The sequence below is a fragment of the Ignavibacteriales bacterium genome (assembly GCA_016214905.1).
Classification (GTDB): domain Bacteria; phylum Bacteroidota; class Ignavibacteria; order UBA10030; family SZUA-254; genus PNNN01.
This window is the reverse complement of record JACRMQ010000005.1, coordinates 1-223336: the sequence shown is the minus strand read 5'-3', so window position 1 is coordinate 223336 and position 223336 is coordinate 1. Positions and strand designations below refer to the sequence as shown.

Below are 223336 nucleotides of genomic sequence, written 5' to 3'. Positions count from 1 at the left end.
CAGGGTGTATTTGTCAATATTGTCTTCGTGCTGATTGTAATTGCGTTGATGATGCAGGTAAATTGGACCCAGATCTCAGATGCAATGACAAGTACACCGCCCGATGCCTCGCTGATTAATCCATTCAAATCTAGTAATGTAAAAGATTTTAATTTCTGGTATTTCTTCATTGGTATGCTGGGGCTTATCTACACAAAACTTTCGTGGCAGGGAAATCAAGCATTCAATGTATCTGCAAAGAGCGCTCACGAAGCGAAGATGGCTGATGTCCTTACAAACTGGCGGCTCATTCCGCAGTGGGGATTGTTTCTTGTTTTCGTTCCTGTTGTCGCATATACAGTTTTTCATCATGTTGATTTTAAAATAATTATTGACTCTATTCAACCGGCGCTGAACGGAATAGGTTCAGAGACAATTCAAAGTCAGGTAAAAGTGCCGCTTGTTTTAACCAAATTGCTACCTGTCGGATTGATGGGTGCATTTGCGGCGATAATGCTCGCAGCGGCAATTGCATGTCATAATTCATATCTCCATTCGTGGGGATCGATTTTCATTCAAGATTTTATAATGCCGATAAGACAGAAGCCATTCGAACCGGAAAAGCATATGAAATATCTTAAACTTTCGATTCTGGGTGTCGGCATTTTTATTTTCTTTTTCAGTTTGATATTCCAACAGAGCGAATATATTTTTCTATTCATGGCAATAACCGGATCAATTTTTGTCGGAGGTTCAGGTGCGGTTATTATCGGCGGGCTTTATTGGAAGCGCGGCACAACAATGGCGGCATGGTCGGCAATGATCACCGGTTCGTCGGTTGCAGTCGGTGGAATTATCGTTCAACAACTTATACCTGACTTCCCAATTAACGGACAGATGTTCTGGGGATTGGCGATGTTGGGTTCCAGCATTGTTTATATTCTTGTTTCGCTTGCCGGAAATAAGCAATCGTTCGATATGGATCGAATGCTAAATCGCGGGCAATACGCAGTTGAAGAAACGAATCTTAAAACAGAACCACTCAAGGGCTGGAGAGTTCTGGGAATGACTAAAGAATTTACCAAAGGCGATAAGTTGATATATATCGCAACTTATGTTTGGACATTTCTCTGGGTTCTTGTGTTTATCGTCGGAACAATTTACAGTTTAACGAATGATGTCTCGAATTCTGCCTGGATGAATTTTTGGGAAATATACATCTGGATTTATCTGATTGTCTCTATAATTGTTATAATTTGGTTTACGATAGGCGGTGTTATAAATTTGAAAGAAATGATTGTCGCATTGAAAACTATTAAGCGAGATCATGCAGATTCGGGATATGTTGTTGATGATAAATAAAACAAATTCGTGTCCTTTGTGACTTCTCCGTGATTCTTCGTGAAAGAAATTACACGAAGCAACACGAAGGTTGCACAAAGTATCACGGAGACAAAAATGAATATTGAAGGAACAAATTCTATGCAGCGTTATCCTAAAAATCCAATTCTTGCACGAAAAGATATCCCTAACATTCCACCACATCTTACAGATGCCACATCGGTATTCAATCCGGGTGCGATAAAATTTAACGACAAGTATATTCTCATTCTAAGGGTTCAAGCTCGCTCGCGCGAGACTTTTTTTGTCTTAGCTGAAAGTTTTGATGGAATTACTTTCGCGGTTCGAAAAGAAGTCATAAAATTTAAAGGCATCGAAAAAATCAAAGATAAAATCTACCATATCTACGATGCACGCATAACAAAACTTGATGGAAAATATTGCGTAATGTTCGCGATGGATATGGAAGGAATTTGTAAGCTCGGACTTGCGGTTACATCAGACTTCGAAACTTTTGAATTTCTTAGTATTGTATCAGATGAAGACAATCGGAACGGTGTACTTTTCCCGGAGAAAATAAACGGTAAATATTTAAGAATGGACAGACCGAACCGTGTTCAAAAAGAAGGAGGACCGGTATCGGGAAATACTATTTGGCTTTCTCAATCTGACGATCTTCTGAGATGGATTCCGAAAGCGCCGCTTATTACAGGAAGATTTCATTACTGGGATGAATTTATCGGTTCAGGCCCACCGCCCGTGAAAACCCGAAAAGGTTGGCTTCATATTTATCACGGAGTCGCGACTCATTTTCAAAGCACTAATATTTATCAAGCTGGCGTAATTCTTCTCGATCTCAATGATCCATCGAAAGTTGTGGGTAGAAGCCGTGGGAACATTTTAGAACCGCGTGAAATTTATGAGCTTGTCGGTCAGGTCCCCAATGTTGTTTTTCCTTCGGGCATGATAATAGAAAAATATGACAACGAAGGTTTTGCTCTTCCCGAAAGTGAAATTAAAATTTATTACGGTGCCGCCGATACTGTTGTTGGTTTGGCAACAACTACAATTCAAAATCTGCTTGGTGCAACTGAAGAAGTTGAAATATTATGATATAAATTGGCAGAGGGTGAAATCATTTAACATTTTTGAAACAAAATGAAAACAAAGATATACGATCCATCATCAAAAGTTGAAGAGTGTGAAATAAATCGAGGCAAGCACAAAGCTCTTTATTCCCCTACCGAGAAAATAAAAGTTATAGAGATAGATAATTATCCCCTGCTCGGTAAATTTACCGCTTTCAGATTTATTGAATGGGTGCAAAAAAATCAGGGAGGCGTTATCGCCTTGCCAACGGGAAAAACTCCCGAATATTTCATTAAGTGGGTACAAAGAATTCTTTCGCAATGGGACACAAATGAAATTCAATCGATCCTTGAGACCTATGACATGAATCGGTCGGCTCGACCGGAGATGAAGGATCTGACATTCATACAGATCGATGAATTTTATCCGATGAATTCCAACCAAAACAACAGCTTTTATTATTACATAAATGAATTTTATATCGTGGGATTTGGCTTGTCGAAAGAAAACGCTCTTCTGATCGATTCAACTTCACTCGGTATACCACACGGAAAAACGATGGGAGAGATTTTCCCCAATAACATTGTCGATCTCACACTACGCGTACGAAAAACCACCACTGAATTAGAAAGAATCCAGCGCGATGTCATCAATCGCATCGATGAATATTGCATGGAGTACGAGACAAAGATTCGTGAGCTTGGCGGCATCGGTTTCTTCCTCGGAGGTATTGGTCCTGATGGACATATTGCGTTCAATGTCCGCGGATCGAGTATTCACTCCGTAACTCGTTTAACGGCAACGAATTATGAAACACAAGCCGCCACCGCAACTGACCTTGGTGGTATTGAAATCTCAAGAAATCGTCTCGTGATTACAATCGGTCTTGCTACGATCACTTACAATCCAACAGTAACCGCAATCATTATGGCTGCCGGTGAGGCGAAGGCGGAAGTAGTTGCCCACGCAATTCAGGAAAAGAGAAATCCGCAATATCCGGCATCAGTTCTTCAAGATATTCCGAATTCACGATTCTATCTGACAAGAGGTGCATCGGCGTGCCTGATAGAACGACAGTATGAAGATATTAGTAAGATTAAACGTTTTAGCGAAGAAGAATCTGATAGAATCGTTATATCTCTTGCATTGTCAAAAAATAAATCGTTGCAAGAACTGAATATAAAAGATTTCACAGATGATCGGTTCGGATCGGTGCTGTTGAAGTCGAGCAGGGTCGATCATGTTTTGCTTACCGATGTGGCTCGCCAAAATATAATTCAGAAGCTTGACCGCGGCTTAATGCACGTTTCGGGCACAACATTTCTCCATACCGAACCGCATCATGACGATATCATGCTTTCGTATCTTGCACACATCTATCATCTTGTGCGCGATGCGAGCAATTTGCATTACTTCGCGAACCTGACTTCCGGATTTACTTCCGTTACAAATGCTTATGTGTTGTCGGTCTTAATGAAGCTCGAGAAGTTTCTTAATTCAGAATCTTTCACTTTGTTGTTTAACGAAGGATATTTTGAAAGTGAAAATCATTCAAACCGTCAGGCAGATGTATACATGTTCTTGGATGGCGTGGCGGCAAACAATCCGGAAAAAAGAGACAACGCGGAAGCTTGCAGGTTGTTAAGAAATATGTTCGATATTTATCTTGTTCATGATCTGGAGAAAATTAAGCAGCGCATCAAAGAACTTCATGATTATTTTAACACTCAGTATCCGGGCGCAAAAGATCCGATCGATATTCAAACCTTAAAGGGAACATTGCGGGAGTGGGAAGTTGAATCACTCTGGGCATATTTCGGAATAGAAACTTCGTCGATCTTTCCGCTTCGACTCGGTTTTTACACAGGCGATATTTTCGCGAGGGAACCAGAGATTAACCGTGACGTTATTCCGATCTACAATTTGATAAAGAAAATAAAACCCGATATTGTATCAGTGGCGTTCGATCCTGAAGGCAGCGGGCCGGATACACATTACAAGGCGCTGCAAGCGGTGGCATCTGCGCTTAATATGTATGAAAAAGAAACCGGAGATTCTCATATTAAAGTATGGGGTTACAGGAATGTGTGGTACCGTTTCGATCAGGCAGAAGCCGATTTGATAATTCCCGTTTCACTCAACTCGCTCTCGCTTCTGCATACCGCGTTCATGAATTGTTTCGGATCTCAACGCGCCGCATCATTCCCCAGTTATGATCATGACGGACCATTCTCCGAGCTTGCTCAAAAAATTCAGGTGAAGCAATATTCAGATGTTAAAACGTGTCTCGGTAAAGATTACTTTCTGAAAAATTCACATCCTCGTTTAAGAGCGGCAAGAGGTATGATCTTCTTAAAAGAAATGAAACTTTCTGATTTCTATAAAATAGTCCGTGAGTTAAAGATAAAAACCGAAGGCGAAACGATTGAATGAAAAAAACGGCTACGGTTTGTTTAAGATGATTGTCGACAACCACGCCTCAGCTTCAGAAACCGACATTCTTTTACGCTTTGCATAATCCTCGACTTGATCCGGCAATATTTTCTGAAGCGCGAAATAGCGGGCTTGTGGATGTGCGAAATATAATCCGCAAACAGAAGCTGCAGGGCTCATAGCATAATTTTCAGTAAGTGTTATCGATGTGTTTTCGGCGGTGTTCAGAAGGTCGAATAATATTTTCTTTTCAGAATGATCCGGAACAGAGGGGTAGCCGATTGCCGGTCTGATTCCGCGATACTCTTCTTTTAACATTGACGGCAAGCTTAGATTTTCTTCAGATGAATATCCCCAAAGCTCTTTCCGTATTTTTTCGTGCAGCAATTCGGCAAATGCTTCTGCCAGCCGGTCGGCTAGAATTTTTAACATGATCGAGTTATAATCGTCATGGTTATTCTCAAATTCCGCGATCCATTTTTCAATATTCAAACCTGCGGTGACTGCAAATCCACCGATATAGTCGGTGATGCCTGATCCTTTTGGAGCAACAAAATCTGTATTGCAGAGATTAGGTTCGCCAGGTTTCTTTTTTTGCTGACTGCGTAGAAAATGTAGTGTAGCGAGCGGTTCTTTCCCATTTTCTTTGTACAGTTCAATATCATCCCCGATTGAATTGGCCGGGAAAATACCTGCCACTGCTTTTGCCGTCAGCATTTTTTTGTTGATGATTTGTTTTAGGAGCGACTGCCCGTCGGTAAATAATTTCTTAGCTTCAAAACCTTTTACGGGATCATCGAAAATTTGAGGATATTTGCCGTTTAATTTCCATGCATGGAAGAAAAATGTCCAATCGATATATTTAGAAATTGATTCAAGATCATAATCAGAAAATATTTTGACTCCGATAAAATTGGGCTTCGTGATATTTGCATTTTTCAAATCGATGGCGAACTTATTTCTGCGCGCCTCTTCCAGAGTAACAAAGTTTCCGGATGTACCGCGTGATAAATGTACTTGGCGGATACGCTCGTAATCATTTGCAATTTGATCGATGAACGATTCTTTTCCATCTTTCGATAGAAGTCTGGAAACTACCGGAACACTCTTCGACGCATCTTTTACATGAATTACAGGTTGATTATATGCGGGTGCAATCTTAACAGCCGTGTGGATTTCGGAAGTTGTAGCTCCACCAATGAGAAGTGGAATAGTAAAATTCTGTCTTTGCATTTCTGCCGCTACGCTCACCATCTCATCAAGCGAGGGAGTAATCAATCCGCTTAACCCGATGATGTCGACATTTTCGGAACGGGCGGTATGCAAAATTTTTTCCGTGGGAACCATAACACCCATATCGATTATTTCATAATTGTTACAGCCGAGAACAACACCAACAATGTTTTTTCCTATATCGTGAACATCCCCTTTAACGGTTGCAAGTAATATTTTGCCGGCAGATTGTTTCACTTTACCATCGACTGATTCCTGATTGATATACGGTGTAAGGATGGCGACAGCTTTTTTCATCACTCGCGCGGTCTTCACCACTTGCGGAAGAAACATTTTACCGGTCGCAAAAAGATCGCCGACCGTATTCATACCGTTCATCAGCGGACCTTCGATTATATTAATCGATTTATTGTAAAAATTCCGAGCCTCTTCAATATCTTTGTCGATAAATTCGGTAATCCCGTGAACAAGTGCGTACGATAGTCGCTCACCAACACCGGCAAGGCGCCATTCATCGGTATTTTGTTTTTTAGTTTGGCTTGGACCGATAGTTTGGGCAAATTCAATTAAGCGTTCAGTGGCGTCAGGTCTGCGGTTGAGGACTACATCTTCCACTCGTTCCAATAAATCCGGTTTGATTTCATCGAATAAAACGAGTTGAGCCGGATTCACTATTCCCATATCCATTCCCGCTTTAAAAGCGTGGTATAGAAAAACAGAATGGATAGCTTCACGCACAGCATCATTACCACGGAAGGCAAATGAGAGATTGCTTACACCGCCGCTGACTTTCACGTAAGGTAAATTTGTCTTAATCCATTCTACCGCCCGTATGTAATCGAGGGCGTAGTTGTTGTGTTCTTCGATTCCTGTTCCAATCGCAAGAATGTTCGGATCAAAAATTATATCCTCGGGTTTGAACCCGATTTCTTTAGTCAATATGCGGTATGCCCGGCTGCAGATTTCGATTTTTCTTTCGAAGGTTGCTGCTTGTCCCTGTTCATCGAAAGCCATTACTATGATTGCAGCTCCAAACCTTAGAATCATTCCCGCGCGTTGTTTGAATATTTCCTCGCCTTCTTTTAAACTAATCGAGTTCACTATCGATTTTCCCTGTGTGCATTTCAAGCCGGCTTCTATCACAGACCATTTCGAAGAATCGATCATAATCGGAACTTTTGAGATAGCCGGATCCGAAGCGAGAAAATTTAAAAATTTTGTCATTGCATTTTCGGCATCGATCATCGCTTCGTCCATGCAGACATCCAATATTTGCGCGCCGTTTTCTACCTGATCGCGCGCAACGCTCAGAGCTTCTTCGTATTTATCTTCTTGAATTAAACGCGAGAATTTTTTTGAGCCCATTACATTGGTTCGTTCTCCAACGTTAATAAAGTTTTTTTCGCGATCGATGACGAGAATATCCAGTCCGCTCACAACAGTTGCCGATTTTTTAGGCGGCAGCTTTCTTGGCTTGATGTTCTCCGCTGCACGAGCGAAAGCGCGAATATGTTCCGGGGTCGTTCCGCAACAACCGCCGATAATATTCACGATGCCGCGTTCAAGAAACTCGCGAAGCTGAGCTGCCATATCTTCGGGCTTCTGATCATATTCACCGAATTGATTCGGGTAGCCGGCGTTCGGATACGCACTGACGTATAAATGTGTCGACGATGCTATCGATTGAATAATCGGAAGCATATCTCTCGCCCCTAACGAACAATTCAGTCCTATGCTTAAAAGATCAGCGTGCGAGACCGAGGATAAAAACGCTTCTATTGTTTGCCCCGAAAGAGTGCGCCTGCTGGCATCAATCAATGTTCCGGATATCATCAGGGGTACGCGTTTCGTTTTTATGCTGAATATTTCTTCGACAGCGTAAATTGCTGCTTTCGCATTGAGGGTGTCGAATATTGTTTCAATCAAAATTAAATCAACACCGCCATCTAATAAACCGTTGATTTGCGTGCCGTATGCCTTTACCATTTCATCAAAACTTACAGCGCGATAGCCGGGATCTTCAACTTTTGGCGACATTGAACAGGTTTTGTTCGTCGGACCAATTGCCCCGGCAACGAAACGCGGTTGGTGGGGAGTTTTGAGTGTAAAATCATCGGCAGCTTTGCGCGCTATTTGCGCCGCCGCGAAGTTCATTTCGTAAGCGATGTTTTCGGTGTGATAATCTGCCTGAGATATCGGGGTGGCGTTAAAAGTATTCGTTTCTATTATATCGGCGCCCGCCGCTAAATATTCTTCATGTATCTGTTGAATAACATTCGGTTGCGTTAAAGATAAAAGATCGTTGTTTCCTTTTAATGAATGCGGATGCGAAGCAAAGCGGTCACCTCTGAAATCTTGCTCAGAGAGTTTCCGGCGCTGAATCATAGTTCCCATCGCGCCGTCTATGACTACAATTTTCTTATTTAGAATATCGATTATCGACACAAGAAAATTACCGGTGGTTAAGAGATCTGTTGAATTATTTTAATGATCGAGCTGGCATCATCCATTATGAAAAAGTGAAGATGCTTGAATCCTTGCTTAATCAGATCGCGGCTTTGTGTGATTCCCCATTCGATACCGATTTCTTTCGCTCTGCCGGGATGTTTTTGAATTTCATCGACAAGCTCTTCAGGTAAATCGACATGAAATTTTTTCGGAATCGATTCAAGTTGTTTTGAACTGTTGATGATTTTAAGCCCGGGAACGATCGGTACCTTGATTCCCGCTGCCGTGCAGTTCTTGACAAATTTATAATAGACCTGATTATCGAAGAACATTTGAGTGATTATATATTCAGCACCCGCATCGATCTTTTTCTTAAGGTGAGAAATATCGGTTTTGATGTTCGGCGATTCGTAATGTTTTTCGGGATATCCCGCGACGCCGACACAAAAGTTAAGCGGTTGGGAATTTAAAAATTTTCCTAAATATTTTCCTTTTCCTAAATCTCTTACCTGTTTAACAAGATCGCTTGTGTAAAGATTGACGGTGCGGTCTTTGGCGATATCTTTTTTGTAATTCGGTTCATCGCCGCGGAGCGCCATGATGTTGTGGATGCCGAGATAATTCAACTCGATAAGCGCATCTTCGGTTTCTTCTTTCGTGAATCCGCGTGATAGAATATGCGCAACCGTATCGATGTTGAAACGATTTTGTATAACACCGCAGATACCGATAGTCCCGGGACGTTTACGCCTGATCCGACGCAGGATAGAGCCGTCGTCGTTTTCTTCGTAAAGGGCTTCCGCTGAATGGCTTGTCACGTCGATGAAAGCCGGTTTAAGAGGCACAAGCTTTTCAACGATATCTATTATATCCTGTCCGCAACTGCCCCTTGATGGGGGAATGATTTCGAAGCTGAATCCAATTCCCGATTTAGCTTTCAGATGTTCAATAACTTTCATGGTTTTACCGTAATGTGAAGAACTTTATTGTATAATGATTAATAATTAAATAATAGTTTGGTAATAATCAAAATGATGAAGGATGAAGGGTGAAGGATGAAGTATGAGTTATGATCCTCTCCCTAAAAAATGGAGAGGGATTGATAGCTCAACTTTAATTCTGGGAGGGAGATTATCTCCCGACCTTAATAAGGTAAACCTTCGGTATCTAATGTGCGACTCACCTTCAATGAAGCACTAACACTGGAGGTGAGTCGCACGTGGTTACTTGCTTAAAACATTTCCACCAATTCGACTCTGCGGTTCTTTGCTTTGCCTTCTTCGGTATGATTGCTTTCGATCGGGCAGTAAGGTCCGACTCCGTTTGATTTTAACCTTGATGCCTGTATTCCATTTTCAATTAATGCTTTAACAACCGAAGCGGCGCGGTCGGATGATAATTTCATATTCGATTCCAAAGAGCCGTCGATATCCGTATGTCCAACGACAAAAAGTTTCAGCTTGGAGTTTTGCTTCAGCATTTTTACTATTTCATCTATCGTTGGTTTGGATTCCGGTTTAATATCCGATTTGCCCACGTCAAAGTAAATTCCGTACACGGCAATCTTTCCTGTTTCAGAAATACCTTTACTCAAAGATGCGGCATCAATAGTAACTTCATCTTCCATCGGTTTGTTTTCCACGATGATCAACGTGTATTCTCTTCCATCGTTAAACGCCTCAACGCTCACGTATGTAGCGGCTTTGTTCTTTTCTATCTTAGCGTTTAATATGCGTGTTTCGGATAACAAAATTTTCCCGCCTAATTTCTTGACGGCATTTTCATAATTTCTCACTATCTGGATAAAACTTAACTCTTTGCTTCCTTCCTGAGCGGTGTAATTTGTTTGAGTCAGTTTTCCTTCCCAAACATTGTCCTTATCGATGTACGGCGATGTGTAGCTGTCGAAATCTTTATTTATCTGTTCACTGATGTAATAGTTGGGAATTCTTGAAAGCAACGGATGGTCCTTCGATCCCTCCTTATCCGGTTCCTGTGCGAAGGAAATGGAAGACAAAATAAAAATTGCCAAGAACAACAACACTGATAACTTTTTCATAATACTCTCCTTAAATGTTAAAATAGTTTATTCCAAAACTTCGGCGTAAGCTCAATCGAACGCTTGCCGAGGGGTTGTCCAAAAAGTCCATGGTCATGCTGAATTTACCTGCCCGCCGCTTCGCTTTGGCAGGCGGGTTTCAGCATCTATGCAAAGCAAGTTGTTTTGCTATGTTCAAATTCCAAACCAAATTCGGAATGACTTCTTTTGTTACTTAATAGTCAGCCCTTGTTGCTGGTGGGGTGATGATAATGATTTTTTCAACCAGGCTGCTAAGTTTATTGCGCTTTCTGATTTGTTGTAGAAAGTACAATCACCATCATGGTCCAAGACGATTTTTTGATATTTACCTATCTGTGGTTTGTAAATATATACCGAATATTCTAAGCTTCCCATATCGGTACCACCACACGTAGTGTCAGAAAAATCATTAATTATTACTTGCGCTGCCAATTCATATCGATTTTTAAGACTGTCTTTTATAATATTACCAAGATATGTTTTGGCGCGTTGATATTTTGACCACAATTCTCGTTCAGTGTAATAGCCATCAGCATGATAGAGGACAGGCGCACCACTTTTCCCCGGATTGTAAGAATAGACGCGTCCATCTTGATCAATCATTGTCCCTTGGTAAGTAGGCACCCATGCAAAATTGATGAATTCGATTTCAAAATACATCTCATGTTGACTCTGGTTTACAATATCGACCGTGGCATCCTTGCAAGAAGTGAGAAGGATTACTAATATCATAATTGTAATTTCTTTCATAAGACTCTCCTTATTCCATTCTCTGATGCTCTGATCACTATCAAAATATACTAAACCGTTGTAAGTCACACAAAAGCGAAACCGAACAAAATCTAAATATCCAGTATTTCAAAACTACTCTTTGTTATTTCCGCCTTCACGTTTCCGGTATGGGCTATATCTTTCGGTTCAATCAAGATCAGTTTAACATGCCCTCGGGGAACAACCCTGTGTTCAACGCCTTTAGGAACTACATAAAATTCACTACTATTAAGAGTAACATTTTTATCCTTTTCGAAAATATCCAGAACACCATCGAAAACAAAAAACATTTCATCTTCTTTATCGTGTGTATGCCAGGGAACTTTATCGCCTTCTAATCTGGCGACCATGATATTTTGATCATTGGCAGTTCCAACAATTTTTGGAGAAAAAGTGTCATTAAATTTTTCGAAACACTTTTCAATATTTACAACTTTTCTCATTTCCTTATCCTTTTATAGCGCAGTATTAAGGTGCCGGTTATACGCTATTCATTTACTATTTAAATAAATTTTAAGTCTATTATTGATGAAATAATTCCAGCCCGAAATACAGCTTTCTCTTTTAAATTCGGGAATATCTTCAGGAAAATTTTCCAGAACATCTACCGTAAGCCGTAATTTTGTTTGATTATTTTCTTTAAACAGTTCAAAGTTTGTTGTCGATTTGCCTGCATAACCTTTGAATGTCCATATATATTTTATCATTTTCAGCGGCTGGACTTCAACAACTTTCCAGATGTGCAAAAAATTTCTCTCTTCGCTTTTTATATTAAATTGAGTCTCAAACCCTACTTCAGGTTTAAATACGGGAATGTTTTCAAAATACCATTGCCGCATTTGACTGATTTCTGTTATGGCATTCCAAACAGATTTAATGGATGAGTTAAAGACTTGTTCTACGATAATTGATTTATCAGTTGTTTTCATTACATATTATAATTTCTTTGATTTATTTGATATAATATTAGTTGTCTTGTGGATTGTGGTTGGATTGATAATTGATTTTTAATAACTTTATTGCATTGATCTGAGATCATCTTGTATATTGGAGAATTCTTTGTGAGATTCTAATGCCCACTCTATTGGAATAATATTTTTCATCCACTTAGAATAGAAATACTGCACGATTGTGAACATTATGAATGTGATTCCACAAACTATAAATGAGTATAATACACCAATTCCCCAGAAAAACATTATTACAATCCCTGAAACGATTAAGCTATTTGCAATATACATGAATTCGGTCAAACTGCCTCGAATTCTTCTTCTCCACCCGGTTGGCTTACTTCGAAGGTTTTCTGATTCATCAATGATATAGTTGTAAGTTGAAACGAATTGATATTGTTTAGCCAAAGTTGCTCGGAGGATTGAATCAAGCTTGGAGTTTGACCGAACGTAAATTATTTGCCAAATTAAACTATGCATAGTTTCAAGACCGAAGATAAGAAGAACAAATAGGACAACTAGAGTAGTCCAAAAGTTAATAGTGTCTGGCTGTCCACCGAAACGAGCAAATATAGTGAGAAAAGCAATACTTCCTGATCCCAAGGTAAGAAATAATTTAACTCGTTGTTCTGACTGTGTCTCGTGTTGTTCAATTCTCCTAATGACTAAATCTAGCAATTTCATAGCAAGTTGGATTCCGTCAGAGTCTAATTTATCCACTATTCTGTTCTTATCCCTAATTTGTTCCATAATCAAATTTTCTCCTACGATTGTTGGTATCTAATAAACTGTTAGTGGTATAAAATGTTTGTACCTAGTGCGTTCTTCCGAATATGTTTTATAATATTTCTGATTACTTCTATCTAACCGATTTGTAACTCCAACCCTGCATTTTTAAACCTTCGTGTTTCTTCGTGTAATATTTTTTTACCAAACCACACGAAGAATTCATCCTAAAATATATTGGTTAATGTACCCAAAAATATTTTAAACCTCAAATCCGGTTTTTGCAACCCTTCGTCTCATTTCTTACATTGTACATCGTTATGGATAAAATTAACCTCAAGGGTCTAACGCTTAAAGAATTGGAGGAATTCGCCGTTTCAAATGGCGAAAGCAAATTTCGGGGCAAACAGTTGTTTGAATGGCTGTATTCTAAAGAAGCGGCAACTTTTGATGAAATGACATCAATATCAAAAGCACTTCGCGAGAAATTAAGCTCCATTGTAAATATTGGAAAGATTGAAATAATTGAATCTCAAAAATCATCCGACGGGACAATTAAATATTTAATCGGATTATCTGACGGCAAAAATATTGAAAGCGTTCTGATTCCTTCGGTCATCAAGTTTGAAGAGTCGGAAGAAGAGATAAAAAGATTAACACTCTGCGTCTCAACTCAGGTCGGGTGTCCGCTTGATTGTAAGTTCTGCGCAACAGGAACTATGGGATTGGATAGAAATTTAACTGCGGGGGAAATTATAGATCAACTGATTGCGGTTAAAAAAGATATAGGGAAGAAAATTACAAATTTGGTTTACATGGGAATGGGCGAGCCGTTTTTGAATTACGACAACGTGATGAAATCTATTGAAATCATTTCGACCGGAATGGATATTGCCGCGCGGCGGATTATTGTCTCCACCGTCGGGCTGGTTCCGCAGATAAAACAGATCGCGGATGAAAAACGGAAAATGAAGCTCGCGATTTCACTTCATTCGTTAGATGATAAAGTTAGAAAAGAAATAATGCCTATCGCGAAAAAACATCCGCTGACTGATCTCATTGAATCAATCCAATATTATTACAAGAAAACAAGACTTCGCCCCACTTTTGAATATATACTTTTCGACGGTGTCAACGATCGGTTTGAAGATGCAAGGCATTTGATCCAGCTATCGAATAGAATTCCGTGCAAGGTAAATATTATTCCATTCCACGACAATGAAATTACACGGGGGATAAAATCGTCTATCCGTTTAAAACCATCATCAAAAGAGAGCTCTGAAAAGTTCATAGAAACGTTGAGGAAAAATCATGTTACCGTTTTTGCCAGAAGCAGTGCCGGTAAAGATATAAACGCCGCATGCGGACAGCTTGTTGTTGGAACGAAGAAAATCCGGAAAATGCAATGAGGTTAACGATGAGAAAATATTTATTCACTTTGTTATTCATCTGTTTAACACCAAATCTATTCGGACAGCCCGAACATTTCACACGCGACCGTTCTTACGATGTGCTTCATTATAAATTAAATATTACCATCGATGAGAAAAATAAAAGTTGTTCGGGGGAAACATCAATCCGTTTGGTTCCACTAAGACCAGCGACGGAAATGCTGATGATCAATGCGCCTGAATCGTCGGTTGCGTCGGTGAGAATCGGCGGTTCACAACTGCGGTTTAATCAAAGCGCCGATTCGCTGACGGTATTTCTGAATAAAATGTATGGTTGTGCCGACACGCTGACGCTTACGATATCTTATTCCGTAACATCTCCACAAAAGGGATTGTATTTTGTCTCACCTGATAGCGGTTATCCAAATAAACACGAACAGGTTTGGTCGCAGGGGGCGGCTGAGGATAATCATTATTGGTTTCCATGCTATGATTCGCCGAACGACAGGGCAACAAGCGAGATGATTGTGACGGTCAACGAAAAGTTTACGGCAGTCAGCAACGGAAAGCTGATCGAAGCGAAAAATAATCCGGCGATGCACACAACAACATATCACTGGTTTGAGGCGAAACCGCACCCATCTTATCTTATTTCACTTGCAGTGTGTGATTACGCTGAAGTGAAAGATTTATACGGAGATCTTCCAATCAGTAATTACGTTTATCCCGAACAAAAGCAAAATGCCGTACGATCTTTTCAAAATGTTCCGAAGATGATAAAATTTTTCGAAAAGGAAACTGGAATTATTTACCCGTGGGAGAAATTCGGACATGTGGTTGTTGACGAATTCATGTTCGGCGGTATGGAGAATACGAGCGTTGTGACTTTAACAGATAAAACGATTCACGATGCACGCGCGCATCTTGATTTCCCCAGCGACGGACTTGTTGCCCATGAACTTGTCCACCAATGGTACGGTGATATGATTACCTGTAAAGACTGGTCACATGCATGGCTGAACGAAGGGTTCGCCACATATTTTGAAAATTTATACCGCGAATATTCACTTGGCAAAGATGAAGCCGAAAAAAGTTTGATGGAGGCACAAACGGGTCTGCGGAATCTTGACGATGGAGATCGCAAGCGACCGATGGTGTGCAACAAGTATAATTATCCGATGGACTTATTCGATTCGCGGATATACGGTAAGGGTGCGGTTGTGCTCAATATGCTGCGCGATTTTCTTGGAGATGAGTTATTTTTCAAATCGATAAAACTTTACACGGAAAGAAATGCGTTTCGGTCGGTTGAGACAAATGATTTTAAAAATGCAATTGAAGAAGCAACCGGATACAATTTACATTGGTTTTTTGATCAATGGATTTACAAAGCGGGATGTCCGGAATTCGATATAACAACGAGATGGGATAAAGAATCGCGGAAAGTAATTCTCAATATCAAACAGATTCAGAAAACAGATTCATTGACAGGATTATTCCGTGTTCCTGTCGATATCGAAATATGGTTGCACGGTTCGCCAACAATATATCGAGTGATGATAGAAAAGAAGGAAGAGGTTTTTTCATTCGACGCGTATCAGGAACCGCAACTCATCATATTCGACCGTGGAAGTAAAATTCTAAAAAAGATTCATTTTGAAAAACCGCTTGAACAATGGATATATCAATTAAAGAATGTGGAAGCGGGAGTAGACCGGCTGCTTGCGATAGACGAATTGCGATGGTATGTAAGCAACGAAGCAGTTGCGAAGGTTTTAGCAGATGCGGCGTTAAGCGATCGGTTTTGGGCAGTCCGCGAAGATGCGTTGTGGGCATTGGGCGAAGCAAAACTGCCGTTTGTCATCGACACTTTAATTACGGCGTATGGAGATATAGATTCGCGTGTGCGACGCGCGAGTATAGGAGCGCTTGGACAATATCGGGATGAGAAGGTGGTCAACACTCTTCGATATGCTTTTGTAAACGACTCAAGTTATCTTGTGGCAGCAACAGCACTTCGTTCTCTTGTAAAGGTAGATACATCGCACGCCGCAAAATATCTATCGGAAGCAATGGCGAGAAACTCTCATTCCGAAATAATTCGTCAGACGGCCTTGCGGTTGCTTGGTGAGCGGACTGATGATAATATACTTGATAGCATCATTTCTCAAACAAAATACGGTGTTGAACATAATTTACGCGTTACAGCTCTCGACATTTTAATTGAGCGCTGGAAGGAACGGGAAGATGTTTTCTTCTTGTTTTTGAATTTAATCAATGACCCAAGTCGTGAAGTCAGGTCAGCGGTTATAAGGGGGTTTAAAAAAATCGGGGACGAGCGTTCAATTGAACCGCTCAAAAAACGATTGACGATCGAAAAAAATAGAAAATTGGAAGATCAAATTAAAGATGCTATAATAAATATTCAGGAAGCTAACATTAAAGAATAAATATTATGAGAATTATATTATTTGGACCTCCCGGGGTGGGAAAAGGAACACAGGCAAAAATACTTGTCGAAAAATTTAATATTCCGCAAATATCAACAGGCGATCTTTTACGCGAGGCGGTAACGCAGGGTACGGAAATCGGAAAACAGGCGAAAGCAGTTTTAGAAGCGGGACGGCTTGTTTCGGATAGCATCATGATTGAAATAATCCGGGGCGTTTTAGGGTCAGATAAATGTAAAAACGGTTTTATACTCGATGGGTTTCCGCGAACGGTTCCTCAGGCAGAGGCGTTATCGTTACTGCTTGTCCAATTGAATTCGGGCATCGATCATGTAATTAATATGGAAGTTGATGAAGAAGAAATAATAAGCCGGCTGAGCAAAAGGATGATGTGCAAAGATTGCGGAAATATTTTCACTGTCGAAAATGATAATCGCCGGTCAGAAGCGAAATGTCTTTCCTGCGCAGGAGAATTATTTCAGCGGGATGATGATAAACCCGAAACTATACATAAACGTTTGCTCGTTTACACCCGATCCACCTTCCCGGTTAAAGAGTATTATCGTGATCTTCGGTTGTTGCGAACCATTAAAGCAGTTGGAACAGTTGAGCAGGTAACCGACGATATTCTTAACGCGATAAATCATTCATGAATTTTTCGTGGCACAGTCCGAACCATAAACCGCTAATAATCGGTCATCGTGGTTCATCGGCATGCGCCCCCGAAAATACGATCACCTCATTTTTAAGGGCTATCGAAGATGAATCGGATGCGATTGAATTAGATATCCGCCTTTCATTAGACCATCAACTAATCGTTATACACGACCGGCATGTTAATCGAACTACCAACGGCAGTGGAAATATTTCTAAATTATATTTAGAAGATATAAAAAGATACGATGCAGGGAGTTGGTTTGATCTTAAGTATGAAGGAGAAAAAATTCCGGCACTGCCCGAAGTTCTAAAAGTATGCAAAGGTAAGATTGGAATCAATATCGAAATTAAATCGGATGTCGGCGGTAAAACAGATGCGATAATCGTAAACAACTGCTTGAATGAATTGAGAAGATATAAAAACAACGATGATATTTTGATATCTTCATTCAATAAAAATACTTTAGAGAAAATTCGGGTACAAAACTCAGATATATCGCTCGGTTTTTTGTATGATCCGATTCAAAGATATTTAAGGAACACGGTTAAGCAAACAATTGCTCTTGGAGCTGAATATTTAATTGTAAGCAACAGGATTATTGGACGTCGTTTGGTTGAAGAAGCGCACGAAGCAGGTGTTCGTGTCGGTGTATTTACCGTGAATACGCGAAAACAATTGAATAAAGTTGTAAGATGTAATGTTGATGCGATTATTATAAACGATCCTTTGAAAACAAGGCAAATGTTGGAGAGTATAAATAAAAAAGCCCCCAGGTGAGGGGGCTTTGAAAAAGTGGAGCGACGTTAATTTGTGCTCGTGAATATTTGCCCGTACAATTTCACTTTCAAATCGAAATGCAGCGATGATGCATTTGTTCCTGCCGTTACTGAAACAGTAAGCATGTCCGGTGTTTGAGTTTTTAAAGTATTCAGTAAATAGGTAACACCCGCTGCGTGGTATTGGAACCCCTTGGTTGCTAAATCTTTATCGAAGATCGAGCGTTCGGTTTGAAATTCGGTTAGTGTTACGTTTGTTAAAGTAACAAGTGGATTGCTGTTTACCGTTATTGTGCCTGATATTCCGGCAGCGCTGGGTGAGGTATTATTTTCGATGAACAAAGTCAGATTATAGAACTTCATCGAATCAACACTTTCACCTGTAACATCACGCAATTCAGAAATACTTACATTCGTGGTTTGTGTAACCTGCACGGGGAGTGGTGAATTTAAGTCAACACGGATTGCTCCGCTGGTAACTGAACTGTCGAGTATCAACGGGTATTTGCCGAATTCACATCCAACAAGTAAGAAAGCCGAGATGCTTAAGAGAAGCATCAGTGAAAATATAGTTTTGTTCATAAAATATCCTTTCAAAAAAATCATTATCATAAGATAGAATTAAAATCCAAATCCGATTCCACCGCTCACAACAATAGCATTACCTACATTAATATCGGCGAAGATGTGAAGGAGTGCCAAACTTAAATCCAGCCCCGCTGTACCACGGAATTTGTTTTTTCCATCCAGAGTTAGAGAAATATTGGGATCGGCAACTGTAATACCCGGTATATTGCCGGTGTAAGTATAATTTAAATCCATCGACATGCTTTCATACTGCAAACCGCCGTAAAGTGTTAGAATCGCGAATGATTTACTTACCTGAGCACCGAACGAAAGTGTGTTGGCTTCAAAAAGATCTCCAACCTTTAATGATTGATAAAAAATTGAAGCAGATAAATCTACCGGAACTGCCGGAATATACTGACTCACATTATGCCGCGCACCGATACCGAACAAATTAATTTTAGGAACGTTATTGACTTCAGGAATTGGAACGTATCGGATAATCGCCTGAGTTCCGAATACATCTCCAACAGTCAATTGCGGCATGAAAAATGGAACGACGCTCGTTTTTACCTGACCGTTTTGAAACTGATATTCAACTCCGGGAATTGGACCAACGATCGCGCCCTGTTCTCCGAAAATTGTTGCTGTCTCAACCTCACTGTCGTCGTAAGGATTAATTGCTTTATATTTTTTCTCCGCATCACCAATCAGTGTTCCCATCGCGATTAAATCGAGTCGCAGGGTAAATCCCATTTGATCGGCACTTGCAGTATGATAAACGCCTGAATTCATGTTCGCGCCGAATGCCGTTATAAATGGCTGAACATATCCTTTAACATTATCAGACGTTAATTGCTTAATCGCGTCTTCAACCGGATTTTGCGCGCTAACTTGCATTGTTAAAAATGTCAGCAAGCAAATAACAGACATTACAGTTAATAAAATTGATCGCTTTCTTGTCATAATAACTCCATGTTATTTATTGAAACTTACAGAAACTATTTTTATTAATCAATCATTTTCCGAAACCGCGTGATTGCAATCACCCGGATTTCAAATTGAGAATAAGCTAATGTACAGAAATGAGAGTAAAAATCAAATCTGATTATTTCTCAATGTTCAATTGCACTAAAAGTATTTTGACCGTAAAAGAATCAACAGAAAGCGCTTGAATTTCGTTTCATTTGAATGAATGTGAAAATAGAAGGAAGGATTTTAAAGAGAAACGTTGATACTATGGAGAAGTTGAGGGGGATATATGAGAAACTTTAGTTTTTTCTGGATTATCCAATTGGTGATCTCAGTTATTTTTTATAGTTACGCTTCCCAAACCTGCTTCTATATGAAAATTCAATCTGCCTTTTGCGCTGTAATAGTTTTTACTGAAGTATGTGTTATCTTCATTCTCCTCATAATATCTTGGAAGATCGATTGAAGCGACCCAACTTTTTTCATAGTATACTTTAGCGCCTATCTCATCGGGAATAACTATAGTTATCGATCCCAAACCAATCTGGATGTCGACGTCAACTTCACGCTGAAGTTTACCGCTGAAATCAAGTAAATAACTACCGACACCCCCTTCGAATTTCAGATTATCAAAGTTGGCATTCGATAATCCGTAAGCTTTGAATTTACTCAATCCGGTTTCAATGGTGATATTATCGATTTCAGTTTTATTTTTTTCATCGAATCTAAGTGAAACCGAACTGGCACCGGTTGATAAATTTAAATCTTTCACTTGTAAACCGGTCAAATTTATTTCTCCTTTGCCCATTCCTAATTCGATATCGAAAGAAATCGGCACCGCGTCGGTGAATCGCATAAGCCAGTTATTGTCTTCAAAACCGCTGATGTGAAGTGAGTGCTTTTTCTTATCCCGGTTTTCTTTAAGTGCGTCGGTAGTGTTTATGCTTAGATATCCGATATCGTCGCGGTTAGAATAATCTATATATTCAGATAGATCTTTTTTCAAGTCGGCATCGATATCTATTGCTAGCAGCTGATTTGCAGAACCTTTCTCGATGTGGATGTTTCCGAATCCCGCTTCCAAATCAACTTTAAGTCCACGTTCGTTTGTAACAGGTATTTCTTTTTTGAACTTTTCACCGAGGATATAAATAAAACCTAGCGCAGGTAATATTGTAAAAAATACCAAGAAAGGGGCAATATGTGATAACTTTGACTTCATATTGAAACTTCTATTAAATCATACGATGGTGTTATAAGTAAGTTTCAGTAGTGTGAGATTTTGCTGCGCAGGTATTTGTTCAATAACTCACGGGCTCTGAAAATATGAGCTTTTACGGTTCCAATAGGTAGTTTTAGCATTTTAGCGATTTCGCTGTAATCGCGTTCTTCGGAATGGCGTAAAGTTATCACGCGGCGGTATTTTTCGGGAAGTTTTTCTATGGCTTCTTGAAGAATTGCAGCGCGTTGCTTTTGTATGATGTGCTTGTCTGGTTCGTATCGTGAATCAGGCAGCTCGTATGTAGCATCGCTTTCTTCCATCGCGATCGGTTTATCGATTGAAAAAGTGGCAAGTTTTTTCTTCCGAAGATAATCTATGCTGCTGTTTGTTGCGATCTTGTATAACCATGTGGAGAAGGCGAATGTAGAATCAAAACTTTTTAACGATGCGAATGCTTTTATGAATACTTCTTGAGTCAGGTCTTCAACTTGTTCTTTCTGATGAGTGATGCGGTAAATGACGTGTGAAATTTGATCGTGATATTTTTGCATCAATTTTTTATATGACTGTTGATTTCCTCTCAGCGCGTTTCGGATGAGCTCTTTATCTTCCCTCCTTGACGCAGCCCTTCTATCGGCGGTTGCCTGAGAAATTATCGCGGGGCGGTTGAATCTCACTTTTATAGATTTTTTTTTCGGTTTTGACATTAGCTGTTATTTTTCTCGAACATCGTAAACATACGTAAAAATTGAGAGAGAGGCAAAATTTGAATAAAAGTGCGAATTTGGTTACTTTGTAAATACAATTTTTTTTAAAAAATATGCTTATAACATTTGAAGGTATCGATTATTCCGGAAAAACGACACACGCGAAGGCGTTGGTAGAATTTTTAAAAGAACAAAATCTACCCGTACTTTTCCTGCGTGAACCTGGCGGTACTTCCATTTCGGAAAAAATCCGCACTATATTGCTGGATAAAGTGAATCTGGGGATGACTCAGGTCGCAGAACTGTTCCTTTTTTCTTCCGCCCGCGCTCAACTTGTTCGAGAAGTGATAAATCCGGCCTTGAAAAAAAATATTATCGTTGTATGTGACCGTTTCACCGATTCCACCCTTGCGTATCAAGGATACGGGCGCGGAATCGATCTTCAGGATATTCACCGCATCAATCATCTCGCGACCGGTGGATTGATTCCGGATATAACTTTTTTAGTAGACATTACAATCGATGAAATATATAGACGTCAGGTTGCGGCCGGTATCGAGGTAGACAGGATGGAATCTTCGGGTAAAGAATTTTTCGAAAAGGTGCGCGACGGATATTGGAAGATTGTGGAGAAAGCCCTCGACAGATTTATTGTTGTGAATGGGACGAGACCAATCGATGTCATCCAAAACGAAATTCGCGATATTATCATGAAAAGGATTATTAATTGATGAAATTATTTTTAGGTAGTCAACGACGAGGTAAAATTATTGTATTATCAATCACCATCTCTGCTTTTATTTTCGGTTTCACTATGTCGGATGGTGATTACTTTTTTAAAATCAATAAAAGTATCGACGTCTTTGGAAGAGTTTACAAAGAGATTGCTTTGAATTATGTTGATGAGGTAGATCCTGAAAAATTTATGGAATCTGGAATAGACGGACTGCTTAGCACGCTCGATCCATATTCCACTTTCATAAGCGAAACTGAAGCAGAAGAAGTTGAGTTAATCACGGTTGGGAAATACGGCGGTATAGGTATAACTGTTGGGTCTAGAGACGGATATATTACAGTTTTGTCTTTGATGGAAGGATATTCGGCTCAACGCCAGGGTATTCAACCGGGAGATAGAATTATCGAAGTCGATGGGAAATCGATTGTAGGTTTAAAAGCTGAAGAACTTCGAATCCTTACACGCGGTGAGCCGGGAAGTGAAGTGCGATTGAAGATTGAACGTGACGGTGAAGGTAAACATCTTGAATTCGTTCTTGTTCGCGAAGAGATTCAATTGAAAAATATCACTTATTCAGATTTTATTAAAGACAGTATCGCTTATATTAAGCTCGAGCGTTTTTCGCGCGGTGCAGGGGATGAGTTGCGTTTAGCTATAAAGGATTTGCAACTAAAGCGCCCGATCGGTGGTGTGATTTTGGATTTACGGGGAAATCCGGGTGGATTGTTAGATGTTGCTGTAGATGTTGTAGAAAAATTTTTACCTAAGGGAAGTTTGGTGGTTAGTACACGGGGCAGGCAACCGGAAACAGAAAGAAAATTTTACGCAACCGAAGACCCGATGCTACAGAATGTACCATTAGTGGTGCTTGTTAACAATCGAAGTGCGAGTGCGAGCGAGATTGTTGCCGGAGCCGTTCAGGATTTAGACAGGGGAATAATACTCGGTACCCGATCTTTTGGAAAAGGTTTGGTTCAAACCATTATACCGCTTGTTTATAACACACAACTCAAACTTACAACGGCAAAATATTACACTCCCAGCGGACGTTGCATTCAGGAGATCGATTATACTCACAGAAATAAAGATGGAATATTTTCGCCTGTTCCCGAAAGCACGAAGAAAACATTTAAAACACTCAAAGGTCGGCTCGAGCTGGAAGCCGGCGGGATTCAACCGGATACCGTGGTGAATGAACCCGAACAAGGAGAATTTTATGATTTTCTTATCAGGAAAGCAATGTTCTTCAAGTTCGCTAATCTATATGTACAAACTCATCAAGATACACCGAAAGTTTTCGGAACAGATGAACTCACCGCGGAGTTGAAAAAATATTTAGACAGCATAAAGTTTACATTTCAAGATGAAGTGGAAACAAAATATTTGGAATTATGTACCAAAGCGGAGAAAAATAAGTACCGCCCAGCCGTTCGCGAGCAATTCGAAAAATTAAAATCGATGTTGAAAGAGGAAAAACCGGACCTCGTTCATCAATATGCCGATGAAATATTGCCGACTCTTCGTGCCGAGATAATGAACCGATACAAAGGAGAAAGAGGCCGCGTGGAAGAATCGTTGAAGGATGACGCCCAAGTTATAGCGGCATCCGGATTGATCGGAAATAAGAAAGAGTATGCTCGTCGATTGGGATTGAAATAATTATCGCGCCGGAAGCGTATCGGAGTATCCTAACTCCATCAGTTTAGCCTGAATTAGCATCAGCATTCTGTTAAAATCTCCTCGCTCGTGCACGAAATCAACTTCATCTGATGGCACTACCAGAAGAGGTCCCAACGAGTAACGACCGATCCAACCGTTATAAAGTCCACTGAGTTGTTCGAGATATGAGCGCGGAATACTCTGCTCATAATCTCTGCCTCGTCGCGCGATTTGTTTTACCAATGTGTCAATCCTGGCATCAAGAAATATGAGGAGATCGGGTGGTTGAAGATATTCCATCATAACCTTGTACAATTCCACGTAATTCGTGTAATCTCGCTTGTCCATCTTTCCGATGTCTGATAGATTACGCGCGAAAATTTCAGCATCTTCATATATCGATCGGTCCTGAATAACACTCTCATTTCCTTCAACAATTTTTTTATGATCGTTGAATCGCTTAGATAAGAAATAAACCTGCAGATTGAACGACCATCGTTCCATGTCGGCATAAAAATCTGAAAGGTACGGGTTGTCTTCAACGGATTCGTAAAACGACTTCCAGCCGAAATGCTGGCTTAGCATTCGCGTGAGTGAAGATTTCCCCGATCCGATGTTGCCTGCAACCGCTACAAAAATTTTTTTATTCATAAGTTATTTCTTTATGATCACTTTTACTTGAGTTTCTTTATTTTTTCAATTGCAGATTTATTATTAAGCGATGCCGCTTTTTGAAAATATTCTTTCGCCTTGCGTTTGTTTCCCCGATCTTCTTCGATACTACCGATATTATAATATGGATCCGAATATGATGGAGTTAAATCGATTGCTTTTTGAAAATACACTAAAGCAGAATCGGATTGTTTATTTTGAGCGAGGACACTGCCTAAGTTGTTATATGCTCTTTCATAAGTCGGAGCGAGAGTAATTGTTCTTCTGTATATTGCTTCCGCGCCTTTTAATTCACCTTTTTCAAATAAATAATTTCCGGCATCAATGCAATAAGTTACATATTCTATATAGGCGGCTGTGTCGGTTGGAATTGCGCCGAGCCATCTCTCGTACGCGTTTAGGTTGTAGGGAATTCCCGGAGGACCCAGCGACTTCAAATTTGTAATCAGGTTTTGATGCCCCTGCGGATCGAATGGATATAATTCGGTGTACCGGTTCCAGGCGTCGATAGGTCCCTGTGTATTTTTTATCTGATGATAGTAAAGTACCAGTGATAATGTTGAACTGTAGTAACCATAATTTGAAACCGTTTTCGGTTCAAACAGTGTTTGATAACGCCGGAGATTTGAATCTGTCCGGGCATGAACCGCGATGAATGAGACTGTGCTCAGTAAGGTTATTATCGTTATAGTTCCGAACGATGCGGTTAATCTAACAGGTTTTAATTCTGCAATCAGCCAAGCCGCCCATAACGCCACAACCGGAAAATAAGGTGCCATAACATCCCAGTCTTTAGCCAGACCTAAGTCGAATTTTAAAATAATAGTCAGCACAAAAAGGGGGAGGGCGGCGATGAGAAAGAATTTTCCAAAATATGAATGCCAAAGCAATTGGCGGTTTGTAAGGAATATGAATATTATTATCGCGATTGATGTTCCGCCAAGAAGTAAGAAATAATTTAACAGTTCTGATCCATGGACTGCATCGAACAAAGTGTATGGTTCGGTGTAGAGCGAAAGTTCATCTTCCCCGGCAACAAAAGGAAGGAAATGGCTGTGCGGAGTCCAGGCATAAAAGTTTTGCAGATCAAAATTTATCATCAGGAGTAAAAGCAGGATTAACGACACTAATACTGCCGTTCCCTTCAAGGCGCTTTTTAAACCATTGTTTTTGTATTCTAAAAATCCTATGAAGATGAGCGTCGGCAGGAAAAGTAAACTGAGGTAGTGACTTAACGCCATCACGAAGAATAAAATTACAACACCCGTTAAAGAAAGTTTCCCTCGAATATAGAGTATGATGGATAGCAGATAAAGAGTAGCCGCTAAAATAGCGATTCCGTATGTTTCCACGTACCCGAAGAACAATAGCATGTATGGAAAAGACAGCATGAACATGAACGAAAGAAATTTTTGAACCGGCTGATCGAATAAATTCCGCACGATAAAAAATACAGCCGTGATGAATCCTATTCCTAATATCATAGAAGCTACGAGAAAAGCGTTCAGCAATTGCTCGTATGTTGTAACTTTGAGGAGTTTAACAATCCCGAAGAAATATGCGGTCGATAAAGGTTCATTCCGAAGATCGAGTGTGGCGCCACCGTTCAGTGTTTCGGAAAAATTCTTGACGATGTATATTCCGTCGCCAAACAAAGGTGTGGCAACTCGAAATAGCCATGCAAAAAACAAATAGACAATTATAGAAGTAACAAGAAAATGATACGGTTTCGATTCCATCTGCAAACCGAATTGCTCAATCAATTTTGTCGGGGGTTTCTTTATTAATAAGCTTATCAATCCGATTGAAAGAATAATATAACCGATGGTGTAACTGTTTGGTAGGAGTGATAAAGTATTAAATCCCCAAACGAAACCATTTGGGAAAAAAGTGCCGACAATATAAAGGATTGCCAATAAGCAACTTAGGATTAGACTGAATTTAAAAAAAGATCCTGCCATATTGTTCCTTAAATCAAAGAATTACTAAAAACCGAATAAATGTAAAGGAAATTACTGCTATTTGTACATCATGGGGTTGAATATTATAAAGGATAAAGATAGAAAAAATCTCGCGGAAGTCCAATTTAAAAAATTACATTGAGATTAATGAAAGTGAGGAATAACACAGCATGAACTATTTATTATGTTTTATTAGGGATGTAAGCCGATACCTCCGCAGCTTACTGTATAGTTCTGGGGATAGCCCGGTGCGTGAAAGCGCCGGGCTCGATTTTTTTATACACCTACCGCTCTGATCTCACTAAGTCTTTGCATAACTCGACAAGCCGGATAAACTCAGCACGATATCCTTCGCGGTCTTTACCTTTTGCATCGTGTGCGATCTCGATTACATTGCGAAAAGAAGCGTTCCCTTTAAATTGTGAATCACGAAGCAGTATTCCAAATTCCACCACAGAAGCGGCCCAACGGAAGTTGTTAGATGTCTCATCTAATTCCGTGGTTTCATCCTCAAGTGGATGAACTATCAACCTGCTTTCAGATTCTTTCGGTGGCTTGTATCGAAACTTTACCGTGAGTATCTCGTTTGAGGTTTTCGCATTTCGATTGACGCGTGAAACTTGATATTTCAGATCGTCCACTTCGGGCAGATCGGTTTCACCGCCGCTTGGAATTATTTCATATAAAGCCGTTACGGAATGTCCTGCGCCAATATCACCCGCATCTTTTTTGTCGTTGTTGAAATCTTCTTTCGCCAGCATTCTGTTCTCGTATCCGATTAATCGGTATGCTTTTACTTTCGCAGGATTGAATTCGATCTGGAGTTTTACATCTTTCGCGATTGTGAATAACGTTCCTGCCATTTGTCCGACGAAAACTTTACGGGCTTCTTGAAGGTTGTCTATATAAGAATAATTCCCATTTCCTTTATCGGCGAGTTTTTCCATCTTAGAATCTTTATAATTTCCGGTGCCGAAGCCAAGCACGGAAAGATAAATTCCTGAATTACGTTTTTCTTCTATGAGACGTTCAAGCTCTGAATCGCTCGATACTCCCACGTTGAAGTCTCCATCAGTCGCGAGTATGACCCGGTTGTTACCGTTCTTCTTGAAATTTTCCTGAGCAATCCGATACGCGAGAAGAATTCCCTCGCCGCCAGCAGTTGAACCGCCTGCCTGCAATTGATCGATAGCGTGCAAAATCTCTTCTTTATCATCGCCGTAAGTTGAAGGTAGAACAAGTCCCGCTCTTCCGGCATAGACAACGATTGACACTTTATCTTCTTCGCGAAGCTGATCAACGAGCAATCTGAATGCGGCTTTAACAAGTGGAAGTTTGTTCGGTTCATTCATAGAGCCGGAGACATCGAGCAGGAAAACGAGGTTGCTGGGCGGCAAGTTTTCCGTCGCGATTTTCTTACCCTGCAAACCGATCAATAAAAGTTTGTGTTCATCGTTCCATGGACAGGTTGACATCTCTGTTGTGATTGAAAACGGATGTCTGTCTCTCGGTTGTGGATAGTCGTATGTGAAATAATTTATAAGTTCTTCTATTCGCACGGCATCTTTGGGCGGCAGTTGACCGTTTTGGATAAACTGGCGAACATTGCTGTAAGATGCATTATCAACATCTATGGAAAAAGTTGAGAGCGGATTCTGACGGACATCGAGAAATTCATTCTCGTTTATTTTATCATATCCTTCAGTATTAAATGGGCGTTGTGCCGATTGTAATCGATCTGGTTGGCTGACTGGTACGCCGTTAACAAAATATTGGACTTCATTACTCCTGCCACCTCGAAGGAAAAGATTATTTCCCTGTTTCGTTCCAGCTGCCTGCAACTTTGATACATCTTCAACACTTTTAACATTCGGAATACTTGGAATCGATTTCTCTGATGTTGTTTGAGTAGATGAGGTTGATAAAGAATTTACAAGGGCTTGATCTGCGGTTATGGTTACACCGGAAATCTGGACTGCACTTGCTGTCATTTTGAAATCTAACGGGGTTGATTCTTTATTGTCAATCCTAACGTCTTTCATTTCAAGCGCGGTGTATCCTACTTGTGCAGCTCGTAGTGTATATGTTCCGGGGGGTATGCCGATGATTGTAAATATTCCATCGAAATCAGTTATTGCGCCATGTCTTGTTCCAACGACAACAATATTTGCTCCTACAATCGGATCACCTGAAATGGCATCAGTAGCTCTTCCTACTATTTTATTAGAACCTTTTTCAAGCTGAGTAATCTGGTACATCGATTTTTGTGTTGAATCGATTTTTGCAACGATGGAATCCGGCTTAGCCATCGCCATCAGATTTTCAGCCACTAGAGGTTTTTGAATATCAGTACGTTTTGTTTGTGTATGCGAATTATCAGCGGTGAGATTTGGTCGTTCCGGTTCGCTTATTCTATTTTCTCTGAATTTAGATGGCGCCTCTTTTTTAATTATGGATGGCGACTCAGTTCTTTTAGATTTATCGAGAGCATCAAATTGCTTTTCTGTCGATTCCACTTTTGTGGTTGGTTGTGTGATTATCTCGGAGATATCCAATTGTGAAAGGGGAGCTTTCAATGTAAACCAAACCGCGAAAGCTCCAACCAGAACAGTCACCATCGCCGCCGCACGAAAATACCAGGCAGCTTGAACTTTATTCGGATTGAAGTAATCAAAAAATCTTAATATCTTTTTCTCAACCTTCCCGTTCCGACGGTGATCGATTTCAAGAGATCCCAATTCTGTTTGTTCTAACTTCGATTCGATTCCTGTAAAAATATCTGCCGGTGGGCGAACGCTTTTAGGCAGTGATTTTAATTTTTCAACGAGCGTTCGTATTGAATCAAATTCTTTTCTGCATGAATCGCACTGTCCGATATGCTCTTTAAAAGATTTTATTTGATCTTCGTTCAATAATCCATCAATATAATCGTGGATTAAATCCAAAACATGTTTCTGGTTCATCGTCCTAACCTCGCTTTCAAAAGTGTACGTGCTCTGTGCAATGTTGCTTTAGATGTGCCGGAAGCAATTCCGAGCATTGTACCTATTTCATCATGCGAGTATCCTTCTATATCGTGAAGAACAATCACGGTTCTGGCTTGAAGCGGTAATGAAGCGACTGCATCTTCCAAATCTATCATTACATCTTGCGAGATAGTTTCCTCGTTTTGGAAAAATTCAAGATTATCGGTGAACTGTACGCGTGCCGAGCGACGTTTCTCCGAACGGATATGATCGAGCACGGCATTTACGGCGATTCGGTGAAGCCACGCGCCAAACGGACTTTCGCCGCGGAATGTGTGAAGCATTTGCCACGCGCGAACGATTGTATCCTGTGTTAATTCTTTGGCAAGTTCGGTGTTGGCAAGCATCCGCAGGCAAACGGCGTAAACTCTGCCCGAGTTCTCCCTGCACAACTGAAGAAACGCCGCGTTATCACCGGTTTTCGCAAGACGGATCAGGTCTGCGCCTTCTGTGAGTAACTGCTTCTCCTGTTCCATGTTTATCTCCGATATTTGATACTGTATGAACATAGGTCATCTACTAAGATGACGCCGATGAGGGAGGAGGGGTTTATATCGGAAATGGAAATATTTTTCAATCTCTTCTTATGTAGAAATCAATCAAACTAATTATACAAATGTTCTATATATTTTTTCGCACTTTCGTTCCAGTCGAATCGTGCGGCCGCAGCTGCTGATTTTATCTTTTCCCATTGTGATTTCTCACTGAGATAAAGGTCTATTACTTTTTTAGTTACAGAAACAAAATTATCTACCTTCACTTGTATTGTGTTACCGGAAAATTGAAATCCATTCACTCCATCGATCACTGTATCTTTCAATCCGCCGGTTGCGTGAACGATACATGGTTGACCGTTTTGCATTGCGATCATCTGACTTATTCCGCACGGTTCAAAAATGCTTGGCATCATAAATATTGTGCCGGTAGAGTAAAGCGCCGGGCCGATTTTGTTTGAATAAAGTTTTGTCAATATCAACCGCTCGTGTTTGATGAATGCTTTTTCGAATTTTTCTTCCATTTCTTTCGGTCCGTTCCCAAGAAGAAAATAAAAACCGTTCACTTTTTCCAAATGTTTTAATATTGCATCGAGCGCGGTTATTTTATCGCTGCCCGATTCAAGCAGAAGCCGGACTTTCTGCTCGGTAACTCTCGTTACACTCGTTAGGATAATTGATGGTTGAACTGTTTTTATTTTTTCCAGCCGCTCAATTACTTTATTTGAAAATGCATCGGATTGGGAATCGCTTACTATTTCATTGATACAAAGGTTGCACAATTCTGAAAATGAAATCGGTTGGTTATTATTGTGGGGCGGATATTCTATTCCGTTCAGGATGCCGAATAAACTGTTTTCTTCATTTTTCTCAAGAAGAAATTGTTCTAATCCTTCACCCCCGTAAAATGCGATTTCATGATTACTCGGTTGAAGTATTTCTTTCGCATAAGAAGGAGATACAGTATTAACTTTATCCGAGTATCTGATTCCGGCGGCAAGAGGGGTGAACTGCGGTTCAGTATATCGCGGATCTTTCCATTCATCAATCCATGCTGAATCTTGAAAAAGTTCAGGAAACCATTGCTCAACGCTCGCACATTTTCCCTGTATCGGTCGATTTCCCTGATATCCTAAATTATGAATTGTAAAAACAACTTTGTGTTGTTTGAGGTGTTTGAAGCCGGGATGTATTTCCTTCAAGAGATTAAAAAATCCCATGTGCCAATCGTGCAAATGGATAATAGTTGATGGAGGAAATGATTTAATGAATTGTCCCACGGCAGAACAAAACATGGCATACTTGGTTGCGTCTTGGGCATATGGCTTATCGGGTGGATCAACGCTGTAAATTTTATTGCCGCGAATTTCAGGATGCTCGAAGACCAAATGTATTACGTTTTGTTTCGGTTGTTTTGCAGACACCTCCCAAATATCTCCCGTAATAATTTTACCGCCGAATGGAAAATTAACAGCGGATAAAAATTTTACCGGATTATCTTTATGCAAAAAACCGTACGCAGGTGTAATTACGATTACCTGGTATCCGAAATTCGCGAGTGCGTTCGGCAAATCACGAATAACATCGGCAAGTCCACCGACTTTGCCGTTTACGAGCGAGTCGTTTTCGGATGCGAGCATGATTATTGTTTTTGGGAATTCGGGCATACGAAAGTTCAACTCTCAGATTATTGTGTTATCGGGTATTATGGCGTTTTTGACGATGATAGTTATCCCGTTGCGAATGCAATATCCGTTACTTTCTGAATCAAGATGCTGGATTTTGTTTTTGTTAATGATCTTAACATTCTTACCGATGCGCGCGTTTTTATCTATGATAGAATTGCAGATCAAACTGTTTTCGCCGATGCCGATAGGAGGCAAATTATTTTTTATATCGTTATCTCTTTCGGCAGCAGATTGATGATAATCTGCGCCCATCATTAAAACATTTTCGAGGTGAGATTTTTCTTCGACCCGTGTTCTGACGCCGATGACCGAATTGACAATCTTGGCGCAAAGAATTATACACCCGTCTGAAATCATAGATTGCTCAACTTTGCTGTTCAGTATCTTGCTTGGTGGAAGAAAACGCGGGCGCGTGTAAATGGGAAACTGTTCATCGAAGAAACTGAAATCGGGATTAGGCTGCTTCACAAGCGCGAGATTCGCTCTGTAAAACGATTCGATTGTTCCGATGTCTTCCCAGTATCCGCGGAAAATATACGATTGGACTTTAAAGTCGTTGATCGCTTCCGGTATGAGATGTTTTCCGAAATCGGTATGCTGTGGGTAACGTTCCAGTAATTTCGTGATAACATCATTTTTAAAAAGGTAAATCCCCATCGACGCGAGGTATGAAGTTCCCCATGTTGATGCATCCACAAAGCCGAGCGAGGTAACATCTACCTGCATATTCTTTAGCTCATCTCCCTTAGGTTTTTCTTTGAATTCAACCACTCTGCCGTTCACATCAATCTTCATCAATCCGAATCCTGAAGCGTCAGCTTCCGAAACAGGAATTACTGCAATACTGACATCGGCGTTTGATTCGCGGTGTGCTTTCACGAACAATCTGTAATCCATTTTATAAAGATGATCGCCCGCGAGAATCAGAAGGTCGTTGGCTTTCTGCGGTTCGATTACCCAAAGTATTTTTCGCACGGCATCGGCAGTTCCCTGAAACCAATCCGGACTAACGGTTGTCTGTTGAGCTGCCAGCACTTCCACGAAACCTTTCATGAAAGGAGAAAATCCGTATGTGGTAGAAACATGCCGGTTTAAAGATGCGGAATTAAATTGTGTCAGCACAAATATTTTATGAATATTTGAATTGATGCAATTGCTGACAGGTATATCTATAAGTCGGTACTTGCCTGCCAGCGGAAGAGCCGGCTTCGCGCGTAGTTTAGTTAAAGGGTAAAGTCGTTCTCCGCGTCCTCCGCCCAAAATTATTGCTACCGTATCTTTCATTTTAAGTTTCCTGTTTCTTCGTTAAGTTTAAGCATAGAAATAAAATTGTAAAAGTGATATTTCGACTTGCTCGATATATCGGTAAGAGTATGATCTGTGTTTTCAATTGAGTCAAGTTCTATTTTAGCGTCAGTTGAACTTCTTAAAGAGATTATTGCTTCTGAGATGATTGAAAGTTTTAGCAGTTCTTCGAATTTTTCTTTGTTGAAATATTTGACGTTATCGAACATATTCGTTCCGATTATCATTTCGATTTCCGGCCGCTTGAAATATTCACTCCACGTTCTGTTTTTTCTTCGTCCCATCTGAAGAACAATCCGTGCCATATCATCGGTTTGGTCCTGATTAAAATCATGGCCGGTAAAAATCTCGGCGAAGGAACGCTGTAAATATAATTTCCCGGTGATTTCGCTTCCGCCAATTTTATGAATGCTCTCAGCAATGATCCAGGCATGAAGTATTAGGAGAAATCGTTTATCTGTGGAACTTAAAGATAAAGCATTACCGGACTGATTTAGTTTTAAACAAAATTGCCTTGCCGCCTGAATATTCTTTTTATATTCATCGAGAAATTTTTCTTTTTGAAATGATTCGTGAATAATTGAACTGATTTGTTCAGCCAATGATACGATCCTTTTTTCCAATGAGACGAGAATCGGATCGGTTACAGATTCTTCTTCTTCATTTAGATACCGGGAGAATTTATTGAATATGTTGTTCTCAAAAAGATTGTACAATTTGATTAAAACGGGGAAGAGGCGGACTTTTTCAACCTCCGCTTCCATGTTTAAAACTCCACTGCCATGTAAATGACTTGCAAGCCGTTCGTAGATGCCAGAGTCATCATATATTTCTTCAAAATCGATGAACACATGATACCCGAACGCTTTTAGCTCGACGTATAATCCTTTTTCGTGAAGATCTTTTCCCGAGCGGAGAAATTTATGATTTGTACTTTGATCTTGGAAGATATAAAAAACATTAGCGTCGTTGCGGCAAGCGAGTGCATCACCGATTGTCCGGTATGTTATGAAAGGATTATCGGTAGTTCCTGTATTTCGTCCCACGCTCATCCGAATTCTTCCCGCAGTTTCGGCATATTTGTTGTGAAAGCAAAATATCGCTCGTTCATTTCCGGATTTGTTGGTATATGCGATTAAATCATTATTCACTTTTCCGTGTGTATCTGTAAAATCGTACAATTCAAAATCGGAGACCTGACTGAATAAATATCTTTTCGCCAATAACGGAAAAACTTCCCGCTCATGCCGCTTTATCAATTCGACGTTCGGTTCTTCATCATAATATGCTTTGCGGTATTCCATTCCATATTTTTCAGTAAGTCCTTCAATTTGTCCATGCCCGATCATAGGTAAACCGGGAAGCGTTACCATCATCGCCATCGTACCGAAATATTTATCCTCTTTCCCGAATTGAGCTATCGCCGTCTGTTCATCGGGATTGCTCATGAAGTTTACGTAACGTTTCAAGATTTCGGGATTATAATGCATAGTGTTGCGTATCAGCTCACGGTATTTCGAATTCTCTTCCATCTTCAACATATTCATGAACGCGCTGTTGTAAACGCGGTGCATTCCCAATGTCCGCACAAAGTATCCTTCCAGCAGCCAAAATGCTTCGGCTAACAATAAGGTGTTCGGAAGTTCAGCATTGATGCGATCGACAACCTCGCGCCAGAATTCCTGAGGAAACATCCGGTTGAATTCTTCACTGCTCATCGAGTGATCGGCACGCGAAGGTATATCTCCTCCTTTGCCCGGTGGCGGAAACCATAGCCGCTGGAAATGCTGTTTTGCCAGTATCATCGCCGCGTCGAAGCGGATGATCGGAAATTTTCTTGCGACGTGAAATATTGTTTGTATAACTGCTTCTCTTACTTCCGCTTTCATGAAGTTTAACTGCGCCGTATCGTTCCACGGCATATGTGTGCCGTCGTTGCCGTGATAAATGTAACGGACTGTTTGATTGCGGCGATCGATCCTTTGAAATACAACAGCGGCATCATTTCTACGCCAGTATCCGTCTTCAATCCGAATTTCAATATCAGGATTATCCGACAGGTTTCCTCCGCTGAAATTGTAATTAGGAAACGGCGGGTATTCCGATTGAATGAAATACTCGGGATGTTCAATAATCCATTTCGAGAAAATTCCCATATGATTCGGCACCATATCGCCCGACATTCTGATACCACGCTGCCATGCCCGCGATTTAAGATTTTGAAAAGCACCTTCTCCTCCCAAATCATGAGCGATCACATAATCGTATAAAGAATATGCGGATGCTGCTGCCTCGGGGTTTCCCATCCACTGTTTTATCTTCTGCGATGCGGGACTTCTTTCCCAGATCCCTATCAACCACAACGCTGTGATGTTCCAGCTTGCCAGTTGATCCAATTCTTCATCGGGTATTTCATTTAAATATTTTATTGCGCGGTTATATTTTTTTGATAACTGATCGAGCCATACATGAACATTCTTGGCAAGCAGGACAACGTTAGGCATCCAATCGAGATCCTTGGAAAACCGTTCTAAGTTCAACAAATCAACTCCGTTGAAATCTTCTTTCTTGTAGACCGGAACTTCCGATTGCGGTACGGCGCCGTGAAAAATTATTTTATCGTCTTCTTTCAGCAGGTCGCCCGAACCCAAAATGCGGTTGATGAATTTTTCTCCAAGCAATAATCCCCATTGCCGCTTCATATATTCGAGCTGTCCGGCTAAACTGTTCGGACTCGCCAGAATGGGCGCGCGAAGCAGATCGAAAATAAATAAATTCTCCGGACCGAAACGTTTTTCAGTTTGAAAGAATTTGTCGAGCGATTCGATTGCCGCGGAGTAAATCGTTCTTTCGGATAAATCCTTATCGTCGAACAGTTCTTTAAATTTCCCGAATGCCGGGTTGAAGTTTGAAAAATAGAGAAGAATGATCTCTTCAAGCGTGATTTCTTTGTTCGATTTTCCGGCGCTAACCTTGTTCAAAAAATTTGAGATGTTTGTCTGCCCACGATAAACTTCTGTCGGAGGGAATAGTTCGGAAAATTGTTCGATTATGCGCGTCGATTTTTTGTTTCCGAAATTATCTTCGACAGATTTCAGCGCTCTGCCGAACACTTTCGGATTCTTGGTCTCTTCGTACAAGCGTAAAATATAGTGGTAAATTTCATCTATCAATCCCATCGCGTTCAGTTCACCAGCGCGGACGGTTTTTTCCGGATGATTTTTCAGATCGCGCTGTGAATTCATCTTCTGCGCGAGTATGCGTACGGCATTATAATTTGGGAATATGGCGTTTCCGGAGGTTGTAAAAAGCGAATCGCTAACATCATATTTAATTCTCACCGAGGAAAGAATATGAAACTCAAACAATGGATAAACATTTTTGGATTGTTGGAGTGATGGATATCTTGAGAGAGTAAGATTTAGTATCTGATTATTCATCAAAGTTTGTTTTCATTTTTCTGGTTGAGATGTGTTTTAACGTGTTCAGCTATGAGCCGCTCGATTTTGTGAACGATAAAATCGGGGGCGCCGTTATAATATTTCGATTGTAAACGCATATCGCAAACTTCGTTGACGTAATCTACCACCACCAACTTACCGTCGGTTGTCAGCGCTATTTCGGAAGAAAAGAAATCGAGTCCGCAAATGAGTTGTATGGTGCTCATCGTGTTACGCAGCCCGCTCAAACCGAAACTTGTTTCTTCAGCATCAGTCAATTCGGTGTAACGGTGTGTTTGGTCGTCCCACCAGCAGAGTATGATTTCGCCGAACGCGAAATAAACCCTGAACCATGCGCGCTTGTTATCCAACGATGTCGGGACGATTATTTCCTGAATTAAATATTTATCGTTTTTGTGTTCCTGCCGCGCTTTGATAATTTCGGAAATGCTCACGGCGTTCATTATCACTCCCGTGCCGCCGCCTGTTGTGTTCGCCGGTTTAATCACGAAAGAATTCCCGATGTTTTTCAACTCTTTCTCATCCAGGTTTGTGCAACGCTGTTCGTTGTAGGGGGGGAGGATAATTGTGTTGGGAACATATAGACCGTTCGTGATGAACTCCAGGTGCATGTTCGCCTTATCCACGGCATGAGCAACGCGATGGTACGGATTGATTAAACATGTAGCGTGTTCTTCCATCCATTTAACGAGCGGGAGAAATAACGGGTCGGCGTCTGACGCGCGGTCGTAGAATGCTTCGAATCTGATTTTATTTTCTTTCAGATCGGCGAGGAGCTGCGGAAGATGATTTGTATCGATACGGTACGTTGAAATGCCGCGAAGTGAACATTCATGCTCGATACCGGCAATGAAATCGGAATCGAATTCCCAGTTCCACGCGATTGCAAGGTTATACAAATGCGGATTGCTATCTTTCATGTAGCAATATACTGTTTTTAAGTAAAAAAAGACAATAAAAATTAGGGATTAATTAATGAAAGAATATATGCTGATAGATTCCTTACGGTAAACAGAAGCGTTGTAATTAAACAATATTGAATGATCATCGATGTGAAAAAAGCAATCACGTAGAGTCCCTGTCTGCGGCAGGCAGGTGTTCCTCAGTATCCGCCTCTGGCGGAGAACAGACATTTTCGTTAAGGAATTGTCTATAAGTAAATTTAGTGTTGTCATTCCCGAATGCTTCTATCGGGAATCCAGGAATCTGAATAAATCTGGTGACTGGACTCCCGCTTAAATCATGCGGGAGTGACAGTAAAGTCACTTTTTAGTCAGCTACTCTACCCGTTAAAACCAAGCTGCTTTAAAGTCTCTTCTGCCCTGAGAACTTCGGAGAAAGGGAGGAGTACTTTCAACTCATTGATGGGATGATTGCCAAAATTACGAGTCATGCCGCTTATGGAGACAAGATCGGCGTTGGGATTGAACATTCTTGAGTAAAGAAACGGATGATACCCCGCCTGTTCCAAACATGAGGTTACATGCTGGGCGTGAAGATTATCGAAACAACCGAAAACTCTTGCCATACCTTCGTGGATTTCATATTGCCAATGCGGATCGCAAAGGAAAATTTTGACCGATTCTTTTCCGCATTTTTTGCAAAACGGTTTTGAGCAGATAACGCAAACACCTTCCGCCTCTGTTGATCCGTGATTCATGCATACAAACCTATCCATAAAAAGTGAGCCGCAGTTGGGGCAAAATTTATCTTCTTGATTTACAGTTGTGTTGCAGTGGGGGCAGGAGTATTCTGATGGCTGGGGTTTATTCATGATTGAGATAAAAAGTGTGTAATAAATTTATAAAATTAATTAACTTATCATTGGTACTTCGCCAAAAACAGTCGATTATTTCTATTCAGTTATATCCGGACTATGTTGGCCAGCAATTTGGGCCAAAATATTTCTTTACGTGAGTAAATAGAATTCTATCTATTTTATCAATTGAGTCTGAAATATTGTGAAAATGACGTCTAACATCGATATGAGTTAGAGATGGTGGTAATTCATGAGCTATTGATTCCCTAACATCCAAAAAAGATTTTATTAATAGTTCATAGTCTTTTTTACCACGCTTGTTCATTTCGGAAATAATGTTATCTATGCCAAATCTAAAGAATACAATTTTTAAATTCTTTATCGATGGATATTTATTATGATGAACAATTAGTTCGTGATTGAATTGATTATTATAGATTTGGTTATTATCTAAAACTGAGTAAAGTTGTTGAGTAATTTCAAGTTGTTTCGCTAGCTCCCTTTCGTCGTTTTGATGAAAGTATTTGCGAAAATGACCCATCTGTTTGCTTAGGAGAGCTAATGTTCTTGTCTTTGCAGGAAAATTAGAGAATGAAATGTTTTGGTTTGAAACTTTAAATAAAATTTGTTCGTGTATCTCAAGAATATATTGTTCAATCATTGCACACAACAGAAATATAGATGATTGAAATACCTGAGTTTGTATGGATGGTTCAATATTCAATCTTTTCAAACTTATTTTTCTAGCAGAGGAGATTAATTTATTTTGGCTAACCTCAAAATCAGCCCTACATATGCTTTTCTTATAGGGCATAACTATTTACATTCTTTGTCTATGAATTCAATGTAGTCGCTAATTCTATTTTTTACCGCATTTGTATTTGTGGTTGCTGCCGTAATCCATTTATAAAAATCCTCATTTTTAAAAAGTACCTGTTGATTTTTTATAAATTCAGTTTTATTTATAGATTCAATGCAAGATTCTGATGGATTCTTTTTGAAAAAACCAATCATTTGGGCATCGAATAAAGCCGCATTAAATCTTATCTTTTTAAGATTAACATCATAAACCTTAAATGAATATTCCCCAAGTACCAAGTTTATTTTATTTAAAATGTTCAAGAAGGATGTTTTGAGAGATTTGCTTTTAATACTATCAATATTTCTGTTTTGTTCACAGTAATTATTGAGAAAAGTAACGAATGGATTTGTATATGTGCTCAAGCTCTCACTCAGAGCAAAGAATCTTAAAACAAGCTCTTCTGCTTTCATTCTAGTATCTTTTGAGGTTTGAGTCAACTTCAAGAAAAGTTTGTCTTTTGCAATTTCATCCAACAGGTCTATAAATGGTCCAGTATAAATGCCATGGCGAAGTTCTTGTGGTGTCAGTCTAGCCGAGCCAGTATTAATTCGTTCAAAAACATCAAATTTTATTTGAGGATGTGTCTCTTTCAGGATTACAATGCATCTAAGCGTTCGATTTAATATATGCCTTTGAAATCTTGGATCTAATGAGCTGAACGTATTACCATTCAAATCGGGGTAAGTTGTAAGTCCCGTTAATTCAAAACCATTATCAATAAACAGCTTTATGCTGTTTAGTCTTTGGTTTCCATCAATTACTGAAAATTTTTCATCTGTCGTTTGGCTAAAATATAAAACTGGGATGGGGCATTGAATAATCAAGGACTCAATCAATCTGGATGCTTGTCCTTTGCTCCAAATATATTTCCGCTGAAATCTCGGAATGAATATTCTACTTGAAGTTAAATAATCGTAAATTGTTGAAATTGAAAAATCGTATGTTTCAGTATGAAGTTTTCTTTGTTCTGGTGGAACATTTAATAGCTCGTTATCTGTTTCATCCCGTTCAGGGAAGAGTATGTCAGCTAAAGTCTTTGATTTCTGTTGCATAATATTTATCATTCTTTAGTTTATGGGATTATTACTGCTTATACCGCAACATGCACTTCTTTGCATTATGCGAATTTTGCAAAATTGTTATTCATTAGTCATTTCATATTCGTCTCTCTTAGTAAGTTCATCATTATTCCCACACATGCCATAATCGTTCTATTATAATTTCCTTTTGCGTAAGTTCCCGTTTTTCTAATCCTCTAAATCGTGATATGCAAAATATAAAAGATGCGGCAAAATGTCAAATAAAGTAAAGCATAGAAAACCTCCGGTATTTTCTTACGCTTTTCATGGAAAGATACCGGAGGTTTAACAAGTTGAAAACCTTGCCTATGTAGACCCTTCACTTCGTTCAGGGCATGCCTTCGCAAGGTTCAAATTTCGCCACCTCAAAATTTGCCTGTTTTTAAGAGGTCAAAACCGCTATCTGCCAAAACAAGCCAATTTTGGCATTTCTCTTACTTGAATTGCTGCAATTCAATATAGTTTTGTCGTAATGCAATATCGTATCGTCGTGATGCAATATTGCATAGCCGTAATTCAATACTGCTTTGAGGCAGTTCAATATTGCATTGTCGTTATTCAATATTGCACCGGCGCAGTTCAATGCTGCATTGCCGTGGAGCAATATTGTTTCGTTACAATTCAATACTGTACCGTGATAATTCAATATTGCTTTATCGTATTTCAATTAAGGATTGGGGTAACGCAACATTGCGGTTTAGTTGTTGAGCTGACACCGCAGGCATTCAACTCACTAGAACGGATGAGGAAGTCCCGAAGGGATCCTTCGGACCTGCGGCTACATCGGGTTTGGCCTACTTGCATAATCAACATCCCCTCAATGGGGTTGACTGAAGTAAAATTATTTTTTTGGTTTTAAAATTTGCTCGAGCTGTTGGCGTAACGCTTCTTCGGCAGTATAGCCGACGAATTCTTTTATAAGAGAACCATCTCGGTTGAAAAGATAACTTTGCGGCAAGCCCACAGTTTTGTAAATATTTAAAAGATCATCTTTAATACCTATTTGCCATGTTACGTTATTTTCTTGTATGAATGAACGTACGGCGGTTTCAGTAGTCTTAACTGCAATGCCAACAACCTCGAATCCTTTTGGATGAAACTCTTTGTAAAGCTTGGCGAGACCCTCCGATTCTTTCTTGCACGGCTCGCACCACGGTGCCCAAATATTGACGAGCAATATTTTCCCTCCAAAATCGCCGACCTTTATTGTTTTACCGTCGAGAGTTTTGAAAGAAAAATTATATTTGCCGTAGTTGGAGTTTGTTTTTGACGGAAGTTGTTTTTGGATTGAGTGTTGGGCGAAAGTCTCAGACAAGCCGAACGACAACAGTAATATAATCAGCGAATATTGAAAAATATGATTCATCGCTAATCTTTATAAGGATGAAGGGTGATGGATGAAGGATGAAATCCGTTTAATAAATGTATTATTCGAAATGTCATTTCTTGCCTTTAAGCTTTACTTCTTTAACGATAGTTGTGAATATGGCGATTAATTCATCCGATTCTTTTAACACATTTCGAAACGCAGATGATTCTGAATTAGCTGCTTCAATAAATAATTCTAACCAATACTGAGTTTCTTCAAGTTCCTGTAAACCACCTTCTAATTTGCTGATAAATTCCGCATTTGATCGAGCGCGGCATGCTTCCCGATAATGAGCGCCAACAGATGTGCCCGATCTTAATAATTGTTTTCCCAAAACCTGACTTTCTGTTGTCTTTGAAAGAGAGGAGTAAATCTTTATTATCATCAAAGCAAACTCTTTCGTCCTCTTCCTCAAATCCATCATCTTATCATCCCTCATCCTTTAAACTTCATCCTTTATCCTTAACGCTATCATCCCTCATCCTTCAGCATTCATCCTTCAATAAGTTTCTTCCCCGCCAATAAAAGCTGCTTAACTTGCTCTTTACTCAATGCTTCCGAATAAATTCTCACAAGCGGTTCTGTGCCGGAGAAACGGATCAAGAGCCAACTGCCGTCGTTCAGTACAAATTTAAATCCATCTGTAAGATTCACCTTCGCAACTTCCCAGTTCCCTAACTTCTTGGGTTGATTTTCTTTAAGATTTTTCAGGATTCCATCTTTTTGGCTTGCCTCGATGATCGTATCTATGCGGTCATAATAATGCGGACCAACTTTCTCGAATAATTTTGCAAGAAGCTGTGATGGTTTCAATTTCGTCTTCACCATAAAATCGAGGAAGAGAAGTCCCGCTAAAATTCCATCGCGTTCAGGTACATGTCCGCGAAAAGCATAACCGCCGCTTTCCTCGCCGCCGATTATCGCATCTGTTTCCATCATCTTTGGAGCTACAAATTTAAAGCCGACACCTGTTTCATGAACCGGCACGTTATAAATATTTCCAAGCGCTTCAAGCATAGAAGTAGTGGATAGTGTTTTCACAATCGCGCCGCGCTGTTTGCGAACATCTAACAGATACATCGCAAGCAAGGCGTACACTCGGAGTTGATCCAAAAAATTTCCGTTCTCATCGGCGAAGCCGCACCTGTCCGCATCGCCATCGGTTATGACCACAACATCGGCTCCGATCTCTTTTGCTTTTGCTAAACCCGCATCTATGTTCGGCGGAATCGGCTCAGGTCTGCTCATCTCGGGAAAAATAGGATTGCGTTCGCTGTGGATTTCGATGATCTGAGTTTTACCGCCACCGATCAGCCGTGTAAACCAACCGGCGCCGTTGCCCCACATCGGATCGACTAAAACTTTAAAGCCGGCTTGTTTAATCGGCTCAAGATCGACTAACTTTTTAATTTGTTTAATATAATCTTCATCGGCGTTGAATTTTAATATTTTGCCTGAGGCAATTCCGTCATCGAATTTAATTCTTTTAACTGAAGAAATATCATTTGGAATCAGCGCTTCAATTTTTATCAAACCGTCGGGATCAATAGCACCGCCGTTTTCGTCACGAACCTTGAAACCATTATCAACAGGCGGATTGTGACTTGCAGTGATGTTGATTGCGGCTATTGCGTTACGGGCTTTCACGCTGAATGAAATAACCGGTGTTGGCACACCGCCCCCGCAAAAGTGAACGTGGATTCCGTTTGCCGCGAGAACTTCAGCAGAAGCAATAGCAAAATTTTCAGAGTGAAAACGCCTGTCACCGCCAACCACCACGCCGCGTTGCAATTTATCGGATGAGTGCGTAGATTTTAAATAATCGGCAAAGCCCTGAGTGCAACGCCGGACATTATCGAATGTATAATCTTCCGCAATCTTACCGCGCCAGCCGTCTGTTCCAAATTTGATATCGTGATTCATATTTCTTTCTGTTTATTTATTCAAAATTTATTGCATACTGAAAATTTAAATAACCGGCATTAACTTTCAACGTTTGATCTCTTTCATAGTTCAGTTGGAGTTTGATCTCCTTGAAGGGATAATAATTCAGTCCGGCGATATATTTACGTGATATATCGTAAATCCATTTCGGATATTTTGCATACCAGTCAAAACGTACTGCTGCTTCAATCTCGGGAGTTAACTTCTTTCCAAGATCGAGATAAAAACCCTCACGAGTTTTTTGAGAATTGCTGACAGCATTAAGGTATTCCCCTTCTAACCAATAATCTTTGAACATTATTCTGGAATAAAGACCGTTGAGATTATGATTCTTTCCGTAAAATGGAAGACTGGAAAAATCATCTTCCTCTTTTGTGTATGCCATACTGCCACCAAATTCAAGCTGTAGTCCCATCTCATTTTCTTCTTTTTTAATCGGCTTGAGCAACACTCTTCCAACAAAGAGAGAAATGTTTTTCTTCACGGCATTGTCGCCGTTATAGGCGCCGACTGTGAACAGTATTTTTTTATCGAGGAAAGATCCGTTCAACTGCATGCCATTTTGTTTGAATGGTCCTATCGTACTTGCAACTGTGGATCGACTTGTAAAGAAGATACGCGCATCGTTCAGCAGGTATTCGACTGAGTACGGTGTTTTGAGTTTCCCTGCATCGATTCGAAAATGATCGTTAAGTTTATACATCAACTTCAAATCGAGAAGCGAAAATGTTCCGTTCAAATTTCCTTGAAAATAATAAGAAAAATTTTCATCGACCGAACCTGTCAAATACATACGAAGAGATCGTATCGTGAATTCACTCGTTGTGTTTTTGCCGTCATCTTTTACTTCAGCGGCAAACTGCGACATGAAACCAAGTTTCGGTTGGTTCCTGCCGAGTAACGAATTGATGACGTTCACAAAACTTGTTGAATCCTCTCCCTGTGAATATGCTCGATTCCAGAAAATCATTATGATCGAGAAGCTGATAATCAAGCGGTTCATACTTTTATCTCCTTTTTGTTTAGACCCAATTTCATCTGCACCTCTACGATGAGCTTTTTACCGCAGAGAAACACAGATTGCAAACGTTTTATTTAAAAGCGCTTATTCCGGGGAAGATAGCATTTGAAGAAAGCTCTTCCTCGATACGTATTAGCTGATTATATTTCGCAACTCTGAAGAATAATCTAATTAATAGATGAATCGTCATAATTTACGTTTTTCTTTAATACGTTTAATGGCTTTTATACACTCAGCGGTAAAATATTTATTTTTTTCCTCCTTAATGATCGAATGCAATACCTTCAAAGATTTTCTATCACCTATATAGCCAAGAGCTGCTGCAGCATAACGCCGTGCCCGAATTGTTTCGTGTTTGTTCCTTAAAAATAGTAAGAGTGATTCAGTCGCGAGCGGGGATTGTATACGCCCTAATATAAAAACAGCAAATTTTCTAATTCTTGGATTGGGGTGATTTAAATTCATTATTATTTTTCGAACTATATCTGAATCAATATTTTCTAGGGGTTGCACTATATCATAAAGCAAAGAATGGCTTTCTGATTTTCCCGTATCAATTTCTACCTCTGAGTATTTATCAATGTTATATAGGAACGTATTTAGTGATTCGTTGCTACCCAGAGAATGGAGTGCTTCTGAAATGCGACCAGCGACTCCAATATCTTTTTCTGTGAGAAGACAATTGTTTAGGATCTCAATAAATTCTTTGCGCCCAGTCCTGCCTAAAGTTACCGCACAATTCATTCTTACGTTGACATCTTGATGTTTGCTGAGCCATAATTGTATAACTTTAAGGGTACCACTGCTCTCTAGAAGTTCCACAAGATATTTGTCAATTGGAGTTGTTAAATACTCTGTTGAATATAGTTTATGATATCGTGCCTCAATACTGGAAGCAATTTTTTTGGCTACGAAAAATTCAAAGAAAGATTGATGAATAAAATGCAAATTTTGATGGTTATCTTCTTCTTTTTTAAAAAAAGGATAACTCCTAATAAAAAGCTCAGAATCCATAAAGCTATCATGGGGATTTTGTATTGATATGACTTTATTCATCAAATCCACTGTTAGATAATTTATCTTTTCTTGATAAGCTTCAAAAGCCAGATTCTCCATTAATTCGAATTGTTTTTCTGATGACATACCAGTTCTAGCATATTCTCTCGAAAAACACAATTCAACATATCGATGATAAAGTGAAGTTACTGTAATCTTATTCTCTGTGAAATCCAATTCAGTTATTGTTTCAGCAATTACATTGAGAAGTATTGGTCTTTTGGCTAAATCGGTAAGGTTGTAGAACTTTGGATCATTGATTTTAGCATAAATACTCCTCCAGTGATCAGTTGATAGCGTTAGATATTTCTTGACATCGGATTTTCGAAATGGTAGTAGATAGATTAATGATACACTTCTAGGATTGCTATATTCCATTAGTAAGCTTTCAACGACATCAGGACGTACGCTTTTTGTGAGTAATTTTTCTTCTTCTTCAGATCTGAAGTAATGCGTCCGACATGTGAGTATTACTTTCAAACCTGGTGTAAAAGTAGAAATAATTTCTTTGAAATTATCGAGTATATGAAATCGGCTTGCTTTTAAACTCATTTCTTCGAAACCGTCATAAATCAATAAAATTTTTCCTGAATTCAAAAGATTCGCCAAAGCCTCCCAATCAAAAAAATGAAATCCTAATTTCTCAGAGATTTGTGCTAAGAGGAATTGTTTCAAAGTTGGTTGATTAGAACCCTTGAATTCGCTAAGCTTTATAACTATCGGTATCTTTGTGCCAGGATCTGGATTAGCGGTTAAAAGATGTGACAATCGATAACAAAAAAAAGATTTTCCAGATCCGAATTCTCCAAAGATAGCTAAGAATTGTTTTGAATTGTCTTTGAGCCACTTATTTATTACAAAGTTTGATAAGCTACAGGTCCCATTTCCTTTTATTTTGCATCTAAGAGAAATATATTTTTTAAAAATATCTTGGTCTTGCAGATAATAATATATTTTTTTTTTGTATCGGATTAATAATTTTAGATTAAAAATAAGGTCAGCATTAATATTATTGAAAAATATTGGTATTGCAGCAGCTACACCGTCGATCATTTTTGTGGATATTATACCAATCAGCATACCTTTATCATCAAAAATACCTGAGCCGCTATCGCCCGATTTAACTGGCATGGTCAAATTAAAATGTTTAATATCTCCATTTTTGTTTAATAAAACTTGCGCAATTGAAGTTGCTATTGTCAATAAGTTAGGAGCAGGGTCTTTTGCGTAATCATCTTGTTGAATTGATGGAGAAATAACATAAACATTTTGGCCTACGAATAGATTTCTATTATCTGATAAGTCAGCATGAACTAATGAGTTGAAACCTAAACACTTCAGAACAGTTACATCTTTATTCGTATATATTTTATATACGTTAGCTTCAATTTTCCTACCATTTATTTCAACATAGATTTTTTTTTCATTCCTATGAATGTGTGAACAAGTTACAATAAGACCATAGGATGTTATAATTACACCTGTTCCAATTAATTGTTTCTTATTCCATATTAACACGGTAGATTTTGTATTCTTTTGTAACCTTGCGAATGTCATAAATACTACAAAACTTTACAAAGTTTATCAAGGCCGTTCTGTATTAATAATACTGCAGTTGAAAAAGGTGCGGGGATAATTGTTTTGAAATGCACAAGATAATCTGCCAACGCAGCGGTCAATTGTACAATATCTTGAAATTTTGGATCCAATCGTTTTGATGGATAATCCCATTCGATGCAGATCAAATTTGTTAGTTGCTCTCTTCTTGCATTAAACCATTCATTAAATAAAAATTCGATTTTTTTGATATCTGGCATTTTAGCGACTGGCATTCCTGGGGCAGCGCTAACTGCGTATGTACCACGATACCAATCTTCTAAGCATTTTGAATGATCGTTTATTAGTTCATCAATTTTAACAGTAGAATGAGGCATTTAGGTGCTCCAAATAAATAGTTGTACATAATTATTTATTCTTACTATTGGAATTCTTTCGTGTTAAGCTGAAATTTTTGTTAAGCGTATAATGACCTTCAAATATACCGTCATTATCCAGTTCTTCTTCAATTCTAATTAATTCGTTATAATTTGCAGTTCTCTCCCCCCGACACACGGAACCTACTTTTATCTGACCTGCATTAGTAGCAACCGCTAGATTTGCAAGGACGGATTCTCCTGTTTCGGCAGATCGGTTGGATATTATGCATCTATATCCCCCTCGTTTTGCAATATCAATCGTCCATAGAGTTTCTGTTAATGTTCCAATTTGATTGGGTTTTATTATTATTGCGTTTGATATTCCTTTGTTAATTCCCAATAATAATTTATCCACATTTGTAACAAATAAATCGTCCCCCACGAGTTGAATTGATTTTCCGAGAATGTCAGTTGCGATTTTCCAACCATCCCAATCATTTTCATCAAAACCATCTTCTATTGACACGATAGGAAATTTATTAACGAGATATTCGTAGTACTTTACTAAATCTTCCGCATGCCTATTTTTAAAATTTTTCTCAGCATTTAATGTGTAACCTTTATTATTATATAATTCGCTCGCTGCGACATCGAGAGCTAAACTTACGTCCTTGCCAGGTTCATACCTTGCATTCTCAATCGCGGTAACTATCAGTGACATTGCTTCTTCATTTGATTTCACGGTTGGCGCAAAACCACCTTCATCACCAACACCAGTTGAATAATTTTTTGAATTTAGAACTTTCTTTAATGAATGAAATACTTCTGATCCCATCCTAACTGCTTCTGTAATATTTTGGGCACCTAAAGGCATTATCATAATTTCTTGGATATCCAAATTATTATCGGCATGCTTGCCGCCATTCATTATGTTCATCATTGGGACAGGCAGTACTCTCGCTGTTTTTCCACCTATGTAGCGGTATAGTGGTATTTGTAGCGATAATGAAGCCGCTTTAGCGGCGGCTATAGATACAGCTAAAATTGCATTTGCCCCAAGTTTATTTTTATTTTTTGTTCCATCAATTGCGATCATAAGTTTATCAATGCCACTTTGGTCAAGGGTATCGAAACCAATAATTTTATCTGCGATAATATCATTTACATTTTTTACGGCTTTCTGAACTCCTTTTCCATTATATCGATTTTTGTCACCATCGCGCAATTCCATAGCTTCATGCTCGCCAGTAGAGGCGCCACTAGGGACAGCTGCACGCCCGACTATACCTGATTCAAGAACAACATCGGCTTCAAGTGTTGGATTTCCTCGAGAGTCAAGGATTTCGCGTGCACAAACTTCTATTATTGTTGTCATTATTAAAATTCCTTTAATATAAATTAATGAGAAAGTGCCTCAATATCGCCAAATTTTGGTAGAAAAGCAAAGATAATAAATTAAGGTCTGTTCGGAATGTTACTTATCCGATTTGGAGCCAAGCAGAATATTTTTTAACTGAACCATATCGGTCGGTATTTTCCCAAAACTTTCTCCGCGCTCAATCATGATCAACGCGCTGTCGGTTTTCCCTATCATAGAGTATATTTTTCCAAGATTGAAATATGCGGAAGCATAATCCGGTTTGATGCGGACAGATTGCAGCAACGATTGTATCGCGTTTTCTCGGTTATTCAGATTTGCGTACAGTAATCCCAATCGTTCATGAATGCGGTATGAAATTGAATCTTTATTCAACGCTTGAAGGTAAGTGTTGATTGCGCTGTCGGGAAGACTCAGTTGTTCGAACAACGCGGCTAATTCGATGTAACGATTCTCGTTTTTTGGTTCAAGTGAAATAAGTGTTCTACACACCGAGACAGCTTCGGGTATTTTTCCCGATATGTAATAAGTCTGTCTCAACTTTGAATATCCTAAAAAATCATCAGGTTTTAATTCGATATATTTTTTTAAGAGAATAATTGATCGGTCGTATTCTTGCTTGTCGAAATAGTGTCCTGCAAGATTAAAGTATGATCGACTCGCGGTCGGAGCTTTCTCGATAGCATTAAGCCATAACGATTCGCTATTTTTCCAAACAGGAACTTGCAAAAAGGAAGAAATTGTAAAGGCAATTACCAACAATATTACCGCTATTCTTGTTGTAAGGAAATTCTTTCCGATGTTGATACTTGAAATAAGCGTTACAAAAACGAAAGCAAATCCAACCATCGGTGTGTAAAGGCGATGTTCGAGAATCGGAACAGCCAATGGTATAATATTTAAAGATGGTATCAAACCGACGCCAATCCATAGCAAAGCAAAACTAAAAACATTTTTTTGGCGTAAAGAGAAAATAAATAAAATTGAGAGCGTGATCGTAACGATCAACGCTATTATATTCCATGGAGATTCGAGCCAGAGCAATTGGTCGAGTGGATGCTCAACCGATAAATTTATTGGAGCAAGAAGCAATTTAATATTTTCTGTAAGTATAGCCGGAAGAATCTGAACCCGACTCCAGAACGGAAGTTTACCGTACATCTCTTCCGCGCCAATCATTTTCCCCAAAAGTAAAATTCGGATAAGAAGATAAATGATCAACGGAGATAACAACAGTGAGAATTTTTTAATCTTAATCTTTGTGAATAATAATTGAAGAGGTTCTTTTTTTATGACAAGTTCGTATAAAGGTATCAATGCGAGATAAAACGCGGCTGATTCCTTAGTGAACAAGGCGAGAGAAAAAGCAACGACGCTCAGAATAAAATATCGGTTCGATTTTTCTTCAACTTCATAATGCAGATGATACCAATAAATCATCAAAACGACGAAGAGCGCGAGGAGAATATCATTTCTGCCCGCAATCCACGCAACCGATTCAACATTTATGGGATGGACGGCGAAAAATAAAGCGGCAATTAAGGCGAGCCATATTTGTTTAGAAAGAGAGTTAAATAGAAAAAAAATGAATGCTACTGTTATCAGATGTAAGATGATGTTTGTGGCATGATATCCTGCCGGATTTAGTTTCCAAATTTGATAGTCGAGGATATAGCTTATTAAAAGTATCGGACGGTAATAGATGCTTTCTTGTCGCCATGATGTAAATGCACTGGTCGAGAACGAGGCAATGATATTTCCCGGATTTTTTAGGAATGATTCGTTCTGGGAAACAAGGTAGTAATCATCGTAATTGACAAAATCGTATGTGACGGTAATTCCGTAAATGAATAGAGTGCATAAAGATAGAATGAATAATTGTTTCCAGTAAGTCCGAAAAACAGAGAGTGTCTTATTCATTTGCGGTGATTCGGTATTCACCGCTTCAGATAAAAGCGTCTCGCGATAATCTCTCGGATCGGGTTCTAATTCTTGCATTAAAAAATGATCGGAAATAAAATTAATATTCTTTACCGGAAACTCTTCTTATTTTTGCCCCGAGTGTCTGCAATTTTTTCTCTAATCGTTCATATCCGCGATCGAGGTGATAAACGCGGAGGACTTCAGTCTTTCCTTTTGCTATCAGTCCGGCTAGTACCAAGCTTGCAGAGGCACGCAGGTCGGTCGACATTACCTTTGCGGCTTTAAGTTGTTTCACTCCCTTAACTATTGCAGTGTTCCGGTTTAATTCAATGTTGGCGCCAAGTCGGATTAATTCAGGTACATGTTTAAATCTGTCGAAGTATATCGTATCGGTAATCACTGATGATCCCTTTGCAACCGACATTAGTGACAACCATTGCGCTTGCATGTCGGTTGGAAATCCCGGATATACCGCAGTTGTAACATCAACAGGATTAGGATTTTTTGGTGATTGAATTTTTATCCAATCCGATCCTATTTGTAATCTCGAGCCTGCTTTTTCCAATTTCGCCAAAAGGGAAGAGAGATGGTTTGGATTGCAATTTTCGATTTTGATCTTGCTACCGGTCAGCGCGGCGGCTATTAAAAATGTTCCGGCTTCAATTCTATCGGGAATCATACTTTCATTAACAGGATGCAACGCATCAACCCCTTCGATTTCTAACCGTGTCGTTCCGATACCGTCGATGCGCGCCCCCATCTTGATCAAAAATTCTGTGAGAGCGATTATTTCCGGTTCGATGGCTGCGTTTTCAATCACCGATGTTCCTTTTGCAAGAGCAGCCGCCATCATCACATTCCCTGTGGCGCCGACACTTGAAACATCAAAAGCAATCCGCGCACCCTTCAATCTGTTTGCCTTCGCGATGATATATCCCTGATCGATCTCGATCTTCGCGCCCAACTTCCTTATTCCTTCAATATGAAGATTAACAGGTCGCGGTCCCCACGCGCAACCACCGGGTAATGAAACCTTCGCGTATCCATATCTTGATACGAGCGGACCTAAAACATAAATTGAAGCACGCATTTTCTTCACTTGCTCATAGGGAGCTTCGAACTTATTCACGCGAAATGTATTTATCGATAGGGACTGATTATGCTTATCTGAATCCACACCCATCATTTCGAGGAGCTTCGACATGGTAGAAATGTCGCGAAGTTCGGGCATGTTATCGAACTGATATTTTCCGCTGGCTAAAAGCGTTGCAGGCATGAGCGCCAATGCCGCATTTTTTGAACCGCCAATTTTTACACACCCATTAAGTGTATTTCCTCCAGTAATGATGAATTTATCCACGCGCTTATCCTTTTCCAATTAATATTGTTATTCTGACTTTAAGTAGATTCACCTTCATCGAAAATATACGTCAAACCGAACGGAAAAGCAATCCTTGACTATAGATTTAAAATCAGTTACTTTCTCATATCGAAAAAATATTTCAAAGGAATATGGATTAATGGCATTATTGATAAAGAATGGAACAATTATAACAGCGGAATCTGTTTCGCAGCAAGATATTTTAATAGAAGATGAAAAAATATCACGTATTGAACCAAATATATATTTAGATGAAGTTGAGTCAATCGATGCGGAAGGAAAATATGTTATACCCGGTGGCGTGGATGTGCACACGCATCTCGATATGGTGTTGGGTAATATTGTTTCTCGCGATGACTTTGAAACAGGAACCCGTGCCGCCGCTTTTGGTGGAACGACTACTATAATAGATTATGCAACACAATCGCGAGGAATGCGAATGCAAAATGCTCTGGAACTCTGGCATAGCAAAGCTTCTGGTAAATCATCTATAGATTATAGTTTTCATATGATTGTTACAGAATTGGGGAATTCATTCGACGAAGATATCAAATATCTTATGAGCGAAGGTGTTACCAGTTTTAAATTATTCATGGCGTATCCCGGATCGTTGATGGTAGATGATGAAACGATTTTTCAAGCTCTAAAAATTTCAAACGAGTACGGAGGATTAATTTGTCTGCACGCAGAGGATGGAAATGATATTGAGGCACGTGTTAAGCAAGCTCTTGGAGCTGGGAATATATCACCTAAATATCATGCGTTAACGCGTCCCCCATCAACTGAAGCGATTGCGGTGAAGAGAGCGATCGACCTTGCGGCAAAAGCCGAAGCGCCTTTATATATTGTTCACGTTTCTTCATCCGATGCGTTAAAAGAAATTGAGGAAGGAAAACAAATGAATTTTCCGGTTCTTGGAGAAACATGTCCGCAGTATTTGTTCCTATCGACGAATGATATTGATAAACCAAATTTTGAAGGTGCGAAGTATGTATTTACACCTCCAGTGCGTGAACAGAATCATCAAGAAGCATTATGGGAAGGATTAAGATTGAATACTCTTGATGTAGTTGCAACGGATCATTGTCCTTTTAATTTTATTGGGGACAAAGAACTTGGACGTGATAATTTTTCAAAAATTCCGAATGGCGGACCTGGGATTGAAAATAGACTGCATTTACTTTTCGAAGGTGGTGTAAATAATAGAAGAATTTCTTTGAATCGTTGGGTCGATCTTGTTTCAACCCGACCGGCGAAAATATTCGGTTTGTATCCTAAAAAAGGGACTATAACAGTTGGTAGTGACGCCGATATTACAATTTGGGATCCTACCAAAAAACATCGAATTTCTTCAAGTACTCATCATATGAGAGTCGACTACAATATGTATGAGGGAGTAGAAATCAGAGGAGATGCTTCAGTTGTTCTTTCCCGTGGTAAAGTTATTGTCGCGGATAGAACGTGGAGAGGGAGTTCAAATCATGGCAGATTCTTAGCGAGGGGTGTGTCGGATATTAGATAATAACCTTTGATCATCCAATAACCAGTAATTATTTCTTATCATCAGGTAGAAATTACCTTTGTCTTTTTATCTGTAATCCGATACTTTTTAATATTATCTAAAATTTCATCGTTTTCAACAATTTTACCATTTTTTTATGGAGCTTTCATGTTTGGCATATCAATTGAGACCATAGAGGTAAGACAAAATAATTGAGCGATAAAATATAACTAATGATGGATAAAAAAAATGGGACAGCAACAATTGCTACTTTTAATACTTGGAGTAATCATAGTCGGAATAGCGATAGCTGTGGGTGTAACAATGTTTAGCGCTCAGAGTACTGAATCGAATAAAGATGGAATAACCAGCGGCTTGATGAGTGTAGCAGCGAACGCATATGAATATAAAATTAGACCCAGAACACTTGGTGGTGGGCTTCCATCGTATGTAGGTTATTCTGTACCGGTAAAGTTGCAATCCGATGAGAACGGTGCGTATCAGGTATTTGGATCAGTAACAGCTACACAAATACAAATACGCGGAACTTCATCTCAAAATTCAAGCTGGAATGCAACATGCACAATAGATAGTATGGGTAAAGCATCTATAAGTTATAACGGTTGGTAGAACACAAAAATTTATTTAATTATTAAACATCAAATAACACACAACAACAATCTAAAGGAGATTTATTATGGGTCAGCAACAACTTCTACTTATCATACTCGGCGTTATAATCGTCGGTATAGCCATCGCAGTTGGTATTTCACAATTCGGTGCACACAGTACACAAGCGAATAAAGACGGTGTTACATCGAGCTTGGTAAATATTGCAGCTAATGCATACCAATATAAAATTCGTCCGACAACCATGGGCGGAGGCGGTGGATCGTATGTTAATTATACTGTACCAACTAAGATGGCATCGGATGATAACGGTACTTACACAATTCAAACTGCCGGAACTGCCACAACAATCGTTTTCCGTGGTGTCTCATCGCTCAGTTCAAGCTATACCTCAGATTGTACGGTTGATTCGACCGGAAAGACAACTCTGTCATATAGTTCGGGCTGGTAATTAATATAGTATAGCTTTGGCATCTCAAATTATAGATGAGATGTTCTGGAGCGCCGATATATTTGCTTTGCCAGATGTAACAGGACGATGATCCTCGAAATCTGGCAAAGCATTTTTGTCTTAGGTGATTGAAAGCAACCAATTGTGATCTGGTTAATATACAGGTTGCTTTTTAAAAAAATGTAACGTAGATTGCTTCGGCAAAAGATATCGTCGCCGATTGATACAACAAGCAAGGTCGATAGGGTCGGACGAGCAGTTGTAAAATAGTAGAAAAATAGAAACGGAGTGGTTCAATGCCTGAATTTCGGATAGAGGGTATCTCGACTTCTGGAAAAGCGATACAGGGAATTATAGAAGCCGAGAATCCTCGTGTTGCAAAACAAAAATCGCAGCAAATGGCTGCGACGAGAAAATTTAAGTTGCTACGTGTTCTGCCGCGTGCTACATTCTTATATAAAGTTCAGCGTGGCGGAGAAAAACCGTTGCTGGGTGAGCAAAAAGCTTTCACCAAAGAGGAAGTTCAGGATGCCCTTTCCAAAATGGGATTCCGTGTTCTCAGCGTGCGGAAGAAGACAGTTGATTTTAAAATTAAACCTCCCAACGCAGAAATTGTCACATTCGTTCGGGTAAGCGCAGATCTCATCCGTCAGAAATTACCATACAATGAGATTTTACAACTTATGGTAAATGACATCGAAAATAAAACTCTCCGCGATTCTATCCGTGAAATCAATAATGAATTGAAACAAGGTAAAGACAGCGAGAAAGTTTTTGTTAAACAAGAAGGGGTGTTGGGCAGATTTGCCGCGCACATGCTAGGGCTAGCGTCAAAGAGCGGAAATATGGCTGAGATTTACGATAGCACGGCGAAATTCCTTGAGCGACGCGCTGAATTCAAAAAAAACCTAAAGAGCGCACTCATCATGCCCGCAGTAACGCTGGTAGCATTGTTCGGTGCTTGCGTTTATTATGTGGGATTCATTTTCCCGGATATGGCTGAAGTCTTTGTCAGATTAAAAGTGGATATGCGTCAGTTTCCTATGACCTACTATTCATTGCAAATGAGTTATTTTCTTCAAGATAATTTTCTTGTCATACTCATCCTCACGCTGATACCGATTGTGTTTGCAATCCGATTTTTTACTACTGAGAGAGGAAGATTTATTCTCGATCAATACATATGGAAAATCCCGGTGTTAGGTTCTTTGCTCCATAAATCGGCAATCGAAATTTTTTGCCGTGTATTTTATGCTTTATATAGCGGGGCAGGTGAGAACATCGACGTGATCAGGATGGCTGCCGAAGCGTGCAGTAATAAATATATGGAACACCAGATAAAAACAATTGCAATTCCGATGATGGTTGAAAGAGGCGCCGGCATCACCGAGGCGTTCGAGGCAAGCAACGTTTTCACTAAAACAGCGATATCCCGTTTCCATTCCGGCGCTGAAACCGGTACTGTAAAACACACCGCATTACAGCTCGCCGAGTATTATGAAAAAGAAACAAATTATAAAATGAGAAACGCGATCGATTTTATCCAACTTTGGGTGAATATGATAATCATGATCGTATTGACTTTATTGACACTCGTATCTTCTGAAACGGCTACATTCCACCCAAGTAGCATGGGTGGTAAATGATTGACGGTACTATGTAATTTTGGACAAATAAAATGGCAGATGTTGATATTACCGATAAAATAGGTTACACGCTTCTGAAGAAGGGTATCATAGATTATGAAACTCTTGAAAGATCGCTTCGTGTGCGCGAAAGTGAAGATAAGAAAACACGTCGCAATCTGGGGCAAATATTAGTAACCGATTTTCGAATAGATCACGATCTGGTTTTTCGGGAAGTCGCCAATCTCTATGCCTTTCGAGAAATTTACCTGAGCGATGAACTCGTCGATCCGCCGCGGATTGAATTTATTAAAAAATATGTAGATACTTTACCTGAAAATTACCGCGATCTTCTGATTCAGACTAAAATGTTGCCGCTGAAGTTTGATGAAAAGCAACCGGATAAATTAATAATAATTGCAGGAGATCCAACCGATCGAAACATACCATCGGTGGCAAGAAATTTTGGCGTGAAAAAATATGAGGTTTGTTACTGCAGGATGAAAGACTTGCAGAACCTGTTAGAACAAGTAGTGCCGCCCGAGAATGAATTTCTTAAGTTGCTTGCGAATGCCGACGTTCAGTTACAAACTGGTGTGGAAGATGAGGGGAGCGTTGATGAGGAAACACTCGAAAGTGAAATTAACAAAAGCGCTCTTGTCAATTTGGTGGAAGGATGTCTGGTCGAAGCAGTTCGGTCCGGATCGAGCGATATTCATATAATCGGGAAAGAAGGTAACAGGACCGAAATCCTGATGCGGCTCGATGGCAATTTGAAAATATGGCATGTCCAGGAAAATACAATGCCTGAAGCAGTTGCTGCCGTTGTAAAAGACCGATCGAAAAATGTTGATCGGTTTGAGCGTGAAATGTCGCAGGACGGTTTTATCCAGCGAACAATCGACGGGCACCAGATCCGTTTCAGAGTTTCAATCATGCCGATCGTTGGTACCGAGTTCAAACATAAATTCGAAAGTATTGTTATCCGTGTTTTAGATGACCGTAAAGTTATCACCGATCTCAACAAACTCGGTCTTCAAGGACCGGCGCGCGACTTTTTCTACAAAGCAATTTCCAAACCTCAAGGAATTGTGATATTAACAGGTCCAACCGGAAGTGGAAAAAGTACAACACTGATTGCCGCACTCCATCAAGTCATAGATCCGACTGTAAACGTTTTAACGGTCGAAGATCCTGTAGAATATATAATTAAAGGTGCAAGGCAGTTAAAAATTGGACCGAAGATGGATTTCGATCTTGCGATACGCGGTATTCTCCGTCACGATCCTGATATTGTGCTGGTTGGTGAGATGCGCGATAAAACTACAGCCGAAATAGCTGTGAAGCTTGCAAACACGGGACATCTGACATTTTCAACATTGCACACAAACGATGCACCGAGCGCAATTTCACGTCTGTTTAAAATGGGGATAGAACCTTTTCTGATCGCGTATGCTATAAATATTGTGGTCGCACAAAGGTTGATAAGAACCTTATGTCCACTTTGTAAAAAACCTATGAAGATGACCGAGAAAGATAAGGAAATATTCAATAAGTTCGGATTTACCGATGAAATGATAAAGAGTGCTACATTTTATGCCCCGGTCGGATGTGAAAAATGTAATGGTGGCTGGAAAGGGCGGGCGGCCATCCACGAAGCATTATATTTTACACGTGAAATTAAACAATTGATAGTAACCGCAGGAGACGAAGTTGATGAGAATGCGCTTCGTGAACAAGCGATCAAAGACGGAATGTGGACATTGCGCCGCTCAGGTATGGAAAGAATGATGGAAGGGGCCACAACATTAGAAGAAATAATTGCTACTACAACGGAAGATTGAGTTCCATATGATATTTATCACAATTGGGTTGAATGTCGCAAGTAACTGAAGTAACTTGATTAAAAAGAAATAGTAATCTTATGAATACCGGACAACTGCTTCTAGTAATTGGCGCATTAACACTTCTATCGATTGTATCGATGTCTGTGAATTCACTGATAATCAGCAAAACAACGACTATTCTACAAGCTGAAGCCTCGCTCGCGGCAACTTCAATAGCACAATCTATGCTCGATGAAATTTTAACCGCTCAATTCGATTCGGCTACAGTGATAAACAAAGTATTCCCGGGACAAGAGTCAAAATTTACAACAATTGCTCGTCTGGGACCTGAGGTTGGAATTACCACAAATGAGCCGAGGAATGAAGTTAATTTAGTTCCTCAACCAGAACCACCCGATACTTCGATTAGCTATCGCTCCGCTATTTATTATAATGATATAGATGATTATCATAACTATCGACGTTATTATTATTCACAATCGTTGGGTCTTTTTACTGTAAAAGTCACAGTAATTTATGTTACAGAGTCAAATCCGGATATCCAATCGGGTTCACAGACATTTTTAAAAAAAGTAAATGTTTATGTACGTCATAGGAACCTTGCAGTCGACGATAGAAATTATGATGAGTGGGCAAGCCCTTATTATCTTCAACTCTCTGATATAGCCATATACCGGCGTTATTTATAAAAGGAGATATATATGACAGTGATGTTGGATATAATATTTGCTTCCGTGATTGCGGGAATGATAATTCTAATGGTGATGAATGTAAATATCAATCTATCGGATGAAAACTATCGCGGAATGGTAGAGTTCAATACTCAGATGGAAACTATTCAACTTGCCCGTATTATAGAATTCGATTTCTATAAAGTTGGTTATACAATCACAGGTGCCGCCCGACCTGCAATAACAATTGCGGAGAGTTCACATATTAAATTTAAAACCAACCTTAAAGACATTTCGGGTGCTACTGACATTGTGGAATATGGGCTGGGTGATTATGTTTTAAATTCAAAAAATCCTCTGGATAAAATGTTGTTCCGCATAGAAAATATTACAAAAGTTTATATTAATTACAGCGTTATTGATTTTTCACTGGCTTACTTTGATTCGACAGATACAAAACTCGTATTTCCTATAACGGGAGCGAATCTCGATAAGATTAGGTCCGTAAAAATACGATTACGATTAGAGAGTCCCGAACCCTTTGACACAACTCGAGCAGGAGGTAGATCATATACTCATGCTATGTATCAAAAATTAATTTATCCTAGAAATTTACAGTAATATGAAGGAGTTATAGTTATGGGGAAAATGGCATTATTGATTGTGTTAGGTCTATCTGTGGTTGTTGGAATTATTTCGTTCAATATTAATCGATCTAAGAACCAACTATCGGAAAACGTTACGGGCTTCATGAAGTATTCAACTTCCAGAAACATCGCCCATACAGGAGTTAACTTGCTGTTGCGCCGACTGGATACAAATGATTCATCGGTCGTAAATCCACTCGAACGAAATGAAATAGCAAAAATAGTCCCGAGTGTAATGGCTGGGAAATGCACTGTTACTGTTCAGGTAGTAGATCCCGTGACAAGAAAATTGTTTGACATGACGAGCAGAGCTTTTTACATGGACACGATATATAGAATGAAACTGCGTTTATCGCGATCTCCGAAACCATTTCCAAAAATAAATTCTGCAGTTGGTTTATGTTCAGACGGATTTCAACTAAACTTCAACGGTAATCCACATATCTACGGTGAAAACTATAATATGAATGGTACCCGAGGTAATTCGGCTTTAGATACTAACGGTGTTTCTGTTATTTCAAAAGCTGAAAGTTTATTGATTGCCGGAAGTAGTGGATACATTACCGGAGATCCAAAAAAAATAATTGTGAATCCCCCTGACGATCCAGGTTCTTATGTGCCGGAATATATAAGCAGCGCTGATGTTGTTTTTGCAAATGGTAGTAATAATACTGGTAATTATGGTACTCCATCAACTCCAATTATTGGTTATGTGGATGGCAAAGCGAAGTTTGGTGGAGGTGGTAAGTTCTATGGTGTTTTAATAGTTCATGGTGATATAGATTTTGTTGGAACTTTCGATTTCTATGGGCTGGTTATTGCCTACAGCGAAAATACCACTGTTGAAGTTTCATCTGCTACCGGCACACCTCAAATTTGGGGTGCAGTTTTGGCTACTGGACCTTCGGGTAGTAGCTTGACGATGAAGGGAACTGCCGATATCCGTTATAGCGTTGAAGCACTTCAGATGGCAACATTTATAAATAAGATGCAAGCATACAGAGTTGTTTCATGGTATGAATAAGTTTCGTTGAATAGGCAGAAAAAATTCGCCTCGAAATGGGTAAATCAAGTATAATTTCGAGGCATTTTTTATTTGTATGGAAATTTTTTTCGTTTTTTTAAAAAATTTGACAAGAATTAAACTTTTGCATATATTACACGCCATGAATGTATATGCAGCTATCTGATAGGAGTTAAAGTTTAGCTTGAGAGAGAAATATGATTGAAGAAGCAAAGTCGATAATAAAACAGATAGTAAGCAACATCCCCGAAACATCATACGGCGTCGAACGCCAAATGTTGATCGGTGATCTGGTTGCCCGTCAATCTCAAGAAGAACGGGTGATTATTAAGCGGATGTTCGATAGTTTTCTGATGCGAATGTTCGAAATCTCCGCTTCCGATATTGATCTTGGAGGATTTGGAAGCCAAGGAAAAATTTGGTACCGCATTCACGGCACAAAGAAACCCGATCCAACTCTTCCTGCTTTCACATTCGATGAAATGAATGTACTTATCCAGAGTATTCTGCTTGAACGACAAAGACAATTTTTATATGAAAATCGAAACCTTGATTTTTCATACACAATTTTCGAAAATGATCAAATGCATCGGTTCAGGGCTGATACTTACTTCGATCTGGATCAGATAGCGCTAAATCTTCGCGCAATCAATGCCGAAGTTCGTCCATACAAATCGCTCGAATTTCATCCCAATGTTACAAAAGTTTTAAGTCTGGCTCACACGAAGGAAGGGCTTATTTTAGTCACGGGTATAACCGGCTCAGGTAAAAGTTCAACCCTGGATAGCATTCTCGATATGAATAACCACCAGATCGATGCTCATGCTGTGGTCATTGCCTCGCCTGTTGAATACGTGCATCGATCTGATCGTTGTATCATCAGGCATCGGGAAGTAGGGCGTGATGTGCTTTCATTTAAGGAAGGTACGGTACAATCGCTTCGCCAGGATCCTGATATTATTATCATCGGTGAGCTTCGTGATCCCGATACTATTCTTACGGCGCTCGAGGTGACAGACAGCGGTCATAAAGTATTTTCCACGCTACATACATCATCAGCAGTCGATAGTATTGACAGAATAATCGGCGAGGTGCCCCCCATCGAACAAGAGCGCGTCCGCCTGCGATTGGCCGACGTTTTACAATGTGTTATGTCTCAAAAATTAGTACCCAGCTTAGATAAGAAACGTGTACTTGCGAAGGAAATTATGATTGCAACTCCATCTGTACGAGCCGCGATTAAGAATACCAACACGGGAGAGATATACCAGATGATGTCCGAATCGGGCGAACTCGGAATGTGCACGATGGAACAAGATTTAAAAAGATTATATCTACAACGAAAAATATCTCTCGAGGTAGCAATGAACTTTGCGAACAACAAGAGACGTTTGCAGCAATTGTTGAATATCGCGACTACGAGCGATAAATAATCGGAGACAAACTAAGGAAATTTTATGGCTTCACTACGCGGCAGAAAATCTTCGGCAATCGGTATTTTTGTAGACGGGCTTGAACTTAAGCTCGCGAAATTATCGATCAAAAAAGGAAATGTTGTAATAGACGAACTACAATCTGCTTCGCTTGTTACCAAACTGGAGGAGCGACAGGTTGCTAATGTCGATCTGGATAATCTCTCCGATACAGGCGAAACATTTGCTTTAGGCAGCACCGAGCAAGCGACGGATAGTTCCGGAAACAATAGTAATGTTCTTTTAGGTTTAATCTCTAAATACAATACGAATGATTATGTATTTAGCTATTCGATAACCGAGCCGAGCATTTATTATCACACACTTGAAAGCGATTTCGGGTTGGAGAAAAAAAAGCTTAAACAACGTATTCTTGATGAATTAAGAAGCGTTCGTGCTGTTCAACCCGCTCCAGATGCGATCGATCATTTTTATTCGGTTGAAAAAAATCTCGTTTGTGTTGTGCGCGAAGACGGTGTATCGTTGCTCAATCTTTTAGAAGATATTAAACCGTTTTTGGGTAAACGTCTTCCGCGGATTTCATTGATCGAGATCGGTGATGTTGCACTGATGAACCTCACGCGGGCAAATTATGGTTTCGCGCCGGAGGAGATTACAACAATCATTTATATCGGCGCAGAATTTACCCGTCTTATCTTCATGAAGGGAACGGAATTTTTCCATTTCGCGCCTGTTCTTGGAGAAGGTTATGATTCTCCGAATATTCAGAACACTGTCTACAGTCGCTTGCTTCTCGAACAAGATAACATGGGAATTCCCCGTATCGATAAAATATTCATAGCGGGTGAAAGTAAAAAAATTAACTTCGAAGAGTTCATGAAGGAACAACTTCCGGATGTGGCAATTCAATATTTGCTCACACCCCAGCTCGACGCAACATCCCTTCCCCCCGAGATCCAGCTGCAGATACCCGAATTTGCAATACCAATAGCTACAGCGTGGAAAGTTTTAGACGACGATCATCCCGGATTTTATCCGACCAATTTATTGCCCGAAGCCGTTCGCGAAGGTCAGCGTGCGTTTAAACTTGCCTGGCACGGGTACGTGCTTCTTATGCTGGTATTTCTATCATCATTCTTTTTCACTACTAGGTATGCAACAGTTCAGCGTGAAATTACACTCAGGCAAAGAACGCTTTCACAATTACAGGATAAAATTGGTGAGAATGAAAAAATGAAAACCGCAATCGGCGGTCTCGAAGAGCAAATAAATCGCTTCAACACGGCACTCGCGGTTTACGATTCTCTGATCCCCGGCGCCGACAGGTGGAATAAAACCATCGCCCAGTTAACCAAGGGTGTCGATGATTTAGGGGCGACATGGATTACCGAGTTGCGTGCGCAACCGGGCGGAGCAATGGCAATTCAAGGTTTTGCTCTTTACCGAGGTAGAATTCCGCGTATTGCCGCGCTCTTTGAAAATTCGACTTTAACAAAAGTAGAAGTTCGAGAAATTAGACCAAATACACCTCCGGTGTATAATTTTATGATTTCAATTCCTCCGCAAATCGAAAAACCTGCAGAATCAGAACAACCACCTGCGGATGGAACAAAAAAATAATTACGATAATGAATAAAAACAATCGGAGATTCCTTTGTCATACATAGTACGCAATACAGTTGTCTTAAGCATTTTTCTTGTGCTCATACTGGCAGTGGGATTATTTTTTACATCTCTCTCACTTCCGAAGAAGCTTAAGAATATTGAATTGGAGATCAGGCGTATTGAAGTCGAGTTGCAAAATACTCCAGATCTTGCGAATACATACAATACGGTATCGGCGCGGCTTGTTGAAATAAAGAAGCGTTGGGAAACCCGTAATAAAGATGTCCCCCCACGTGATATTACCGGTGAAACGTACGGATATTTTAACCGCACGATGGATATCAGCGGTGAGATTAAAATGGACATGACTTATGTCGGTCCAAGAGATTTTGGAAGTTTCGGGTACAATGTTTATTCGTTAAAAGGAGAAGGACCATTCCGTAATCTTTATAATTTTATCTGGCTTACGGAAAGCGGAAAGAGGCTATTCAAAGTTGCAAATCTCACGCTTCGTGGGTACGAATCGAAATCGGCAACTACGAATGAAACAAAAATTCTGGTTTTGTTCGAGATGGAAGTACAGGCATACTATTCTTCGATGCCTGAATTGAATAATGCTCCGGGCATGATTACGGCAATGCAAAAATCACTCGGAATGAATCCGTTCCATCCGTTAATTTTGCACGAAATTCCACCACCGCAAGCGGATGAAATTGAAGTTGAGCGCTCAATTTTGAAAGCAGTCATTCCGGGTAAAGCGTTTATTGTAGATCAGAATCAGAAGTCACGAACATTAGAAGAAGGCGATAAAGTATATCTCGGTTACGTCACACGCATCCTGCCGAACGAAGGTAAGGTGGAATGTTTATTGAATCGTGGTGGTGTTGCCGAACGTTATGAACTAAATATTCAACAAGGTCAACCGCTTAAGTAAGTTAAATTACGGAGAATACATGAAAAAGAACTATATATTTCTATTTGCTCTTTGTTTGTTATTCGTTCAAGCATCTTTTGGTCAGGCACGTGATGCGCGATTAAAAACGAAGGGATATGTGAACCCGCAGGAAATTGTTTCACTCGATTCAACAATGCGAATGGATCAAGCTCTGCTTGTAATAAATGAATTGAGTAAACAATTTGCCGGGAAAATAATAATCGATTTAGAAAAAAGAAAAGGTCCGATCGGAGTGTATGTGGTGAATCAACACTGGCGCGACGCGCTGGATATGATTTTATCACGCAACGGTATGATGTATGTTGAAGAGGCTGATTACATCCGGATTATGCAAGCAGGAGCGGCACCGCAAGTAGAACGAGGTGCCGGCGGAGCAATCCCCGGAGAACCACCGCCGACTCTTGATAGCCGCGATGTGAAAATATCAGCTGTTTTCTTTAGTACCGATATAACAAAAATGCAAGAATTCGGCATAAGCTGGCATTTCTTCAGAAATAAGGGAAAAGAACCGCTCGAAGAATTTTATCTATCTTCAGGATTGGGGCTCGGCGATTCAACCGGACATGTTCCAGCAATGTCAAGAAAATCTAAGTCACAGATGAATATTCCTCCATTGAGCACTGGAATTGGAGTTCTGGAATCACCTCCTGAATTTAAGTTTGCCAACATTGATGCGTTAATAAAATTTTTCGGTACAAACCAACTGGGTGAAGTATTAACCAGCCCCGATATAATTGTACGAAACGGTAAGCCGGGAAGAATTCAGGTTGGAAAAGATATTTTTATAACTTCTCGTGATATCGCCGGCAATACAATCAACCAACTGATATCCACGGGAACGATAATAGAAGTTACACCGGCAATTTACACACAATCTGATACTGACTTTGTTTACCTCAATATGACAATTGAACAAAGCGAATCTGCGCCCGGTGCAACAGGTCCAGAAATTTCTCGTAATCAGGTAAAGACACATACATTGCTTTATGACGGGGAAGAAACGGTTATCGGCGGATTAATCCGGACACAGGAAGTCAACAGCAGAGAAGGAATTCCTTTCTTAAAAGATTTACCTTGGTGGTTCCTTGGATTAAGATATTTGTTCGGCTCAGATGTAAAATACAATTCGAAGGCTGAATTGATAATTCTTTTAAAAGTTGAATTGCTCCAGCCGATACGCGAAAGAATGCTGAATCGGACAACGCGACAAGAGATAATAAATAATAAACGCAAAGCCAATGCGCGCGATTTCGAAAAAAATCCATGATGATGACTTCTATTTTGTAAAGGAAATTACTTATGAAATCAAAAATTATACTTGGTCTTTTAGTTGTCCTCTTTGCTCTCACATTGTGGGGGTGCAAGGATACACCACCAACGAGTGCCGGTGGGTCTTCCACGATACAGGGATATGTTTATGATGTGATTACAGGGAGTTATTTACAAAATGTCTCCACTATTCTTACAACAGAGGCGAAGAGTGAAACTACGTTTACCGGGACTGATGGTTTATTTCTGTTTAAAGTAGATTTATCGAAACTCCAAAATCAAACTGCTACCGTCAGCATTCAGAAATTCGGATATTTATCCGAATCGTTTTCAATATCTGTCGCTAAAGATACAACATTGAGTGTCGGTTTAACTCTCGATTACTCATCGGCGGGAGTGATAGTAGGTGTTGTTAGAGATAGTGCAACAAGTTATCCTTTACGCGACACAAAAGTGCACCTTACTGTACCCGGAGCCGATACTTCAGTGATTACAGGTGTGGATGGAAGCTATAGACTCTCGGCAGATTTAGTCGATCTTCAATCGCTCAGTGCTCTGGTTACCGTGGAGAAATCAGGTTACCGCACAAAGCAACTTCCGGTTGCATTAACCCGCGGTCAAACCAATAATATGGGAAATGTTCTGCTACGAGTAGATGCAGGATCAACCGCTGGGCAGTTAATGGGACGTGTGTTGGATAATAAAACCCGTTTACCAATTACCGATGCCAATTTAATCCTTACTGCTGGAAGTTTGATTGATACATCCAATACTTCGATTAACGGTGATTTCTCTTTCACCATCGACCTTGCAGGCCTGACGCTTCTGAACGGGCAGTTGAGAGTATCTAATCCCGGATATATAACAAGAACATTCAACATCATAATAGAAAAAGGAAAAACCCTCGAAGTTGAAATTATTCTTGATAGAGACACTACTGCTTCGTCTGCACTTATATCAGGCGTATTGCGGGATAGTCTAACGTTGTATCCGTTGCGAAGCGGCACACTCTTACTTACTTTACCGGGTGTGGTTGATTCTGTAATAACACCTACTGATGGATCGTTCCGTCTAACTGCCGATCTGGTTGATCGCGATTCGATGCCTGTTTTAATCACAGCATACAAAGCAGGTTATAGAACTAAACGCTTTACGTTCACAATTTATCGCGGACAATCAACCGACCTCGGAGATGTATTGCTGGTAGTAGATGCGGCATCAACTGTTGCTCAACTTGTTGGGCGGGTATTCGATTCACAATCAAGGTTGCCGCTAACAAACGCAAATGTTACTTTGTATTCAAATCTGCTTGTTGATAGTTTGCAAACAACTTTCAGTGGAGAATATTCTTTCTCAATCAATTTAAATGGCTTACCGTCATTACCCGGACTGCTAAAGGTAGAAAAGTCGGGTTATAAGCAACAATCACTTAACTTCAGTGTAGACGCAGGTAAACAATTGTCTAACGATTTTTACCTTGTTCGCGATACAACAACTGGCATACGGGATTCAAGTGACTCAGGTTTGTATGCTCGGTCTATCGCTTTATTGAGTATCAGCGCACGTGAGATTTCGGTGTATGGAGTAGGTGGCACTGAATCTTCCATAATCACATGGGAAGTACGCGACTCGCTCGGTTTCCCAATTGATATCGATCATCGTGACACCATTGAGTTCCAATTGATAGGCGAGCCGGTAGCTGGCGGAGCTTATGTTACACCGCAACGTGCAGTCACAAATGTATCGGGCCGTGTTGCAACAACAGTGAACAGCGGAACAAAATCAGGTGTCATGCAATTTGTGGCAAAACTTTATCGCGAGCGTGACAGCGTTTGGATTTATTCAACACCGGTCATCATTACGGTCAATGCCGGATTGCCGGATCAAGTCCATTTCACAGTCGCTGCTCATAGATATAACTTCCCAGCCTATGACTGGCTTGGTAGGACCGATGCGATCACGGTTCAGGTTGGGGATAAATACAGTAATCCGGTTAAATCTAATACTGCGGTTTATTTCAGCACAACAGGCGGAATCATCGGTGCTTCCGGATTTACGGATAAGGTAACGGGACAGGCGACAGTTCAGCTTCAAAGCGGTAATCCACATCCGCCGGATACGATCTATGGTGTTCCAAACATGGCTAAAATTGCTGCCGTTACTATAGGTGAAAATGGTATTGCGGTTCACGATACCATTGTAATTCTCTTCTCAGGATGGTCTCAAATCAGTGAGGTCAACGCTGATAGTTTTAATGTGTCTAGAGGTGGTAGATCGAGCAGGATATACTATAAAGTGTCTGATAGATTTGGTAATCCGTTATCCTCCGGCACGCATATAACGATTAGTCTGCAATATACTCCTCCGCCAAATAGTCAGGTTAATTTGAGTGTTACAGGTTTTGTTGATGTAACTCTTGGTGACACTCAGGCGCGGGGTCTCGGAACAACTGATTTCTGGTTTGAGGTGGTCGATCAAACGCAAGGAGGAGTTTCGTCGGCGATTCCGTGTAATGTAATCATCAAAGTGACAAGTGAAAATGGTAATCCACCGGATGTCTCAATTCCTGGAATTATAGGAGGCTAACCTCCTAATAAGAGTAATAAAAAAAGCCATCTCGTTTATACGGGATGGCTTTTTTAATAACAGTTGGTCGCTTTATCTTTTAAAGATGCTTTTAAGTGATTTGAAATTAGCTCTGACAGTTTTATCTATCATCTCATCTGTATGAGCAATCGAGACGAAAGCCGCTTCAAATTGCGATGGAGGAAGATAAATTCCGCTATCCAACATTTCCCGGAAATAAGATCCGAATAACTTTGTATCTGAACTGCGAGCCGAATCTGCGTCGGTTACTTTCTTATTAGTGAAGAATAAAGTGAACATTGAACCTACACGATTAACTACAAAATTCAAATTCAGCTTATCGAAATTTTCTTTAAATCCTTCTTCAATGTGTTTCGAGGATTGTTCAAGATGTTTATATATCGATTTATTTTTATCAAGGATTGAAAGCATCTCAAATCCCGCCGCCATAGCTAGAGGATTCCCGGATAACGTTCCTGCCTGATACATCGGACCGTTCGGTGCAACCATTTCCATAATTTCGCGTTTCCCGCCATAAGCGCCAACAGGTAAACCGCCGCCGATTATTTTTCCGAGTGTGGTCAGATCGGGTTTGATTTTGTACAGCTCCTGAGCACCACCTGGTGCAACCCGGAATCCTGTCATCACCTCGTCGAAAATTAAAACTATATTTTCCTTTGTGCAGATCGATCTCAATGATTCAAGAAATCCATTTTTAGGAGGAATGCATCCCATATTTCCGACGATAGGTTCTACAATGATGGCAGCGATTTGATTTTTATTTTCAGCGACAATTTTTTTCACCGAATCGATGTTATTAAATGCAGCATTCAAAGTGTCGGCGGCAGTAGATTTTGTTACGCCGGGACTATCCGGAGTGCCGAATGTTGTCGCACCCGAACCGGCTTTGATTAAGAAAGAATCTGCATGACCATGATAACATCCATCAAATTTAATTATCTTTTCTCTTCCTGTATATGCGCGTGCTAAACGTATTGCGCTCATTGTTGCTTCAGTCCCGGAGTTAACCATCCTCAGCATTTCTATTGACGGAACCATATTAGTGATAAGCTGTGCGATTTTCACTTCAAGCTCGGTGGGCGCGCCAAAACTTGTTCCATGTTTGGCTTTTTCACGAATGGCTTTAATAATCGATGGATGAGAATGACCTAATATCATAGGTCCCCACGAGCCGATGTAATCGATGTATTTATTACCGTCAACATCCCAAAGATTTGCACCTTTGGCACGGGCGATAAAACGAGGTGTAATGCCGACAGATTTGAAAGCACGGACAGGTGAATTTACCCCACCGGGAATGAATTTCTTTGCATTCTCAAATAGTTTGATTGATTTTGTTGATTTCATACTGATTTTAAAAAATATGTAAGATTGTAATGATTGTAAAGATTAAATTTGGATATAATTTACAACCCAAGAAGCAGAATCCCAAATCCAATATTGAATATTGAACATCACAACTTCCGCCTACGTCCTACGGACTTCGACGGGCAGGCACATCTTATAACATCCCATTCTTCTTATACCATTCATACGCTTCCAATATTGCATTCTCAATCGGTTGTAGCTTGTAACCAAATTCTCTGGTTGCTTTTTCATACGAACACCAATTGTATGCAAGAATGTTTTTCGCGATGGTGGGTGTCAATGGTAATTCAACTCCGGGCAGATGAGATAATCTTTGTGAAACAACCGCAACTGATTTTATTAACCAACCGGGTAATTTAATCTTTGGGCATTTACCGTTTGTCAAAGTTGCGATGTGTTGAAACAGTTGTTTGTGTGTGAGGTTCTCGCCTCCTAAAATGTATCGCTCACCTTTTTTACCGATTCGTGCTGCAGAGATATGTCCGGCAACTACATCTCTTATTCCAACAACATTTACTCCACCGTCGGCATAGAATGGAATTTTACCCAATTTAATATCTCTCACAAATTGTCCGCCATGAATGTTTAAATCTCCGGCTCCAATGATTATACTCGGATTTACGATTGTTGCGTTAAGTCCGTTTCCGACTCCATTCAATACTTCAAGTTCTGCAAGATGTTTTGTATACCGGTAAGGTATATTTTCACCCCAATTATAGTTGGTATTTTCGTTCGTGAGAGTTCCATCTGTTGTGTAACCGAGTGCACCGATGGTACTTGTATGAATTAATTTTTCAACACCGGATTCCATACAAGCTTCAACAACATTTCGCGTTCCTTCTACATTGATCTCGAAATGCTTTTTTTGTTTTTGTTTGAAAAAGGAAATTAAAGCTGCGGTATGAAAAACAGTATCGCATCCTCTGATAGCATTGAGGATGGAGGTCTTGTCGAGAATATCACCGATAACATGAACGGCATTTATTCCCGAAAGATTATCGATGTTGGAACCGGAACGGTGAAATGCTTTTACACTGAATCCGAGACGGACAAGCTCGATAACAAGATTTGATCCGATGAATCCGTTAGAACCGGTAACAAGAATATTTTTCACAAAGATATTTTAAAGGAGCTTTGCAGCTTCTTTCGCATGATACGTTAAGACCATATCTGCACCGGCGCGTTTGATGCTCGTTAATATTTCCATCATTACACGCTGCTCATCTATCCATCCAAGTTTTCCGGCGGCTTTCACCATTGAAAATTCACCGCTGACATTATAAGCGGCGGTCGGCATGCGAAATGTATCTTTCACTCGTCTAATAACATCAAGATAAGACAAGGCAGGTTTTACCATCACGATGTCTGCACCTTCTTCAATGTCGGTTTGAACTTCTCTGATTGCTTCATCGGAATTTGCCGGATCCATCTGGTGTGAACGCCGGTCACCAAATTTAGGTGTGCTTTCTGCCGCTTCACGGAATGGCCCATAAAAACCTGAAGCATACTTTGCTGCGTACGACATGATAGGAATATTATCGAAATGATTTGCATCAAGAATGGATCTGATTGCCTGAACGCGCCCATCGAACATATCCGAGGGTGCAATCATATCAGCGCCTGCTTGTGCGTGTGTGAGCGCTTCTTTTGCAAGCAATTCAATGGAGGCATCATTTACAATTTCTTCGCCGCGAACGATTCCGCAATGTCCGTGAGACGTGTATTCACACAAACAAACGTCTGTGATGACGACAATTTCGGGGACTTCTTTTTTTATTGTGCGGACTGTTTGTTGAATTATACCGTCCGTATCGTAAGCGCCAGTACCAACTTCATCTTTTTGTGATGGAATTCCGAAAAGAATCACAGCCGGAATCCCCAAAGATTTAACTTCTTCACACTCTTTTACGATATTATCAATTGACATTTGATAAACACCCGGCATTGAAGAAATTTCTTTTTTGATATTTTTACCGGGAACGGAAAAAAGAGGATAAATAAAATCGTTCTTTGAGAGTTCAGTTTCGCGAACCATTGATCGGAGTAACGGAGTCATTCTGGTTCGTCTGTGCCGAGTAAATTTTGCTGGATTATTCATACTGTATCCTTTATTACAAATTGCCTTGCGAAAAATATTTATTCAATAGATTTTAAAAATTTTTTAAGCTGTTTATTAAATTCATCCGGATTTTCAACGTTCGACATATGAGCGGCATTCGGAATGATATGCAGTGTGGAATCGGTTATTTTTTCTTTCATGGAAATTGAACAGGATGGGGGAGTGAGTTGATCGAACTGTCCGACCATTATCAAAGTCGGTATTTTGATACTCGAAAGGAACGACGTTGAATTCGTGCGACCCGCTAAGGCAATCATCATTCCGGCCATCGCGAGCGAAGAATTTCTTTCGATAATATCATGTAAATTTCTCCACACCTCTGTTTTTTTGTGGACATTACTTTCCGTGAGAACGGTCGGAAGAAACAGGTTGGCAAATTTCTTCATACCGTAAATTTTAATGTTTCTCGCGTTGACGGCACGTTTAATTTTAACTTCATTTGTATCATCTTCACTTCGGGTATCGCATAAAACAAGTCCTTTGAATCGGTCCGGATTTTTTTCTACTGCCCGGAGTGCAATATATCCGCCCATCGATGATCCAACAAGTACCGCTTTGGAGATGTGTAAAATGTCGAGCAGACCGAATAAATCGTCTACGCAATACTCGATTGTATATTGCCCATTGCCAACATCACTTAATCCGTGCCCTCTCACGTCGTATGATAAAACGGCATAATCTTTTTTAAATTCTTCGATCTGCGGTTTCCACATTACTTTGCTGAATGGGAAACCATGAATAAAAATTATCGGTAAACCGGAATTTGGTCCTTCGATTGAATAATCAATACCAAAACCATTGACTTTCACGTACATATTAATTTCTCCTGTTTATCATTTATCAATTCAGAAATTGATGAAGTGTAAAAACAATATGAAAATCGATTTCAATACTATTTAAAACGTTTGAAAAAAACTCCATAGTTATTTCGATTACTCTTTTTTGCCGGGATGGAGTATCGACAAAACAATTGATGCTGAGATGATAATAAATATTGCTGCGAGCGACGATAAAATCGGAATCTGATACCACGGCTCGATTAGCATTTTAACTCCGATGAAGCCGAGCACAACAGAAAGTCCATATTTAAGGTATCGGAATTCCTTCATAAAACCAGCTACTACAAAATAGAGAGAACGCAATCCTAATATTGCAAAAATATTAGAAGTGTATATTATGAATGTATCTTGCGTGATGGCAAATATTGCCGGTATTGAATCTGTTGCGAATGCAATGTCGGTACTTTCTATCATCAGGAGGACAAGAAACAAGGGTGTGGCATATCGCTTTCCGTTCTGATGGACAAAAAACTTTTCTCCGACGTAATCTTTTGTAACGGGAAATATTTTTCGGGCGAGTCGAATCAGCGGATTATGTTCGGGGTGTACTTCAGTTTCGCGCTGAACTGCCAGCTTAATCGCTGTGAATATGAGGAATGCGCCCAGGAGGTAGATTATCCAGTGAAATTGGGAAATCAGTGCCGCACCTGCCACGATGAATATTGCTCTGAAAACGACCGCACTCAGTACCCCCCAGAAAAGTACTTTGTGCTGTGCATGTTTTGGGACGGAAAAATAAGAAAAGATAACAATGAATACAAAAACATTGTCAACAGAAAGAGCTTCTTCCACAACGTATCCTGTGAAGAATTCGAGCGCTTTAATACTGCCTCGCTCATACCATATAAACAAACCAAACAATATCGCGAGAGAAACCCAAACTGCAGTCCACCCCAACGCCTCTTTCATGCTTGGGAAGTGGGCTTTTTTTTGGATGATCCCTAAATCCAATGCCAACATTAATACGATAAAAATATTAAAAAGAAGAAGTACCAGGCTTTCGTTCAAAGGGCTCCTCGGGATAAAATGTTATTGAATATTTCTCTGAAGAATTAAATATTGTTGTTGCTTGATTATAAAAACATCCGAATATAAAATGTTGTCCGGATGATTGATCCGACTATGATGAATTTTGATTAGATCATTAATCGGAGTCCCTATTACTGTTATGTAAATGTACAAATTTTAGATCACAAATGCACGTCAGCTAATATCGATTTTATTTAAGTAATTAACGATTTTTTCGACGGTTTTATCGGAATTAATGAAACAATCTCCAACTGCTATACCGCCGCGATAATTGCCGGTCACGAATGTGCCCCTGAAATTATCTTCAAATCTGGTTATTTTATCGAGTATATTTCCATAACCTAAATTGTACTGCGGTATCGCTTTTTTCCAGCCCACAATTTTACTATAAACCGGTTTGCTCTCAATTTGCATTAAAATTTTTAGATCGTCGAGAACGATTTCGAGTAATTCATCATCATCTAATTCGGTAAGTTCGGGTTGCCGTGAACCGCCGACGAATGTTGTGAGAGCAATATGATTTTTAGGCGAACGGTTCGGGAAGAGTGAAGACGACCAGATTGTACCTAATATTCTTTTTCGTTCAACAGCAGGAACAAGGAAACCGAATCCGCCAAGATTACGATTGACTTGTTCTTTTGCAAACCCAAGAAACACCTCGACAACGGGAGGATAATAAATTGACCTTAGCGCCGATGCTGTTTCTGGATCTATCTTCTCTATTATTGATGCGGTGGCATCGGATGGAGAAGCTAAGACAACAACAGGAGCTTCGAGCGTTGATCTTTCACCTTTTCGAAGAAATGTTACGGTATAAATTGGTCTGTTTCCTACCTTCATCGGGATCACGCTTTCAACAGTCGATTCAGTAATTATCGACTCATCTAGCGCTTCTGAAATTTTTAACGGTAAACTCTGCATACCGTCATAAAATGAAAATAATTTTGCACGGTCTTTTGCAATTTCCTTACGTGCTTTGCGTTCCTTACGAGATCCGATCATTCCTTTAATCAGTCCACCGTATTTTTCTTCGAGTGCATACAATTTAGGAAAAGCATATCGAACCGAAAGTGTCTCGGGATTACCTGCGTATACACCCGCGACAAACGGATTGATTGCGTAATCTAAAAATTCTTTTCCGAGTCTCCGTTCAACAAATTGGGCAATTGTTTCTTCTGAACTGCCTCTTTCTATGAACGGTTCTTTTAACAATCTTAACTTACCGCCGGTGCTCCATAGTTTTGTTCGGATAAATGACAATGGATCCATCGGAACAGCCATCAACGATCCATTCTTAACTATGTACCGTTTGGATGATTGCTCGTTCGCATAGATGAGTTGAGATTCGATTCCCAAATTTTTGATCACTTCGCCGATGAGCGGCGTGGTTTCAAGAGCGCTATTAGGACCCGTTTCAATCAGCCATCCATTATCGTGAACAGTCTTCATTGTGCCGCCAACCACAATATCTTTTTCCAGAATTGTTACATCAATGTTCTGTTTCGAAAGCCGGTATCCGGTAAGCAATCCGGATATTCCACCGCCGATTACGATTACCGAATTATTCAGCTTTGAATTTGCCAGTTGCATTTTGATTCAATTGATTTCAATAATTAAATAAACATATCTAAGATTTAAATCCGTTCCAGCACCAAAGCGGTAAGACATTCTATAAAATCATTATCATTATTCAGTGCCGGCATAATTTCAAATTTATTCGCACCGCTTTCCATCGCGAATCTTCTCATTTCGATTCCGATTTCATGGAGTGTTTCAATATGATCGGTTACGAACGATATTGGAATTATTAGAAAATTCTTTCTGCCACTTGAGGTCAGTTCGGTTATTGTATCATGCAGAGATGGACCAAGCCATTTGATCGGTCCTACTTTACTTTGATAGCCAACTGTATGTGGAGAATTCCATTTACCTTTGTGAACGACGAGTTTCACTGTTTCTAAAACTTGGTCTTGATACGGATCTCCCTTTTTCACATAACTTTCTGGTACACTATGTGCGCTGAATACAAGGTCGATATCTTTCATATCGATATCCACAAAATGCAATAACGCCGTATTAATATGATTTGTGATTGCGTTGATATACGACGGATGGTTATGAAAAGACTCTATCGTTTCTAATTGAATCGGGTTATAATTCAGAAGTGCGCACTGTTTCTTCCATTCCTTCAAACTTGAGAGGGTGGTTGCTTTTGAGTATTGCGGATAAAGCGGAAGTAAAATTATTTTAGAAAATGTATCATGTTTGATTTTGAGTATGACTTCTTCCGTGTTTGGATGCCAGTAGCGCATTGCAATGAAAACTTCTGCATCAGTGTGCTCATTTAAACTTTGCTCCAGCGCGATTGCTTGTGCCCGTGTTAATGCAAGGATGGGAGATCTGCCGCCAATCGCACGGTAATTTTCTCTTACCTTTTTAGATCGGTTTGAGGAGATTTTTCGGGCAATGAAACTACGAGCCAAAAACGCTCCGGGGAAATTTATTATATCGGGATCGGAAAAAAGGTTGAATAAAAACGGTTCAATTGAATCAAGAGAATCGGGTCCGCCAAGCTGAAAGAGAATTACGGCTACTTTATTTTTCGGAGAATCCATAATCGGTTAATTACCAGTCCCTGTTTGTCTGCCTCTATTCCAAATATCTCAATCAATAAATTTATATTTTAGCAATGTCCATATCGCTTCCATTCCATCTTTCCATTTTATCTTTTTACCTTCGTTTTTCGTACGCGGATAATAATGAATCGGTAATTCAACGATTTGCTCACCGCGTTTTAAAACCTTCGCAGTAACCTCAGGGCAGAATTCAAATCTCTCGCATTTAAGATTTATCGATTTTAAAAGTTCAGATTTGAAAACTTTATAGCATGTAGGTTCATCGGTTATTTTTGATCCATATAGAATATTGGTTATCCACGATAAAAACTTTCCACCAATATAAAAACTGAAATAGCTATGATGGTTTCTGATTCCGAGATCGCGAGAGCCGTAGACGACACTCGTTTGTCCTTTGATTATCGGTTTGATAAGGGCGGGATAATCTTCGGGATCGTATTCTAAATCAGCATCCTGAATAATAACAACATCCCCAGTAATATGTTGTATACCGCTTCTGATTGCCCTTCCTTTGCCATAATTTCTGTCATGGAATATTGCTTTAATATTCGGAAATGAGGCATATTTATGGATGATAGCTTTTGTTTCATCATTTGAGCAATCATCAATAATTATAATTTCTTTTTCAATTGGTACATTTAAAACTTTATCCAGAAGAGCACAAAGGGTAGCTTGCTCATTATAAGTGGGGATGATAACTGATAATTTCAAAAAATATTCTCCTTTGTATTTAGTATTTAGGAATGTGATTGCTTTCTGGCTTTGGCAACAATACTGAGCCCGAATGGTGAAAAGAATCGTCTTTCGAGTGGAAGTGTAACAGAAAAAAGTAAATTTGCAAAACCACTTTCTACCTCCGAGGAGCTTTTACCGAGAAGTTTACAGATGATAAGCCATCCAAAAAAACCTAATATATTGAATGAACGAATATGTTCAACGTCAAAACCATTTCGTGTGAGTGCTTTTGAGAGTTGTTTTGATGAATACCTTCTTACGTGTCCGATCCGTTTGTCAAGATCCGAGTAGAGAAACGAATATGCTGGGACTTTTATTACGACAATTCCTCTTTTCTTTAGTATGGCATAAATACCTTGAAGGAATTCATCTTCGTTTTCTATGTGCTCTAATACATCAAGTGAGTATACGGAGTCAAATTGTTGGCTGAAATTTTCGCGAAAGGTTTTAGATAGAATATCAATTTGAACGACTGATAAGCCACGGCTTTGCGCAGTTTTAACGAGAGTTGTGTCACCCTCGAAACACGATACATCATATCCATCGCGCTTAAATTTTTCAGCATAAATGCCTGTACCGCAACCTATGTCAGCGATCGTTTTGCCTTCGATAAAGTTTTTTACCAGCTTATAAGTGTTGTTCAGAAACGAATTGAAACTCACTTCAAGATGTGTGAGCTCTTGTTTCCCATTATAGTCGAGGTTATTTTCCATTGAATCTCAATCAGTTTGATATGAAAGACTATTTCGGAGAAGTAATCCGGTTGCTCCGGTGATCAGACTTAACATTATAACAAGAACTAAAATAATTTTGGTTGAGATACCTGTGTATAATGCATAAGTAAACCAAAAATCCATTGTATGCTGGAGTTTACTTTGATCCTCCACCGGAATAGGTAAACGATCACCCATACGCGTATTGTTGAAGCGCAGAAGCGGGTATTCTCCCGTGATATGCTCATCGAAATTTCGGGTAAGCATTCGCCAATGGCCGATTATCGGAGAATAGTTTGGAATGAAGTGTGCTTTGTGCAAAAATTCGGGATCATCAAAATTTCGCTGGTATGGATATTCTCCAATTTCACGAAGATACACTCCCGGGTAAATTGTTACTCCACCAATTTGAATAATAATTCCTGCAAGAACGAGTAGAAAAAATATTTTCTTCACCAACCTTGTTGCTTGGTTATAATATACTGCAATTGGAAGCATAAGAATGGGAAGAAATGGGACTAAATACCGAGGTCCCCAACTTCCATCACCACCCCATGCAACAAAAATGCTATACAAAAGAAGGTTTATAAAAAAAAGCCCAACTATTAAATTTGCTTCAGGTAAATTGAATCGACGAAAATATTTCCAAGCTGGAATGAAAAGAAACATTATTGGCGCAAACCAAATAATACCTTTACCCGGACTCAATAATAATCCGAATAAACCCACGTAAATTGGTGTATTAAAGGCTATTACATCGGGGTAGCCATTGTCGTAAGGATTTCCGAAACGAAGATAATTATATAAACCTGTTCCTCCAAAACCAATAATTGCAACAGGAATTAAAAATATCAATGCTAGTTTGATTTTTTCAATCGTAATTTTTTTCTGGGATGACGTATCCCAAATGATGAAAAGTAAAAATGGTATGAGGTTAAGCACAAAAACAAGTTTTGTTAAGATTCCATATCCAATAAAAACACCAGCAATGATTAAAGAATGGTTTCTTTTAACTTTTTGTCCGGTGGGGAGGAGATACATAAATCCACCTAGTATGCAAAGAGCAAGAGTTGGTTCTCGCATGAATAGTTTATAATAAGGTAGTATGAATGTACTTAGCGTGAGAATGAGAGACATACTAATGGCGGCGTGGATCTTTAGTCCGAATCTAGTACATAGAGTGAAAAAAAGAACTGCAATCCAAGCACCGATGAATGAATTTGTTAAAGAAACACCGGCGCGTGTAACAATTGATTTCATTGATTCCGGAAGAGAAAGAACAGAAGCAATAGTATTGCTAAGAAAATACATTGGTATTCCAGAGGTAATATTGCCAGCTTCGTACCAGGTGTATGCTTTGCCATCAACAATTGTGCTGTTCGGAGGATTATCGTGATGAATATATAATGTCCCATGTTGAACCAAGCTCTCGATGGTGAGGTACATTGATACTTCGTCGCTGGAAACCAATCTGCCGCCACTTATTAGAATGAGAATACTAAAGATAAAAAGAAATAAGTAAAGCTTGACTTTTTGTAGCGAATGAATATTCATACCTGGTTAATGAAAGATTATTCTTTTTAAATAAGGTGTGTTTTTGAATTAGATTATATGATTTGATTTATTTGTGATATTTTGTGCTTTCTTCCTTTACAGCTCGAACAAATTCTCTCGCATGTTCAACCGGGATATCCGGCAATATGCCATGTCCCAGGTTAAATATGTGTCCATTACCTTTTCCAAATTTTTCTAAAATCATCTTCACTTCTTGACGTATGCGTTCCGGTTTTGTATAGAGAATTGTCGGATCCATATTTCCTTGAAGGGCAGTAAAATTGCCGATTAATTTCCGTGCCACACCGATGTCGTTCGACCAATCCAAACCGACGACGTTACAACCTGTAGCGGCAATTTTTTCCAGAGAATGTCCGCAATCTTTACAAAAAACGATGATCGGTGCACCTTTTGTTTTCGTTTCTTCAATTATTTGCCGGATGTAATATAGCGAAAATTCCTGAAACGCATCCTGCGTGAGGATACCTCCCCATGTATCAAATATCTGAACTGCCTGCGCACCTGCTTCGATCTGAGCGCTTAAATATGCGGCAACCGATTTAGCAAGCTTATCGAGCAATTGATGAGCAATTTTAGGCTCGTTGTAAATAAGTTCCTTGGCGTGACGGAAATTTTTTGAACCATGCCCTTCTACCATGTACGCCGCAAGGGTCCAAGGTGATCCGCTGAATCCGATGAGAGGAACACGATCGGCAAGAGATTTCCGTGTCAATCGCAAAGCATCCATTACGAACTTAAGCTTATCGTTGGGATCCGGGATCTGAATTTTATTAATAGCTTCTTTTGATCTTAGTGGTGAAGGAAATCGTGGCCCACCTTTTCCTTCCTCAACAATCAACTCCATTCCCATCGCTTCGGGGAGGACGAGTATATCGGAAAATATTATTGCGGCATCAACTCCAAGTATGTCGACCGGTTGAATAGTGACCTCGGTCGCGAGTTCAGGTGTTTTGCATAAAGTTAGAAAGTCGGTTTTTGAGCGAACCGCCCGATATTCAGGCAAATACCTGCCCGCCTGACGCATCATCCAGACAGGAGTTCGATTTGTAGGTTGCCGCTTACATGCTTTGAGAAAAATATCGTTGATCATATTGGAAACTTTATTATTATTCGTGAGTATTAAAATAAAGAATTATCGATTCAATCATCGCTTCGATGGAAGGTTTAGCCGGTAAAATGTCCGGCTCTAAATTGAACTCTTCAAGAGCGCCTGCGGTTGCCGGACCAATTACCGCTATCCGCGGTTTTACATTAAAATATTTTTTCCCATTCTCTCCGATTATCCTAAAAAAGTTTTTCACGGTTGATGGACTCGTGAAAGTTACCACGTCAATTTTATTACCATCGAGCATCGCACAGATATTTTTTACATCTACGTCACTCGGCGGTAAAGTTCGATAAACAACAATATCATCAACAGAAGCCCCTAAACTTTTTAAGGTAGCTGGTATCATTTCATTTGCGATGTCACCTTTTGGGAAAAGATAACATTTTCCTTGAAGGTTTTCTTCTTTCATCAATCTGGAAAGATCAAAAGCGGTATGTTTATCGGGAACAGTAATTGAAGATATTCCTCGTTCAACAAGAACCTGCTTAGTTTTTTCACCGACTGCAAATATAGTTTTATTATCGAGTAAGTTTATATTTGTATGAAGATGGTTAATTCGTTCGAAGAAAAACAAAACCCCATTCTGACTTGTGAAAATGATACCATCATACATATACATTCGTTCGATAGCTTTGTCGATCATATCCCAGTCATCTGGCGGATGAATCTCAATTGTGGGAAAACAGACAGCAACACCCCCATTTGCATTAATGAGATCAATAAATTCCGAGGTCTGATTGCTCGCTCTGGTTATTAGGATGGTTTTTCCGGAAAGATTCATGGATTAAGCAGTTCTTATGCTTCCTAAAATCTCTTTACCGCCGCTATCAAAGAGCGATTTGGCGAGTTCATTACCTATCGATTCGCACTCGGTGGGTTCACCATGAATAGTGCCGCGTAAAATTTTCTTGCCGTTTAAACTGCCTATCATTCCATCAAAAACAAGTTTATTCTGTTTAATGCGAGCATAGGCACCGATTGGTACTTGGCATCCACCCTCTAGAGTTCGAAGAAAAGCCCGTTCGGCAAGTGTAGAGTATGTAGTTGCCTCACTAACGAGTGGTGCCAGAATCGATTTTAGCTCGGCATCTTCCGATCGAATTTCTATTCCTAAGGCGCCCTGACCAACTGCCGGCAGTATTTTGTCAGTCGTAATGATTTGTGCGATCCGATTTGAAAATCCAAGTCGCATCACTCCTGCGTTAGCAAGGATCATTCCATCCCAATTGGAAGAATCGAGTTTGGCAAAACGGGTATTTAGATTCCCCCTCAGATCAATAATTTCAAGTTGAGGTTTCCAGTTTAATAGCTGACATTTGCGGCGTAAACTACCCGTAGCAATTTTGCCGTCCGAAGGAACATCATCAAAATTTTTATATTTTTTATCCGGATGAGATATGAAAACATCTCTCACATCTTCGCGTTTTGGAATGGCTCCTATCATTAAACCGGCAGGTAAACTTGTCGGTAAATCTTTTAAGCTATGAACGGCTAAATCAACTCGTTTATCGAGTAAAGCATTTTCAATTTCTTTAGTGAATAATCCTTTGTCTCCGATCTTTGATAGTGGAGAATCTAAGATTTTATCACCGGTGGTTTTAATAATCTCCAATTCGATAGTGATGGAGGGATATAATTTTTGAAGTTCACCTTTTACCCAATCGGCTTGCCAAAGAGCAAGCTGACTTCCTCGTGTGCCAATTCGTAATCTTGAGTGTTTCATTTATCTCCTTTTTTTTCTAAACCGAAAAGATGTCGCAATATATGAACTTTAGTCTGAGTTTCGTGTTTAGAATATTCTTCAGGATTATTTTTTAAATTTACCATAGGTGTATGCAATATTTTATTTACGATACGTTTTGTAAGTATTTCAATCTCCTCGTGTTCTCCGGTCGGGAAATGATGTATATGCTTTTTAACTTCTTCAATCCGGATGTTTTCAAACTGCTCGCGTAGTTGTTGAATTGTCGGAGTTACTTCCAGCGAATCGTACCATGATTTAAATTGGGATAATTCATCTAATATTATCTGTTGAATTTTTGGAATTTCGGCTTTTCGCCGGTCAAGATTTTTATCGATGATTTGATTTAGATCGTCGATGTCGTAAAGAAAAATATTTTCGATCCGGTTTGCGCTATGTTCGATATTTCTGGGAACTCCGATATCGATGATAAACAAAGTTTTATTTCCTCTTTGCTTCATTGCTGCGCGAAGATTTTTTTCGGTTATTATATGATTCGACGATTCCACGGAGCTGATAACTATATCGATATGCTGCAATTCATCGAGAATTTTATCGAAATCGGTAACTTTACCATTTAATTTCGCGGCAAGTTCTTCTGCCCGCGAGCGCGTTCGGTTAGCGATAATGAGATTCCCAAGATTACGGCTTGAGAGATGTTTCGCAGTAAGTTCACCTGTTTCACCGGCGCCTATCAGTAGAGCCGATCGTTTTGTTAACTCTTCAAAAATTTTCGATGCAAGTTCAGCGGCCGCGTAACTTACCGATACGGCGCCTTCTCCGATTTCAGTCTCTGACCGTGACCTTTTACCAACATGAAAAGCTGTATTGAACAGACGATTAATCAATAATCCGGTTGTTTGATGTTCCTGGGATAAATTGAATGCCTCTTTCATTTGATTCAAGATCTGAACATCGCCTAATACCATCGAATCAATTCCCGATGCAACGCCGAATAAATGTTTTACAGCACCTAGTGAAGACAAAGAATAAAAATTTTCAGCGCTAATGCCGTCAGCTTTTTTCTGCTCGGCGAGGATTTCCCATAACGGCTGGCTGCTTAAAAGCTCATCACGAAAAGAATGGTATAGCTCGGTGCGGTTGCATGTAGACACAAGCACAAGTTCTTTGAGATTATTTTGTTGTAAAGTCTCAAGTGCCGATACAATTTCATCGCGGGAAAACCAAAGTTTTTCCCTGATCTCAACAGGAGCTGTGCGATGGTTTATACCGAGACAGTAGATATTCATAAGAACAGTTTAAATATTGATAGATGTATCTTTGCTATCCGTTTCTGCTGAAAAGTGAAAACGGTTCAACCGAATTTTTTAAATAAATTTATGGAAACTGCTGAAGAAAAAATTGATCACGGTCATCGAAAATATTGTAATAATAAATCCGATGAGAGATAATACCATAATTCTTCGCCCTTGCCAACCGACAATTTTTTTTGCCGTCAAACCCGCCGCATAAATTAACCATACTATTATTGTGCTAAGAAGTTTGGGGTCGGCATACGAAAATTTTTCAATCGCTCGTGGCAGCCATACATATCCGATTGATATCGCAATCGTGAGGAATATGAATCCGAAGACCGTTGCGGTAAAACTCATCCTCTCGAGCATTTCAAGATTCGGAAGTCGTTTGTAAATGACAGTAAAATGACTCGATTTAATATCGTGATATAACATTAAATAAAGGAAGCCATAAACAGCCGAGATAGTGATTGCAGCATAACCGATGAGCGCGCTCCCAACATGAATTCCAAGCAGATTGCTTCGTAAAACCTGCGGTATTTCTGTCAACTCTTTAATGAACAGCGATGAGATTAATTGCGAGAAAAATGGAAATATTAAGATGAAATATCCGGTCGATCTGTTCTTGGTCCGAATTTCTATGTAAGCGTAAGCAAGCGTTACAGTAAAGGCGATTAATGAAAAAATCTCGAAAACTGTTGTTACTGGAGGATGATTGTATTGTAAAGTTCTAAAAAATATGTACAATCCGTGGATTATCAATGTAACAAAAATAAATCGTACTTTAAGCGATTCGGCAAGCTTCGAATTTTTATAAAAACTTTTTGCATAAGTCCAGGTTGTGGCGAAATAACAAATGGGGAGAATAATTTCGAGTAAATTAATAAACATAATCATGGTTTTTATCTATTTTGTAACTAAGATAATCAAATATCGATTAATTTTCAAAAAAACCGAAAACCATCTATTTTTCAGCTAATTTATTTAATTTCTTGCATGTACTTGGGGTCTTTCTTATATTGAAGGTAATTCAAACCGAACCTGCAGGTGTTATTATTGGTATATCAATGGAAAAAATTCTTCAATATATAAAAGAGAATCAAGAACAATTTCTCGCAGAACTTAAAACTCTCATCAGTTTTCCCAGTATCAGTAATTCTAAGGATCACCAACCCGATATGATGAGATGCGCAAAATGGTTGAGCGATCATATAGCCGGATTAGGGATGAAAAATGTTCAGATCTTTCATACGCCAGGACATCCTGTCGTTTATGGAGAGTGGCTACAAGCTCCCGGCAAACCAACAGTACTTGTATATGGTCACTACGATGTTCAACCTGTAGAACCACTTGAACTTTGGAAATCGCCACCATTCGAGGGAACTATTCATGATGGAAATATTTATGGGCGCGGTGCGTCGGATGATAAGGGGCAACTATTCACACATTTAAAGGGCATTGAAGCATTTTTGAAGAATAGCGGTTCTTTGCCGGTGAATATAAAAATAATTTTAGAAGGAGAAGAAGAAATAGGGAGTGAACACCTGGAGCCATTTCTTAGAGAACACAAAGACTTGTTGAAAGCAGATTTAGTTCTTATCTCGGATACGTCGATGTTTGCACGCGGGGTTCCATCGGTCTGTTATGGCTTGCGCGGATTAAGTTATATGCAAGTTGATCTGGTTGGTCCGGAGAGAGATTTGCACTCCGGTTCATACGGCGGATCCGTTCATAATTCAATTCAGGCATTGACCGAAATAATTTCGTCACTTCACGATAAGAATGGGAAAATAACAATTCCCGGTTTTTATGACGACGTATTGAAGCTATCGAAAGAAGAACGTGCTGCTTTTAAAAAATTACCATGGAGCGATAAGAAATTTGCCAAAGAGTTGGGCGTGAAAGAATTGTATGGTGAGAAAGGTTTTACCACGATTGAACGTTTATGGGCGCGACCCACACTTGAATGTAACGGCATCTGGGGCGGCTTCACGGGTGAAGGCGCAAAAACTGTTCTTCCTTCTAAAGCATCTGCAAAAATATCGATGCGCCTGGTTCCAAATCAAAAGCCCGCTAAAATTGCAAAGTTATTTGAGAAACATATCAAGAGCCTCACTCCAAAAACCGTAAGAGTATCGGTGAGAAATCTACATGGAGGTGAACCGGCTATTACACTCATTGACAGCCCCGGTGTTAGAACCGCAATATCTGCTTTGGAAAAAGGGTTTGGCAAAAAACCGCTTTATCAGCGCGAGGGTGGATCTATTCCTATCGTGGTTCAGTTTAAAAAAATTCTGGGATCCGATTCTGTTCTACTCGGTTTTGGTTTGCCTGATGAAAACGCCCACTCACCAAACGAATTTCTAAATCTCGATAATTTTTTTGGCGGCATAAGAACGGTTGTGCACTTCTATAATGAATTGCCAAATTTTATGAAGTAAAATTTTTAGTGTGAAAATTTATACCAAAACCGGAGATAAGGGGGAAACATCGTTATTCGGCGGAAAACGATTGCCGAAAGATTCACTCCGAATAGAAACATACGGAACCATTGATGAGTTAAATAGTTTGATTGGTCTTAGCCGCTCACTGAATGAACATCAGGAAATTGAACTCCTGTTGTGCGATCTTCAATCGGAACTATTCGTGCTTGGTGCGGAACTCGCAACTCCTACCGGTGTGAAAAATTCTTCAATAAAATTTCTTTCTACCGATAATATAATTCGTTTCGAAAAACTGATCGATGACATCGAGGTTAGACTTCCACCTTTGAAAAATTTTATTTTACCAGGAGGGAATAAATGTGCCGCAATGCTTCATTATGCACGGACGGTTTGCAGACGAGCGGAACGGTTGTTAGTTCGTTTAACGCGGGATGAATCGGTTCGTGATTTTCCAGTCATCTATCTTAATCGCTTATCAGACTTTCTCTTTGTAATTGCTCGCTTATCAAATTCTCTTTCGAATACGCCTGAAACAAAATGGTCAGCTGAATAAGCTTACCTTATTCTTATTGTGCTCGGTTGCAAATAATTTAGTTGGAAATCTATGTTCGGAGTGAAAATAAAAAGAGCATTGGCAGGTGGGCATTCCAACTTGGGAGGCGAAGTCAGAAACCGTGGATCCTGCCTAATGCTCTATATTATAATACAACACTTTTCCGAAAAAGTCAAGAAAAATTTTCTGCGAAGAAATGACAAATAACACCTAAAATTACCAAGATAAAATTATCAGCATATTTTGACTTTCCATCGGATTTTTTTAAATTGTACGTGCTAATTCTTATTATCCCTTAAATACTCTGCAATTCAATAAATGCTTACAGATTTCGGCAAAGTTTTTATTTTTTTCCTGATAGGTGGATTATTTGTCGCCGCTGGTTTGATTGCCGCATGGATAATTCGTCCCAAGAGATGGTATCCATCGAAACTAACTACTTACGAATGCGGTGAAATTCCGGTTGGCGATGCAATTGTCAAATTTAATATTCGGTTTTATGTAATCGCCTTGATCTTTTTGATTTTTGATGTTGAAGTTGTATTTCTGTTACCCTGGGCAGTGGTGTTTAAGAATCTCGGGATGTTCGCATTTATAGAAATGCTTGTTTTTCTCGCCATTTTGTTTGTTGGTTATGCCTATGTGTGGGTAAAGGGGGATCTTGAATGGGACAAGCCAGCACCGCAGCTTCCCTCTGTGAATTCCGAACAGGTAAAAATTTCGGAACAATAAAGAATACCAGATAATTTTTTTTATATAGAATATGGGATTATTAGATAAAAAATTTGACAACAGTAATATTGTCATTACAACAATGGACGAACTGTTAAACTGGGCTCGGCTCTCTTCGATGTGGCCCGTTCAATTCGGGCTTGCCTGCTGTGCTATTGAAATGATGGCTACCGGTGCATCTCATTATGATCTTGATAGATTCGGAGTTTTTTTCCGCGCAACCCCAAGACAAGCAGATGTAATGATCATTTCCGGTACGGTTACGATGAAAATGGCCCCTCGGATAAAATTATTATTCGATCAAATGTCGGAACCACGATATGTAATCTCCATGGGAAGCTGCGCGAACTGCGGCGGTCCGTACTGGGAACATGGTTATCATGTTTTAAAAGGAGTTGACCGAGTAATTCCTGTTGACGTTTATATACCTGGGTGTCCACCGAGACCGGAAGCGTTGTTGGAAGGGATAATGAAATTGCAAGAGAAAATCCGCTCAGAAAGTTTAGCTAAAAAGAGTGCCTGAAATATGACCCATCAAGAAATTCACGAAAAAATAAAATCACAATTCCCTGCGGCAGTTATAGAATCAAAGACTGAAGGCGTTGTTGATCCGTTCATAAAAATCACACCTGAATCGGTTTCAGACGTAGCTGCTTTTATCAGGAGCAATGAAGATCTTGAGTTTGACTTTCTAATGTGCTTGAGCGGAATTGATTACGGCAAAGGAACACTTGGTGCGGTGTACAATATATTTTCGATGAAACATCGACACAAGCTGAACCTGAAAGTTGAAGTTCCGAAAGATAAAGCTGAAGTGCCGTCGGTATCTCATCTCTGGAATACGGCGAACTGGCACGAGCGTGAAGTGTATGACCTGATCGGAATAGTTTTTATCGGTCATCCCGATCCTCGTCGCATTTTGATGCCGTATGATTGGGAAGGGCACCCGCTTCGAAAAGATTATAAAACCCCGGAATTTTATCAAGGCATGAAAATTCCTTATTGAATGATATTATGGCTGAAATTTTAGAAGAATCAATTAAAACATCTACCGGCTCAACCCTTCGAAGAGAAGAGATGGTTATAAATATGGGACCCCAGCATCCGTCAACTCACGGTGTGTTGCGGCTCGAGGTTGTGGTTGATGGAGAAATTGTCGTTGATGTTATTCCGCACATCGGTTACCTTCATCGTTGTTTCGAAAAGCATGCAGAAAACATGACCGGATATCAACAAGTGGTCCCTTATGTTGATCGCATGGATTATTGCGCGGCGATGAACATGGATTTTGGTTACGTGCTAGCCGTTGAAAAACTTCTCGGAATTCAAGTGCCGGAGCGAGTTGAATATATTCGGGTTATAATGGCTGAACTGCAAAGAATCGCCTCGCATCTGATTGCCGCAGGAACATACGGGCTTGATATAGGCGCATTCACACCTTTTCTTTATATGTTTCGGGAACGGGAAAGAATTTTAGATCTATTTGAAATGACATGCGGTGCCCGGCTTCTTTACAATTATATGTGGGTTGGAGGTGTTTCGCATGATCTTCCTCCCGGATTCATCGATAAAGCGAAAGATTTTTGCCAATACTTCAAACCAAAAATAAAAGAGTACAACGATCTTTTAAGTTATAACGAAATTTTTATTAAACGAACTGCTAATGTCGGGATTCTCCCAAAAGATGTCGCGATCTCTTACGGTTGCTCGGGACCAGTGCTTCGCGGTTCAGGTGTCAACTTCGATCTTCGTCGCGATGATCCGTATTCGGTATATCATAAATTCGATTGGCAACCGGAAATCGGCAAAGGTGAAGTCGGTACTGTTGGCGATTGCTGGGATAGATATATGGTGCGAATTCGTGAGATGGAACAGAGCATCAATATTGTTGAACAAGCACTCAACCAAATTCCGGAAGGAAACGTCGCATCCGCAATTCCTAAACGCATCAGACCTAATCCGGGCGATGTTTATGTTCGAACCGAATCGGCTAGAGGCGAATTAGGATTTTATGTGATCAGCGATGGAAGCGGTAAACCATATCGTATCAAAGCTCGATCCCCATCGTTTGTGAACCTCAGTGTGATTCCGGAAATTTCCCGCGGCGGTATGATTGCAGACCTCGTTGCGATTGCCGGAAGTCTTGACATCGTGTTAGGAGAGGTCGATAGGTAAAAAGTATGGAACAGATTCTTAGAAATATTATCGACAATGATATTTTTGTATACATTATAATGGGCATTGTTCCGTTAGTCTGGATTGTGCCTTATGCATTATTCGCTATATGGCTTGAACGAAAAATATCGGCACATATGCAAGACCGGCTTGGTCCGATGCGCACCGGCGGATGGCACGGATGGTCTCAGACTATCGCAGACATGTTAAAGCTTTTACAGAAAGAAGATATTATTCCGGCGGCGGCAGATAAAACTCTTTTTAATATCGCGCCATATATTATTTTTATCGCCGCTTACGCGGGATATGCAGTGATTCCGTTCAGCAGTGGATTTATCGGAGCCGATATAAATGTTGGAGTGTTTTATATCATTGCGATCACTTCACTCGCGGTTGTGGGGATTTTGATGGGGGGTTGGGCTTCGAACAATAAGTGGTCGCTACTCGGAGCTATGCGGGCAACAGCCCAAATAGTAAGTTACGAAATTCCATCAGTGCTCGCCGTTCTTGCTGTTGTCATGATTGCGGGAACATTATCGCTTCAGGAAATTAATAATTTACAAACAGGATGGTTCTGGAATTGGTTCGCATTTCAGAAATTTCCTTTTATATTCGTCGCATTTATTATTTATTTTGTCGCTTCACTTGCCGAAGTGAATCGTGTTCCGTTCGACATCCCTGAAGCCGAATCGGAACTTGTAGCCGGATATATAACTGAGTATAGCGGAATGAAATTCGCGATGTTCATGTTTGCCGAGTTTGTAAATATGTTCGCGGTATCGGCAGTTGCGGCAACATTATTCTTCGGCGGATGGAACAGTCCATTCGGTGAATTTCTAAGCGGACCAATCTGGGGTGTCTTCTGGTTTTTATCTAAAGGAATGTTGCTTGTATCTGTTCAAATGTGGCTGAGATGGACTTTACCGCGGTTGCGGGTAGATCAACTGATGTATGTTTCGTGGAAAGTTCTTACACCATGGGCTTTCGCCTGTGTGATCGCGGTCGGTTTGTGGGTGATGTTGTAAGTTAGGATAATGATAATGAGAAAATATTTTTCAGATATTTATAAAACAATATGGTCGATACTGATCGGGATGCGGGTAACATTCGGTCATTTGTTTATTCCGGCGGTTACCATACAATATCCCGACGTTAAACCCAAGCTGCCCGAACGTGCCCGGAACCGTTTGTATGTAAATATGGATGATTGCATCGGTTGTTTGCAATGCGAGATGGCTTGTCCGGTTAATTGCATTGAAATTGAAACCGTAAAATCATTACCGACCGACGATCTTGGAACCACTTCATCAGGTCAGAAGAAAAAACTTTGGGTTACAAAATTTGATATCGATATCGCAAAATGTTGTTTCTGCGGTCTTTGCGTATATCCGTGCCCAACCGAATGTATAAAGATGACAGAGGTTTACGAATTTTCGGAATTCGATAGAAATAATTTGCTTTATAATTTCGTAACTCTGACCAAAGAAGAAGTTGAAACAGTGAAAACCAAAGCAGCGGAATATGAAAAAGAACAAGCTGCAAAAAAAGCTGCCGCTGCCGCGCAAGTCAAAACAACACCTGTTGCACCGCCGGCGCAACAACCACCCCCGGTTCAACCATCGTAAGGTATATCTATGAATCTTGTTGATATTATTTTCTACTTCTTCGCGTTAATAACGCTTGTCTCGGCTGCTATAACGGTTTATTCACGGAATATTATTTATTCTGCATTTTCACTCTTATTCACTTTTTTCGGAGTCGCGGGCATTTACGTTCTTCTTAATGCCGATTTCATCGCTGTCGCACAAATTTTAATATATGTCGGTGGAATTTTGATGCTTCTAGTGTTCGGAGTGATGTTGACTCATAAAGTTATTAACGTAGAAATTAAAACAGGAATATTAAACGTCGTTCCCGGTTCTATTATTACGGCAATTATCGGCGGAACGCTATGCGGCGTTTTCGTTGTGACTGATTGGCTGACTGTAGAAGGCGTACCGCCAATGAAATCTACAACCAATGAAATTGGAACGATGTTCATGACAAAATATCTACTGCCGTTTGAAATAGCGTCTGTAGTTTTATTGGTGGCGTTAATCGGTGCCGCTTACATTGCCCGGCGCGATAAATCAAAAAGTCAATCTGCATAAAGCTTATTAAATATTATTATTGAAATCATCATGCAAGTCGGATTATCACATTACCTTTTCCTGAGCGGAATACTTTTCGCGCTCGGTCTTTATGGCGTGGTCACACGCCGTAATGCTATCCTCGTTTTAATGGGAATCGAGTTGATACTTAATGCCGCGAATATCAACTTCATTGCATTTGCCCGTTACGGCGGAATGCAGATAGACGGACAGATGATAGCAGTGTTTGTAATAATATTAGCGGCGGCAGAAGCGGCGATAGCGCTGGCAATCGTTTTGAATATCTACAAACAATTCAAGACGGTAAATGTTGACGAAATTAATAAGTTGAAGGAGTAACGATTTGACACCGGAACTGCTTGTAAAATTATCACTCGTAATACTTTTTCTTCCACTTTTCAGTTTTATCGTTCTCATTGTTTTCGGGAAACAACTTTCAAGACAGGGAGATTGGTTCGGTACTTCCATTCTCTTTATCTGTCTTGCTTTTTCTTCTTTAATCCTCTACATAAAATTAACGAGCATTCCCGAAGCCATAAATTTTAGTTTTCTCTGGATAGATTTCGGTATTGTACCGCTCCTCGGCGCATTAAAAATTTCTTTGGGTTTGGTGCTGGATAATCTTTCGGCAATCATGCTTGTTGTTGTAAGCATCGTGAGCGCGCTTGTTCATCTTTTTTCAATCGGTTACATGCACGGGGATGTGAGATATTCCCGATACTTCGCATATCTCGGAATATTCACGTTTTCGATGTTTTTAATTGTTCTGACGAACAACTTTTTTACAATGTACGTCGGTTGGGAATTGGTTGGTTTAAGCTCATATCTTCTGATAGGCCATTGGTATGAGAAAAAATCGGCATCGAACGCCGCTATAAAAGCATTTGTCGTTAACCGGGTGGGCGATATCGGTATGTTTGCCGGTATCATGATTCTGTTTTATACTTTTAAAACATTCGGATTCAATGAAATATTTTTTGCTATAAGTTCCGGAAAAATTCCTATGGGAAGCGAAGGATGGCTCACGGCTTCCGGTATTCTTATTTTCTGCGGTGCAATAGGTAAGTCTGCGCAATTCCCACTCCATGTATGGCTGCCCGATGCTATGGAAGGTCCGACACCTGTTAGCGCCCTTATTCATGCCGCAACCATGGTTGCCGCTGGTGTTTATCTTGTCGCACGCACGTATCCAATCATGACTGCGGACGCATTGATGGTGATAGCTTATATCGGTGCGATCACCGCGTTTATTTCTGCTACAATTGCTATCGCTCAGAATGATATTAAAAAAGTTCTTGCATATTCGACTATCTCTCAACTCGGATATATGGTGATGGGTTTGGGAGTTGGCGCTTACACAGCAGGATTCTTTCACCTGACAACTCACGCGATGTTCAAAGCCGGATTATTTCTCGGTTCCGGTTCGGTGATTCATGCGATGCACAACGCTCTTCATCATCAGAAAGATCATCACACAGATCCGCAAGATATAAGAAATATGGGTGGACTTGCCAAGAAGATGAAAATAACTTTTGCAACTTTTTTAATTTATACTCTAGCTATCTCGGGAGTTCCGTTTACATCAGGATTTTTAAGCAAAGATGAAGTTCTTGCAGGCACATTAGCTTTCGGCGGATTGACCGGACATTATTTAATTCCGATCATCGGATTTTTGGTCGCCGGCTTAACTGCATTTTATATGTTCCGACTTGTGATTTTAACATTTCTTGGCACGCCGGTAGACAATCAGCGTTTAGAGCATATCCATGAATCTCCAAAAACGATGACAATACCATTGATAATTTTCGCCATACTTAGTTTCTTTATCTTCTTCTCGTTCAATCCGTTTGGTGCTTCCTCCGGCTGGTTCTACCATGCAATCGAAAAACCGGAGATGATTGTTCCTGCGGCTGTTCAAGCGACAGGCGCTGTTCAATTTGAAGAAGCCCTGCATCATTCTCACACTACAGCTATGGTTCTATCATTGATTGTTGCCGGACTTGGAATATTGCTCGCATATACAACATATAAATGGAAAAAGATCAATGCCGATGTTGTCGCAGAAAAGTTAAACCCAGTCTATAAATTCCTTTTAAATAAATGGTATTTTGATGAGCTTTATGGCAAAATGGTCGTAGGTGCAACACTCGCATTCACAAATATTCTCCGGTGGTTCGATAATAATATCATAGATGGTATTGTAAACGGTACTGCAAGCTGGACAAAAGCAATAGTTTTTGGATATAACGATCATAGAAAAGAAACACGATACAGTTCTCTCATATTTATTTTATTTGGAGCTCTGCTTTCTATTCTTGTTGCATTCTTCACGGGACAATGGTTCTGGGCACAAGGAGCTATCGGTTTTGCAATTATAATGTCAGTGTTAAGCGGTGCTCTATCGTTCTTTTTCTTTTGGTCGGGTGCGGGCGGATTCGATAAGCACGTCGTGGATGGACTTGTAAACGGCATTGCGTATGTCTCTGGATTTTTCGGATTAATATTCCGAAAATTTCAAACCGGGCGTGTACAAACTTACATTGTGTTTGTACTCTTCGGTGTTATGGTATTGTTTTATATTTTTCGTTAATTAATATTTTTTTGACAAAGTTTTTAATTATTAAAAAGGTTAAGTGCACATGAGTTTTCTTGGAGTCGGAATACTATCTTGGATAACATTCCTGCCAGTTGTTGGGATGATTTTCGTTCTGCTGATGCCGAAAGATAACAAGAAGGCGATACGTTGGACATCGGTGCTGTTTACCGCGCTGCAAGTGATATTGGCTGTATTCATCTACATGAATTTCAACCGCAGTCTTGCAGGTGTGAATTTGCCCGAAGGTTTTCAATATGTAGAAAAAGCCAGTTGGATCGATATTAAATCTGTTTCGTGGTTCGGAAGAATTCACATTGATTATTTTGTCGGAATAGACGGATTGAGCGTACTGATGGTAATCCTCACCGCGATTATTTCATTCATCGCGGTCTTCGCTTCTTTCGGGATTGAAAAATCTCTGAAAGGATATTTTGCTCTTCTCCTTCTTCTCGATGCAGGCATGATGGGTGTGTTCGTATCGCTCGATTTCTTTTTATTCTACGTCTTCTGGGAAGTGATGCTGCTGCCAATGTATTTCTTGATCGGTATTTGGGGCGGACCACGCCGCGAATATGCCGCGATAAAGTTCTTCCTCTATACATTATTCGGAAGCGTGCTCATGCTTCTTGCGATGTTGGCGCTTTATTTCAGCGTCTCAATTATCGACCCGGCATCGGGGGAAAAGATTCATACATTTAATATGCTCGCGATGATGAACCCGACTAATTACGATCCTGGTTCCATCCTTGCAGGTATTGGAACCTCATGGCGGTATATGGCATTCATCGCGTTATTCATTGGCTTTGCGATTAAAGTTCCGATTTTTCCGTTCCATACATGGTTACCCGATGCGCACGTTGAAGCACCTACCGCAATCAGCGTTATTCTTGCAGGTGTTTTGTTGAAGATGGGAACATATGGTATTCTTCGTGTCAGTTTTCCGATGTTTCCCGATGCAACGCTCCATTATCAAGTGCCACTCGCGATTCTCGGTTTCATCAATATTGTTTACGGCGCACTTGTTGCGATGGCGCAGGATGATTTCAAAAAACTTATCGCGTACTCCAGCATCAGTCACATGGGGATTGTAATTCTGGGAATGGCTGCGCTGAACACTCAGGGGGTTACGGGCGCAATACTGCAGATGTTCAATCACGGCACAATCACCGCAATGCTCTTCTTGATCGTCGGTGTAATTTACGATCGCGCGCATACACGCGGATTGAACGAGTTCGGCGGATTGATGAACCAGATGCCGAAGTATTCGGGAATTATGACAATTGCTTTCTTTGCTGCGCTCGGCTTACCGGGATTGAGCGGTTTTATCAGCGAGGCATTCTCGTTCCTCGGGGCATTTCAGGTTGAATCGATCAGATGGGTCACGATTGCCTCTTCAACCGGAATTGTACTGACCGCGGCTTATATGTTATGGACATTACAACGCGTATTTCTTGGAACAATTCCCGAAAAATGGAAATCGCTTCCCGACATTAACGGGCGAGAGCTGTTTACTCTTATTCCGCTGGCGATAATAGTTATAATTCTCGGAATTTATCCGTCGCCGGCTATCAATCTTATGACCTCTGCCGTTAATAATTTGGTGAGTATTTTAAACCAAAGCGGTGGAGCAATGTTGCTTGGACAATAATTTTCTCCCATTCAAGGAATGGTACTGCTAAATGCTTGAACAAATATTACAAAGTATAAAATATTTTCAACCTGAAACGACACTCGTTGTTGCTTTCTGTTTCATAGTTATTGCCGATCTGTTTTTAAGAAAACGCAACGAACTTACTGCTTACCTCGCGCTAATAGCATTGCTTATTACCGCCTCTTTTTTGGTGCAGCAAGGTACGGTTGGAACTCGTTCAATTTTCTTCGACATGTTTGCCATCGATCCGTTTTCACTTTTCTTCAAAGCGATTATTTTAATGAGCTCGTTTTTTGTGATTCTTTTTTCGGTTTACTCGAAAGAACTAAAAGGACGATCCAAAGGAGTTGGAGAATATTATGCTCTGATAATTGCTCTTACACTCGGAATGTTTCTGATGACCGGCGCGACCAATCTTCTAATGATGTACCTCGCGCTTGAATTATCAAGTTTAACATCGTACATTCTTGCCGGATACACGAATGAAGCGAAAGATTCAAGCGAAGCATCTTTGAAATATATCATATATGGAGCGTTATCATCCGGAATTATGCTTTACGGAATTTCGATAATATATGGATTGACCGGCTCGCTCGATATCAACAATATTCATCAGGTGTTAATGTTGAATAATGTAAACCAAGCCGCATTGATAATTGCCGGCATTTTCATTGTGGTAGGTTTCGGGTATAAAATTTCCGCAGTGCCGTTTCATTTTTGGACACCGGATGTTTACGAAGGCGCTCCTGTTACAATCACCGCGCTTCTTTCGGTTGCATCGAAAGCCGCCGGATTTGCCATGCTGATAAGAGTTATCAAAGTCACTTTCATCAATCCTGCAGTCGGGAATCTTGGACCCGGGATGTGGGAAGTTCTTCGCGGCTTCGATTGGAAATTTACGCTCATTGTATTGTCCGTGCTATCTATGACCATCGGAAACCTGGTCGCCCTCTCACAGAAAAATTTAAAACGTCTGCTCGCATATTCAAGTATTGCACATGCAGGATATATGCTGATGGGTTTAGTTGTATTTAGCAACGAAGGTATTTCCGCCGTGATGATTTATTTTATAATTTATCTCTTCATGAATTTAGGCGCATTTTATGTGATAATGCTGGTAGCAGACCGAATTGGCAGCGAAAATATTGATGACTATCGCGGATTGGGATTCCGCGCTCCGCTTATCGGTGTATCAATGACAATACTTTTATTGTCGCTGACAGGTGTACCTCCAACAGCCGGATTCATAGGCAAGCTTTATCTTTTTTCGGCTCTCATCAGCGCAAAAGTGTTTTGGCTGGCTATAGTCGGTGTTCTTAATAGTGTTGTGTCGTTATATTACTATGTGCGTGTGCTGCGAAATATGTTCCTCCGCGATCCGCAAGCAAACGCACAACCGTTACAATTTTCCAATATGGAAATTGTCATACTACTTCTTTTAGTAATACCCACTTTGCTTTTGGGTTTATATTTCACACCAATTGTGGAATACGCACATGCCTCAATCGGGATGTTCGGTGTGCGTTAATCCGTCTGTTTGAATTCGCATTTCTAAGCATCTCAATCCGGAGATGCTTTTTTTTATCATTTTTTTGATAATTGATTTCCAAATATGTCATCTTACCTATTGATTTTCATGTTAAAATTTTTGATATTCAAAGCATTGAATTAATTAAACAGGAAAGGTTGAATTCATCATATGAAACGGGTGTTCATGAAAAATAAGATTCTCTTTTTCTTGCTTCTTTCTATCTTAGTATTATCCGCATTTTCGGTCGCGCAAAATATAAATGGACGATTTTCAACCTCATTCTACACGTGGGAGAAATTCGATACCGTTGATCAATCGAACATAATAACGCGGATTTACCAAAACGCCGAAGTAAACGCATCATTCGGAGATGTTTCTCTTCATACGTTTTTAAACGGTGCTACCGGTGGAATAAAATCATTGAGCGATAACGGTCAGGTGAGAGTTTACAACGCTTATCTGCAATGGAAAAATATCGGTGGTGTTCTCGAAGCGCGGTTAGGACGTGTTCCGGTTTTCGCAGGTGTCGGCAACGGAATAATCGATGGCGCACTTTTCAAATCGGAGATTACATCGCAACTGACTGTAACCGGATATGGCGGTGGAAACGTGTCTACGGCTCTCCGTTCTAAAGCTTTCGATAATATTAAAGATAATTATTTTGTCGGTGGTCAGGTTGTCGGAAAATTCATCGAAGGAATGCGTTTGGGTTTAAGTTATATGAACCGCCAGCGCGAAGTTAAATCGTACTGGGCTGTTCGTTCCGATTCTGCATATAATCCGGTAACTATGCTTATCGAACCTCCTGCGCGTAAAGAACAAGTCATCGGTGCTGACGTAAGTTATGAGTTCGGAAATAATTATTCTGTTTACGGCAGGTTCGATTACGAATTGAACCGAGACGAAATCTTAAAAGGAGAGATCGATGGGCGAGTGCGTTTGAATTCCGATTTGACGATGACGGGAACATTTATTCATCGGACACCGAAAATATTTTACAACACATTTTTTACACTCTTCCCATCTGAATCTGTGGAAGAATTCGAAGGAGGTATTGAATACGCGGTTTGTCCATGGGCGAATGCGATTGGAAGAGTCGCGTATGTTCAATATGACGATGATCAAAGCATGAGATATACAGCCGGCGTGAGCACAAATTACGGAGGTTTTCAATATGCCGGGACAAGCGGTTTTGCCGGAAAATTGCATTCGATTAGTTTTGATGCAGTCTATCCGTTTTTCGATCGGCTGATAACCCCAACAATCGGAGCGACATATTCTCTTTATGAGCTATCGGACGGCAGCGGGAAAAGTGAATCTATGATCGCAGCAGTAGCAGGTATTGTTGTGCGTCCTATGAAAACGATTTCGATCGATATTCAAACACAGTGGATTGAAAATAAGATTATGGAAAACGATCTGCGTGTTTTTGGAAGAGTGAGTTACTGGTTCAGTCACCAATTTTCAAATCCGGAATAAAAAGGAGATATCAAAATGCGAATCTTAACCTCAATATTCATCATCTCACTTCTCCTTTTTTTGTCACTTGCCTGGATTAGCGATAATCACGAGAAGCAAATAAAATTTTCGCACACTTTTCATGTAAAAGAAAGCGGAATAGAATGCAGTACATGTCATTATAGTGCACCGGACAGTAAACTTTCTTCGGATAACCTTTTTGGAGATCATGAAAGTTGTAAATCCTGTCACGAAGAACCTTTGACGAACAATTGCGCGTTCTGTCATATAGATCCCGATAACATTGAAACTATAAAGAATCCTGAGCGTGAAATTATTTTTTCGCATGCGCAACATACGGCAAAATCAATCGACTGTATAACTTGCCACCGCGGGCTTGATGAGGTGAAATACGCTTCGTCCGCGAACATGCCGATTATGGAAGATTGCATGAGCTGCCATAAGAGAAAGAATGTTTCAAGAGAATGCGTTGCATGTCATACAGATTTTGCCGGTTTGATACCGAAAAACCACCGGACAGGTGAATTCAAGAAAGATCATAAACGGCAAACCCGAATTGGCGGGCTGGACGTAAATTGCTCTATGTGTCATGATGAAAGCTTTTGCCAAAATTGCCATTCCGGTATTGAGTTGCAGCGTTTCGGTGGAAAAGAATTGACAGCAGATCCCTCAACGCGAACTCAATTGAAAGATTCACCCAATGAATCGAAGCTCCAGCAAGTACATAATTTGAATTACAGATTCACTCACGGAATTGACGCAAAATCGAAAAAAACAGATTGCTACTCATGCCATGAACAATCAACGTTTTGCGTGGAGTGCCACCAAGCCGGTGGAAATATCAATCAGATGAAAATTAAACCTTCGAATCATAATGAACCGGGATTTAAATTATTTGCCAAAGGAAGCGGCGGCGGTCTGCATGCAAAATTAGCCGAGAGAGATATTGAATACTGCATGGCGTGTCACGATGTGGAAGGCGCCGATCCCGTATGTATAATGTGCCACACTGAGAAAATAGGAGATTGATTATGAGAACAATATCATTTTGGTTTCTCGCGTTTGCATTTATACTCTTGAGCATAAGTTGTTCTGAGTTGAAGAAAAATTTACCTGCCGCATCCAATGGGGATTTGAGTATTCACGATGCAGGATGGAATGAACCAAATTCTCCCAATTCCCACGGCAAATTTCTGAAAAGTAAAAATTGGAATGTAAATGAATGCGCTTCGTGTCATGGTAATAATTTCTATGGAGGCAGCACCAAAGTCTCTTGCCGCGATTGTCATTCCTCATATCCTCATCCTGCTGAATTTGAGGAAGTTACCGGACATCCGGTATTCATACGATCCAACGGTTTTCCGCTCGAACAATGCAAGTTGTGTCATGGCAACACTTATAGCGGAGAAAAGGTGGTAACTGTTTCTTGCAGGGACTGCCATGATAATACTGCCGGGCCGGAAGAATGCAATACATGCCATGGTAATTTTCGTGGAGCTAAGTTTACAGATGCCGCTCCTCCCGTAGATATCAACAGAGATACCTCGACCACTAAGCTCGGAGTAGGGGCACACCAAAACCACTTAGCAACAGGATCGCTCGGCAAACCGGTAAAATGTCAGGAATGCCACAACGTTCCATCATCTGTTTCATCGCCTGGGCATATCGATTCTCCGTTTCTCGTTCAAGTAGTTTTCAATGACACTTTAGCGGGATTAAAAACTTCTAGTGGATCGATTATCCCCACACCAACATTCCATACATCAGATTCGACTTGCAGTAATGTTTATTGTCACGGTTATTTTACGAACGGCAATCTATCCAATCGTCCGCAGTGGAATAAAGTTAACGGGACTCAGGCGGCATGCGGTACATGTCACGGAGATAAAATAACCGGTAATCCAACACCGACCGGAACACATGATTCAGGTTTAGATAATTGCGAGTATTGTCATACGGCGAATGGTAATCCTGTAGCTTCATATGATGGAAGTAAATGGATTATCAACGATACTCTCAAACATATAAATGGTAAATTAAATTTGTTTGATAATGAACAAGATTTCTGATACAATAAAAGTGCAAGTCTATATTCAAAATTGATTACATTTAATGGTTGATTTGTCAGATTTGACAGAATAGAGAAGAAATAAAAACAAACCTGGGAACGAAGTCTTGTAAGTAAGCCATCCTTGTAAACGGATGGCTTTTTTATTAAATTATTCTGAGAAAATTTGGCATATTGGTTGATTAAGATAAAATTATAAGATTTTTCTTGTTTAAAATATTTAGAAAGGAATTACATGGCTCATTATAAAATCGCATGGCTTCCCGGAGATGGAATTGGAATCGAAGTACTCGAAGCAGCAAAAATTGTTTTAGATAAACTTAAACTCGACGCCGAATATATTCACGGAGATATCGGATGGGAATTCTGGTGCAAAGAAGGAGATGCATTGCCGCAGCGCACCATCGATCTTCTGAAGAATGTAAATGCCGCGATGTTCGGTGCGATTACATCAAAACCGATAAAGGAAGCGGAAGCGGAACTCGTTCCTGAATTGAGAGGAAAAGGACTCATCTATCGATCACCCATTGTCCGTATGCGACAGCAATTCGATCTTTACAATTGCCTAAGGCCTTGCAAAGGATATCCGGGTAATCCTTTGAACTTCAAAGAAAATATTGACCTGGTTGTATTCAGAGAAAATACAGAAGATTTGTATTGCGGTGTTGAATTTTCACCCGTTCCTCCTGAACTCGCAGAAACATTGCTGCGCATATCGAAACCTTTCACCGCCTTCAAAGATTATGCAAGAGATCAATACGCGATCTCATGTAAAATTAATACGCGAAAAGGTTCAGAGCGCATCGTTCGTGCCGCATTTGACTTCGCGAAGAAATTTAACCGGAAGAAAGTGACGATAATTCACAAAGCAAATGTTGTCAGGGCTACCGATGGTTTATTCTTTGAAACTGCCAAAGAAGTCGCTAAGAATTATCCCGGTATTCAGATGGATGATGCGAATATCGATGCGGCAACCATGTGGTTGTTGAAGAACCCTCACAATTACGACGTGTTGGTCGCACCGAATTTGTATGGCGATATTATATCGGATCTCTGCGCGCAAATGGTTGGCGGACTTGGATTCGGTTGTTCCGGAAATATCGGAGAGAAGTTGGCAGTATTCGAACCAACGCACGGCTCAGCGCCTAAATATGCTGGACAGTATAAAGTAAATCCAATCGCTACCATTCAGGCAGCGAAGATGATGCTCGATTGGCTGGGTGAAAAAGAAATGGGAACAAAGTTAGAAAACGCCACCGCCGCTGTTATCAAGGAAGGAAAAATTCGCACATACGATATGGGCGGAAGTAACAAGACACTTGATCTGGCAAAGGCAATAGCGGAGAAACTTTGAAACCCTCACCCTATAATCCCTCTCCCAATCCTTCGACTTCGCTCAGGACAAGTTTGGGAGAGGGATTGTTTGGCTCAAATTATAAAGATCTATTTAAACGAGAGATAGTGCTCACATAGTTCCCAATTTATTTGATAAGAAGAATGCAAAAGATTATCATACATGAAGTAGGTCTGCGTGACGGTTTGCAATTGGAAAAGCAAGTTGTTCCGTTTGAAAAGAAAATCGAGTGGATCAACAGTCTCATGGAGTCCGGAGTCGATATAATTCAGGTCGGCTCATTTGTGCATCCCGAGAAAGTCCCGCAAATGGCAGATACCGATAAACTATTTTCCGAGCTGGCTAAAAATAAAACAAGTAAAATTATTTTGTCGGGATTAGTTCTGAATGAAAAAGGACTTGAGCGCGGTTTAAACTGCGGTGTAGAAATGTTCTGTATGGGCGTTTCTGCGAGCGAAACACACAGCAAAAAAAATACAGGCATGACCATCGCAGAGGCAACGGAAAGAATCGTTGCAACGGCAAAACAAGCAATAACTGCCGGTAAACGTGTGCAGGTTTCGGTGCAATCGGCGTTTGGGTGTGGCTTTGAAGGACGCGTTCCTCCTGAACGCGTTCTCGATATTGTTCAGAAGTATCTCGATGCCGGTTTAAGGAATATCTCGCTTGCCGATACTGCAGGACATGCAACCCCCGATCAAGTTGAGAAACTGTTTGAGGCTATTTTTAAGCTCGATAGTTCAGTTGAAGCTGCATGTCATTTTCATAATACATACGGAATGGGACTCGCTAATGTGTATACTGCAATGAAGGTTGGTGTGCAAAGTTATGAGTCATCGATTGCTGGTCTCGGCGGATGTCCGTTTACAAAAGTCGCGGCTGGAAATGTTTGTACTGAGGATTTTGTCCATGCACTTCATAGTATGGGCTTCAGAAAGGAAATAAATCTGACAAAACTGATCGATCTTGCAAAAGATTTTTCAACATTCTTCAATCGCGAGATGCCGGGGCTGGTTTACAAAACGAAGACAATCATTTAAGTGAATATGATTTAAACATGGAACAGTTAATTTTACATGAGGTGATTGAGAAAAAAATATTTCTGATCCGGGGCCAGAGGGTAATGCTCGATAAGGATTTGGCTGATATGTACGGAGTCAAACCTATTCGCCTGAGAGAGCAAGTAAAAAGAAATATATTGCGGTTCCCTGACGATTTCATGATAAAATTGAACAACGAGAAACGAATTGGCTGCTATCGCAATTTGCGATACCATCTCGGAAACACATTGGTGGTCATAATCCTTATGTTTTTACAGAACAAGGGATTGCTATGTTATCGACAGTTTTGAATAGTGAGCGCGCTATTTTAGTAAACATTGCAATCATGCGTGCTTTCGTAAAACTACGAGAGATGCTGGCAAGTAATAAGGAGTTCGCCAAGCGATTGGATGAGCTTGAAAAGAAATACGATTCACAATTCCGGGTTGTATTTGAAGCGATCAAACAATTAATGACTCCACCCGAGAAACCCAAACGCCAAATTGGTTTCCGTGTTGAAGAACCCAAAGTGAAGTATGTTACACGGAGGAAAAAAGTATGATTATGCGTATAGGTATCAGGAAAGAAATTGATCTGACAAAACTGATTGATCTTGCAAAAGGTTTTTCAGCATTCTTCAATCGCGAAATGCCGGGGCTGGTGTATAAAACGGGACCAATTAGCGTAAAACAAGTATAAAATTAATCGTAAGCATCTTAGAAAGAAACAAGATGAAATTGCTATCAAATATCCGCGTTCTCGATCTTACAAATGTCTTGTCGGGACCATTTGCAACACTTCACCTCTCACTACTCGGTGCCGAGGTAATCAAAATCGAAAACCCGACAGGTGGCGATCTCGCGCGTGCTTTGGGATGTCTTCCCGAATTGAATAAAAAACAAATGGGGACGAGTTTTCTTGCACAGAATGCAAACAAAAAATCAGTTACGCTTAACCTGAAATTCCCTGAAGGGAAAGAAATTTTTAAAAAGCTCGTGAAGACTGCCGACGTGGTGGTGGAAAATTTCCGCCCTGATGTTATGGACCGTTTGGGAGTCGGGTATGACGCGCTAAAGGAGATCAATCCGAAAATTATTTACTGCGGAATATCGGGATTCGGGAAAGACGGACCGGACGCGATGAAACCGGCGTATGATCAGATCATCCAGGGACTGAGCGGTGAGATGGCAATTAATGGTGATGAAAACTTGAATCCGTTACGTGCTGGATTCCCTGTCTGCGATACAGTCGGTGGATTGAACGCCGCATTCGCGATCATGGCGGCACTCTATTATCGGGAGAAGACCGGTGAAGGACAATTCATCGACGTCGCCCTTCTCGACTCGATCATGCCGCTGATGGGATGGGTTGCTGCGAATCTTTTAATCGGCAAACAGCAACCGACATTGATGGGAAATGACAACTTTACGGCGGCGCCTTCTGGAGTTTTCAAGACGAAGGATGGTTATATCAACATAGCCGCAAATAAGCAGGAGCAATGGGAATCTGTCGCGGATGTTTTGGGTGTTCCCGAGTTAAAAACGGACGCACGCTTTCAGGAACGCGACACACGGAAGAAAAACCGTAAACTTCTCACGCCATTATTGGAAGCGAAGCTCGCTGAACGTGATACTAAATATTGGGTTGATAAGCTTAATGAAAACGATGTTCCTTCCGGTGAAATTCTTTCGCTCGAAGACGCTCTCAACCAACCGCAAATCAAGCAACGCGAGACTATCAAGTCTATTCACAGCGAGGGCATCGGCGACCTGAAGCTGTTTAATTTAACTGCTAAGTTTAGTAAGACTCCGGGCAGCATCGATTCACCACCGCCAAAATTGTCGGAACATACATTCGAGGTATTGAAGAGTGTTGGATATACTGATGAAGAAATAAAAAGTTTTAAAGAAAAGAAAATTATATAATTTGTTACTCATCTGTTCTTACGTATTTCCATCATCAGATAATTAGTAGATGATATTTTGTTTACATTTTTATAGATTCGTGCAATTTATAAATCAAAAAAATAATCAGTGCGGCTGATTAGCCGCAATCCGTTAGGTTTGACTATGGTAGATAATAATATTCAAAGGAAATCTCGCTACAGTGGCAGTACCGCTGCAATCGCCACAATTTTGTCTTCCATTATTTCTGGATTGTTAGGGGTTGGTTTAGGTGTGACAATGGCTCGCATTTCACCTGATGATAAGTTCTCCTGGGCTGGATTGGCTGTTTTTCCCTTGTGGTTCATACTCGAAATTACTTTTGAATTATTCATTGGTATTTTTGGCTCTTATTCAAAAATTGCACGCATAACTGTAACAACTGTTGTATTACTTGGATTTCATATTGCTTGGTTTTCAGTACGTTAATAATATATTATTATCCAACCGATTTCTCAATGCTAACTGAAATTTAAGAGATTAAATTTGTATTTTATTTCCGAAATTAATTTTCAATATTAACAAACACCGAGTGATATAATTTCCACTATTTACAGAAAACAGTTATATTAAGTCAGAATTTTAAAACTTAATTACGAACAAAGGAACAAATTAATTTATGGGAATGACACTTGTAGAAAAAATACTGGCAAAGGCAACCGGGCAGACGGCGGTGAAAGCCGGTGATGTGCTGGAGCCGAAGGTCGATCTTGCGATGTCGCATGAGAATGCGGCATTGGTGATCAATCAATTTTCAGAAATTTATAAAGATACAGGCATCCCGCTGAAGGTTTGGGATTCATCAAAGATCGCAATCATCTTCGATCATCGCGTACCCGCCGAAAGCGCAAAGACTGCGACGAATCAAAAAAAGATTCGCGATTTTGTCGGGAAGCAGGGAATTACAAAATTTCACGACATTCGCGGTGATGAAGGAGGAATCTGCCATCAGGTGTTGCCGGAGAACGGATACGTGATTCCGGGATCGGTGATTGTCGGAACCGACAGTCACACTACCAGTCATGGCGCTCTTGGAACATTTGCGTTCGGTATCGGTGCAACTGAAATGGCAAGCGTATGGACGCTCGGGACCGTGTTGAATGTTGAGGTTCCCGGTACTATCAAAATAAATGCGAAGGGAAAATTTTCATCTGGTGTTTATCCAAAAGATTTAATTCTTTATTTAATTGGAAAACTTACCGCCGAAGGTGCGAACTTTAAAGTTTTGGAATTCCACGGTGAAGCAATAAAAAATATGAGCACTTCCGGTCGTCTCACACTTTCAAATATGTCTGTAGAAGCCGGAGCGACATCGGGCATCGTACCGCCGGACGAGGAGACAGTCCGCTATCTGAAACAAGAAGCCGGTGTCGATTTCAAAGGTGAACTAATGAAACCTGATCCGGATGCAAAATATGATCAGGTGATTGAAGTTGACGTATCCACGCTCGCACCGCAAATTGCGAAGCCGCACACTGTTGACAATGTCAAGCCGATAAACGAAGTATTAAATGTTAAACTAAATCAGGTCGTTATCGGATCGTGTACAAACGGACGTCTCGACGACCTGGAAGAAGCAGCAAAAATTTTAAAAGGAAAGAAAGTCGCGCAAGGCGTTCGTATGCTTGTATTTCCGGCATCGTGGAGAATTTACAGAGAAGCGCTCAAGCGCGGTTACATCGCTGACCTGATGGATGCAGGGGCGGTCATCATGAATTCAAATTGCGGTTGCTGTCTTGGTGTTCATCAAGGAGCGCTGGCCGATGGCGATGTTTCACTTTCGACGACTAACCGAAACTTTAAAGGCAGACAGGGCAATCCGAATTCCGATGTCTATCTTTGTTCCGCTGCCGTTGCCGCAGCATCCGCAATAACTGGTGTAATAACTGATCCGAGAGGAGTAAATTAATATGACGACATCAAAAGTTATAGCGATAATGCAGAACGATATTTCAACCGACATTATTTATCCCGGACGGTTCATGGCGACTGTGCTTCCAACCGAAACACCGCAATACTGTTTCGCCGATATTACTGAACTGAATAAACGATTGAAGAACAAAGAAATTCCACCGAACAGTGCAATTGTTGCAGGTGCAAATTTCGGATGCGGTTCGTCTCGGGAACAAGCAGTTTCAACAATTAAAGGACATGAGCTTGTTATTGTTGCTAAAGGATTCGCCAGAATATTTTTACAAAATTCTGTCAACCTCGGTTTGAAAACTGTTGTCTGCCCGACAATCGAAGCATCGGAAGGTGACGAACTCGAAATCCTTCAGGATAAAGTTGTAAATGTCACCAAGGGAAAAACATTTCCCGTTGAACCTTTACCGAAGGCACGACAGGCGATTGTTGATGCGGGCGGATTAATCGCATACACTCGGAAGAGGTTAATCGAGAAAACGTCGAGGAAGTAAATCTGTTTTAATATCAAATCACTCAATCCGTTTGAAGGAGAATCCATCTAGATGAAGATAAGATTCATTATGTTTGGGATTCTCCTTTTGTTTTCCGTTCAACTGAAATCGCAGGAGAAATATTTCGATATATCGGAAGATGAAAAAAGCGTGTTATCGTCGGATATACAGCGGTATCAGAAATTAATGAATCCTGCAAATTTATCCAGCGTGGCAAGTGAATGGTTTGATGTTACTTATTATAAATTGAATCTTACCGTAACGACTTATCCGCCGCATCTGATCGGTGAGGTTGGAATACTGGGTGTCTGTAATGATGATACCACCTCGATAATCAAATTCGATCTTACCAATTCGCTTCATGTCGATTCGGTGAAAGTGAATGGAACCAAGCGCTCGTTTTTGCAGCAGACAAGTTCCGTTGAAATAAATCTTGAATCGATATATGAAGTCGGTACAGGATTGTTAATTGAAATATTTTATCAGGGCATACCTGCTGTCAGCGGTTTCGGAAGTTTTATTTTCGATCAGCATTCGGGTGTTCCTTGGGTATGGTCGTTGAGTGAACCTTATGGTGCCAGAGATTGGTGGCCCTGTAAAGATCATCCATCGGATAAAGCAGATTCAGCAGATATAATTGTTACTTGTGATTCTTCGTTCAAAGTCGGTTCGAACGGTAAACTTATTTCTGTAAATGATAATGGTGATGGAACAAAAACTCATCATTGGCAGGAGCGGTACCCGATTGCTTCATATCTTATCTCAATTGCAATTACGAACTATATGCAATTTTCGAATTGGTATCATTATTCATCCACAGACTCGATGGAAGTTCTCAATTATGTGATTCCGGAAAGATTTGTAAATGCACAAATTGCTCTTCCTATAACCGTTGATATGCTGGAAATATTTTCCGATTTATTCGGATTGTATCCGTTCATAAAAGAAAAATACGGACACGCCGATTTTGGAAGGGGAGGCGCAATGGAACATCAAACGATGACCTCAACAACAACTTACAATGAGAACACAATCGCACACGAATTAGCTCATCAATGGTTCGGCGATATGATTACATGTCGGACGTGGAGTGATCTTTGGCTTAATGAAGGATTCGCCCAATATTCAACGGCATTGTATTTAGAAAAAAAATATGGAGAGTCGTCGTATTGGAACTACTTGCAAAATCAATTAAGCAACGCACGGCTTGCCGTCGGATCGCTTTATGTTCAAGACACAACAACCGTAAGAAATTTATTCGATGGTAATAGGGTTTATGCTAAAGGAGCAACTGTTCTGCATATGCTGCGCCATACATTGGGCGACTCGATCTTTTTCAGATCACTCTACAGCTATGCTAATGATCCTCTGTTAAAGTATTCAACGGCAAATACTGAAGATTTTAAAAATATTTGTGAACGAATCAGCGGAAAGGATTTAACTTATTTCTTCGATGAATGGATTTATGGCGAGGGTTATCCGCGTTATTCTATAAATTGGAGTTTAAAAGATTCTTCAAACGGTTACGTTGTTGAACTTCTTCTGAAGCAGATTCCGCAAGAAGTTCAACCGAGCATATTCACTATGCCCATCGATATAAAGCTGACCGCTCCGGGGTGGGATACCACAGTTACCGTATTCAATAACGCTTCCGAGCAATTATTTTATTTTCCTGTTGATCGGATCATCAAGAATGTTCAATTAGATCCCGGCGGATGGATACTGAAAGATGTATCCGAGGAATTTAATCACAGATTCATTCTTTATCAAAATTATCCAAATCCTTGCAGAACTTATACGCAGATAAATTATGAATTGCCGTCAAAGATGCATGTTAATTTGACTGTGTATAATATTCTCGGTCAGAAAATCAAAACCCTGGTTGATGAACCTAATTCGATTGGTGCTCATGAAGCAAAATGGGAAAACATAGCCGATTATCCGTCGGGTGTTTATTATTATCGACTAACAGGATTGAATCTTGTAGCGACGAAAAAGTTACTCATTATTCACTAATCAGGCCGATCATTGTGGATGTGAATGGAGGCGTTCTCACGCGTGAGAGTGAAAGTGTGCGATGTTTTTCATGAGTGAGAAGTAATTTGGAGAGGTTGATTTGCCCGAACTCATTATTCATTCTCCTTACCCTAAATCTATAAAAATAGACAATTTATTTAAAATGGTCCGATTATCTACTGGCATACGAATTGATAATTATGATATTCAAGAAAGTATATAAAAAACTATTCAGAGATGAAATTAGGAATGTCGTATAAAAACAACGGAAGCGAATTCGCCTCCGCTCAGAACCGAAGTTCAACCGGTGTACAAGATCCGCTTGTAATTTTACGGGAGGAACACGAGCGCGGATTGAAGGAATTGGAAAAAATATCTGCCGCGATCGAGTCGATACAGGAAAAAGGTTTTTCTGCGGATGCTTTCGCGCAAATCGCCGAATCGGTCAGGTATATCGGATCTGAGATGAGAAAGCATTACGAGAAGGAAGAGCATCATCTGTTTCCGTTACTCGACAAACATCTGTTTGAATCACCGAATGAAATTCGATATGAGCGGCGCGAGATGTGGCAGTATTATAATGAATTGATTAATGCGATAAGAGATGTCGAAGACGGTCGGTCGCACGGTTCCACCGTCCGCGATCTGCTTCAATGCGCATTGCAAGTAGTGGAACATTTCCGAAATCATATAAACAGGGAGAATGATGTGATACTGCCCATGGTAAAACGATTACTAACCTCCGATGAATACCTTCAGTTCGGAAAAGAAATCCAGAGCATTACCTATCAATAAAAGTTAAACCCGGAATAGACCGTTCCTAAAAATTGTAATTCAAGAGAAGTTTTCGTAGTTTTTAGTCAACAAAAATATTTGGAGATATAATGTTTCGTATTGTTTCAAAAGAAAATCTATCATCAACAGTGACAAAATACATTGTTCACGCGCCATTTATAGCCCGGAAGCGTAAAGCCGGCAATTTCGTCATGCTGCGGATTGAAGAGAATGGAGAGCGTATTCCGATTACTATCGTTGATAGTGATCTTTCAGCAGGCACAATTACGTTGATTGTTCAATCGATAGGAAAAACGACAAAACTTCTTGCTACTAAAAATGCCGGAGAATATATTCTCGATGTAGTTGGCCCGTTAGGAGAACCGACTCCGATTGAAAATCACGGCGAAGTCGTATGTATCGGCGGTGGTGTTGGAACCGCTGAAGTTTATCCTATTGCACGCACTTTGAGAGATGCAGGTAATGTTATCCACAGCATCGTTGGGGCGCGTACTTCAGATTTAATAATTCTTGAAAAAGAAATGTCGGAGATATCAAAGGAAATTTTTATAACGACTGATGACGGATCATATGGACGGAAGGGTATAGTTACCGATCCGTTGAAAGATTTACTGGAAAAAAATAAAAATATTCACGCCGTTTACGCGATCGGACCACTGCCGATGATGAAGGCAGTTTCGAACCTGACAAAAATTTACGGCACCAAAACGTTAGTCAGTTTGAATACAATTATGGTTGATGGCACAGGTATGTGCGGCGGGTGCCGGGTTTCAATAGGTGGAAAGATGAAATTTGCGTGTGTTGACGGACCGGAATTTGATGCCCATCTTGTTGATTTTGACGAACTAATAATGAGGAACAGAACTTTTACCAGTATGGAAAAGATTGCGGATGAACGATGTAAGCTGACACCTTCGATAAATGCATTGGCAGGAGGTGTAAAATGAATAATGTCAATCCTATGAAACCCTCCGAGAGGATGAAAATTCCACGCCAAGAGTCGATTGAGCAATCTCCCGAAGAACGAAATAGAAATTTTATTGAAGTCTCAGCCGGTTTGGATGAGGAACGTGCATTAATAGAAGCGGCACGATGTCTTGAATGTAAAAATCCTGTATGTATCGAAGGATGTCCGGTAGTTATCGATATTCGTACGTTTATTCAACTTATCCTTCAAAAAGATTATATAGGTGCGGTAAATAAAATCCGTGAGGCAAATTATTTACCATCAATATGTGGGCGTGTTTGTCCGCAAGAAAGTCAATGCGAACTTGTTTGTACTCTTGGCAAGAAGCATGAACCGGTTGCAATCGGAAAATTAGAACGCTTTGTTGCCGATTTCGAGTTTGCTCATAATCTGTTTTCGTCTCCTGTTATAACAAATCATATAAATCAAAAAGTGGCGATAGTGGGATCAGGTCCATCCGGATTGACAGCTGCGGCAGAACTTGCAAAACTTGGATATAAAGTTACAATCTTTGAAGCATTACACGATGTTGGCGGTGTGTTACGATATGGAATCCCAGAATTTCGACTTCCACGTACCATCCTTGATCTCGAGATGGATCGAGTTCGTCAATTAGGTGTTGAGATATATACTAATTTTGTTGTCGGTAGAACTGCAACAGTGGATGAATTATTCAGTGAGTGGGGATTCGAGGCAATGTTTCTCGGCACCGGCGCCGGTACTCCTACATTTATGGGAATCCCGGGTGAAAATCTGAGCGGTGTGTATTCGGCGAATGAATTCCTCACGCGTGTAAATTTAATGAAAGCGTATAAATTTCCGGATTACGATACACCTATTAAAATCGGGACAGAGGTTGCTGTAATCGGCGGTGGTAACACAGCAATGGATGCCGTTAGAACTGCGCTCCGGCTTGGGGCGAAGAAAGCGTATTTGATTTATCGCCGTTCGCGTAAAGAAATGCCTGCCCGCGAAGAAGAAATTCATCATGCAGAAGGAGAAGGTGTTGAATTGGTGATGCTTACAAATCCAATCCGCATTCTTGCAGATGAAAATAATTGGGTTCGGGGAATTGAGTGCCAAAAGATGGAATTAGGCGAGCCGGATGAATCAGGAAGGCGAAAACCAATACCTGTTAAAGGGTCCGAGTTTGTAATAGCGGTTCAAACGGTGATCGAAGCGGTTGGTCAGAAACCGAATCCAATCATTCAATCTACTACCGATGGTCTGAATATCAGCAAATGGGGAACGATTGTAGTGAACGACGTTCAACTCACAAGTCGTGAAGGAATATTTGCCGGCGGTGATCTGACACGTGGTGGTGCCACGGTCATCCTCGCGATGCGTGATGGTAAAATTGCCGCAGAAGCTATTCATAAATATTTAAGCTCTAAACGAAACGGGAAATAATATTTTTGCATTAGTTAAATAATATCTTTTTAGATTATCAGATCGGGTATGTCAGAAAATTATACTATTCTGGTAATTAATCCCGGATCAACGTCGACTAAGTTAGCGATCTATGTTGACGGGATTATTCTTCAGACCGATAAAGTGGTTCACTCGGCGGAAGAGTTGAAAAATTTCAAATCCATATGGGATCAATATCAATTCCGGATGGAAGTTATAAATAGATGGGTGGAAAAGAATGTAACGTGTTGTTCGGCAGTAGTTGCAATGGGAGGTTTGCTAAAACCTGTTCAGGGTGGTGTATACTTTGTGAATCAGAAGATGATAGATGATGCACGCGGAAATTTACAGGGTGAGCACGCATCTAACCTCGGTTGCGTTATGGCACACGAAATTTCAAAACGATTTTCTTGCCCGGCACTTATTGCCGATCCGGTTTCAGTCGATGAGTTTGAACCGTTGGCTTTTTATTCCGGCCATCCTCAAATTAAAAGACGACCTCTTTCACACGCGTTAAACATACACGCTATCGCAAGACGCGCAGCAAGCGAGTTGAATCTTCATTACAATCAATCAGCGTTTATCATTTGTCATCTCGGAGGCGGAATTTCAATAGCGCCTGTTCGAGACGGAATGATAATTGATGTTAATGACGCATCGAGTGATGGCCCATTTTCACCGGAGCGCACCGGTGGTTTACCGCTTCAACCTTTCATAACCGTTGCGATGTCGGGAAAATATACTGAATCCGAATTGCGAAAATTTGTTATGGGTCAGGGTGGTTTAATTGCATATCTTAAAACGAATTCGATCGAAGAAGTTGAGAGACGAATCATTCAAGGCGATGAGTTTGCCGAAGAAGTGTATAAAGCAATGGCATATCAGATCGCGAAAGAAATCGGTGCCATGGCAACAGTTCTTGCAGGCAAGATCGATGCGATTGTGTTATCCGGCGGTATCGCGTATTCGAATATTCTTACATCGTGGATAATCGAACGAGTGCAGTTTATAGGCAAGGTGTTAATTTTCCCGGGCGAGGATGAAATGCAAGCATTGGCTGAAGCGGGTATGCGTATATTGAAAAATGAGGAACAAGCAAAGGAATATTGATCATGATAAAAAACTTTGAAGAATTGATTGAAGCCGCACGGCAAATTCAAAATAAAAAAGTCGTTGTTGTGTTCCCCAATAACGAAGAAACCCTTTCAGCTGTTGTTCAATCGTGTGAGAAGCAATTAGCCGATTTTATTCTTGTTGGCAATAGAGATATTATCTCTAAAAATATTCCTCGTGGCAAAATCCCTGCCGGGGTTGAAATTATTCAGCAAGCAAAAGTTGAAGATGCGCTTAAAGTATCCGTCGACCTAATCAAAGGTAATAAAGCCGATGTCGTTTTAAAGGGTGGTGTTGATACCTCTACATTGATGAAAGTTCTCCTGGCAGAAGATGTCGGTATACGAACGGGACGTTTGCTTTCGGACGTATTCATTTTTGAATATCCGAAGCGAACCGAAAATAAATTAATTATGATCACCGATGGCGGTTTAACGCTTGCTCCCAATTTGAAAGAAAAAATAGAATTGGTGAATAACGCGGTAGAGGTGGCGCACGCCCTCGGGAATACAACCCCAAAAGTTGCCATGCTATCCGCTTCTGAATTTGTCAACCCGAACCTCCAATCAACGGTAGATGCGGCAATGATTGCTAAGATGAACGAAAGAGGTCAAATTAAAGGATGTCTCGTTGAAGGTCCACTCGCTTTGGATAATGCTATTTCTTCGGATGCCGCAGGGGAAAAGAAAATTGGATCCCGGGTTGCCGGAAACGCTGAAATTTTGGTTCTTCCTAATATTGAATCAGCTAACATTTTTGCAAAAAGTACAACTTATTTTGCGGGTTACCGGTTGGCACATGTGATTATTGGGGGAAAAATACCGATTTTAATTCCGTCAAGAGCCGATAAAAGCGATGCTAAAATGCTATCTATCGCACTTGGAAAAATCATGTGCGGGTATTATGCTCGCAAATAATTTTCGTTGACTTTCAAACAACTACTTCTTATCTTTAATCAAAGAAGATCTCGTGATCGACATAGACAGAATTCCTGAACTTATGCGGCGCGCGAGACGATAATCCCGACCGAATTAGTGGTGCCATCGCTCAATTTCGATCATTTATCAGTTCCTGTTCAGGAATGCTTATCTATTCATTATTCGATTACAGCAAAACTTACGGATGTTAAAGCTAATTTAATTGGAGGGTGTTATGGTTAAAAAGAATATATACAAAGGTGAACATAAGTCTGTAACTCAACCGAATATTTTTCGATCTTTTCAAAAATCGGATAAAAATATTCCTGAAACGGTTTTACTGAAGAAAATAGACCGCTTACAGCGTTCACTTGCTCAGCGTGAGAATGAAGTTTGGACGCTGAAACAACTTTTACTTTACCGTTAATATTTTATCAAAATAATTTTATTCTTCCATGGTGTAAAATCATCAATATTTATATTCTTGGAGATACTATTTTACTCCTAATAAAAAAAACCCGATCAACTTATTCGATCGGGGTTTTTTATAAATTATTTAAATACGAGATTATTTTTTACGTTTACTTCTCATCTCAGCAGCGATCGTTTTTATTTCTGTAAGATCGCGTTGCATTTCGCTCCATCCATACCATAGCGCATAATCAGGATTTGCATGGAATGTTCCTTGGAACGCGCGCATGCGATGTTCGAGGAACATGACGAATAGTTTTTGCTCTATAGTTGTAGGCGCATCATGAAATGTAAGAAGGTCTGGAAAATCACTTGAATAATTTTTCGGTTTCTTGAGATAACCATCTTTATATAATGCAGCAACAGTGCGGATTGCTTCAGCCATCAGACGATCTGCTTCTTTTATCATGTTGTCACCCTTTTCCAACTCACCTTTAGCGAAATTCGCAGAGTGGCATTGATTGCATGTCTTGGTCATTTTGTCGCGCTCCTTCTGCCAGCTCTCCTGATCAAGCCGGGCTACGTCTGCGGCTTTAACCACATCGAGGCGACCTGTCGGTTTACCTGCCGGATCTAACACACCAAGCCCTTGCAATATCGTAACACGATCGGCTGCCCATTGTTTGTCTTCCGGTAATGGTAATCGTACTGCAAGAAATCCCCATGCCGTTCTGACTTCGTGATTCCCCTCCTGCATATGACAAGTTTGGCAAGTGGGAGCGGCAGTATTCGCAGGAAGAATGTTGTTTTGTTTCAATGAATTTCTGACACCGTGCTTCGAGGCGGAATACATTTCCCACTGAGGATGGTCGAAACCCATATGACATGTTTGACATGCTTGAGGTTGTTGAGCCTCTTTTTTGGAAAATGTGTGACGGGTATGGCATGCGTCGCACGAAGCGACTCCGAATCCGGCACCGTCCTTTTTTAATTCTTTGATCTCTGCTTCCGACTTCATCCCGATCTTATGACATCCGCCGCATCCTTTCATTCCTTCCATCATAGCCATCGGTTGAAAATGTGCTGTCGGCATAGCTTTCATAGCAGCCCACGCAACAGCATGCTTCCCTTTTTTATACTGTGCGACACGTTCTTCATGACATTGCCCGCATGTTTCGGGAGTTGGAATTTGAACATTCGAAACATCCTGCGCGGTTGTGTGTCTATCTCCGTGGCAAGTTGAGCATTCAACACCGTTACCGCTGTGCTTGCTTAACTGCCAGTCGGTAACTATGTTTGGAGTTATATTTTTATGACATTCAACGCAAGATTGAGAAAATAACGTCGAGAGAATAAGAAGATTACCAATAATAAAAACAACGATTTTGTAGATAGGTTTCATGGATTCCTCACTATTTAGTTAATTAATGAAAGTAATTTATAATATATTTTGAAATATTCAAACGTAATTGTATTCCGGCTTAAAATAATAATATTCATTTTTAACATTCTCGCAGTTAAGATTTTTCTGCGATTAATACGATATCCCGCGAATTCTCAGCGCGATATTCCGTCAGATCGATTCCACCATAAGTTTGCAGTTTCGTGTAGCCGGCTTCGGTTACGAGATCCTTAATACTCTCATGATAAATAGGATAATGAATAATTGATTGAAATATGTGCGATGATGGCCTATTAATTGGATGTTGAATTGTTAATACATTAAAACGGAATATTTTTTTATAAAAATCGTAATAACGGATAGTGGTGAGTTTATCGGAATGCCTGATATTCTGTATGTTTTCACCTTTATGCAATATCCGATTGTAATTCAGTGTCTGAGTAACTATTATACCATGGGGATGCAACATTTTGTAAAACGTTTTAAATGCTTTAAGGAGCAACTTAGGCGGGAGGTGAGGTAATGAGTTACCTAAGCAGAAAACCGCATCAAATTTATCCTCGATTAATTTAGGAACAGAAAGAAAATCGGTTTGAACGGTTTTAATCTTAAGATTCATTTCGCGCGAGTGTTTCCTGGCTTGCATGAGCATCTTCGAGGATAAATCGATCGCCGTGACCTCGACACCGAGTGACGAGAGCAACAATGCATGGAACCCCGTGCCTGCACCTGCATCGAGCGCGGATGAGATTTTATATTTTCGAATAATCGATTTAAAATGTTTTTTCTCTTTTCTAAAACGCTCATCAAACGATGTCATTCCATCGTACGAAGGTGCTAAATTATCGTAAAATTGTTCAATCGTTTTCATACAGATCAATATACATCAAACTCGCGAGATCCAAGAATCTTTCCGTTGATTCCAATTACAGTAACTTCTACAGGAATATCAGCCCGGGCGGCGAGAATCGCCTGCTTTGTCGTTTGCAACAATCCCGAGCAACAGGGAACTTCCATTATTAAAATCTTGATACTACGAGGATTCGATTGTTCTATTATCTGTTTTATTTTTTCGAAATACAAACGAGTATCGTCAAGTTTAGGGCATCCAATCGCTATCGGATATTTTACAAGATAATCATTGTGGAAGTTTCCGTAAGCAAACGGTATACAATCGGCTACAAATGCGATGTCTGCATTTCTGAAGTATGTGGCATTCGGTGAAACCAGATGAAGTTGTATGGGCCACTGCCGAAGTTGAGATTCAACGTTGTTGCTCGGTTGTGTGTTGCCTGGTTTCTCAAATACCATAGTTCGACTTGACGGACAGCCGGAATGATGATGTTGATGGTTAGAGTTTGCTGAATGCAATTTATCGCGATGTAAACTAAGATGCTCAATGTGCTTGTCTAATTTTTCGGGTGAATGTTTCTTGATATGATCAATTACCCCGTTTTCGTCATATTCATCTGTTTCGGCTTCTATAATTGATAATGCGCCAACCGGACATTCACCTATGCAGGCACCGAATCCATCGCAAAAGCTTTCTTTCACAACCCTTGCTTTGCCATCAATAATTTGTAATGCTCCCTCCGGGCAAGAGGTGATACATTCACCGCATCCGTCGCACAATGTTTCATCAATTTTTATTATTTTTCGTTTTACCATCAGAGTTCTTTCAATCTTTTAAGTTTTAAATTATTCAATCATTTGGTCCGTACTTAGGCACTTGACCTTGATTGTGTTGATAAAGTGGAGTTTCGAGTTCTTTAAATCTTTTTAGATATTCATCCTTCGAAATTTGATTATGCCAGTGATCGGTAATCATTGCAAGTCCGGTGATTGCGATAAAAACGCCGATAATCAGGATCCCGAAAATTAAATTCGGGACACGTGTTTTAGTAATCGGCGTGCGGATATCAAGTGTGTTTTTAACCGGGCAAGCCTGAACACAGGCGAGACAATTCATACACTCATCACTCCAAACCTTTTTGACTTTATGCACTTTTATGTTAGATGGACATGCTTTGGTGCAAAGCTCACAATCGATACAAGTAGTTTTGTTTCGGGTTATCTTTGTCGGACTCAACCAGCTTATGGCGCCAAGCAATGCACCGTATGGACATAAATAACGGCACCAGAAATTTTGGATGAAAAGAGAAAACATCATTAATATTATAATTGTCCAGAGCGCGAACGATGTGATGTTAGAAAAAAATAGAAACATTTTGATGTCGGCAACTTTATTGTATGGGCTATTGATAAATTCGAATAGCGAAGATGTATCCATTTGCCAGATCGAGTATACGAAGAAGAAGAGAAGGAAATATTTTATTGAACGCAATGGATAATCGAGCCAGCGATTCAAGTTTAAATTTTTTCCGAATATTTTTCTTCCCAGCATCCATAAGCTTTCGCTTATCGTTCCAACAGGACAAAGCCAACCGCAAAAACTTTTTTTAAGCAATAAACCGCCGGCGATAATTGCGATGAATATGAATAATCCAGAAGGATGGATATTATTGATTATCCCGGTTTGAAGCCAGTATTTCAAGCTCATCAGAGCACTGATCGGTAAAAATCCCTCAACTCCCGGCGGACGTTCATGAAATAACGATTGACCGCCGCTTGATCCCCATTTCATGAAGAGGTAAAATTCAATTCCGATCCAAATGCAGAGGAGAAGAAATATTATTTGGATTACGGATCTTAGGAATTGTGAATCAGTTTTTAACCGCTGAATGATTCTTGTAATAAAGGATTTGTCATTCTTAAAATCGTATTTTGTTTTTCTCAACTCTGGTGGAATATTTTTTATACGTAATAAATTAGTGTGTATAAGATTCTCTGCAGACGATCCATCAGAGCCGTTTGTATTTGTTCTTTGAAGTTCCATCGGTAATTTTATCGGAGATAATATCAGAGTAATTGGTCTGAATACTGTTTAAAAAAAGGTCTTATATTTATGCAATCAAATTGTATTGCGGTTTTTTATTAATTTCAGTCAACTCAAGAATATTTTTTGAGGCGAGCATATCGTGAATTTGTTCACGGATTTTTTCCCAATGATCATGCACCGCACAGCGATCGTTATGACTACAATCAGGAAATCCAAACACACAATTATTCATGAATGAAAGTCCATCGATGGCTTCAACGATCTGGAGTATGGTAATATTTTTTGCGGGGAGGGCTAAACCAAATCCACCGGCAGGACCCTTATGCGAAACTAATAATCCTTTACGGGTAAGGTCCTGGAGAATTTTCGCAACGAAATGGTACGGTATATCGATTCGCTTGGTTAACTCCCTGATTGAAGTCAATTCTTTTTGTGGTTTCAATGCCAGAAATAGGACGGCTTGAAGCGCATATTCACACTGTCTGCTAAATATAATGCTCATCTTAATATATCGGAGTAATTAGTCTTAAATTAATAATATTGTGAATAATAATCAAATATGGCTATTTATAACTATGCAGAGATTTCATATAATTAGCTCTCTCAAAAGCAGCAGGATCAGCAACAGATTTTTGACTCATGCTTCCTTTTAGTTGTTGAACAGAAACATACTCATGTTCACTCATCCATTTCTCGACTTCTGAAAGAGTTTTCTTGATATGTTCCGGTCCGTGTTTAAGAAGTGAAGAACACATCATCGTGACATCGGCTCCGGCCATCAACATCTTCAATACATCATCACTCGTATGAATTCCGCTTGATGCAGCGAGGTTAGCCCTAATTCTTCCGTGCAATATTGCAATCCAACGCATCGGCAATCGCAATGCTTGCGGAGTACTTAAGATAATATTCGGTTCTATCTCCAGCGACTCAAGGTCAATATCGGGTTGATAAAAACGATTGAAGAGAACCAAACCGTCGATTCCGATATCGTCAAATTTCCGAGCCATATTTGCCATAGTCGTAAAGAAAGCACTTAATTTTACTGCCACCGGGATTGTAACACTTTTCTTTACCGTCTTGGCTACTTCTAAATATTTATTCTCGAGTTCTGATGAGGAGACATCCGGATTCGTTGGGATGTAATAGATGTTCAGTTCTAACGCATCGGCACCGGCATCCTGAATTTTTTTTGCGTACTCGATCCAACCACCAACCGATACCCCGTTTAAACTGCCGATGATAGGAATATCGAGAGATTTTTTTGCGTTTCGGATGTTATTAAGATATTCATCAGGTCCGCTGTTGTAATGCTGAACCTCCGGAAAGTAAGACAAAGCTTCCGCATAACTATCGGTGCCATGCGATAAATAATGTAGAAGTTCAGATCGCTCGTGAGCAATTTGTTCTTCAAAAAGTGAGTACATCACTATTGCCGAAGCGCCTGCGTCTTCGAGTTGTTTCATGCTGTCAAGTGAATAGGATAGCGGTGATGCCGATGGAACTATCGGGTTTTTTAATTTTATTCCTAAGTATTTGGTCGTCAAATCCATTTTTGTTTCCATTCCTTCAATCTAAAAAATTATGATATAATTTGAGATGAATTTATTTTTGAGTAGAACCATCTTTGTCACGCGCGAGGTGTTCATACATTTTCCAGCGAGTTTCGACATCGCGTTGAGAGAGAACGCTTAATTCTTTCGCCCTCTCGGGGTAACTTTTTTCGAGCATTTTAAATCGAGTTTCCAGATCTGTAAATTCTTTCAACTTTCGGCTGGGAGCTTTAGAATCGAGTTTGAATGGATTTTTTCCTTCAAGGGCCAACATCGGATTATACCGGTAAAGCGGGAAATAACCGGTTTCTACCGCAAGTTTTTGGTTCTGCATTCCACGAGCCATGTTAATACCATGCGCGATGCAATGACTATATGCTATGATGATTGATGGTCCGTCGTATGCTTCTGCCTCGATGAAAGCTCGAAGAGTTTGTAAATCATTAGCGCCCATGGCAACAGCTGCCACATACACATTACCGTATCCCATAGCTAATAATCCTAAATCTTTTTTCGCAGTCGATTTGCCGCTTGCCGCAAATTTTGCGATCGCCGAGCGTGATGTTGCTTTCGACATTTGCCCGCCGGTGTTTGAATACACTTCGGTATCCATGACAAGAATGTTTACATTTTTGCCTGTGGCAATTACATGATCTAATCCACCGTACCCGATATCATAAGCCCAACCATCACCCCCAAATATCCACACGCTGCGTTTTACAAGATTATCACTAAGACTTATCAAGCTTTTCGCGTCGGGTGAAGAGATGGTCTTTAATTTATCTTTAAGAATCTTCACTCTTTCACGCTGCGAATAAATGCCTGCTTCATCTTTTTGGTCGGCACTTAATAATTCGTTTGCAAGCGATTCACCGATCTGGGATTTTAATTTCTCAACTAATTCTTTTGCCATCTCGGTATGTTTATCAATAGTCAGACGCATTCCAAGACCAAACTCCGCATTATCTTCGAAAAGTGAATTTGACCAGGTCGGTCCACGACCGTTATGATCGACACAGTATGGAGTGGTTGGTAAATTACCGCCGTAGATCGAAGAACAACCGGTCGCGTTTGCTATGATGGTTCTGTCGCCAAATAATTGCGTCACTAATTTTACGTATGGTGTTTCTCCGCACCCGGCACACGCGCCTGAATATTCAAATAACGGTCTTAAAAATTGTGAACCTTTTATCGTATCCACCTTAACAGTTCTTCGGTCTATATCAGGAATATTCAAAAAGAAATCGTAGTTTAACCTCTCGGATTCACGGATAGGCGGTTGCGGTTTCATGTTAATCGCTTTTACCTTTGTTTCCGATTTGCTCTTTGCTGGGCAAATATCTACGCAAAGACCACATTCTGTGCAATCTTCCGGGGCTATTTGTATTGTATACTTCATTCCCTTGTATTCTGTACCTTTAAAATCAATCGACTTGAAAGTGGCAGGAGCATTATCGAGGAATTTTGGTTCATAAACTTTTGCGCGGATAGCCGCGTGCGGACATACCATTACGCATTTGTTGCACTGGATGCAAATCTCCGATTCCCAAACCGGAATTTCCAGCGCGATATTTCTCTTTTCCCATTGAGCCGTAGCCGTGGGGAAAGTTCCGTCCAACGGCAACGCGCTGACCGGGAGTTCATCACCGTTTCCTGCTACTATTTTCCCCAGAACATTTTTAACGTAATCGGGGGCTTGAGGTGAAACGATTGGCGGCATTTCAATATTACTTGTAACTTTATCCGGTACCTTCACTTCAAACAGATTTGCGAGTGTTTTATCCACCGCCTCGAAATTCTGAGATACAATATCAGCTCCTTTTTTACCATAAGTTTTCTCTATCGAATGTTTGATTGCCGCTATTGCATCATCTTTGGGTAGCACACCCGAAATGGCAAAGAAACAGGTTTGCATGATTGTGTTGATGCGAGTTCCCATTCCGGTTTGACGACCTACGTTGTATGCGTCTATCACGTAAAGCTTGATTTTTTTATCGATGATTTGTTTTTGTATGTGCCGTGGAAGTTTATCCCACACTTCGTTCGGTCCGTACAAACTATTTAAAAGAAATGTGCTGCCGTTAATAGCTGATTTGAGCACATCATATTTTTCAAGGAAGAACCATTGATGGCATGCGATGAAACTTGCTTTATCGATTAAATATGTTGAATGAATCGGACGCGGTCCGAAACGTAAATGTGATGTTGTTGTAGAACCGGATTTTTTCGAATCGTATACGAAATATCCCTGTGCATAAAAATCTGTATCTTCACCTATAATTTTAATTGAATTTTTATTGGCGCCAACTGTACCATCCGCGCCAAGCCCGAAGAAGATCGCCCTTACCACATCATCAGATTCGGTTGTGAATGAAGGGTCGTAATCTAAACTTGTTTTTGTGACATCATCGTTGATTCCGATATTGAAATGATTTTTAGGTTGTGATTTTTTCATTTCATCGAATATGGCTTTAACCATTGCAGGTGTAAATTCTTTGGATGAAAGACCGTATCTGCCGCCGATTATTTTTGGATATGCGAATGGTAAAGCGTTGTTTATGAACGCCTCGCTCATTGTAGTTATAACATCCTGATAAAGCGGTTCACCCGTTGCACCCGGTTCTTTTGTGCGATCTAACACTGCGATGTTTTTAATAGATTTCGGTAATGCCTTTATGAAATGTTCCGCAGAGAAAGGTCGATATAAACGAACCTTCAGCAGTCCTATTTTTTCTCCGTTTTTATTAAGATATTCCACCGTTTCGTGTGCCGCTTCCGCGCCCGAGCCCATCATTATGATAACCCGATCCGCATCTTGATCACCGAAGTACTGGAATAATTCATATTTCCGACCAACCAATTGTTCAAACTTTCGCATTGCCTTTTCTACGATTTCGGGGCAAGCAGTATAAAATGGATTGACTGTTTCTCTCGCCTGATAATAAACATCTGGATTTTGAGCGGTGCCACGTAAAATAGGTTTATCCGGAGACATAGCTCTTGCACGATGAGCGCGAATAAGTTCGTCGCTCAGCATCGCGCGCATATCATCGTCGGTCAGTTCTTCTATCTTCATTACTTCGTGTGAGGATCGAAAACCATCGAAGAAATGAATGAACGGGACACGCGATTCCAGAGTTGCTGCCTGGGCGATTAATGCGAAGTCCATTATTTCTTGAAGTGAATTAGATGATAACATCGCCCAGCCGGTTGATCGCACAGCCATAACATCACTGTGTTCTCCAAAAATTGAAAGTGCGTGAGTTGCAACTGTTCGTGCCGCGATATGAAACACTGTCGATGTTAGCTCGCCGGCAATCTTGAACATATTCGGAATCATCAATAATAATCCCTGTGACGATGTGAACGTAGTTGTGAGGGCACCCGCTTGAAGAGCACCGTGAACGGCGCCGGCAGCCCCACCTTCGCTTTGCATCTCGATTACTTGAGGTATAGTTCCCCACAAATTTCGTTTTCCGAGAGCGGACCATTCATCGGACCATTCGCCCATTGGTGATGAGGGTGTGATTGGGTATATAGCGATTACTTCGTTTGTTTTGTGCGCGACAAATGCGGCCGCTTCATTACCATCAATTGTGACCATCGTTCGATTTTGTTTCATATCTGTTAAATCTTGTAGTGTTATGTGAAGTTTTTATGATTTGATTGGCTCAGAATATTGCAATAATCGTTCCAGAGATATATCGAATAATCATTAAATTTGTGGGATTGAATGATAATTTCAGACCTAAATTTCTCATTTCTGAAATCGAAGGAGAACAATTTCGCAGTATTGAAATTGACTCAATGAGATAAGCCAAGAAAAGATTGAGAAATGTATTGAAAAAACTTACGACTGAGAAAGGAAATATAAATTGTATGTTTTTATAGAAACAAATCACCGATCATACATCAATCATCCTTCAATTAAATATTTTAACCAGCCGTATGATTATTATACGGCTGGAAATCGTTCAACTCACAGGTGGAAAAGCGTTAAGTTTATCTGTATAATTATTTTTGCAAACTCCTTACCTGATAAAAAATTCGGCAACTACTTTTTGCCAGTTTGCATCTGGTAGTTCTTCAAGTTGTCCGATGTAAATCTGTCCTTCACCAGTATATTCGCTTTCTCGTTTTTCAGATTTTATTAATTCTTTCAATAAAGTTTTGCACTTTTCAATATCATTTTGGAACAGTGATACCGCAGATTTACCAATCGACATACCCATAATTTCGTTATCTATCTGATCGGTATCAAGAGAGCAGATCCAATTACTTTCATATGCTGTAATCTCTAATGCCACAAGATTTTTCAGCAAAGCCGTATTGACCCGTGATACTTTCCCCGTGATTGGAGAATTAAATGTTACACTTCTGCTTCCTTGTTTTACAGTAAATAGCGGCTGCCCTGCTTTTATATTCATCCCGAGATTCGGAAATTCGATTGAATCTATCTTCCCAATCAGTTTTTTTGCAAAATCATCCATACCGATTTTGGCTATTCCTTCCTGATTAATGCTAAACCAGGTATGATTCTTCGCTATGAAAACACCACCGGGGATTGAAAACTCACCTTTAATAAAATCGTGCGTAGCCGGAAGATGGGTGATATGAACATTTGGTTTGAGTTGTTTTTGAATTTTATCTTGTCTTTTGATTAAGATTTTCTTTACGAATGCCAGGAGTTCGTCTTCCGTGAACGGCTTTTGTACATAATCCATCGCTCCGTATTTCATTGTCTCAACCGCGGTTTCCACAGATGCGTATCCGGTAATTATGATAACATCGATATCGGGGCGCAGGTGTTTTACTGATTTTGTCACTTCAACTCCATCCATCATCGGCATTTTAAGATCAGTAAATACAAAATCATAATGATGTTTCTGTATTAATCCAAGCGCTTCTTGTCCGGTTTCAACAGTATCTATCGAGTAACCATCGAGCACAAGAATTTTTCTGAAGCTACCGAGAATAACTTCCTCATCGTCAACACACAAAATTTTGGCTTTCGGGTTTTGCACTTCAGCTCGTTTCAAAGTTTTTGCCTCACCGGTAAAATCTAATCTGAGGCTTTCATGTAGAACGATTTCACGTTCTTTTTTCAACTTCTTTTCATGCAAGTTCTTGCTGATCGCCCGAATTAAGATATCTGCTATGATGAATAAAATTATTGCGAGTATGAATAATGCCATGACTTATCTCCTAAATAAAAAATAATTTATTAAACTTATATTATGTTCAAACCTACATTCTATCTGAACTGCAAGGTACTAAATTTTTAATTTCATAACCAAGATCGTTGGGTATAACGCGATATACCCATCCTTCAAAGTAAGGGTCTTTTTCAATCAGGTTGGAAATCAATTTTAAATTTTTATTTACATCGATTATTCTGCCTGAAACAGGAGAATGAATTTTATGCACTCTGCTATCTTTCGATTTGATCGTGAGACAACAGATGCCTTGTACTATTTCATCCTCAGGATTAAGAAATTCAATTTCTGTTACTGAATCAATCGTTGCGAGAAAAAAATCGCAAACACCTATCAAAACCGAGCCGTCTCTTTCTTCGAACAACCAGCTTGAATTGCCAAGACGATAATATTTGGTCGGACATTCGACGTAAAACAATTCAACTTTCTGATTATCTTTGTTGGGTTTTACTTGGTTTTTTTTAATTTGTTGAAATTTGTTTGCGCGATAGATTGAACTCAGCAACTCGTCTACTGTAAACGGTTTAGGAATAAAATCTATTGCGCCCTTGTAAAGTGAATTAACAGCATTCTCAACTGTTGAATAACCAGTCATCATTATTAAAGCACTGTCGATGTTTTGCTTTTGGAGTTCGTTCAATATCTGGAAGCCGTCACCATCTGGCATCATAATATCGCAGATGATGATTGAGTAATATTTTTTTGAAATCTTCTCAATTGCAGTTGTTACATCTGAAGCAAAATCGATAGTATAATTTTCCAGCGAACAAATTTTTACTACTCCATCTATGATTACTTTCTCATCATCAACGACTAATATATTCGATGGTGTATTCATAATCCGAAATAAGATTTATTGAATGAGCGGAAGCCGGATGATAAAAGTAGTTCCATTATCTTCTTCGCTCTCAACGTTAATAGTTCCGTTATGATTATCGATTATTCCCCAAATCACAGCCAAACCGAGGCCGGTACCCTTTTGTCCTTTGGTCGAGAAGAACGGTTCGAATATTTTTGGAAGATCGTCTTTACTGATTCCGCAACCTGTGTCGCTGATTCTTATTTCTATATACTCTTTTAAACCGGAAGAATCAACAAAATCCCATCTTTCCCAATCACTGTTTTCGGAGGCGCATACTTCGTAAAATCCTTGTCCACTTATTTCAAATGCAAGGATCGGTGAGCCACACTTGGGACATATTTTATCTTGCTGAACAAGTGAATTATCGCAGTCGGGACATATGAATTTTGTGTCTTTATTTATTTTGATGCCGGGATAATATTGATTGCGATGTTTTCCATAAACAGGATCGAGATGAATTATTCCTCCTTTACCGTCTGCAACAACCTTAACTTTCAATGCCGGTAGTCCATCGATCTTAAATTCATTATCAATCAAACTGTGTCGCTTAAGACATGTCGCTTTTTTTATCTGAGCAATTCCAAAAGGTGAAAGCGATATTTGCTTTATTGAAGTTGTTATTGTACCGCCGTTGTTACCTATCGCATCCGATGCATTTACAAAAAGGTTAATAAATACTTGCTGGATTTGGTTTGAATCGACAGTAATCGGGGGAAGATTAACTTCGGATTGCTTGATGATTTTTATCTTTTTTAAAGATAATTGACGCTCAATAACACTGATCGCCTTATCGATGATGTCATTTAAATTAGCGTTGCTTTTCCTGGGAACCGATTGACGCGAAAAATCCAATAAGCTTTTTACGATTTCACGGCTTCGTAAAGTTTCTCTCACAATAATGTTGAGATCATCCTGGAATTCAGGATTATCCTTTGTCCTTTTTAAGAGAAAGCTGCTGTAAGTGAGGACTCCGGTCAGAGGGTTATTTATTTCATGCGCAACTCCTGCGGCAAGTCGTCCGAGTGAAGCCATTTTGTCCGATTGGAAAAGCTGCATCCGTGCTTCTGCCAATTTCTTTGTCATATTATTAAATGAGGTACCAAGCTTTCCTATTTCATCGTTACTGAGATCTTTAATGGCATAATTCAAATTACCCTGGCTGACCTGTTGAGTTGCATTTAATAAATCATTCACAGGATTAGACACCCAGCGTCGCACAAAGAAAGCGATCAATAATCCAACGGCTATTATTGCGATGATAGCAAATACTACAATTTCCCATTCCCTTATAACAATTGTTTTATCAACCTCCGCGAGTGAAATTGAAACATCGAGGACGCCGAGAACTTTTTGATTTTTAGGATGAGCATGACATTCGGCTTGCCAGCATGAATTTTCATTGTATATCGGGGTGATTATTCCGAGAATTCGGTTGAACTCCGGATGCTCTTTAAATATTCTTGTCCGTTCCGTGATCGAAATTTGCTCAAGAGGACGGTCTTCGGAGTGGCATGCGTAGCAACTTTCAGCTCGTTTATCTACCATCTTATTTATATTTTTTGAATCAGATGAATAAATAATTTTACCGACTTTATTTATGATTCTGACATCCCTGATTTGAGGTTGTTTACCGATTGAATTGATGGTTTCCTGAATTCTATCTCTTTGATTCAGCATCATATCGAACCGCGTGCTTGCGATAACGGTTTCACCTAACTGGTTGGCATGACGTTCAACTTCGGATATTAAACTGCCGGTTTGCGATTTAATATTAAAGTATGCAAAAACGCCTATGATTACAAGCGAAGTAAGAGCAACTGCAAATATTAATCGAAAACCGATCTTGTTAAAAAGCATATTTCAAGATTATTATTCAATTAAAAAATTAATTATTTGCTGACCAACTTTCCAGGTTTTTGTTTTGGATATGCAAAGTTTTCGTGGCAACTTTTGCAGTCGGGTTTTACAGAATAATCATTCCCAACATGACAATCTACGCAAACAAGCTCTGAGTGGATCTCGTCAAGCCGCAGACCTGTTACCGAATGCTTAAAAGTTTCCTTTTTCCAGCCCTTGTGGCAGCTCGTGCATTGATTGTCGAGTATTTGATATGGTTGCTTTGATCCATGACAACTTACACAGGGAAGGTTCGAATGAGGTTTATTAAGTGCCCACCCGGTTCTCTGTTTATGATTAAACGGCTCAAGTGGTCTATCGAGATGACATTTAGTACAATCGTTCTCTTTGTGACAAGTGAAACATTTTTTATGATGTTCTTCTAATGATTTCTTTTCTTTTACTAATAATAATTTATCACTCGATACATTATTCACATCGTGACATCTGGTACAGCTTTCCTGAGCATGACATTTATTGCATTTTATTTTAAAATTATTTACATGATCATCATGATAGAACGTAACCAGCTTTCCAGGTTCAAAGTCAGTTTCGTACACAATTTTTGTCGGTTCGGTGACCGGTGGATGATCTTTACCTTTCAATTGTTTTTCTAAAACTGTTTTTTCCGATACTTTTAAATTGTTTATCGGAGCGTGGCATGTGGTGCAACCTGTCTCGTGACTCCATTCACGATGGCAATCCATGCACTGCCTGTGATAAGCAGCTTTCAAATCAGGAATGCCGATGTTTTCTCTTTGTCTGGACGATGCATGGCAACTACTACATTTTAATATTTGCTCAAGCGTGTTATAATGATGACAATTCCCGCAACCGCCAACCATCCCCGACATTTGTGCGTGTATCTTGTGTGAAAAATAAACCGGGCCATATCTTTCGCTTCCCTGATCGATCACAACAAGTTCATCGGTTTGCTCGGGTTTGAGATAAACCGTAATCATTTTTTCGCGAGGACAAGCTACCCAGCAAGGATCATCTTTGGTCGGAAGACCACATGTGTGACATGATACACAATTAATGTGCAGTTTCGCGTGGTTTTTGCCGGGGCTCTGTTGAGCGTCGGATTCAATTACAAAAAATAAAATCGATAAAACAATCAAAAAGTTTTTCATTTTTCAAATCCTCTGATCGTATATTTATTATGTTGGATAGATTGTTTATCGGGCATGCTTATTACGGGGAAATTGATGACAATAAATCTATATGCAAGGACCAACATTGCTACAAATCCTATCGTGACAGAAATTTCACCGATTGATGGAAAATACGACCCTGTTGAATAAGGAGGAGTGTATGCAACAACAAAATTATTTATTCTGTTTAACAATACTCCAAATACAACAAGTGCTGATGCCGTGAAAAGAAGAGGAGGTGATTTCAAAACTTTTGGAGATAAGAACATTCTCAACGGGATAATTACTCCTAAGAGAAGTTCAATTGAAAACATTATACTCGCAGTCGTAAATTCACTTAAATAAACGAATGTTTCTCTGATGAACATATCACCAATTTTAAAAGCAAGATAAATTCCAAGCAAGGGTGCTATCATTGAACCTAATCTTGAGAGAACATGCATTTCAGGTTTTAACTTAAGCGAGCGTGATGCCATTAATGATTCAAATATCACCATCGGAAAACCGACGCTTATCGCAGATAATAAAAACAGGAGCGGTAAGATAGGTGTTTGCCATAATGGATGCATTTTGGGTCCTGCTATTACCATTAATGTACCCAGTGACGATTGATGAAGTGTCGAGAGAACAACTCCCGCGATAATAAAGATGAACATGGTTTTAGAAAGTCCGCGGTCTAATAATCTCAATATTTTATCTGCCGGTTTATTCAATGGAGAGAGTAATCCGGGTAGATTTACTTTTCCAATAAATCGTTCAGTAACAATGGGAAGAAACTCGATGTACAGAACAGTCATATAAATCATAACGCAGATACCAACTTCGAACAAAGCAGAATTTCCGTTCCACATAATCAACGGATGCCATATAAAGTACCATCTTCCGATATCGACAAAAACTCCGATAGCAACGAAAGTGTAGCCAAGCATAGCGGTCAACAATGCCGGGCGGACAATGGCATGATATTCTTCTTTGTGCATCACATGACCAAAAGCCGCAGTTGTAAAACCGCCGGCAGCAAGCGCAACTCCGGCAGCAACATCAACACCAATCCATAGTCCCCAGGGATATTGATTATTTAAATTTGTAACCGCGCCTATACCGAAAATAAATCTTCCCGCCAGAAAAACTAAACCGTTTAGTGCGATTATAATGAGTCCATAAACACCGGGTGTAAAAAATTTTTGTTTTATCTGAACTGGTTTAACTAATTCGTGACTCATATTTTTCCCTCCTCCTCTAATTCTTTACGACGTTTTGTAATCCACATGATTCCGCCCAGCAGTGCGTACAGAGAAACAGGGGGAATGAAGTATGCAAAAATTCCATGTTGGATGGATTCAGAAACACCGGGAGCGGGATTTTTTCCAAGCCGAGGAAAATCAAGTTCTTTAAAATCTGTTGAACCCAGGTACATCCACGAACTACCTCCAACCTCATATTCGCCAAAAATATGATCGATATATCTATGCGGTTCCTTTTTGATACGGTTTCGTGCAATTTTAATCAGTTCGCTCCTCGGGCCATAAGTAAGTGCCTCAACCGGGCAGATGTTCACACAGCCGGGAAGATTTCCCTCTTTTGTTCTGTTGAAACAAAAATCGCATTTCATGATTAATGGATTAATTGCTTTATCATACTCAAACGCCGGAATCTGGTACGGACAGGCAGCCATGCAGTAACGACAACCAATACACATTTCTGTATCCCAGATAACCGATCCGTTTTCTTCTTTAGAGAAAGCACCAACGATGCAGGCAGAAACACAAGCCGGGCGATCGCAATGCATACACTGTATCTTTACATTGATAGGTAGATTTGAATTTTTGCCATGAGGGTATTCATTGATAACAGTGAGCGCAGTATGATCAGGTCTTCTTTTAGTTTCCAAAATTTTTCTATCTTCGTACGAAGCTAAATTGCCGACAGGTAAATTGTGGGCATCTTTGCAAGCCCATTCACAATTTCTACATCCAACACAGACGGTAGTATCGACCAGAACCCCCATTCTGTCTTCTGATAAAATATTTTTAGGTCCTGCAGTTGCTGTTGATGTTGAAAGTCCCGTAGCTACCGCTCCAGCTGCTACGGATTGTTTCAGAAAATCGCGACGGCTTTTGCCAGACATTCTTTTATTCCTTTCAAAGAGAGCTAGATTAGTCAATAAAATAAATTCAGCGGGCTATCAACAATATCCTAAAATTATGCCATTTATTCCTCCAGAAAATAATTATAAGATTGGCGAATTTATTAAATTTATCGAGGATTGCTGATCTTTGATTTGATTATTTTTCATTTAATATCAACGGAATTCTCAATACTGACAAATTTATTTTAAAGTGTGTTAAAAACCCCAGTCCAGAAAGGTTAGATTATTAAGTTTAAGTTTATATAATTAGTTCGGAGTTGAAATTAAATTTATCTGGATCAGTTGATTAAAAGTATCTCCTGTGGATAGATGATTATGAAGAGTTCATAATTGTTCTACAGAGCTTTGTCATGATGTTAAAGGCAATTAAAATTCATGGGAATGGATTTGTTTTATAACGCACAGCCGTCATTTGAAAAGTTAGATTAGAGTTGATTTAGATGGAATCAAAATTGTATATTGCTTTTAGATTAATATGACTAATGGTGCCGGAAAATAATATAAATATTGAAACGAACTGTTTTCACTGTGGAGCGCCTACCGGTGAAGTAGCCATAACCTACGATGATAAATTGTTTTGTTGCAATGGTTGCAAATCTGTTTACGAAATACTGAACGGGAAGCACCTTTACCGGTACTACGATTTCAATGAACACCCTGGTATTACGCCACCGATATCTACCGACTCAAAGTTTGCTTATTTGGATGAGCCGGACGTAAACAGTAAGCTGATAGATTTTTCTGGTGATGGTATAGTAGTTGTAAGTTTTCACATTCCCCAGATGCATTGCAGTTCATGTATCTGGCTTTTAGAGAATTTGCATAAATTGCATCCGGGAATATTTTTTTCCCGAGTAGATTTTTTAAAAAAACGAATACTTATCAAATTCGTAAAAAATAAAATTTCATTTCGTCAAGTTGTTGAACTTATCTCTTCCATTGGATATGAACCCGAATTGAATTTGAATGCATCCGATCCCAGCCACCGCACTAAAATCGAGCGAAGTTTATATTTGAAAATTGGTGTTGCCGCTTTTTGTTTTGGAAACATTATGCTGTTCAGTTTACCGGAATACCTCTCTTCATCTATGATCGATACCGGCACCAGAACGTTGTTCGGTTATCTCAATCTGATCTTATCTATTCCCGTTGTCTATTTTAGCAGTGCGATTTTTTTTGGATCGGCGGTAAATGGGTTAAGATCAAAAGCGATAAATATTGATGTACCGATCGCGCTCGGCATTGCGATTGTATTCCTTCGTTCCGCCGTTGAAGTGTTATTTCAAATCGGTCCCGGATATTTTGATTCGTTAACAGGACTAGTTTTTTTTCTACTTATCGGCAGATTATTTCAAAATAAAACTTATGATACTTTGAACTTTGAACGGAAGTATCAATCATATTTTCCACTTGCGGTATCGGTCAAAAAGGGGTGGGATGAAACTACTATTCCCATCACTCTTATCAGGCCCGGTGAAAGAATGATTATCAGAAATAACGAAATCATACCTGCTGATTCTGTGTTGATGAACGGAATCGCAAATATTGATTACAGCTTTGTAAGCGGAGAATCCAAACCATCAATAAAAAGAGTTGGTGACTTGATTTATGCCGGTGGAAAACATCTCGGAAGTCTTATAGAGCTTGAAGCCATTAAGGAAGTATCTGAGAGTGAGTTCATCCAGCTATGGAATGAGTTTCGGTTATCAGACAGAATAAAATCGAGATTACTCACATTATCGAATACCGTAGGAAAATATTTCACGCTTGGAATTCTGTTCATTGCATTGTTGACAGCAATTGTATGGTGGAATATTAATCCGGGTAAAATTCTAGACTCGGTAACCGCGATTTTAATCATTGCATGCCCATGCGCGCTCGCACTTGCGGCCCCGTTTGTTTTCGGTACAACTCTTCGACTATTTGGGAAGAAAGGATTTTACCTGAAGCATTCATCCGTTGTTGAGGCGTTATCTAAAACCGATACGATTGTTTTTGATAAAACCGGGACAATCACTAAAACCGATCGAACATCGATCCGATTCAACGGAAATTCACTTTCGGAAAAAAATCAAATCCTGCTTGCATCCCTCGCGCGAAGTTCCACGCATCCGCTGAGCCGATCGATTTATGATTTTTTGCAGATAAGAAAAAATTTCGAGGTGACCGACTTCGAAGAAGTGGAAGCGGCTGGTATTCGCGCGTTCGTGGAAGGATCTGAAGTTCAACTTGGCTCCGCTTCATTTGTTGGAGTGAAAACTCCGGAAAATAATATCAAAAAGACAAGTGTATATGCTTCGGTTGATGGAGAGATTCTCGGTCGGTTTGAATTTGAAAATGTCTACCGGGATCAAGTCGATAAAGTTTTTGACAATCTCAGCGGAAGTCATTCAATATCCCTCCTATCAGGTGATGATGATGGTGAGATGGAGAAATTAAAAGATATTTTTCCGAATTTCAACGGGATGGAATTCAACCAGAAACCGGCCGATAAATTATCATTTATTAAATCGTTACAATCAAAAAACCGGAACGTTATTATGGTCGGTGATGGTTTAAATGATGCCGGCGCATTATGGCAAAGCGATGTTGCCATTGCAATTACGGAAGACGTCAGCGCGTTTTCACCTGCTTGTGATGGTATCTTAAGTGCCGATGCCTTTAACGATTTGGACAGATTTATCCGATTTGCATCGACAGCAAAACATGTAGTATATTGGAACTTTATGATATCAATTATCTATAATATCATAGGATTGTACTTCGCTGTGCAGAGTGATCTATCTCCGATGTTGGCTGCCATACTCATGCCGCTTAGTTCTATCACGGTTGTTGCATTCTCAACTTTATTGACCCGGTTTCTGGCGAAACGGAGAGGATTGATATAGTGTCGGTTATTTGGATATTGGTTGGATTCAGTATTTTTGTCGCGGTTAGTTTTTTGTTATTGTTCGTTTGGGCTGTGAGAAATGGGCAATATGATGATAAATTTACACCATCCGTTAGAATTCTCTTTGATGATGAAAAGAAAAATATTACAATGAATCAAACATCGGAAAATAAAGTAAAAGGATCAGCTGATTATGGAAATGCAAACGATCAAGTACGATAACGGTGTTGTTCGCAATTTTGCAATTGCAACGATGGTATGGGGAATTGTAGGAATGACTGTTGGATTAACTATAGCTTTCCAGTTATTCGATCCGATATACAATGCAAAGTTACAGTATCTTACATTCGGTAGACTCCGTCCGCTCCATACTAATGCAGTTATATTTGCATTTGTGGGGAATGGAATTTTTATGGGATTGTACTATTCGCTCCAGCGATTGTGTAAAGCGAGAATGTTCAGCGATCTATTGAGTAAGATTCATTTTTGGGGATGGCAATTGATAATTGTTGCTGCCGTCGTAACGTTACCATTAGGTATTTCAACAGCTAAGGAATATGCCGAACTCGAGTGGCCCATCGATATTGCGATTACATTAATCTGGATTGTGCTTACAATTAATGTTGTCGGCACAATTATCAAGCGGCGAGAGAAACATATGTACGTCGCGATCTGGTTTTATCTTGCAACATTAGTAACTGTTGCTGTTCTTCATATTGTAAATTCCATCGAGATTCCTGTTTCATTTCTAAAAAGTTATCCGGTGTATGCCGGAGTTCAAGATGCGCTTGTGCAATGGTGGTATGGACATAATGCGGTTGCTTTTTTTCTTACAACACCTTACTTAGGTTTGATGTATTACTTTTTACCCAAAGCTGCAAACCGTCCGGTTTATTCATACCGGCTATCGATAGTTCATTTTTGGTCACTTATATTTATTTATATCTGGGCTGGACCTCATCATCTGCTTTACACTGCTCTTCCGGATTGGGCGCAGTCTTTAGGAACAGTTTTTTCAATTATGTTGATAGCTCCCTCGTGGGGCGGTGCCATTAACGGATTACTAACATTACGCGGCGCGTGGAATAAAGTGCGCGAAGACCCGATTTTAAAATTCATGGTTGTTGCAGTTACAGCATACGGCATGGCAACATTGGAAGGTCCAACTCTTTCATTGAAAAATGTCAACGCTCTTTCACATTACACAGATTGGACAATTGCGCATGTGCATATCGGTGCGCTGGGCTGGAACGGATTTCTGACTTTTGGAATAGTTTACTGGCTCATACCGAGAATGTGGGGAACAAATCTATTTTCTAAAAAACTTGCGAATCTGCATTTCTGGCTCGGTACTCTCGGTATAGTTTTCTATGCTGTGCCAATGTACTGGGCTGGCGTTGCACAATCGCTGATGTGGAAACAATTCACAACATTTGGCGTTCTTCAATACCCGAATTTTTTAGAAACCGTTCTTCAAATTATACCGATGTATATTCTGCGTGCTTTCGGCGGAACATTGTATCTTTCCGGCGCGTGCATCATGTGTTATAATATGTTCAAGACTGTTCGCTCGGGAAAATTGATAAAAGAAGAAGAAGTACAAGTTCCAGCCGTGTGGGTTGATGAACACGTCTCGAAAGAAAATAAACATCGATGGCTTGAAAAGCGTCCCATTCAATTTGCAGTCGTTTCTCTCGTTGTAATTTTAATTGGGGGATTGATAGAAATCATTCCGACATTTCTAATAAAATCTAACATTCCTACGATTGCTGCAGTGAAACCGTATACACCGCTCGAGTTGCAGGGGCGAGACATTTATATCCGCGAAGGATGTAATACCTGTCATTCTCAAATGGTGAGGCCATTCCGATCGGAAACTGAACGGTACGGTGAGTATTCTAAAGCAGGCGAGTTTGTTTATGATCACCCATTTTTGTGGGGATCGAAACGCACCGGTCCCGATCTCCATCGTGAAGGAAAAAGATATCCCAATCTTTGGCACTTTATGCACATGGACGATCCGCGCTCGGTTTCTCCCGGTTCCATTATGCCTCCGTATCCGTGGTTATACACACAAGACTTAGATAATTCTACACTCGAGCCGAAAATCAGAGCCATGCAAAGTTTGGGAGTTCCATATCCTAAAGGATTCGATTTATTGGCGTTGACCGATTTGCAAAGGCAGGCAGAACTGATTGCCGTTGATCTTCAAAAACAAAAAATACCTGCCGATCCTTCAAAGGAGATCATTGCCGTTATCGCGTATCTCCAACGGCTTGGCACGGATATTCAGGTACAAAAGTAGGAAGGAGCAAAAAATGTTTTCTCAATATCTGCAACAGGTCGAAGGAATTGCTTCTTATCCGCTTATCTCCCTTTTCATTTTTATTCCGTTCTTCATCATCGTTCTTTTTATAGTTTTCAAAATGAGAAAAGAACATACAGATTATATGAGTAATTTGCCGCTCGATGAGTATCGTGAATCTGAAAGGATATCATCATGAAAAATAAATTTTTACTTAGATTGATTATGCTTTTTATTTTCGGCAGTTCCACTCTCTTAGCGCAAGCCGCAGATACGGGAACAGAAACCGCTTTAATTGTTACAGGCATACTCACCGCATTTTTTGTGATAATTATTTTCTTCGTCATATTTGTTCTTGAAGGAAACATAGAACCGATTGTAAAATTTTTGCATACTGCATGGGCTTATGTTGTGCCGCAATCTGCTGAAAAAGCAATCCAGATGGATGAAGACTTCGATGGGATAACTGAGTTGGATAACAGGATTCCTCCGTGGTTCAATTATCTTTTCGGTGCAACCGTTCTCTTCGCCGTTATTTATCTGATCAATTATCATGTGTTGAAAACAAGTCCGTTGCCGCAAGCTGAATTTTCGGAAGAGCTTGCATCTGCCGATTTGATGAGGCGTGTGCGGATCGCATCGGAAGGTGAGATCAACGAAGATAAATTGGCTGCGCTCAAGGATGATGCATCGATAAAGGAAGGAATGGAAAAATTCAAGAAGAACTGCGTTAGCTGTCACGGCAATGAAGGCGGTGGAGTTGTAGGGCCTAACCTCACGGATCAATATTGGATTCATGGCGGCGGTGTAAAAAATATTTTTGCCACGATTAAAAATGGAGTTCCTGCAAAAGGAATGATCAGTTGGAAACTCGTATTCACACCTAAAGAAATCCAACAGATTGCATCGTATATCCTTACTTTGCAGGGAACAAATCCGCCGGGCGGAAAACCGCAGGAAGGCAATTTGTGGGTGGAACCTAAGGTTGAATCAAGTGATTCTGTAAAAATTGCAGTGAAATCGTGACGGAAACTGAAACAACAAATTCTCCAGCATCGGAAACTTCTTTCCGCGACCAGCTCGGTATTGTTTCAAAAGAAGGAAAACGGAAATGGATTTACCCTAAGAAACCCGAAGGAAGATTCCATCGCGGGCGCATTCTCGCAAGCTGGATTCTTCTTGCAATTCTTTTTGTTACCCCGTTTCTGCGTTTCAACGGTCATCCGTTGATGCTGTTCGATATTACTGAGCGCAAATTCATCGTGTTCGGTCTAATTTTCGGTCCGCACGATTATATTCTTTTCGCCATTGCGATGATATCGACGATCGTTTTTATTTTTTTATTCACCGTAGTGTTCGGACGTTTGTTTTGCGGATGGATTTGTCCGCAAACGGTTTTTATGGAGATGGTTTTCCGCAAGATTGATTATTGGATAGAAGGAAATCCTCTCCGGCAAAAACAATTGAACGATTCATCATGGACGGGCAATAAAATTTTCAAGAAATCATTTAAACATGGAATTTATTTTTTTCTATCGTTCCTTATCTCCAACATGCTGCTTGCATGGATAATAGGTTCGGACAAATTATTAAAAATAATTACCTCTCCTCCATCTGAACATATGGGCGGGTTAGTTGCTATTCTTGTATTCACCGGTGTCTTTCATTGGATTTTCGGCTGGTTCCGTGAGCAAGCTTGCATACTCGTATGTCCGTACGGCAGGTTGCAGGGAGTATTACTGGACAGAAATTCAATCGTCATTGCTTATGATTTCATTCGCGGAGAACCGAGAGGTAAACTCCGAAAAAGCGAAGAAAGAGTAATTGGCGATTGTATAGATTGTCATCAGTGTGTGGATGTTTGTCCGACGGGTATTGATATTCGAAACGGTACGCAGCTTGAGTGTATAAACTGCACTACTTGCATTGATGCTTGTGATTCAATTATGGACTCGGTAGAAAAACCGAGGGGTTTAATCCGGTACGATTCAATCGAGGGGATCGAAAAGAAAATCCGATCTCTCTTTACGCCGCGAAGTATCGGGTATTCGATTCTGCTGATAATTCTCATTTCACTTCTTATATATCTTGTCATCACGCGTTCGGATATTGATGTTACAATTCTTCGCACGGGGGGAATGTTTTATCAGGAACAGCCCGACGATTATATAAGCAATCTTTATGATGTCAAGGCGTTGAATAAGACTTTTGAATCTGTGCCGTTATCGTTTAAGCTGAAAAATGTTGATGGGATGATTTCCGTTTTGGGTGATTCATTGATTGTAAAAACGCAAGAATCGGTTTCGGTAAAATTATTCATCATGCTGAGACGCGACCAAATTAGGTCGATGAACACTCCGCTGCAAATTGAAGTACTACGCAACGGTGAGATTGCCCAAATTATTGAAACATCTTTTTTAGGACCGGTTGGGGGAAAGGAATAGTTCATGAAGTTTAATTGGGGTTTCGGAATTGCATTAGTTGTTGTGATATTCGCGGTTGGTGTTGGAGCTTTAGTCTATATTGCCGCGAGTCAGAAGGTTGATCTGGTTACCGATGATTATTACGAGCAGGAATTAAAGCATCAAGATCGTATCGATGAATCAAAAAGGAGTTCAGATTTAAAAGAGAAAATAGAAGTACGTGCTGCAAACTCTGAATTGAAAATAATATTTCCCAATTCATTTTTAAGCAGAGAAATTACAGGCACGATAATGCTTTATCGTCCGTCCGATAGAAAAATCGATATTATGCTGCCGTTAGTTCTCGACTCGGCGAATACTCAAACAATTTTAACTTCGTCGTTTCAAAAAGGTCTGTGGCGTACGAAAATAATGTGGGAGTATCAGAAAGAAAAATATTATCAGGAAGAAGTTGTAATAATTCAATGAGGAGGAATTGTTGGTAGTAATTACAGGTTTTATTTTCGGAATACTCGGCGGCTTGCATTGTATCGGAATGTGCGGGCCCATCGTGCTGGCTCTTCCTGTCGGTGAGCAGTCTGCATTTCGCTTTGCATCTGGGCGGGCGCTTTATCATTTCGGTCGCGTGATAAGTTATGCAGTAATGGGTGCGGCAGTAGGATTATTAGGTGCAAGGCTGCTGCTGCCGATTTTGCAGCAAAATCTTTCTATCATTGTCGGTGCACTGCTTATACTCACCGTTTTATTCCCGAAGATAATCAGATCGGTAAATTTCTTGAGCAAGGTTTTCGATCCCGTCACTCAAAAGATAACATCGATCATTGGCAAAATGTTGGAAAGTAACGCTCTTGTTTCGATGCTGATACTCGGAGTTATGAATGGATTTCTTCCGTGCGGATTTGTTTACATGGCGATTTCAACGGCAGCAGTTACAGGCGGTTCTCTTGCGGGGATGTTGTTCATGGTTGGATTCGGTCTCGGAACGGTTCCGGCAATGCTTGCTGTATCGTTTTTCCCCAAACTTATTTCCGCAAACCTCCGATTGAAAATTGCCAAAATTCTTCCCGCGTTTCAAGTTATCATTGGATTGCTGTTAATAATTCGCGGATTGAATTTGGGAATACCATATTTAAGTCCGAAGCTTGCAAAGATGATACCGACTGAAGGCGGAGAATGTTGCAATTAATTTAATTCCGGATAAGGAATATTTAAGAATTACATTGTTTTTTTAAATGAAATCACAGTTAATCAATAATGAGTATGTTAAAGGCAGCTACAATTTTTCGGTGGAACTCATTATCCCAAATAATCGTTAATGATCATGAATTTGGGTTGCTTACGAGTAATTTTTTTCGTAATATCCTTAATCTAAAATCACCCTTTTAAGTCCGATAATCGATTCCTCCACGATTATATAGAGGAATATTTTGATGAAGTTGTTTTTATTGATGATACGTTGATATAAGCTCCGCATGGTATGAAGAAATCGCTTTTAGATTATACGCTCCGCATCCGGCTTCCTATTGTTTTGTTCGTAGCAGTAGCAGCTTCTGTAGCTACATATTTCATTTCGCGCGCAGAACGGGATGGTGTAGGTTACGCACCTGTTCAACCAATCGCTTTCTCACATAAACTTCATGCCGGAACGATGCAGATCGATTGCAAATATTGTCATACCGGAGTAACATCTTCTCCAAATGCCATGGTGCCTCCCGCGAACACATGCATGAATTGCCACTCCGTTGCCCGGAAAAACAAACCGGAAATCATTAAGCTTACAAAATTTTATCAGGATAGTGCGGCAATCCCATGGAAACGCGTGCATAAAGTACCCGATTACGCTTACTTCAATCACAGCGCGCATGTGAACAAAGGAATCGACTGCGCTAACTGTCACGGAAAAGTTGAAAACATGGATGTCGTTCAGCAAGTATCTGAGTTTACAATGGCGGCATGTTTGAATTGCCACCGCAACGCAACGACTCAATTAGCGAATGTCTCGAAAATTAAAAATGGTCCAACAAACTGCTCGGCATGTCATCGATGATTGTTAAGAATGAAATAAAGCGGCGGAATTTTTTCGGTTATATTCTCGGCGGGATAACCTCGGGATTTTTAATCTCTAATCCGACAAGATTGATTGCGAGCGCCAAAAAAATATTCAAACCAGAAAAGAAGATCGTGGTTAAACAAAATCCGTTAGCGGTTCCTCGAAAGAAAGAAAATTCTTTGTAAGATGACTTACGATAAAAAATACTGGAAGAGTTTGAACGAATATCAGAATTTGAGCGAGTCGCGATCTAAGAAAGAGAACGAATTCGCTGAGGGTGTTGCGGAAGAGTTCGGACTTTCGAATCTTTCGCCGATCTCGAGGAAAAAATTTCTTGCGCTTATTTCTGCTTCCACTGCTTTCGCTGTCGCGGGTTGCAATAATTATCAAGACCGCGGTGAAATAGTGCCTTACAGCAAGAAACCTGAGGAAATAATTCCGGGCGTGGCTAACTTTTACGCATCAACATGCAACGGTTGTAGCCAATCATGCGGAATATTAATTAAAACGCGCGAAGGCAGACCCATCAAAGTCGATGGCAATCCGGATCATCCGATTAATCAAGGTAAAATTTGCAGCAAAGGACAGGCGAGTGTTTTAAATTTATACGATCCATATCGTTTGCGCACTCCTCAGTTTGGAACAACATCGGGAAGGTTGGATGAATTAAGTTGGCAAACGGCAGATGCCGAAGTAATAAAGAAATTAGAAGAATCGGTAAAAGCCGGAAATGAAATTTCGATCATCACTCATTCTATTCACTCTCCGACTACAAAGAAGGTGTTAGACGATTTTACCGGAAAATTTCCTGGGACTAAAATTTACACACACGATTTATTCAATGATGAAAACCGGAAACGTGCATGGAATAAATGTTACGGAACAACCGATCTACCGGTTATCGAATGGGGAAAAGCAAATGTTATCTTAGCGCTCGAAGCAGATTTCCTCGGAACCGACGGCATGACGGTTGAGCAAACACGAAAGTTTGCCGATGGGCGGGACCTCATGAAATCGAAAGAGTTCAATCGGCTTTATTGCGTCGAAGGAACAATGTCGTTAACCGGCGCGAATGCCGATTATCGATTACGTCTTCGCCCCGATGCGCAGCTTGAATTTGTTCTCGGTCTGATTGATGAAATCTCGAAAAAAATTGGCGTCATTAATTCCCTTCCCGAAAGTGTATCTTTAAAATCTATCTTGAATAAATTTTCATTGGATGAAAATATCATCAATTATCTCATCGGCGATTTATTAAAAAATCGTGGTCAGTCAATTGTCTATGCCGGGAATATTTTATCCGATGAGATTCACGTTGCGGTTAATTATCTGAATGAAATTCTAGGTAATACAAAATTATATCAATCAAGCCAAACGATAACATCTTTAACAACTTTAACGGAACCAAAAGAGTTTGAGGAGCTTGTCCGCAAAATGAAGTCGGGTGATGTTGGTGTCGTTATTCATTTTGATTCTAACCCTGTTTATCATCTTCCGAAAGAATTCGATTACGAACGGGCAATGAAATCTGTTCCGCTGACTGTCAGTTTGGTTGAATCTGATGATGAAACATCTCGCTCTGCAAATTTTGTTCTGCCAATCAATCACTCATTCGAATCATGGGGTGATTATCAGGTGCGAACCGGCGTATATTCGCTTCAACAGCCGGTTATTGCTCCTCTTTATAATACCCGTCAGAAGGAAGCGATTCTATTAACGTGGATTAATGGCAAAGATTCTTATAAAGACACGATCTATCATGAATATTTGATGAACAGGTGGCAGAAGGAACTGTTCCCGTCGCTCGACAGAAAAGCAGATTTTAAATCGTTCTGGTATTCATCGCTTCACGACGGAGTTGTTAATTATGATGAAGCGGCGAAAAATAATTACAGCTTCAACAAAGGATCGCTACCTTCAATTACACCAATGCAGAGTGCATCGGAATTCAGTGTTGCGTTGACTGAAAATTATTTTATCGGAGATGGACGATTTGCTAATAACGGATGGCTTCAGGAACTTCCGCATCCTGTTTCAAAAATCGTCTGGGATAATTACGCGGCGATCTCACCGAAGAATGCAAAAGATTTGAATCTTGAAAACAACGATCGGATTGAAATAAAACTTGCAGATCGGAAGCTAACCTTGCCGGTATTTTTGCAACCCGGGCAGGCAGATAATTTTATTTCGGTTGCACTTGGTTATGGCAGAACGAACGCAGGACCAATCGGGACAGATGTTGGCGTGAATGGAAATCTTTTGCTCTCTAAAGAATCCATTTCTGCATCTCGAATCTTTCAGGGCGTGGTAATTCGAAAAGTTGAAGGGAAGCATGAACTCGTTTCAACGCAGGAACATCATTCTCTTGACGATGAGTTCGTGAAAGATCTTCATCATAAACGGAAAATCATTCGAGAAGGATCACTTGGAGAATACGAAAAGAATCCAAACTTCCTGCACGAAGAAAGACATGAATTGTTCAACATTGCCAAGACAATCGAATATAATGGTGTGAAATGGGCAATGGCAATCGATCTCAACAAATGCACCGGCTGTAATGTTTGTGTGGCGGGATGCAATGTCGAAAACAATATCCCGGTTGTTGGAAAAGAACAGGTAGGCAAAGGGCGTGAGATGCAATGGATACGCGTCGATAGATATTATTCCGGCACTAATGAAAATCCGTCGCTCAGTCATCAACCGATGCTTTGCCAGCATTGCGACAACGCGCCGTGCGAAAATGTTTGTCCGGTTGTTGCCACAAACCACAGTCCCGATGGATTGAACCAGATGGTTTACAACCGATGCGTAGGTACGAAATATTGTTCGAATAACTGTCCTTACAAAGTACGTCGCTTCAATTTCTTCAACTGGCGTGATAATTTGGCGGATGGATATTATGAGGGTGAACCTATAAGTTTATTACACAATCCCGAAGTAACAGTCCGCTCACGCGGAGTGATGGAAAAATGCACATTCTGTTTGCAGAGAATCATGGAAGCCCGTCAACATGCAACTGAACAGGGAAGAGCATTGGTTGGAACAGATGTCCGAACTGCGTGCGAGGAAGCTTGCCCCGCATCTGCAATAATTTTTGGAGATATGAACGATCCGAATTCCGAAATATCGAAATACAGGAAGCATGAGCTCGGTTATCATGTATTGGAAGAAGTAAATGCCAAACCCAATGTAACATATCTTGCACGGCTGAAAAATGTGAATGAGAGGAAAACTGCATGAGCACGACGGTTATCGATTACACTAAAGAACTACCCGTCGTTGGAGGCAGACCACCTGCATCTCAGATAGATGCGGTTGTTTCGGCGCCGCTCGATCAATTCCCTCCGCGCAGGTGGTGGTACGCATTTGCAGTTACATTATCTATGCTTTCTATTGGTGCTTTCTGTATCGGAATGACGCTTTATAAAGGATTAGGACTTTGGGGTGTGAACCAGCCGATTGGTTGGGGATTCGATATTGTGAATTTTGTTTTCTGGGTTGGCATCGGTCATGCGGGAACTTTGATCTCTGCAATTTTATTTTTGTTACGACAACGGTGGCGGACAGGCATCGCACGTTTCGCTGAAGCGATGACAATATTTGCAGTCATGTGTGCTGGATTGTTTCCGTTGATGCACACAGGTAGGCAGTGGCTCCCTATGTATTTAAGTCCATATCCTAATCAACACGGATTGTGGGTGAACTTTACATCGCCACTATTGTGGGATGTATTTGCGGTCTCAACTTATTTTACGGTCTCGCTAGTGTTTTGGTATTTAGGATTGATTCCGGATTTAGCGACGCTCCGAGATCGAACAACAAATAAAATTAAGAAAACGATTTATTCAATTTTCAGTTTGGGATGGCGTCATTCGAATCGTCATTGGCAGCATTATGAACGCGCGTATTTGATACTTGCAGGATTTGCAACACCGCTTGTTCTTTCTGTTCATACAATCGTAAGTTTCGATTTTGCCGTATCAGTAATTCCAGGTTGGCACACGACAATTTTCCCGCCATACTTTGTGGCAGGCGCGGTTTTCTCCGGGTTTGCGATGGTGCAGAATGTTTTAATTTTTGTTAGGCAATATTTCAATCTAAAACATATCATCACTTTGGATCATCTTGAAAAGATGAACAAAGTTATGGTATTAACCGGCAGTATGGTCGGGTATGCATACGCTATGGAATTTTTCATCGCATGGTACAGCGGAAGTCAATTTGAAACATTCGTCTTTTTGAATCGCGCGCTTGGTCCTTATTCCTGGGCTTACTGGACGATGGTTAGCTGTAATGTGATATTCCCACAGCTTTTCTGGATTAAAAAGATCAGACGCTCGATACCTGCAATGTTCCTGATCGGAATTACAGTAAATATCGGAATGTGGTTCGAAAGATTTGTCATTGTTGTAACTTCACTTTCAAGAGATTTTCTGCCGTCAAGTTGGGGACATTATACACCGACGCTCTACGATGCCGGAATATTCTTAGGCAGTTTTGGATTATTCTTCACGTTGATTTTGATTTTTGTGAGAGTATTGCCTGTTGTTTCAATATCGGAAGTTAAAGCGGTTGTCGAAGGTGCACAACCGAGTCATCATTAAAAAATATGAGCACAAAACAATTATATTCTATAACAGCACTCTTTGATTCACCCGATGCAATTATCAAAGCGGCATCGGAAACGAGCAAAGCCGGTTATACAAAGTATGACGTGAATACTCCTTATCCGGTTCACGGAATGGACGGAGCAATGCAGTTGAAGCCGTCGCGCCTCGGATTTTTCGCGCTTGCGTTCGGGTTGCTCGGAGCGGTGTTAGCAATTGGTCTAATGACTTGGGTTACATTGATCGAGTATCCACTTGTTATCGGCGGTAAACCATTCTGGTCGTGGCCCGCATTTGTTCCGGTTTCTTTTGAATTAACAGTGCTTCTTGCCTCGGTGCTTTCAATTGTTGCGATGATTGTTATTTATTTTAAATTCCCAAATAATTCTCATCCGCTTCACGACACAAAATACATGAAAGCGGTTTCATCAGATAAATTCGGTATAAACATTCAGGTTGACGATCCGAAGTTTAATGAGAAAGTTATTACCGAATTCTTCAAATCGCTGGGGAGCAAAGAGATTGCTCCGGTTTATTTTGATGATGAGGAATTGAACCATGGACAAAAATTATTCGATCCTAAATTTATAGGCATTCTATTGCTGGTGGCGGTTATTTCTTCAGGTGCAACTTACTTTATATTCAATCAATTAATGTTCATGCCGCCGTTTAACTGGATGATGACGCAGGAAAAATTGAAGGCGCAAAAACCAAGCGCGCTATTTGCCGACGGAATCGGGATGCGTAAACCTGTTGAGGGAACTGTTGCACGAGGTGTTCTACCTTATCCGTTTAAAGGTCAACCTGATTCTGCCGGAAAATATTTGGTGAATCCGTTATTGCCGACAAAAGAAATTCTGGAAATTGGGAAACAGAAATATTTCACATTCTGCAGCCCATGCCATGGAAACTTTGGGCAAGGAGATAGCCGGCTACGCGGTCAATTCCCGAATCCACCTACGCTCCATTCCGATAAAGTCAGAAATTGGCCCGACGGGAATATCTATCACGTTATTACAGAAGGGCAAAACGTAATGCCGAGTTACGGTCCACAGATTGCAAGCGACGAACGCTGGGCAATTATTCATTACCTTAGGGCATTACAACGCGCACAGAATGCAAAGGAATCCGATTTAAAGTGAGCGATTCACATTTCAATATCGAACAAATGAAAAAAGAACTTCCCTCTAAAGTTAAAAATCTTGGATGGGCATTATTATTTGTCGGGATTGTTATTTATGCGATAGGTTATACTGTAAATCCAAGAGAAGCGGCATTCAACAACATAATCGGATTTTTATTTATCACAAGCATTGCTGTCGGTTCAATATTTCTGATTGCGCTTGAATATATCGCGGGCGCAGTATGGAGTGTTCCGATGCGCAGAGTGAATGAGTTTCTCGGCGGACTAATACTGATTGCTCCGATTGTTGCACTTCCTATGTTCTTTCATTTGCACGATATTTTCCATTGGACAGATTTAGGAGCAGTCGGAACAGATGAACTGCTTAAAGGCAAACAGCCGTATCTCAATTTGAATTTCTTTATCATTCGATTTGTTCTTGTGTTTGCTCTGTGGAATTTGTTCTACTGGCTGTTCACACGTAATTCTTTGAAGCAGGATCTATCAAAAGATCAAAAGCTAACTACAATCAACATCCGGTTGGCAGCGGTATTTCTGCCGGTATTCGCGATAACTCTTACCGTTACAGCAGTCGATTGGGCAATGAGTTTGGAACCGCATTGGTTCTCGACCATTCTTGGTGTTTACTATTTTGCCGGAACTGTACTTGCTGCTGTTGCGACCGCAACATATATAATTGTGAAATTCCATGAGAACGGTTATCTGCAAAATCTTAAGCGCGATCATTTCTATAGTCTTGGTGCATTGCTCTTTGCATTTATTAATTTCTGGGCGTATATCGCTTTCAGTCAGTTTCTTTTAATCTGGTACGCAAACCTGCCGGAAGAAACGATTTGGTTTATGAAGCGCTGGGAAGGCGGGATGCAATTCGTTTCTGTTCTTCTCATCATAGTTCATTTTGCCGTCCCATACTTTTTGTTGCTGCCGCAGGAAGCAAAAATGAATTTAAAGAGATTGAAGTTCATGGCAATATGGATTTTATTCGCACATCTTTTCGATCTTTACTGGCTCGTTATGCCGACTTATGCGAACGGTGTAACTATCGGATGGATGGAAATCGGTTTTCCAATATTAATAATCGGACTCGTGGTTGTTGTCCTTGGATATAAAATGAAACGGCACAACCTGATGCCTGTTGGCGATCCAAAACTGGATCGGGGATTGAAATTCAGATTATGATAGAACACAATCCTAAATACAAAGCCGAAATGGATTGGAACGATCTGTTGAAAAAGCCGGCGAAGCTTTTCGGATATTCGTATTTTTACTTCGTGGTTATTCTTGGCGCGCTTGGTTATCTTTATATTTCGAATCTTACAAACATCGGAAAAAACTCGATTACACCGGCTGTGCTTAGCGATTCAATCGCTTTCGTTCAGGATATCCCGATGCAAAACGCGAGAGTCATTCCGCCCGTCGATGTTATGAAGGTTGGGATTTCATCTACTGAGCTTGTTGTAAAAGGAAAAGAATTATTCAAAGCTAATTGTTCATCATGCCATGGCGATAACGGACAGGGGGATGGGCCAACAGCTCCGACATTAAATCCGAAGCCGAGAAATTTTCATTTGCTCGATGGATGGAAGAATGGATCGAAAGTTTCTCAAATTTATAAAACGCTTCAGGAAGGAATAACCGGAAGCGGCATGGCTTCTTATAATTATTTATCACCCGAAGATCGATTTGGATTGATTCATTACGTGAGATCATTTGCTGCTGGACACCCGGTTGATTCCACCGAAGATCTAAAGCAGCTTGACGTAGCTTACCAGCTTTCAAAAGGAATGAATATCGCCGGACAAATTCCCGTTAAGAAAGCGATGCAAATCATAGTCAATCAAACAAAAGTCAGCGAAGTGAAAATTTCTGATGAACTGAAATTGTCGCTGGCAGAAGAGAGTCCGGGTGCCGATATTTTTTGGCGCGTCGTGCGTAATGCATCTAAAGTGTTTACAGGTTTCAGCAACAGCCGGTATCATCAAGTCGGGATTGACCAATTTGTTAAAACCGTAACTGCCGATCCAATTCAATTCGGATTCAAGGCGAATGTCGTGCAGCTTTCATCAGAAGAGTGGCATCAAATGCATAAATATATTGTAACTGTTGTTGGACTGAAGGAAAAATAATTTGAAAAAGCTTATCATCATCTTCATAGCGATCTTGTCCGTTTTGGCTTATTCAAATCAGGAACAACCAAAACCGCCCGTTGGGATCGTTGAAAAATTGGGACAAACAATCCCGATGGACGAAGAATTTTATGATGAAGATGGTAATTTGGTTTCACTAAAATCGATAATCGACAAACCGACCATCTTAACATTCGTCTATTATAGGTGTGCAGGTATCTGCAACCCGCTTCTGCGGGAAATGACCGATGTTGTCAGCAAAATGGATTTAACGTTAGGCAAAGATTATCAGATACTTACGTTGAGTTTTGATCAAGATGAAAAACCGGAATTAGCGAAAGAGAAGAAAGAAAATTATTTAGCCGAAATTAAAAAACCCATCGATCCTAGTGGTTGGAAATTCTTCACCGGCGATAGTGCCGATATTTACCGTTTCACAGATGCGGCAGGTTTCTACTTTCAAAGAAGCGGAAGAGATTGGATTCATGCGGCTTCATTGATTGTCGTTTCTCCGCAGGGAAAAATTACTCGCTATCTTTACGGCGTTAAGCATCTTCCATTTGATGTGAAAATGGCAGTCATCGAAGCATCTGAAGGAAAAGCGACGCCAACGATTGCGAAGGTACTGAAATTCTGTTATAGTTACGATCCGGATGGAAAGAAATATGCTTTCAATTACACACGCATCGGATTTGCGGCAACGATTTTATTTGTTCTGATTTTTATCGCTGTTTTTGTTATCAAACCAAAAAAGAAAAATTCCGGAAAGGTTTCTAACGTATGACTTCAAATGTGCCAGCGATAGAGCCGGATTATTTACACGCACAGACAAACAGCAAAGGAATCGGTGCCTGGATTTTCAGCACCGATCACAAACGAATCGGTATACTTTACATGGTATCGATGCTGGTTTTCTTTTTAACGGCAGTTGTTCTTGGTGTTCTTATGCGCTTGGAAATGTTGACTCCGGGGAAAACGATAATGCAACCGCAGACGTATAATACATTTTTTACACTGCACGGAATAATGATGATTTTTCTTTTCATCATTCCCGGGTTGCCTGCGGTGTTCGGGAATTTTTTACTGCCGCTCATGATTGGTGCGAAAGATGTATTTTTCCCGCGTCTTAATCTCCTCTCTTGGTGGTTGTTTATAACAGGAGGTTTGTTAGCTCTCGTTTCACTTTTTCTACCCGGCGGTCCCGCAGATACCGGTTGGACATTTTATGTACCATACAGTATCCGTACAACAACTAATGTTATACCCGCACTATTCGCAGCGTTCATTCTTGGATTTTCATCTATATTAACCGGTTTAAATTTCATAACCACTATACACCGAATGAGAGCGCCGGGAATGACGTGGTTTAAGATGCCACTTTTTACGTGGGCTTTATATTCAACTGCATGGATTCAGATTCTAGCGACTCCGGTTATAGGAATCACTTTGTTGCTCGTGGTTGTAGAGCGTTTGTTCGGTGTCGGTATCTTCGATCCGAACTTAGGGGGCGACCCCGTTCTCTATCAGCATCTGTTCTGGATTTATTCGCATCCGGCTGTTTACATCATGATTCTTCCGGGACTTGGTGTTGTTTCAGAAATTCTTCCTGTCTTTGCGCGAAGAACTATTTTCGGATACAAAGTTATCGCGTACTCAAGTTTAGCAATCGCTTTTATCGGCTCGTTGGTGTGGGCGCATCATATGTTCACAGTCGGTATGAGTAATACGGGGATGTTTATTTTCTCTCTCCTCACATTCCTCGTTTCAATTCCAAGCGCGATAAAAGTATTCAATTGGATCGCCACACTTTACAAAGGGTCGATTAAAATTGAAGTTCCGTTTCTTTTTGTTTTATCTTTTATCTTCCAGTTCTCGATCGGCGGATTAACGGGTTTAATGCTCGGCGTGCTCGCGGTTAATATCCACGTGCAGGATACATATTTTGTGGTCGGGCATTTTCATTATGTGATGTTCGGCGGAACCGGTTTCGGGTTGATGGCAGCTATGCACTTCTGGTTTCCGAAAATGTTCGGGAAAATGTTTAAGAAAATTCCGGCAATTATCGGCTGGCTTTTGATGACACTCGGATTTAACATGCTCTATTTCCCGATGTTTATACTTGGATACTTAGGAATGCCGCGGCGGTATTATGATTATCTGCCCCAATATCAGTCGTATCATATAATCTCTACCGTCGGTTCATGGATTCTTTTTATCGGAATACTCATCATCTTCATCAATCTGTTGATCTCTTTGAAGAAAGGTAAGAAGGCGTCTGCAAATCCGTGGGGCGGAAAAACGCTCGAATGGACTGTCGCATCGCCACCACCGGTCGAGAACTTCCACGAAATTCCCGTTGTGGAAAAAGGTCCGTACGATTATTCCGAATATGAAATTAAACCGGAGTCAGTTAAATGACCACAGCAGCAGCGACACATACATACCGTGACGATGTAGGATCAAGAATGGGAATGTGGCTTTTCCTGTTTACCGAACTAATTCTTTTCGGCGGGCTATTTATTATCTATGCTGTTTATCGATTTAAGTTTCCGGAACAATTCTCACTCGCTGCAAGAGAATTAGATACTCTCATTGGAACCGTAAACACGATTATACTTCTCACAAGCAGCTTAACAGTGGCGTTATCTATTACGGCAATTCAGCAAGGGAAGAAACATCTATCGATGATGCTGATCGGGATGACGATAATTTTCGCATTGGCTTTTTTGGTGAATAAATATTTTGAGTGGAGTCATAAAATATCGATCGGTATCTATCCGCAGTCACCTGAGCTTCTTAATAAACCACCGGGAGAAATATTATACTTTGGTTTGTATTATGTAATGACTGGACTTCACGCGCTCCACGTTATAATCGGTATGGTAGTGCTGGTGTTCAGTATGGTTTTTATTGCAAAAGGGAAAATCAATCAGCAATCGTATGTAAAGCTTGAAGCCGGCGGACTTTACTGGCATCTTGTCGATATAATCTGGATTTTCCTGTTCCCATTATTTTATTTGATCAGTTAATTTATGTCACAGCACGAAGAACAACATACACAGCATTCAGTCAGTTACGGCAGATATATTTTAATCTGGCTCGGTCTGCTCGCTTTTACCGGCATAACGGTAACACTCGCCGGTATCGATCTCGGCAGATGGGTTATAATAACTTCACTTGTTATCGCTTCGATAAAATCTATTTTAGTGCTGAATGTTTTCATGCATTTGAAATTTGAAGATAAGATGTTCAAAATATTCGTTCTCGTTGCCGTCGCAACGCTTGCGATATTTATTTCACTGACATTTTTCGACTACGCGTTTTATTAGGACTTGATATGTTACAGGATGCATCGCCATTTTCGGAATATGTTGATACAACATTTCTAATCGTTGTCGGAATTTCATCACTTGTGCTGTTAGGATTGATGATAGCGATGGTATACTTCATCATCCGATACAGCCGTAAGCGGAATCCTAATCCGACTAATATCGACGGGAATGTGCCGCTTGAGCTAACATGGACTATCATTCCGTTAGCGTTATTCATGGGAATGTTTTATCTGGGCTGGCAAGGTTATCTGAAAGAAATCACCGTCCCTGAAGGTGCACATCTTATTAAAGTAACTGGTCGGATGTGGGCATGGTCGTTCGAGTATCCCAACGGTGTTAAAACCGACACGCTTTATGTCCCGGTAAACACACCAATCAAACTGTCGCTTCAATCATTGGATGTGAACCATTCCCTTTACATTCCTGAATTTCGCATCAAGAAAGATGTAATTCCTAACCGCGAAAATGTAATGTGGTTTCAAACACCCAGAGCGGCATCTTATGATATAGCTTGTGCTGAGTATTGCGGATTGAATCATTCATATATGTACACGAAGATTGTAGCGAAAGATTCCTCCGGTTTTGAGCAATGGTATAAAGAAGCTTCTCTGAAACAATCGAAGCAGTATCTGCCTATGCTTGCGGAAGAAAAGGTGAAGGAGTAGGTATGGATTTCTTGAAGGATGCGGCTCTTCCTCTATCGTTGGAACATTTTCATTTAGTCGTGCTGATAGCGGCGATCAATTCGCTCGTATTCGTATCTTTCATTACTTTCCTGCTTGGCTCATCTGTTCTTTCTTATCTTTTCGATAGAAAAGGAAAGAAGGAGATCAATCCGTCGTATAATAAATTAGCAAAGGCTGTAATTGATATTGTCTTATACAACAAAAGTGTGCTTGCGTTCCTTGGAATAATTCCAGGCATGTCGCTCGTTTTTGTTTATGCCCAGATGCTTCAGTCTACCAGTTCCATATCTGTTGGATTAGCTGGGTACGGTTTTCTCTCTCTCGTTGTTGCCCTTATTTTTCTGTACACGTATAAATATACATTCAGAGTTCAGGGACTGCTCGATGTCGTAGAATATAATACGGCAAACAGTGATGTTGACGATTACCGTAGAACAAATACCAGTGTTCATATTCGCACAGGCAAGTGGGGTTTGTTTTTATTATTTGTTTCTGTATTTCTTTATTCTTCGGCATTCAGCGTAACGACTAATCCTTCAAGCTGGACAAGCATCGGTTCGATATTCGATGTTTTGATTTCGTTTGATGTGTGGCTGAAATTCTTAATTTTTATGGCATTTTCTTTGGGTATTACCGGTGCCTGTCTTTTATATTTCTTCTTCGCGTATCAGGGTCGGAAGCCGGAAATGGATGAGCAGTTAAAAGAACTCGTTCATAAAATTGCCAGACGATTGATTGTCATCTCCATGCTTGTATTGCCGGCGCTGGTTCTTCTGAATGTATTTACGCTTTCGATTGACGTGCTATCCGGGACGATTTATCTTCTTGCAGGATTAACACTTTTATTTTTATTCCTCTCAGCACATTTTCTGTATGGTTATTTTAAACTGAATGACCTGAAAGCAATTGGATACGGATTGTTCATGTTCCTCTGTGCCGCTGCATCGCTTATTATAAACGATCATGTCATGATCGGCAATGCGACTAAAGAACACTCTGCTGTTCTTGCTCTAAAATATGACAGGAACACAGAAGAGTTAAAAACTAAACTTGGTGTTGCATTGATTGTAATGACGGGTGAAGATATTTTCAATGCCAAGTGTTCTGCTTGCCATTTGTTCGATCAGAAAAAAGTCGGTCCGCCTTACAATGAAACTATCCCAAAGTACAACGGGGATAAAGCAAAAATCATGGCTTTTGTTCTGAACCCATCCAAGATAAATCCTGCTTATCCTCCAATGCCAAATCAGGGCTTAAAGCCCGCTGAAGCCGATTCGATTGTGAGTTATTTGCTGAGTAAGGTTGCAGATAATACCCAGCAAAAATGAACTAAAGATGTTATCCGGAATTTGTCGGGGTAAATAGATATTGCACAAACATACGGAACTCATCCCCCTGCCCCTTCTTTCAGTAAAGAGAAGGGGAGTATTGAAAGCTGGACTGTAGCGAACCATCCCTCTCTAAAATTAGAGAGGGATTATAGGGTGAGTTCAGTGATATGAATGTCGGGGCGACAAATTATAATAACAAATAATGACAAACAAACTCTCTAATTACCTCGCCCTTACCAAACCGGGATTAACATTTGTTTCGGTGAGCACGGCAGTCGGCAGTGCATACCTTGCATCGGTTGGAACGGAAAATTTGTATTTGCTTTGGCATCTATCCATCGGAGCTTTCGTTGCAGGCGGAGGGGCTGGGGCACTAAATCAATATCTTGAGCGTGACTATGATGCACGAATGACGCGAACAGGTCTGCGACCGCTTCCTGCAAATAGATTACCTGCCAATAATGTCCTCTTGTTTGGATTAATTCTATCTTTCATCGGCTGCATCTATCTGGCGATTTTTACAACTATCGTTGCAGCGGTTATAACTGCGGCAACGTTAATTATTTATCTGCTTATTTATACTCCAATGAAACGCCGCACTCCGTTTGCCACTGTCATCGGCGGCATAGCAGGCGCACTTCCGCCGCTTATAGGGTGGACCGCAATGACGGGAAGTATTTCATTACCCGGTTTATCACTTTTCTTTATTTTGTTCTTCTGGCAAACACCCCATTTTCTTGCACTCGCCTGGATTCACCGCGAAGATTATGAACGTGCCGGCTACAAAGTGATCACCGTTGTTGACCCTGCCGGAATTTCTGCAACCCGCCAGGTTTTAATTTATTGCATAGCACTTGTCCCCGCTTCAATCATGCCTGCGCTTGTTGGACTTGCAGGCACGATCTATTTTACCGGCGCTCTGATATTATCTTTCGGATATTTAATGGTGGGATTAATCCTCTTCCGTGATCGCACGAATAATAAAGCACGTTTACTGTTTATTACTTCGATAATATATCTTCCGATTTTGTTTATTCTTATGATTTTGGATAGATTGTTGCATTGAACCGGTTCAAATCTAACGAGGTTTTATGTATAGAGACTCAATATCATTTCTGATGACTTTCTTTGTAATTACCAATATTTCACTATCCCAAATATCATCATCAACAAAGTTAACACAAGAAACTCATGATTCTAATTTCCAGCAATTCATAAACCGTGTAAATTCCGCTCCCTCGCAAGAGCGGAGCGCAATTGTAGATAGCTTTATGCTGGCGGTTCCCGCGTTTCCGTTCATTGAAGATCCGGTCGCGCATTTTATCTATCGCGGCAATGTAACAAGCGTAAATGTTCCCGGCGATGCGAACGGGTGGAATCCGAACGGTTACCCGATGATTAAACTTTCAACCACAGATCTTTGGTACACATCGCAGGTGTTCGAGAGCGACGCGCGGCTCGATTATAAATTCATTCTCAACGGCTCATCATGGATTCTCGATCCGCGCAATCCGCATACCGTATCGGGTGGTTATGGACCAAACTCCGAACTTGCCATGCCGGATTACGTTCAACCGTCGGAGATTCAATACGATTCCACTATCCCGCACGGTCGGATCGAGTCAAAAACAATTTTCAGCAATTACCGTTCGGCAACGTACAGTTTGAATATTTATTTGCCACCGGATTATCGTAGCGTTGGTCAACCTTATCCTGTTGTATATTATCAGGACGGTTCAGAATATATCAATTTAGGAAAAACTAAAAACGTTATCGATAACCTCATCGGGAATTATTATATTCAAGATATAATCGCGGTTTTTGTCACACCGCTCAACCGCAACGAAGAATATGCCGGTTCATTGCGTAATCAGTATATGCAATTTTTTGTTTATGAACTTGTGCCGTTCATAGATTCTGTATATAACACGAATAAAGTCCGGTATGCAAGAGCAGTTATGGGAGATTCGTACGGCGGGAATATTTCAGCTCTTATATCTTATAATCATCCCGGTATATTCGGTAATTGCGGATTGCATTCCGGTGCATTTCAACCGAACAATTACGAAGCTTTCAACCTCATCGTTTACGGTGTGAATAAAAAAGATTCGATCAGATATTTTTCTGTCTGGGGGACTTATGAAAATCCGTTAACTCAAAATATGCGCGCGTTCAAGGATTCTCTTTTAAAAAAAGGATACGTTATTGGTTGGGAGGAAAGACATGAAGGGCATAGCTGGGGACTCTGGCGTGCAACAACCGATTTGATACTGCGACATTTTTTCGGATATCCTTCAGATGTTTCTGAAATAAATAATCGTCCGGTTGAAATTAAGCTCGATCAGAATTATCCCAATCCATTCAATCCCAAAACAATCATCAATTATCATTTATCAACTGACAATTATATAACTTTAAAAGTTTACGACATACTTGGCAGGGAAGTAGCAACGCTTGTTAACGGCTCTAAGAAGATGGGACGATATGAGGTTGAGTTGGATGGCTCAGATTTGCCAAGCGGAGTGTATTATTACCGTCTTTCCGCATTCGATCTTGTTTCCGGCAAGCAATCGATGAACGATGTGCGAAAAGGATTGCTAGTTAAGTAAGTATCATTATGAACCGGGGGCTGACCAAAAAGGTTCTCTCGATACCCTATGATGAAACTATTTACTCGAGAACCAGCTTGTGTAGCCGGTTTTCCCGCCTGCTACCTGCTACAGGCATGGCGGGCAGGCGAGTGTTCTTCGACGACAAGTTGAAGAATGTAACGAGAAAACAATCTTATTGGTCACCCCCGGCTATTCTTTCTTTATTTTGTAATTACCTTAGTAAGTATTTCCAGTAATTGTTTCGATGAATAAGGTTTTATCAGGGAATATTTTAGTTCAGGCAACAACGATCTTGCAGTGTCGATCTCGGATTGAAGACCGCTTGTGGGAATGACAATTACTTTCGGATTCATTTTCATCAGAACCTGAATTGTCGCATACCCACCCATAATCGGCATTACCATATCCATTAAAATAATGGAAATCTCATTTTTCTTCTCCGCATATATCGATAATGATTCCATGCCATCGGAAGCCGTTATCACCTTGTAGCCGTATGTTTCAAGCATATTTTTTGTTATCTCACGAACAGACGCTTCATCATCAACAACAAGAATTGTTTCTCCGTGTCCTACAGGAAGCTCAACCCGCATTTCCTCTTTTGAAGCAACTTTATGCTTCATACTGGCAGGCAAATAGATATTGAGTGTGGTGCCCTTGCCTACTTTACTATTGACGCGGATAAATCCTCCGTGGGCTTTCACAATTGTATATGTCGTAGACAAACCGAGCCCCGTTCCTTTTCCTATCTCTTTTGTAGTGAAGAACGGTTCAAATATCTTGTTGAGAATCTCAGGGGGTATACCGATACCGGTATCTGTGATGGCAATAACCACATATTGACCGGGTTTCGCGTCAAGATCCATAGAAGCATATTGGTCGTCGATAATAATATTCTCTACTTTTATAGTTAGCTTACCGCCCTTGGGCATTGCATCGCGGGCGTTAACACATACATTCAGCAATACCTGGTGAACTTGTGTTGGATCTGCCGAGAGGGGAAATAAATTATTTGGAATATCTGTTTTTATCTCGATTGATTTCGGAAAAGTTTCTTTGGCTATCTTAATTATTTCGTCAATCAGATGTTTAGGTTGGAGCAGAACCCGTTCACCCTCGACGCCGCGGCTGAATGTTAGAACCTGCCTTACTATATCCGATCCGCGTTTGGCGCTCGACTCGATTGTGTCGAGCATACGTTTGGTATCTTCTCCGATGGTTCTTTTTCTGAGAACTTCTATCGATAGCATTATGGGTGCGAGAACATTATTAAGATCATGCGCGATTCCTGCGGCGAGTGTACCGATACTTTCCATCCGTTGTGCTCGTAACAGTTGCTCTTCGAGCAATTTCTTTTCCGTAATATCTTCTTTGATGGCAAGATAATGAGTAGTTTCACCCGATACATTCTTGATCGGAGAGATTAATGCAGATTCCCAATAAAGCTTACCGCTCTTTTTCTTGTTATGGAATTCTCCCCGCCATTCTTTACCGGCTGTTATCGTTCCCCACAGTTGTTTGTAATCGTCGGGCGATTTTTCACCTGATTTTAGTATGCGTGTATTCTGACCTATTGCCTCGGTGTAAGTGTAGCCGGTAACTTGTGTAAACTTAGGATTAACATATTCTATCTTTCCCTCAAGATCGGTTATGACAATTGAGGCGGGGCTTTGTTCCATCGCACGTGAAAGCATACGGATATTTTCTTCCGCACGCTTACGCTCTGTGATATCCTGAACGTTTACAATACGATAGAGGAATTCTCCATTCTGGTCTCTCACAACCGTAACATCCATAAGAACCGGGAAGACAGTTCCATCTTTTCTAATATGTAAGGTTTCAAATATGTGGTGACCTTTCTTCTGGGCTATCTGAATTTCGTCTTCAAAGTCTGTGTGAACATCTCTTGGATATAAATTAAGAAGGGGTTGACCCATGAGTTCTTCTACTGTATAACCGTGCATTTTTGCAAATGTCGGATTTAAATTTGCCAAACTCTTGCCGTCTTTACTGCTGACGCCGACTCCCCACTCAGCATGCTCAAAGATATTCGCCCACATCTTTAAAGATTCTTCTGCCCGTTTGCGCTCGGTTATATTATGTACTACACCTTGGATTCCTATGACTTTACCACTTAATAATATCGGGTTCTCATAAACTTCCAGAAGAATAGGATAATTAGCAGAATGTAGTACTTCCACTAATATTGGACCTTCTGTGATTTCTCCCCGCAAGTGAGCTTTTGTTCTTTCTTGTGCATATTCATTTATCTTGTTGTCGGTTATGAACCAATCCGACTGGTTCATCCATTTGTGTACAGGATATCCTGTGATCTGTTCAACTGAGGGCGAAACGTAAGTAGTTTTTGCATTCTCGTCTTGAGTGTAGAAAAATAAATATGGGGTTCCTTCTATAATCATGCGCATACGGTTTTCATTTTCCCGCAAAAGATCCTCAGCACGCTTTCGTTCGGTTATGTCAACGTCAACTCCCCGATAGCCAATAAGATTACCATTTTTATCGAGGACCGGTGAACCGGTTGTGGATAGAAAAACTTTTCTGCCATCTTTATGAATGTTACAGTTAACAAAATCATTAAAACTTTCTTTGCGGGCAAACGCTCCGAGAGCGCCTCGTTTTAGTTGTTCTTTATCTTTTGGTTCAAAAAAATCATAAAAATATTTTTTACCTATAATTTCTTCAGGTTCGTAACCCAATAATTTTTTTATAATCGAACTTGAATATGTATACCTCCCTGTACTATCGACTTCCCAAATCCACTCCTGCGCGCTTTCCGATACGTGTTTAAATCGCAATTCACTTACACGCAACGCTTCTTCGGCCTGCTTGCGCTCGGTGATATCACGTACTATCGCCCACATGAAAGAAGGATTGCCTGTATCATCCTTTATTACGGAAACTCTCAATTCCACAGGGAAGGTAGTTCCGTCTTTCCTGATATACTCCTTTTCATAAATTGTGGAATACCCGTTCGGCAGAATCTGTTCCTGTACTAGCTTTGCCTCAAATTCATGCCATTTTGCAGGTGTTAAATCAATATAAGTTAGGTTCCTGATTTCTGCTTCATTATATCCAAGCATCTCTATATATGAATGGTTGAAATCTATTATGTGTCCCTGTATATCAGTAGCCACATAGGCGTCCATCATACTCTCATGTAGCATCCGATATTTTCTTGCACTCTCACGTATTAACTGTTCCGCGTGCTTGCGCTCGGTGATGTCTTCCACTGTTCCGTCATAGTACAAAGTTTTTCCGTTAGAGTCCCGGATTACTTTAGCGCTTTCACTTACAAAAATAGTTGTTCCGTCTTTTTTATCCCATAAAGATTCTAACGCTTGAATGGTTCCATTTTTTTCTATTTGTTCGATGAAATATTTGCGCTCATATGAAGATCCATAACCTTCCTTATTAAGATTCCTTTGAGCAAGTTCTTCAAAAGATAAGAACCCAAGCATTTTGACTAAGGTAGGATTCGCTAAAATAATTTTTCCATCTGGTGTGGTTCTATAAAGTCCGATAGTGGAATTTTCGTAGAGTGAACGAAAGCGTTCCTCGTTCTCCCGCAACATTTCTTCCATCTGCTTGCGTGCGGTGATGTCGCGGGCAACGACTAACACGTTGATCTCATTTCCTTTGGCAATTAATGGTACAAGCGAACTTTCGTAGAGTCTCGTTTTTAAATTATCCCCGGGGGCACTATATTCGATTTCTTGCTTTGCCATCGTGTGAATGCACTTTTCGAACGCGGTTTTATAAATTTCCCTGGATTCTTCTGAAATATAATCATACGCTTTTTTCCCTAGGACATCCTTTTCCGAAAAACCTTCAGCGTAGTGATTCAGGAACAAATATCTTCCTTCGACGTCATGTAGGGCAATATAATCTGGGGAGTTTGCAACAAGCGAGCGCCATTTTTCTTCGCTTTGCGTCAATTCATTTTCCATCTGCTTACGTGCGGTGATATCTGTAAAACTTTCAAGAAGGAACATTTGTTCTTCTAATGCTACTTTGACTGCAGTCTTTATAATAGGGATTCTTACGCCTTCTTTATTTATTAATATACGATCAGAATTATCAATCGTTTGCCCAAGATCTGTAATCGGGCATTTTCCATATTCCGCCGGACAAACGAATTTATGGCAGTGGCTCCCGATAATTTTTTCTTTCGATTCACCTATCATACTCATTGCTGCTGAATTTACATCCGTAATTATGTGTTTTTCCGGATCGATAATCATAACTCCCGTTGAGATAGAATCAAGAATGGTCCGTGTCTTGGCTTCACTATTATGCAGCGCCTTTTCCACACGCTTGCGCTCGGTGATGTCTATCGTGTAACCTGCAAGTAATTTTTTTCCACCAATTGTTATAGGAAACTTGATGGTTGTATAATTACGGTCATTCAAATCCTCATCAACCTTGAGTATTTCTCCCTCTGCAACTACATTCCAATCATCGGAAGTAATTTTTGCTGCAAAAGTTGGTGGGAACAGTTCATTCATTGTTTTGCCCACCATCTGAGAGCCCGGTATACCGATCATATCCTGGAAATTTTCGCTTGCCACTAAAACCCGGCTTTCTTTCGGAGTTACATCCTTGATGTAAGCATAGATAGGGGAGGATTTAATGAACAATGATAATAATTCATTGCTTTCGCGTAGTTCTGCATTGCGTTTTGCTAAAGTATCCAGCATGGAATTGAACTCACGCGCCATTACAGCCGCTTCGTCGTTCCCTGAAAGGTCAGAACGAACCAGGTAATTACCCGAGCGGACCTTGTCGAATGTTTCTTGAACAGAGTAAAGCCGCCGCGTAATTTGTCTGCCCATCAACCAGGCAATGATAGAACCGATAATTATTGCCGCAATAGCGTACAAAACACCATCCCTAATGATCTCTGTAAGTTTTTCGCCGGCTACTCGTTGACCTATCCCTACGCGTGTCCATCCCACATGCTTTCCCGCGATCATTGCAGGGACTGCAACATCCACCAACGAAGAAGAACTCGAGATTACCGTTACGTCTGCTTCACGAGGGAGATCAACCATGAATTGTTCCCGTTGGGATTTATCGGTGCTTGCCAGTACACGCCCATCTTTACCGGCAATGATCACGAAGATTACTTCGGGATACCGGCTTTGGGCATCTGCTAATTCCTGCAACCCGGCAATGTCGGCGGCAGCAATCCATCCCGCGCTGGAGGTTGCGAGTGATTGAGATAGCGCGGTTGCTTCTTCAGTCTGGCGGTTTAGAAGCATGTCGCGTTGACGTCTGGTCAAGTCAACGATAAATAAAGACATCATCACGGCATGCACTAAAGCCACACTTATGATTATTCGACCACGAATTGTACCAAAAAGAAAACGAGATAGTTTATTCATAATTATTACTCCCCTATATGCCTGATTTTGAGTTCAAAGTTGTCGATGTATCGGCGCACTACATCGTAGTCGCTATTTGCCGCTGGAAGGAAACGTTTTGTTTCCATTCCCGCCAGAATTAATTTTCCTTCCGCCGTTTTGTCTAATCCGAGCAAGAGCGCTTGGATTTGTTCTTGAATTTGAGCCGGGATGTCATCGCGCACCATTACGGAATTATTGATGAGTGATTCTGTTTCCCAAATGACTTTCATTTTTTCCGCTTCCTGCGGATGATCTTTTTGAAATGTCCGCCAGGGGGGGGGCCATGTTGCACCTGCAGCTGTTAATCCCAGGTAGGTGTTCATGATGGATGACTCTTGTGAGCCAACGTAACGGTTTTCGATATCAGAATTAATGTTAACGCCGTGTTGATAGAGAAAATATTGAGGCATGATGCATGCCGCCAGCGCTGTTGGCGATGGATAACTGACTGCCTTACCTTTCAGGTCCTCGGGATTCTTCAAGCTATTGTCTTTGCGTACCACAAAAATTCCCTTGAAATCTTGCGGTTCTCCGGCCATTGCAATTACATGGTATCCGACTTTCATTGCTTGAAGAGTTTGCCATGGATTGGGAAGTATGAACTCCGGCTTGAGCTCCTTATATTTTTTTTCAAACGCGGCATAATCTCTGGACGCTTCTAATTCCAACTGCACACCCTCGACTCGTTTTTTCAGATAATCAACCAGCGGTTCATATGCTTCAACGAGTTTAGCGGGATTATACAGGGGGTGAACGGCAAAGTGATAGATGGCGGTTTTCGATGAGACCGGCTTCGTCCCGAATTTCGGTCCCTGGTTTTCAGATTTCTTATCACATCCCATGAAAATGCCGATAACAATAAGAAGCAGAAAGGTTGTTAAAATTCTTCGGTTCATCGTTGCCTCCTTTTTCATCCGATGTCCGGTGGTAATATAATCAAGTGAATTCTATCGGTAAAAATTTGTCCCGCTTGTTCGCACCGGGTAATGTTGTTTAAATTGATAGGAGAAGATAATAGATCGGAGGAAGATTGCCCGAATAGTATATTTTGATTCATAGTGATTCTCCTGAAACATTTTGCTTCAATAGGTGTTGAATGCTTTAAACTGCACAAGTAACACTAGGAATAACGCACGAATACTAAGTCAGGTCTTCAATCATTAGCGGGCTTATATTCGTGTAGACTAATTGAAGATAACCATTCAATTATTATTAAGCAATTTGGTATAAAGTTGTGCCGTTCTTGCCGAGATTTCTTCATAAAATGAATGATTTTCATCGTTTTGTCGCAGTAATGTCTAGGCCATAGTTACACTGCCGTGCTTGATTTTGAATGCTGGATGCTTGTTCCGGGGATTGCGTGAATAATTACGGAAATCCCGGTTTGATTATTCTTAACATATTCACTTATTAACCGTAAGACCAAATTAGAGTTTTTAAAGAGTTTGATTATATCTACCAATTTCTGTATTATTGTATAGTGTTGAAAGGTTTGAATATGAAAAGAATATTGTATATCGGAATTTTATCGTTGTTAATAGTCGCGTTGAGCTTTGCCCAATTTAAATCTCAGGGCGAGCAAGCCAGCGTTGCCCGCTCACTTGTAAAACCTATGTCGGGTGTTGGAAGTTTGTTGGGTTTAATAAATCCCGATAATCTTTTTATGCGCCACAGTCTTTCGTTCAATTATATGTCGATGGGGAACATGGGTGTTTCGGTCGCTTCGTACACAAACAGTTTGTTTTATAAAATATCAGATCCGCTGAATGTTCGCTTCGATGTTACACTTCAAGGATCGCCGTTCGGACAATCACAGTTCCAGAATTCACTCAACGGAGTTTTCCTTAGTCGCGCAGAGTTGAATTATCGTCCGTGGGAAAACTTTTTCGTCAAGTTCGAATATAACAGAATACCTATGAATTATTATGGGAGATTCAACCCGTGGTACAGTCCGTATTCAGATTCATTTTTTGGTGAAGGTGAATAAGGGGCGTTGGAAACTTTCTTCATTGTAATTTTTATTTTTTCCAGCGGAGGGTATCTTAAATTTAAAAAACATTTCCGATTTTACGTCGCATGATGCCGCTTGAATTTGATGATCTGGAAGAACCGTCGTACGAACCGACTCCAATTCTTCCGAAGAAAAATAAATCACCCAAACTGATTATTATTAGTTCAATAATAATAGTTGTTGTGGTGGCTGTTTATTTCGGATACCCGTATATTCTTGGAAAAGTTGTAACGCCTGAAGAAACCCCGCAATTGCAACCGCCGCGAATCATTCAACTCGATGTCCTGAACGGATGCGGTGCAAAAGGTGTGGGTTCACGCTTAACCGATTTTCTGCGTGCGAATGGATTCGATGTTGTTGAAATGAAGAACTATAAAAGTTTTTTAGTCAATAAAACGCTTGTTGTTGACCGGATAGGAGATTTATCTTCAGCCCGCCGTGTTGCCGCCGCGTTAGGAGTGAGTGAAAAAAACATCATACAGCAAATTAATCCCGATTACTTCGTTGAAGTTTCGGTAATCATTGGGAAAGATTTTTCAGAATTAAAAGTAAAGCACTAACAATTATTGGAGAAATATTGACACCTAAGATACTTTCAAAAAAAATCGCAAATCTTGCGCTTTCGAAAAAAGCGAAAGATGTTTTAATCCTGGATTTGCGAAAGTTAACAGACATGGCAGACTTTTTCGTCGTCTGTTCCGCCGATTCCGATGTGCAAGTTAAAGCAATTGCGGATGCCATTGTTGATGGAATGGAAAATGCCGGTTCATCGCCATGGCATCAGGAAGGTTTAACTAACCGGCAATGGGTCTTGCTCGATTATGTCGATGTTGTAGTACATATTTTTCATAAAGAGATGAGAAAATTTTACGGACTTGAAAAACTTTGGGGCGACGCAAAAATTGAAGAGGTTGTTGATAAACCTGCACCGAAGAAAGCCACACGCAAACCACGCACCACGAAAAAGAAAAAGTGAAAAAATACCTCTCATTACAACTCTCACCTGTGCTGCGGGCACTCGGTGTTCCTGAATCTATTGTGCCGACATTTGAAAAACCGCGGATCGAATCTCACGGTGATCTGACTACAAATATCGCCATGATAGCGGCAAAGCATTTGAAGACAAATCCTAATCATGTTGCACGACAGATAATACAGTTTTTAGATCTAGATAAAACTCTTGTTGCTGAAATCGAGATTGCCGGTCCCGGATTTATTAACTTCAGGTTTTCGAATAAATATTATCATTCTCAATTAGCCGACATTCTGAAAAAAGGAAATCAGTTCGGGAAATCGGAAACAGGTGAAAAATTAAAAACTCAGGTTGAGTTTGTAAGCGCAAACCCGACCGGACCTCTTACAGTGGGACACGGACGCGGCGCGGTTTACGGCGATACTGTTGCGCGACTTCTTGAATGGACAGGTTACGATGTTACGCGCGAATATTATTTCAACAACGCAGGCAGGCAGATGCGTGTGCTTGGCGATTCTGTTCGGTTGCGCTATCTCGAATTGATTGGCGAGAAGGTCGATTTTCCCGATGACTACTATCAAGGCGAGTATATCAAGGAAATCGCGCAACATTTGATCGGTCTTCACGGAAAAAATTTAAAAGACGAGCTGGCTGAAGGTAAATTCAAACAACAAGCCGAGACCGAAATATTTGATGATATCAAGAAAACTCTGTCGCGTATCGGAGTTAAGCATGATGTTTTCTTCAATGAAAACACACTCTACGAAACCGGACAGGTAAAAGAAGTTATAGAGGAATTCAGAAAAAAAGATTTGGCTTACGATCAGGATGGAGCAGTCTGGTTCAAATCGACAGTCTTCGGTGGCGAGAAAGATAAAGTAATTGTGAAGGCAACAGGCGAGCCAACTTACAGGTTACCCGATATTGCCTATCACCGCGATAAGCTTAGAAGGGGATTTGAATTAACTATTGATGTTCTCGGCGCCGACCACGTTGCAACATATCCCGATGTTCTTGCCGGAATAAAAGCCCTCGGTTTTGATGAATCGAAAATAAAAGTTCTGATTCATCAGTTTGTTACAATCTTGCAGGAGGGTGAGGTTGTTAAGATGTCGACACGTAAGGCGAACTTCATCACTCTTGATGAGTTGATTGATGAAGTTGGCGCTGACGTGGTTAGATATTTCTTTTTGATGCGGGGGATTGGAAGTCATTTGAATTTCGATCTCAAGCTTGCAAAAGAACAATCGGAAGAAAACCCTGTTTACTATTTACAGTACGCGCATGCTCGTATCGCAAGCATAGTGCGGCTTGCCGAAAGCAAAGGTGTTGATTTGAGTAAGTCGTGCGATTTGTCGCTCTTAACTCAAACCGAAGAGATTTCTTTGATAAAGCTCTTGTCGCAATTTCCCGATATGGTTGAATCGTGTGCGGTAACTTATGAGCCGCACCGGCTCGCGGAATATTTGCACGATGTTGCCGGCAGTTACCATAAGTTTTACCACGAGCATCGAGTTGTGGGAGAAGATTTAAAGATCACCGCTTCACGCATCGCGCTTTGTCTTGCAACCAAGACAGTCCTTGCCAACGGATTTGCAATTCTCGGCATCCACGCGCCTGAGAAGATGTAAAATGCTACTGTCATTCCCGCTAAATCTCTGCTAACAACATGCGGAGATGCAGGCATGACAAAGGAAACTTAGATGTATGAGGATAAAATATATTTTGTTTACATATTAGCCAGTAAAAGAAACGGCACTCTGTATATTGGCGTAACAAATGATCTTGTGCGCAGAATATATGAGCATAAAGAAAAAATGGTGAAAGGTTTCACAAAAAAGTATAATGTTTCTTTGCTTGTTTATTATGAAGAGCATGGGAATATTCATAGCGCAATACAACGGGAGAAGCAAATGAAAAAATGGAACAGGGCATGGAAAATAGATCTAATCGAAAAGTACAATCCAAAATGGTTAGATCTCTATAACGAGGGAGATATTATATTATTGGAAAGAGAATAAAAAAATTCTGGATTCCCGGGAAGAGGATGCTGTCATTACCGAATGATCCGATAGCGAATCCAGACTAATGCTAAGGACTGGATACTCGCTTAAAACGTACGGGCAGGACAAAAAAAGTGAATTGTTAATCTGAAATTAGTACTGGACTGTCATTCCCGCGAAAGCGGGAATCCAGACGACAGCCAATGACTGGACTCCCGCTAAAAACAAGCGGGAGTGACAATAATGAATGTTTGTATAGAAAATAAATAGTTACACTGTCATTCCCGCGAATGCGGGAATCCAGAAGCTAGCTAATATTTGCATACCCGCAATTTAAAAAATTATCTTACCAACAACATCTTCTTGACTTGTGTAAAAATTTTACTCGGATCGCTCACGCTTATCGCTTCTAACTTATAGAAATATACCCCGCTTGCCGCATCGGTCGCATTCCAAGTTGCCGACTTGAATCCTGCCTGTTGAATTTCATCTGTGAGCAAAGCTACTTTCTCGCCAAGGACATTATAGATTTTTAGTTTGACTTGACTGCTAAACGGTAATTGATATTTAATTGATGTTGTTGGATTGAATGGGTTGGGATAGTTTTGATATAATTCATATTTATGTGGTACGCTATGAAAATCTTCCACTACCTCACCTTCACAGTCTATTATTGGATTAGCCCCTTTTTTGATGATATGGAGTATGCTTATTCCAGAATCCCCTGCGGCATGGACAGTAAATTGTTGTTGTTTGAACATATCAATTTTAGGAAGGCGGCCTGAAGTATCAACAAGAAACATACTATCACATCGGCATCGTAAATAAATACTGTTGGGCCATGTAAAAATAATATCGGCATCAGGTGCCTGCTGATTCATAAACTTCAATACAAATGTGTCACGTTGCCAGAAATCATTTAATGGTCTGAAGTCGTAAGTTAATAATCCGTTGCCCCAGTTTGCTCCACGCCAGGGTGGTCTCCAAACAACGGAGAGGTCTGGATTAGGCGGTGGTGCTTCACGTTCGATTATGGTTGAATTTATGGAATCCAACTGAGCTAAATTAAGTCCGTTTGTGGCACCAACAGCGTTGCCGAATATCATTTTTAATGGACTTGACCCTTGGTTATCGGTAACTTCTATCCAATATTCTATGTGTGTTTGAGTAAATGATGTTCCACTAAAAAGAAATGTAAAAAATATAATCCACATCATTGATTTTACAGATAAAATTTTCATTTAACCTCCAATTAAAATAGTTATCAATGAATACAAGATTACAAGAAGTTAGTGAGAGAAATTGTTAAATGCAAATCAATAAAATTGGAAATTTATGGAAAATTTCATACATTTTGACAATTAAATTATGTTCCCCATCGAGGTAAACAACCTGCAAAATTGATACTATTTTAGAAAAAACGCTAAAATAATAATTATCAACGTCAACCGTACAACGGATTATTTCATCTAATGAATTTATAACCGCTGTATAATCTATTTTTAACCAGAAGTTTTTATTCACAATTATCGAGTGAGAAATGACAGATATTAAATTACTCAACGAAAAAATCCAGAAGGAAAGCGCCTTTGTCGATCTTCTTCAGATGGAAGTCGGTAAAGTTATCATCGGACAAAAATATATGGTCGAGCGTTTGCTCATCGGATTGCTATCTAACGGTCATGTGTTGTTGGAGGGTGTGCCGGGACTTGCAAAAACATTGTCGATCAAGACGCTTGCTGCTGCTATTCAGGCGAAGTTCCAACGAATTCAATTTACGCCCGACCTTTTGCCGGCAGACGTAATCGGAACGATGATCTTCAATCAGAAGAATGCCGAGTTCACGGTTCGCAAAGGTCCTATCTTCGCAAACTTCATACTTGCCGATGAAATTAACCGCGCGCCTGCGAAAGTTCAGAGTGCTCTGCTCGAAGCAATGCAGGAACGGCAGATAACAATTGGCGAGAACACGTTTAAGCTCGATGAGCCGTTCCTTGTGCTCGCGACTCAAAACCCAATTGAACAGGAAGGAACATATCCTTTGCCCGAAGCGCAAGTGGATCGCTTTATGCTGAAAATAAAAATTGATTATCCCAATCGTGATGAAGAGCGGTTAATCATGCGGCAGAATATTGCAGATACACAACCGCAGGTAAAATCGGTTGTGAATCCCGCTGATATTCTAAAGGCACGCTCGGTTGTTCAGGAAGTTTATATGGATGAGAAGATCGAGCGGTACATACTTGATATAGTTTTCGCAACACGGAAACCTAAAGATTATAAATTGGAAAAACTGACCAATCTTATCAGCTATGGCGCGTCACCGCGAGCGAGCATCAACCTTGCTCTTGCGGCTAAGTCGTTCGCTTTTATAAAGCGGCGTGGATATGTTATACCCGAAGATATTCGCGCGGTTTGCCATGATGTTCTCCGCCATCGTATCGCTGTCACATACGAAGCCGAAGCGGAAAATCTGACATCGGAAAATATTGTAGATGAGATTTTAAATACCATCGAAGTTCCTTAGTCTTCATGGAAACATCAGAGTTAATAAAAAAAGTCCGAAAGATTGAAATCCGAACGAAAGGTTTGGTTAACCAAATCTTTTCAGGTGAATACCATAGCGTGTTCAAAGGGAAAGGTATGTCGTTCAGCGAGGTTCGGGAATATCAGTTCGGGGACGATATCCGCTCAATCGACTGGAACGTATCAGCTCGATTCAATCATCCTTATGTGAAGATATACGAAGAAGAGCGCGAGCTTACAGTGATGCTGGTTGTAGATGTAAGTGGTTCGGGTGAATTCGGTACGGTTCATCAAATGAAAAAAGATATTGCCGCCGAGCTTTGCGCTGTGCTCGCGTTTTCCGCGCTTCAGAACAACGATAAGGTGGGAGTTATTTTCTTCAGCGATGTAATTGAAAAATTCATTCCACCGAAAAAAGGAAGAACTCATGTGCTTCGCATCGTTCGTGAGCTTCTCGATTTTCAACCTTCTCATCGTGGCACAAAAATATCAGAAGGATTACGTTACTTGACAAGCGCGATTAAAAAAAGAAGCATTGCCTTTTTAATTTCCGATTTTCTCGATGAAGGATATGATGACGCGCTTAAAATTGCCGCGCGAAAGCATGATCTCATCGGTGTCAGGTTGTTCGATCCGCGGGAATCAGGTATGGTGCCTGTTGGACTGATGCGAGTTGTTGATGCTGAGACAGGAGAATCAATTTGGGTAGATTCATCGGACAGGCGCGTTATTCAGCGATACGGAAAATGGTGGAGTGATCGACAGGAAGAACGGACTAAACTATTCCGCCGCAGCGGAGTGGACGGTATCGATATACGTATCGATCAATCGTATATCAATCCGCTTATGAATTTCTTCAGAGCGAGGGAGAAAAGATGGTGAATTTTAGATTTGGGATTGCGGATTTGGGATTGCGGATTTTGTTGATTCTTGGATTGTTATTTTTATTAAATCAGTTCTCTTTTTCTCAGGATGTAAAAGCGATTGCCAAAGTCGATTCCAATCATATCATGATAGGCGATTGGTTCAAGCTTCATCTTGAAATCGAACATCCGAATAATATCAATGTTGCTATTCCGTCCTTTCCCGATTCGCTTGAAGGATTTGAAATCATCAAGCGGGAAGAACCTTCTATAAAGCGAATCGATCAACGAACTTTGAGAGTTCAAGATTTCATCGTTACATCATTCGATTCGGGCATGCATATAATTCCCGCAATCGCTGTTAATTATACACGCACCGGTGATACCACAAAATATTTTATTGAAACCTCACCAATAATAATGAATGTTGGAACCGTTGCAGTTGATACTTCACAAGACATAAAAGACGTTAAACCACCTCTTTCGGTTCCAATTACATTTGCAGATGTTCTGCCGTATTTGCTTGTGCTTATTGGAGTAACGGGAATTGTGTGGCTTGCGCGATATATTATCAGAAAGCGCAAACGAGGTGAACCGTTAATTCCCGAAGCACCATCAAGACCCGCAAACGAATTAGCCATTGAAGCTCTTCGCTCTCTCGAATCTGAAAAACTTTGGCAACGTGGGAAATTAAAAGAGTTTCATTCCCAACTTACCGACATCGTTCGTTTATACATCGAAAGGCGATTTAAAATACTCGCGATGGAATCGACGACTGATGAAATTCTGAATGCTTTTGGAAAAGAGACTATCAAGAATAATTCCAAAGAGGAATTGAAAGAAATACTATTACGGGCCGATCTTGTCAAGTTCGCGAAGTTTCAACCGGTGGCAGAAGAGAACGAGAAAAGTTTAGCGCTTGGATTTAATTTTGTCGAAGAAACATGGCGAGAAAGAATTGAAACTCCAAAAGAGATACCGGTGGAAGAGGTAGCAGCATGACTTTCGCCAATCCTGAATATTTCTTTTTGCTTCTCTTCTTGCCGCTTATGATTCACTGGTACTGGAAGAAACAAAAACAGCAAATAGTGGAATTGCAGGTATCCACAATAAAAGTATTTCAATCTGTCCCACGAAGCTGGAGGCAAAGGTTCAGGCACACATTATTTTTGCTAAGAATTTTGGCTGTTATATTTTTAATCATATCGCTTGCGAGACCTCAATCGACATCAAAGGGTGAAAACGTCTCGACTGAAGGAATAGACATCGTATTGGTCAACGATATATCTGGAAGCATGCTCGCGGAAGATTTCAGACCGAATCGGATAGAGGCGGCAAAGAAAACGGCTATCGATTTTATAGATGGACGATTGACAGACAGAATCGGATTGGTTGTTTTTTCGGGTGAAAGTTTTACTCAGTGTCCGCTCACGCTCGATCATGCGGTATTGAAAAATGTTTTATCGGAAATTAAAAGCGGAATGATCGAAGATGGCACTGCAATCGGAATGGGATTAGCCACGGCTGTAAGCCGGTTAAAAGATAGTAAAGCGAAAAGCAAGGTAATTGTTCTTCTGACCGACGGAATAAATAACAGAGGTTTTATCGATCCGATGACAGCCGCGGGAATCGCGCAAGAATTTGGTATCCGTGTCTATACGATAGGAGTCGGGACAATAGGCATGGCGCCATATCCCGTGCAAACACCATTCGGAACGCAATATCAAAACGTCCCTGTCGAGATTGATGAAAAATTACTACAGCAGATTGCAGATCAAACCGGTGGAAAGTATTACCGCGCTACAGATAATAAAAAATTAAAAGCCATCTACGATGAGATTGATCGGCTTGAAAAAACAAAGATAGAGGTAACCCAATTCCGTCGCCACAAAGAAGAATATTACACCACCGCAATTTTTGCCGGATTATTTTTGGTTTTAGAATTAATTTTCGCTCAAACATTATTCAGGAAGATACCTTGATCAGATTCGCACATCCGGCATATCTTTACGCACTCGCACTTTTACCGGTGCTCGTAATTTTGTTCTACTGGTCGTTGAGAATGCGGAAGAAAAATTTAGATCGATTCGGCAATCCCTCATTGCTGGATAATTTAATGCCGATGTTGAGCAGGTACAAAAAATCTATAAAATTCTTCACAAGTTTTACCGCATTCGCATTTATAATTCTTGGCATCGCTAATCCTCAAATCGGAACTAAGATGGAAGAAGTTAAACGCGAAGGTGTAGATATTATGATCGCGTTAGATGTCTCGAACAGCATGAAGGCGGAAGACATCAAACCGAACCGGCTTGAAAGTGCCAAGCAGGAAATATCTCACATGATAGATAAATTCCAGAATGATCGTCTCGGATTAATCGTATTCGCGGGCGATAGTTATCTGCAGTTGCCGCTCACTACAGATTACTCTGCCGCCCGTCTTATACTCAGCACTATCGATACAGATGTTGTTCCGATTCCCGGAACCGCTATCGGATCTGCGGTTAAACTCGCGATGAAATCATTTGCCTCGGGCGAAAAGAAACATAAAGTAATTATCATCATCTCGGACGGAGAGAATCACGAGGACGATGCAATTACAACCGCTAAAGATGCGGTTGAGGATGGAGCTGTCGTTCATACTGTCGGTATGGGTTCACCCGACGGTGTTCCGATACCGGTTTATCAAAATGGAATTCAATCGGGTTTCAGAAAAGATCAGGATGGAAACACGGTTGTGACCAAACTTGATGAACAAGCTTTAAAGCAAATTGCAGAATCAGGCGGGGGAATGTATATCAGAGCAACAAATCAGCAAGATGAGCTTGATACGATTTTTAAAAACATACAATCTATGGAGAAGAAAGAATTCGGAGCGAAAATATTTACCGAGTATGAAGACAGGTTTCAATATTCTCTTGCAATCGGACTTTTATTATTATTGATCGAATATTTTATTTCGGAACGGAAAAACCGCTGGTTATCAAAATGGAATTTCTTCAAAGAACGAAAATGAAAATATTTATTACATTACTTATATCGCTTTTATCGATGAGCCGGTTGAATGCCCAATCGGAACGTTCATTGATTCGCGAAGGAAACCAGTTATATAAAAAGGATAAATATTCTGATGCGGAAGTGAGCTACCGGAAGGCACTCGAGAAAAATAAAGAACTGAAGCAGGGAGCGTTCAACCTTGGAGATGCGCTCTACAAGCAAGAGAGGTACGGTGAAGCCGCGGAACAATATAGGATAGCCGCTCAAAATCAAAAAGATGAAGAGACAAAATCTCAGGCACTCCACAATCTTGGAAATGCGCTCGTAAAAGAACAAAAATTTCCTGAGGGAATCGCCGCTTATAAGGAAGCTTTGAAGGTGAACCCTAAAGATGCAGATACAAAGTATAACCTTGAATACGCGAAAAGGATGCTTCAAAAACAGCAGCAGCAACAACAACAAAAGCAAGATCAGAAACAAGATCAGAAGAAAGACCAAAAACAAGATAAAAAAGATCAGCAAAAACAGGATCAGCAAAAACAAGACGAGCAGCAGCAAAAGGATAAACAAGAGCAACAGAAACAAGCTCAACAGAAAAAACAGCAGATATCAAAGCAGGACGCAGAAAGAATTCTTGAAGCGTTGAAAAATCAGGAAAAAGATGTTCAAAAGAAATTGAAGAAACAAACACCCGCAAGAATCCGTGTGGAAAAAGACTGGTAATACGGGATATGAGATATTAGTTATGAGTTTTGGGCAAAGAATCAATAACAACTGACAAATGACAGTCAATAAGTATATACAAAAATTTGGAAAAATTTTAGGACTCTATTTTACGCTTGCTCTGACCGCCGTTGCTCAAGACGCGTCGTTCACTGCGTCCGTGGATAGAAATAAAATAGCTATGGGGGAGCAGATTGAAATTACATTCACTCTGAACGGATCGAGCGGCGGAAGTAATTTTCGTCCGCCGTCATTCACCGATTTCCAAACACTTTCGGGTCCCAATCAATCCACCAATATGCAATTCATTAACGGTGCAATGTCTGCTTCGGTCTCTTACAGTTATATCGTTCAGCCAAGGAGTGAAGGTAAATTTGTTGTAGGTCCCGCGTTCATCAATTACAATGGTAAACAACTTCAAACACAACCGATCACGATTGAAGTGACTAAAGGCGCACCCCAAACCAAAACACAACCGCAATCCAAACAATCACAGCAAGATACTGATATCAGTAAACAGATTGGTGATAATCTATTTTTAAAAGTATCTATAGATAAATCGCGTGTCTTTCAGGGAGAACAAATTACCGCGACATATAAAATTTACACCCGCGTCAATATTGCAAATTATAATCTTTCAAAGATGCCGTCTCTTACCGGATTTTGGAGTGAAGAACTCGATGTCCCTAAGCAGGTCCAACTTTCTACGGAAGTTTTTAACGGCAAGCAATATAGAGTGGGAATTTTAAAAAAAGTTGCTCTATTCCCCCAAAAGAGCGGTACCCTTACAATCGACCCGATGGAGATCGAATGTGTAGTGCAAGTGCAGGGGAGACGCCGTTCTAACGATTTGTTCGATCAGTTTTTCAATGATCCTTTCTTTGGTGGAGTTTCTAATGTAAATCATAAAGTGAGAAACCAACCGGTCGCTATCACAGTTCTGCCGCTGCCCAGCGATAATGTACCCGCAGGATTTTCTGGCGGAGTGGGTAAATTCAGTATGGAGACATGGCTCGATAAATCTCAAACTAAAACGAATGAACCTGTCACGCTTAAAGTGAAAATATCCGGAAGAGGGAACCTCAAACTTCTCGATGCGCCGATGGTGAATGTTTCAACGGATATCGAAAAGTACGATCCGAAAAATTCCGATAATATCACCAAACAAGGCGATCAAATCACCGGAAGCCGCACATTTGAGTTTTTGTTAATACCAAGACATCCCGGAGAACATAAGATTCCATCTTTCCCATATACATATTTCGATATTGAAAAGAAAAATTATATTACGCTGAAAAGTCCTGAATTTACAATCGCGGTCGAAAAAGGAAGTGACATCCAATCGACTTATGCCGCTGGAGTGAGCAAAGAAGACGTAAAGCTCCTCGGAGAAGATATCAGATTTATCAAAAGCGGTAATATTACTATACATCGAAAAGGAGAGACGTTCACAGGGAGTGCACTCTTTTTTATTTTGGTAATAAGTCCAATTTTCGGCTTCATAGGTTTTCTTATCTTCTTAAAACGGCGTGAGAAAATAACAGGTAATATTGTTCTTGTGAGAAATAGAAAAGCACAAAAGATCGCACGCAAACGGCTTACCGATGCTAAAAAATTTCTTGATGGGAAAAAGAAAGAAGAATTTTATACGGAGATATCACGCGCGCTATGGGGGTATATCGCTGATAAATTAGGAATATCTCCTTCCGATTTATCTATCGACCTTGTGCGTTCGTCGCTCGAGAATAAAAAAATAAACGTTGAATTGATAGCAAAGCTTTCTTCAACAATCGAAATGTGCGAATTTGCACGCTTCGCTCCCTCTGCCGACGCTGTTCAAATGGATCAGGTTTACAAAGAAACCGTCGAATTGATTTCAACTATTGAGGAGCAATTGCGATGAGAAAATTATTAATCGTATTATTATCTCTAATATCTTGTTATGCACTTGCTCAGGAAGCGTCGCATCAATTCGATCAGGCAAACCAACTTTATCGCAGCGGTGAGTACGAAAAAGCATCACAGTTATATCAGCAGGTTGTTAAGAATGGGTTCGAAAGCGCGGAGTTGTATTACAACCTCGGCAACTCCTATTTTAAAATGGGAAATATCCCAGCTTCCATTCTGAATTATGAACGTGCAAAAAAAATATCACCCGACGACGAAGATATAAATTACAATCTGCGTCTTGTAAATCTTCGTGTTGTCGATAAGATAGAGCCGATTCCACGATTATTTTTTCTGAATTGGTACTCCTCGTTCATCAATTTATATTCATCCGGAAGTTGGTCAACAATCGGAATAACCTTTTTGTGGCTATCTGCTATTACCGGAATAATGATTTTTGTCGTAAGAGGGATAACCATTCAACGATTATTGTTTTTGTCCGTACTTGTGTTTATTGCTTTTACAGTTTTGGCTTTTATAGGCGCGTTTAAACAAATTGGAAGTGAAAACAGTAATGGAACCGGAATTGTATTCACTAAAACCGTTTCAGTGAAAAGCGCGCCCGACTCTCAAAGCACCGATCTTTTCGTATTGCACGAAGGTGTTAAAGTTGAGTTTCTAGATGCCATTGGCGAATGGCGTAAAATCCGTCTTGCCGATGGGAAGATTGGATGGCTGCCGGCCGGTGATGTTCAAATTATTTAATACACTTGAAATCTCTATAGATAATCAAAGGAATTCATTTCTTACTACTTGCTACAAGCGAATAATACTATAAACTTTCATTCAGAAGAGCGATTTTTCGCCATTTCTGAATCATTTTATTGTTTTTAACTCATCATTTTCGTACTTTAATTCGTCTATTTTATATATTCAATCAGGACTCAAAGCAGTAAATCTATGACGATATTAGTTACAGGCGGTTGCGGATTCATAGGCAGCAATTTTGTTAAGTACATACTTGATACTTATCCGGAAGATATTGTAATTAATTTCGATAAACTGACCTATGCCGGTAATCTGGAAAATTTGACTGATATCGAAAAGAATCCCAAATATCATTTCGTAAAAGGTGATATCTGCAGCCGAATTGAAGTTGAAAACTGTATCAAGAAATTTAATATCGATGTTATCATAAACCTCGCCGCTGAATCGCATGTCGATCGCAGTATATTGGGACCTGCCGTTTTCATAGAAACGAATATCACCGGAACAGGTGTTTTGTTACAGATTGCAAAAGAGATCGGTATTAAAAAGTTCGTGCAGATTTCAACCGATGAGGTTTACGGATCACTGGGGAATGAAGGGAAATTCACGGAAACAACGCCGCTTCATCCTAACAGTCCTTATTCCGCATCAAAAACTTCCGCCGATCTGTTAGCGCTTGCTTACGAACATACATTCGGATTGCCTGTTGTCATAACCCGCTGTTCCAATAATTACGGACCTTATCAGTTTCCCGAAAAACTTTTACCATTGATGATTGCCAACGCGCTCGATAATAAACCATTGCCTGTTTACGGCGACGGGATGAATATACGAGATTGGCTTTATGTTAAAGATCATTGCATCGCGATTGATGTAGTGCTTCGCAAAGGGAAAGTCGGAGAGATCTATAATATCGGAGGAAATAATGAGTGGGCGAATATCAACATAGTGAAATTACTATTGAAAATTCTTAATAAACCGGAATCGCTGATTAAATATGTGAAAGACCGTCCGGGCCATGATCGGCGGTATGCGATTGATGCGTCGAAGATCGAAACGGAACTCGGATGGAAGCCAAGCGTCACATTTGAAATCGGTTTGGAAAAAACCGTAAACTGGTATCTTAACAACGAGCAATGGTGGCGCCGGATAATCAGCGGCGAGTATCAACAATATTATCAGAAATTGTATGGAAATAGATAAGGGTGTTATGTATTTTAAATATATGATTAAGATAGTTGTACTCTTGGTTTTATTGATGTCCCTGTCAACCTCTCAGGACAAGCAAAAGATTGATGATTTCGGGTTACAGCTTCAGGATAAAACATCGCCAACCATTGTGCAACCGATGGGAATAGCTCTTGAATCGACGATCGATCCTGAAAAATATTTTGTCGGTCCATCAGATGTTATCGCCGTGAATATCTGGATGAGTCCACCGTTCAATTTTTCATTGACTGTTACTCCGGAGGGTACGTTGATTATTCCGACGGTTGGTGAAGTTAAAGTCTCCGATATTACGCTCGCTGAAGTTAAAGAAAAAGTTTATCAGGAAACGAGAAAAAAATATTTATCTGCCGATATAACCGTTACACTTCTCAAACCGCGTCCGATTATTGTAACTGTGACAGGTAACGTGCTGAACGAGGGATTATACACACTGGTTGCTATAGATCGAGCCACACGTGCCATCGAAGAAGCTAATAAACCGACTCGATCGCAAAATCAGGACCAGGCCAATGCTGTTGTGCAGGGAATGTCTACAAGAAATATTATACTGAGACATCGGAACGGAACGATTGATCATGTTGATATCACAAAATTCCTTGCGACAAAAGAAGATCGCTGGAATCCGTTTTTACGTGAAGGTGATGTTATCGTTGTTCCGAGAAAAAATCCGGTGAAAAATGTTTTCGGTATCTACGGCGAAGTCAACTCTCCCGGAAGATATGAATTTGTTGAAGGAGACAGTTTGCTCGACGCCTTCAAAATCGGAATGGGTTGTACTCATCTAGCAATGCGAGACAGCGTTGAGTTTACACGTCTTTCGTTGGATGGAACAATTTTAACGAGCAAGGTAATTAATGTTGATCCAATTATAAACGGCGCTCAACCTAATTTCCCATTAGAACCGGGAGACCGAATTGTTGTAAAAGCCCGTAAAGAATTGCGTGAAGATTATCGTGTTGTTGTTCTGGGTGAGGTAATGTATCCCGGCACTTACCCAATTACAAAAAACAAAACAAAAATATCTGAAGTTGTACAGCAAGCAGGGGGTTTTACTGAATTTGCATCATTGAACTCTGCCACGCTCAACCGAAGGTCCATTCAACCCCGTGAAGTTCAAACCGAACGTCTTTTAAGCGCGCGGGGAGGAGTTTCTACCGAAGACAGTTTGGATTATTATTTAGAAACAGAGCTCCGTCTTCAAAAAGAAATTGTAAGTATTGATTTTGAAAAATTATTTTTGAGCGGCGATAGTTCTCAAGACGTGATTTTGCAGGATGAGGATTATATCCTAGTTCCATCTGTAAAAAAGACGATATATGTTTTCGGGCAGGTTGTTTTGCCGGGGCACATTGCCTATATCGATGGGATGAATGTTAATTATTATATATCCAAAGCCGGCGGGTACACAGACAGAGCCCGTAAAAGCGATGTCCAAATTATCAAAAGCAAAACTAAACAATGGCTCGATCCCGATGAAACCACGATTGAAGAAGGTGATTACATCTGGATACCGAAGGACCCGGACCGTCCGTTCTCATATTACATGACAATCGCGAGTCAGGCAGCAAGTGTGCTGAGTGTGGTTGTGGGAATTATGGTGATAGTCGTACAAGTGACTAAATAAATCATAATGATTTTGATAAAAAGATATTGAAAAATTAATTTTAATTTAAGCAAAGAAAGACAGTTAAATGATATACATAGATATCCTAGTAAAATGGCGGAAATTTATAATTGCCAATACTTTAGTGATTGCTGTCTTTTCAATTATTCTTAGTTTGATGCTTCCCAAATGGTACAAAGGGACAGCAACTATAATGTCACCTAAAGAGCAGGGGATACTAAATCTGTTTGCCGGTGGAAGCAGTGTTCTTCGTGGATTATCTGCATTACCTAAAATAGGAGGGTTTGGTCAAAACCCAGGCGCATATAATTATTTCGCGATATTAAAAAGTCGCACTATCATGGAAGATGTTATAAGGAAATTCAATTTATTTGAAGTGTATAATATCTCCGATTCTTCTATGGAGGATTGTGTGAAATCTCTTCGGGAAAATGTTGCATTCGAGTACCAAGACGATGACTATATCACGATAGATGTTTATGATAAAGATCCGATTCGCGCATCTGCAATGGCAAATTATTTTATCGCTGTTTTGAACGAGACGAGCATACGGTTAGCAACCCGAGAAGCCCACAGCAATAGAGAATTTATTGAACGTCGTTTAAATGATGCTAGAGAAAATTTAAAAAAAGCTGAAGAAACATTGGTAAAGCAACAAGAACAAAAAGGTATAATAATTTCTCCCGAGCAAACGGGTGCAATTTCTGCTATTGCTGAATTATATTCAATGAAAGCAAAAAAAGAAATTGAGATTGCAATCATCCAGCGTAACCTTGGAAAAGACAATGAAATCCTTAATCAAAAATTAATTGAATTAGGCGAGATGGAAAAAAAATTATCCACATTTCCTCAAATTGGTCTCGAATCTTACCGTTTGTATCGTGATGTTGCAATAGGGCAAAAAATATTAGAAGTGTTGATACCATTATATGAACAATCCAAAATAGATGAGCAAAAAGATGTACCGGTATTACTTGTCTTGGATAAAGCGGTTCCCCCTACTCGTAAAGCGAAACCTCAAAGATCGTTAATAGTTTTTTCCACTACCATGATTACATTATTTCTTTCAATTCTGTTATCATTTTGGATGCACGCAATATTTCTTAAGAATAAAATAGAAAATCTTACGGAAAATCGGCTCAAGGGATTTGTCAATAGGATCATAGCTCTTTATAAAATAAAGATCAGCTTATAAAGGTATTATTTTTGGTCGATTGTGAAAAATTTGGAGAATAATCAACCATTAACTTTCTTAGTGGTTAAGAACACTTTTTATAATCTTATCACACAACTAATCTTGATGGCTGTTGTAATATGGAGTTTACCAAATATTCTCCATGGTTTGTCGAAAGAGGGTTTCGGACTTCTATCATTAATTTGGGCGGTTATCGGTTATTTCAGTTTATTTGATTTTGGGCTTAGCAGGGCTAATACAAAGTTTCTTGCGGAAGCAGTAGCATTAGATGATAAATTAAATATTAGAAAATTAGTTTGGACTTCTCTTTTTATAACATCAATAATCGGAATAGTTTTTGGTATTATGTTAATATCCCTAACTCCGATTTTTGTAAGGGATATATTCAAAGTTGACGAATCACTGATGAACATTGCCATATCGTCTATGATCGCTTCTGCGATAGGACTTCCCTTTATGCTTTTGTTTGGAAGTATTAAAGGGTTTCAAATGGCTCTTCAGCGTTTCGATTTAGTAAATATTTTTCAAAGTATTTTAGGTGTTGGCCAATGGCTAGGAGCAGTGCTTCTAATTACATTTGGATTTGGGATAAAAGAAATTATTTACTTGACAATTGGTATTCGAATTTTAATGACAATTATTGCATTTGCTGGTTTATCCAGGTTGATCCCCCATATTTATGATAGTATAAATATTTGGGATAAAGATACTATTAAAAGTATTTTAAAATTTGGAAGCTGGTTAACAATATCTCAAATTATAAGTCCATTGTTTTTATATTTAGATCGCTTCTTGATTGGAATATTGTTGTCTTTGAGTGCTGTCGCCGTATACACTCTGCCACAAGAAGCTATCAGCCGCTTCTTAATTATTCCATTGAGTCTTACGACTACATTGTTCCCCGCGCTTAGCGGTCAGTCGGTATTGAATGCCGGTGGAAACAAAGTAATGGATATTTATGATAAATCAATAAAATATTTGTTTATATTTCTATTACCTATCATTATTTTCTTGATTGTTAATACTCAAGAGATTATTAATATCTGGATAGGAAACGGTTATGCTTCGGAAAGCATAATTATTTTCCAAATTCTCTTGATTGGTTTTTTCTTTAATTCTCTCGCCCAAATACCGGCAACCACATTACATGCATTGAATCGCCCTGATTTAACTGCAAAATTTCATTTAATTGAGTTGCCAATATTGATTATACTAAATCTCGTTTTGATTCCTATATTTGGTATTATGGGGGCAGCAATTGCCTGGACAGTTCGTGTTGTTATAGATGCGGTTCTTCTCTTTGCAGGCGTGAATCGTATATCAGTTAAATCATTTGAATTCAAAAGTTTATTTATCAATTATGGAAGGTATCCTTTCCATCTGATCGTTGCATTTCTGTCATTGATAATCTTTTTTATCTCTTCCAACAATCTAGTAAATGCTATAATTTCTGTCGCGTTCTTATTGCTATATTTCTTAACAGTATGGTATTATTTTCTAAATTCTCAGGAGAAAGAAAATTTGGTGTTAATACGATCGAAATTATTCAGATAATTTATAGATGATAATTATACTTATTATAATTGCAACAGTCGGATCTATTATTCTGTCTCGGACGATATTCGGGGTGTGGTTTACCCATGTTAGTCTTTATGCGGCGACCTGGGGCGTATCCCTGCTGCTCTTTGAATTAAATTTGATCAATTACTATAAAATTGAGATTGAAACATGGATTATTATTTTTTGCGGATGGTGTGCTTTTATCCTTGGTGCAATTACTGTTTATTTTGCTTATAAAAATATTCCCTTGCAAAAAAATAATTTGTCATGTTCAATATCCATAGAGAAATCTGATAAAATTACTGATGAACTGAGGCTTTTAAAAAAAATATTGTGGATTTTGAATGTTATAACATTTTTAACGACAATATACCAATGGAATGTCCTCATTAACAAATTCGGTAGTTTGTCCAATGTGATTATCTATGGTAATTTTTTATATTCATATCGAGTGTCGGAAGGATTACCAGGCGGCATTCCTTATGTCAGTTCGCTTGCGTTAACAAGTATATTACTGGCGGGTGTATACACTTCAAAGGTTGGCAGATTGAAAATTGTTGCAGTCATTCCTTTCGTAATTATTATAATCTTAGAAATTGCAAGTATGGGAAGAGCCAAATTGATAATGGCTGGCGTCTTATTTTTTAGCGGCTTTTATTTTATGGGTAAAGAACATCGGCAGAAGTATCGGAAATCAATTTCCAATATTTTTAAAAAGATCGCGATATTTATAGTTGCAATTGCATTTCTTATCATAGGCGCAGAATTCGTGAGGAGCACTCGTGGAGTTAACGAAAAATTTCATGGTGCAAGTCAAACATTAGAAAAATTAGGTGGTATGAGTTTTATTACGCCTTCGATTTATCTTTATCTAACTGTTCATCATGGTGTGTTTAACCAATATCTAAAGCATGATGGTGAAAATAATTTTTGGGGAAGCAATACTTTTGCCCCCCTGTTTAGAATAATGGCAAAACTCGGATTTAATACACACGTTGAGACCTATCAGATTAAATATCCAACACCTGTATCAGCTAACACTGGTACATATTTGAGGGAATTTCATGCTGATTTTGGTCTCATAGGTGTTTTTATATGTCCATATTTATTAGGAATTTTCTCGTCGTTTTTCTGGTATCGAATGAAAAGAAGTGGTAGGTATACGGATATGGCAGTCTTTTCTTATTTATTGGTTGTGATTGCAATGAGTCTTTTTTATATAGCAACACGAAGCGGTGATTTATTAGTTTGTTTAATTGGGTCGCTTGGATTCGGTTATCTTATCGATCGAAAACTCTGTCATGAAAAGATGACAAAAAACCTTCATAAATCTCCTTGCCCGGTATGTTAATTCTGGTATTACTTTTCTTTGGAGGAATATTCTGCCTGTTTGGTCGTTGGATTTATGGTTGTTGGTTTAATCATGTAACTATCTATACTGGAATTTGGGGTTTTTCGCTAGTATTTTTTGAATTGCGCTTGATCGATTATTATCCCATAGAAAACGAGACATGGATTGTTATAATAGTCGGTTGGCTAACTTTTGTGCTTGGAGCCACCACAAATTCTATGACTAAATTGCATTATGCTCAGGTTAAATCTGCGGTATTGTTTAACAATTCTGATATACAGTATAGATCGTGTACTGATGAAAATATTCTGCTAAAAAAGATGTTATGGGTAATAAACATTATTTCATTATTAGCCGCATTACATGGATTGTACTTAGTATTAAAGATATTTGGGAATCTGACTAATTTATTGGCGTTTGGGAGTTTGTTATATTCCTATAGAGTTTCTGAGGGACTACCGGGAAGTATTCCGTATATGAGTTCGTTAGCGCTGAGTGCAACTCTTTTAGCCGGTGTTGTTACTAGAAAAGAAGGTCGATTAAAATTTGTAGCGGTTTTACCATTAATTATTGTTCTCATCACTGAAGTTACAAATATGGGTCGAGCTAATCTAGTTATTGCCGGATTGCTTTTTAGTTGTGGATATTTTTTTACAAAGAAAGAAAAGTTACATACTAAATTCAAAGATGGTATATTCACATTTAAAAGATGGATAACATTATTCATAATATTTTTTATTATAATTGCTGGAGCTGAAATGATAAGAAGTGCGAGGGGGGCAATCGAAACATTTAGGGGCTCTAGCAGCACGCTTCTTAAAATGCGAAAATCAAGTTTCATTACACCCTCAATTTATTTATACTTTACTGCTAATTTTGGTGTTCTCAATCAATACCTAAAGGGGGACGGTGAATTTTCAATTCCGGGTGGTCATACTTTTGCACCACTTTATCGTTTTCTTAATAAATTAGGTTTAGACACTCAAGTTGAAACATATCAGGTTCGGTATAATACTCCCACTGGGGCGAATACTGGGACATATCTTCGCGAATTACATGCTGATTTTGGACTCATCGGCATTTTGCTGGGCCCTTATTTAATCGGATTTGTAACATCAATATTCTGGTATAGGTACATGCAAAATAACAATTATGTTGATCTTGCTTTTTTATCGTATTTTTTCGTCGTGATTGGGATGAGCATTTTTGTAATGGCAACCCGTAGTGGTGTGTTATTGGTGTATCTTTTTGGAGCAACGGGAATAGGTTATATACTTGATAAGTTCAAGAGAATAAACCGTTATTCCATCAGTGGTTAACCCTCAAAACAAGTCTATCGATAATGGATTTATCAATTATTATTGTTAATTTTAACACAAAAGATTTATTAATCTCTTGCTTGGACTCTATTCATAAATATGGTCAAGGAATTAGATATGAAACGATTGTTGTTGATAACAATTCAAGTGATGGTAGTGTATCATTGATTGAGAATAAATTTCCATGGGTAAAGGTAATTAGAAATAATAAAAATGTAGGATTTGCATCGGCAAACAATATCGGGATAGCAAATTCATCGGGAAGATACATCTTGTTTCTAAATTCAGATACAATAATTAACACTGGAGTATTAGATAGTTCAGTTAAGTACTTAGATGAAAATTCGGATGTTGGCATACTTGGTTGTAAAATATTAAATCCTGATGGAAGCGTACAATCATCTGCGAGAGATTTTCCGACAATTTGGACTCTTTTTTTAGAAATGCTTGCGATTTCTAAGTTTTTATCGCATACCGGCTGGTTTCGAAATCCTTGGGTAACCGATTATAATCGAGAGCAAGATGTTGAAATTGTCAAAGGTGCATTTTTACTTACTCGACGGCTTATAATAGATCAATTAGGCGGATTTGATGAAAGATTCTTTCTGTATTCCGAGGAACAAGATTTTTGCTTTAGGGTAAAAAAGCATTGGAGAATTGTTTATTGGCCGCACGGATCGATTTACCATTATGAAGGTGGAAGTAGTACAATAAAAGAATATTCAGCCAGATTCATGCTTTATACCAGTGAAGTAGAATATTATAGAAAACACTATGGATTCCTATACGCCTTCATTGCATACCTAGAAATGTTCTGTGCAGTTGGATTGCGTGTTTTCATATGGGCTTTGGCAATCTTAGTGAGTCGCATAACAACAAAGAATAATTTCAATCATGTAGAAAAATTTAAATATTACTGGTACTCCCTCAAACATTTGATCAGAATTAATCCATTTATTTTTAAAAATAAATAACTATACTTTGTATTTTAAAAAGTTCTCATGCTTCAAGATCGCGACATAATAATTTTTGGTGATGACTGGGGTAGGCATCCGTCAACAATCCAGCACATTGCTCGCGTTTTATCAGTGTCTAACCGTATATTATGGGTTAGTTCATTGGGGTTGCGGTCGCCACGCTTTCGCTTTTATGATTTTAAAAGAATAATAGAAAAATTTAAAAATATTGTTTCAACAAATCCTAAAAAATTAAATCATAACAACATTATCGAAATACATCCGTTCATTTTTCCTTTTTATGATATTAGGTTAATCAGGTGGCTAAATAATTTTTTATTGAAGAGAAAAATCCTTCTCAAAATCGAAGAACTTAATTTCTCAAATGTTATTTTATTGGTATCTACTCCTGTTGCATGTGATATCGTTGGAAAATTGCGGGAAAAATCAAGTTATTATCTCTGCTTCGATGATTACAATCGATTTGATAATGTGTTCAAATCTTTAAATGAGATGGAAAAAAAGATATTAAATCTGGTTGATGGCTGTTTTGCTGTCTCCGATACACTCTTACAAACCCGACGATGTAAAACCGGTGAGAATCACTTTCTTCCTCAGGGGGTAGAGGTGGAACATTTTCAACAAACAACTGTGGCTATACCGGAACGAATAAAAAATATTAAAAAACCAATCGTCGGTTTTTTTGGTTTGATTACTACCTGGGTGGATATTGAACTTGTTTTTAAATGTGCGAAAGCGTATCCATCGGTTTCGTTTGTACTGATTGGCAGAGCGACTGTTGATATTGGGAAATATTCACGGTTGGAAAATTTTATTTACCTTGGTGAAGTTTCTTATGATGAGCTTCCAAACTACGCACGTTTATTTGATGCTGGAATTGTTCCTTTTGTTCTAAACGAATTAACCATCGCTTCAAATCCTATTAAAATACTTGAATATCTTGCGCTGGGGTTACCGGTAATATCAACTAATCTGCCGGAAGCTAGAAGATTCGGTAATTCTATTCTTATCGCTGAAGACGACAACGAATTCATTTCTCTTATAGACGTTGCTTTACGAAGAAATAGTTTGGAAGAAAAAGAAGAAAGGCGTATGATAGCACGAAAATATTCTTGGGATGCTATCGGTGAATTATTGTCACAAAAAATAGAAGAAATTGAAAATAAAAAGTTGTTAAACAAAAAATTAAACAATTGACTCCATCGCCAGATACAAATAAATCAACGAAAACTCGTTTACTTTACATCGGCTTAAAATACGATTACGGAAAACCGGAACTCGGTTTCAGTTACGAGTATTTCAATTTATATAATTCTTTAATCCGTTCCGAAAATTACCAAGTTGACTTCTTCCCGTTCGACGAAATTATGCGCGATATTGGCCGGGATAATATGAACAAGCGACTGATTGAAACTGTTCATGAGTTAAAACCGGATTGCTGTTTTTTCGTTTTGTTCACAGATGAGATTAAGAAGGAAACCATCCAAACGATTACAGAGAAGTCGGGCAGTATTACTTTTAATTGGTTTGGCGACGATCATTGGAGATTTGAAAATTATTCTAAGCACTGGGCGCCATTGTTCGATTGGATCTCTACTACTGATAGCCTATCGGTCGATATGTATCAAAGAATTGGTTGTAAAAATGTCATCAAGACTCAATGGGGTTTCAACCATCATCTATATAAGAATCATGACGTAGTTAAAGAGCATGACGTTACTTTTATCGGTCAGTCTCATTCAAACAGGAAGCGGATTTTACACCAATTAGAGAAAAACGGCTTGAATATTAAGTGCTGGGGTAAGGGTTGGGAAAATGGTCGATTGAATCACGAGGATATGGTAAAAATGTTCTCACGCAGTAAAATCAATTTGAACTTTACCGAAAGTTCGATCGTCTTTGATTGGAAACCTATAACAAAAGTATTCATTAACCGCCGCGCCGATGATTCTCTGCACTTTAATTCTCCGCTTCAAATGTTACGAAATATAAAAGTGTTAACAGGCAAGCGGCGACATCAAATTAAAGGGCGTAATTTCGAGATCCCGGGTTCCGGAGGATTTCTTTTAACCCAATACGCGGATAATCTTGATGAATATTTTATTCCCGGGAAAGAGATTGCAGTATTTTCGGATACCAATGATTTAAAAGATAAAATAAAATATTATCTTAGTAACGATGAAGAACGCGAAAACATTCGCCAAGCGGGATTTCAACGGGCGTTGCGTGATCATACGTATGAGAAAAGGTTTGTTGATATATTTTCCAAGATTGGGCTTTTAACTAATTTATGAAATCAATTATGTTTCAGGTTTATATAATAATGCGCTATAGATTGGTTGCTGCTATGTTTAGAAAGAAGATTTGATGCGGGCAATCGAAATTATACTTTGGTGTTCAACCGGAATTGTTTTGTACACTTATTGTATCTATCCTATTATTGTTTTTGTCATTTCTTTGTTTAAAAAGCGAGTCAACAGTTTTGAGAACAAGGAATATCTGCCAACAGTATCGGTTGTTATCTCCGTGTATAACGAAGAAAATATTCTTTCCGAAAAATTTAATAACATATTTCTTCTCGATTACCCTAAAGACAAGATCGAATTCATATTCGGGTCTGATGGTTCGAATGATAAAACAAATTCTATTTTGTCTGGCATTTCAGTATCTAATATAAAGGTTGAGAAATTCCAAAAGCGCACCGGTAAAGCAAACGTATTAAATAAGCTGATTCCCGGAGCAAACGGAGAAATTATTGTATTCTCAGATGCAAATACGATGTACGATAAATTATCGATTAGAAAACTTGTAAAACATTTTCAAGATCCGTCGATTGGCGGCGTTTGCGGCGAACTCCGTCTTCAGATAAACAAGAAATCAGTCGGCGAGATTGGTGAAACTTCATATTGGCAGTATGAAAGTATTTTAAAAAAATTGGAGAGCCGATACCAAACATTACTTGGAGCGACAGGTGGAGTGTATGCGATCCGTAAATCTTTGTTCAAGCCATTACCGGTATCAAAAGCAATTGTGGATGATTTTCTGATTCCTATGGAAGTTGTAAGACGCGGATATAGAATATTGTATGAGCCGGAGGCGATAGCATACGAAGACTCTGCCGGTACGGTAATCGGAGAATTCCATAGAAAAGTAAGAATTGGTGCATCGAATTTTAATGGTATTTCTGAGTTCATCGATCTGCTAAATCCAAAGTACGGCTTCATAGCGTTCGGGCTTTGGTCTCATAAAATTATTCGTTGGTTTGCTCCGTTTTTTCTATTGGCAATCTTGATTTTATCGTTAATATTGGCGCTGAAATCGGAGTTTTATGGTTTGTTATTTTATATTCAGATTGTCTTTATGCTTACGGGTGCAATCGGGTTTTTGTTTGAAAAGAAAAAAACCGGTTTAGGTATTTTAGGATTTCCTTATTATTTTATTGCAATGAACTTAGCACTTTTCATAGGATTTTTTAAATCAGTAATGGGTTTACAACGTTCAACATGGGATATAAAGCGTTAATATAATTAGCATGAGCGAAAAAATCAGAACTATATCAATCGATCTGGTCGCTGTATGTTGTGCCTGGTTGTGCTATTATCTTTTCCGAATTAAAAGCGGATGGCTCACATATTCGGTAGAACCCGATTTTATTGTTCCGATGATTGCAGTCGGAATATTTTGGCTTATTATATTTTTCTTTTTCGGACTCTACCGCCCTTGGTACGCGAAATCTCGTTTCGATGAATTTGCAACTATATTCAAAGCGACAACATTCGGAGTGTTATTTTTATTCTTCGCTATTTTTATTGACGATGGTGGTGTTGGCTCGCCACTTAAATCGCGGTTGCTCATTCTATTGTATTGGGTGTTAATGCTCACTTTTGTCGGCTCAGGACGTTTTTTAATGCACACATTTCAGCGTCGTTTGCTGATGGCTGGAATCGGTTTACGGAACACTCTGATCGTCGGTTGGTCGGATAGAGCACGCGAGCTTTTCAAATCCGTGAAAAATTCTCCAGCCCTCGGATATAAAATCATCGGGATTGTTCCGGTTACCAACGGAAAAAATGATTCTGAATACGATGGTATCCCGATAAAAGGTGTAATCGAAGATCTCCCAATGTTTGTTGATGAGAGTAATGTGAGAGAGATACTTATAGCTCTCGATTCTTCTGAGCACGATAATCTGCTTCGCATCATTGCCACATGCAATACGCGGGCAGTCGGTTTGAAAATTATTCCCGACCTATACGATATAATAAGCGGACAGGCGCGAACAAATCAAATCTATGGTTTCCCGCTTATCGAAATAATGCCCGAGATAATGCAGCCATGGGAGCGGGCAATCAAGAGAACGCTCGATATTTTATTCTCTGCGATTGTACTTTTAATTGGATTGCCTATTTGGATTCTTGTCGCAATTGCAATCAAAATTGATACTAAAGGTCCGGTCTTTTACACTCAGGAGCGGGTTGGAAAAGATGAAAAGCATTTCCCGATTATTAAGTTCAGAACAATGTTCGCTAATGCCGAAAGTGAATCAGGTCCGGTCTGGGCAAACAGGCAAGATCCACGCGTTACGCGTGTCGGTAAAATTTTGCGCAAACTGCGTGTCGATGAAATTCCACAACTCATTAACATTTTAGATGGAAACATGAGTTTGGTAGGTCCACGACCGGAGAGACCTTTTTTTGTTGAACAGCTTTCAAAGGAAATTCCACTTTACAAACGACGGCTCAAAGTGCGCCCCGGTATAACCGGTTGGGCGCAGGTTAAGCACAAATATGATGAAAATATAGAGGATGTTAGAAAGAAAGTCCAGTATGATCTTTTCTATATTGAGAATATGTCGCTGAGAATGGATTTTAAAATACTTCTCAATACAATCACGGTAGTGTTATTGGGGAAAGGACATTAAATGAGATTTGGGATTTGGGATGTGAGATATTCGATGTTCGATATTCGATTGTTAAGAAGATTATTAATCTGGTTATGGACAATGATCATTGTTGTTAGTAACGTTTCGTTATCTCAGATTGAAAATGTTCCGGTGAATAATCAGGTGTACGAATTTTTAGATAGGATGGGAGTGAAAGGAATTATTCCGCTTTATTCAAATACGATGATTCCAATTTCGAGAAAAGAAGTTGCAGAATATCTGATCAGGGTTGATGAACAAAGGGATAAGCTCAATAACACAGAGGTTGAATATCTGGATAAATTCAGAGAAGAATTTATGCATGAGATAAATCCCTCCGATGAGAATCCTGCTGTTTTGTTCGGTGGAAGCTCATTCGAGAATCTTGTTTCCGATAAAGAAAAATATCTTTATGATTTCAGAGATTCCACGATTTCTTTTTATATGGAATTTATAGGTTCATTGGAACATCGGCAGATATCCGGTGATAGTTACGGTGCGGCATATTCAACATTCGAGGAACACGGCGGCAGAATCCGCGGGACGATTAAGAATCGGTTAGGATATTATTTGCAAGCGACGAACGGAACAATGTATGGTAACAGAGAATTCGCATTATCAGATCCGCGGTTGAAGGGGAATGTTAAACTAAACGATCTTGATTCGCCATATTTCGATTTTACCGAAGCTTATCTTCGTGCCGATCTCGATTGGTTCAATCTTGAGTTCGGCAGAGAGCATAATATGATCGGAACAGGATATTCCGACCGCCTGCTTCTTTCTTCGAACGCGCCTGTTTTTGATTTTTTGAAATTAGATTTCCAATATAAATCGTTCCGATTTTTGTTCATGCAAGGATCGCTCGTCGATCAGATGTCGGCATCGAATAAATATCTCGCTCTTCATCGCGCTCAATTTTCACTGTTTAATGTAATGAATGTCGGATTATCGGAAATGATCCTTTACCAAAGGAACTCGGTTGATTTTGCTTATATGAATCCGATTAATTTCTATAAATCATCGGAACATTCACTTCGCGATAAAGATAACGCATTTTTAAATTTCGATCTTGAAGTATTCCCTTTTGCCGGTTATAAATTTTACGGCACCTGGCTTATCGATGATCTGGATTTCAAAAAAATGGGAACCGGTTGGTGGGGGAATGAATTCGGCTGGCAGGGTGGTTTGATTGCGACTGACTTGGCAGGATTTGAAAATATCGACGGTTTTATCGAATATACCCGTTTGGAACCGTACGTTTACAGTAACCGAATATCCGGCAATTCATTTACGAATAACTCAATCGGTTTAGCTCATCACCTGCAACCGAATTCCGATGAATTAGTTTTGCAATTTGCATATCGCCCAAATAAACGGCTGCGGACATGGATTGGTTTTGGAAAATCGCGCCACGGTGAAAACAAAATTATCGACGGTATAGTTTTAGAAAATTATGGCGGCAATATAGACCATGGTCACCGCCAATACGATTCAGAAACAGCAAGGTTTTTGGAAGGAGATATGGAAACAACATATCGTTTTCAACTGAAAGCTGTATATGAACCGTTAACGAATTTCTTCATCTCGGGCCTGTATGAATATCAACAGATAGAAAAAAATGTTCTACATCTGATTGAAAACGATCATTATGGTTCGATCAGATTATGGGTAGAATATTAATTTAAACAATCATCAATTGAGATCTTCTCTATGCCAAAAACACTCGTAGTAACACCGACTTATGATGAAGCGGAAAACATTGAAAAATTTATCGGACAGGTTCTTGGAGAATCCCCTGAAATTGAAATTCTCGTTGTCGATGATAACTCGCCGGATGGGACCGGGAACATAGTTGAGAAATTAAAAGCACAAAACCCGCGCATTCATCTGATTCGCCGCGCAGGCAAAATGGGTTTAGGAACCGCGTATGTTGCCGGTTTCAAATACGCGATCGAAAATAAATTCGATTTTGTTTGTGAGATGGACGCTGATTTTTCTCATAGCCCCGACGAGCTTCCAAACTTTATCGATAAAATTAAGAGTTGCGATCTTGTGATCGGTTCACGCTATACAGATGGTGTACGCGTAATCAATTGGCCCATCAGACGTTTGATCTTAAGTTACGGCGCGAATGTTTACACACGTGTAATAACCGGGATGCCGATAAAGGATGCAACCGGTGGTTTTAAATGTTTTCGCAGACAGGTCTTAGAGGCGATCGATTTGGATAAAATTCATTCTAACGGTTATGCATTTCAGATCGAAATGAATTATAAAGCATGGAATAAAGGATTTAAATTATCCGAGCATCCGATAATATTTATGGACAGGCAATCCGGGGTTTCTAAAATGTCGAAGAAGATCGTTTACGAAGCTGTTTTTATGGTTTGGAAATTAAAGTTTCAACAAATATTCGGGAAACTTTAACACGGCGATGCAGGTTTCGGTAATCATAGTAAATTACAATGTTCGCGCGTTCTTAGAAAATTCTCTGAACTCCGTATTGAAAGCGCTCAAAGGTATCGACGGTGAAATCATCGTTGTCGATAACGCGTCGGACGATGGAAGTATCGAGATGGTGAGGCAAAAATTCCCGCAAATCAATTTAATGGTAAACAATAAAAATGTGGGATTTGCGGCGGCTAACAATCAGGGTATTCGTATATCCAAAGGAGAATATCTTCTACTACTGAATCCCGATACCATACTTCAAGAGAATACAATTAAGATAATGTTGAATTTTCTCGAAAGAAATAAGGATGTAGGATTAGCAGGATGTAAGATACTCAATCCGGATGGATCATTACAACTTGCCTGCAGACGCAGTTTCCCATCACCCTGGGTTGCTTTCACGAAAATTATCGGATTAAGTAATCTTTTTCCACGTGTTCCGCTTTTCGGGAAATATAATCTTGAATATCTTGACCCGGAAAAATCTTATGAAGTCGACGCAGTTAGCGGATCGTTCATGTTCGTGCGACGGAAAGTAGCGGAAGAAGTTGGCGGACTTGATGAGCAATTCTTCATGTATGGGGAAGATCTTGATTGGTGTTACCGCATTAAAGAAGCCGGATGGAAAATATATTATGTACACGAAACCCAAGTGATCCATTACAAAGGAGAAAGTGTACGGCGCAGCAACATAGATGAAGTGAAATTGTTTTACGAAGCAATGCGGCTGTTTGTGAAAAAGCATTTCTCCAGGGGGATAATCTCCACGGGATTGTTAAGTTTCGGAATTGCCGTCAGAGAATTAGCCGCGTTGATCAGTAAATCGATCCGCCAATTGCAGGCGCCGATATCGGATTTTGTTTTTGTGAATTTATCTTTATTGGTCGGAGAATATATTTGGTTCGGAGAAATATTACATTTCCCTTCTCACGCATACCCGGTTATTTTTATCGTTCCCGCTTTAATCATAATCAGTTCGATGTATTTTTTCGGCATTTACACAAAGCGGAAATTATCGGCAACACATGCGAGTGGCGCGGTGATATTCGGGTATATAATACTTTCAGCGTTGACATTCTTTTTCAAGCAATACGCTTTCAGCCGGATGGTCGTTGCAATATCGGGAGTCCTTAATTTTTTCCTTTTACCCGGATGGCGGTTGATCGCTCGTTCCATTTTGAAATCCCCTGAACATCAAAAAAGGAGTTTGTTCGGGCGCAGAACTCTTATCGTTGGAGTCGATAAAAAAGGAGAGGAATTGCTGCGCAAACTTCGAACACGCGTTGATGACGGTTACGAAGTGGTGGGATTTATCGATATGTCTCGAAAATATATCGGAGAGCAAATTTCCGGAGTTGAAATTCTCGGAAGTATTGACAATATTGGTAAGATTATCGAAGAAAAAAGAGTTTCAGATGTGATATTTTCAACAGATTCGCTTCCTTATACAGATATTCTAACGGTGATCGCGCGCGGCACAAACAGAGCTGTGAACTTCAGAATGGTTCCAAGCAGTCTCGATGTCATAGTTGGTAAAACGCATATCGATGAGCTTGATGATATACCGCTGGTTGACATCGATTATAATATCAATAAAACGTCCAGACGCATTCTGAAAAGAATATTCGATATAATAATCGCCGGTATTTTATTATTGTTAGTTTATCCGTTTATTTTAATTCGTAAAAAATCGTCAGCCCCGTTGGGAAAATTTGGAAAAACAATTATATTAATTCCTGATGTGATGAAAGGAAAATTGAGTCTGGTTGGGCCTCCTAATTATTTATTATCTTCAGATGATAATAAAATGCATGAGTATTGCGGGAAATACGGTGTGACAGGACTGGTTCAATTAAATTATCGAAACGACCTTACAATCGAGGAGATTGAAAATTATAATTTGTATTACGCGAAGAATCAATCGTTGATTCTTGATTTTGAGATTTTGATTAAGACGATAACTATGATAATAAAGAAGGAAAGAAATTACTGATGGCAAAAACGGTACTAGAATTTGAAAAACCGATTATTGAGCTGGAGAAAAAGATAGCGGAGATGAAAAAATATTCCGAGTCGCTGGATCTCGGCGAGGAAATAACCACGTTGGAAGAAAAAGTCAATCAACTCCGTAAATCTGTGTACGAAGGATTGACTCGCTGGCAAAAAGTTCAACTTGCTCGTCATCCTGATAGGCCTTATACCCTCGACTATATAAATATGATGACAACCGATTTCATAGAACTTCATGGTGACCGCTCGTTCCGTGATGATAAAGCGGTTGTGGGCGGACTTGCATTTTTGGGGAGTGAACCGGTGATGATAATCGGGCAGCAGAAAGGTCGTGATACAAAATCAAACGTTTACAGAAATTTCGGGATGATGAATCCCGAAGGTTATCGTAAAGCTTTAAGATTGATGAAGCTCGCGGCAAAATTTAAACGTCCAGTAATTACTCTTATCGATACGCCGGGAGCTTTCCCGGGATTGGAAGCGGAAGAACGCGGACAAGCTGAGGCAATTGCGAGAAATTTATTCGAGATGTCGCATTTACCTGTTCCTATAGTGATTGTCATTATCGGTGAAGGAGCGTCTGGTGGCGCTCTCGGTCTCGGTGTTGGCGATAGAGTTTTAATGATGGAAAATACATGGTACTCTGTTATTTCTCCGGAGTCATGCTCAAGCATTCTATGGAGAAGCTGGAACTTTAAAGAACAAGCTGCCGAAGCATTGAAACTAACCGCTCCCGATTTACTTGCACAGGGGATTATTGACAGGATAGTGCCGGAACCACTGGGTGGCGCTCACAGAAATCCGCTGCAAGCGGCAGAAATTCTAAAAGGAATTTTGTTGGAAGAAATTTCGAAATTAAAAAAACTTAAAACTGATAAGTTAATCGAAAAACGTGTAGAAAAATTTTCTAAGATGGGCGAGTATGAAGAATAATGCAAAATTAAAAAGTAAAAAGTAAAAATATCAATAACTCATAACTCATATTCCACATCCCACAACTATCGATGGTCTCCATTGACACTAAAATTCGCGTTCGTTATGCCGATACAGATCAGATGAAGATGGTGTATCATGCGAAATATCTCGAATATTTTGAGCAAGGGCGCTCCGATTTATTGCGCGAAATAGGGATTCCGTATCCGAAAATTGAAGGAATGGGAATTTATTTACCGGTCATAGAAGCTCATGCGAGATTCCTCAAAGCGGCAAGATACGATGACCTTCTTAATGTTAAAACAATGCTCACGGAAGCGCCTCAAGCGCGCATCACTATTGAATACGCAATCTTGAATGCGGACTCTAACGAGTTACTTGTTGCCGGTTACACGAAACACGGTTTCATAAATGCGCTGACCGGGAAGCCGACACGCGCACCGAAAATATTTCTTGATGTCGTATCAAAATTGTTTTCCGATACACTTAAAAATAGATAAGGAGAAAACGAGATGCTATCTCAGGAATTGTTAAAAATAATCTGCTGCCCGAAGTGTCTCGATGACCTTGATTATAATGAAAAAGAAAATCAACTCAAATGTTTAAAATGCGATAAGATTTATAAAATCGAAAATGATATTCCAATATTAATAATTGATGATAATAATTTGGAGGGAAATGATGGATCAGCATTACGATAACGGACAAATTAATCAAATAATCCAAGAAGCGATAGTTGAAGATGTCGGACTCGGGGATATCACAACCGAGTCGATTGTACCACCCGATTTATTGGGGCACGGCGAAATGCTGGCGAAAGAGCAGGGAATTGTTGCAGGAATTGAAATCGCCGAAAAAATATTTCATTTTATCGATCCGGAACTGCAGTTCAAACATTTCATCGCCGATGGATCGATTGTCGATACCAATACGATTATCGGTGCGGTTGATGGTTCATTCGGATCTATATTACGGGCAGAACGCACCGTGCTGAATATTGTTCAGCGGATGAGCGGTATAGCAACCATAACTTCGAAGTTTGTCGAAGCTGTTCGTGGAACCCGTGCGAAAATAACCGATACACGGAAAACCGCTCCGGGATTGCGATATCTGGATAAATTATCTGTCAAGTTAGGCGGCGGTACGAACCACAGGTTCGGATTAGACGAAATGGTTTTAATTAAGGATAACCATATCGCTTCGGCAGGAGGAATAACGCGTGCAATCGAACTTTGTCTGGATTTCCTTTCAACAAAAAAATATAAGATAAAAATCGAAGTTGAAACAAAAAATATCGATGAAGTAAAAGAGGCATTGAAATTTAAAGAAATCCACCGTATCATGCTCGATAATTACTCGATTGATGGAATGAAAAAAGCGGTTGAACTCATCGGTCATCGAGTGGAGGTGGAAGCATCCGGAAATGTGACATTGCAAAATGTTCGAACTGTTGCGGAAACGGGAGTCGATTTTATTTCTGTCGGAGCTCTCACACACTCTCCGAAAGCGCTCGATATTTCTTTAAAGGTTATTCACTTACCAAAATCTGTCTGAATGTTTCAGCAAATTAAGCGACTCGGAACCGAGACGGCAATTTACGGCATAAGCACCATTCTCGGCCGCTTCCTTAATTTTCTTCTCGTTCCGTTTTATACAAACGTTCTTGCCCCGGGCGATTACGGGATTGTTGCTTATGTTTATTCCCTGATCGCTTTCGTTAATGTCTTTTATTCTTACGGGATGGAATCTGCGTATTTTAAATATTCATCAACACTGGAGATTGGAACAGCAAAGCAAAATTTCAGTACACCGTTCATATCGCTTCTTGGTACGTCGTTTATTTTTTCAATGGTACTCGCTTTACTCGCATCGCCGATATTGAAAATGATAAATGTTCCGATAGAATATGAATCGATCCTGCTTTATACAGTAGGCATTTTAGCATTCGATGCGATTGCAATCATTCCGTTCGCGGCGCTGAGGATGGAGCACAAAGCGAAACTGTTCGCGACGATCAAGTTTCTTAACATAGTTGTGAATGTGGGAATGAATCTCATTCTTCTTCTCGTCTTCAGGATGGGTGTGATTGGAGTGTTCATAAGCGGACTTGCCGCTTCTGCACTGACGGTATTGATACTGATGCCGACAATATTCCGTTATCTCACAGAAGAATTCAACCTGCCGCTCTGGAAGGCACTGATGAAGTTCGGATTACCGTATATTCCGTCGGGACTTGCGGCAATGGCAATCCAAGTTATTGATCGGCCAATTCTCCGCGCGCTTACGGATGATGCGACCGTTGGAATCTATCAGGCGAATTACCGGTTAGGAATTTTCATGATGTTGATTGTTTCAATGTACGATTATGCATGGAGACCATTTTATTTTTCGATGTCTAAAGAAGCGAATGCGAAAGAAATCTTCGCGCGCGTGCTGACTTATCTTGTCCTGTTTATGTCGGCAATCTTTTTAGTGCTGACTTTCTTCATCGGAGATTTTGCGAAGATCAGTATTTTCGGCAGGCATATAATCGGACAAAGTTACTGGAGTGGTTTGAATATTGTGCCGGTTGTCTTGCTTGGTTATTTATTCCTCGGCATCTCTACAAATCTCTCAGCGGGAATTTATATTGAGAAGAAAACCAAGTATTCACCTCTTGTTACAGGTATTGGCGCTTTTGTGAATGTCGCGGCAAACTTTCTATTGATTCCTCCTTTCGGAATGTTGGGTGCGGCGTGGGCAACGTTTATTGCTTACTTCATCATGGCTGTGACTATGTATATCGTTGTCCAGCGTATATATCCGGTGAACTATGAGTTCAGCCGCTTGCTTAAGGTTACCAGTTCGGCATCGGTCGTGATAATGTTATATTATTTCATGCCGGTTGAGGCGTTGTCCGGCACGGCGGTAATTGGTTTTCTCTGGAAAATATTTTTGATTGTGCTTTTCTTAATGCTGATGTATTTGATGAAGTTTTTTAAAACGGGAGAAATTTCTGTAATAAAAAAACTCTGGAACAGGAGAGAAGAAAAAGGAGTTAGTGATATTTCTGATAGTATTTAAGCGCGGCGTATTGTAAGATTATATCCTTATTATTGCAAATGGATTATTAGGGTATACCCTTGCTTTAAATTAAGTAAGGAAGTTTATAAAAGAAAAGATATCTTTGTTATAAAGTAACTTTGAAGGAGGGTAAGACAATAAATTATTTATTCTTCTAGGTTTCTTTCCGATTCCGCCAATAAAACGGACGTCGTTTTTGATTCGCTATTGCCAGGATATAAATTGATTCATCTATGATAGAGTACATTATGCTGTACGGAAAACGCCGTAATAATTTTCGATGAACAATTTTTAAGATTCGTGGGGATGATTCGGGATTTTGTTGAATAGCTTTTGTGGCATGCTTGACTTCATTGAGAAAGACTAATCCTAGACCAGACGCTTGTGATTCATAATATTTCGCGGCTTCATACAACTCTAACTCTGCCATTTCGTGAAATGAAACAGTTTTAATCATTTCAGTCGTGCTCGTGCATTCATGAATACTACTTTCGCTGACCTGGGTTTCGCTTTACCGCTCGATAGCTCGTTGTGTCGACGGATTGCTTCTTCTGTCCATAATTTTTCATTTTCTACGTCGGAAAGTTCGTCAAGACTTGATAGAAGCTTGCTTGCAAGCTTTGCACGAGAATATGCATCTAATTTTAATACCTGTTTTTCTATCTGCTGAACTGTCATATCATTTCTCCTTTCATATAAAACATAAGCAAACTTTCGGATTTCTACAACTTGGCAGGAGATAGTTTTTCTTTGGAATATATTCCTGATTGTACTTTTCTTGATGCTGATGTATTTGATGAGGTTTTTTAAAGCAGGAGAGATTTCTGTAATGGAAAGACTTTGGAAGAGTAGGTAATAAGATGAAGGGCATGTAGCGTAAACAAGGTGCACAAGCCGTGCACGCGCAATGACGCACGAACGGAATGGGTACATAGTGTTATGTTATATACCGTTCATAAAAGTTCGATGTATTTGTTTAGCCTTTTATCGTTTCTTCTGTTCCTTGAATGCTTTTGTTCCAGATTGAGCAAAATCTGATGCTATTGCACGAAATATCTCTGAATTTGCAATTCCATCAAGATTCTGTTTAATTGCGTTTTCAACTTTGCGTTCTTGATTTGGTGATAAAGAATTCAATGCAGCCTTTGCTTCGTCCGCTTTCTCATTAAAATAAGCAGCTAAGCCAGCCGGTATAATATATCTTGTTCTTGGAACTATCGTGCCATGGTTGATATGTAATTTTGTTCCTTTCCATCTATTTGAATTATTCTGACGTATAAAGCCAAAAATAATAATACGGCACATCTTGGTGTAAATCATGATGGATGTATCAGTTGTTAGTAAATCCATGTGAATCGTCCTTAAGAAATAACGGTTCAAGAATGGAGATGTATCGCTCGCCGTATGGTTTTCGACCGTATCTAAAAGTAATAGATGTTGTTCGAATTCACCTGGATGTTTTTGTTTTTCTAGAAGAAATGAACGCCAAGCTGTGAAAGCACGTCTAGTATACTCCATCTGTTTTTCAGTAAACTCCGATGAAGCGGTTTCTAAGTAATGATGTAATACTCTCCATGAAACTGAGACTGCAAATTTGATTGCCCACGATTCATATCGAATAGGAGAAGTCATTGGCGATGGGTCGTGCAATGGGAGGAAGATACACTCAGAAAAAGCTTTTTCCCATGTTCCAAAAAGTTGCTCGCATTCTCCACATAGTAGGTAATCTTTGATTCCATCTTGGACTCGTTGATTTGGTACAGAAACTGTACGTATAGCACTTGGGGCAGATTCTTTCAAGTAAGCAAAAACGAACTTGGCAATAATGTGGCTTAATATGAGTGTCCTGTTCTTTGAACAAAGAAGACATTTACCATTCATAACTGTTTATCCGAGCGGCATATCATATAACTAATGTATTAACAATTCTTTTTTCCCGTTTATAAATGCCACGATTATTGGATTTTCTGTGATGAGTACCTTTCCCAAAACTAGAGTGTCCTCCATATTATTTATAATTTTCATTTCGATTTGAATGTACAACACTCATATTTAAATTGCAACCACTCGTTTAAGAAATATATTGTTTGAAAATCCGGGTGGAGAATTAATTGAACTCAACCTCCACCCAAACGCTCCCCTTTCTCTAAAATTAGACCTGCCTGCTGGCAGGCAGGGAAGGGGACGATGTATGAGTAGCTATCCGTAATATCAAAGTTCCTTTTCATAAATCCGGTATTTATTGTAAGGTGTACATCCAAATGTTATCAAATGCGTTTCAGTAAAATTGCCGTCATATCATCCTGATCTGAGCCGTTGTTTGCATGCCCATGAACTGCATCGAAAAGCTTATCGAGTATTATGGCTGATGGTTCTGTTTTGTTATTGATGACAAGATCCCAAATTCGGTTTCTCCCGAATTCTTCCATTTTGTCATTCACAGCTTCAGTAATTCCGTCAGAATAAAATATGACGAAGTCACCCGGATTCAGAAAGATGGTTCGAGCATTATAGTCAGCATCGTTTGTCAACGCGAGAGCCATACCTCGAGTCGATAACGATATCGGTGACTTTGCTTCGGAAAAGAGGACAGCAGGATCTTGACCAGCATTAGCATAGATAAGTGAGTTGTTACCGGTATCGAGTATCCCATAAAATAGAGATATAAAAGTCCGTGCATCGGTGCTGTTAAAAAGAAGTTTGTTTGCCCGTTCGAGACAATGTGCCGGGTCAGAACCATACAATGCTTCACTACGAATAGTTGCTTGCAAGTTTGCCATTACCAGCGATGCCGCTAATCCTTTTCCGCTCACATCACCAAGCCCGATTGCAATTTGGTGATCGTTTAACCGGATGAAATCATAATAGTCTCCGCCTACATTCATAGCCGGTAAACTTTTCCCGGCAATATCATATCCCGGAACTATCGGATTGGATTTAGGTAAAAAGTTTAATTGTATATCCCTTGCCATCTGTGCTTCTTGTTTCTCGCGAATGCGCTCCTCTTCTAATCTCTTGTGTTCAGTGATATCCCGGTAAATCGCGTATACAGCAATTTGTTTTCCTTCATGAAAAACGGGTGCACCCAGTACAGAAACATCAATGAGCGTTCCATCTTTTCGCTTACGTTTTGTCTCAGCATCTACACGCTCTCCTCTAAAACTCATCTGTGAAAAGCGAGTTGCTTCCTCCATTAATTCAGTCGGAGCAACAAGTTCGTTCACAGGACGGCCGATTGCTTCTTCGCGTGAGTAGTTGAACATCCTCACGAATTCCTCGTTCACACTTACTACGCGATCATCATTGTCGTGCAGTAAGATTGCTTCAGGGGCGCTGTTGAATAATCGCTCGAAATAGATTTTTTGTATGAGGATTTCTTCTTCTGTTCTTTTCCTATCCGAAATGTCTCGATAAATCGCAAATACACCGATTTGCTTCCCTTGATGAAAGATTGGAGCTCCAAGAATTGAAACGTGAAATAATGTGTTGTCTTTTTTCCGGCGTTTTGTTTCAACCTCCACTCGATGTCCGTGAATAACGGTGTCTGAAAGTTTTGCTGCTTCGTCTTTCAATTCTATTGGAGCGACGAGTGAATTGATCGGTTTACTAATTGCTTCTTCGCGAGTATAGCCGAACATTTTGAGAAACTCATTGTTTACATTTACTACAATGTCATTCGTGTCGTGAAAAATAATTGCCTCGGGTGCGCTGTTAAGTAGACCTTCCATGTAAGTTTTCTGAATTCGTATTTCTTCTTCCGCTTTTTTCCGTTCCGTGATATTTCGGTAAATTGCATAATCGCCGACCTGTTTCCCCTGATGAAAAATCGGAGCTCCAAGAATCGATACGTCAATAAGAACTCCGTCTTTTCGCTTCCTTTTAGATTCTAATTCTATACGTTCTCCAAGTATAACACGATGAGAAATATCTTTTGCCTCCTCAAGCAATTCTTCAGGTGCTACCAGTTCATTTATTTGTTTACCTATTGCTTCTTCGCGAGTGTACCCGAACATCTTTGTGAATTCATCATTGATGTCTACTATACGGTCATGGTTATTATGCAATGCGATTGCCTCCGGAGCCGCATTAAAGAGTTTTTCAAGATATGTTTTTTGAAGGTCGAACTGCCTCTTGGATTGTTTACGGTTTGTTATGTCTTCCACCAGTCCTTCAAAAAATAAAACTTTTCCATAGCTGTCGCGAACTGCAACAGCTATCTCGGAGACTATCAGGGGAGAACCGTTCTTTCGCCGAAGAATCAACTCTTCGTTATACACAACTCCCTTGCGGGATAGTTTTTCACTGAACCGGCGCCTGTCCTTGGGATTTTGATAAAATTGATAAATTGGAAGGTTAAGGAGTTCATTCCGGCTTTTGCAGCCAAGCATTTTTAAAAGGGCGGGATTGACTTCGAGAAATTTTCCCTGTGGTCCGGGTGTACTGCGATAAACACCAAGTTTAAGATGTTCGATAAGGTTATGGTATGATTCCAGGACATTCTTTAGAATGTTTTCTTGATTCATTTTTTTCAATGGATTTCCCCCCTTGGTTTTCCGCAAATGCCGGGTTGTAGCGGTTTTATTAGCTTGCTCATTGTTTTACTACAAACAATTACTTCAATGATTGAAAAGATTTTTATTCCAAGTAACTTCCATATTATACTTAAAATTATCAAATTTGTTTTGAATATTATGGACTTAATTATGCGCACCTTAGGAATAATCAAACTATTCCTAAAACTACAAGGCTATCATCGTTAATCTAATAGATCAGGTAAGCTCTTTTTCATAAATTCTGTATTTCTTGTACAGTTTCCCGCCAACAGCTTCATCGAAGCGATTGATCAGATCGTTATCCTCGAGGTTCCACGACATCTCGCACCAAGTGTATCCTAATCGCGCACCTCTCTTTACTGTCTCGTAATACAACACGCTGCTGATACCGGTGAGCCGGTATTCTTTTTTAATGCCGAACACGATCGCCCGCGCCCCGGTAATTTTCTTTTTGTAATAGAGAAATTTTAAGAGACCGATGGGGCCAAGTTTTCCGTTGAGCTTTTTCAACACCTGATTCATATCAGGAAGAGTGATGCTTACACCTACCGGTTCTCCGTTGACTTCGGCAAACAAAACGAGTTCCGGTTCACAAATGGGTCTCAATTCTTTCGCCATGAGATCCATTTCCTTTTCAGTCATCGGTACAAAACCCCAGTTCAGTTCCCACGCCGCGTTATATATATCTTTGATGATCGCTACCTCGCTGTTAAAATCTTTCAGGTTAACCGGTCTGACTACAACATTTTCTTTTTTCTTCACCCGCTCTACTAATTTCGCAACCCGATCGACTACTCCTATGTCGCTTTTCAGAAAGGCATAAAGATCTTTCGCTTTAACAAAACCGTACCTCTCGCAAAATTCAAGGTAGTACTTTGGATTATACGGCATCATCATAACAGGATCGCGGTCGAAACCTTCAAGTAGGAATCCACATTCGTCGTTCATGCTTAAATTCATCGGTCCTCGAATTCGGTTCATGCCCTGATTTTTGCACCATGTTTCTGCGGAAGAGAATAATGCTTTAGCCGCTTCGTAATCTTCGGAACACTCGAACATACCGAAAAATCCGGTGCGTTCTTTATGGAATTCGTTGTAACGGTTGTCAACAATTGCAACGATACGTCCGACGATAGTTGTTCCTCGTCTGGCGATGAATAATTCGATTTTTGCGTGCTCGAAGAAAGGATGTTTCGATTGATTTAATTTGAACCTCACATCCCGCATGAGAGGGGGAATCCAATGAGGATAATCTTTGTAAATCTGCCAAGGGAGACGGATGAATTCGTTCAGATATTTATTGTTTTGGATCCGTTCAATAACTAATGCAGTCGAATTATCGGTCGATGATATGTTTGACTTATTGTCCATTAAGTCAGAATGGGATTCATCGTGTTAATCCGGATACCCAATGCCAGCGGAAATCTGGGTAAAGAAATGTCATACTTTTGTGATCCGGTAATTTTCATTCCCGTGAATAAAAATTTATGCTTCTCATAAGCAATTGGTGCAAATAAATAAATATTTTTATCGAATTTATTTTTTACGATTGTTACTGTTCTTGGATTGAATTCCGAATAAACTAAAGAGAGCAAATAATCCATAAAGCCCGTAAAATGATGGTTTATCAAGAACGAAACCAAGAGTGCCAAGAAAGCCCAATAAACCTAAAAAACCCAATGAATTTGGTTTCATATAAATACCCTTAAAAATTATTGTTCAAGAAATATTGCATGATGCCAATAGATTAATACGTTGTAAAACCGCAACAGTTGCTGTGGAATAACCGGAATGGTGTTCTGATTCATTTTAGTTCGATTTATCATGCAAGACACGAGGAATATACATTACTCGCTCATTAATTGCAAGGAATATAAAATGAATACCCGCGTTGTAAAATTGATTTTTATTTCGATGAAGAGTAAAATTAAATATTATTGGCGCGTGATATCGGAAATGTCAATTATCGGACCTTCGCCAAAATCAATCATAGAATTAATCAGAGTTGCTTTATCGAACAGATATAAATCTTCAACCCCGATGTTAGCTTCTGAAATGATATTATCCCTCAGCAACTTTTCTCGTCTTGTCCCGCGCAGCAAAGGATGCGAGGGGGTTACCCATTTCGTACCATCAAAAAAAACTATATTTGAAAATGAAGTATCCGTTACCTTTCCATTCTTGATGATAAGAATATCATCGGTATTGACTGAATCCATGAGTTCGCTGAATATTCTTCTGTCAACGTATTTGTAAGAATATACAATATTATCGCACTCGACCAGCTTGAGTGTTCGAATTTGTCGTTTGACGTAATTGGCGAATTGAATCTGCTCGATTTCTTCTGAATAGACAACCCGGCATTTGATAATATCATCGCTCAGATCTTCGGGAATTGATATCATCTCATTTAAGTCGATAATATCGTTGCATCCGAATAGATTCTTCCGGGATTTGTTCAACCTCTCGTTGTGATATTCGAGATTGTGCAGAATTCTATTTTCAACTTTTATTGTTTCAAACAATGGGCACATATATTTTATCTACCATTTCATTGTACTCTAATTTAGGATTACTGAGTGAGGTTATTCCACCCCCGCTTTTATAGATGAATTTATTTTTGTTTCGTTCTATGAATCGGATTATCACACCGCTATCGAGATAATCCCCGTCGAAATATCCGAATACTCCGGTGTAATATCCTCGTTTATAATTTTCAGTTCCATAAATAATTTGAATCGTTTTCTTTTTTGGTGCGCCGCTTATTGAGCCGGCCGGTAATAATGCAAAAATAATATCTCCAATTTTGGATTTATAATTCCGATCGAGTTCACCGACGATTTTAGAGCTGACCTGAAATAAGTTTTTATTATGTGTTTTAATTTTGTCGATGTACCGGAATTTCTCGACGCGAACATTTTTCGCAATCATACTGAGATCGTTTCTGATTAAATCGACTATAGTATTATGCTCTGCTTGTTCTTTAATATCATTCAAGATAATATTTTTCGCGTTTAATATCGAGGCATCAATCGTTCCTTTCATAGGATTGGATGAAATCCGTCCATCGGAGATTTGAATGAATCGCTCAGGAGAAAACACAACAAACTTATTCTTAAAAAATAATTTGTACTTTGCTTCGCTGTGAAGAAATATTTCAAGCAGGGTCAGATTTACTTTAATCTCGGTCGGGAAAGTTAGATTTAAGAGATATGTATTACCCGCGCCGATATGTTTTTGGATATTATTGAACGCCCGCATGTATTTTTTATGAGAAACAGGTTTTTTTGCGAAAGATATATTTTTCTGCAATATTGGCTTAACAAAATCATTGTGAATACCGTTGATATCGTACAATATTTTCGTTTCGTCGATATCGTCTAATTTAAGGATTTGTGGATTCCGCATCTCATAATCGATGATAAAAAGGAAAGGAACATTATTCTTCCCTAACCTATTCATCGTTTGTATGGCATCTGATCTATTCATTGATGTTAAAGGTAATAAAAATTTCATCAAAATAAATTTATGAATACTAAAATAATTTTAATTGATAATTATGATTCATTCACATACAATTTAATACAAATTGTTGAAAGTCAGGGTTTTGGCGTCAAGATAATTAAAAATGATGAAATAGACATCACCGAGATTAATAAATACGAAAATATTTTGATCAGTCCGGGACCGGGCATTCCCGCTGAGGCAGGAAAATTGATACCCGTTATCAAAAAGTTTGCGCCCACAAAACGAATATTAGGAATTTGCCTTGGGCATCAGGCAATCGCGGAAGCATTCGGCGGCAAATTGATCAGAATGCCGCGTGTCTCTCACGGAATGAAGAGAGAGCTGAAAGTTTTACGAAGAGATGAATATTTATTTAACGGACTCCCGGCTAAATTCGAGGCGGGTCTTTATCATTCATGGATGGTATCAAAAAAATATCTCCCTGAGTGTTTTGAAATAACCGCAACCGATCATGATGGAATCATTATGTCGATCGCGCACAAAGAGTTTGATGTTAGAGGGATTCAATTCCATCCGGAATCGATTATGACGACTGAAGGTAAAAAGATTTTAAGTAACTGGCTGAATCATTAAGGTAGCTTCGATCCCTTCGCGAGCCATACCGGCAATATCTCCATTGATAATCTTCCCGATATAACCGCAGGATCTTCACCTTCCAATTTTTCTGCCTCTTCTTTTGATCTCACATTGAAAATTATTATTCCGCGGTATTCGTTATCACCATCGAATGGTCCCGCAATAGAAATTAAACCTTGTTTGCCTAATTTGCTGAGGTGAGCGAGGTGGTTATCCTGAATCATTTTTGCCGCAACGGAATCCTGGTTTCTGTTCGGACCTTTCTTCAATAGACAGAAGAAATATTTTTTCATCGTATAATTTTCTTCACCTATCTTTATATCGAACTCGTCTTGCGAACGTGAAGAAGCGGGCGCCCACTTCTTGAGAAATTCAAAAACTTTTTCCTTGTTGTGTCCTTTACCTGACTCTAAATCTCCGGTATTCTGTGAATGAATCAGTTTACCGTCTTTTTCCAGCACGAATATATGCGGATATCCTTTGATCTCCGGGTATTGTGATAAAACTTTTTCGTTTTCATTTTCTTTGCTGAAATTAATCTTGACAACAACGTAATTCTTAAGCATAAATTCGGTTAAATCTTTATTCTTCATGAATAAAGTATCGAGCCGTTTGCACCAGATGCACCAATTACCGCCGACATCGAGTATGATTCTGCGATCGCTTCGGGTCGCTTCAATGATTGCCGTACGAATATCGGCAGCCGCGTCGCGAGCGGGATCGAATATTTCAACCGAACCGCGAGCTAATTCATTTTCATTTTGAGCAAAGTTTTGTCTTGGTGTTGAGATGAATAAAATTAAAAAGAATATATTGATATAAATTGTTTTCATTGAAATAATCTCATGTTATTTAATATTTCGACTTACTTTTCGCCACATCTCATCAATTAAATCTTTCAATCCTTCTCCGGTGACGGCAGATATATGAATAACCTTTATGGTTTTTCTGAATTTCAATTTCTTCAATGCTTTTTTAAGATCAGCATTTGCCAAATCCATTTTAGATACGGCAACGATCTGGGGTTTCTTGAGCATTTTCTCGTTGAATGATTTTAGCTCGTTGGCTAAAGTTTTATATTGTTCTTTCGGATCTTCGCTCGTGCATTCGATGAGGAATACGATCACGCTTGTTCTTTCAATGTGCCGCAGGAATTCAATACCAAGTCCTTTGCCCGTATGTGCCCCTTCGATAAGTCCCGGCATATCGGCGACAACAAAACTTTTTTCTTCGCTGTATCTTACAATGCCGAGATTCGGAATGAGTGTTGTGAATGGGTAATCTGCGATCTTTGGTTTTGCGGCAGATATACGAGAGATTAAAGTTGATTTACCCGCATTGGGAAATCCGACAAGTCCGACGTCGGCAAGAAGTTTTAATTCAAGATTGATGTTTCGTTCTTCACCCGGTGTACCTTTTGTCGCTTTACGCGGCGCTTGATTTGTTGATGTTGCGAACTCGGCATTCCCTTTGCCGCCGCGACCACCTTTGACGATCACAATTTCATCACCTTCGCGTTTTAAATCGATGATAATATCGTTTGTTTCAGAATCATGTATAATAGTGCCGACCGGAACTCTCAGAACAGTATCTTCGCCGCTCTTACCGGTTCTGTTAGATGTTTCTCCCTTATTACCATCACTCGCATTATATCTTCGCTTGTAGCGGAAGTCCATCAATGTTGTTAGTTGCCTGTCGGCCCGTAAAATTATATCTCCACCCTTGCCGCCGTTACCACCGTCGGGTCCCCCCTTGGGAATATATTTTTCGCGACGGAAACTTATCATCCCATCCCCGCCGTCACCGGCTTTTACATATATCGTTGCTTCATCAATGAACATGGTTCAATTCAAAATTAAAAAGTTAAAAATAAAAATAAGTTAATATAGCCGAGAGGACAGATTGTTTTTTCAAGTATAAAATATCGAATCATTTTTTAGGATGAAATTGCTCGGACATTATTTCTACAAATTTTGTCGCCTCCGGTGAATACGGATAAACATCATATTTTATGAAAATCTCATCGATTAATTTCGATGCCTGCTTCCATGACGATTGTTTCGTCAGGGTATCAAGAAGTGAGAGATATGCCTGTTCATTATGACTGAATATTTTCTTTATAAATTTTCTTTTGTCAGATTCCGAAATTTCAAATTTTATCTTCGGAATCGATTGAACGGCAGAATCATCATTAACCTGTTGATCCCAATTCGGGATATCCGCCTGGAACGAACCGAGCGCGTGCCTGCAGTCTTCAAGAAATTCTCCGAGTTCTTTTTTACTGATTTCAGTTTTGCCTTGCGCAATTTCACCTTCAAGACGGGGAATTGCTAGATTTAGCCCCTTATCTTCAAAATACTTGATGATCGCTTTGATCGGTAACAAGTAGTTGGTGCTTCTAATATAGTGATTAAAAAGTTCAAATACGGGTGAGATTGTTTCGGCGAGTTCATAACCCGATTTTCGTTTTATATATTCGCTGTCGGCTTTCCACAGCAATGTCTTGAATTCTTTTTCGGTTATCGCGGTAATCTTTTTTTCTGAAAAATATTTTATTACGATTTCTTTTAAATAATCATACGGCGCGAAATATCTGAATATATCGATGAGATTTTGAGCAGAAACTGTTTTATTTTTTTCAAAAATCAGGTTCGATAAAGTCCATTGCGGACGGATTAGGTAATTTATCATCAAATGAATCGTATCATCCATGTGATGTTCCATATTCTGAAACTTATAATTCAGGATGAGTACAGAATCGATTTGTTGTTGCAAGCTCTTGATTTCAGGCTGGTTATGATTGAAGCGGCTTTCTTTCGCGAACCTTAATTGTTCGTTTCGAAGTAACGCTTCAACCTCGGCTCTGAAATAATATTTTAATGAATTTGGTAAATCAACCGCCAGAATATCTTTTAAGCAGGCAACGCCGGTTCCCTTATCCGGCAGGAGTTGTTTGATTGTCTTTAATATATTTTCAGTTTCGCGTTCCAGCACTAACGGGATTCTTTCTTGATAATTGAATTTACCCTGTTAATTTCTTTTTGCGCAGCCGCTTTGAATGTCGCGTCGATTCCGGATCTATCGATCACCTGTTGGTACATGCTGATTGCCTCGCTGAATTTTGACATTTTTTCGTACGACTGTCCTGCCATATAAAGCGATGTAGCAGTCCAATTTACTTTTCCCTGTTTGGTAACCAGATAAGGTACTTTCAAAAATTCGAGAATCGCCTGCTGATAATCGCCTTTATAATAATATGCCTCGCCGATATTGTACCGGATCTCAGCTTCCAATAAGTTGCCCGCTTCTGGAATTAAATTCTGGAAATGCAAAACCGACTGATCGTAATAACCTATTTTTGTGTAGAGGGTGCCGAGTTTAATTTTCTTATCGATTATAGCCTCATCGTTAGGATATCTTTCAATGTAATCGCGTGTAATCTTTAAAGCGTCATCATACAGTTTCGTTGATTCATACGCTTCTATCAGGTTGTTCATCGCGTACGATAGTATGTCGCCCGATTTGCTCGGTGACTTTATGATTTCCTGATAAAACCTAATCGATTGTTCATATCTTTCAGCGTTGAAGTGCATGTTCCCGAGCGATAGAAGTACTCTCGGTATCACGTCTGAATCGGGAAATTTCTTGAGCACCGATTCATATTTTTTTGCAGCTTCTTCAAGCTTATTCAAAACTTCTGAAATTTTACCGATATAATAATTGCCCCACGCGCCGAATCTGGTTTCTTCATAATCGTCCGCAACGTTTTCAAACAATTTTTTTGCGGTATTATAATCTTGTTTTCTGTAGTGAAGTAGTCCGGTTTCATATTCGAACTCGGCTTTATATCTTTCCGCATCTTTGTAGTTTTTGTAAAAATCGTTTACGAGTTTTTGGGCTTCAGCAAGTCGGTTGTCACGGAGGGTGGAAACGATAGTACGCGATTGAAAATACTGCTTATCTTTCAAACTGTCGTTTGCCTGGGCAAGTTGGGAATATTGCTTTGCAGCTTCGCCATATTGTTCGGTTTGAAAAAGTAAGTCGGCAATATCGCTCGTCGTGGAACCGGCGTCGCCAAGCGATACGGCTTGCCTGAAATAAGAGGATGCTTTATCAAGGCGTCCCTCGGAGCGGGCAAGAGTTCCGAGCGAGTAAAATACTTTGCTCGCGTAAACTCCTTTCCTATCACCAATCAAATATTCCGTATAATATTTCAAAGCATTTTGACGCTCACCCTTTTTTTCATAAACCGTTGCCAGCGAAAAATAGATTTGATTTACGCTGTTTGTTTTTGATTCGTCGGTAAGATATTTGTTCAACGATTCAAAATAAAGTTGAATCGCTTCGTCATACTCGGCATTCGCTATGTGCAGCTCGGGTATTACCGATGCCGCTTTTTCTGAAATGAAACTGTAATAGTAATCATTGACCAGCCGTTTCAGTATGCTAATCGCTTCGGGATAGTTACGCTTCTGATTATAGTGTTCGCCAAGATTCCAAAGCGATTGGAGTGTAGAAGGCCTGACATGCTCAGAGGAAACTGCTTTTTGCCAATTCAGCTCAGATGAGTCGGGGTTTTTAAGTTGCTTATACAGATCACCCAATTCAAAATATGCGTCGGATAAGATAGGAGATTTTGAATATTCCGTGACTAAAAGCCGGAGAGTTGATATCGCATCGTTGGGTGCCTGAGCCATCGCGGATGCGTTTGCCAACTCCAGTAAAATCTGATCCCAATGACCGGATGAGGGATATTGTGATAAATATTCCTGAGCCATGCCGATAATCTCGGTCGGATTTTTCGCACGGGATTTTAATTTGTAAGAATAAAATGCGACGTCATCATTCGCGTTGTTCTTCGGATATTTTTTTAGAAGAGCATCATAAAATTCGATCGCCGGAGTGATCGCTTCAGGTTTCAATTCAGATAAAAGATGATATGATCGTGCGCGAAAATAATAAGCATTGAATAGCCGATCTTCATCCAATCCTCCGTCGATTGCCGATGTGAATTGCTTTGCCGCAGATTCATAATCTTTTAAATCGTTAAAGTATATTTCACCCAATTTGAAAGAGAGTTCAGATTTATTTTTATCTGTTAAGACTTCGCCCATCAGTCGCGCAAGTTTTTCAATTCCGGCATCCCGGTCTTTGATTCGGTGATTCTGAATGAATTCGATTTTGCCCGAAACCGAATCGGAGAAATCATTCGCGGGATAACGGGTTTGAAGATCGATGTATGTTTTTAACGCGTCGTCGAAATCGTTGGCTTTCTCCTGACAAGCAGCAATTCCAATCGCGGCTTCAACAACCAACGGTGATTGCGGAAATTTTTGAGTCAATTGATCGTAAATATTTATCGCTTTTCTGTATTCCTGTAAATTATTCTCGAAGATTCTTCCTAACCTGAGCAATGCAGATGGAGTCTGAATATTATCTGGTAAAACCCCGGCATAGTTCAACAAATAGCGGCAAGCCTCGTTGTACTGCTTGAGCATGAATGACGCGTCGGCAGCAGAAAGTAAAGCTGTTCCCAAATAATGAGAACTCGGATTGGAAATTATTTTTTTAAAATATCGAAGCGCCTCTTTAAAATCTTCGTTCAAAAAAGCCGATCTGCCCGCTTCAACAATCGCTTGATCTGCCAGCGTTGATTTCGGGAATTTCGAGATAAGTTTATCAAATGATTTTTTGGCATTCGAATATTCTTTCTGATTCCGGAAAGCTTTACCAGTCTCAAGCATCGCTCTGGATTGGAGTGAATCATCCGCAGACTCGTCTGAGAAAACTTTTTTAAAATAATCTATCGCGGTATTATAGTCGCGCCCGCTCGCGGCTAACTTTCCCAGCTCGAATGCCGCTGCTGTTGCGGCAGATGATTTTTTATTATTTGAAATCACCGATTTGAATGTTGCCTCGGCTTCAGCGAATAAACAGTTCAATACCTGCAGTTTACCGATCGAGAATAAAGCGCTTGCCTTGACCTCGGGAGGGGCATCGCTTTCGGCAACACGCCGTGCTTCGCGTTCTGCCAATTCCGTTTGACCTTCTTCGGCATACATCTCTCCGATAGCAAACCGCGCCGGCAACACACTTGAGGTTGTCGGATATTCCTGAATGATGATGCGGAAAATTTTCTTAGCATTCTCCCGATCTTCCAACTGACGATATAACTGACCCGCTTTTAACAGCGCCTCGGGCACCAACTGACTTTTAGGATGAAAAACTTTTACCCGCTCGTACGCGGAAGCGGCTTCACGTACATTGTTGAGGGCGAGGAAGGCATCGCCAACTTTCAACCACGCTTCGGGCGCTTTCGGGTGTTCAACGTATGTAAGCGCAAAATTCTGAAAAGTTACTCTTGCCTCATCGTACCTTTTTAATTTTAGTTGCGTGGTGCCGAGGTAAAAGCGCGATTCGATGCCGTTGGATGTATTCGGATATGTATTGATGAAATTTTTAAATTGCTCAACTGCCAAATCGTACATCCCGTCGTTGTACAAACCGACTGCTAATTTGAATTCGGAGTTTTCTTTATCCTGAGCATGCATCGGTTCACTAACCACGAATAACAAAAAACAAAGGAGTAATGACCAATAACCAATAACCAACAGCCATGAGCTAGGAGCTAAGAGTATAGAGCTTAGAGCAGAGGGCTTAGGGCTGAGAGAAATGAGCCGGGGGCTTTGGGCAGAGAGCTTAGAGCTTTGAGCTGAGAAATGAGTGCTAAAAATTAAAGGCAAAGAATTATTGTGAGATGTGTGTTTTTTTCGTCTAAACATTTGAATTGCCAATGCTTAATTGTCAATCGATAATTGTAAATTCTTTCAAAGATAGCTCAATTTTGGGAGTTGTGCAAACGGAAGGAGGGCTGTATAGTGGAAACATCTGAATAATAAATTCAATGTCATGGTGAGCAAGTTTATCCCGAGTTTATCGAGGGATCGAACCATGACTTTTTGCTATGGAATCACACTTCGACAAGCGTTCGACTGAGCTCACGCCGAAGTCTCAGCGTGACAGTCTTTTGCTGATTAATATAATATTTCAGAAGTCTCTACTGAGTAGTTAATTTGTGAGTGGTGAGTTAGATAAAATATGAGGCGGTTCCGGATTTGACGAAACCGCCGCTGTATACTATAACCTTTCGAATCGTGCCTGGAAAAATCTCAAGTATTTCGGTTCATATACCATGCGCATACCTTTGATTGAGTTTCTTCGCCCATAGACATCGACAATAGATTCAGTCGTTACATCGCAGTGTGCCTGCGTGTAAACTCGGCGCGGAAATGTGACGCGGACAAGTTCAAGTTTCGGATAATAGTGATCACCTGTCTCTTTATTCCTTCCGGCAGAAACAATTCCTCGTTCCATAGTTCTTACGCCTGAATCCAAGTAAATTTCCGCCGCAAGCGTTTGAGCGGGGAATTCAGTTTGCGGCATTTTCGGGAAGAATTGTTTCGCATCTAGAAATATCGCATGTCCGCCTACCGGTTGAATGATGGGAACATTTTGCTCAAGCAGTTTATTGCCCACATACTCCACCTGACCGATTCTCGCTTTGATATGATCGTATTGAACTGCTTCTTCGATGCCGCGAGCCATCGCTTCCATATCGCGGCCCGCTAAACCGCCGTACGTGTGCAATCCTTCATACACAACCACGAGATTGCGTGCTTCTTCGAAAATATCAAAATCGTTGATCGCGAGGAAGCCGCCGATATTCACAAGCAAATCTTTTTTTGCGCTCATCGTTGCGCCATCGGTGTACGAGCACATCTCAAGCAATATCTCGGAGATAGATTTATTCTGATAACCCTCTTCACGCGTCTTGATAAAATATGCATTTTCAATCGCACGGGTTGCATCAAAGATAATTTTAATGCCATGATTGCTCGTCAGCTCACGCACGTCTTTCATGTTCTTCATAGAAACCGGCTGGCCGCCCGCCATATTTACGGTGGCTGCAACGCTCACGTAAGGAATTTTGTTCGCTCCAACACGCTTTATCAATTCTTCCAATTTTTGCAGATCGATATTCCCTTTGAAAGGATGTGTGCTCAGTGTATTGTGTGCTTCATCGATGATTACATCCACGAAGGCGCCGCCGGCAAGTTCCTGATGAAGACGGGTAGTTGTAAAATACATGTTGCCCGCTATGTAATCTCCGGGCTTGATCATTATTTTGGAAATTAAATGCTCTGCGCCCCTGCCCTGATGCGTGGGAACAAGATATTTGTAGCCGTAATATTTTTTTACCGCGTCTTCAAGGTGAAAATAATTTTTACTTCCGGCGTATGCTTCATCGCCAAGCATCAACCCTGCCCACTGATTTTCACTCATTGCGTTAGTGCCGCTGTCGGTTAAAAGATCGATGTAAACATCTTCCGATCTCAGAAGGAATGTATTGTATCCTGCCGTTTCAAGTGCTTTAACTCTTTCAGGTTTGGTTGTCATTTTAAGCGGCTCAACCATTTTAATTTTAAACGGTTCAGCCCATGAGCGTCGTTTTTGAATCGTCATTAAAGTGTTCCTATTAAAGATTATTTAATTTGTTGCGGTTAAATGCGGATTAAATTTGAGTTAAAGATATGGTAAATTTGGGAGTTGTGCAAAAGTGGATCGGTGTTGACATCTCCCCAATAATCCGTTATATTAACACGTTGTGAAGTCGGAAGTCTGAAGTAGAAAGTTAAAATTAAAAAATCTAAGGGCTAAGAGCTAAGTGTTGAGAGTTACAATATCATGAAAAGGTAGAGCTATGCTCAATTATATTTGGTTGGGATTAATAGTGATCGGAATAACGGTTGCCGTTTGGGGCGATTGGAAAGAACTTTCTTCAAACAAATACCATAATGGTGAAGTGATAGAAACCGTTCTACATTTTGAAGAGCCACCACCTTATCCTTTGAGGCAATCGCAGGTTTATCCTTGTACACTAATTTATTCGTGTGAACTCGGCATGACACAGAAAGCCGAAATTGTTGCTGGCAAAAGTAATTCCGGTACTCTCCATATTTTTGTCGACGAGAACACTCCGCCTCTGTGGCAAGAAATTTTTAAGATGCAAAAGAATGAAAAATATCTTTCTGCTCATATCAGCTACGATGTTTTTAACGGCAATAATATCAAATGCAAAATGGTTTTTGATCCGATTAAATTTGTCAAACTGAATGCCGTTACTAACGATGGAATAATTAAATACGCAAAAATTGCCGTCGAGCTTGCCCTCGGGCTTATCGGCATAATGGCTCTGTGGCTTGGCATTATGAAGATTGCCGAGCAATCGGGACTGATTGCCAAGCTTGCAGGTCTACTGAAACCTGTTACAACCAGATTATTCCCGGATGTCCCCGCCGATCATCCTGCTATGGGTGCGATGATAATGAATATATCTGCTAACATGCTCGGTCTTGCAAATGCTGCAACGCCACTCGGTTTGAAAGCTATGGAAGAATTAAATAAGCTGAATAAAAAATTAGGAACAGCAACCGATGCTATGTGTACATTTTTAGTTATCAACACTAGTAATGTGCAGTTGATTCCGGCAACAGTGATAGCAATTAGAGCATCTGCGGGGGCATCTAATCCGACAGATATTATTGGGCCTGTAATTGTTGTCACTACGGTCAATACAATTGTTGGAATTATTACTGTAAAGTTACTGGCAAAATTGCGAATTTTCAGGAAGCAACTTGAGGTGGAGGCGAAACCATGAAAAATTTTGTTGATATCGTGGCTATGATTTCTGTTTTGGCAATCCCGGCACTTATCTTATTCATCATAATTTACGGCGCTGTTAAAAAAGTGAAAATCTATGAAGCTTTCGTTGAAGGTGCGAAGGAGGGGTTCAACATAGGCGTCAGAATTATTCCATATCTTGTTGCAATGCTTGTTGCAATCGGAATATTTCGTGCGGGTGGGGCGATGGAATTGCTTTCAAAATTATTATCACCACTTACAAATTTGATCAACATGCCTGCTGAAGCATTACCGATGGCAATTATGCGTCCGTTATCCGGCAGCGGTGCATTAGGAGTGATGGCGGAAACAATTAAATCTCACGGACCAGATTCTCTCATCGGACGAATGGTTGCAGTGATGATGGGCAGTGGTGAAACGACATTCTATGTGCTTGCTGTCTATTTTGGTTCGGTTAGCATAAGTAAAACCAGACAAGCAGTCCCTGCCGGAATTGTTGCAGATGTTGTGGGAATATTTATGTCGGTATGGATTGTAAATCTTATATTCGGTTGAGATTTCTTGATTTTTATGGCGATTGTGCCTATATTCAGCAAGTTTAATTTTCCCATAATGCCGAAATAAACAAGATTTTCAATTCCTTTTTGAATAAAGTAAATGAATCTACTAAATAAGCTTATTGTTACCACGCTCCCAGTCGTTCCAAAACCAATTGTAAGAAAATTTGCAAATAAATATATTGCCGGCGAGACTCTTTTGGATGCAGTTCGGGTTGTCAAAGAATTGAACTTCAAGGGAATCATGGCAACTTTAGATGTTTTGGGTGAAGCGATCTCAACTAAAGAAGAAGCCATTGCTGCACGGAATGAAATATTAGAATTATTTCCAACCATTCAAAAAGAAAAATTAGATTCGAATGTTTCAATCAAACTCACTCAACTTGGCTTAGCTTTAGATAAAAATTTTTGTCTTGATAATGTTCGAATGATTATAGCCAAGGCAAAGGAGTTTAACAATTTCGTCCGGATCGATATGGAAGATTCTCCAACAACAGACGATACGATTTGGGTGTACCGTCAAATCCGGAAAGATTTTAACAACAGCGGAATTGTGCTTCAGGCGTACATGCGACGAACTGAAAACGATGCTGATGAGTTAATAAAAGACGGACTCGGACACTTTAGATTGTGCAAGGGGATTTATGTTGAACCGGCGGAGATCGCATTCAAAGGACACGATGAGGTCAATCAGAATTTTGTTCAGGTGTTGAAGAAAATGCTCGAACAAAAAGCTTACGTCGGTATTGCCACTCACGATGATTATTTGGTTGATGCGGCATTCCGAATTATACAAGCTATGAAGTTGCAAAAGCACCAGTATGAATTTCAGATGTTGCTCGGTGTGAAAGACGATTTGCGATCGAAGATAGTTCAGGATGGACACAGGATGCGGGTTTATGTTCCATTTGGAGAACACTGGTATAGATATTCGATCCGGCGGTTTAAAGAAAATCCTCAGATGGCCGGTTATGTTTTTAAAGCGTTATTCAATTGAAAATGAAATGTTAATTATTAATTCTTCTATTATATATAAAGGAGACATCAATGGCAGATACACAATCTGGTGGCGGAGCTAAAAAGTTTACGCCATACGTTCCGGCTGATAAAGTGATGACGGAATTTTCCGGCAGAGCGCTTTTTATCGGCTTGATCATGTGCGTCGTTTTGGGCGCCGCTAATGCATACTTAGGATTGAAGGCAGGTATGACAATCGCTGCTACTTATCCCGCTGCGGTTATCGGCATGGCATTCTTGCGATTAGTCAAAGGGAATATTCTTGAAGAGAATATGGCTAGAACAGTCGGCTCAATAGGTGAATCGGTTGCAGCGGGGGCTATCTTCACACTTCCGGCATTTTTTATCGCGGGAATTTGGGAAGAGTTCTTTACTGTAGGTCATTATCTTCAATCATCTCTCATCATGCTTGCCGGTGGCGTGCTTGGAATTATGTTCGTAGCACTTTTACGGCGGGTTATGGTAGAAGATGTTGAGTTGCCATTTCCGGAATCGGTTGCAGCATCTGAAATCCATAAAGCCGGTCGTAGCGGTGGAACGGGTGCGAAGTTTTTATTCGCAGCAATGGGTATTGGTGCAATAATTCAGGCGATGCGTAATTTGAGATTCTTTGCTGAATCGGCTGAAAAATTCATTGAATTTTCAAAAGCAACAATCGGTTTAAAAACAAGCGGTTCGGTTGCAGCACAAAGCGGTATTCTTTTAACCACACCCGGAGTCAATCCATCTTACATGGGTGTTGGATACATTATCGGACCGAAACTTGCTTCACTGAACTTCAGCGGCGGATTACTTGCGTGGGGATTGTTCGTTCCGATTCTTACGTATTTCATAGGTCCCTCATTGATGTCAACTTCAACAACACCGATGGATGACGGTTCATGGACAGCAATGGCGAATAATGTATGGCGTTATATTGTTCGTCCGATTGCAATCGGCGGTATGTTGATGAGTGCAGCATTCACATTATTTAGAATGAGAAAAAGTTTGGGCGCGGGATTAAAACGTTCAATCGGCGATGTGAAAAAAGCTGCAACAGGCGAACATGTAACCGTGAGAACCGAACAGGATATAAGTTTCAAATGGGTTATGATTGGAATTCTGTTGACAGGAGTTTTGACATTTTTCATCTATAATTACTTCGCGCAGGATGTTGTTGCAGCGTTGGTCGCAACAATCGTGATGATTATTGCGGGATTTTTCTTCGCAGCAGTTTCCGGTTATCTTGTCGGAATAATCGGCTCAAGCAATAATCCTATAAGTGGTCTGACGCTATCAACCCTGCTTGTTGCTGCTCTTCTTATGGTGGCGCTTGGTATGTCGGGACAAACTGGGGTTGCAGCAGTTTTAGGTGTTGCGGCAGTTGTTTGCGTTGCGGCTGCAGTTGCAGGCGAGATGTTGCAAGATCTTAAAGTTGGACATATACTCGGCGGTACACCGTGGAAGATGCAGGTGGGTGATCTTATTGGTGTCGGACTTGCGGCGGCTGTTATGTTTTTCCCGCTCGTAATTTTACATCAAGGTGATATTAATATGGGTGGAACCGGATTGGGAGGTAAAACTTATCCCGCTCCACAGGCAAGTTTGATGGCATTATTGTCTCAGGGAATTGTTGGCGGACAAATGGCTTGGCCTCTTATTATAGTAGGAATGCTGATGGGTCTTGGTTTCATTTTGATGCAGGTAAAAAGCCCGATGCTTGTTAGCGTCGGCATGTATTTACCTCTTGAAACAACATTCGCCATTTTCATCGGCGGTATAATCAAAGGTATGGTCGATAAGGTTGTAGCAAAGAAGAAATTCAACGATGCGCAAAAAGCGCGGGTTGAGAATACAGGTGTTCTTCTTGCCGCAGGTTTAATTGCGGGTGAAGCTTTAATCGGATTGCTTTTTGCCGGACTCGCGGTTGCCGACATTAAGTACGATGCATGGTTACCTGCAGTATTTGCAGGATTCCCATTCCCGTTCTATGTAAGTTCAATCGTATTTGTATTCATAGCATGGCTCTTGATTCAGATACCGGTTAAGAACGCTGGTCGTCCAGATGAACCTGCTCCACCAACTGCAGTAATGTAATATTGTTATTCTTACTCTCGTCCCATTTTGTTTGGGACGAGAGTAAGAATCTGATTTCCCAATGATTGAAGGAATATGAAACAAAACGAAACTGAAAGAATAAACCTCTTAGATTTAAAACCATCGAGAAATTTAAAATGGGAAACAGGTGAGAAGAACGAAGTGATTTTGTTTGTTCCGAAAGCAGATTGAAAACGAGTGATAAATTCTTTTCTTCCGTTCTTTAATCTTCCGAAAGCCATTAAAAACT

The 223336-nt window shown here is 40.0% G+C and carries 187 protein-coding genes and 3 pseudogenes; 112 read left to right on the top strand and 78 right to left on the bottom strand.

Annotated features, from left to right (window positions below):
- The 3 genes from HZB59_03785 to HZB59_03775 all read left to right on the top strand — a co-directional run.
- Positions 1–1341: sodium:solute symporter (locus HZB59_03785; GenBank protein ID MBI5020535.1), on the top strand; the 1341-nt coding region annotated here is incomplete at its 5' end.
- Positions 1342–1437: 96 nt separating this feature from the next.
- Complete coding sequence (locus tag HZB59_03780; protein ID MBI5020534.1) at positions 1438–2433, top strand: glycoside hydrolase family 130 protein; 996 nt, start codon at positions 1438–1440, stop codon at positions 2431–2433.
- Between the two features lie 45 nt (positions 2434–2478).
- Complete coding sequence (locus HZB59_03775; GenBank protein ID MBI5020533.1) at positions 2479–4842, top strand: 6-phosphogluconolactonase; 2364 nt, start codon at positions 2479–2481, stop codon at positions 4840–4842.
- A 9-nt stretch (positions 4843–4851) separates the two neighbouring features.
- Here HZB59_03775 and metH read toward each other — a convergent pair whose 3' ends face one another.
- The 7 genes from metH to HZB59_03740 all read right to left on the bottom strand — a co-directional run bounded on the left by metH (position 4852) and on the right by HZB59_03740 (position 13074).
- Complete coding sequence (metH, locus tag HZB59_03770; GenBank protein MBI5020532.1) at positions 4852–8520, bottom strand: methionine synthase; 3669 nt, start codon at positions 8518–8520, stop codon at positions 4852–4854.
- Between the two features lie 17 nt (positions 8521–8537).
- Positions 8538–9482, bottom strand: coding sequence for a methylenetetrahydrofolate reductase (locus tag HZB59_03765; GenBank protein ID MBI5020531.1), 945 nt, complete (start codon positions 9480–9482; stop codon positions 8538–8540).
- A gap of 272 nt (positions 9483–9754) precedes the next feature.
- Positions 9755–10582 carry an OmpA family protein gene (locus HZB59_03760; GenBank protein MBI5020530.1) on the bottom strand — a complete coding sequence of 276 codons (828 nt, stop codon included), beginning with the start codon at positions 10580–10582 and terminating at the stop codon, positions 9755–9757.
- Positions 10583–10792: 210 nt separating this feature from the next.
- Positions 10793–11353, bottom strand: a complete 561-nt coding sequence (locus HZB59_03755; GenBank protein MBI5020529.1) for a hypothetical protein — start codon at positions 11351–11353, stop codon at positions 10793–10795.
- 92 nt (positions 11354–11445) lie between these two features.
- A complete protein-coding gene (locus HZB59_03750) occupies positions 11446–11817 on the bottom strand; it encodes a cupin domain-containing protein (protein ID MBI5020528.1) in 372 nt (123 codons plus the stop codon).
- A gap of 48 nt (positions 11818–11865) precedes the next feature.
- Entirely contained in the window at positions 11866–12303 is a 438-nt protein-coding gene (locus HZB59_03745) for an SRPBCC domain-containing protein (GenBank protein MBI5020527.1), read from the bottom strand.
- Positions 12304–12390: 87 nt separating this feature from the next.
- Positions 12391–13074 (bottom strand): hypothetical protein, encoded by a 684-nt coding sequence (locus tag HZB59_03740; protein ID MBI5020526.1) that lies wholly within the window; start codon positions 13072–13074, stop codon positions 12391–12393.
- Positions 13075–13370: 296 nt separating this feature from the next.
- Here HZB59_03740 and rlmN point away from each other — a divergent pair, with 296 nt between their 5' ends.
- From rlmN to HZB59_03720, 4 genes are read left to right on the top strand one after another with little or no spacing between them, the layout of a single operon-like run.
- Positions 13371–14459, top strand: coding sequence for a 23S rRNA (adenine(2503)-C(2))-methyltransferase RlmN (gene rlmN, locus HZB59_03735; GenBank protein ID MBI5020525.1), 1089 nt, complete (start codon positions 13371–13373; stop codon positions 14457–14459).
- An 8-nt stretch (positions 14460–14467) separates the two neighbouring features.
- Complete coding sequence (locus HZB59_03730; protein MBI5020524.1) at positions 14468–16891, top strand: HEAT repeat domain-containing protein; 2424 nt, start codon at positions 14468–14470, stop codon at positions 16889–16891.
- A 5-nt stretch (positions 16892–16896) separates the two neighbouring features.
- Positions 16897–17544 (top strand): adenylate kinase, encoded by a 648-nt coding sequence (locus HZB59_03725; protein ID MBI5020523.1) that lies wholly within the window; start codon positions 16897–16899, stop codon positions 17542–17544.
- A complete protein-coding gene (locus HZB59_03720) occupies positions 17541–18326 on the top strand; it encodes a hypothetical protein (GenBank protein MBI5020522.1) in 786 nt (261 codons plus the stop codon). Before HZB59_03725 ends, HZB59_03720 begins: the two co-directional genes overlap by 4 nt.
- A 26-nt stretch (positions 18327–18352) precedes the next feature.
- Here the strand turns inward: HZB59_03720 and HZB59_03715 are convergent, their stop codons facing one another.
- The 4 genes from HZB59_03715 to HZB59_03700 form a co-directional block, all read right to left on the bottom strand.
- Positions 18353–18907 carry a hypothetical protein gene (locus HZB59_03715; protein ID MBI5020521.1) on the bottom strand — a complete coding sequence of 185 codons (555 nt, stop codon included), beginning with the start codon at positions 18905–18907 and terminating at the stop codon, positions 18353–18355.
- Between the two features lie 39 nt (positions 18908–18946).
- Positions 18947–19858 (bottom strand): hypothetical protein, encoded by a 912-nt coding sequence (locus HZB59_03710; GenBank protein ID MBI5020520.1) that lies wholly within the window; start codon positions 19856–19858, stop codon positions 18947–18949.
- Between the two features lie 337 nt (positions 19859–20195).
- The gene (locus HZB59_03705; protein ID MBI5020519.1) at positions 20196–21086 is read right to left on the bottom strand and encodes a hypothetical protein; all 891 of its coding nucleotides are present in this window, start codon (positions 21084–21086) and stop codon (positions 20196–20198) included.
- Positions 21087–21130: 44 nt separating this feature from the next.
- The gene (locus tag HZB59_03700) at positions 21131–21793 is read right to left on the bottom strand and encodes a sigma-70 family RNA polymerase sigma factor (GenBank protein MBI5020518.1); all 663 of its coding nucleotides are present in this window, start codon (positions 21791–21793) and stop codon (positions 21131–21133) included.
- Between the two features lie 113 nt (positions 21794–21906).
- Here HZB59_03700 and tmk point away from each other — a divergent pair, with 113 nt between their 5' ends.
- Together tmk and HZB59_03690 are read left to right on the top strand one after the other, a co-directional pair.
- Entirely contained in the window at positions 21907–22524 is a 618-nt protein-coding gene (gene tmk / locus HZB59_03695; GenBank protein ID MBI5020517.1) for a dTMP kinase, read from the top strand.
- Entirely contained in the window at positions 22524–24188 is a 1665-nt protein-coding gene (locus tag HZB59_03690) for a S41 family peptidase (GenBank protein MBI5020516.1), read from the top strand. The genes tmk and HZB59_03690 overlap by 1 nt, the downstream gene beginning before the upstream one ends.
- Here HZB59_03690 and HZB59_03685 read toward each other — a convergent pair whose 3' ends face one another.
- The 22 genes and pseudogenes from HZB59_03685 to murA form a co-directional block, all read right to left on the bottom strand.
- On the bottom strand, positions 24189–24839 hold the full coding sequence (locus HZB59_03685; protein ID MBI5020515.1) for a deoxynucleoside kinase: 651 nt from the start codon (positions 24837–24839) through the stop codon (positions 24189–24191).
- A 23-nt stretch (positions 24840–24862) separates the two neighbouring features.
- Positions 24863–26821, bottom strand: a complete 1959-nt coding sequence (locus tag HZB59_03680) for a tetratricopeptide repeat protein (GenBank protein MBI5020514.1) — start codon at positions 26819–26821, stop codon at positions 24863–24865.
- A 284-nt stretch (positions 26822–27105) separates the two neighbouring features.
- Positions 27106–29784 (bottom strand): von Willebrand factor type A domain-containing protein, encoded by a 2679-nt coding sequence (locus HZB59_03675; GenBank protein ID MBI5020513.1) that lies wholly within the window; start codon positions 29782–29784, stop codon positions 27106–27108.
- Entirely contained in the window at positions 29781–30323 is a 543-nt protein-coding gene (locus tag HZB59_03670) for an RNA polymerase sigma factor (GenBank protein MBI5020512.1), read from the bottom strand. The genes HZB59_03675 and HZB59_03670 overlap by 4 nt, the downstream gene beginning before the upstream one ends.
- 128 nt (positions 30324–30451) lie before the next feature.
- Positions 30452–32008 carry a glycogen/starch synthase gene (locus HZB59_03665; protein MBI5020511.1) on the bottom strand — a complete coding sequence of 519 codons (1557 nt, stop codon included), beginning with the start codon at positions 32006–32008 and terminating at the stop codon, positions 30452–30454.
- A gap of 15 nt (positions 32009–32023) precedes the next feature.
- Positions 32024–33313 (bottom strand): glucose-1-phosphate adenylyltransferase, encoded by a 1290-nt coding sequence (locus HZB59_03660; protein MBI5020510.1) that lies wholly within the window; start codon positions 33311–33313, stop codon positions 32024–32026.
- Positions 33310–36774, bottom strand: a complete 3465-nt coding sequence (locus tag HZB59_03655) for an alpha-amylase (protein MBI5020509.1) — start codon at positions 36772–36774, stop codon at positions 33310–33312. The genes HZB59_03660 and HZB59_03655 overlap by 4 nt, the downstream gene beginning before the upstream one ends.
- Positions 36774–37715, bottom strand: a complete 942-nt coding sequence (locus HZB59_03650; GenBank protein MBI5020508.1) for a hypothetical protein — start codon at positions 37713–37715, stop codon at positions 36774–36776. Before HZB59_03650 ends, HZB59_03655 begins: the two co-directional genes overlap by 1 nt.
- Before the next feature lie 362 nt (positions 37716–38077).
- Entirely contained in the window at positions 38078–38569 is a 492-nt protein-coding gene (locus HZB59_03645; protein ID MBI5020507.1) for a zinc-ribbon domain-containing protein, read from the bottom strand.
- Between the two features lie 100 nt (positions 38570–38669).
- Positions 38670–39368, bottom strand: coding sequence for a hypothetical protein (locus tag HZB59_03640; protein MBI5020506.1), 699 nt, complete (start codon positions 39366–39368; stop codon positions 38670–38672).
- Between the two features lie 2 nt (positions 39369–39370).
- Positions 39371–40480 (bottom strand): DUF262 domain-containing protein, encoded by a 1110-nt coding sequence (locus HZB59_03635; GenBank protein MBI5020505.1) that lies wholly within the window; start codon positions 40478–40480, stop codon positions 39371–39373.
- 397 nt (positions 40481–40877) lie between these two features.
- A complete protein-coding gene (locus tag HZB59_03630; protein ID MBI5020504.1) occupies positions 40878–41162 on the bottom strand; it encodes a hypothetical protein in 285 nt (94 codons plus the stop codon).
- A gap of 174 nt (positions 41163–41336) precedes the next feature.
- The gene (locus HZB59_03625; protein MBI5020503.1) at positions 41337–41861 is read right to left on the bottom strand and encodes a TlpA family protein disulfide reductase; all 525 of its coding nucleotides are present in this window, start codon (positions 41859–41861) and stop codon (positions 41337–41339) included.
- 73 nt (positions 41862–41934) lie between these two features.
- Entirely contained in the window at positions 41935–42288 is a 354-nt protein-coding gene (locus HZB59_03620) for a four helix bundle protein (GenBank protein ID MBI5020502.1), read from the bottom strand.
- A 68-nt stretch (positions 42289–42356) separates the two neighbouring features.
- Positions 42357–43787, bottom strand: coding sequence for a phosphoglucomutase/phosphomannomutase family protein (locus HZB59_03615; GenBank protein MBI5020501.1), 1431 nt, complete (start codon positions 43785–43787; stop codon positions 42357–42359).
- A gap of 16 nt (positions 43788–43803) precedes the next feature.
- Positions 43804–44811, bottom strand: coding sequence for a hypothetical protein (locus tag HZB59_03610; GenBank protein MBI5020500.1), 1008 nt, complete (start codon positions 44809–44811; stop codon positions 43804–43806).
- An 88-nt stretch (positions 44812–44899) separates the two neighbouring features.
- A pseudogene (locus HZB59_03605) lies at positions 44900–44986 on the bottom strand (hypothetical protein).
- A 29-nt stretch (positions 44987–45015) separates the two neighbouring features.
- On the bottom strand, positions 45016–47442 hold the full coding sequence (locus tag HZB59_03600) for a HEAT repeat domain-containing protein (GenBank protein ID MBI5020499.1): 2427 nt from the start codon (positions 47440–47442) through the stop codon (positions 45016–45018).
- A 5-nt stretch (positions 47443–47447) separates the two neighbouring features.
- Complete coding sequence (locus tag HZB59_03595) at positions 47448–47819, bottom strand: hypothetical protein (protein ID MBI5020498.1); 372 nt, start codon at positions 47817–47819, stop codon at positions 47448–47450.
- Positions 47820–47850: 31 nt separating this feature from the next.
- Complete coding sequence (gene eno, locus HZB59_03590) at positions 47851–49176, bottom strand: phosphopyruvate hydratase (GenBank protein ID MBI5020497.1); 1326 nt, start codon at positions 49174–49176, stop codon at positions 47851–47853.
- A gap of 99 nt (positions 49177–49275) precedes the next feature.
- Positions 49276–51177: a tetratricopeptide repeat protein gene (locus tag HZB59_03585; protein MBI5020496.1), complete on the bottom strand. Its 1902-nt coding sequence runs from the start codon at positions 51175–51177 to the stop codon at positions 49276–49278.
- 22 nt (positions 51178–51199) lie between these two features.
- The gene (gene murA / locus HZB59_03580; GenBank protein ID MBI5020495.1) at positions 51200–52462 is read right to left on the bottom strand and encodes a UDP-N-acetylglucosamine 1-carboxyvinyltransferase; all 1263 of its coding nucleotides are present in this window, start codon (positions 52460–52462) and stop codon (positions 51200–51202) included.
- A gap of 160 nt (positions 52463–52622) precedes the next feature.
- Between murA and hydA the strand changes: the two genes are divergently transcribed.
- The 13 genes from hydA (at position 52623) to HZB59_03515 (ending at position 68727) form a co-directional block, all read left to right on the top strand.
- Complete coding sequence (gene hydA, locus HZB59_03575; GenBank protein MBI5020494.1) at positions 52623–54005, top strand: dihydropyrimidinase; 1383 nt, start codon at positions 52623–52625, stop codon at positions 54003–54005.
- A 228-nt stretch (positions 54006–54233) separates the two neighbouring features.
- On the top strand, positions 54234–54614 hold the full coding sequence (locus tag HZB59_03570; GenBank protein MBI5020493.1) for a hypothetical protein: 381 nt from the start codon (positions 54234–54236) through the stop codon (positions 54612–54614).
- A 67-nt stretch (positions 54615–54681) separates the two neighbouring features.
- On the top strand, positions 54682–55065 hold the full coding sequence (locus HZB59_03565) for a hypothetical protein (GenBank protein ID MBI5020492.1): 384 nt from the start codon (positions 54682–54684) through the stop codon (positions 55063–55065).
- Positions 55066–55361: 296 nt separating this feature from the next.
- The gene (locus tag HZB59_03560) at positions 55362–56711 is read left to right on the top strand and encodes a type II secretion system F family protein (GenBank protein MBI5020491.1); all 1350 of its coding nucleotides are present in this window, start codon (positions 55362–55364) and stop codon (positions 56709–56711) included.
- A gap of 32 nt (positions 56712–56743) precedes the next feature.
- Positions 56744–58534 (top strand): Flp pilus assembly complex ATPase component TadA, encoded by a 1791-nt coding sequence (tadA, locus tag HZB59_03555; GenBank protein ID MBI5020490.1) that lies wholly within the window; start codon positions 56744–56746, stop codon positions 58532–58534.
- Positions 58535–58614: 80 nt separating this feature from the next.
- Positions 58615–59226 carry a hypothetical protein gene (locus HZB59_03550; GenBank protein MBI5020489.1) on the top strand — a complete coding sequence of 204 codons (612 nt, stop codon included), beginning with the start codon at positions 58615–58617 and terminating at the stop codon, positions 59224–59226.
- Positions 59227–59238: 12 nt separating this feature from the next.
- Positions 59239–59829 (top strand): hypothetical protein, encoded by a 591-nt coding sequence (locus tag HZB59_03545; GenBank protein MBI5020488.1) that lies wholly within the window; start codon positions 59239–59241, stop codon positions 59827–59829.
- Positions 59830–59856: 27 nt separating this feature from the next.
- The gene (locus HZB59_03540) at positions 59857–60879 is read left to right on the top strand and encodes a hypothetical protein (GenBank protein ID MBI5020487.1); all 1023 of its coding nucleotides are present in this window, start codon (positions 59857–59859) and stop codon (positions 60877–60879) included.
- Between the two features lie 197 nt (positions 60880–61076).
- The gene (locus HZB59_03535) at positions 61077–62312 is read left to right on the top strand and encodes a PilT/PilU family type 4a pilus ATPase (protein MBI5020486.1); all 1236 of its coding nucleotides are present in this window, start codon (positions 61077–61079) and stop codon (positions 62310–62312) included.
- Positions 62313–62336: 24 nt separating this feature from the next.
- Positions 62337–63932, top strand: a complete 1596-nt coding sequence (locus tag HZB59_03530; GenBank protein ID MBI5020485.1) for a hypothetical protein — start codon at positions 62337–62339, stop codon at positions 63930–63932.
- Positions 63933–63966: 34 nt separating this feature from the next.
- Positions 63967–64851, top strand: coding sequence for a hypothetical protein (locus HZB59_03525; protein ID MBI5020484.1), 885 nt, complete (start codon positions 63967–63969; stop codon positions 64849–64851).
- A 19-nt stretch (positions 64852–64870) separates the two neighbouring features.
- The gene (locus HZB59_03520; GenBank protein MBI5020483.1) at positions 64871–66139 is read left to right on the top strand and encodes a type II and III secretion system protein; all 1269 of its coding nucleotides are present in this window, start codon (positions 64871–64873) and stop codon (positions 66137–66139) included.
- A gap of 32 nt (positions 66140–66171) precedes the next feature.
- Positions 66172–68727 carry an Ig-like domain-containing protein gene (locus tag HZB59_03515; GenBank protein MBI5020482.1) on the top strand — a complete coding sequence of 852 codons (2556 nt, stop codon included), beginning with the start codon at positions 66172–66174 and terminating at the stop codon, positions 68725–68727.
- A gap of 72 nt (positions 68728–68799) precedes the next feature.
- Here HZB59_03515 and hemL read toward each other — a convergent pair whose 3' ends face one another.
- The 15 genes from hemL to ccsA all read right to left on the bottom strand — a co-directional run bounded on the left by hemL (position 68800) and on the right by ccsA (position 84764).
- A complete protein-coding gene (gene hemL, locus HZB59_03510; protein ID MBI5020481.1) occupies positions 68800–70095 on the bottom strand; it encodes a glutamate-1-semialdehyde 2,1-aminomutase in 1296 nt (431 codons plus the stop codon).
- A gap of 154 nt (positions 70096–70249) precedes the next feature.
- On the bottom strand, positions 70250–71230 hold the full coding sequence (locus HZB59_03505; protein ID MBI5020480.1) for an SDR family oxidoreductase: 981 nt from the start codon (positions 71228–71230) through the stop codon (positions 70250–70252).
- A 9-nt stretch (positions 71231–71239) separates the two neighbouring features.
- Entirely contained in the window at positions 71240–72214 is a 975-nt protein-coding gene (gene hemB, locus HZB59_03500; GenBank protein ID MBI5020479.1) for a porphobilinogen synthase, read from the bottom strand.
- A gap of 38 nt (positions 72215–72252) precedes the next feature.
- Complete coding sequence (locus HZB59_03495; GenBank protein ID MBI5020478.1) at positions 72253–73050, bottom strand: alpha/beta hydrolase; 798 nt, start codon at positions 73048–73050, stop codon at positions 72253–72255.
- Positions 73051–73167: 117 nt separating this feature from the next.
- Positions 73168–74034, bottom strand: a complete 867-nt coding sequence (locus HZB59_03490) for a TerC family protein (protein ID MBI5020477.1) — start codon at positions 74032–74034, stop codon at positions 73168–73170.
- Positions 74035–74277: 243 nt separating this feature from the next.
- Entirely contained in the window at positions 74278–75693 is a 1416-nt protein-coding gene (gene hemG, locus HZB59_03485; GenBank protein ID MBI5020476.1) for a protoporphyrinogen oxidase, read from the bottom strand.
- A gap of 44 nt (positions 75694–75737) precedes the next feature.
- Positions 75738–76718 carry a ferrochelatase gene (hemH, locus tag HZB59_03480; GenBank protein MBI5020475.1) on the bottom strand — a complete coding sequence of 327 codons (981 nt, stop codon included), beginning with the start codon at positions 76716–76718 and terminating at the stop codon, positions 75738–75740.
- Between the two features lie 48 nt (positions 76719–76766).
- On the bottom strand, positions 76767–77450 hold the full coding sequence (locus HZB59_03475; protein MBI5020474.1) for a glycosyltransferase family 2 protein: 684 nt from the start codon (positions 77448–77450) through the stop codon (positions 76767–76769).
- A gap of 26 nt (positions 77451–77476) precedes the next feature.
- The gene (locus HZB59_03470; protein MBI5020473.1) at positions 77477–78187 is read right to left on the bottom strand and encodes a class I SAM-dependent methyltransferase; all 711 of its coding nucleotides are present in this window, start codon (positions 78185–78187) and stop codon (positions 77477–77479) included.
- A gap of 6 nt (positions 78188–78193) precedes the next feature.
- Positions 78194–79741: a glycosyltransferase family 39 protein gene (locus tag HZB59_03465; protein MBI5020472.1), complete on the bottom strand. Its 1548-nt coding sequence runs from the start codon at positions 79739–79741 to the stop codon at positions 78194–78196.
- 67 nt (positions 79742–79808) lie between these two features.
- Entirely contained in the window at positions 79809–80852 is a 1044-nt protein-coding gene (locus HZB59_03460; GenBank protein ID MBI5020471.1) for a uroporphyrinogen decarboxylase, read from the bottom strand.
- A gap of 16 nt (positions 80853–80868) precedes the next feature.
- Entirely contained in the window at positions 80869–81651 is a 783-nt protein-coding gene (locus HZB59_03455; protein ID MBI5020470.1) for a uroporphyrinogen-III synthase, read from the bottom strand.
- Between the two features lie 3 nt (positions 81652–81654).
- Positions 81655–82593: a hydroxymethylbilane synthase gene (gene hemC, locus HZB59_03450; protein MBI5020469.1), complete on the bottom strand. Its 939-nt coding sequence runs from the start codon at positions 82591–82593 to the stop codon at positions 81655–81657.
- Positions 82590–83861: a glutamyl-tRNA reductase gene (locus tag HZB59_03445; GenBank protein MBI5020468.1), complete on the bottom strand. Its 1272-nt coding sequence runs from the start codon at positions 83859–83861 to the stop codon at positions 82590–82592. Before HZB59_03445 ends, hemC begins: the two co-directional genes overlap by 4 nt.
- Positions 83862–83939: 78 nt before the next feature.
- Complete coding sequence (ccsA, locus tag HZB59_03440) at positions 83940–84764, bottom strand: cytochrome c biogenesis protein CcsA (GenBank protein ID MBI5020467.1); 825 nt, start codon at positions 84762–84764, stop codon at positions 83940–83942.
- A 170-nt stretch (positions 84765–84934) separates the two neighbouring features.
- On the opposite strand from ccsA, the gene HZB59_03435 reads away from it, so the two are divergent.
- From HZB59_03435 to HZB59_03285, 31 genes and pseudogenes are all read left to right on the top strand, one after another.
- Positions 84935–86308, top strand: a complete 1374-nt coding sequence (locus HZB59_03435; GenBank protein ID MBI5020466.1) for a dipeptidase — start codon at positions 84935–84937, stop codon at positions 86306–86308.
- A 10-nt stretch (positions 86309–86318) separates the two neighbouring features.
- On the top strand, positions 86319–86864 hold the full coding sequence (locus HZB59_03430) for a cob(I)yrinic acid a,c-diamide adenosyltransferase (GenBank protein ID MBI5020465.1): 546 nt from the start codon (positions 86319–86321) through the stop codon (positions 86862–86864).
- A 309-nt stretch (positions 86865–87173) separates the two neighbouring features.
- Positions 87174–87596, top strand: a pseudogene (locus HZB59_03425) (NADH-quinone oxidoreductase subunit A).
- A 31-nt stretch (positions 87597–87627) separates the two neighbouring features.
- Positions 87628–88119, top strand: a complete 492-nt coding sequence (gene nuoB, locus HZB59_03420) for an NADH-quinone oxidoreductase subunit NuoB (protein ID MBI5020464.1) — start codon at positions 87628–87630, stop codon at positions 88117–88119.
- 3 nt (positions 88120–88122) lie between these two features.
- Positions 88123–88602, top strand: coding sequence for an NADH-quinone oxidoreductase subunit C (locus HZB59_03415; GenBank protein ID MBI5020463.1), 480 nt, complete (start codon positions 88123–88125; stop codon positions 88600–88602).
- 8 nt (positions 88603–88610) lie between these two features.
- Entirely contained in the window at positions 88611–89771 is a 1161-nt protein-coding gene (locus HZB59_03410; GenBank protein ID MBI5020462.1) for an NADH-quinone oxidoreductase subunit D, read from the top strand.
- A gap of 5 nt (positions 89772–89776) precedes the next feature.
- Positions 89777–90796 (top strand): NADH-quinone oxidoreductase subunit NuoH, encoded by a 1020-nt coding sequence (gene nuoH, locus HZB59_03405; GenBank protein ID MBI5020461.1) that lies wholly within the window; start codon positions 89777–89779, stop codon positions 90794–90796.
- 15 nt (positions 90797–90811) lie between these two features.
- On the top strand, positions 90812–91396 hold the full coding sequence (locus HZB59_03400) for an NADH-quinone oxidoreductase subunit I (GenBank protein ID MBI5020460.1): 585 nt from the start codon (positions 90812–90814) through the stop codon (positions 91394–91396).
- 9 nt (positions 91397–91405) lie between these two features.
- Complete coding sequence (locus HZB59_03395) at positions 91406–91921, top strand: NADH-quinone oxidoreductase subunit J (GenBank protein MBI5020459.1); 516 nt, start codon at positions 91406–91408, stop codon at positions 91919–91921.
- Positions 91922–91951: 30 nt separating this feature from the next.
- Positions 91952–92260: an NADH-quinone oxidoreductase subunit NuoK gene (nuoK, locus tag HZB59_03390; GenBank protein ID MBI5020458.1), complete on the top strand. Its 309-nt coding sequence runs from the start codon at positions 91952–91954 to the stop codon at positions 92258–92260.
- 4 nt (positions 92261–92264) lie between these two features.
- A complete protein-coding gene (gene nuoL / locus HZB59_03385) occupies positions 92265–94511 on the top strand; it encodes an NADH-quinone oxidoreductase subunit L (protein ID MBI5020457.1) in 2247 nt (748 codons plus the stop codon).
- A gap of 70 nt (positions 94512–94581) precedes the next feature.
- On the top strand, positions 94582–96165 hold the full coding sequence (locus tag HZB59_03380; GenBank protein MBI5020456.1) for an NADH-quinone oxidoreductase subunit M: 1584 nt from the start codon (positions 94582–94584) through the stop codon (positions 96163–96165).
- A gap of 31 nt (positions 96166–96196) precedes the next feature.
- Entirely contained in the window at positions 96197–97696 is a 1500-nt protein-coding gene (locus HZB59_03375) for an NADH-quinone oxidoreductase subunit N (protein MBI5020455.1), read from the top strand.
- A 186-nt stretch (positions 97697–97882) separates the two neighbouring features.
- Positions 97883–99178 carry a hypothetical protein gene (locus HZB59_03370; GenBank protein ID MBI5020454.1) on the top strand — a complete coding sequence of 432 codons (1296 nt, stop codon included), beginning with the start codon at positions 97883–97885 and terminating at the stop codon, positions 99176–99178.
- A 15-nt stretch (positions 99179–99193) separates the two neighbouring features.
- Positions 99194–100207: a cytochrome c3 family protein gene (locus tag HZB59_03365; GenBank protein MBI5020453.1), complete on the top strand. Its 1014-nt coding sequence runs from the start codon at positions 99194–99196 to the stop codon at positions 100205–100207.
- A 2-nt stretch (positions 100208–100209) separates the two neighbouring features.
- Positions 100210–101247 (top strand): CxxxxCH/CxxCH domain-containing protein, encoded by a 1038-nt coding sequence (locus tag HZB59_03360; GenBank protein ID MBI5020452.1) that lies wholly within the window; start codon positions 100210–100212, stop codon positions 101245–101247.
- 234 nt (positions 101248–101481) lie between these two features.
- The gene (locus tag HZB59_03355) at positions 101482–102600 is read left to right on the top strand and encodes an isocitrate/isopropylmalate dehydrogenase family protein (GenBank protein ID MBI5020451.1); all 1119 of its coding nucleotides are present in this window, start codon (positions 101482–101484) and stop codon (positions 102598–102600) included.
- A 143-nt stretch (positions 102601–102743) separates the two neighbouring features.
- Entirely contained in the window at positions 102744–103640 is an 897-nt protein-coding gene (locus tag HZB59_03350; protein ID MBI5020450.1) for a hydroxymethylglutaryl-CoA lyase, read from the top strand.
- A 17-nt stretch (positions 103641–103657) separates the two neighbouring features.
- Positions 103658–104202 (top strand): annotated as a pseudogene (locus HZB59_03345) (ORF6N domain-containing protein).
- Positions 104199–104339 (top strand): hypothetical protein, encoded by a 141-nt coding sequence (locus tag HZB59_03340; GenBank protein MBI5020449.1) that lies wholly within the window; start codon positions 104199–104201, stop codon positions 104337–104339. Before HZB59_03345 ends, HZB59_03340 begins: the two are co-directional and overlap by 4 nt.
- Positions 104340–104371: 32 nt before the next feature.
- Positions 104372–105565: a CoA transferase gene (locus HZB59_03335; protein MBI5020448.1), complete on the top strand. Its 1194-nt coding sequence runs from the start codon at positions 104372–104374 to the stop codon at positions 105563–105565.
- A gap of 144 nt (positions 105566–105709) precedes the next feature.
- Positions 105710–106012 carry a hypothetical protein gene (locus HZB59_03330; protein MBI5020447.1) on the top strand — a complete coding sequence of 101 codons (303 nt, stop codon included), beginning with the start codon at positions 105710–105712 and terminating at the stop codon, positions 106010–106012.
- 190 nt (positions 106013–106202) lie between these two features.
- Positions 106203–107492 carry a 3-isopropylmalate dehydratase large subunit gene (locus HZB59_03325; GenBank protein MBI5020446.1) on the top strand — a complete coding sequence of 430 codons (1290 nt, stop codon included), beginning with the start codon at positions 106203–106205 and terminating at the stop codon, positions 107490–107492.
- A 1-nt stretch (position 107493) separates the two neighbouring features.
- Positions 107494–108000, top strand: coding sequence for a 3-isopropylmalate dehydratase (locus HZB59_03320; GenBank protein ID MBI5020445.1), 507 nt, complete (start codon positions 107494–107496; stop codon positions 107998–108000).
- 51 nt (positions 108001–108051) lie between these two features.
- The gene (locus HZB59_03315) at positions 108052–110016 is read left to right on the top strand and encodes a T9SS type A sorting domain-containing protein (GenBank protein MBI5020444.1); all 1965 of its coding nucleotides are present in this window, start codon (positions 108052–108054) and stop codon (positions 110014–110016) included.
- A 249-nt stretch (positions 110017–110265) separates the two neighbouring features.
- On the top strand, positions 110266–110811 hold the full coding sequence (locus HZB59_03310; protein MBI5020443.1) for a hemerythrin domain-containing protein: 546 nt from the start codon (positions 110266–110268) through the stop codon (positions 110809–110811).
- A gap of 89 nt (positions 110812–110900) precedes the next feature.
- Positions 110901–111758 carry a sulfide/dihydroorotate dehydrogenase-like FAD/NAD-binding protein gene (locus HZB59_03305; GenBank protein MBI5020442.1) on the top strand — a complete coding sequence of 286 codons (858 nt, stop codon included), beginning with the start codon at positions 110901–110903 and terminating at the stop codon, positions 111756–111758.
- The gene (gene gltA, locus HZB59_03300; protein MBI5020441.1) at positions 111755–113188 is read left to right on the top strand and encodes an NADPH-dependent glutamate synthase; all 1434 of its coding nucleotides are present in this window, start codon (positions 111755–111757) and stop codon (positions 113186–113188) included. The genes HZB59_03305 and gltA overlap by 4 nt, the downstream gene beginning before the upstream one ends.
- 48 nt (positions 113189–113236) lie before the next feature.
- Positions 113237–114298 carry a butyrate kinase gene (buk, locus tag HZB59_03295; protein ID MBI5020440.1) on the top strand — a complete coding sequence of 354 codons (1062 nt, stop codon included), beginning with the start codon at positions 113237–113239 and terminating at the stop codon, positions 114296–114298.
- Between the two features lie 2 nt (positions 114299–114300).
- Positions 114301–115218, top strand: coding sequence for a bifunctional enoyl-CoA hydratase/phosphate acetyltransferase (locus HZB59_03290; protein ID MBI5020439.1), 918 nt, complete (start codon positions 114301–114303; stop codon positions 115216–115218).
- Positions 115219–115453: 235 nt separating this feature from the next.
- Positions 115454–115645, top strand: coding sequence for a hypothetical protein (locus tag HZB59_03285; GenBank protein MBI5020438.1), 192 nt, complete (start codon positions 115454–115456; stop codon positions 115643–115645).
- 141 nt (positions 115646–115786) lie between these two features.
- Here HZB59_03285 and HZB59_03280 read toward each other — a convergent pair whose 3' ends face one another.
- From HZB59_03280 to HZB59_03220, 13 genes are all read right to left on the bottom strand, one after another.
- Positions 115787–117031, bottom strand: coding sequence for a cytochrome C (locus HZB59_03280; protein MBI5020437.1), 1245 nt, complete (start codon positions 117029–117031; stop codon positions 115787–115789).
- 115 nt (positions 117032–117146) lie between these two features.
- Entirely contained in the window at positions 117147–117902 is a 756-nt protein-coding gene (locus HZB59_03275) for a class I SAM-dependent methyltransferase (GenBank protein MBI5020436.1), read from the bottom strand.
- Between the two features lie 5 nt (positions 117903–117907).
- Complete coding sequence (locus HZB59_03270; protein MBI5020435.1) at positions 117908–118699, bottom strand: 4Fe-4S binding protein; 792 nt, start codon at positions 118697–118699, stop codon at positions 117908–117910.
- A gap of 34 nt (positions 118700–118733) precedes the next feature.
- Positions 118734–119927 (bottom strand): 4Fe-4S binding protein, encoded by a 1194-nt coding sequence (locus HZB59_03265; protein MBI5020434.1) that lies wholly within the window; start codon positions 119925–119927, stop codon positions 118734–118736.
- A gap of 67 nt (positions 119928–119994) precedes the next feature.
- A complete protein-coding gene (locus HZB59_03260; GenBank protein MBI5020433.1) occupies positions 119995–120432 on the bottom strand; it encodes an Rrf2 family transcriptional regulator in 438 nt (145 codons plus the stop codon).
- 61 nt (positions 120433–120493) lie between these two features.
- Positions 120494–121483, bottom strand: a complete 990-nt coding sequence (locus HZB59_03255; GenBank protein ID MBI5020432.1) for a dihydroorotate dehydrogenase-like protein — start codon at positions 121481–121483, stop codon at positions 120494–120496.
- Between the two features lie 52 nt (positions 121484–121535).
- The gene (gene nifJ, locus HZB59_03250; GenBank protein MBI5020431.1) at positions 121536–125105 is read right to left on the bottom strand and encodes a pyruvate:ferredoxin (flavodoxin) oxidoreductase; all 3570 of its coding nucleotides are present in this window, start codon (positions 125103–125105) and stop codon (positions 121536–121538) included.
- 409 nt (positions 125106–125514) lie between these two features.
- A complete protein-coding gene (locus HZB59_03245; protein MBI5020430.1) occupies positions 125515–126678 on the bottom strand; it encodes a response regulator in 1164 nt (387 codons plus the stop codon).
- A gap of 52 nt (positions 126679–126730) precedes the next feature.
- The gene (locus HZB59_03240) at positions 126731–127537 is read right to left on the bottom strand and encodes a response regulator (GenBank protein MBI5020429.1); all 807 of its coding nucleotides are present in this window, start codon (positions 127535–127537) and stop codon (positions 126731–126733) included.
- 15 nt (positions 127538–127552) lie between these two features.
- Positions 127553–129418 carry a HAMP domain-containing protein gene (locus tag HZB59_03235; protein MBI5020428.1) on the bottom strand — a complete coding sequence of 622 codons (1866 nt, stop codon included), beginning with the start codon at positions 129416–129418 and terminating at the stop codon, positions 127553–127555.
- Between the two features lie 32 nt (positions 129419–129450).
- Positions 129451–130590 carry a cytochrome c3 family protein gene (locus HZB59_03230; GenBank protein MBI5020427.1) on the bottom strand — a complete coding sequence of 380 codons (1140 nt, stop codon included), beginning with the start codon at positions 130588–130590 and terminating at the stop codon, positions 129451–129453.
- Positions 130587–131834, bottom strand: a complete 1248-nt coding sequence (hybB, locus tag HZB59_03225; GenBank protein ID MBI5020426.1) for a Ni/Fe-hydrogenase cytochrome b subunit — start codon at positions 131832–131834, stop codon at positions 130587–130589. The genes HZB59_03230 and hybB overlap by 4 nt, the downstream gene beginning before the upstream one ends.
- On the bottom strand, positions 131831–132739 hold the full coding sequence (locus tag HZB59_03220; GenBank protein MBI5020425.1) for a 4Fe-4S dicluster domain-containing protein: 909 nt from the start codon (positions 132737–132739) through the stop codon (positions 131831–131833). The genes hybB and HZB59_03220 overlap by 4 nt, the downstream gene beginning before the upstream one ends.
- A gap of 503 nt (positions 132740–133242) precedes the next feature.
- On the opposite strand from HZB59_03220, the gene HZB59_03215 reads away from it, so the two are divergent.
- From HZB59_03215 to HZB59_03105, 23 genes are all read left to right on the top strand, one after another.
- Complete coding sequence (locus HZB59_03215) at positions 133243–135648, top strand: heavy metal translocating P-type ATPase metal-binding domain-containing protein (GenBank protein MBI5020424.1); 2406 nt, start codon at positions 133243–133245, stop codon at positions 135646–135648.
- A complete protein-coding gene (gene ccoS / locus HZB59_03210; protein MBI5020423.1) occupies positions 135648–135872 on the top strand; it encodes a cbb3-type cytochrome oxidase assembly protein CcoS in 225 nt (74 codons plus the stop codon). Before HZB59_03215 ends, ccoS begins: the two co-directional genes overlap by 1 nt.
- Complete coding sequence (ccoN, locus tag HZB59_03205) at positions 135844–137955, top strand: cytochrome-c oxidase, cbb3-type subunit I (protein MBI5020422.1); 2112 nt, start codon at positions 135844–135846, stop codon at positions 137953–137955. Before ccoS ends, ccoN begins: the two co-directional genes overlap by 29 nt.
- 13 nt (positions 137956–137968) lie before the next feature.
- Complete coding sequence (locus HZB59_03200) at positions 137969–138154, top strand: CcoQ/FixQ family Cbb3-type cytochrome c oxidase assembly chaperone (protein ID MBI5020421.1); 186 nt, start codon at positions 137969–137971, stop codon at positions 138152–138154.
- Positions 138151–138981 carry a c-type cytochrome gene (locus HZB59_03195; protein MBI5020420.1) on the top strand — a complete coding sequence of 277 codons (831 nt, stop codon included), beginning with the start codon at positions 138151–138153 and terminating at the stop codon, positions 138979–138981. Before HZB59_03200 ends, HZB59_03195 begins: the two co-directional genes overlap by 4 nt.
- Positions 138978–140399 (top strand): cytochrome c oxidase accessory protein CcoG, encoded by a 1422-nt coding sequence (gene ccoG / locus HZB59_03190; protein MBI5020419.1) that lies wholly within the window; start codon positions 138978–138980, stop codon positions 140397–140399. The genes HZB59_03195 and ccoG overlap by 4 nt, the downstream gene beginning before the upstream one ends.
- 3 nt (positions 140400–140402) lie before the next feature.
- Positions 140403–140846: a FixH family protein gene (locus HZB59_03185; GenBank protein MBI5020418.1), complete on the top strand. Its 444-nt coding sequence runs from the start codon at positions 140403–140405 to the stop codon at positions 140844–140846.
- 10 nt (positions 140847–140856) lie between these two features.
- Entirely contained in the window at positions 140857–141564 is a 708-nt protein-coding gene (locus HZB59_03180; protein ID MBI5020417.1) for a sulfite exporter TauE/SafE family protein, read from the top strand.
- Between the two features lie 291 nt (positions 141565–141855).
- Positions 141856–142425, top strand: coding sequence for a cytochrome c3 family protein (locus tag HZB59_03175; protein ID MBI5020416.1), 570 nt, complete (start codon positions 141856–141858; stop codon positions 142423–142425).
- Entirely contained in the window at positions 142413–142613 is a 201-nt protein-coding gene (locus HZB59_03170) for a hypothetical protein (GenBank protein ID MBI5020415.1), read from the top strand. The genes HZB59_03175 and HZB59_03170 overlap by 13 nt, the downstream gene beginning before the upstream one ends.
- A 1-nt stretch (position 142614) precedes the next feature.
- Positions 142615–145668 (top strand): TAT-variant-translocated molybdopterin oxidoreductase, encoded by a 3054-nt coding sequence (locus HZB59_03165; protein ID MBI5020414.1) that lies wholly within the window; start codon positions 142615–142617, stop codon positions 145666–145668.
- Positions 145665–147032 (top strand): polysulfide reductase NrfD, encoded by a 1368-nt coding sequence (nrfD, locus tag HZB59_03160; GenBank protein ID MBI5020413.1) that lies wholly within the window; start codon positions 145665–145667, stop codon positions 147030–147032. Before HZB59_03165 ends, nrfD begins: the two co-directional genes overlap by 4 nt.
- Before the next feature lie 5 nt (positions 147033–147037).
- Positions 147038–148177, top strand: coding sequence for a DUF3341 domain-containing protein (locus HZB59_03155; protein ID MBI5020412.1), 1140 nt, complete (start codon positions 147038–147040; stop codon positions 148175–148177).
- A 101-nt stretch (positions 148178–148278) separates the two neighbouring features.
- Entirely contained in the window at positions 148279–149358 is a 1080-nt protein-coding gene (locus HZB59_03150) for a quinol:cytochrome C oxidoreductase (GenBank protein ID MBI5020411.1), read from the top strand.
- Positions 149355–150305, top strand: coding sequence for a cytochrome c (locus HZB59_03145; GenBank protein ID MBI5020410.1), 951 nt, complete (start codon positions 149355–149357; stop codon positions 150303–150305). Before HZB59_03150 ends, HZB59_03145 begins: the two co-directional genes overlap by 4 nt.
- Before the next feature lies 1 nt (position 150306).
- Complete coding sequence (locus HZB59_03140; GenBank protein MBI5020409.1) at positions 150307–151089, top strand: SCO family protein; 783 nt, start codon at positions 150307–150309, stop codon at positions 151087–151089.
- A complete protein-coding gene (gene ctaD / locus HZB59_03135) occupies positions 151086–152723 on the top strand; it encodes a cytochrome c oxidase subunit I (GenBank protein ID MBI5020408.1) in 1638 nt (545 codons plus the stop codon). The genes HZB59_03140 and ctaD overlap by 4 nt, the downstream gene beginning before the upstream one ends.
- Positions 152720–153334 (top strand): cytochrome c oxidase subunit 3 family protein, encoded by a 615-nt coding sequence (locus HZB59_03130; protein ID MBI5020407.1) that lies wholly within the window; start codon positions 152720–152722, stop codon positions 153332–153334. Before ctaD ends, HZB59_03130 begins: the two co-directional genes overlap by 4 nt.
- 3 nt (positions 153335–153337) lie before the next feature.
- The gene (locus HZB59_03125; GenBank protein MBI5020406.1) at positions 153338–153634 is read left to right on the top strand and encodes a cytochrome C oxidase subunit IV family protein; all 297 of its coding nucleotides are present in this window, start codon (positions 153338–153340) and stop codon (positions 153632–153634) included.
- Between the two features lie 8 nt (positions 153635–153642).
- Positions 153643–154302, top strand: coding sequence for a cytochrome c oxidase subunit II (gene coxB / locus HZB59_03120; protein ID MBI5020405.1), 660 nt, complete (start codon positions 153643–153645; stop codon positions 154300–154302).
- 2 nt (positions 154303–154304) lie between these two features.
- On the top strand, positions 154305–155651 hold the full coding sequence (locus HZB59_03115) for a cytochrome c (protein MBI5020404.1): 1347 nt from the start codon (positions 154305–154307) through the stop codon (positions 155649–155651).
- Positions 155652–155856: 205 nt separating this feature from the next.
- Positions 155857–156720 carry a protoheme IX farnesyltransferase gene (gene cyoE / locus HZB59_03110; protein ID MBI5020403.1) on the top strand — a complete coding sequence of 288 codons (864 nt, stop codon included), beginning with the start codon at positions 155857–155859 and terminating at the stop codon, positions 156718–156720.
- A gap of 1096 nt (positions 156721–157816) precedes the next feature.
- Complete coding sequence (locus tag HZB59_03105) at positions 157817–158263, top strand: T9SS type A sorting domain-containing protein (protein ID MBI5020402.1); 447 nt, start codon at positions 157817–157819, stop codon at positions 158261–158263.
- A gap of 203 nt (positions 158264–158466) precedes the next feature.
- On the opposite strand, the gene HZB59_03100 is transcribed toward HZB59_03105, so the two are convergent.
- From HZB59_03100 to HZB59_03090, 3 genes are read right to left on the bottom strand one after another with little or no spacing between them, the layout of a single operon-like run.
- The gene (locus tag HZB59_03100; protein MBI5020401.1) at positions 158467–163671 is read right to left on the bottom strand and encodes a PAS domain S-box protein; all 5205 of its coding nucleotides are present in this window, start codon (positions 163669–163671) and stop codon (positions 158467–158469) included.
- 5 nt (positions 163672–163676) lie between these two features.
- Positions 163677–164588 (bottom strand): phosphate/phosphite/phosphonate ABC transporter substrate-binding protein, encoded by a 912-nt coding sequence (locus tag HZB59_03095; protein ID MBI5020400.1) that lies wholly within the window; start codon positions 164586–164588, stop codon positions 163677–163679.
- 14 nt (positions 164589–164602) lie between these two features.
- Positions 164603–164749 carry a hypothetical protein gene (locus HZB59_03090; protein ID MBI5020399.1) on the bottom strand — a complete coding sequence of 49 codons (147 nt, stop codon included), beginning with the start codon at positions 164747–164749 and terminating at the stop codon, positions 164603–164605.
- 441 nt (positions 164750–165190) lie between these two features.
- Between HZB59_03090 and HZB59_03085 the strand changes: the two genes are divergently transcribed.
- From HZB59_03085 to HZB59_03065, 5 genes are all read left to right on the top strand, one after another.
- On the top strand, positions 165191–165679 hold the full coding sequence (locus HZB59_03085) for a hypothetical protein (protein MBI5020398.1): 489 nt from the start codon (positions 165191–165193) through the stop codon (positions 165677–165679).
- Between the two features lie 89 nt (positions 165680–165768).
- Entirely contained in the window at positions 165769–166263 is a 495-nt protein-coding gene (locus HZB59_03080) for a LytR C-terminal domain-containing protein (protein MBI5020397.1), read from the top strand.
- A gap of 17 nt (positions 166264–166280) precedes the next feature.
- Entirely contained in the window at positions 166281–166679 is a 399-nt protein-coding gene (rsfS, locus tag HZB59_03075) for a ribosome silencing factor (GenBank protein MBI5020396.1), read from the top strand.
- Positions 166676–168307, top strand: a complete 1632-nt coding sequence (locus HZB59_03070; protein MBI5020395.1) for an arginine--tRNA ligase — start codon at positions 166676–166678, stop codon at positions 168305–168307. The genes rsfS and HZB59_03070 overlap by 4 nt, the downstream gene beginning before the upstream one ends.
- Before the next feature lie 87 nt (positions 168308–168394).
- Complete coding sequence (locus HZB59_03065) at positions 168395–168697, top strand: GIY-YIG nuclease family protein (protein MBI5020394.1); 303 nt, start codon at positions 168395–168397, stop codon at positions 168695–168697.
- Between the two features lie 323 nt (positions 168698–169020).
- Here the strand turns inward: HZB59_03065 and HZB59_03060 are convergent, their stop codons facing one another.
- Positions 169021–169920: a T9SS type A sorting domain-containing protein gene (locus tag HZB59_03060; protein MBI5020393.1), complete on the bottom strand. Its 900-nt coding sequence runs from the start codon at positions 169918–169920 to the stop codon at positions 169021–169023.
- Between the two features lie 299 nt (positions 169921–170219).
- Here HZB59_03060 and HZB59_03055 point away from each other — a divergent pair, with 299 nt between their 5' ends.
- The 26 genes from HZB59_03055 to HZB59_02930 all read left to right on the top strand — a co-directional run bounded on the left by HZB59_03055 (position 170220) and on the right by HZB59_02930 (position 201077).
- Complete coding sequence (locus HZB59_03055) at positions 170220–171206, top strand: MoxR family ATPase (protein ID MBI5020392.1); 987 nt, start codon at positions 170220–170222, stop codon at positions 171204–171206.
- A 5-nt stretch (positions 171207–171211) separates the two neighbouring features.
- The gene (locus HZB59_03050) at positions 171212–172087 is read left to right on the top strand and encodes a DUF58 domain-containing protein (GenBank protein ID MBI5020391.1); all 876 of its coding nucleotides are present in this window, start codon (positions 171212–171214) and stop codon (positions 172085–172087) included.
- Positions 172081–173070 carry a hypothetical protein gene (locus HZB59_03045; GenBank protein MBI5020390.1) on the top strand — a complete coding sequence of 330 codons (990 nt, stop codon included), beginning with the start codon at positions 172081–172083 and terminating at the stop codon, positions 173068–173070. Before HZB59_03050 ends, HZB59_03045 begins: the two co-directional genes overlap by 7 nt.
- On the top strand, positions 173067–174050 hold the full coding sequence (locus HZB59_03040; GenBank protein ID MBI5020389.1) for a VWA domain-containing protein: 984 nt from the start codon (positions 173067–173069) through the stop codon (positions 174048–174050). Before HZB59_03045 ends, HZB59_03040 begins: the two co-directional genes overlap by 4 nt.
- Positions 174047–175084, top strand: coding sequence for a VWA domain-containing protein (locus tag HZB59_03035; protein ID MBI5020388.1), 1038 nt, complete (start codon positions 174047–174049; stop codon positions 175082–175084). Before HZB59_03040 ends, HZB59_03035 begins: the two co-directional genes overlap by 4 nt.
- On the top strand, positions 175081–175788 hold the full coding sequence (locus tag HZB59_03030) for a tetratricopeptide repeat protein (protein ID MBI5020387.1): 708 nt from the start codon (positions 175081–175083) through the stop codon (positions 175786–175788). The genes HZB59_03035 and HZB59_03030 overlap by 4 nt, the downstream gene beginning before the upstream one ends.
- Before the next feature lie 58 nt (positions 175789–175846).
- A complete protein-coding gene (locus tag HZB59_03025) occupies positions 175847–177691 on the top strand; it encodes a protein BatD (protein MBI5020386.1) in 1845 nt (614 codons plus the stop codon).
- The gene (locus HZB59_03020; GenBank protein ID MBI5020385.1) at positions 177688–178440 is read left to right on the top strand and encodes a tetratricopeptide repeat protein; all 753 of its coding nucleotides are present in this window, start codon (positions 177688–177690) and stop codon (positions 178438–178440) included. Before HZB59_03025 ends, HZB59_03020 begins: the two co-directional genes overlap by 4 nt.
- A 195-nt stretch (positions 178441–178635) precedes the next feature.
- Entirely contained in the window at positions 178636–179646 is a 1011-nt protein-coding gene (rfbB, locus tag HZB59_03015; protein ID MBI5020384.1) for a dTDP-glucose 4,6-dehydratase, read from the top strand.
- Positions 179633–181297, top strand: coding sequence for an SLBB domain-containing protein (locus tag HZB59_03010; GenBank protein MBI5020383.1), 1665 nt, complete (start codon positions 179633–179635; stop codon positions 181295–181297). Before rfbB ends, HZB59_03010 begins: the two co-directional genes overlap by 14 nt.
- 67 nt (positions 181298–181364) lie before the next feature.
- A complete protein-coding gene (locus HZB59_03005; GenBank protein MBI5020382.1) occupies positions 181365–182492 on the top strand; it encodes a hypothetical protein in 1128 nt (375 codons plus the stop codon).
- 21 nt (positions 182493–182513) lie between these two features.
- Entirely contained in the window at positions 182514–184046 is a 1533-nt protein-coding gene (locus HZB59_03000; protein ID MBI5020381.1) for a flippase, read from the top strand.
- A 7-nt stretch (positions 184047–184053) separates the two neighbouring features.
- Complete coding sequence (locus HZB59_02995; GenBank protein MBI5020380.1) at positions 184054–185403, top strand: oligosaccharide repeat unit polymerase; 1350 nt, start codon at positions 184054–184056, stop codon at positions 185401–185403.
- Entirely contained in the window at positions 185397–186722 is a 1326-nt protein-coding gene (locus tag HZB59_02990; protein ID MBI5020379.1) for an oligosaccharide repeat unit polymerase, read from the top strand. Before HZB59_02995 ends, HZB59_02990 begins: the two co-directional genes overlap by 7 nt.
- Before the next feature lie 23 nt (positions 186723–186745).
- Complete coding sequence (locus tag HZB59_02985; protein ID MBI5020378.1) at positions 186746–187696, top strand: glycosyltransferase family 2 protein; 951 nt, start codon at positions 186746–186748, stop codon at positions 187694–187696.
- A gap of 321 nt (positions 187697–188017) precedes the next feature.
- Positions 188018–188896, top strand: coding sequence for a glycosyltransferase (locus tag HZB59_02980; GenBank protein ID MBI5020377.1), 879 nt, complete (start codon positions 188018–188020; stop codon positions 188894–188896).
- Complete coding sequence (locus tag HZB59_02975; GenBank protein ID MBI5020376.1) at positions 188893–189993, top strand: glycosyltransferase; 1101 nt, start codon at positions 188893–188895, stop codon at positions 189991–189993. The genes HZB59_02980 and HZB59_02975 overlap by 4 nt, the downstream gene beginning before the upstream one ends.
- Before the next feature lie 73 nt (positions 189994–190066).
- Positions 190067–191221, top strand: coding sequence for a glycosyltransferase family 2 protein (locus HZB59_02970; GenBank protein MBI5020375.1), 1155 nt, complete (start codon positions 190067–190069; stop codon positions 191219–191221).
- A 10-nt stretch (positions 191222–191231) separates the two neighbouring features.
- Positions 191232–192620, top strand: coding sequence for a sugar transferase (locus HZB59_02965; protein MBI5020374.1), 1389 nt, complete (start codon positions 191232–191234; stop codon positions 192618–192620).
- Positions 192621–194300 (top strand): hypothetical protein, encoded by a 1680-nt coding sequence (locus HZB59_02960; protein ID MBI5020373.1) that lies wholly within the window; start codon positions 192621–192623, stop codon positions 194298–194300.
- Positions 194301–194330: 30 nt separating this feature from the next.
- The gene (locus HZB59_02955; GenBank protein MBI5020372.1) at positions 194331–195047 is read left to right on the top strand and encodes a polyprenol monophosphomannose synthase; all 717 of its coding nucleotides are present in this window, start codon (positions 194331–194333) and stop codon (positions 195045–195047) included.
- A gap of 7 nt (positions 195048–195054) precedes the next feature.
- Positions 195055–197064 carry a glycosyltransferase gene (locus HZB59_02950; protein MBI5020371.1) on the top strand — a complete coding sequence of 670 codons (2010 nt, stop codon included), beginning with the start codon at positions 195055–195057 and terminating at the stop codon, positions 197062–197064.
- A complete protein-coding gene (locus tag HZB59_02945) occupies positions 197061–198014 on the top strand; it encodes an acetyl-CoA carboxylase carboxyltransferase subunit alpha (protein ID MBI5020370.1) in 954 nt (317 codons plus the stop codon). Before HZB59_02950 ends, HZB59_02945 begins: the two co-directional genes overlap by 4 nt.
- A gap of 71 nt (positions 198015–198085) precedes the next feature.
- Positions 198086–198514 carry an acyl-CoA thioesterase gene (locus tag HZB59_02940; GenBank protein ID MBI5020369.1) on the top strand — a complete coding sequence of 143 codons (429 nt, stop codon included), beginning with the start codon at positions 198086–198088 and terminating at the stop codon, positions 198512–198514.
- Positions 198515–198695: 181 nt separating this feature from the next.
- Positions 198696–199568 carry a carboxylating nicotinate-nucleotide diphosphorylase gene (gene nadC, locus HZB59_02935; protein MBI5020368.1) on the top strand — a complete coding sequence of 291 codons (873 nt, stop codon included), beginning with the start codon at positions 198696–198698 and terminating at the stop codon, positions 199566–199568.
- Positions 199569–201077: a polysaccharide biosynthesis C-terminal domain-containing protein gene (locus tag HZB59_02930; protein ID MBI5020367.1), complete on the top strand. Its 1509-nt coding sequence runs from the start codon at positions 199569–199571 to the stop codon at positions 201075–201077.
- Between the two features lie 154 nt (positions 201078–201231).
- Here HZB59_02930 and HZB59_02925 read toward each other — a convergent pair whose 3' ends face one another.
- The 8 genes from HZB59_02925 to HZB59_02890 all read right to left on the bottom strand — a co-directional run bounded on the left by HZB59_02925 (position 201232) and on the right by HZB59_02890 (position 209119).
- Positions 201232–201534 carry a type II toxin-antitoxin system RelE/ParE family toxin gene (locus tag HZB59_02925; protein MBI5020366.1) on the bottom strand — a complete coding sequence of 101 codons (303 nt, stop codon included), beginning with the start codon at positions 201532–201534 and terminating at the stop codon, positions 201232–201234.
- The gene (locus HZB59_02920; GenBank protein MBI5020365.1) at positions 201531–201755 is read right to left on the bottom strand and encodes an addiction module protein; all 225 of its coding nucleotides are present in this window, start codon (positions 201753–201755) and stop codon (positions 201531–201533) included. The genes HZB59_02925 and HZB59_02920 overlap by 4 nt, the downstream gene beginning before the upstream one ends.
- A gap of 306 nt (positions 201756–202061) precedes the next feature.
- Positions 202062–202958 (bottom strand): hypothetical protein, encoded by an 897-nt coding sequence (locus HZB59_02915; protein MBI5020364.1) that lies wholly within the window; start codon positions 202956–202958, stop codon positions 202062–202064.
- A gap of 386 nt (positions 202959–203344) precedes the next feature.
- Entirely contained in the window at positions 203345–205600 is a 2256-nt protein-coding gene (locus HZB59_02910; protein MBI5020363.1) for a PAS domain S-box protein, read from the bottom strand.
- Positions 205601–205846: 246 nt separating this feature from the next.
- Positions 205847–207001 (bottom strand): hypothetical protein, encoded by a 1155-nt coding sequence (locus tag HZB59_02905; protein MBI5020362.1) that lies wholly within the window; start codon positions 206999–207001, stop codon positions 205847–205849.
- Positions 207002–207166: 165 nt separating this feature from the next.
- Complete coding sequence (locus HZB59_02900) at positions 207167–207325, bottom strand: hypothetical protein (protein ID MBI5020361.1); 159 nt, start codon at positions 207323–207325, stop codon at positions 207167–207169.
- Positions 207326–207564: 239 nt separating this feature from the next.
- Positions 207565–208155 (bottom strand): aminotransferase class IV, encoded by a 591-nt coding sequence (locus tag HZB59_02895; protein ID MBI5020360.1) that lies wholly within the window; start codon positions 208153–208155, stop codon positions 207565–207567.
- The gene (locus HZB59_02890; GenBank protein MBI5020359.1) at positions 208148–209119 is read right to left on the bottom strand and encodes an aminodeoxychorismate synthase component I; all 972 of its coding nucleotides are present in this window, start codon (positions 209117–209119) and stop codon (positions 208148–208150) included. Before HZB59_02890 ends, HZB59_02895 begins: the two co-directional genes overlap by 8 nt.
- 39 nt (positions 209120–209158) lie before the next feature.
- On the opposite strand from HZB59_02890, the gene HZB59_02885 reads away from it, so the two are divergent.
- Positions 209159–209731 (top strand): aminodeoxychorismate/anthranilate synthase component II, encoded by a 573-nt coding sequence (locus HZB59_02885; protein MBI5020358.1) that lies wholly within the window; start codon positions 209159–209161, stop codon positions 209729–209731.
- Here the strand turns inward: HZB59_02885 and HZB59_02880 are convergent.
- From HZB59_02880 to HZB59_02860, 5 genes are all read right to left on the bottom strand, one after another.
- Positions 209728–210567 (bottom strand): thioredoxin family protein, encoded by an 840-nt coding sequence (locus HZB59_02880; protein MBI5020357.1) that lies wholly within the window; start codon positions 210565–210567, stop codon positions 209728–209730. The two genes, HZB59_02885 and HZB59_02880, sit on opposite strands and share 4 nt — an antisense overlap.
- Positions 210568–210582: 15 nt before the next feature.
- On the bottom strand, positions 210583–211575 hold the full coding sequence (gene obgE, locus HZB59_02875; protein MBI5020356.1) for a GTPase ObgE: 993 nt from the start codon (positions 211573–211575) through the stop codon (positions 210583–210585).
- Between the two features lie 88 nt (positions 211576–211663).
- A complete protein-coding gene (locus HZB59_02870) occupies positions 211664–212728 on the bottom strand; it encodes a hypothetical protein (protein ID MBI5020355.1) in 1065 nt (354 codons plus the stop codon).
- Positions 212728–216309 (bottom strand): tetratricopeptide repeat protein, encoded by a 3582-nt coding sequence (locus HZB59_02865; protein ID MBI5020354.1) that lies wholly within the window; start codon positions 216307–216309, stop codon positions 212728–212730. Before HZB59_02865 ends, HZB59_02870 begins: the two co-directional genes overlap by 1 nt.
- Positions 216310–216871: 562 nt before the next feature.
- Positions 216872–218257 carry a tyrosine phenol-lyase gene (locus HZB59_02860; protein MBI5020353.1) on the bottom strand — a complete coding sequence of 462 codons (1386 nt, stop codon included), beginning with the start codon at positions 218255–218257 and terminating at the stop codon, positions 216872–216874.
- Positions 218258–218873: 616 nt separating this feature from the next.
- Here HZB59_02860 and HZB59_02855 point away from each other — a divergent pair.
- The 4 genes from HZB59_02855 (at position 218874) to HZB59_02840 (ending at position 223086) form a co-directional block, all read left to right on the top strand.
- Entirely contained in the window at positions 218874–219452 is a 579-nt protein-coding gene (locus HZB59_02855) for a nucleoside recognition protein (protein ID MBI5020352.1), read from the top strand.
- Complete coding sequence (locus HZB59_02850; GenBank protein ID MBI5020351.1) at positions 219449–219991, top strand: spore maturation protein; 543 nt, start codon at positions 219449–219451, stop codon at positions 219989–219991. The genes HZB59_02855 and HZB59_02850 overlap by 4 nt, the downstream gene beginning before the upstream one ends.
- Before the next feature lie 102 nt (positions 219992–220093).
- Positions 220094–220990, top strand: coding sequence for a proline dehydrogenase family protein (locus tag HZB59_02845; protein ID MBI5020350.1), 897 nt, complete (start codon positions 220094–220096; stop codon positions 220988–220990).
- A 116-nt stretch (positions 220991–221106) separates the two neighbouring features.
- Complete coding sequence (locus HZB59_02840; protein ID MBI5020349.1) at positions 221107–223086, top strand: oligopeptide transporter, OPT family; 1980 nt, start codon at positions 221107–221109, stop codon at positions 223084–223086.
- Positions 223087–223336: the final 250 nt, after the last annotated feature.

Coding starts and splice junctions, on each gene's coding strand:
- HZB59_03780 (MBI5020534.1), top strand. CDS start 1,438: ATGAATATTGAAGGAACAAATTCTATGCAGCGTTATCCTAAAAATCCA.
- HZB59_03775 (MBI5020533.1), top strand. CDS start 2,479: ATGAAAACAAAGATATACGATCCATCATCAAAAGTTGAAGAGTGTGAA.
- HZB59_03765 (MBI5020531.1), bottom strand. CDS start 9,482: ATGAAAGTTATTGAACATCTGAAAGCTAAATCGGGAATTGGATTCAGC.
- HZB59_03760 (MBI5020530.1), bottom strand. CDS start 10,582: ATGAAAAAGTTATCAGTGTTGTTGTTCTTGGCAATTTTTATTTTGTCT.
- HZB59_03755 (MBI5020529.1), bottom strand. CDS start 11,353: ATGAAAGAAATTACAATTATGATATTAGTAATCCTTCTCACTTCTTGC.
- HZB59_03750 (MBI5020528.1), bottom strand. CDS start 11,817: ATGAGAAAAGTTGTAAATATTGAAAAGTGTTTCGAAAAATTTAATGAC.
- HZB59_03745 (MBI5020527.1), bottom strand. CDS start 12,303: ATGAAAACAACTGATAAATCAATTATCGTAGAACAAGTCTTTAACTCA.
- HZB59_03740 (MBI5020526.1), bottom strand. CDS start 13,074: ATGGAACAAATTAGGGATAAGAACAGAATAGTGGATAAATTAGACTCT.
- rlmN (MBI5020525.1), top strand. CDS start 13,371: ATGGATAAAATTAACCTCAAGGGTCTAACGCTTAAAGAATTGGAGGAA.
- HZB59_03730 (MBI5020524.1), top strand. CDS start 14,468: ATGAGAAAATATTTATTCACTTTGTTATTCATCTGTTTAACACCAAAT.
- HZB59_03725 (MBI5020523.1), top strand. CDS start 16,897: ATGAGAATTATATTATTTGGACCTCCCGGGGTGGGAAAAGGAACACAG.
- HZB59_03720 (MBI5020522.1), top strand. CDS start 17,541: ATGAATTTTTCGTGGCACAGTCCGAACCATAAACCGCTAATAATCGGT.
- HZB59_03715 (MBI5020521.1), bottom strand. CDS start 18,907: ATGAACAAAACTATATTTTCACTGATGCTTCTCTTAAGCATCTCGGCT.
- HZB59_03710 (MBI5020520.1), bottom strand. CDS start 19,858: ATGACAAGAAAGCGATCAATTTTATTAACTGTAATGTCTGTTATTTGC.
- HZB59_03705 (MBI5020519.1), bottom strand. CDS start 21,086: ATGAAGTCAAAGTTATCACATATTGCCCCTTTCTTGGTATTTTTTACA.
- HZB59_03700 (MBI5020518.1), bottom strand. CDS start 21,793: ATGTCAAAACCGAAAAAAAAATCTATAAAAGTGAGATTCAACCGCCCC.
- tmk (MBI5020517.1), top strand. CDS start 21,907: ATGCTTATAACATTTGAAGGTATCGATTATTCCGGAAAAACGACACAC.
- HZB59_03690 (MBI5020516.1), top strand. CDS start 22,524: ATGAAATTATTTTTAGGTAGTCAACGACGAGGTAAAATTATTGTATTA.
- HZB59_03685 (MBI5020515.1), bottom strand. CDS start 24,839: ATGAATAAAAAAATTTTTGTAGCGGTTGCAGGCAACATCGGATCGGGG.
- HZB59_03680 (MBI5020514.1), bottom strand. CDS start 26,821: ATGGCAGGATCTTTTTTTAAATTCAGTCTAATCCTAAGTTGCTTATTG.
- HZB59_03675 (MBI5020513.1), bottom strand. CDS start 29,784: ATGAACCAGAAACATGTTTTGGATTTAATCCACGATTATATTGATGGA.
- HZB59_03670 (MBI5020512.1), bottom strand. CDS start 30,323: ATGGAACAGGAGAAGCAGTTACTCACAGAAGGCGCAGACCTGATCCGT.
- HZB59_03665 (MBI5020511.1), bottom strand. CDS start 32,008: ATGCCCGAATTCCCAAAAACAATAATCATGCTCGCATCCGAAAACGAC.
- HZB59_03660 (MBI5020510.1), bottom strand. CDS start 33,313: ATGAAAGATACGGTAGCAATAATTTTGGGCGGAGGACGCGGAGAACGA.
- HZB59_03655 (MBI5020509.1), bottom strand. CDS start 36,774: ATGAATAATCAGATACTAAATCTTACTCTCTCAAGATATCCATCACTC.
- HZB59_03650 (MBI5020508.1), bottom strand. CDS start 37,715: ATGAAAGATAGCAATCCGCATTTGTATAACCTTGCAATCGCGTGGAAC.
- HZB59_03645 (MBI5020507.1), bottom strand. CDS start 38,569: ATGAATAAACCCCAGCCATCAGAATACTCCTGCCCCCACTGCAACACA.
- HZB59_03640 (MBI5020506.1), bottom strand. CDS start 39,368: ATGCCCTATAAGAAAAGCATATGTAGGGCTGATTTTGAGGTTAGCCAA.
- HZB59_03635 (MBI5020505.1), bottom strand. CDS start 40,480: ATGATAAATATTATGCAACAGAAATCAAAGACTTTAGCTGACATACTC.
- HZB59_03625 (MBI5020503.1), bottom strand. CDS start 41,861: ATGAATCATATTTTTCAATATTCGCTGATTATATTACTGTTGTCGTTC.
- HZB59_03620 (MBI5020502.1), bottom strand. CDS start 42,288: ATGATGGATTTGAGGAAGAGGACGAAAGAGTTTGCTTTGATGATAATA.
- HZB59_03615 (MBI5020501.1), bottom strand. CDS start 43,787: ATGAATCACGATATCAAATTTGGAACAGACGGCTGGCGCGGTAAGATT.
- HZB59_03610 (MBI5020500.1), bottom strand. CDS start 44,811: ATGAACCGCTTGATTATCAGCTTCTCGATCATAATGATTTTCTGGAAT.
- HZB59_03600 (MBI5020499.1), bottom strand. CDS start 47,442: ATGACATTCGCAAGGTTACAAAAGAATACAAAATCTACCGTGTTAATA.
- HZB59_03595 (MBI5020498.1), bottom strand. CDS start 47,819: ATGCCTCATTCTACTGTTAAAATTGATGAACTAATAAACGATCATTCA.
- eno (MBI5020497.1), bottom strand. CDS start 49,176: ATGACAACAATAATAGAAGTTTGTGCACGCGAAATCCTTGACTCTCGA.
- HZB59_03585 (MBI5020496.1), bottom strand. CDS start 51,177: ATGCAAGAATTAGAACCCGATCCGAGAGATTATCGCGAGACGCTTTTA.
- hydA (MBI5020494.1), top strand. CDS start 52,623: ATGGCATTATTGATAAAGAATGGAACAATTATAACAGCGGAATCTGTT.
- HZB59_03570 (MBI5020493.1), top strand. CDS start 54,234: ATGGGACAGCAACAATTGCTACTTTTAATACTTGGAGTAATCATAGTC.
- HZB59_03565 (MBI5020492.1), top strand. CDS start 54,682: ATGGGTCAGCAACAACTTCTACTTATCATACTCGGCGTTATAATCGTC.
- HZB59_03560 (MBI5020491.1), top strand. CDS start 55,362: ATGCCTGAATTTCGGATAGAGGGTATCTCGACTTCTGGAAAAGCGATA.
- tadA (MBI5020490.1), top strand. CDS start 56,744: ATGGCAGATGTTGATATTACCGATAAAATAGGTTACACGCTTCTGAAG.
- HZB59_03550 (MBI5020489.1), top strand. CDS start 58,615: ATGAATACCGGACAACTGCTTCTAGTAATTGGCGCATTAACACTTCTA.
- HZB59_03545 (MBI5020488.1), top strand. CDS start 59,239: ATGACAGTGATGTTGGATATAATATTTGCTTCCGTGATTGCGGGAATG.
- HZB59_03540 (MBI5020487.1), top strand. CDS start 59,857: ATGGCATTATTGATTGTGTTAGGTCTATCTGTGGTTGTTGGAATTATT.
- HZB59_03535 (MBI5020486.1), top strand. CDS start 61,077: ATGATTGAAGAAGCAAAGTCGATAATAAAACAGATAGTAAGCAACATC.
- HZB59_03530 (MBI5020485.1), top strand. CDS start 62,337: ATGGCTTCACTACGCGGCAGAAAATCTTCGGCAATCGGTATTTTTGTA.
- HZB59_03520 (MBI5020483.1), top strand. CDS start 64,871: ATGAAAAAGAACTATATATTTCTATTTGCTCTTTGTTTGTTATTCGTT.
- HZB59_03515 (MBI5020482.1), top strand. CDS start 66,172: ATGAAATCAAAAATTATACTTGGTCTTTTAGTTGTCCTCTTTGCTCTC.
- hemL (MBI5020481.1), bottom strand. CDS start 70,095: ATGAAATCAACAAAATCAATCAAACTATTTGAGAATGCAAAGAAATTC.
- hemB (MBI5020479.1), bottom strand. CDS start 72,214: ATGAATAATCCAGCAAAATTTACTCGGCACAGACGAACCAGAATGACT.
- HZB59_03495 (MBI5020478.1), bottom strand. CDS start 73,050: ATGTACGTGAAAGTCAATGGTTTTGGTATTGATTATTCAATCGAAGGA.
- HZB59_03490 (MBI5020477.1), bottom strand. CDS start 74,034: ATGTTGGCATTGGATTTAGGGATCATCCAAAAAAAAGCCCACTTCCCA.
- hemG (MBI5020476.1), bottom strand. CDS start 75,693: ATGCAACTGGCAAATTCAAAGCTGAATAATTCGGTAATCGTAATCGGC.
- hemH (MBI5020475.1), bottom strand. CDS start 76,718: ATGGATTCTCCGAAAAATAAAGTAGCCGTAATTCTCTTTCAGCTTGGC.
- HZB59_03470 (MBI5020473.1), bottom strand. CDS start 78,187: ATGGAAAATAACCTCGACTATAATGGGAAACAAGAGCTCACACATCTT.
- HZB59_03465 (MBI5020472.1), bottom strand. CDS start 79,741: ATGAATATTCATTCGCTACAAAAAGTCAAGCTTTACTTATTTCTTTTT.
- HZB59_03460 (MBI5020471.1), bottom strand. CDS start 80,852: ATGATCAACGATATTTTTCTCAAAGCATGTAAGCGGCAACCTACAAAT.
- HZB59_03455 (MBI5020470.1), bottom strand. CDS start 81,651: ATGAATCTTTCCGGAAAAACCATCCTAATAACCAGAGCGAGCAATCAG.
- hemC (MBI5020469.1), bottom strand. CDS start 82,593: ATGAAACACTCAAGATTACGAATTGGCACACGAGGAAGTCAGCTTGCT.
- HZB59_03445 (MBI5020468.1), bottom strand. CDS start 83,861: ATGAATATCTACTGTCTCGGTATAAACCATCGCACAGCTCCTGTTGAG.
- ccsA (MBI5020467.1), bottom strand. CDS start 84,764: ATGATTATGTTTATTAATTTACTCGAAATTATTCTCCCCATTTGTTAT.
- HZB59_03435 (MBI5020466.1), top strand. CDS start 84,935: ATGGAAAAAATTCTTCAATATATAAAAGAGAATCAAGAACAATTTCTC.
- nuoB (MBI5020464.1), top strand. CDS start 87,628: ATGGGATTATTAGATAAAAAATTTGACAACAGTAATATTGTCATTACA.
- HZB59_03415 (MBI5020463.1), top strand. CDS start 88,123: ATGACCCATCAAGAAATTCACGAAAAAATAAAATCACAATTCCCTGCG.
- HZB59_03410 (MBI5020462.1), top strand. CDS start 88,611: ATGGCTGAAATTTTAGAAGAATCAATTAAAACATCTACCGGCTCAACC.
- nuoH (MBI5020461.1), top strand. CDS start 89,777: ATGGAACAGATTCTTAGAAATATTATCGACAATGATATTTTTGTATAC.
- HZB59_03400 (MBI5020460.1), top strand. CDS start 90,812: ATGAGAAAATATTTTTCAGATATTTATAAAACAATATGGTCGATACTG.
- HZB59_03395 (MBI5020459.1), top strand. CDS start 91,406: ATGAATCTTGTTGATATTATTTTCTACTTCTTCGCGTTAATAACGCTT.
- nuoK (MBI5020458.1), top strand. CDS start 91,952: ATGCAAGTCGGATTATCACATTACCTTTTCCTGAGCGGAATACTTTTC.
- HZB59_03375 (MBI5020455.1), top strand. CDS start 96,197: ATGCTTGAACAAATATTACAAAGTATAAAATATTTTCAACCTGAAACG.
- HZB59_03370 (MBI5020454.1), top strand. CDS start 97,883: ATGAAAAATAAGATTCTCTTTTTCTTGCTTCTTTCTATCTTAGTATTA.
- HZB59_03365 (MBI5020453.1), top strand. CDS start 99,194: ATGCGAATCTTAACCTCAATATTCATCATCTCACTTCTCCTTTTTTTG.
- HZB59_03360 (MBI5020452.1), top strand. CDS start 100,210: ATGAGAACAATATCATTTTGGTTTCTCGCGTTTGCATTTATACTCTTG.
- HZB59_03355 (MBI5020451.1), top strand. CDS start 101,482: ATGGCTCATTATAAAATCGCATGGCTTCCCGGAGATGGAATTGGAATC.
- HZB59_03350 (MBI5020450.1), top strand. CDS start 102,744: ATGCAAAAGATTATCATACATGAAGTAGGTCTGCGTGACGGTTTGCAA.
- HZB59_03340 (MBI5020449.1), top strand. CDS start 104,199: ATGATTATGCGTATAGGTATCAGGAAAGAAATTGATCTGACAAAACTG.
- HZB59_03335 (MBI5020448.1), top strand. CDS start 104,372: ATGAAATTGCTATCAAATATCCGCGTTCTCGATCTTACAAATGTCTTG.
- HZB59_03330 (MBI5020447.1), top strand. CDS start 105,710: ATGGTAGATAATAATATTCAAAGGAAATCTCGCTACAGTGGCAGTACC.
- HZB59_03325 (MBI5020446.1), top strand. CDS start 106,203: ATGGGAATGACACTTGTAGAAAAAATACTGGCAAAGGCAACCGGGCAG.
- HZB59_03320 (MBI5020445.1), top strand. CDS start 107,494: ATGACGACATCAAAAGTTATAGCGATAATGCAGAACGATATTTCAACC.
- HZB59_03315 (MBI5020444.1), top strand. CDS start 108,052: ATGAAGATAAGATTCATTATGTTTGGGATTCTCCTTTTGTTTTCCGTT.
- HZB59_03310 (MBI5020443.1), top strand. CDS start 110,266: ATGTCGTATAAAAACAACGGAAGCGAATTCGCCTCCGCTCAGAACCGA.
- HZB59_03305 (MBI5020442.1), top strand. CDS start 110,901: ATGTTTCGTATTGTTTCAAAAGAAAATCTATCATCAACAGTGACAAAA.
- gltA (MBI5020441.1), top strand. CDS start 111,755: ATGAATAATGTCAATCCTATGAAACCCTCCGAGAGGATGAAAATTCCA.
- buk (MBI5020440.1), top strand. CDS start 113,237: ATGTCAGAAAATTATACTATTCTGGTAATTAATCCCGGATCAACGTCG.
- HZB59_03290 (MBI5020439.1), top strand. CDS start 114,301: ATGATAAAAAACTTTGAAGAATTGATTGAAGCCGCACGGCAAATTCAA.
- HZB59_03285 (MBI5020438.1), top strand. CDS start 115,454: ATGGTTAAAAAGAATATATACAAAGGTGAACATAAGTCTGTAACTCAA.
- HZB59_03280 (MBI5020437.1), bottom strand. CDS start 117,031: ATGAAACCTATCTACAAAATCGTTGTTTTTATTATTGGTAATCTTCTT.
- HZB59_03275 (MBI5020436.1), bottom strand. CDS start 117,902: ATGAAAACGATTGAACAATTTTACGATAATTTAGCACCTTCGTACGAT.
- HZB59_03270 (MBI5020435.1), bottom strand. CDS start 118,699: ATGGTAAAACGAAAAATAATAAAAATTGATGAAACATTGTGCGACGGA.
- HZB59_03265 (MBI5020434.1), bottom strand. CDS start 119,927: ATGGAACTTCAAAGAACAAATACAAACGGCTCTGATGGATCGTCTGCA.
- HZB59_03260 (MBI5020433.1), bottom strand. CDS start 120,432: ATGAGCATTATATTTAGCAGACAGTGTGAATATGCGCTTCAAGCCGTC.
- HZB59_03255 (MBI5020432.1), bottom strand. CDS start 121,483: ATGGATTTGACGACCAAATACTTAGGAATAAAATTAAAAAACCCGATA.
- nifJ (MBI5020431.1), bottom strand. CDS start 125,105: ATGAAACAAAATCGAACGATGGTCACAATTGATGGTAATGAAGCGGCC.
- HZB59_03245 (MBI5020430.1), bottom strand. CDS start 126,678: ATGGCATTATTCATACTCGCAATAATTTTATTCATCATAGCAGATATC.
- HZB59_03240 (MBI5020429.1), bottom strand. CDS start 127,537: ATGAATACACCATCGAATATATTAGTCGTTGATGATGAGAAAGTAATC.
- HZB59_03235 (MBI5020428.1), bottom strand. CDS start 129,418: ATGCTTTTTAACAAGATCGGTTTTCGATTAATATTTGCAGTTGCTCTT.
- HZB59_03230 (MBI5020427.1), bottom strand. CDS start 130,590: ATGAAAAACTTTTTGATTGTTTTATCGATTTTATTTTTTGTAATTGAA.
- hybB (MBI5020426.1), bottom strand. CDS start 131,834: ATGAGTCACGAATTAGTTAAACCAGTTCAGATAAAACAAAAATTTTTT.
- HZB59_03220 (MBI5020425.1), bottom strand. CDS start 132,739: ATGTCTGGCAAAAGCCGTCGCGATTTTCTGAAACAATCCGTAGCAGCT.
- HZB59_03215 (MBI5020424.1), top strand. CDS start 133,243: ATGGTGCCGGAAAATAATATAAATATTGAAACGAACTGTTTTCACTGT.
- ccoN (MBI5020422.1), top strand. CDS start 135,844: ATGGAAATGCAAACGATCAAGTACGATAACGGTGTTGTTCGCAATTTT.
- HZB59_03200 (MBI5020421.1), top strand. CDS start 137,969: ATGTTTTCTCAATATCTGCAACAGGTCGAAGGAATTGCTTCTTATCCG.
- HZB59_03195 (MBI5020420.1), top strand. CDS start 138,151: ATGAAAAATAAATTTTTACTTAGATTGATTATGCTTTTTATTTTCGGC.
- HZB59_03185 (MBI5020418.1), top strand. CDS start 140,403: ATGAAGTTTAATTGGGGTTTCGGAATTGCATTAGTTGTTGTGATATTC.
- HZB59_03175 (MBI5020416.1), top strand. CDS start 141,856: ATGAAGAAATCGCTTTTAGATTATACGCTCCGCATCCGGCTTCCTATT.
- HZB59_03170 (MBI5020415.1), top strand. CDS start 142,413: ATGTCATCGATGATTGTTAAGAATGAAATAAAGCGGCGGAATTTTTTC.
- HZB59_03165 (MBI5020414.1), top strand. CDS start 142,615: ATGACTTACGATAAAAAATACTGGAAGAGTTTGAACGAATATCAGAAT.
- nrfD (MBI5020413.1), top strand. CDS start 145,665: ATGAGCACGACGGTTATCGATTACACTAAAGAACTACCCGTCGTTGGA.
- HZB59_03155 (MBI5020412.1), top strand. CDS start 147,038: ATGAGCACAAAACAATTATATTCTATAACAGCACTCTTTGATTCACCC.
- HZB59_03145 (MBI5020410.1), top strand. CDS start 149,355: ATGATAGAACACAATCCTAAATACAAAGCCGAAATGGATTGGAACGAT.
- ctaD (MBI5020408.1), top strand. CDS start 151,086: ATGACTTCAAATGTGCCAGCGATAGAGCCGGATTATTTACACGCACAG.
- HZB59_03130 (MBI5020407.1), top strand. CDS start 152,720: ATGACCACAGCAGCAGCGACACATACATACCGTGACGATGTAGGATCA.
- HZB59_03125 (MBI5020406.1), top strand. CDS start 153,338: ATGTCACAGCACGAAGAACAACATACACAGCATTCAGTCAGTTACGGC.
- coxB (MBI5020405.1), top strand. CDS start 153,643: ATGTTACAGGATGCATCGCCATTTTCGGAATATGTTGATACAACATTT.
- HZB59_03115 (MBI5020404.1), top strand. CDS start 154,305: ATGGATTTCTTGAAGGATGCGGCTCTTCCTCTATCGTTGGAACATTTT.
- cyoE (MBI5020403.1), top strand. CDS start 155,857: ATGACAAACAAACTCTCTAATTACCTCGCCCTTACCAAACCGGGATTA.
- HZB59_03105 (MBI5020402.1), top strand. CDS start 157,817: ATGCGCGCGTTCAAGGATTCTCTTTTAAAAAAAGGATACGTTATTGGT.
- HZB59_03100 (MBI5020401.1), bottom strand. CDS start 163,671: ATGAATAAACTATCTCGTTTTCTTTTTGGTACAATTCGTGGTCGAATA.
- HZB59_03095 (MBI5020400.1), bottom strand. CDS start 164,588: ATGAACCGAAGAATTTTAACAACCTTTCTGCTTCTTATTGTTATCGGC.
- HZB59_03090 (MBI5020399.1), bottom strand. CDS start 164,749: ATGAATCAAAATATACTATTCGGGCAATCTTCCTCCGATCTATTATCT.
- HZB59_03085 (MBI5020398.1), top strand. CDS start 165,191: ATGAAAAGAATATTGTATATCGGAATTTTATCGTTGTTAATAGTCGCG.
- HZB59_03080 (MBI5020397.1), top strand. CDS start 165,769: ATGATGCCGCTTGAATTTGATGATCTGGAAGAACCGTCGTACGAACCG.
- HZB59_03060 (MBI5020393.1), bottom strand. CDS start 169,920: ATGAAAATTTTATCTGTAAAATCAATGATGTGGATTATATTTTTTACA.
- HZB59_03055 (MBI5020392.1), top strand. CDS start 170,220: ATGACAGATATTAAATTACTCAACGAAAAAATCCAGAAGGAAAGCGCC.
- HZB59_03050 (MBI5020391.1), top strand. CDS start 171,212: ATGGAAACATCAGAGTTAATAAAAAAAGTCCGAAAGATTGAAATCCGA.
- HZB59_03045 (MBI5020390.1), top strand. CDS start 172,081: ATGGTGAATTTTAGATTTGGGATTGCGGATTTGGGATTGCGGATTTTG.
- HZB59_03040 (MBI5020389.1), top strand. CDS start 173,067: ATGACTTTCGCCAATCCTGAATATTTCTTTTTGCTTCTCTTCTTGCCG.
- HZB59_03030 (MBI5020387.1), top strand. CDS start 175,081: ATGAAAATATTTATTACATTACTTATATCGCTTTTATCGATGAGCCGG.
- HZB59_03025 (MBI5020386.1), top strand. CDS start 175,847: ATGACAGTCAATAAGTATATACAAAAATTTGGAAAAATTTTAGGACTC.
- HZB59_03020 (MBI5020385.1), top strand. CDS start 177,688: ATGAGAAAATTATTAATCGTATTATTATCTCTAATATCTTGTTATGCA.
- rfbB (MBI5020384.1), top strand. CDS start 178,636: ATGACGATATTAGTTACAGGCGGTTGCGGATTCATAGGCAGCAATTTT.
- HZB59_03010 (MBI5020383.1), top strand. CDS start 179,633: ATGGAAATAGATAAGGGTGTTATGTATTTTAAATATATGATTAAGATA.
- HZB59_03005 (MBI5020382.1), top strand. CDS start 181,365: ATGATATACATAGATATCCTAGTAAAATGGCGGAAATTTATAATTGCC.
- HZB59_02995 (MBI5020380.1), top strand. CDS start 184,054: ATGATAATTATACTTATTATAATTGCAACAGTCGGATCTATTATTCTG.
- HZB59_02990 (MBI5020379.1), top strand. CDS start 185,397: ATGTTAATTCTGGTATTACTTTTCTTTGGAGGAATATTCTGCCTGTTT.
- HZB59_02985 (MBI5020378.1), top strand. CDS start 186,746: ATGGATTTATCAATTATTATTGTTAATTTTAACACAAAAGATTTATTA.
- HZB59_02970 (MBI5020375.1), top strand. CDS start 190,067: ATGCGGGCAATCGAAATTATACTTTGGTGTTCAACCGGAATTGTTTTG.
- HZB59_02965 (MBI5020374.1), top strand. CDS start 191,232: ATGAGCGAAAAAATCAGAACTATATCAATCGATCTGGTCGCTGTATGT.
- HZB59_02960 (MBI5020373.1), top strand. CDS start 192,621: ATGAGATTTGGGATTTGGGATGTGAGATATTCGATGTTCGATATTCGA.
- HZB59_02955 (MBI5020372.1), top strand. CDS start 194,331: ATGCCAAAAACACTCGTAGTAACACCGACTTATGATGAAGCGGAAAAC.
- HZB59_02950 (MBI5020371.1), top strand. CDS start 195,055: ATGCAGGTTTCGGTAATCATAGTAAATTACAATGTTCGCGCGTTCTTA.
- HZB59_02940 (MBI5020369.1), top strand. CDS start 198,086: ATGGTCTCCATTGACACTAAAATTCGCGTTCGTTATGCCGATACAGAT.
- nadC (MBI5020368.1), top strand. CDS start 198,696: ATGGATCAGCATTACGATAACGGACAAATTAATCAAATAATCCAAGAA.
- HZB59_02930 (MBI5020367.1), top strand. CDS start 199,569: ATGTTTCAGCAAATTAAGCGACTCGGAACCGAGACGGCAATTTACGGC.
- HZB59_02925 (MBI5020366.1), bottom strand. CDS start 201,534: ATGATTAAAACTGTTTCATTTCACGAAATGGCAGAGTTAGAGTTGTAT.
- HZB59_02920 (MBI5020365.1), bottom strand. CDS start 201,755: ATGACAGTTCAGCAGATAGAAAAACAGGTATTAAAATTAGATGCATAT.
- HZB59_02915 (MBI5020364.1), bottom strand. CDS start 202,958: ATGAATGGTAAATGTCTTCTTTGTTCAAAGAACAGGACACTCATATTA.
- HZB59_02910 (MBI5020363.1), bottom strand. CDS start 205,600: ATGAATCAAGAAAACATTCTAAAGAATGTCCTGGAATCATACCATAAC.
- HZB59_02905 (MBI5020362.1), bottom strand. CDS start 207,001: ATGGACAATAAGTCAAACATATCATCGACCGATAATTCGACTGCATTA.
- HZB59_02900 (MBI5020361.1), bottom strand. CDS start 207,325: ATGAAACCAAATTCATTGGGTTTTTTAGGTTTATTGGGCTTTCTTGGC.
- HZB59_02890 (MBI5020359.1), bottom strand. CDS start 209,119: ATGAATAGATCAGATGCCATACAAACGATGAATAGGTTAGGGAAGAAT.
- HZB59_02885 (MBI5020358.1), top strand. CDS start 209,159: ATGAATACTAAAATAATTTTAATTGATAATTATGATTCATTCACATAC.
- HZB59_02880 (MBI5020357.1), bottom strand. CDS start 210,567: ATGAAAACAATTTATATCAATATATTCTTTTTAATTTTATTCATCTCA.
- obgE (MBI5020356.1), bottom strand. CDS start 211,575: ATGTTCATTGATGAAGCAACGATATATGTAAAAGCCGGTGACGGCGGG.
- HZB59_02860 (MBI5020353.1), bottom strand. CDS start 218,257: ATGACGATTCAAAAACGACGCTCATGGGCTGAACCGTTTAAAATTAAA.
- HZB59_02855 (MBI5020352.1), top strand. CDS start 218,874: ATGGTTTTTGATCCGATTAAATTTGTCAAACTGAATGCCGTTACTAAC.
- HZB59_02850 (MBI5020351.1), top strand. CDS start 219,449: ATGAAAAATTTTGTTGATATCGTGGCTATGATTTCTGTTTTGGCAATC.
- HZB59_02845 (MBI5020350.1), top strand. CDS start 220,094: ATGAATCTACTAAATAAGCTTATTGTTACCACGCTCCCAGTCGTTCCA.
- HZB59_02840 (MBI5020349.1), top strand. CDS start 221,107: ATGACGGAATTTTCCGGCAGAGCGCTTTTTATCGGCTTGATCATGTGC.